Genomic DNA, 230,686 nt, shown 5'->3' with positions numbered 1-230,686 from the left:
TTCAGCCAACTCTTCTGGCGAAGTTTCGGCGGTTTGCAGGGTCTTGACCATGGTCCCCTGCCGCATCACCGAAACCTCGTCGGTGATGGCCATGATTTCACGCAATTTATGCGTGATGAGAATGATGGTCTTGCCCTCGTCGCGCAGGGTTTTGAGAATACGGAACAGATGGTCGGCCTCGGCCGGGGTCAGAACGCCGGTCGGCTCGTCAAGAATAAGAATATCAGCGCCACGATATAGCGCTTTCAATATTTCAACGCGCTGTTGCTGACCAACCGACAGATCTTCGATCAGGGCGTCTGGATCGACCTCGAGACCATAGTCCTTGGCCAACTGCTTGAGCTGTTCACGCGCCTTGCTCAAGGTCGGCCCGAGCAGCGCACTATCCTCAGCGCCCAGCACGACATTTTCAATGACGGAGAAATTGTCGACCAGCATGAAGTGCTGGTGCACCATGCCGATACCCAGCGCCAAAGCGTGACGGCTGTCGGTTATCGAAACCTGTTTGCCGCTAACATGAATGGTGCCGCTATCGGCGGTATAAAAACCATAAAGGATCGACATCAATGTCGATTTTCCAGCGCCATTCTCGCCGACGATGCCGTGGACAGTGCCACGTTGAACCGACAGATCAATGTCGCGGTTGGCCCGAACCGGACCAAAGCTCTTGTTAATGCCAACAAGGCTCAATGGCCGGGGGCAATGCAGCGGCTGTTTCCAGCCGCTGCGTCGAAGAGGTTGTATTTTTTGCCATCAGGCGGTTCCCGTCTTCAATCAGACGGGGCACGCCTTATCTTCACGGTAGTCGTGAACAACGATATCGCCTGAAATGATCTTGGCGGTCGCATCATCGACAGCAGCCTTCATTTCCGGCGTGATCAGATCGGCGTTATTATCGTCGAATGCCGCACCAACGCCTTCTTCAGCCAAGCCAAGGACGACCGTACCAGCCGACCAGGTGCCATTCAATTCGTCCATCATGGCATTATAGGCGGCGACGTCGACGCGCTTGACCATCGAGGTCAGGACATGGCCGGGGTGCAGATAGTTCTGATTGCTATCAACACCGATGCCGTACTTGCCAGCGTCGGATGCCGCTTGCAGCACACCGGCACCGGCACCGCCAGCAACCTGGAACACAACGTCAACGCCCTGATCGAGCTGGCTCTTGGTCACCTCGGTTGCCTTGCCGGGATCGTTGAAGGCTTCAAAGCCCGCGCCGACATAGGTTTCAAGCACATCGATATCTGGATTGACCGACTTGGCGCCTTCCTTGTAACCGCAGGCGAAGGCTTCGAGCAGGTCGAAATTGAATGCCGGTACGACGCCGATCTTGCCCGATTCGGACTTCATGGCGGCGAGGATGCCAACGAGGTAGGAGCCTTCCTGTTCCTTGAAGACGACCGAGCGCACATTTGGCAGATCAACAACACTGTCGATGATGACGAAATGTGTGTCGGGGAAGTCGGGCGCGACGGTGGTCAGCGCGGTAGCCCAGGAAAAGCCAGGAATGATGATGGGCGAAAAGCCCTTGGTGGCGAACTGGCGGATGGCCTGCTCGCGCTGCGCATCACCGGTAATTTCAAGATCGGAGTAGGAGTTGCCGGTTTCCTTCTTGTACATTTCGGCGCCATTATAGGCGCTTTCATTGAAGGATTTGTCAAACTTGCCGCCGCCGTCATAGATCAGCGCGGGATCGGCAAATGCGGAACCGGCGAGGATGGCGCCAAGCGCTACGCCACCGGCGATAGCGGATGTAAACTTAGTCAGTGTCATTGATAGTCTCCCTGTCTCGCACCTTTTTCGCGGCCCTAGTGGGTAGGCTCCGAACGATCGTCGTGCGTTGACCAAGGATAAAATCGTGCAAATGCTTTGCCTGCAAGAGGGAAAACCGAATTTTTTTCCGATTGGTAAAATTTAGGAACCGGGTATTTGCCCGAAGAACGCCAGTGGCGGGCGTCGATACGCCCGAGCGCCGTCAAGTCTGCCCAACTATATTGACGCGATCTTGAACCAAAATCTGCCGTTCAAGCGCTGATTGGTGCCTGCTATTGCCTTGCCGTCATTGCGCCGGGATCAGGAGGCAGCACGTCTATCTTAACGCCCATGGCGTCGGCAAAGCGCTTGAAAAACCCATCAATGACCTTTTGGGCCGAACTGCCGATGACGGCCTTGCCGACTCGCATGATCTGACCCGAGGCGCCGCCGCTGGCGACAAATGTCAATTCGGTGCCCTCCCCGGCGTCAGTGAGAATTATGTCGGCAGCACCTTCCGCCAGGCCGAAAAGCCCGCCGCGTCCCTTGCCCGATAACGTATAGCTGGCCGCCGGCACGATGTCGGACAGCACCAAGTCGCCCTTCAAGACGGGATGGGCGACGCCGAGATTGACCTTGATCTCAAGTTCCAGCGCCTCGGTGTCGACCCAGTCGATACGCTGGCAACCTGGTATTGCCGCCTTGAGCATGGCGGTGTCGTTAAGGCCGGCCCACACTGCCACCCTTGGGGCATCAAGCCGATATTTTCCGCCGAACTGCATCAGGCGAATATCCATTTGCATGCGAAGAAAATATCGAGTGGGGAAATCGGATTGCTCATTATTGTTGGCCCTGGTCTTAACGTGCGGCTTTTTCGCACCAATATGGTCAAAATAGTTGTCTGGCCGAGCAGTTTCAATTGTCATGCCGCCTCTCAGAGGCAATCTATGGCACGCAGGCATTTCACGCGGGAGCTTTTATATGTCCGACGACGCCAATACTACCACCAAAACCGTCAGCAACGATGTTGCCCTTACCGAGAAGCCGCTGCAATATCTGGATAAAGCCGTCACCGCCATTCGTAACCTCGGTGTATGGCCCGAACAGACCGGCGAGCAGCCGATTACCGGGCTCTTGGCGCAGATTACCGAGCTGGACGAAACCCGCGTTATCCTGATTGGCCGGACCTTGAGCCAGGCCAGCGCCTTCAACGAGGTTGTGCGCGAGCAGATTGCCGCCATGCAGATCGGGGAGCGGTACGAGGACATCACCAAGGGCTTCGATTCGATTCGCGATGATGCCAAGGGCATGGTCGACCAGCTTTCGGACAACAAGATTGACCTGCGTGAACGGGTGGCAAATGTGTGGATGAAGGTTTCGCGCGGCGACATCGCCACACGCTTCAACCGTATTCGTGACACCTATCTCGCTGTTTCCGCCGACACCAAGGACCAGATTGATCGTGAACACACTATTCTCGAGGCCTACCGCGATTTCCGTGGAGCGCTCAAGCAATCCGAGGTGATGGCGCTTGAAGTTCTGGATACCGCCGCCAAGCGTCTGGCTGAGAAAAAGGACATTTTGCACAAGGCCGCCGACACGCTTGCCGCCTTCAGCGGTGACGCTCCTGCCGATCGGGCGCGGCTTGAGATGGATCGCGACGAGAAGTTGCGCGGCATGCAGAACGAGGAAGGCCGATATCAGATCGCCAAGGATCTGTCGGACAATCTGACCATTTCCTACAACACCTCCGAGGTGGTGATGGCCCGCCTGATGCAAACGACCAATGCCAAAGAGCGGGTCTATCAGCAGTCAATTTCGTTCTTTTCGACCAATGAAACCGTACTGACGGCGCTATCGGCCTCGTTCACCGGTATGTTCGGCCTGCATGAAGCGACCGAAACGCTCAATGCCATGAAAGAGGGGATGAGCAAGAGTCTCGAAACGCTCTCGGAAATTGGCGACAAGGTGCAGGAAGAGGCACTCAAGGCCGGCTATGGCCCCACAATCCGCGCCGACGCCGTCAAGAAGCTGGTCGACAGCGTTGTCAATTTCCAGGAAAAATCGCGTGGCATCATCAACGATATGCGGGTCGCTTCCACCAAGAACTCGGCGGAAATTCGCGATGCGGTCGAAGATGGCAAGAAGCGGCTGGCCCAGTTGGCGGCGGATGGCAATGCGTTGTTGCTGGACGACAAGAACTGAGGTCCGTCGGCGATCGATGAGCCCAAAATATGAGTGACATGAGCGCCACAACCTCCGCTCCGCTGGACGAGGTCATGCTGGCCATGGATGTCGTGGACACGCTCCGGCATCGCCAGGATTTGGCGACGCGTGAGCTGGACGGGGCAGCGCGCGAGAGCCAATTGATCGAAAAGCTGCGCGAAATCTATCGCCAGCAGGGGATTGATGTACCCGATCATATCCTCAAGGAAGGCGTTGCCGCGCTGGCCGAGAGCCGGTTTGTCTATAGCCCGCCACCATCGGGCTTTGGCACGACGCTGGCGCGCCTCTATGTTCACCGTGGTCGCTGGCTGCCCAAGGCGATTGGCGCGATCGCCATCCTGCTATTGGTGTTGGGCGGCTATTTTCTGGGCTATCAACCCTATCAGGCACATCAGCGCGAGGTGGCACACCTCGAACTGACCGAAGAATTGCCGGCGCGGCTCGATGAGTTGTACCAGACCATTTTCAACGAAACCAAGGTGCAGCAGGCCGAGGTCGAGGCTGAGGATTTGCGCAAGCGGGGCAAGGCTTATGCTGCCGAGGGCAATCGCACCCAGGCCGAGGAAATGGCCAACCGCATGGTGGCATTGCGCGACCAGTTACGCCAGGAATATACGCTCAAGGTGGTCAATCGCCCCGATACATTGTCGGTGTTCTGGCGTTTTCCTGAAAACAACTCGGCCGCGACCAATTATTACATCGTGGTCGAGGCATTGGACCCCAACGGCAAGGCGCTGTCCTTCCCCATAACCAACGAGGAAAATGGCGCAACCGAAACGGTCAACATGTGGGGCCTGCGGGTGCCCGAGAGCGTTTATCGCTCGGTCGCTGATGACAAGACCGATAATGGCATTATCGAGCGCGACACGGTCGGGCTCAAGTCGGATGGCTTTCTGGATGTCGAATATACAGTGCCTGTTTTGGGCGGGACGGTAACGCAGTGGTAGTACGATGAGCCTGCGCGGCCCCCAAGCCATGGCGTCTCTGGACGAGGCGATGCGCGATATCAGGCGCGAGGAAGATGATATCTCCAAACGGCTTGCCCGTTCCGGCGAGCGCATCAGCAAGATTCGCGAAAGCGAGGCCGAGCTGGTGCGAGAACTGGCCAAGATGCGACTCGACCCGGCGATACAGAGTGAATTGCAGGGTCATATATCAAGCGCTGAGAGCAAAGCCCGCGATATGCTCAAGGCGCACGCGCGTGAGTTGAGCGCTGCCGAAAAGGCGTTGACCGAGACAGACGCCAAGCTGGAAAAACTGACAGGCGCGCGCGCCAAAGCGTTGACTGCGCAAGCCGACCGGCAAGGCGAACTTGACGCGCTGGCCGCGAGTATCGAGGCCGACATGGCCAAAAATGATGCCTATGTCAAACAACGCGACGATGCCGCGCAACTGCTGAGACAAAGCCAACCAATCAATGGCCAAGACCGAGCAGGCCGAGGCGGATCGCGAGGACAAGGGGCGCCCCTACCGTGACGATCCGCTGTTCATGTATTTGTGGGAAAATGGCTATGGCACCAAAAACTATCGCGCCAACAATCTGATCCGCTATCTTGATGGGTTGGTGGCGAAGCGGATCAGTTTTTCCAAGGCCCGACCAAATTTTGCCATGCTCAACGAAATCCCACTGCGATTGCGCGAACATGCGGAAAATCAGATTGCGGCGGCGCAGGCGGCTCAGGGCGCGGTAGAGGATATAGAGACTGCGGCCGTCGATGCGGCCGGCGGCAAACCTATCCGCGAGCGGATCGCGGCGGCACAACGCGACATTGACGCTATCGACGAGCAGATTACGGCGACCGAGGACGAACGCGACACGACCGCTAAGCGCTTGAGTGATTTGGCACAAGGTGCTGATCCGGCATTCGAACAAGCGCTCTCGACGCTATCACAAAGCCTTATGCGCGAAGATATTCAGACTTTATTGGCCGAGGCGCGGCGCACGGCGACGGGGCGCGACGATACGCTGGTGTCACAGATCGATGATGCACGCGTCCGGGTCAGGGACGAGGACAACGAGACCCGCGAACAACGCCAACGTCTCAAGACGCTGGCGGCGCGGCGGCGTGAGCTGGAAGATATCCAATGGGAGTTCAAGAAGTCGCGGTTCGACGACCCTCGCTCGAGTTTTGGCGAAGAGGCATTGGTGGGCGATCTGCTCAATGACTTCCTGCGCGGTGGTATCAGCGCCGCCAGCTATTGGGATCACTGGCGGCGTAGCCAGAATTTTAATCAGGACAGCCCTTGGGCGGGCGGCTCCATGGGAGGCAACAACAGTCCGTGGGGCGAGCGCGGCGGTAGCACCATCAATTGGCCCGGCGGCAGTTTTGGCGGCGGACGCGCTCCAGGCAATATCGGCATGGGCAGCGGCCGTAGAGGTGGTGGCGGCATGGGCGGTGGTTTCTCACGGCCTCGTTCGGGGTCGTCCGGCGGTTTCAAGACCGGCGGCGGGGTCGGCAAGTCGGGCGGCTTCAAGACCGGCGGCGGGGTCTAGCACCACCGCCCTTTAGTGTGTAGCGGTCGGCGCCAACACTTCCCACAAATTGCCTTCGGTATCAGAGAAATAAGCCGAATAGCCCCATTCTGATTGTTCGGCGTGGGTGGTAATTGTGCCGCCGGCGACCAACACCCGCTCGAGTATGGCGTCAACGTCGTGCTTGGTGCTGGCGGTATGGCTAAGGATAAATTGTGGCGTGCCACCGGTAGCCGTCGCCGCCCCAGTCGTGTTGGCGATCTGGTCGCGGCCAAACAGCACGAAGGACAGATCGGCGTCGAGAAAGAACGCCACATGCTCGTCCCCCGCCCCGATCTGTTGGTCGCTCAGATCGAACAACGCCCGATAAAAAGCAAAGGCGCGTTCAAGATCGTCGACGCCAATGGTGATGATATTGATCCGGGGTTTCATGGTGGTCTCCCAAGCATGTTGCCTGTCTAGCCCAAACCCGCTCACACAGCCATCCCCGTGCCGGGTCTGGCGGATGTTTGGTGCGCGGCCACCATCGTCTGCTGGTGGCAGCACGCCAAACCTACTTGTCGAGCAACCGCTTCAGTTTTTCCAGAGCGGGCTTGGTGTCCTCGCCGTAGGCGATGGTGCCCTCAAATTGGCCCTGAGAATTGAGCAGAAAGACGCTGGCGGTGTGGTCCATTGAATAATCGCCGTCATCAAGGGGAATTTTCTTGCTATAAATACCCCACGCCGTGACGATATTGGCAATTTGGTCGGGCGTGCCGGTCAGGCCAGTGACCTTGCCGCCCACCCAACTGACATAGTCCTTCATGACTTCGGGTGTGTCCCTTTCGGGGTCCACGGTGACGAAATAGCCGTGAAGATTTTTGCCTCATCCCCCAGGCTCTCGAACCAGTTGGCCATTTCAGACAAGGTGGTGGGACAGACGTCGGGGCAATGGGTGTACCCAAAGAACAGGATAGAAGGGTGGCCGTCAAAGATGGTCTGGTCGACCGGCTGGTCGTCTTGATCCACCAATTTGTAGGTGCCACCGCCAAAGCCCGTGCTGGCGGTTGCGGTCTGGTTATTGGCCCGTAGCAACAGATAGCCGGCGCCGGCAAACAGGCCCAGCGCCACGACAGCAATCCACAGCCAAAGCCGCATGGTCTTGAGTTGAGCCATCATGTCCTCGATCAGTGTTGTGCGGCGTTCATGGCGTCACCTGATGCCATGGGTTGGTGTGACGTGTCGGCGGATCCGGTTGCCGCAACTGAGAGAACCGGCAGCACCAGATCAATGCTGCCTGCCGTGGCAAAGGTCAGGGTCACGGGCACCGTTTCGCCTTCGACAAAGGGCTGCGCCAACCCTATGAACATCAAGTGCAGCCCACCGGGGGTCAATGTAACTGTCTCACCGGCGGGAATGGGAAGGCCATCGCTCAAATGGCGCATCTTCATGACATCGCCTTCCATTTTCATCTCGTGAACCTGGACGGTTTTACCGACGGTTGAGGTTGCCGAAACCAGAGTGTCGGCGTCGGCACCATGGTTGGTGATGGTCAAAAAGCCACCGCCGACGGGCGCGTTTGGCAAGGTGGCACGGGCAAACATGCCTGATATGTCTAGGTCGCCAACGTGCGTTTTGCCGTCATGGGCAAATGCGGCAGGGGCAAAGGCAAGGGTTACCGCAAGTGCGGCGGCAAAAAATGAACGGATCATCTGGATTTCCAATAATTTCTAACTGAGACCGGCCATTGCGGCCGTGGCTGTTCAGGTGAAATCGGGTGGGCCACGCGCCGGTGCATCATGATCCGAAATTGCTGGCCGAATTAGACCCGGAACGGGCGGGTAGACAACAGGCAACGCTGCTACATTCAGGCCCACAGTCAGAACCGGCACGACCGGCGCGGCGATGGATTGTTTGGCGACCCCGGCAATCGGGCATCGGGTCAGGTGGGTGTCGGTGCCACCCTTTGTATCGGGCGCACCACACAGCGCCCAACCCGGTGCCAATGTCGCATAACCTAGCGCATCAAGTTCGAGCTGGCTGGCGCGGGACAGATGCATGGGCACCAACACCGTCAGCAGGTAAATGGCCAGCACGGCCAGCGCCGTACCCATTTCCCTAACAATGCGATGTGCTGGTGTGTTCATCCTGGCTCCTGTGCCAGTCCTAGCCCGCAGGTCTGGTGGCCTCAAGCGCCGTAATGTCGCAAGGTCACGGACTGGGCGCATAGGTTTGGGCGCAAAGCGCCAGAAACATCTTCATCGCCGCAGACAGCGGACTGTTGCGGCGTTGGGCCACGAGTAGTTGCCGCCGTGCCCAGGGTTCGCCCAAGGGCGCGGCCAACAGATCAGTTCCCGCGACCAGATGCAGACTGGTGCTACGCAAAAAGCCGATGCCAAAGCCCGCCTCCACCATGCGCACCAGCGCCGGAAAACTCTCCACCCGCACCCGTTCGCCCAAAGTGCGCCCGGCCTTGCGCGCTGCCTCGGCCAGCAGGCGATCCAGCGCCCCTGTTTGATGGATGCCGACCATTTCATGGCACAATAATTGATCAAATCCGATCTGGCGTTGCCCTGCCATTACAGGGGCCAATGGATGATCGGGGGACACGACCACCCAGACGTGATCATCTTCGAAGGGTTTGATTTCAAAGCGGGAAAAATCGTAATTGTCCGAAACGATAGCCAGGTCGCAGCGTCCATCGTCGAGCGCTGAAAGACCTTTTGAGGCGCTTGCTTCCTGAATTTCAAGCGCAATCGTGGGGTTGTTACGGGCGTAGACGGCGAGCAGTTCGGGCAGGCGCCCCGACAGCGCAGAACTGGTGCAGGCCAGGCGCAGGCTGCCGCGCTGACCAGTGGCGAAGTCCGCCATGACGGCGTCGAGGTCGGCGATTTCACGCAGCACCCCGCGACAGCGCTCCGCGTAAATCTGCCCGGCTGCCGTCAGGCGAACGCCTTGGGCCGAACGATCGAACAGCACCACGCCCAAACGACTTTCGAGATCGCTGACGCGACGGCTGACAGCGGAGGATGCGATGCTCTCGCGCTCGGCGGCGCGACCGATCGAGCCGGTTTCGGCCAGGACCAAAATCAATCTGGCGGTAACACTATCGAATTGCTGCATGCCCTGCCCCTTGGGGGCAACATAGCCAAGCCATGTGCCTACAGCAAAACCAATGTTGCGCGCGCGAGATAGAAAAGCCCGATTGCGGTCACGACATAACGGGTCCAGGTGCGAAAATTGGCATCGCTTAGCCGCTCGAGCAGAAATTTTCCGGCACTGGTGCCCAAAATGGCAATGGGTGCCGCCATCAATATTGCAAGTAATTCAGACTGGCTCAGGCTTGCCGCCGCACTCCAATAGAAGGCAATCTTGAACGCGTGGGACAAAACCTGGATGGCGGCCTTGGTGGCGATCACCTTGCGACGGTCCATCATGGTGCGGATGAAAAACATATCCACTGTTGGTCCCGACGCGCCAGCACCCAAATTGAGCACGCCCGAAATGATGCCTGCGGACAACGCGTGGCCCGGCTTTGTCGCATCGAGCGCCAACCAGTGCTTGGGGATCCAGACCAATATGGGTAACAGGCCGATGGTGATCGAGGCGATTATCAGATCTGGTTTGTAGTTAACCGCCACCAGCGCAGCCGCCGCCACTACCAAGCCACAGGTTGTGATGGCCAGGATTTTCCAGTCAATATAGTGCCGCGAAAACCAGGCGCGTGAGCCGTTGGCAACAATCTGGATGATGCCTTGCACCGCAATAGCGGTACTCACCGGCAAGAGCAGGAACAGCAACCACAAAAGGATCAGCCCGCCCGCCATACCGAATATGCCCGACAGCATGGAGGTAAAGAATACCGCCACCAGCATTGCCGCCGCTATCGCCAAGTTCATGGGCGGTCCCGATCTGCCTGTTTGTCGGCAGATTGGTACCGCCGTTAATTACCCCGGAACAGTCACAAGGCGGCATGGACCCATGCCGATTGTGTCAGGTCGAGGCTGCCTGTGGCCCGGCGGCGGCAACCAAATCGTCGGGAATGTCATCGAATGAGGAGTAATTCATGTTGTAGAGCCGCGAATAGAGCCCGCCTTCAGCCATGAGTTCATCGTGGTTGCCACTTTCAATCATTTCACCGTTTTGCAGCACGATGATGCGATCGGCGCCCCGTATGGTGGCCAGACGGTGAGCAATCACCATGCCAGTCCGCCCTTCGAGCAGTTTGATCAGCGCTTTCTGGATCTGCATCTCGGTATAGCTATCGATATTGGCGGTGGCCTCGTCCAGCACCAAAATCTTGGCGTCGGCGACCAATGCGCGGGCGAAGCTGATCAGTTGGCGCTGACCCAATGACAGATTGCCGCCGCGCTGCTGCAAGTCGGCGTCGTAGCCACCGGGCATGCGCATGATAAATTCGTGCGCGCCCACCGCTGTTGCCGCCTCAATCACCGCCTCACGGGTTGCGTCGGTCTTGTGATAGCGGATGTTTTCCAAAATAGTGCCGGTAAACAGGAATGGCTCCTGCAATACCATCGCCACCTGCTGGCCCAGCGATTCCTGGGTAATGTCGCGCACATCGTGCCCGCCGACCAAAACCGCGCCGCCATTGACTTCGTAGAACCGGTGTACCAGCGCCATGGCGCTGGTCTTGCCCGAGCCGGTAGGGCCGACAAGGGCAACGGTTTCGCCGGGATTGACCTTGAAGCTGACATTCTTGAGCACCGGCTGATTGGTGCGGTAGGCGAAGTCGACATTGCGGAATTCGACCGAACCATCCATGTCGGGACCGAGCGTAATAGCGCCGGGGCGATCGCTGACATCGACATTGACGTCCATGACCTCACAGATGCGCGCGCCCGAGGACATGGCCCGCTGCATCACCGAATATTGCATGGTCAGTGAGCGGATCGGATCAAAGAAACGCTGGATATAAAACAGGAACGCCACGATCACGCCAATATCGAGTTCGCGATTGAGCACCATGGCGCCACCGACAACGATTACCACCGACATGGCAATGCCGGTCAGCGTATCGACGATGGGCACCATGACCTGCGCAAATTTCGATGCCCTCAACTGGGTCATCAAATTGAGGTGGGCCTTGTCGTCATAAAGGTCAAAATTGACCTTCTGGCGATCCAGGTTCTGCACGGTGCGCACGCCATTGATACCCTCGGCGAGCGCGCCATTGGCGGTCGAGTTGGTGATATGGGCGTTCATGAAGGCGTTGCGGGCCGGTTCGAGCCAGAACAGACGTACAATGAACAATACCGGCATCACCGAAAGCGTCAGCAAGCCAAGGCGAAAATCGAGCGAGAGCAGCACAATGACGATGCCGAACAGCAGAACGATATCACCCACCGACAGGACGGAGGTTTCGAGAAATTCCTGCATGGAATTGACGTCACCCTGCAGGCGGCTCATCAGCCGCCCCACTTCGGTACGATCCATGAAGGACAGTGAGACTTCCTGCAAATGGGAGAACATGGCGCGCCGCATGTCGAACAGGACATTTTCGGCCGCCTTGCCCACAACAGTTTCCTGCACATAGCTGGCGCCGAAATTGATCACCACCATGGCGGCAAATGCTACGACGGCCCACGCCAGGCTTGCCCGACCGGCGCCGCCCACGACCATGCCTGTATCGATGGCATAGCCAATGATCAGCGGAATGGCCAACTGGGTCAGGGTGAAGGTCAGAACGGCGGCAACCGCAATAAAGATCAGCTTGCGATAGGGCGACACAAAGGCCCATATGCGTTGCACGATGCGCGGGTCATAGGCCTTGCCGAAGATTTCTTCTTCGTCGCGGTGCGAGCCAACCACGGCGCGTGGCGGGCGCTTGTGGCGATCTTCGCTTTCATTGTCATCGGCCATGGTGTTCATGAGTTGGCCTCCGCTGGTGTTGGCGCAACGTCTTCGCCGGGGCGGACCTGCAAATCATAAAGAGCGCGATATCGCCCATTGAGCGCCAGCAACTCTTCATGGCTGCCGCGTTCGACAATCTTTCCTTCTTCCATGAACAGGATGAAGTCGGCATGCATGAGCGAACTCAACCGGTGCGCGATCACGATGGTGATGCGATCCTTGGCAAAGCGCTTTAAGGCGCTGCGAATGCGATGCTCGGTGCCCGCATCGATGGCGGCGGTTGAATCGTCGAAAACCATGACGGCGGGTTTGAGTACCAGTGTGCGCGCAATCGACAGACGCTGGCGCTGCCCACCCGACAGCGAGACGCCACGCTCACCAACGACAGTGTCGTAGCCGCTGGGCAGGCCCATGACGTAATTGTGCAATTGGGCGCTTTCAGCGGCGCGCTCGATTTTAGGCTCCTTGGCCCAGGGGTCGCCATAGGCAATGTTGTTCTCGATGGTCGTGGTAAACAGGAACGAGTCCTGCTGGACCACCGCGACCGACTGGCGCAGCGAGCGCAGCGTGACCTTGGAAATGTCCTGACCATCAAGGGTGATGGCGCCGCCATCAATATCGTAGAAGCGCGGTATCAGGTGCGCCAGCGTAGTCTTGCCGCTGCCGGGTGCACCGACAATGCCGACTGTCTGGCCGGCGTGGGCTTCAAAGCTCACGCCCGAGAGCGCCTTGTGCCCGCCCGAGTCCGGAAAGGTGAAATCGACATTGTCAAATTTGAGCGTGCCCTCGGTTACCACCAGGCTCCTTGGCGTCGGGCGCATCGTCGATCCCCAAATCCATGTCGAGCAGCGCGAACAGGCGCGAGCCGCAGGTGGAGGCGCGCGCATATGAATTGACCATCATCCCCAGTTGGCGCACCGGCATCTGCAAAATCGTCATGAAGGTCAGGAACGAAGTGAGCGTGCCCACCGTCATGGTACCATCGATCACCATATTGCCGCCGAACCAGAGCACCAGCCCCATCGAAAAGAAAAAGGAAAAGGTCATGGCGCTGGTATTGCGGACGCGGATGGCGACGCGCTCATGGCTCACACTCAGCGCTGCCTGGGAAGCAGCATCGAATTTGTCCATCTCATGCTGTTGACCGGCAAAGGCACGCACAACGCGGATACCGCCAAGATTTTCTTCCATCACCCGGCTGAGCGCCGAGAGCTTGTCTTGCAGGATCAGCCAGGTGCCGCGCAGCTTGAGTTGCGCCATTGAGGAGCGCCAAGCCACAAAGGGCACGAAGCTGAGGCTCAACAGGCCAAGCACGAGGTCGGTCGAAATCAGCAGATAGGCCCCCACACCGATCAATACGCTCAATAGCACGGTGCGCACGAGGCCGGTCGAAAAGAACATGCGCACGCCATCAAGATCGAGCATGCCCACGGTGATCAGGTCGCCCGAATGAACCTTGTCATGAAAGGAAAAGCTCAGGCGTTGAATTTTCTCGTAGCATGCCAAGCGCAATTCATAGCCGATCGTGTGGCCAACCGTTTCACTGAAATAGTTCTGCGTGAGGGTAAACAGCCCGCGCAGCATCGAGACCGCCAAAAGGGTGATGGCGCTGACCCACAGGGCGTACTGCGCCTCCTGACCACCACCGACTATGCCTTGGGCACGATCCACCGCCTGGCCGAGAAGCCGGGGTATGGCGAGTTGCAAACCCGATGCAATCATGGTCGCAATTATGGCGATTGCCACCTGCACGGGGTGGCGAAGTGCCATTCGGGTTATACGCAACAATGTACCGAGGCCCTGCCCCCATTGGGCAGATGCCAAGTGGCCGGGGGCCTTAACGCGCGCACGGGCGCGTCCAACCGTATCGGAATTCAAGGAACTATCCAGACGTCAATAAGTGCGCCCGCGCCAAAGGTGCTGTCAGGTCAGATTCGGTTTGGGCAAATCAACTAGACTTACATACAAGGCCATTTCTTATGTAGTTTCAAGCGCAAGTGACGCAAAAAGTCACGCAAAATGCATCTGGATGCGCGCGGAAGCGCCGCGCCGTTCCTATTTTGGCGCGATTGGGAAAATCAGCGCAGAACAAGCTTGGGTAATCGTGTTCAACGCGGTTTGCTCGGAAGGACTCGGATTGCCGCTATTGACCCCCTCCCAAAGATCATTGTCGATGACCCCGGTCAAACCACATTGGCAATAGGTGGTGCATTGATCAGCCCCGGTGCCACCGGCAAGACAGGTGGCCTGGCACTGACTCAAAAACTGCTGCTGCTGGATCTCGGCGCCGGGGCGCACGACCAGTGACAACGGATAGAGCACGCCTAACAGCAATGGCTGATGCAACAGGTAGATCAGCAGCGTCCAGCGCCCCAGCGTCGCCAATAGCTGTTTGAACCGAGTATTGGCCTCGATGGCACCCAGTGCGGCCATCTGTCCCGAGGCGATCAACCAGCGTGTCAGGACTATGGCGCCCAACACAACACCAAACCAGGGGAATATCGGCACCAGATCGTTAGTCAAGGGCGGCACGGTCCAAAAGCCAAGCCATGAGACTGGCCGCGCATTGTAAAATGGATCAGCATATCCCCAACCAAGCGCCATGATGATCAGCGCAATCAGCGCCACCAGCCACAGTGGTGCCCGCAAGAACGGCAGCGACAAAAGGCTGAACAAGGAAATGGCGTGCAGGATGCCGAAATAGACAAAGGCGTCGGGAAAGACCAGCAGTGTGGCAATGGTGATCAGGGCGGCAGCGCCAACCAGAATACCCAATCGTTTCCAGAAAATTGGCCAGCGGATCACGTTGCCATGGCCGAGCACCAATCCGACCCCCACCAGAATCAGGAAGCTGGCGAGAATGGTGCGCGCAAAAAAACCCAGCCACGGTCGGCGCTGACATCGACGGGGAAAAAGCGCAGGTAACTCAAGTCCCAGAAGGTGTGATAGATCACCATCGCGACCAGCGCCACGCCGCGCGCCATGTCGATGATTGCGTAACGTGGGCGCCGAATGGCGGTTTCAACCATGATTGGGTCTCAATTGCGATTCGGTGCAGCTTGACAAGAGCATTGCCAGAAACCGCGGCGGCGCAATAGCCATACTTGCACCAAGCAAACTCACCCCTCCTTGACGGCTTCCATCACCACAAAGGTCGAGGTGTGGGCGACATGGGGCAAAGCAGAGATGGTTTCGCCCAGTATGCGGCGATAGGCGACGATATCGGTAGAGCGGACCTTGAGCAGATAATCGAAATTAGCTGCCATCATGTGACATTCCTCGATCTGGGCGACCTTGGCAATTGCGCGGTTAAAATCGATCAACGCCGCCGAGCGGCTGTCGGACAGTGTCACCTGCACAAAAGCGACATGGCCTTCGCCCAGCCGCAACCGGTCGATAACTGCACTATAACCCTTGATCAACCCCAGCGCCTCAAGCCGCCTCACACGCGCCTGTACAGGGGTCTTGGACAGGCCGACCTGTTCTGCCAGCGCCGCCATCGACAAGCGGCCATCCAGATGAAGGGCCCTTATGATATTTCGATCAATTCGATCCAAATCGTCTACTGTTGGCATTACCGTAGTCCACTTGTCGCGATAATTGGCCATATAATAGACCAAAATTACCAAAATCGCGACATCAATAGTTCAACCATTTTGCCACATTCTGCGGTATCATGGTGAGCCTCAATTGGAGATCGCCATGTCAGACCGTCTCAGCACCGTCCGCGCCAGGATGCGCGCCCACACCATCGTGGATCGGGAACAAGCGATCCAGCGCCTGCTGGATATGGCGGCTCTGGACGAGACGACACGCGAGGCCATCTCGGCAGCGGCCGCTGCGCTGGTGCGAGACGTGCGTGGATCCTCAAGGCCGGCGCTGATGGAAACCATGCTGGCCGAATACAGCCTGTCGACCGACGAGGGTATTGCCCTTATGTGTCTGGCCGAAGCGCTATTGCGCGTGCCCGATGCCGATACGATGGACGAATTGATCGCCGACAAGATTGTCGATCACGACTGGGGCTCGCACGTCGATCACTCGGGGCCCCTGCTGCTTAATGCCTCGGCCTGGGCGCTGATGTTGACCGGGCGGGTGTTGAGCGACGGGCAGTTGCAGATCGGGCGCACGCTGCAATCCATGGTCCGGCGCATGGGCGAGCCGGCCATTCGTGGCGCTGTATCAGCCGCCATGCGTCGCATGGGTAGCCAGTTCGTTCTGGGCCAGACAATCAAGGAAGCGCTCAAGAATGGCGCGGACAATACAGCTGACGGTTATCTCTATTCCTTTGACATGTTGGGCGAGGCTGCACGCACGGATGCTGATGCCCTGCGCTATCACCGCGCCTATGCCGATGCCATCGCGGCATTGGGCAAGGTTGCCAAACAGGACGATGTGCTGGCCAATCATGGCATTTCGGTAAAATTGTCGGCGCTGCATCCCCGCTACGAGGTGAGCCAGCGACCGATCATGCTGCCGGTACTGTGCGAGCGTTTGCTAGCACTGTGCGTAGCCGCCAAGTCGGCTCGTATCGCCCTTAATATCGATGCCGAAGAGGCCGACCGACTCGATCTCAGCCTGGATGTGATTGAAACGGTATTGTCCGACCCAACTTTGGCCGACTGGCATGGTTTTGGCGTGGTGGTGCAGGCCTATGGCGGTCGAGCGCCTGATGTTATCGAGTGGCTTGACGTACTGACCCAAAAGGCTCCACCGGCGCATTTCGGTTCGTCTGGTCAAGGGCGCCTATTGGGACACCGAGATCAAGCGCGCTCAGGTGCTTGGCCTGCCCGGCTTTCCGGTTTATACCGCCAAGGCGGAAACCGATCTTTCCTATATGGCCTGCGCCCGGCAGGCTCTTGGCCATTGGCCCCCGAATTTTTCCGCAATTTGCCACCCACAACGCCCATACCATGGCAGCCATACTCGCCATGGCACCGGACCGTGCGCGCTTTGAGTTCCAACGTCTGCACGGCATGGGGGAAACCCTGCACGAGATCGTACACGACGCCGAAAACAGTCGCTGCCGCATCTATGCACCGGTCGGCGCACATGAGGATCTTCTGGCCTATCTGGTGCGGCGCCTGCTCGAAAATGGCGCCAACTCGTCCTTCGTCAACCAGATCGTTGACGAGGCCATTGCACCCGAAGCCATCGTGCAGGACCCGATTGCCCGCATCATGCGCCCCTCCCGGCGTCCACCCCTGGCGCTGCCCAAGGACATATTCGGTTCTCGCCAGAATTCACGCGGTTACGATCTGACCGATCCGTTGGTGCTGGAGCAGATCGATGAAGCGCGCGCGCCATTCGCGGCCCCGCACCAATGGGATTTTGGGTCTGGCGATCAAGCCGTAATCAATCCCGCCGACTTTGCTGACACTGTGGGACGCGTACGCTACCACAATGCTAACGAAATCGATGATTGTGTTAGCCGGGCGCTAACAGCGCAGGCAGCATGGGAAAATCGAAGCCGCTACGAGCGTGCGGGCATCTTGAACGCGATTGCCGATAGCTACGAGGCCAACGCCCCCGAGTTCTACGCGCTGTGCGCCCGGGAGGCGGGAAAATGCCTTGCCGATGCCGTTGGTGAAGTGCGCGAAGCTGTTGATTTTCTTCGCTACTACGCAGGCGAAGCCATCGCTGACACGCCCCGACGAGCCCGCGGCGTAATTGTTTGCATTTCGCCGTGGAATTTTCCCCTGGCCATCTTCACCGGCCAGATCGCGGCGGCTTTGGTGAGTGGCAATTGCGTTATTGCCAAGCCCGCCGAGCAGACCAACTTAATCGCCAGTCGCGCCGTGGCGCTGATGCACGCCGCAGGTGTTCCCGACGACGTTCTGACGCTGCTCCTTGGGCCGGGCGAGACCGTTGGTGCGGCTTTGGTGGCCGATCCACGGATCAACGGCGTCTGCTTTACCGGCTCGACCATTGTGGCCAACTCCATCGCCGCGCAACTGGCAAAAACCGCTGCGCCAGATACCATGCTGATCGCGGAAACCGGTGGTCTTAATGCGATGTTGGTGGATTCGACCGCCCTGCCCGAACAAGCGGTTCGCGACATTGTCGCCTCTGCCTTCCAGAGCGCCGGACAACGCTGTTCGGCGCTGCGGTTGCTCTATGTGCAGGAGGATGTGGCCAACAAGGTGCTCGACATGCTCAAGGGCGCAATGGCAACGCTTTCCATTGGCAATAGCTGGGCCTTGCAGACCGATGTCGGGCCGGTGATCGATGCCGAGGCGCAACAGGGCATCGCCAACTATTGCGACAAACAGGGCGAGGCCGGGCGCCTGATCGAGACGATGAATGTGCCCGACAATGGTTTTTTCGTTGCCCCTTGCATCGTGCGGGTTGATGGCATCGACGACCTGGAACGCGAGATATTTGGACCAGTGCTGCATGTGGCAACCTTCAAGGCCGAAAAAATCGATGCAATCGTTGATGACATCAATAATCGCGGCTATGGCCTGACTTTTGCACTGCATACAAGAATCGACGACCGGGTTCAGCAGGTGGTAGATCGCCTGCATGTAGGCAATTTTTATGTGAACCGGAACCAGATCGGGGCAATTGTAGGATCACAACCCTTTGGCGGTGAGGGGCTTTCCGGTACCGGACCAAAGGCTGGCGGGCCGCTATATCTCCCACGATTTGGCCATGCACCAAAATTGGCGCAGGGCACGATAGACGCCAGTTCCACAGAGACGAGCGTGACTGAAATCAATGTTCCCAGCGCACAATCGTGGTCGGAACGACCGGACCGCATTGCGAGGCTCCGAGCGCTGTTGCGAGGCAAAGGGGAACGCGCCATGGCGGCCAGCGCGGCGCTCGACATGGGGCCAATTGATTTGCCCGGTCCGACCGGGGAGGCCAACAGTTTGCGACTGGTTGGGCGTGGCACAGTATTGTGCCTCGGCCCCCACCCGGACGCGTTGCGCGCGCAAGTGGTGATGGCGCTGGCGACCGGAAATGGCGTGGTGGCAGTTGCACCCTTGGCGAGTGAAGTACTGCGTGGGCTTAAGGCCACCGACGTGCCACTTGTTGTTGTTGATGGGGTGATCGAGCCGCAGCTTTTGGCGACGGCGGCAATAGCGGCGGTGGCGACGGAAGCCGACGATGAAACGCTACGAGCGTTGCGAACAGCGCTGACGGCCCGTACGGGTGCGATAGTCCCGATCATTTCGGGCCTCGACCCCGCCGCCTATGTGCATGAACGCGCCTTGAGCGTTGATACCACGGCAGCGGGCGGCAACGCCTCGCTACTTGCCAGTATGGATGGCGCGACCTGACCCAAAGCGATTGAACTATAATTGTGCCCTCAGGTAACGCTGGCGCGCCGAAATTCAATCTGCGACGGGCTGTTCCGCCAGCACGGCCAGAAAGGCATTGCCATAGCGCTCGAGCTTGGCCTGACCGATGCCGGGGATGGACAGGAGCTCATCCCGGGTTTGAGGGCGCGATTGAGCCAGAGCGCGCAGCGTCGCATCCTGAAACACCACATAGGGTGGCACACCCTGTTGGCGCGCGATACGCAATCGCTCGGCGCGCAAAGCATTAAATATTGACATGATAGGCTCGGGCAGTTCGACCGCCCCGGCGAGTTGACGCCGCACTTCGGCGGCTTTTCGCGGCCGGTCCTTGCGCAGGATGACTGGCTGCTCACGCTTGAATACAGCGCGAGCGCCCTCGCCAAGGGTCAGCGCCCCATGAGCGTTATGATCAACTTGCAGCAAACCAAGCGCGGCCAACTGGCGATAGACCGACTGCCAGCTTCGCACATCCATATCCTTGCCCGCGCCGAAAACGGCCTGTTGGTCATGACTGAAGCGTGTGACTTTTTCGGTTGGCTTGCCCATCAACACATCGATGAGGTGGCCGGCGCCGAAGCGTTGGCCGGTACGATAAGCGCAGGCCAGCGCTTTGATTGCCGCCTCGGTGCCGTCCCAACTGGCGACGGGCGAGCGGCAGGTATCGCAATTGCCACAGTTTGAGGGATAGATTTCGCCAAAGTGGGCCAATATCGCCTTGCGGCGACATTGGGTGGTTTCGCAAACGCCCAACAGGGCCGTCAGCTTGGCCTGTTCGACCTGCTTAATCGCGTCGGGGGCGTTGCCTTCCGCAATCATTCTGCGGCGCTGGACCACGTCTGCCATGCCATAGGCTCATCCAGGCGTTGGCGGGCTGGCCGTCACGACCGGCGCGGCCTGTTTCCTGATAGTAGGCTTCAATCGAGGCCGGTAAATCCATGTGGACGACATAGCGCACGTCCGGCTTGTCAATGCCCATGCCAAAGGCCACGGTGGCAACCAGACAAAGATTTTCCTCGCGCAGAAACGCATCCTGATTGGCGGATCGGACGCTGGCGTCCATGCCTGCATGATAGGGGAGCGCCCGGATACCCTGCTGATTCAACCAATCGGCAATATCCTCGACCTTGGCGCGCGACAGGCAATAAACGATACCGCTATCGCCCTTGTGACGTTCGAGAAATCGCCGCAATTGCTGGCGCGCATTGTCACGCTCGATAATCTCATATGAAATATTGGGCCGGTCAAAGCTGGTGGCAAAGACCCGGGCGTCGGCCAGGCCGAGCCGCTCGATAATATCGTCGCGCGTCACCGGATCGGCGGTCGCGGTCAGTGCGATGCGGGGCACGCCGGGGAATAGTTCGGTCAGTTGCGCCAGATCACGATATTCGGGGCGAAAGTCATGACCCCATTGGCTGACACAATGTGCCTCATCAATGGCGAATAGTGCGATCTGTAGGCCCTCCAGCATTTGTCGAAAGCCGGGTGCGGCAACGCGTTCAGGCGCGACATAGAGCAGGTCGAGTTCACCGCGCCGCAATTGCTGGCGTACAATGGCCACTTCCTCGCTGGAGAGCGAGGAATTGAGCGCCGCGGCGCGGACACCGGCCTGACGCAAGGCCTCGACCTGATCGCGCATCAGGGCAATGAGCGGAGAAATCACGATGCCGACGCCATCGCGGCAGATGGCGGGAATCTGATAGCAGGCCGATTTTCCAGCGCCAGTGGGAAACAGAACAACGGCGTCGCCACCATCGGTGAGAAGACGCACCACTTCTTCCTGCTCACCCCGAAAGGCGGCATGGCCAAAAACGTTGCGCAAAACCTCGGCAGGGTCGTTGGACGCAAGTGCCGGCGCGGAGATGCCGGAAAAATTCATGGTGTGGTCCCAGCGCGGGGCGCGACTCAGTACGCCCAAATCAATGATCTCTTGGACCATGATTGGGGGCAAGTACGCAAGCGTGCCAGAGGCGACTTTGCCGCCTGCTCAGCTTTGCAGTAGCAGGGCGATTTCGGTGCGCAGATCGCTCAAGCCGTCACCCTTGTGGCTTGATGTAATGATAATGTGGGGATGGGCGGCGGTGCGCTTTGCCACCAGGGCCCTGGTTATGGCAACGACTTTTTCCAGATCGGCAGCCAGAAGTTTGTCGGCCTTGGTCAAGACGATCTGATAGCTGACGGCGGCGCTATCCAACTCGTTCATGACAGTCATATCGTTGGCTTTGGGGCCGTGCCGGGCATCGACCAGCACATAGACCCGGCGCAGAATGGCACGACCGGTCAAATAACGGTGAATCAGCTTCGTCCAGGCGCGGACCTTGTCCTCGGGCGCTTTGGCGTAGCCATAGCCGGGCATATCGACGATACGCAGCGGCTCACTCTCGCTTTCGAAAATATTGAGTTCCTGAGTTCGTCCTGGCGTGTTGGAAGTCCGGGCCAGGGAAGAGGTGCCCGTCAAGGCGTTGATCAGCGATGATTTTCCGACATTGGAGCGTCCGGCAAAGGCGATTTCGACGCGATCCGGCTCCGGCAGGTCGGCAATGGACACACACCCCTTGATAAAAATGAAAGGTCGGGCAAACAGCAGCCGGCCCGCTTCCAGCGCTTCGGGACTATAGTCAATATCGTTCATATCGGGACGGCTCATGGCTCTGGATCGCTCAAATTTGGATGGTGCCGAACGTCGTGGATCAGAAAAACACTGCCCGCTGGAGCGCTCCAGCGGGCAGTAGCATAATTGACCTGAATTGGCGATCAGGGCTTGGGTTCGGCCGGTTTTGGTTTGCGTTTGAAACTGTCGACGATGTTGCCAAACAAATTAACCTCTGCCCCGTGACGCTTCATGATAAACCATTGCTGGGTGACCGAGAGCGTGTTGTTCCAGGCCCAATAGATCACCAATCCTGCAGGGAACGTACCCAGCATGAAGGTGAAGATGATCGGCATGAACGCGAAAATCATGGCCTGAGTCGGATCGGGTGGCGGCGGGTTCAGTTTCATCTGAACCCACATGGTGATGCCCATGATCACTGGCCAGATACCCAGATGCAGGAAGTGACCAAACACCGGCAGAACCGTGGGGTCCCATGCGATCAGGCCGAAAAGGGTGAAGATGTTGGTGGGATCGGGTGCGGCCAAATCCTGAATCCAGCCAAAGAACGGCGCATGGCGCATTTCAAGGCTGATAAAAATCACCGTATAGAGCGAATAAAATACCGGGATGCTGGATCAGCATGGGCCAACAACCCGATAGCGGGTTGATCTTTTCGCGCTTGTAAGGCTCCATCATTGCCTGTTGTTGGGCCGGGCGATCATCCTTGAACCGTTCCTGCAGCGACTTCATTTCCGGCTGTACGCGACGCATCGCTGCCATGGAAGCATAGGAGCGGTTGGCAAGCGGGAAGAACAGCGCCTTGACCAGAACGGTCACGCACATCACCGCGACACCGAAATTGCCAATGATCGAATAGAGGAAGGTCAAGACCTTGAACATCGGCCAGGTCAGGAAATGCAACCAGCCCCAGTCGATCAGGAGGTCAATGCGGTCAAAGCCGTATTGATCCTTGTAGGCTGAAAGAACTGCTTCTTCCTTGGCGCCCGCAAACACGTAGCTTTCGTCCGTCGCCGTTGCACCGGGCGCCACGATGACGGGCGTCGTTTCAACATAGCTTGACTGGTATATGTCTTTGGTGCCGCTGGGATTGGACCAGGAGAAGCGAGCATTGATCGGCGCGCCCGGCTTGGCAAGCACTGCCGTTGCCCAATATTTATCAGTAAAGCCCAACCAACCCGTTGTATTGTCCAGGTCGACCTGGCGATCCTTTTGCATGTCGGAATATTTCTTGGCCACCAGATTATTGGAACCAAGAACGCCGGAAGGGCCCTCATGCTGGATGAAAAAGTTCTGTACATGGGGCGTGTCATGGCGTGCGACGCGTGCGTAGGGGTAGAGCGAAACCGCATTGGAGCCGTAGTTCTCAACGGTCTGGGTGACGGTAAAGAGATAGTAGGCATCAACGGCGAAGGTGCGGCGGAAAATCAGGCCTGCGCCATTGTCATATTTGAGCGATACCGGGGTTGTTTCGGTCAATGTGGCGTTGTCGCCTTCAACCTGCCATTGCGTGGTATTTGTGGGCACCGCGATAGTGTCGCCATTGGTGGGTACCCACCCCTGTTCGACAAAATAGGCATTCGGCACACCGGCGGGAGTTAATAGCGTGATGATCGGCGATGTCGGATCGACCGTTTCAGTATATTGCTTCAACTCCAGATCATCGAGGCGTGCGCCCAATAGATTGATCGAGCCCTTCAAGTCCGCTGTGCTAATAGCGACGCGCTGGGTCGCGGCGATTGCTGTGGCGCGGTCAGGATAGGTTTCGCTCCCGGTGGGGGCCACCACTGCGCCTGGCTCGCCCGTTGCGGCGGCGGCTGCAGCCGCTGTCTCCGGCACCGACAGGGCCGCATCAGCCGAGGCCTGCTGTTCAGCTGCTATTCTTGCCTGTTGTTGGGCTCGTTCCAATTGCGGTCCGGCGACCAGAAACTGCCAGCCAAACAGCACCGCGATGCTGAGGACTATGGCCAGAATTACATTTTTATTATTTGTCATGATCTGTTGTTCCGCTCGCCTTTGGCACGCGTCGCGCCAGGTCTGGCTGAATTGGGTTTGGCCGTGTGCACGCGGGCAATCGCCTGCGAAATATCGCTGACCAGACGGGAGAAAGGCTCATGTAGCGCCTCCCGGCGCCCGACCAGCACATAATTGTAGCCAGGAACGAAGTCACTGGCACACATCGTCACGGCGGCGCGCAGACGGCGCCTGATCCGGTTTCGCTCGGGCGAATTGCCGATTTTCTTGGTGACGGTAAAACCCACGCCGGGCGCCTCATCCTCCACCTTGACCGACTGCATGCCAAACGCAGGACGCCCGGCGCGATTGCCCCGGGCAGCCTTTACAAACTGAGATCGCTGCTTCAACCGGCGTAAACCGCCCGTGGCTGGTGCCAAGGCCGCCATCCGGCCGGGAAGCCTTAAGCCGACAGCTTCTTGCGACCGTCGCGACGACGACGATTCAAAATGGCACGGCCGTCTTTGGTGGCCATACGCGCACGGAAACCGTGACGGCGGGCACGCACGAGCTGGCTGGGCTGATATGTACGTTTCATGACATCAAACCGCGCGCGGCACGGTTCCTCTTTTTGCTCTGCTTGCGCAAGAAAATCGCTTGCATGCGTCGAGAAAACTCGGGCGCATTGCGGGTTGGCCGGTGTATATGAAAAAGCACATGGCAAGTCAACGCTTGGTGTGCACCGTTTGGTGATGCGAACCAAATTGTTGGGCGTTTTAGCGCGCCAGCGTTGTCTTATTTGCCCGACGGCCTCATAACAAGCGGATCACGTTCCTCCCCAGACTTACGGCAATGCCTGAATATCTCAAACCCGACATTTGTATTATTGGTGCCGGAGCGGGCGGATTAGCGGCAGCGAAAACCGCCTGTGGGCTCGGCGCTTCCGTCGTTCTGGTCGAAAGCGGCTCGATTGGCGGCGACATCAATCTGGGGAGCGTTCCTGCCCATGCCCTGATTGCCGCAGGATATCGCGCCCATCTAATACGAACGTCCGGCGAGTTCGGCATCGCCGATAGCGAACCCAAGGTGAATTTTCGCGGTATTCAGAGCTACGTGCAATCGGTTGTAAAGGCCGTCAGTCGCCACGAAGGCACCGAGCAACTCGCCAGCCGCGATATAGAAGTGATCGCAGCGACCGGCAAATTTGTCGACAAGCGTACGTTGCAAGCGGGCGAAACCCTGATCCGTGCCCGCAGGTTCATCATCGCCACCGGCTCGGCGCCCGCCGTGCCCGACATTGCCGGGCTCGCGGACATCGATTATTTCACTACTGATACGATCTTTGAGAATTTTCGAAAGCTGACACATCTTGTCATTGTTGGCGGTGGACCCGCCGGCATCGAGATGGCGCAGGCGTATTGCCGACTTGGTTGCGCGGTCAGTCTGGTCGACAAGGGCGAGGTGCTTGGGCGGCATGATCGCGAACTGGTCGAGATCACCCTACGGCGACTGCGCGAGGAAGGCGTCGATATTCGCGAACAAAGCGTGGTCAGTCAGATTGAGGCCCGTAGCCAGGGCATTGGTGTCAGGATCAAGAATGGCGCGGGTGAGGAAGATGTGCTCGATGCCTCCCATGTACTGATTGCCACTGGCAGGCAGGCCAATATCGGGGATCTTGAATTGGGGACGGCACGCGTCGCTACGGTGGGCGGGAAATCCGGGCGACTGCGGCTGAATAAATTCGGGCGCACGAGCAATTTTCGGATATATGCAATCGGGAGTGCAGCGGGCGGGCATGCTCAATTGCCCGAGATCGAGCATCAAGCGACAATTTCCGTGCGTCGCGCGCTGTTGGGCTTTGCGGCAAATCGCGAGCCTGATGGCGTCGCGATCGGTCTATAGCGATCCCGAAATTGCAGAAACCGGCATGACCGAAACCGAGGCCAAGAAGCGTTTTGGCAAGCGGTATCGCGTGGTGCGATGCGCCTTTACCGACAACCGTCGGGCACAGGCTATTGGTCAAAGCTATGGCACCGCAAAAATGATCTGCCTCCCGAGTGGAGCCATAGTGGGCGCTGGGGTTGTTGGGCCAAGTGCCGGCGAGACAATCGCCCTGTTGTCGCTGGCAATCGCCAAGCGATTGAAGGCCATAGACCTGCAGTCAATGACTAGCGCCAACCCAACATTGTCAGAAATCGTGCAACAGCTTGGGACGGAATATGGTCGTGATGCGATCACGCCGCGTTGGGTTAGGCCGATTATGGCTATCAAACGAGTACTGCCATGAGGATCAGGGCTACGCAAGGGCCAATATCCTGCCTATAATGGCTTGAAATGACAATGAAACCACGCCCCATGCCTCGATTTCTTTCCGGGCTCTCCATCAAGCTGATGGCCACGATCATCGTGGTGATCCTGGCTGTTGAAGTCGTGATATTTTTACCCTCGATCGCGAATTATCGTGCCAGTTGGCTGGAGGACAAATTGCGCGTCGGCGTGGTTGCTGCGCGCGTTCTTGATGCCGTTCCCGACGTGATGGCGCTGCCCAGCGCCCTGACCGATCGCCTGCTGCTGTCGGCGGGGGCCAATGCAATTGTCTATCGCCGCGAGGGCCAGAGCCAGATGATCGAGCGCGAAGGGGCCAAAACGCCGGATAATGTCGTGGCCGCCGATATGCGCGAACGCGGATTTCCCACCCTGATGCTGGGCGCCATTGATACGCTGCTGAGCGATGGCAACCGAACGCTTCGCATTGTCGGCAGTGGCGATCTCAACGAAAGCCTGGTCGAACTGCTGATGCCCGAAAGGCCGCTGCACCGCGATTTGCTGGAGTATTCGCTCAACTTTTTTATCATCACCTTTGTCATCGCCGCGATCACGGCGATTGTGCTTTACGTCTTTGTTAGCATCCTGTTAATCGGCCCGATCAGGCGGGTCACTCAAAACCTGATCGGTTTTCGTCAGGCGCCAGAAAATGCCACCTTGATCCTTGCGCCTTCGACCCGCCGCGACGAACTTGGCATTGCCGAGCGTGAACTCGCCGCCATGGAAACCGATCTGTTCTCGATGCTGCGGCAACGTCGACATTTGGCCGATTTGGGGTTGGCGGTTGCCAAGATCAATCATGATCTGCGCAACACATTGACTTCTGCCCAACTTCTCTCGGATCAGGTGGCAACGCTGGACGATCCCAAGGTGCAACGACTGGCACCCCGGTTGGTGACCACTTTGGACAAGGCCATCGGATTTGCCCAATCGGTGCTTGATTATGGCCGAGAAAGCGCCATTCCGCCCAACCCGGCACCGACCAATCTCCGATCCCTGCTCGATGATGCAGCATTTGATGCCGGCCTTATTGGGCATCCCGTCGTCGACTTCTCCAACCAAACCCCAGCGGCGTTGGTACTCAATGTCGATGCTGCTCAGTTTGGGCGAATTTTTACTAATCTACTCAAAAACGCCCGCGAAGCACTTGAAGCTAGCGCGGGCAAGACAACGGCACCTATTGTTATGGCCAAACTCAGAAGCGACAAGAGCGGCCTGTTCCTCACTATTTCGGACAATGGCCCCGGGTTACCGCCGCGGGCGCGGGACAATCTGTTTGTTGCCTTTGAGGGATCGGCGCGCTCGGGTGGCACCGGCCTTGGGCTGGCGATTGCACGCGAGCCTTACTCAGGCCCACGGCGGCACATTGAGCTATATTGACGAGGCACAGGGCACAAAATTTGAGATTTTCCTGCCGGTCGCGCTCAAGCTGTCATAAGAAGTCCTCCAATCCGATTTTAACGCAGCTGGGCGCTTGCAATGGCGGCACCGCCCATGTATGGGTTGCCCCGCTTCACGCAATGAACGCCAACACATTGGCGTCACCCGTGAATGGCTTGGGTCACCCAGCCACGCGCGCCCTTAGGCTCAGCTGGATAGAGCACCAGACTACGAATCTGGGGGTCAGGAGTTCGAATCTCTTAGGGCGCGCCAATTATTTCAATGACTTATGATGAGATTCCGCCGCGCGTCTTTTGATGCGCTGCGCCGGGGGTAGCGTTTGGGCAAACATGAGTGCGTTTTGAAGCCATTTGAATTGCATGCGCGTCGCGTCGCAGTAGCCATAAATCCACAACGGCAGATTGCCACCGCGGCAGAAGTCAACGGGTCTGGTTGGCGTCGGAGGTTCGACTGACCCCAAAATTTGAAGACCCGGGCGGATCCTCGTTGATTTGGCGATCCGCCCCAACATGTCAGCCCGCTACCGATTAGCCATCCCGTGCTATTTGAGTTTGATCAGATCCGCCTTCCGGACATTGAGGTCGACACGGCCAGTTGCAACTGCAGCGATCTGGTCTGGTAAAAGGTATCGATCTGATGCGAATAACCCGTCAGCATCAATTCTGATAAACCCTTGGCTCAAGAGGCGCTCACGCAGTTCCTCAGGAACAGAGTCCGTCGTAAATGCGTGGGCGATCCAATTGATGGGATCGTTTTGGTCCGCGCCAGACAGATCTGTCGTTCCTGCTTGTGCCAAGGTTTCGCCCCCAGCCTGAACCCGCTCCACTTCACCTATTTCATCACCCTCAACGTCAAAAACCTTCATGCCTGAGGAGACTTTGTCCAGTAGGTTATTCATCTTGCATACCTTTCTGATCAATGCGCCCAACAAAAAGCGACCTTCGTTGCCACGTCGGCGCTCGGTGTAGGGACGGCGCGACCCGATTGTCTTGCCGCCTATTTATTGACGATACTCGTCACAACCGCGCTGATCGTCATTCAATGGTGTCCTGTTGCTGCGGGCGTTGCTTGGCGGCGCGCGGCAGCGGTTCCAGACCGTTCGACGCTAGGGATTGAACGGGTTCGCCCAAGCTTAGGTTCCCCACGGGGTTCGATTCCCAAAGTCGCGAGACGTCCTAGGTGCCCTGCGTGTCGACGTTGGTGCATTTCTGCGGTCGGTGGTTGGCGTTTCCCCCGTCCGAAGTCTGGACGCTTCGGGCGATGTTTGGAACCTACTCGCGGCCAGCCACATTGACCTTGGCACATGCAAGGAGTGAGCCATGACTGATCGTCTCGCAATGCAAGATCCACGCGAACAGTATCCCAAGCCACCGTTTCCAAAGCAGCAGCACCAACCGGCGCCCGGTCTCGCTCGTCGGCTGGATCCGCTTCCGGACCACGGCGAGGACAGCTACAAGGGTTGCGGGCGGTTAAAGGGACGGAAGGCACTCATTACTAGCGGGGACTCAGGTATCGGTCGGGCTACGGCGATCGCCTACGCGCGCGAGGGTGCCGATGTTGCCATCGCCTATTTGCCCAGCGAACAGAGCGACGCCGATGAGGTCATCAAGTTGATCGAGGCAGAAGGTCGGTCAGCACTGGGTTTGCCCGGTGACATCAAGGACGAGACCTAGTGCCGCACCATGGTTCAGCGCACACTCGATACATTCGACGGTCTGGATATACTGGTGATAAATGCGGCCCGGCAGCAATTTCGGGAGTCGGTTACAGAGGTGACCACTGCTGACTTCGACCAGACGTTGAAAACAAACCTTTATGCGTTGCACTGGATTGCGCAAGCCCCCGCTCCTCATTTGCCGCCGGGTTCGGCCGTGATCACTACCGCCTCAACCCAGGCTTATGATCCCTCGCCGATACTATTGGATTACGCGACGACCAAGGCTGGCATTGTTGCCTATACCAAAGCGCTATCGCAGCAGCTGATCAAACGGGGCGTTCGTGCCAATGTCGTGGCTCCTGGTCCGTTCTGGACAGTGCTGCGGCCCAGTGGCGGGCAGCCGGACGACAAGGTGCAGAAGTTCGGCGAGCACACCGATTTCGGGCGGCCGGGTCAGCCGGTCGAGTTGGCGCCGATCTATGTCCTGCTGGCAAGTCAGGAGGGAGCTATCTGAATGGTGAGGTCTATGGCGCCGTCGGCGGCGGCGGAATCGGATAGCCACGGCGCCTACACCGGGCCGCCTTGCGGTGACCATGGACCGCACCGCCTGGAACGAAGGCGACGAGCCGTCGTTAAACTGGAAATAGTTTGAGGTCAGTATGCCATGCCCGCGTCTCGCCCGATCTGGAAAGGCCAGCTTCGTCTTTCCCTCGTCTCCATAGCCGTCGAGCTTTACACGGCGACTAAAGCCAATGCCAAACCGAGCTTCCGCCAAATTCATGAACCGAGCGGCAAACCCGTGCATTACCAGAAGGTTGTGGATGGCATCGGTCCTGTCGATAAGGACGAGATCATGAAGGGCTTCGAATACGAAAAAGGTGATTATGTTCTGCTCACGGACGAGGAGATCGACGCCGTCAAGGCTCGAGACCCGCAAAACGCTTGAACTCACCCAATTTGTCGGCAGCAACGAAATCGACCCGCTCTATTTTGACAAGCCATATTATATCGTGCCCTCGGATGACCTGGCCGATGACGCCTTCGTTGTCATCCGTGACGCGTTGCGGCAAACCGACAAGATCGGGCTGGGGCAGTTAACGCTGCGTGGCAAGGAATATCTCGTGGCGCTCAAGCCCGCAGGCCGGGGATTGCTGCTGGAAACGCTTCACTACGAAGCCGAACTTCGAAACGCAGATCCCTACTTCTCTGATATTCCAGTCAAGAAAGCCGACCCCGAGCTTCTCGAGGTCGCCACGGCGCTGATCGACAAGAAGTCCGGCAAGTTCGATGCCGGCGTCTTCAAGGATCATTATCAGGTCGCGCTGCGTGAGTTGATTGCGCGCAAACTCAAGAGCAAGGGGCGCAAGATCACCGCGCCGGACGACGCGACCGAGAAAAAGCAAACAGGGTCCAACGTCGTGGACTTGATGGCGGCGCTGAAATCGAGCCTGGAAAGCGGCAAGAAAGCGTCAGGCAAAAAAACGCCGGCCAAGAAAGTATCGCCCCGCAAGAAAACGGGTTAGGCTATGGCCAGCAAGAGCAAAAAACTGCTGAGCGAATATCAGGCAAAACGCGACTTCACCAAGACCCAGGAACCTTCGGGTGCCCGGCACGGTCACAAACAGGGGTCGACTCTTCGCTTCGTGGTGCAAAAACATGACGCCACTCGCCTGCACTATGATTTCCGCATCGAGCCTGGACGGCGTGCTCAAAAGCTGGGCTGTAACCAAGGGGCCATCCGATAATCCCGACGACAAGCGACTTGCTGTGCGAGTGGAAGACCATCCGCTCGACTATGGCAGTTTCGAGGGCACCATTCCTCGAGGTGAATATGGCGGTGGCACTGTCATGCTGTGGGATGAAGGCTCATGGGAGCCGATAGGTGATCCCCATGCGGGGTTGAATGATGGTGACCTCAAGATGCGATTGCAGGGCCATCGCATGAAAGGCGAATGGGTGCTGGTCCACATGAAAGGCCGCGACAGTAAGCGCAAATCGGGTCCTCCCCGAGAGAACTGGCTCCTCATCAAACATCGTGACGATTATGCAAGGGACGAGGAAACACTGGTCGCCCGGTTTACCAAGTCGGTATCAACCGGTCGGGATATGGACGGGATCGCCAAAGGACTGAAGTCAAAAAAGCCCACAAAGGTAGCGGCCGATGCCGTCTGGCATTCCGATGCGGTACAAGTGGACAAACCGGCTCGGCACAAATCGCGCCGAACTAAATCGGCGCCGCTGCCATCCTTTAGAGCGCCGCAACTGGCGACGCTCGTCACGGCGGTTCCCGAAAGCAGCGGCTGGGTGTTCGAGATGAAATATGACGGATATCGTTGCCTGGCGGCGATTTCGGGCGACCAGGTTCGGCTTTACACCCGCACTGGCAAGGACTGGACCACACAGTTCGCCGAGATCGTGGCCCCATTGACGAAAATCACCAAGGGGACCGCGCTGATTGATGGAGAGCTATGCGCCTTTGATGCCAAGGGACGCACCGATTTTTCGACGTTAAAGGATCATCTTTCAAATGGGGGACCGCTGACCTATTTCGCCTTCGATCTGCTTGAAGTGGACGGCAACGATATCACCCGGCTCGGGCTGACCCAACGCAAGGGAAAGGCTCGAAAAACTGCTCGGCAAAGTCGAGTCCTCGTCGCTGGTACAATTTTCTGCCCATGTCACTGGCAATGGCCAGAAGGTGTTCGACGCCGTTGCCCGCGAGGGCCATGAAGGCATCATCGCCAAACGGGCCGAAGCCCCCTATCATGGCGCGCGCACCAAGGACTGGCTCAAGATAAAGGCGAGCAGGCGTCAGGAGTTTATTATCGCAGGCTGGTCGCCCTCGACCCGAAAGAAGGGCTTCGCCTCGCTGCTGGTAGGCGCATGGGAGGGCAAGAGACTGGTCTATCGTGGCCGCGTTGGCACCGGCTTTACCGTCAAGAGTGCGGAAAATCTCCAGCAACGGCTAGACGCGCTCGCGCGCAAGACCAGTCCGTTTGTAGAGGTTCCTGCCGCGATCGCCAGGAATGCCCGATGGGTTTCGCCAAAACTTGTGGCCGAGGTCGGCTACACCGAATTTACGCCGGACGGCATTCTGCGCCATCCTTCGTTTTTGGCGTTGCGCGAGGACAAGCCCGCGAAAAGTGTTGTTATGGAGCGTCCCGCCGCGGTCCCCGAGGCGACGTTGAGTGGCGCATCAGGCCTGCAAGCCGCCGAGGCAGCCGGCATCAAGCTGACCAGCCCCGACCGCGTGGTCTATCCAGGGCAGGGCGTGACCAAGGCAGATCTTGTGGCCTATTACGCGGCCGTGGCCGAGCGTATGTTGCCCTATATCGAGAGACGGCCGCTCAGCCTGCTGCGTTGCCCCCAAGGGCGGGCCAAGCACTGCTTTTTCCAAAAACACGATACTGGCGGTTTCCCCGAGGCCTTAAAGTCGATGCTGATCGCGGAAAAGGATGGTGGGAAGGAAGTCTATTTTTATATCGAAAGCCTTGCTGGACTGATCGGCGGCACGCAGATGAATGTACTGGAATGGCATTTGTGGGGCGCACCTATCAAGGACGTTGAAAAGCCCGAGCGCATAATTTTCGACATTGACCCCGACGAAGAGCAGGGGTTCGAACATGTGCGCAGCGCCGCTCGGGACGTGCGGCAGGCGCTGGAGGATGTCGGGCTTGAGAGCCTATCCCTTGGTCAGCGGCGGCAAGGGCGTGCATGTGATCGCCCCTTTGCGACCGCGCGCCGAGTGGCCCGAGATCAAGGCCTTTTGCAAGCAAGTGGCGCAAAACCTGGCCGACGCTCAACCGGATCGCTTCGTCGCCACGATGAGCAAGGCAAAGCGCAAGGGCAAAATGTTCATCGACTATCTTCGCAATGAGCGGGGCGCCACAGCCATTGCACCGTGGTCCAGCCGGTCACGCCCCGGTGCTCCCGTAGCGGTGCCCGTGAGCTGGCAAGATTTGCAAGACGTGAAGGCCGCCAATCAATTCGGCCTCGCCGAAGCTGCAGAGCGGGCACGCGAACCGGATCCGTGGAAGGGATATTTTACCACATCCCAATCCCTCACGGCCAAAATCGCGGCGGCCGTTCGACAAAAATAGGCGCTGGCTGGTGCCTATTGCAGCATGCGCGCTCTGGCGATCCACCCATGGAATGCTAAACGTCAACGAAGAGTACCCTCGAGATTGCCCAAGCAGTGCCCACTAGATATGGAATACCGCCGCCCACAGCCATCAACACGCCTCCCAGATGTTGATCTGACAATCGGTCAAGTCCGAAGGCGCCTCGGCATAGATCGGGATCGTACAGCAAGTTTGGCGCGAGGGTCAGCATCAGGCCAAACATCGTCATATGGGTGAAGGTCAGAAATAGAATGATTGCAGCACTAGCAATGGCTCCCCGGTTGCTCGCACTAAAGCCCACACCCCATACGGCAAGCCCACCCAGCAAAAACGATGCCTGTTCCAAAATGAATAGCGATGCACTGTGACCGGCCGCATCATGCAGCAGGGGAATGTGCCACCCCCAGACCGCGATCATTTCGAACAGGCCAGCTAGAAGACCCCAGTTCAACGCATTGCCGAAACCGGTAATGGGCGGTAGACGGCTCGCCGCTCCAAACGCCAACAAGGGAGCGGCCACCACAACGATACCGAGATGAAGCAGCATGTGGGCGGAAAAGGCCACGCGAGCCAGCTGCGCCAGGGGGCTGAACCACAACGTGGCCAACGCGAGACCGCCGAGCGCAAGGCTGATATTAACCCTCCGCCGCCCAGCAGCTGGTTCTGCCGTAACTGATCTCATTGCAGCGTTGCCAAATATGCCGCGATCTGGTGCGCGTCATCATCAGAGATGCCAAGATCGGGCATGGCATTACCCGGCACGACCTTTTGCGGGTAGCGCAACCAGTTCACCATGTTCTCGGGCGTATTGCGCAGCATACCCGCAATATATTGTCGGCGCGCCATGTGCTCGAGCGGCGGCCCGACCATGCCATAGGCATTTAGTATTCCCGGAATAACGTGACAGGAACCGCAGCCCAGCTTTTCGATCAACGCCTTTCCCATGGCAGGATCGCCTATGCTCGCGGGATCACCAGCCAGTCCCGCACCCTGCGGTTTGGAACAGCCCGCGCCGACGCCGATCATAAAAAGGGCCACGAAAACCCGCGCCAAATCAGTCCGAAAAACCTTCATGTCTTGCATAATGGCACCAGGAAAAGTGAGAATGAATTGGCAAATGTCGCAGCGAAAAAAGCCAGTGAAACGAAAATACCCCAGTTCGCCAGAAACCGGGTTGTTCCCGACTGCTCAAGAGTGGTTCGTTTGACTATGGCTGCCGAAAGGATCGCCCCGGCAACGGCCAGTGCCAGCCCCAGGAGATTGAGCGCGACAAGAACGGGCATGAGCCAAGCCGGCACCACCCCATTTGGTGTTGCGACACAAACATAGCTGGTTGAGGCGAACGCAAAAAGCAATTGGACCATCCACCCTGTCGGCGCGGCTGCAATGGCAATTCCCAACAAGACAGGACTGATCCGATGCCGCATCGCCGCTGGGTGGCCAACTTCCAGATTATGGTTCGCGTCCTCTTTCACCTTGGCTATCCCAGATGTGGAGAAACATAAATGGTGAAGAACACAGCGATCCAGACTGCATCAACGAAGTGCCAGTAGATCGCGCCAATGACGACAGGAGCGTGCCGCTGGCGGTCGAAATAGCCCAACAACGACCAGACAAGCAAAGCCAGCAATATGAGCATACCAACGACGACATGAACCATATGAAAGCCGGTGATAATGAAGTAGAGCGAGCTATAACTGCTAGTGTTGAGTTGATAGGGCTTATCCGCCCATTCCATGATTTGAACACCGACGAAAATTGTGCCAAGAACGATTCCGGCGAGAAGACCCAGCGACAGTTGAGTGTGACTGCCCTTGCGCGCGCCCTTTTCGCCCCACCAAACCACGACGCTGCTCAAGAGCAATATCGCCGTGTCCGGTGCTGACAGATTGAATTTGGGCAGTTCGCTGGGCAAGAAACTGCCTCCGGACCATATGGCGAAATAGAAATAGCTGAATAGCAGATAGACAAATAGTGACGCCTCGGTTGTTATCAGCATCATCATGCCATACCAGCCCGAAGATTTACGGCCCGGACTGCCGATCGGTAGCGCCCGAGACGGGAATGGTTCCTCACCTGTTCGCAGTCGCGCGTCATCCATGATCGGCACTCGCGATTTGCACCATGGACCGTTTTGGCCATAGCCAAAAGCCGAGACATACTAGAATGGCTAGTCCCGCCATCCCGGTTCCCCACCATGATTGTATCAGCATGGCGGTGAAGCCCGCGCTCATGGCCAGCGTCAGAATAAATGGCCAGGGCGTATCCTCCGGCATCTTCAATATTACATCCGGCTCAGCATCAAGAATGGTCGTTGCCAGAGCTTCTTTACCGTGATCCAGCACGAAACCACGATCGAGCACCGAATGACTTACGCCCGCGTGCAACTGCTCTTCCCAAAGCGGATGTCGACTGGCCACCGCTGGGATCAGCGCGAAGTTATAGGGAGGTGGGGGCGATGAGGTGACCCATTCAAGCGTCGGTGCACCCCAAGGATTATCGGGTGCTTGCGTGTTGTTTCGCAGGCTGATCCAGATGTTGATCATGAAGAGCAAAATGCCGATGGCGAGCAAAAACGAACCAACGGTAGTGATCATGTTCACCAGTCCCAGACCGAAATCGTTTGGATAGGTATAGATACGACGCGGCATACCCATGAGCCCAGTGAGGTGCATAGGCAGAAATGCAATGTTGAAACCGATAAAGGTAATCCAGAAATTCCAGCGTCCCAGTCGCTCATCGAGCAGGCGGCCGAACAGTTTGGGGAACCAGAAATAGAAGGCGCCCAGCACCCCGAACAAATTGATGCCAATCAACACATAATGGATATGCGCGACGACAAAATAGGTGTCGGTCAATTGCAGGTCCGCCGGCACCGCGGCCGTTACCACGCCAGAGACGCCACCGATGACGAACATTACAATGAAGCCCGCGAAATAGAGAAAGGCGGTGGTGAATACTGGACGACCGGTCCAGATCGTGGCCACCCAGGCGAAGGTCGCTACGGCGCTGGGGATGGTGATAATGAATGACGCCCCAGAGAAAAACGACGATGCCACCATGGGCAAGCCGGTGGCAAACATGTGATGCACCCATACGCCAAACCCCAGCACCATCGTCAAAATAGTAGCCAGCACCACCAGCGCATATCCCACGATCGGCCGACGACACAGGATGGGCAAAGCGTCCGATACAAGCCCCATGGCCGGCAATACGATGATGTAGACCCAGGGATGGGCGAAAATCCAGAACAGGTGCTGCCACAGCATAGGCTGGCCCGATGACCGCGCGTCGAAAAAATGGGTGCCGAACGAGCGATCCAGCCAGAGCATGAAGAAGGCCAGGCTCACCGCTGGTACGGAGAATAATATTCCGGCTGAAACAGTGGTGGTACCCCATACTAGTATCGGCAAGCGGGCGATCGACATGCCCGGCGCGCGCATGCGCATCACCGTGACCACGAAATTGGCGGCGCCAACCGTGGTAGAAATACCGAGGAAAATCATGCCCAATGCGTAAAAATCCATATTGGGGCCCGGGCTGAACGTCCTGAGCGAGTTGGGTGCATAGTTGAACCAACCGTCATCGGGCGCGGCGCCGACCAAAAAACTCGCATACATGAACAAGCCAGATGCCAGATATACCCAATAAGAAAACGCATTCAGGCGTGGAAATGCCATGTCGCGTGCGCCTAGCACCAGCGGGAAAAGAAAATTAGAAAATCCCGACAGCACCGGCAGCGCATAAAGAAAAATCATGGTGATGCCATGCATGGAAAATAGTTGGTTATATTGCTCCGGCGTCAACAAATGCTCGCCGGGCTGGGCTAACTGAATGCGCATTACCAGCGCTTCCAACCCACCCAGCAACAGGAAAATGAACGAGGTAACGAGATAGCGGATACCTATCGATTTATGGTCGACCGAGGCAATCCAGCCATAAAACCCCGGCACAGTTTCCCATAACACTCGAAGGCGATCTGGCAGGCTCCGGGTCATCCTTGAGGCTCTTGATCTCCGGGACGCGCTCATATTCGGCAACGCTCATGTTAGGCGTCCTTCACTTGAGGGTTTTGAGATAGGAAAGGATCGACTGCAGTTCGGGTCCAGAAAGGGCGATATCTGGCATTAACGCATCCGGCTTGATGCCTTGGGGATGGGCAATCCAGCCTGAAAGATTGCCGATATTATTGTCCAACATTCCCGCGGCAATGGTTGATCTGCTCATCAAATGAGTGAGGTCGGGGCCCTTATCTCCCTGCGCCATCGTGCCGCGAACGTTATGACATTTGCCGCAATGGACGTTGAACTGAACGAAGCCCTCGTCGGGGGCTGTTGGCGTTAGGGCGCGTGCTTGCTGGGCTGCACGCCAAGCATCGAAATCCGCTCTCGGTTCGGCAATCACATAAAGACCCATCTGGGCGTGCTCGCTCCCGCAATACTCCGAGCACTGGCCCCGATAAACGCCGGGCTTGTCGGCCATTAGCCACATCTGATTGACGCGGCCGGGAACAACATCGGTCTTGCCGCCAAGTGCTGGCACCCAAAAACTGTGGATGACGTCTGGCGAGGTCAGATTGAAGTGCACCGGCACCCCGACAGGAATGTGAAGGCTCATTGGCCGTTGTGAACGCCTTGCCAGGATCGTCGTCCGGGTAATGAAAGCCCCACCACCATTGGTGTGCCGATACGTCCACTGTGAACGCCGGAGCGCTAGGCGGCTCGGCAATCCGGGCGATCGTTGCAATCGTCCAGCCGGTAAAAGCAATCAGGACAAATGTCGAGACGCCAACGCCGCCGTAGATCCACCAGAGGCCGTGCCCAGAATGTTCGGACACCACCAGCCTGGGATCATGTTTGCCCCGCTCCCTCACGATACTACCAAGGACCACCGCCACGGCAATCATGATGACGACGAAAACCGAAAGCCAAATCAGCCCCCAAAGCAGTGGCGAGATTGCAGTCGAACCTGCACCATTTGGAGAAAAAAGGCCGAGCGGTAGCGTCGCTGTTTCCGTCATGGCGTTCCACCCCCGGCGTGAGTTGGGAGTGTCGCGTAATAGTCGGCGGCGGCCACGATCTGGGCGTCGGTCAGTGAGGCGGCAACAGGTTGCATAAAGCCGCTTTTTTCGCCCCCGTCCCGATACGCCCTTAGCGCCTGAACGATCTTTGAAGCGCTGACGCCAGCAATATCTGGCGACACGCCATTTCGTCCCTTACCGTCTGCTCCATGGCAGCGGGCGCAAGCAAGAGGATTGAAGTCTCCCCCCGGCAAGGTGGCCGGAACGTTCGAGAGGAAGTCCGCACCGCCTGACCAGCCGCTCAACTCGGCATAGGCCTCGGTATTATAATCCGGCAGATGCTTGAGAAAGGCGACCATTGCCCAAATTTCGTCTTGGCGTTGCTGCGCTGGCCAGGCCGGCATTGGGGTCATCTTGACGCCGTGCTTGACGATCCAGAACAATTGGCTGGGGGTAAAATCACGTCCGGCCGAATAGAGCCCCGGCGGCGTGGGCGTCATCTGTTGGGCGATAGGCGAGGCCAATTGCCCCGGTGCGCCGTGACAGGACGCGCAGCCGCTCGCGTAATGCGTAGCGCCCCGAACGATCAACGTAGGATTGTCAAGGTCGGGTGCCTTGAGTTCTGGCGCGTGTAGGAAAACCGAGCGTTCCATCGCGTAATGGAGCACCACCGCGACTGGCCAAGGATGCTTGCTTGTCGCCGCCACGTCAAACAGTCCCGACCAGATGAACAGCGCACCGAGAACACCTGTAGCAAACCCAGTTCCCACCAGCACGATGGCACCAAATTTTACCCGTCGCCAAAACCACGGATAGTGCGCCATTACCCTCATTCCCTGCCCCTTCATCAACTTTTCCCAAGTGCAGCGGAGATTCATCCTTAGTTCTACACACTGAACGCCATAGGCTCGCTCGCACACGGTCGCGGGATGGCATTGCCATTAACGACAATTACGCCATATTGCCCGTCTTTTAAGGTCAAGTAGCCGCACTCGACTGCCCTCCGAGACCAGGCAGATACAGCCTCAATTCGTGTTGAGCGGCCTGACTGCTCCCAGAGACTCGCCCTGTTGCTGTGTCGACCTGATATGCGCTGGATCAACCTTGACTTTGCGGTAGCGCATACACCTCCAGATAGTCGCCTATCTCGGTCTCCATGAAATGATGGCCGCCCGCCATGACACCGACCATTTCCTGGCCGTTTGCCTTAAAAACGAACGGATTTGCCTGACCACCCGCTGGCAGTTCAATTGACCAAACTGTTTTTCCGGTCTTTAGATCAATGGCCCGGAACAGATTGTCTGTGGCAGCGGCGATGAATGCCAAGCCTCCCCCCGTTACCACCGAGCCGCCATTATTGGGCGTGCCAATGGTCATTGGCAGCATTGAAGGAATGCCAAACGGACCGTTTTTTCTGGCGGTTCCAAACGGGCGATCCCAGATGGTCTTGCCGGTTTTCATGTCTATTGCGCGAATGCCGCCATATGGAGGCTGCTTGCACATCAAACCAGTCCAACTTTGCCGCCAACCCGCATTGACTTCAATTGCATAAGGCGATCCTGCCTGGGCGCCTTCATGAGATCCCTGAGGGTTAGTGATGGGAGTTAGACCACGCTTTTCGGCTTCGTCGCGACTAAGCAGGCGATTATAATTGGGCATGTCATTGTAGTTGGCGATAAGGACGTTGTTCTTAATATCTATCGCGATGCTTCCCCAATCCGACCCGCCGTTATAACCGGGATACTCAATATAAGGCTTGTCCAAGGTCGGCGCGGTATATTCACCATCATATTGGGCAAGATGAAATTGGATGCGGCACCACAATTGGTCCAACGGGCTCATGCCCCACATGTCTTTTTCCTGCAAAGGCGCTTTTGCCAGCGTGTGATAGGTGGAAAAAGGTTGGGTGGGCGACAGGTTTTCAGCTTCAACCCCGCCGCTGGGCACTGGACGTTCCTCGACCGGAAACAAGGACTTACCGGTGCGCCGATCTAGCACATAGATTTCGCCCTGTTTGCTCGTCAAGATTACCGCAGGGACATTGTCTTTATCGGTCGGAAAATCGACGAGTGATGGCTGCGATCCTAAATCATAGTCCCAGAGGTCGTAATGTACAGTCTGGAAATGCCAGACTTCCTTGCCCGTGGTTACGTCAATGGCCACCAGGGAACTACTGTATTCGTTCTCAAAATTCTTGCGGTTGCCGCCGTAATAGTCGACGGCGGAATTGCCTAACGGCACATAGACATAGCCCAACTTTTCGTCGCCGGCGGCGCTAGTCCACATGTTGGGTGTGCCGCGCGAATATACTTCTCCTTTGGCGGGTTTGCCCTGCAGGTCTGGCTTGCCCATATCCCAGGCCCACGCCAGCTTGCCGGTAACGGCATCATAGCCGCGAATAACGCCTGATGGCGCGTCCTCGGCCTGGCCGTCCCGCACTTGCGCACCCATGACCACAATGCCGCGTACGATCGTTGGCGCGGCAACATTTCCAAACCAGCCAGGCACCGTCCGACCGATGCCCTCGCGCATGTTGACTTCGCCATTAACGCCAAAGTCACTGCACAACTGGCCTGTTTCCGCATCAACAGCAATGAGCCGCGCGTCCAAAGTTCCTTCGATAATACGATTGGCACAAGGCGAGTCGACCGGGGCATCGACGTTTGCGTAATAATTGACGCCGCGGCAGGTCGCACCGTAGGGAATAGCGTCATCAGGTACCTGAGGGTCGAAGGCTCCAGCGCTCCAGACCTGTGGCCGCGTCGAGCGCGATCAACTCATTGGTAGCCGAACACATATAGATCGTGTTACCGATTTTTATCGGCGTGGTTTCAGGTGAGTATTTACCCTTGGTTTTTTCATTGGGCATATCGCCGGTTCGGAACTCCCACCGCTTTTCCAGCTTGCCGACATTCTCGACGTTGATCTGGTCCAACGGAGAATATCTGTCGGCCAGTGTACTGCCACCGTATGCGGGCCAATCGTCACCAGCCATGGCGATCGTTTCGGCCGGACGCGCCGGGGACGCGCTGATCGCTGCTTGTTTTGAATTTTCAGATAGCGTTGGCTTGGCCGCAGCGCCGTCTGGAAACGTCTCGGGCGCTGCCTGCGGTTTGCCCAAGGCAGCATCTGGCTGTGTCGCGGCCGCAGGATTGTCCTGAGCCTGGGCGCGCATGGTGCCGTCAAAAGGAAGACCGGCGACCGTCAGACCAACGACGATTATCGCAACCGCGGCCTGACGTCCTTGCGCCAAGACATCGTCGCGGGAGCGGTGGGAGGTGGGGTAAGAACGACGCCGCAGAGCCGGAATGCAGGCCAGAGCGAGTGCGAGCAACAGGGTCGGCGCAACCAGGCGCGGCACCTGTGCCCACCAATCAAGCCCCACCTCCCAAACCGCCCATATGCAGGTGAGAAGGTAGGTTATGCCATAAATATAAAGTCCTAACATGCGACCGGCCACGAATAGTGCACCGGCGAGGAGTAAACCGATCCCCGCAAATAGATAATACCAGGAGCCACCTAGGCTGGCGAGCCAAATGCCGCCACCGACGAGCACTATGCCGATGGTAATCAAAACAGCACCAACTATGGCAGTCGTCCAAAATGCGATGGGGTGCTTTTGGCGGGAACTGCTGTCGCTCATATCATCCTCCGGGCGCAACTGATTGCATGCGAACAAATATGAAACGATTGGCCGATGCTTAGGTTCCAGCCACGCTTGTCAGCGGGAAGCTAAAATCCCCGAACAGTTTGCACAAAATGTCAGGCAGGGTGACAAGTTCAACAGAACGGCGCAGGAAGCGCGAAACTGTTGCATCATCAAGACTTGGGCATCGGCATCCCTAGCAAGCCATGCCACTACATCTGTCCCAGAACGAGTTTTGCAAATCCGCAAATAACAATTAACTCGACACCCAGGCCAACCCTCAGCGGCTGATACTCGAATTGACCGAAAGCGTATTGGTGACCGAAATGGAGTTGGTCATCGCCAAACTCAATTCGTTGCGCGATTTAGGCATTACCATCGCCCTCGACGATTTCGGTACTGGCTTTTCCTCGCTGGGTTATTTGCGTCGTTTACCCATCCAACAGATCAAGATCGACCGAAGTTTCGTGCAGGATGCGGTGAACGAGCTCGCGTAGCGCCTCGCTCGTCAAGAATGTCGTTCATATCGGCCGCGACCTCGGTTACACCGTACTGGCCGAAGGGGTGGAAACGATTGAACAGCACGACCTGCTGGCTCAGGTCGGCAGCACGTTGTTTCAAGGCTATCTCTATGGCAAGCCAATGGCATTGGCAGATTTTGGGCAGCGCATCGAGGTTGAGGCAAAAATGCTTGGTCCCAACACCATCGCGCGGGGGCGACCAGGTTAATATGCGGTAACACTATGCTGCTACCGTGAACGGAGTAGCTTCGGAACAGTCACCACGGAAAAATCAGGATCAATATGACGCAGGACAGCTTCTTCAACTTCGTCGCTCGCGATCCTGACGAGGCTCACCGCCCCTCGACGCCGCTGGAACTGATGTTCGATCTGGCGTCGGTCATTGCCATTGCCGCCGCTGCTCACGGACTCGCTCACTCGGTGGAAGAGGCCCATCTATTACAAGGGGTGATCGGGTTCATATGCAGCTTCTTCATGATCTGGTGGGCCTGGATGAATTACACTTGGTTCGCATCCGCCTATGACGACAACTCCTCGGTCTTTCGCATCATCACCATGGTCATAATGTTTGGCGCGCTGATGCTGGCAGCGGGCATTGGGGCGGTTTTCGAGCATGAGCGAATATGGCTGGCACTTATGGGTTTCGTTGTCATGCGGCTCGGGATGGCGGCGTTTTGGCTGGGCGCGGCGAGAGGTGACCCGGAGCATCGACCAACAGCGTTGCGCTACGCCGGCGGCATCACCGTGATGCAAATATATTGGATCACCTTCGTCGTGCTCGTACCACCAAGTGCGATGATTTATCTGCCGCTGTTTGTTGTCGGGGCCGTGGGCGAACTGGCAGTTCCGGCCCTAGCGGAGCGTTACGGGGTCACCACATGGCATCGGCATCACATGGTCGAACGCTACGGCCTGCTGAACATCATCGTTTTGGGTGAAGCATTCATTGCGATTACCGCAATGATTCAACTCGGAAATGGCGCAGCGTTTCCTGATCCAAAATTTCTTTGGCTTGCAATCTTGTCGGCAATCATCGCCTTCTCGCTATGGGGCGTTTATTTTACCGACGACGACCAACTTGAGAGTGACGAGCTTAGACATGCGCTGCTCTGGGGCTATGGTCATTTCATGCTCTTCTCGGCCGGCGCGGCAACTGGGGCCGGCATGATTGTCATGCTGAGCATTCTCGACGATTCCGCCCATGTTGCGCCGCAGGTTGGTGTTCTGGCAACTGCGATCCCCATCGCGATCTATCTGGGCACCCTTTGGGTCATCCGCGATCGGATCTGCCTTGATGGTGTAGGGCGCTGGTTGCTGCTGGCGGTCGCCATTTTGATCCTGCTGGTTGGATTAGCAGCACCATTTGCGCTGGAACTCATAGTCGCGCTTCTGGTGGCAACCGCATTACTCCGGCGAGCGATGGACCGCAGGAAAACCGCGAGAGCATCATGAGCGCTTTAAGTGCTACATCGGGATCCCGCTTGAGGGCAGTTTACGCTCGTACATTCTGGATGAGATTCATGACCTATGCGATCCTAAATTCATGAATCGTCCTGGCGGGCCCGACTGGCGATGCTTCGGGCGCGCGCGACAATGGGGGCATCCACCATGCGGCCATCCAGTGAAAATGAGCCTTGTTGATGGTCGGCCTTGGCCAAGACCCGTGTAGCCCAATCGAGTTGCTCAGAACTAGGTAGAAAACCGGCGTTGAGGTGCGGCACGACGCCAGGATGGACGCAAGTTGCGCCATCAAACCCGTGCTCCTGCGCTTCTTGCACCGCCATCTTGATGGCATCGAGATCGGCGTAATCTGCCACCGACCGAAGCAGACCGAATGACAACAGTCCCTGGGCCTTGGCGGCATAATGCACCAGTAGTTTGGGTAGGTGCAGTACGGCGGGCGTTGGCTGCGCACCAAGCGTCAATGCCAGATCCTCGCCGCCCAGGGCGAGTCCGAGCAATCGTGGTGCTCGCGCTATGGCGGCGGCATTTAGCACGGCACCGGGACTTTCGAGCAGGGCCACAAACTGCATGGCAGGACGGGCGCATTCATTTTCGACCGGCTCCAGCAGGGTTGCCAGATCGACCAATGTTTCGGGCCGCTGGACCTTGGGCAATAATAGTCCGTCCGCGCGGGCACGACACGCTGCCCGAGCATCGTCGTCGGAACCGGGGTTTATTCGAACAAATACCTTGGCCCCACCGCTTCGAGCCAATACAACGCTCGCGGCCAAACCGTCACGCGCCGCTGATTTGTGCTCCGGCGGCACGGAATCTTCCAGATCAAGTATGATGGCATCGGCGCCCCGTTGATGCGCCTTGGCGAGAAAACGTTCAGAATGGGCCGGCACGTAGAGAAGCGAACGGATCATGGCATGATTTTCGCGATGGCAGCGTCATCAATACCGGCTTCGCACAGCACCTCAGCGGTGTGTTGGCCAAGGGCAGGCGCTGGCCGCCGCCACACGCCGGGCGTGGCCGACAGCCGCGGAACGATATTGTGCATGGGCAGGGTGCCAAAGGTCTCGTCCTCAACATCAACGATGATTTCGCGGACATCAAAATGGATGTCGGCCATGGCATCGGCGATATTGTAGATCGGGCCGACTGTAGCGCCCGCCTCGCGCAGGATCTCCAGGGCCTCGGCGCTATCACGGTCCGCAAACCACGCCCCCACTGCCTCGTCGACCAGCGTCCGGTGCTGTACCCGATCAGAATTGGATGAAAAGCGCGGATCCTGGTTCATATCGGACCTTCCGATAATCTCGAAAATGCGTCGCGCGAGGGCTGGCGTCGAACCGGACAGGGCCAGATATTTGCCATCAGCGCAACGATAGACATTGCGTGGTGAGGCAGTATTGGAGGCGCTACCGACTCGCTGCTTGATCTTGCCGGTCACAGTGTGAATTGCCGCTTCGGGGCCAAGAACAGAGAACATCGGCTCGAGGAGCGACAGGTCGATCACCTGTCCTTCGGCCTTGCCTGACTGGCGGGCAAAGAGTGCCATCGCTGTTGCCGAAGCGCCGTAGATACCGGCGATCATATCGGCCAGCGCCAGTGGTGGCAGCACCGGTTCACGGTCGGCAAAGCCTGTGCGATCGGCAAAACCGCTCATGGCCTCGATGATGGTGCCAAAGCCCGGATATTGCGCATAGGGACCGGTTTGCCCGAAACCGGAAATGCGCACGACGATGAGGTTTGGATTTCGTGCCAGAAGCTGCTCGGGGCCAAGTCCCATAGCTTCGAGCGTGCCGGGCCGATAGTTCTCGATGAACACATCAGCACTGTCGATCATTGTCCAGAGCGCCTGCATGGCGTCGGCCTGCCGCAAGTTGAGGACCACCGAACGCTTGTTGCGACCATAGGTCTTCCAGAACAGAGAATGGTCATCGTCTTTCCACGCGCGCAACGGATCACCTGCGGGCGGTTCGATCTTTATTACATCGGCGCCAAAATCGGCCAACTGCAAGCTGAGCATGTTGCCAGCCATAAGCCGCGACAGATCGAGAACCCGGACGCCGTCCAGCGGGCCTGTTGCAGCGGGATCAAAATGACGAGTCGGATTTCGCATCAGCGCAGCCGCAGGCCGGTGGACTTGTCGAAGATGAACAGTCGATCCGGATCTATAACCAGATGAACCGTGTCATCGGGCTTAAGCAGTGCATGGTCACGCACGACCACTGAGATGTCTTCATTGCCGACTCGCGCCAATACTTCCTGGGCATCACCAGTTGGCTCCACCACCAAAACAGTCGCTGGCACCCCGACCGCGCCAAGTGTGATGTGCTGCGGTCGGACGCCATAGACGATCTCGGTGCCCACCGCGATATCGAGCGATGTGGGCAACGGCATCGGCTGTCCGCCGTTAATCTTGATATCCCTACCACCCTCATAGCGCGTTTCGAACAGATTGATTTCGGGCGAGCCGATAAAACCGGCGACGAACAAGTTGGTTGGATCATTATATAGTTCCAGCGGCGCCCCCGACTGCTCAATGCGACCACCATTGAGGACAACAATCTTGTCAGCCATGGTCATGGCTTCGGTCTGGTCGTGAGTCACATAGACCATGGTTTTGCCTAGTCGCTGGTGCAATCGCTTTATCTCGCCACGCATCTTGACGCGCAGTTTGGCATCCAGGTTTGATAGTGGCTCATCAAACAGAAAGGCACGCGGATTTCGAACAATGGCGCGCCCCATGGCGACGCGTTGGCGCTGGCCACCAGAGAGTTCACGCGGCAGGCGATCAAGCAGGTCATCGAGTCCCAGTATCTCGGCGGCGTCCGCCACACGCTGCTTGATTTCGGTCTTGGATTTCCTCGCCAATCGCAGCGAGAAACTCATATTGTCGGCGACCTTCATGTGTGGATAGAGCGCGTAAGACTGGAACACCATGGCGATATCGCGCTCCTTGGCTGGCATGTTGTTGACGACCTTGCCGCCGATAGTGATCTGGCCGGAGGTAATATCCTCAAGGCCAGCAATCATCCGCAAAAGCGTTGACTTGCCACAGCCGGAGGGCCCGACCAGTACCACGAATTCGCCATCGCCCATTTCGAGCGAAATGTCGTTGAGCACGATAACCTGGCCATACTTCTTGCCGACATGCTTGAGTTCAATTTCTGACATGTTGGTCCTCCTTGCGGCTTATACCGTCTCGACGATCTCGATACGCCCAACACTCATGCGACCGGCCGAAGCCAGCCGTAGCCCCGCCATGCCATGGGCGTAAGCAGTGTCGGTTGCGGTGAGCAATTCCTCGCCATCGATCGCAAAACTTAGCGTGTCGCCTTTCACGATGAACGCGAACAGATAGGCTCTTTCCAGTCTCGACTTTAAACGGCGCACGGGCCAGTATTGTTGTGCCAAAATCCTCTTTGAGGATGACAATTTCATCCCCCGCAATCCCCGCAGCATAGAACCTCCCGGTCCCTTGCACCCGCGCCGTCAGCAGTTGCGAAGTGCCCGACAGGCGTTGAATATCGGCGCTGACCTCCATGTTTTTTGCATAATAATGCCCGGTCCACATGTCGGCGTCGCCTGCGGTGTGACCATGGATACGGCCGCCCTGCTTGGTCCAGTGACCACGATTGAAGGTGAAGCGCGTGATAGCACCCCATTCCTGTGTTTCAGTCTCGGGCTCGATTATTGTGCGCCCGGCACCCTCAACCTTGAAATCGGCAAGGAACAGTCGCCCGAGAAATTTTAGCCGGCCGAAATATTCGATCGAGATACCGATTTCGTCGATGGCTTCATCGCCCTTGGGTATAACGAAGCAATAGTCCTGCCAGCCCTCCACCGAGGGCACGGCCCAGGCGCCAGTTTCCTCAATTGTCTGGCTCATGGTTCGCCTTACATAGGGCGCCACCCGCAGGTTGCCGTCACCGTTCCACGGATCAAGCCAGAGCTTGAAGCTGACGGTTTGCCCTGCATCCACAACGGGCGTGAACATCGGACGATAGCGCTCATCGTCAAAATCGCTGCGTCGATAAAAAGGCTTCCAGAACACTCGGCCGCCCTGCCCGCGCTCCAACCGGTCGAGCTGAATTTCGAGCGCGCCTCGAGAACCTTCCACGTGCCGTTCCCCCGACCCTTTCAGGCTGATCTGATTGAATCCCTCGGTGCGGAATCCATGGGTCGAGCCCGGCAGGTCAAAATCAAAGCGCAAACCGCGCCGCGTCATGTCCTCGAGCCACAAATCGGGTACATCGCGCCCTGCCAGTTGGAGCGCCAGAACCGTCAATTCACGCGCAAGGCTCGGGATGTCGACAATATTGATCGAACCCACGATGCCTGAGGCAACCAGAAAATCATTGATTGGTTGGCGATATTTGTCCCAGTCCGCGTGCAGGCCCTGGAAGGTGGCGACGATGGCGGCGGCGTTGCCCGCATTGCAGTCCGTGTCCCAGCCCGACATCGTTGCGATCTCGGCGGTGCGCGGCAGATCGCCCTTGCCATAAAGGATAGCCATGATGGTCACGCCGGCGTTCGGAATAATGTGGCAAACGCCGGGATAGCGGTCGTAGCCCCAGTCGGCGGTCAACATCTCGCGGCAGGCGCGCCAGTCCTCAGGGTGTGCCTTGAAGAATTCGATCACGGCGCTGCAAACAAGCGCATAGGTCGAACCGGAATCGATGGTCGACATTGCGGTCTCGACAATTTCCTCAATGCTAGTCGCCTCGAAAGCAGCGGCGATCGCCGCGGCGCAGAAACGGGCGCCATTGAGACCCTCGCCGTCATGGGCGACGCTGGCCGCCATGGCCGACATTTCGGCGGCACGTTGCGGATTTCCGGGATTGACCCAGCCCCAACTGTCGATAAAAATTTGCCCGCCGATCTGCTCGGCCACCGTGGTGCCATTCTGGGCGATTGATCCAGACTGCGGTGCCGGGATCCCGGCGCGCAGGTTGCGGTACGCGGTATGTTCGGTGGATATGCCAAAACCACCCCACCAATACATGCCATGCTCTTCAGCGGCATAGTTGAGCCAAGTCTTGCCAACGTCCTCAGCGGTTGCATTCAACCCGTAGTCGCGCAGGGCGCGGATGAAATAAACGGGGCCGTTAGTGTCATCGTCTGCAGCGAAATTCTTGAAATCGCGCAAGTATCGGGTGACCTCGCCATAGGTTTTCTGGACACGCTCATAGGCTCCATATTGTGGGTTCAACCGGAGCACCCAAGCGCACACCGATAGCTTTGCCGATGAAACCGGCGTAGATTTTTTCAAGTATTTGCGTTTCGGAGAGCATCAGGCATCTTTCGTAGTAGAGATCAGGAAACCATAATTGGCGTCATCAGGGCGGCGCGCGCCGCGTCACGATCAGCTGCAGCGATGCGATCGGCGGTGAGTATATTGCCGGCAGCTACGGCGAAAGCGTCGGCGGCAAGGGTGAGATCAAGGCGATTGGCGGCGTCGATCTGGGCAAGGTCGCTTGGCTTGATGACATCCTCGCCATGAAGCGCGCCCAAGATGGCGCCAGCCATGACGCCAATGGAATCGGTATCGCGACCTGAGTTGATGCCGTCCTCGATCGAGCGGTGAAAGTCACCATCGTTCAGCAAGCAAAAGCCTAGCGCCAGCGGCAATTCCTCAATGGCCTGCAGCCGCGACGGCCGATAGGCGTCAGTGAGCCGTCCAACCTTTTCGGGCATATGGTTCAAGTCATCGCCCATCACCGAATAGCGGGCGATCCTGACATGGAAGGCATCGCAGGCGGCCGAGTGGTCGGCGCCGGCGCGGCGCAGTTCTCGCGCTGTTTCAGCAATATCGGCAATAGCAGCCCTCGTACCATCCTTGGTAAGGTCCAACACCGTATTGACAATCGCTTCGATGTTGCCGTCCGGCAGGAGAGCCGCAGCAACCGCTGCTGCCATCGCACCCGCGGCTTCCAGTCCGTAGCTTTCCTGGTGACCCGAGGCGAAGGCAATTGCCTCGTCATAGGCAGCCTTTGGATCGGCCGCGTTCACCACACCGACAGGGGCGATATACATGGCGGCGCCGCAGTTGACCATGTTGCCGATACCACCCTGTCGCGGATCGCAATTTGCCAACTGGTGCCGCTGAAATATCCATTTCTCGGGGTAGAACAGGCGATCGATCAGCATTGCCTCGCGCTGTAATTCAGGCACCCAGCGCGGCGTCCATGCGATCTGGCGCACCATGCTGTCTGCCATGTCCCAAGCATCGAGATGCCGTCCGACATCGGCGTAGATGTCCATCAATGCCAGCGTCATCAGCGTGTCATCGGTGATGATGCCGTCACCACGCACCCTATGGTTTCGCTGTTCAGGGGGCAGGTCCATCTTGTGCCAACGTGTCATCAGCGATGTCACCCGGCCATAGCGTTCCTTTATCTGGGCCGCGGAGAGTTTTTCTACCGGCGCGCCCAAGGAATCGCCAAGCGCCACGCCATGCAGGAGACCGCGGACGCGGCCGCGTAAGTTTTTCGGCATCTTCAACCTGTCCGTTTGATTTCAGCGTGGGGTTTCTGCCATGGCAGAAACCCCGGATTCGAATCTATTGGTCCAACACGGTCGCTGCATATTCAGCCATCCGGGCACCTCCGGCGGCGTTATATTCTGCAACAAACTCGTCCCATTGCGCCAGGTCGGCCTGGCCGGTGATGAACTTGGCAACCCAAGCACGATATACTTGTTCGGTTGCGTCGACATCAGCGGCATAGTCCGCTGGCCAGACAAAGGCATTGTCCGGTGTGAAGTCGGCCTTGACGGTATCGAGCGCGGCCTGTGCGGTAGGGCTCAGCAGCGGCGTGGGTGGCGTCCAATTGGCAGCGTTGAAGAAGCGGGCGTACCAGGTCGAAATCTGGTCAGTGAAGGTTACCGCACCGCTCGCGTCCTTGGTGTACTGTTCACCCTCAAATCCCATGCGATCGATATCCTGACCCTGCTTGGATGCCATGAAGTCAAGAACCTTGAAAGCCTCGTCCTTATGCTCGGAAATTGACGAGATCGCCCATCCGCGCGATTCCTTGGACACGTCGACTGCTGCCAGCCCCTTCCCACCAGGGCCCGAGGGGACCGGCAGCAGGGTCAGGGTAATGTCCTCGCCCGGATGGGCCTGGCGCATCTTGCCTGAGTAGATGTCGATCACTTCGGGCGACGAACCAAAGATGACACCGGCCTTACCGGTATAAAATTTATCTTCCTTCACGTCATAGGTGTTGGTGACATATTCCTTGTCAAACAAACCCTTGCTGGCGAGATTGGTATAAAATGCAAGTTTGGACTTTTCGGCATCGGTGACGCGCGAATTGACCCATGAGCCAGAGCCGTCCTTCATCCAGGTCCCGGTTACACCAAATGCCTGATTGAAAATCGAATCCAACTCGTTGGTGTTGCCATAGCCCGACAGGCCCAAAGTGTTGCCCGGGGTCCCGTCGCCATCGAGATCGGCGTCATGAATGGCCTGGAACAGAGCCTCATACTCCTCGACCGTAGTCGGTGGCTCCATGCCCAACTTATCGAGCCAGTCCTGGCGGATGACAGGTTGGGGCGCGCGTGGCGGGTAGACATAGAGAAGGTAAGGATAGTTGCTGAGACGGTCGACATTGTGCGGCCAGAGCGCGTCCTTGATGTACTCAGATTTTTCAATCCAGGGGTTAAGTTCTTCGAGGATTCCCTGTTCGGCCATCTTCTGGTCGCCACCCTGAAAATACATGATGTCTGGAATGTCACCAGACAGCAGCATCACGCCCAGCGCGTCGGCATAACCCGCCCCCGGCATGTCGATGATCTGGATATCAACATCAGTGCCTGCAGCCTTGAGTGCCGCCTCAATGGCGTCTATTTCCTTGACGTCATCGGGGTTGGTTGTCAGCAAGTCCTTGCTGACAAGCCGCAGCGTTGTCTGGGCCAATACCGGGGCGGCAAGCGCCCCGAGCAAGACCATGGTGGCGGTTGTTGTAAGCAGTGTTCTACGAAGCATGGATTGTCTCCTCCCTTGTGCATTCGTGTTTCGGTCGAGCCGTCATCCCTTCAGCGCCCCGGACATCGTGCCCTTGGTGAAGAATTTCAGGATGAGCGGATAGATGGCCAGGATCGGCAGGATCGTGATGAGGATCATGCCGGCCTTGAGCGCCCTGATATTGATCTGGGCGAGGCCGATATTGTTGTTGGCATTGTTGGCGCCGACGATGGCCACCTTGTCGCCTTCGATGACGAACTGACGCAGCACCACCTGTAGCGGCCATTTGCTCTGGTCGTTGAGGTAGATCATCGCCCGGAAAAACTCGTTCCAGTGCAATACCAGATAAAACAGGGCGATAGTCGCGAGCGCCGACTTGGCCAGCGGCAACACGACCATGAAAAAGGTCTGGAACGGGTTGGCGCCGTCGAGTTCAGCGGCTTCAAGCAGTTCGGTGGGAATTTCCTCGAAAAATCGGATCAGGATGATCAGGTACCAAGCGCTGATCGCCTTATACATGATAACCGACCACGGCGTATTGAGCAGGCCCATGCGTTTCATCAGGAAATAGTCGGGAATGATGCCCGGCTCAAAGACAATGGTCACCAGCACCAACAGGAAGATGATGCGTCGGCCCGGCAGGCCCGGCCGTGACATGCCCCACGCCATGAGAGCAGTGCCCATCACGCCGATAGCGACGCTCGTCGCCGTCATCCATACCGAGTTGAAGATGCCGCGCTGCACATTGGGATGCTGCAATAACAACAGCCAGACATCGGGTGAGAAGCCATCGGGAATGATCGACAGGCCCGAGAACCCGGCAATCCGGCTCGGCTCGGACAGCGATAGGGCAAGCAAGTTCAAAAGCGGTTGCAGGGTGAACACCACCAGCAGCAACAGGGTCGACACAATCAAGACCTGTTCGACGCGTTCTAGTGGGGTTCGGAGCGATTGGCTTGCCATCACCATACCCCCTTGCCGGTCAGCCGTTTACTGACACCGTGCGAGATCAAGACCAACGCCATGCCAATGATCGCCTTGAACAGGCCAGCAGCCGTTGCCAGTGCATATTCGCCGGTCGACAGGCCGATGCGATAGACATAAGTATCGATGATATCGATGGTGGAGGCATTCACAGCGTTCTGCATGTTGATGATCTGGTTGAGATCGGCAGACAGGAACATGCCCATGTTGAGGATGAAAAGCGTCGCGATGGTCGGCACGATTCCGGGAATTGTCACGTTCCAAATTTTCTGCCAACGATTGGCACCATCCATTTCCGCCGCCTCATAAAGCTGGGGATCGATGGCAAAAATGGCGGCGAGGTAAAGCAGGCTGTCCCAACCCGCCGAACGCCAGATCTCGGATATTACAAGCACCCAACGTATGGTGCCGTTATTGGTCATATAGCTAATGGGTTGGAATCCCATCGACTGCGCGACCTGATTGACAGCGCCGTTGGTGGGCGAGAGCAGCGCGATAAAAACACCAGCGATGACCACCCAGGAGAGGAAGTGCGGCAGGTAGATTGCCGACTGGACAAAAACGCGCAACCTGCCGCCGCGCACCTCGTTGAGCAACAGCGCCACCATAATCGGAACGGGAAAGACAAAGAGGATTTTCATCCCCGAAATGATCAAGGTGTTGGCAACGACCTGATAGAAGATCGGCGAGGCAAACAGCACCTGGAAGTTCTTCAGTCCGACCCAGATATTGGGGGGGATGATGCGAACCTGTTCGAAGGCCATCTTGGCTTCCCAGATCGGCACATAGTGCCAGATGAAGAAAAACAGCAGGCCCGGCGCCATCATGGCGTAATAGGGCCACCAATGGCGCGCTCCAGCGGCAAATCTCTCCGCGCGCGTGCCAGCGTTGTCCGTGTCATTAACAGCCGAGTCATCATACACTGCGAACTTAACGGGAACGTTCCCATTTCCGCCAGAACCAACAGCGCCTTCCGTCCTCTGAGGCATATAAGTTCCTCCTATCCGGCAGCCCGGCGCTGCGGGGCCTGCTCGGTCAGTTTAGTGATTGAACCCCGTTCCACCAGCCGGCACGGCATATATATCCGACGGTGTTCGGGTCGATGCTCTATCTCGTCGAAAAGCCCCTCGACTGCCCGCTCACCAATTTCCCGGCCAGGCTTGGCAATTGTGGTGAGGCCAGGCCAGGCGAATTCACCGGAGGGAATACCATCAAATCCCATGATTGAGACATCGCCGGGGCAGCTCAAACCAACCTCACGAGCCTGCCATCATGGCCCCAAGCGCCATCATGTCATTGGCGGCAAAAACGGCCACATGCCCCAAATGCGGCCTTTCCAGAAGCCGCCGCATCGCATGGCGCCCGCCTTCGACGGTATACTCGCCGTCCTCAAGTGCAAGGATGGCTGGATCGACATCGCGTTCGACGCAGTGTTCGTGCACCGTGCGCAGGAACCGCGCCCGTGCCAGCCGTGACTTAGGACCGAGAATGAGGCTCGGCGCCTCGTGGCCGTTACTTACCAGATGATCCAACCCCAGCCGCACCGCTTGCCCGATATCCGATCCGACGCTTGAAACATCGGGGAAACGTTCGGCGCTTGAGCCGATAAAGACGAATGGCAGACCGAACCGGTCCAGATCATCGAAATTGTCCGCCACCGGATTGATGATGGCGCCATCAACCCGCGCCCGGCGCAAGGCCCGAAGATGCGCGGACTCCGCGGCGGGATCCCAATCGGAGGAGAAGATCAACAACGACGCACCACTTCGAACGGCGCGATCCTGCGCCCCGCGCGCCACGTCGGCCCAGAAAGGATTGGTGATATCGGGAATTACCAGACCCAGCATGCCGCTGCGCCCTGACCGCATGCCCACGGCCAGGTGATTACGCTCGTAACCTACGGCCATGGCCGCCTTAACCACACGCTCACGGGTTTGCTCGGTAATATTGGACGAACCAGTCAAGGCCCGCGCCGCCGTGCTCTTGGACACACCAGCGCGCTTTGCGACGTCGATGATTGTCGGACGACGACTACGGCTCTGATTCATGATCCATCCCTTGATGCCACTGGCATCCAAGTCACGTCCCTTTTCATCGTGGGAACGTTACCGCGAATCTCACTATTGTCAACTCCTTTGATACTGGAATCGCGGTATCCCTCGTGATCGAGCCGGCAACTCCGAGAACGGCAATAGAACTCGCGTCAGGTATTGCCATAACCATAATTGGCCTCAACCAGCGACGGACTGCGCAGGCGCCTGCAACGCTGAATGGGCGGCCGCGTGCTGGAGGGCGACTATCGTCGCACGATGACAGTGACACCATCGCAAACGTTAAAACCAACGCCCCGACAGCCAACCGGAGACTTGGGCACAATATTGGCGTGCCGGCGGGACCGGCCGGTTATGGTCGGTCTTGCGTCAGAATCCAGTTCTTGCCCCAACTCTGTCTCGCAGCGAAACATGGTGAAACGGCCACAGACCGCCTCAGTTTCCAGCCTGTCGATCAGTGCGGCACACCGTGCTTTCTGTGATAACTCCGCTGCATAAAGCCGCGTCGCCCAATCCAGCATATCCCAATAGCAGACGGCCCCCAACTTACTCCTCAAGATGCGAGACTCGGCATGGATCGCGTCTTCATTCCCGCTTTTTGCATGAAAGGCAATTGATATGGCACGTAATAGGGTAGCACGGGTCAGTGTGGACACTTCCAGTACTGGCAAAATCAAATCGGTAGCGATCACGACGGAAGATGGTTTGATCTTTGAGCTGACTGGCACCGGGAACCGAAACAAAGGATTCAAAGTAGACACTGACGACGCCCACTATTCCGGGGCGGTCTCGTTGATAATGATGGCCCATTCACGTGATGAGGTCGTACATGTGCGTCATTCTGGTGTGGGTCATCTGATTTTTGGAGGCGCCGCCGCAGCTGCCAGCCGACAGAAAACCTATATGGCCAAGGCGGTTGGCCTGGGAGCGAATCCTGAGACTCGGCGGGACAACGTAGAATTTATCGAGTCCAGTGCGTGTCACACGTGACGTTCCTCGCTATTGATGATTATCGATCTAACTCGACTGCGGGCCAGCTTTTGTGACTGAGGCAAACGATGAGGTTTGATCTCGATACGATCAGGACTGATCGACCATGAGCAAGAAGCGATTAAGCACCAATCGCTGGCCGAGCAGGAGGTGGACGTCATTTGCAGCAAGCTTTGGGGCCTGCCCGTGAAATTACCGCCAACTTCTGTCCGGCGCTATGAAGGCTCTGTCGGTTGTTTTGGCCCGGGTGAGCGATGAGGTTGGCGCGGCGCTTATCATTGAGCGGCGCGACCCATAGACTCCGGCCGATGAGACGAGCGTTACCAGGTGCATCGGCACTGGCATAGCCCGATCAGGCTGGTGCAACTGTACCGTCGACAGCACACGCCAAGCAAATCAAAACAATTGGTCGTCGGACTTAATCGAGTCCAGATGGCACTGGACTGTAGCTGAATTGTCAAGATTGGCGACTTTGTTGAATATCTGGCACTGATGCACGCGCGTACTATCCCAAAACGCAATATTGGGTCACACGCCCATAGCGGCAGACGACTGATCTAAAGCGACGCCTTGTAGATCTCCAAAATTGCCTCTTTCGACATTTCGCGAGGATTGTAATCGAGGAGGCGACGAATCTTGAATGCTTCGTCAGCCATCGGCTCCAGGTCCGATGGCGACACACCAAGCTCAGCCATTCTCATCCCTATCCCGAGGTCAGAGCAAAACTGATAAGCCCCGGCGAATGTGTCGCCGTCTGCAAATCCCAAACTGTGTGCAATCTCCCGCGTTTTGCCTGGCGTAGAGTGCTGGTTAAACGCCAGCGTATGTGGAAATATCACAGCGTTGGCTAAGCCATGGGCAACGTTATGTCTTGTACCAAGCGGGTATGAGATCGCGTGCCCAGCCGTGGTGTTGACGGGTCCAAGGCAGTACCCTCCAATACACGAGGCAAAGCTTAGGCCCGCCCTTGCCTCCAAGTCAGCACCATCACGGACAGCTCGGCCAAGAAACCTGCCGACCAACTCAATACCCTGACGTGCATACATATCAATCAGCGGATGCGCACGCGTGCTCGTGAAGGCCTCAACGCAATGCGCCAATGCGTCTATGCCGGTCGTCGCGGTAATCGCGGATGGCAAACTGACCGTCAGCGCTGGATCAATAATGGCCACATCGGCCAGCATATGGGTACTTTCCACCGAGATTTTTTGTTGTGTCCCGGGGTCTGTTACAAGTGCACGTGATCCAACCTCGCTGCCGGTCCCCGATGTTGTCGGGACTTGCATCAGAAATACGCTGCGTTGCGGCGCGTTGCCAACGCCTGCAATATCCTGAATCGACTGCCGCGCCGACACCAAGACCGAAACCAGTTTCGCGCAGTCCATAACACTGCCGCCTCCAAATCCGATGATGAGGTCCGCAGATACCTCACGAGCGACCGATAAAGCCTTGTTTACGGAGACCAAATCGGGCTCAGATACGAGATCGCCATGCACGAAAACCTTTCCAGGCAGATCCAATTGATCCACACGGTTCGCGTTATACTGATCTGAAAGAACGAGTGTCCGCTTTGCGCCCTTGTCTGTTGCCCACTGTCTGGCGCTGGATATCTTGCCGATGCCAAACTCGATGCGAGTGGGGCGTTCAATCCTGAGCGGCGCACCGTATGTCGCCTGACCCAACTTCTTACTGCCAAGCGTAGCTGCGCACATTAACCGTCCCCTTTGAATTCCCGATGCAAGCCTCAAACTGCGAACACATGCCCAGCCACTGAACGCCCCATTTAAACAATTCATCGCACCAGCATGCCACAGAATTACAAGTTGTCAACTCCATGGAAATCACCCGATCCGCCAGTCGACACAAGGATCATCTACATTATTGATAAAACTATATTATTTCTTCCTATTCCGTTGCCGTATCGGCACCGTAAAAGTTGTCAGGAAACGCTGCCAGCGCGACGCATTTTGGCCAATGACGGCAGGCATCGGTGCTCACCCACGTCGCGGTTTCCCTTCGTGGTCGCTGCGGCGGATGTCTCAATCTTGTTGAGGTCTACGTACGCGCCGCAACTGACGGCGGATTGAGAACCGGGCAAGCGGCCAAATGACCATCGCCGGCGTCCACCAACTGCGGAACGTCTCGGCGACAAGACTCCATGGCGTGTTTGCACCGACCATGGAAGCTGCATCCGGAGGGTGGATCAATTGGGTTTGGGATCTCCCCGTAAGGATTTCGCGCTTGCTTTTTCGCTTTGGGTTGGGGACTGGCGCGGCCGAAATGAGTGCGCGCGTATAAGGGTGCCGCGGATTTCTGAACAGGCTCCTGATTGGTCGCCACTTCGACGATCTTGCCCAGATACATCACCGCAACGCGGTCGCTCATGTGGCGCACCACGCTCAGGTCATGTGCGATAAAGATGTAGGAAAGCTCGGGCTCACGTTTGAGGCCCTGTAACAGGTTCACCACCTGCGCCTGAACCGACACGTCCAGGGCCGAGACTGCTTCGTCGGCCACTATTAGCTTGGGACTAAGTGCCAGCGCCCGTGCAATGCCGATGCGCTGCCGCTGTCCGCCGCTGAATTCGTGGGGATAGCGATCGGCGAGATCGCGATGTAGTCCCACCTTTTCCAACAGCACGCCGACTCGGTCAGGTATTTCGCTTGCCGGCACCACATTGTGAACCAAGAGCGGTTCGCCGACAATTTTTTCGACTGTCATCCGCGGATTGAGCGACGCATAGGGGTCTTGAAATATGATCTGCATGTCCCTTCGCACTCGCAGCATCTGCCTGCGCGACAGGTCGGTAATATCCGTGCCTTCAAAAAAGATTTCACCTGCCGTGGGTGCAAGCAGTTTCAGGATCAACCGGCCGAGCGTGCTTTTGCCGGAACCGCTTTCACCGACCACACCGAGGGTTTCGCCACGGTTCAGGTGCAGCGTCACGTCATCTACAGCCTTGACCGATTTCTTTTCAGATTGAAACATGCCAGTTCGCACCGGAAAGTGCTTCTTAAGCCCTCGAACTTCGAGCAGTGGCTCCATCACTATGGCCTCCGTTGGCACTTACCTTGGTCAGCGGTCGATCGGCGACACAGGGACTGTGTCCTGTGTACGATGTTGCCAGTCTCTGATTTTCGCGACCAGAGAATTTACAAATTCTATATTTGTCCTACCGTAGATATTGTCGGTCTCGCCCGGGTCCACGGTTAGCTGGAAGAGCTCATGTTCCCCGAGTTGGCTAAAGTTGAACTTCCATCCGTCCTGGGTATAGACAGTGCGGACAGGATCGGACATCGCCGCAACGATCTCGCCTTGCTTGTAAAACTCATGCATCCAGTCACGGGTAGAAACCTCACCTACAACGTCGCCTAGTCCGTTGTTGCCACCGCTCCATTCCATGAAGACATCGCTGTCGGGCACCGCCTCGCTTTTGGCTTCGATCCAGCGCCTAAGGCTGTTTCCTTGCAAGCCGTCCGGCCCAGTTGCACCGAGATAGTCAAGGATGGTTGGAACCACGTCAATCTGACTGAATGCGCCGGATATCAACTTGCCTTGGGTCTGGCCAGGTAATTTGACTAGGAATGGCACCCGCGCCGCCTCTTCGTACATGAAGCACTTGGTCAGCAACCGGTGGGCGCCCATCATGTCCCCATGGTCAGAAGTGAACACAATCATAGTGCTATCATCGAGCCCACAAGCTTCGAGCGTGTCCAGAATGCTGCCAATATGCGTATCGACAAGGCTGCACAATCCCCAGTAGTGGGCAATCATGCGCTTCCAATCATCCTCAGTCTCCAACGCCATACCGCTGTGCCCGTGACGTCGAAACTGTTCCTTCATGATGCGGGTCTTGAGCGGGCTGTCATTGGCCAACTCGTGGTCAAAGTTATCGGGTAACGGGATGCTTTCCAATGGATATTGATCATCGCGCGGACTGAAAAAGGGCATATGAGGTTCGAAGAAGTTCACATAGAGCACAAACGGCATGTCGATGTGGGTGCGCAGGAAATCGTTTGCCATCTCGGCAACATAGGCTGGTTTGCCCAGTTCTTCGGGAAGCCGGGCTGCTTCACCTCGACTGAAATAATCACCGTTCTTCGGCGTCAGACCTTGGGCGATGAGATGGTCGTGGTAGGATGATCGGGCGGCTTTGTCTCGTCCCTCGCTGAAATATTTCTGATACTGGTCCTCGACGCTCGCCCAATGCTGAAACCCATGCTGGGCAAACACCTCGTCGCCGAGATGCCACTTGCCGAAATGGGCGGTCACGTAGTCGCCATCCACCATTTCCGGCAGACATTTGGTGGTTTGCGCCAATGGCACATTGTTCTCGGAGCAGCCGTTGGTATGTGGATAAAGCCCCGTCAACAGACTGGACCGAGATGGCGTACACACGGGTTGGGTAACGTACATGCGCTCAAACACATGGCTGCGGTCGGCCAGACGATTCAGATTCGGCATGTCGATCTGATCGTTGCCGTAAGCTTTTAACGTATTGAATGCCTGCTCATCGGTATAGATAAACAACAAGTTTGGCTTGTTCATGTAGGTTGCCCCCCTGCCAGCTACTTCGAATGCGCTCCACATTGCTTATCGGTTGTGAAACATGAGGTGCTAGCGGCATTTTGCCCAACAAATTCGACTAAAGTCACATCGCCCAGCTTGGAAGTTACACATTTACAAGATGCGATTGCAACCTGCGTCTCAGCAAAAATTTCGTCCTTTGGGTCTCACGCTCCAAATGCGTTTCGCATTTCCGCCGCAAGCATGAATTTTCGAGTACTGTATATTATTGATTTTATTGATATAATTTTGTCACAAGGAACACCATCAAAATATTACAGACACATTCGTACTGTGCTCTCAGTCACTTCATCGGCAAGCGATCGGCACTTGCGGCCATGGGATTTACCCTCACTTGGTCACATTTAATATTGTCAACTGGACAAATTTAGGTATCCTCTGGACTTCGCAACGAGGGAGGATGGACTATTGCAACGATTTGACAACGCAGCCAACACCAATGTGGATTGGGGTGCGCGCAACCGGAAATTGGGGCTCTGCATTGTTGCGGCGGCTTCCCTCGCTTTGGCGTTCGCCGCCCCTGCCAACGCGCAGGACGACAATGTCTTGCGTATCGCAACCGCGGCCCAGGGAGAGGCAAGCTTTTCGTTCCAACCCACGGTGTGCGGTTCGGACCAACAGAATTGGGAGACACTGCTCTACGTGCCGCCAATGTACTTCGATGAAGACTCCAAGCTACAGCCGGGGATTTTCAAGTCCTGGTCCTCAAATGATGACAGAACCGTATGGACCTTCGAAATTGATCCGCGTGCCAAATTCTCCGATGGCTCTCCTGTCACGGCAGAAGACGCCAAGGGCACCTGGGAGATTATGGCCAATCCGCAATATTGCGGACGCGCCGCGCAGTACCTTGGAAACATTGTCGGATTCCAGGATACCGCAGATGCGAACGATATCAACGCGACGATGACAGGGCTCAAAGTTGTTGACGATCACACGCTGGAAGTCACCCTGGCGGAGTCCGACCCGGTGTTCATGTACCGGATCGCAACAACCCATCTGAACATTATCAATCCTGCAGATGCGCGCGAACTTGGCGAAGCCGATTTCTGGTTGCCGGAAAACAACCCCAAGTTCACTGGCCCCTATGTGCTGTCGGACTACAGTCCTGATTTGGGCGAGGCGACCATGACGCCGAACGAGAATTGGTGGATGGACGTCGGACCGTATCTTGACGCCGTGAAGTTTCAGTTCGTGCCGGACGCACAGACGGCCGGCGTTATGGTGGTCAATAATCAGATCGATGCATCCCAGGCAGATATTCCGACGGTCTTCAAAGACCAGGCGCCGGGCTATTTCGATCACATAAAAAGCATTGGCTATCACACATTCTTTCTCCGCCCCAACGCCGCACCGACGGACGACCCACTTGTTCGCAAGGCGCTTGCCCTTTCTGTGAATTGGAATGCGGTAGCGAAGGCGACATTCGCCGACGTAGACTATCTGCCAACCCCACAGCCGCTCGACCCCGAAATGATCCAGGATCCGGACAATAAGGGCTATCCATACGATCCGGAAGCGGCTCGGCAGGCACTTGCAGACTCGAGCCTATGGCGGGCCGGAAAACTTGCCCAAGTTGCGTGTGTCTCCGCGCGGAAATCGCCTCTCCAACAACCGTGCCCTGCAGGCTGTAATGGGGTACTGGAAGGAAAATCTCGGTATCGAAAATGTTGAGTTCCAGGAGCGTCCTGCTGGCTTCGGCAAGGACTGGGTGGACACTATCAACCTGACACGCGACGACGTCGTCATTCGTTATCCCGATGCCGCCAGCTACATGAATGCGGCGGCCAACTCCACCAGTGTAACCGCAACCGACACGATGAACGGATATTCCAATCCGGAAATCGACAAGGTGTTGGCACTGGCCCTGAAGGCTCGATCCGTCGGATCCAGAGCGGGATCAGTTGGCATTCAAGGCCCAGAAGATGTTCATGGATGATTATGTCATGGTCGGTTTTGGCAAGGCGATTCGGAACATCAACGCGCGCAACTACGTCACTGGCTATTTCAAGGGCCCTGATGTGGGCCTGATTGCCCCGTGGCGCATCAAGGCTCGAAAAGGAATAGTCGAGCGCCTCACACAGCGACCAACACGACGCATGCCACACAAGTCGAACTGGTGTGGCATGCGTGCACAAGGTGAGAACGAAATTTATGGCTTCATACCTGCTTGTCAGACTGGTTCGATGGATCACGGGGTTATTGATGGTGATGTTTTTGACATTCACCATGATGCATTTCAGCGGTAGCAACCCAGTGGACATAATGGTTAGCCAAGGCAGTTCCGCCGATTGGCCACAGCAGCGGATTGAAGCCCTCAAGGAGAAGTTCGGCTTTGACAAGCCGTTCTTCGAACAGTTGGTCGACTATACAAACAACCTTCTGCATGGCGAATTTGGTCGTTCGATAAAATTCAATCGTGACGTAGCACCCATCCTCGAGACCAAGGTGCCAATCTCGGTGCAACTCGGCCTGGCGGCAACATTTCTTGTGATTGTGTTTGGCGTACCATTGGGTGTGTTGGCCGCAGCAGCGCACAATCGGTGGCCCGACACCGTGATCCTGGGCACGACCATGACGTTGCAGGCTATTCCAGAATTTGTGCTGGGTCCTGTCCTGACCGTGATATTCGTTCTGTGGCTAAAGATCCTTGCTGTACCAGTCGGCTGGAATGGCCTGTTTACCCAGCAGTCTATCCTGCCACTCGCAGTGCTCACTATCGCGAACGTACCGATCATTATTCGCCAAACGCGCGCATCCATGCTGGAAATGGCGGGGAGCGACTACATCAGGACGGCGCGCACCAAGGGACTGTCAGAACGAAAAATACTAATGAAGCACATGCTTCGCCCCGCATTGATTCCTGTCAGCACGACTGCCGGCATGTTGATGACGAGCCTAGTGAACGGCGCAATTTTTGTCGAAGCAGTGTTCAACATTCCGGGCCTTGGAAACCTGACTCGCGACGCGACGCTGTCACTGGATTATCCACTGGTTATGGGCGTGGTGATCATCATTACCGTTCTCGTCATGATGGGAAACCTGATTGTCGATCTAAGCTATCCTCTTATCGATCCGCGAATCCGAAACCGGTGAAGTGGCCTTGAAAACTGCGTCGACTGAATTAGCAAGGTTTGTTGATAAGCCATGACCGCAACAGCACACGCCACAGGAATCAAACGAGCCAAGTCGCGCAATCTGTGGCGTGATGCGGCGCGGCGCTTTGTCCGCAACAAGTTGGCAATTGTCGGCATGGTCGTGGTTGTAGTGTTTCTTGTACTCGCGATACTGGGCTCGGCGATCACGCCATATGATCCGTTCGACCAAGATTTGATCGCAGCATTACAGGGGCCCAGTCCAGCACACTGGCTGGGTACCGACGATCTGGGCCGGGACGTACTCAGTCGGTTGATAATTGGCGCGCGCACGGCGCTGTTCGTGGCGATTGTGACCATCTCAATCAGCCTAGTCATTGGTATCGTGCTCGGAACGATGGCGGGCTATTTGGGGCCATGGGCAGATACGCTGATCATGTGGTTCAGCGATGTGGTTCAGTCGATCCCCCCTTATTGCTGGCTATGATTGTGACAGTGACACTACGTCAGCCTGCGACATACTGGGCGGACCAGGTCTATTCGGCGACCCACTGGTCGATACTCGCCAATACAAACCGATGGTGGATAGACTTTGTTATTGTCTTTGGCGCCCTGTCGCTTGCCTCATGGCCATATTATGCGCGCCTGATCCGTGGCACGGTCCTGAGCCTATCCAGCGAGGACTATGTGCTGGCGGCGCGTGCCATCGGTGTGCCCGATATTAGGATCATGACACACCATATTCTGCCCAATGCGATCGGCCCTATCATCGTTCTTTCCACATATCAGTTTGGTGCCGCGATTGTTGCTGAGGCAGGTCTCAGTTTCCTGGGCGTGGGCGTGCAACCGCCGAATACGAGTTGGGGCAGCATGTTGTCCAGGGGCTGGCAATTGTGGACCATCGCGCCCCACGTGATGTTCGCGCCGGCGATTGCAGTGGCGCTCATCCGTATCACGTTCAACTTCCTTGGTGACGGACTGAACGACGCGCTTAATCCCAAATATTCGAAAGGAGGCAAGTAGACAGATGCCGCGCACCGCCTCCCTCACACAGACCGCCGATCGAGTTAAAGCGACCACCGCTGGGGACAGCGACGTCCTGCTCGACATTGCCGACCTTAAAACCTATTTCTTCACCGAGAACGGCGTTTCGAAAGCCGTGGATGGTGTAGATTTTCAAGTCCATAAGGGGGAGACGCTCGCTATTGTGGGCGAGTCAGGTTGCGGAAAGAGCGTTACCGCAATGTCCATCCTGCAAATCCTTGACAAGGCCGTAGGCAGAATAGTCGGTGGCAGAATATTGCTGGAAGGCACCAACCTGCTCGAGTTGTCCAACCGCGAAATTCGGCGGGTCCGTGGCAAGGAGATATCGATGATTTTCCAGGAGCCCATGACCTCGCTAAATCCTGTATTCACTGTTGGCGATCAGATCAGCGAGGCCATACTCGTGCATCAACAAATCGCGAAATCGGCTGCCTGGGACGAAGCGCAGCGACTGCTGTCGCTGGTTGGGATCCCGTCTCCCGGACGGACGATGCGCGACTACCCTCATCAGCTGAGTGGCGGCATGCGCCAGCGGGCAATGATTGCCATGGCACTCAGTTGCAATCCGAAGTTGCTGATTGCCGACGAACCAACCACGGCACTCGATGTAACTATTCAGGCGCAGGTCATGGAACTGATCGACTCGGTCAAGACCCAGTTTGGCATGTCGGTGTTGCTCATCACGCATGATCTTGGAGTCGTGGCAGAGTCGGCAGATCGTGTCGTGGTGATGTACGCTGGCAAAGTCGTCGAGCAAGGCGAGGTTGGCGCCATATTCGAAAACGCGCTACACCCTTACACACAGGGCCTTCTTCAATCCATGCCGCGACTTGACGACGATCAACCCATAGGTGATCTGCCAGAAATTGCGGGCATGGTTCCGATGGCAAATGATCGCCCTGAAGGATGTTACTTTCATCCGCGCTGTCCCAAGGCCATGGACATTTGCCGACAGCAAATGCCAGAGCTCACAACGCACGGCGAGACACAGGATGTCAGATGCTGGCTTTACACACCAGAAGTCTCAAACGAGCATTAGGGTATTTGGGGCGCAATATACTGGCTTGCTATTGCGGATACCATCGACCATCTGGACATAGCTGAGTAACCGGTGCCTGACGGCATTTGCATCTGTCTTGCCGGACGTGCGGACCCGGCAAGATCAGGTTGGTGCCGCCTTAGTCAGGACGACGATTCTACGGAATTGCCAGAGGATACCCATTTGCGTGGGAACCGCACAAATTTGATGGCGCGGCGGAAAAAGGTGAACGCTACATTTATCGTTCCCTCCGGTCCCTCCGTAACAGTGGGGTAGGACAATTCGCGACCGTGCCGCTCCGCTTTGGAATCGGGGTCTTTGAGCGGTGCGCTATCGCCAACTTGAATGTCGCGCTGCTCCGGCCAAGTCACTCCATCATCGTAGGACAGGGCAATGCTCAGTGGGGTGCGTGGCACGCCCCATACTGCCCGTCGAATCTGTGCGGCTTGCCCCCGTCCGTACGAAGGTTTTCTCTTGCGTAGCGCCGGTCAGTAAACGCGGCTGCATTCACCGAATTGAATACCAATGCCAATGCGCCATCTGATAGTGCCCGCACCTGGATTGACGAATTGTTGTTGGGTTGATCGGTTGCCGATGGCGCGGTCCAGCTTTTCCCAAAGTCCGTTGAAACACTTCGCAGAATGTGGTCTGCGTATCGGCTTCGGTAGAATGCCAACAGCCGCCCGTTACCTCTGTCCACCACGTTCATATGGACGGCGCCCAGGCTGTTTGGAACCTCATATTCTTTCCAGGACTTGCCGCGATCGGAAGAGAGTTTTACGGCGCTGACGTCATTATGCCCGTGCCAGCGTTCTCCCGGGACCGGCCGACAATGGAACACCGGCAACAACCAGGTCCCATTGCCCAGTACGACCATCGGTTGCCTGATAAAAATTCCGGGCTCATCGAACAACAGGCTCGACGGGGTCCCATGTGGTGCCCTGATCGCGCGAGACGCGACGACGGACAATGGATGTATCCTGCCCGTTGTAGAGTTGGGCGGTGTAGAGGAGCCACAATTCGCCATCTGGTGTTTCAAAAAGTACCGGATTCTGTTCGGAGCGTTCCGGATCATCAGATAATTTGACCTCCCCTTCCCATCGATCCGCCCCCTTGGGCAATCGCGAAAAATATATCGAAACATCGGGCTTTCCCTCCTCTGATCCGGCGAACCATGCGCAGACGAGATCCCCATTATTCAAAGTCAGCAGAAACGAGGCATGGGTCTCCTTGTCCTTGGACGGCAGGTAGGCAGCGACCAGCGCCGGATCGTCCTCACAGTCGCGTAGCAGGCCATCAGGCTTAATCTGTTCCACCGTGCCCATTTTACTCATCAAATTTCTCCTGCCTGTACAATTTTGCGGATGGTTTCCACGCAGATCGTGGTTGCGTATATGGTTGGCGGCGTGCCCATTGTGTTCAGCCACCCGTCATAGCGACAAGGCGGCTGAGCGTGTCGGGGTCGCCAAACCCCCCGGACTTGGTAAAAATCGTCGTGGGCAGTCCGCTGATAGTGGCGTGAGATCGGCTGACGCCGGGGAATATCTCACCCGCAACCTCCAGCGACTTGACACCTAACGCCGCGAGAACCGACGCCGCGGTTTCGCCACCGCTCATCAACAGCGTGGCCGGCTTATTTTGCACAACGGTCTGTGCGACCCCTCTCGCAAATCGCCGTCCGACGACTTCGGGTGTTTCCAACTCGTCAGTTGCTGTGGCAACAAGCAGACAAGTCTGCGAATTCATTTTTCCGACAGGGACAAGGCCATTTGGCGCGAAAATCAGCTGGATGGTCCTGCTGCTCCTCAGATGCGCGATCTGCCTTTGTGTTACCTCGTCTCGTGAGCCGATCACCAACAATATTGGCCGCGCAACTGAAGTCTCCATCCGACGCCGTTTCACAACGGGCTTGATGCCGGCCTTCAGGAGCTGCTGCGCCAGCGCAACTGCCAATCCTCTGGCGCCGACAGCTACGCACTCGGTCGGCCGCGTCATGACGGTCTCCGCCGCTATAGTTAGCCCATCCCTATCAACAGCGTCGCAGACGGTGACGTCACTGTGCGGTCCGAACAACGACCTGACGTCAATCGGCGTGTCCAAACCATGTCCAGACAGGTAACCATCCACGATGGTGCGCCCCATATCCGGAATGGCGGGAGCTACGATCATATGCTGCCGATTGAATACTGTCATAACGGCGCGCGACTCTGCTGCCGCCGACCCCTTCAGACGTGAATCGATTTTCTTGAAGACCAGCGTCGGTTGCAGGTGCCGAAGGGCGCGTGCAATTTCTTCGACACGTGCCACAGCTGCTGGTTTGCCCAGTTCACGCGTCGAGGTACTGACGCACGCAATTTGAGGCACCTCCAACGTCGGGTCGATCAACGCGTCCCATTGCGGCACCATCAGTGTCCGGAAGCCGAGATCAGAAAACGGCGCGCCCGCATCGAGGGCTCCGGTCAAGTCGTCGGCAATCAATAGCACCTGCAGCTTGGCCATTGCATGTTTGTTCCTAGTAGCGGCAATCTGCGAGCGGCCGTCGGCGCGCTCCGTAGCGACCAAAGTAGCAACGCTCATGGCTGCACTATTCTGATAATATGTTTACATGTCAAATATAATGCAGCCAACCGTCATTGTATTTTTCAAACAATTATCTCAATGCATTGATTTATATGAACGATAACCACTACCAACAGCATACCAAACCTGTCTCATGTTGTCAGTTTTCTATTTGTAGGCAGGCGTTCGCTCTGCCACCAGGGCGTTTATTGATTCCACAATCCTCACCCCGCGATACAGCCCCATTTACAATGAACCGCACTATTCCCGGTCGACTGTCACGACCCTCGGTTGGCGAATGGACGCCCCCCGCGCTCGCCAACATCGCGGCAAACAGCGACGCGGTCGCAATCGAGGTCTGAGTGAGACGGAGGAGACGAAAGGGGGTTACAATGAAAGATCCAAGGCGCGGCCTTCGAACAATCGGTCACGCGAACTTTTTAGATGCTGATGCATTGCATCGCGCGCGTCCTGGGCCCTCTCTTCGGATATGGCCTCGTAAATGAGACCGTGTTCACGGAAGACCATCTCCAACTGCTGTTTGGGTCCCATAAGTGACAATCCGTGCAGATGCATCCCAACCGCAACATGCTCCCGAAGCGCCTCCATTGAGGAGCTGTAATAATGGTTGTTGGCGGCATCAGCCACGGCCTTGTGGAACAAAAAGTCAGCGTCTGATCTGTGCATATGGTGCCTAGTGGCATCGCTCAATTGACCTAGCGCCTCTTCGATCTTCGCAAGCGAGGATTCGTCGCGTCGGATCGCTGCGTAGTATGCGGCGTCGGGCTCGATCGTCAGCCGGAATTCATAAAAACGCTGAACGTCGGCAATCGTTTCGACGGGCGTGTATGTCAGTCCCGTTGAAACGATTGCCGACGACCGCACAAAGCTTCCCGATCCCTGACGAGAATATATGACGCCTGCATCACGTAACCGCCCAAGGGCACCTCGTACGATCGGGCGTGAAACCCCAAACATGGCCGCAAGCTCGTGCTCACCCGGGAGTTTGCCGTCAGGCGGGAACTCGCCACGGGTAATTCGCTGCGACAATTGCTGATAAACGCCGTCTACCAGTGTAGTTTCCTTGCCGCGTCTGGACTTAGCTGATCCTGCCGATTGAACCTCCGCGCCGCCGCCGCGGGTACCCGTTTCGCTCAATTGTAAAATTCCTGTTTCAAATCAGAGCAAAGAAAGGTGATTTCTGCCATACCAACGTCTCTGAACCCTGATGCCAGACCTACCATTTTCCGTCCCAGTTGTGACCGTCGCAACTTCCGTGTTTCAAGGCATTGTCGCTCAATTTCCGCATATTCGAGCCGATAGAAAATTCTCGGAATCGTTGCCAATTGTAAACCCATACCGTTTAATAGCCTATACACTTTTTCGATCTCTAATTGCAACTTGACATGTTGTTCATGATTGTTCAGCATCCGATGAGCGTATCCGCAAATTTCATTGTGACGCGGGTATCAGGTTGTCCAACAACTTCCAACTACACCAGAGCAAGCGCCCGTCAACTAATGGCCAACTCATTGAATAACATTGGTATTACTATGGGAGACCCCGCAGGGGTCGGCCCCGAAATAATCTGCAAGGCTGTCGCCGAAATGAGTGTCAATGACCGCAAGAACATTGTCATTGTCGGCAACAAACCAGTCATGGAAAATGCCGCACAAATTACAGGTGTGACCCTTTCGTACCACCATGTCGACTCCGCGGCTGTTGGTGACAGCGTGGCGCTTGTCGATATTGCGATCGAGGGTGGACCAATTGCATTGGGTCGTATGGATGCACGCGCCGGCGACGCAGCGTACCGCTGCATCGCGCGGGCGGTTGAGATGGCAATAGCGGGGGATATCGATTGTATGGTTACTGCCCCAATCAACAAGGAAGCGCTGAATGCCGCAGGCCACCATTACGATGGCCACACTGGTATGCTGGCGGCCATGACAGGGTCCACAGCGTCGTTCATGTTGCTGGCGTCCGAACGGCTCTCGGCGATCCATGTTTCGACCCATGTGTCTCTAAGGGCAGCCATCGACAGGGCGACACAGGACCGCGTACTCGCCACGATCCGCGCGGGCCACACGCACCTGAGGCGACTTGGCATCGACACGCCCCGAATTGCTGTTGCGGGCATTAACCCGCACTGTGGTGAAAACGGGCTGTTCGGCACCGAGGATGACAAGCAGATTGCCCCTGCGGTCGAACGTGCCCGGTCCGAAGGGATAAATGCCGTCGGCCCCATTCCCCCCGATACTGTCTATCATCGGGCGCACACCGGCGCCTTCGATCTGGTGGTCGCTCAATATCATGACCAGGGGCACATCCCGATGAAGCTTGTAGCGTTCGACACAACAGTGAATGTATCGCTAGGCCTGCCAATAGATCGGACCTCGGTCGATCACGGCACTGCATTTGATATCGCGGGCACCGGCGAAGCAAACCATATCAACATGAATGCCGCGATCGCGTATGCGCGCAAGCTGGCGGCCACACCAAGACAACTGGCAGGACCAGCACAATGAGCGTAAAGGCGGAAGTCAGCGGCGTCTATTGTGCGGCCGTGACGCCCGTACGCGAGGACCGTTCTCCCGATCTGCCACTGTTCGCAACCCATTGTGAGCGCCTCATTGAGCATGGCTGCAACGGCGTTGCTTTGCTGGGTACGACAGGCGAGGCCAACTCATTTGGCATAATCGAGCGCCAGGAGATTCTCGAGTACGTCGTCAATTCGGGCATCGCACCGGAAAAACTCATGCCCGGAACCGGCACATGCGCCATAGCGGATACGGTGGCACTGACCCGGCATGCACTGTCTCTTGGTGTCAGTCGCGTGGTGATGTTGCCACCATTTTACTACAAGAAACCAACGGACGACGGCTTGTTCTCTGCTTATTCGGAGGTGATCGAGCGCATTGGCAATGATCGGTTGAAAATCGTACTCTATCATATCCCCCAAATGTCTTCGGTGCCGATTACTGCAAGCCTTGTGGAACGACTGATCAAAGCCTATCCCCAAACTGTTGTAGGCATAAAGGACTCTGCGGGAGACCTAGAAAACATGAAATCCATGGTCGATGCGTTTCCGGGGTTCTCGGTTCTTGCCGGTGCCGATCCTTTGCTGCTGCCGCTCATGGAACATGGCGGTGCCGGCTGTATCACGGCGACGTCAAACCTTGTCTCAAACGAACTGGCCGCCGTCTTTCGCGGTGCCCGCGATGTCGGACAGCGGGCAATTGTTGCGGCGGCGCAGGAGAAAATAGTTGCCTATCGAACCCTGTCCAACAGTCTCGGCGCCCAGATACCCACGATCAAGGCTATGCTCGGATTCTCAACAGGCGAAACGGGCTGGAAATATACGCGCCCACCGCTGATCGGCCTCACCGACCATCAACGCTCTGTCCTGGGTGACGCCATGGCACCACTGCAGACTGGCGAGGAGTGAGTGTGAGGAACAGGTAAATCGTCCACCACTCAACCTTGTTCTGCCTTGAATCTACCGATGGATTCATATCCGCCACCCCTCAAGTTCGCGACGGTTCAACCCGCACGGGACCAAAGTCGGCAGCGGCGCGGTAAGGTCGCTCGACCAACGCCACCTCAGAGGCCGGTCCGGGTTGCTATTGCGCAAGGAAACCGCCGTCCACGGGCAGAATGTGGCCTGTCACCATTCTGGAGGCCCCCGACGCCAGATAGAGGACGGCATTTGCGATATCGTCGGGCGTGGCGAAATCCCCAAGCGGTGTCATCGCTTCAATTCGCGCAACCAGTTCGGGTTGAGCCAACAGGGGTGCGATGAACGGCGTTCTTACGTAGGTAGGCGCAACGGCATTGACGCGAATGCGATGTGCCGCCCATTCAATCGCGAGCGCTCTCGTCATATTGACAACGGCCCCCTTGGTTGTCTGGTAGGACACGTTGGGATATATGCCACCGCCTGAAAGGCCCATGATCGATGCGATATTGACGATGCTGCCGTTTCGGTCGGCAGCGATCATCTGGCGTGCCGCGGCCCGTGCACATAAGAAAGTGCCGGTCATATTGACCGCGGCAACCTGTTCCCAATCGTCCAGGGGATGGTCCACGGCGGCATGCCGTTTTGCAATACCGGCGCTGTTGACCAGTATTCCGACGTCAGGGTGTTCAGCGAACAACGCCTCCACCTGGTCTGAACTTGTTACATCCACCTGAGCTGACGTTGCGTTCCGAATTTGATTGGCTGCCTCGGTTGCCAGCGCCCTCTGACGGTCGGCAATAACCACCTTGGCGCCACATGCTGCGAGCAATTTGGCCGACGCAAGACCAATTCCGCTCGCCCCACCTGTAACAATGGCACAAATGCCATCAAGTCGCATCGGGTGCTGCCAGTGCGTTACATCTCTGTCCGCCGAAACTGTCATTTACTGTGTCCATGCCTCGGGCGCATCCATCAACCACGCCAAATAACCGCCGCCGACAAATCCGTATCCAATACCGCGCACCGCATTGTCTGTAAAAATTATTGAATATGATAGGGCCGACGATGGGACGATCATTGTGAAGGGGTAACGCCTTTGTATTACTTCACCTCAACTCGGCACGCTGATATCTGGCAGGCGGCGCCAACGTCGCAAACCCAAATTTGTGCATTGATGACTTGTATAGGGAATTCAAAATGACACGGCCGCTGGGACCGGGCCTCGGACACGTTACTGTTTGCCGCGCGCTACTGCGTTTATTTGTTCCAAACTGACCTCGAGTTTGGCATGGCGGCAATGCCCTGCCAGCGCCTCTATGCCGAAACTGGTCGGCCGCGTGTTCCCTTCGCGCCAGTGGCAATCGATCCCCAATCGCGCGCAGAGCAACAACTTCCCGTAAGTCAGTAGCGTGTCCAAGCCCTGCATGACAAATGTCGCGAGGGGCAGGACGCGGGCATAACCGGCATAGGCGTCATCGGTCTTGCCTGCAGCGGCCAAGTGCCAGATGTCGGTTAGACGGTCCGCATATTCGGGTGCGGGAATGTGGCCATGAATACCGGCCCGCAATCCGTCGACAAGGCTCGAGCCCCCCGCGTCCCGAGAATATGCTCAACCGGTCGCCTAGCATGTCGCGCAGAGCGGCGGTATCCACGGCTGAAACCTCTTGCTTGACGCCAACAAGATTGGGGTGACGCCGGGCCAGTTCCGCCAGTTGCACTGGATCAAGCCCGACACCGACAAAAGCTGGTGCGTTCTGAATGGCAACTGGCAGCGCTGCATGGTCAATAAGCTTGGAGAACAGGCGCATAAGATCGTCAGAATCCCGAGCCTCGGTAGGCGGTTGTATTATCGCCCAATCGGCACCTGCGGCAGCTGCGGCACTCAAATCGTCCCGCTGCTGATCCGCGGTCGGTGCGAAAATCGTTACAGCGAGAGGCACCCGGCCAGCGATGTCCTCAAGGTTCCACTCAAGCACGGTCCGGCGCTCCGTGGCACTCAGGTTCCGAACTTCTGTTGCAAGGCCAAGCGTTGCGATCCCGGCGACCTTCATCTCGAGGCAATAGGCCATTTGACGGCGCATGCCCTCGCGCCAAAGCTGCCCGTTTGCGTTGAACAGGGCATAGAGGATCGGATATACGCCATGGGTAAGTGTCGCCGCGCTCGTCATGATCGGCCTTCCTTTACGACATTGAGGAACGCTTGGGTGGTGCCTATCCGTCGCACATTTTCCAAGATATCGGCCCAACGACGGGCGACGGTGCCCTGGGTCCAGCCGGCGATATGGGGTGTCGGCATGACGTTGTCGCGTTCAAGAAACGGATGACGCGCGGGCGGCGTGCGATCGGCAGCACCCGATGGATATTGATACCAGACATCGAGAATTGCACCACCGAGTTGCCCGCTCGAGAGTTGCTGCCAAAGCGAATTCTGGTTGACAATCCCACCGCGCGCCACATTGACCAACACGCCATCGGGTCCGAGCGCAGCGAGGTCGACCGCGCCGATGAGATGGTGCGTCTCTGGCGCCAAGCCCACACACAGCACGCCGAAATCACAACGAGCAAACATCTCCTCCAGCTGATCGAGCCGATAAACGCCATCGAGTCCTCTTGGGTCCACAGGACTGCGATTGGCGGCGAGCACCGTCACCCCGAAGGCTCTTAATCGATCAGCGACGGCCCGGCCGATACCGCCATAGCCGACAATGCCGACCACCGATCCGCTGAGTTCCTTGTGGGGCGTGGCACCGAACCGACTGGAGCGGGCCCACGAACCGGCCCGAAACTCTGTCGAGGCGCTGTCTGCCCGGTGGCACCATTGCAGCATTTGCAGGACAACAAATTCGGCCACGGCAGCGTCATGACCATGCACATTGCAAAGGGTGGTGTTGTCGGCCAGTAGGCTCAGATCGACCTCGTCGCATCCGGCGCCCGGCACCTGAACCAATGTTAGTTTCTTGGCGTCGGGCAGGTCGAAACGCACACCGATCAGCGCAGATGCGCCCGCCATCATTTTGGCCTTGTCTGCAACCGGCGCGTCATATGACAGCGTTTCGACTGCAAATCCGGGTCCAAGTTGATCGGCCAGCCAGTCGCGCCTGTTGGCTACCGGACTGCCGTAGAGCACAACCTTCATGAGAGCGCTCTTTCTTCGCTGAGTTCACCAATGGCATGGGCTATGGTGACCGTTGCGTCGAGCAGATTGTCTAGCGCGCGCTCGCTTGCTGCCTGATCACCATCGGCGATGGCGCGCATCATGTGTGCATGTTCCTTGCCGGTGTAGGAAAGTCCCTTGCCTTCATCTCCAGCATAAAGATAACCCAGTCGGCGATTGACACAGTGCAGCGGCGCAACCGTGCGCGCTGCCACATCGTGACGCGCCGCCTTGCCAACGAGCCGGTTCAATTCGTCGTCGGCACGCATGAAGCCAATAATATCAGCCTTGTTGGCCGTTTCTTCAATGCGGTCGGCCATGGCATAAAATCGGCGCCGTTCGAAGTCATCGGCGTAGCGGGTGGCTCGCTGTACGAGCAACCGTTCAACGGAGCGGCGTACGTCAACGGTCATCAAGGCGTATTCGACTTCTATCGGACGGATGTAGACGCCCCGCCGATTCATGATGGTGACCAGGAACCCACCGGCAAGCCTCAGCAATGCTTCACGCACGGGTGTGCGCCCGAGGCCCAGATGTTCGCACATGCGTTGCTCTGTCGTCATCGCCCCCGGGGCCAATCTGAGCATGACGATTTCTTCTTCGATCAGACGGTAGGCGGATTCGGCAAGACTTTCGGTGCCGGTCGCTGACATTGCACTTCCCTTGATCAACGTGACACCTCGCGCCTGCGTCCCCACCAGCGCAGCAGTGCCAGCGCAAGTGGGACAAGCCAAAGACAAATCGTCAACGTCGCAAGTCCAGCCGCCACGGGTCGCTCCAAAAAGGCAATATAGTTACCGCGCCCGCGCTCCAGCGACTGCAGGAAGGTCGATTCGAGCATGGGGCCAATGACCAGACCGAGAATGGCCGGGGCCAGCGGATAGCCGCGTTCTTCAAAGATGTAGGCAAAAACCCCCATTCCCAGCATTGTGCCTACTGCGAACATTGTATTCTCAACAGCAAAAGCGCCCACCATGCAAAAGGCGAGAATGCAGGGCATAAGGATAGCCCGCTGAATACGCAGGACGTATTGGAAGGAATAGATGGCGGCAAAGCCGAACGGTACAATCATGATGTTGGCGATGAGAAATGCCAAAAATACAGCGGTAATCAATTCGGGATGAACCAGAAACACCGTTGGTCCGGGATTGAGGCCCTTGAGGAAGAGCACGCCGATGATGACCGCTGTCAGGCTGTCGCCGGGAATGCCGAAGACTGTGGCCGGTACGAGCGCACCACCGATTGAGGCATTGTTCGATGCTGAGGCAGTCGCGATCCCGTCGGGAATGCCCGTGCCGAACTTGTCGCGGTTCTTCGAAATCCTGCGCGATATCGCATATGAAACATAGGCTGCGATGTCCGCACCAGCGCCGGGAATCGCACCTACTATTGTTCCGATAACGGCACCGCGCCCGATCCCCCATTTTAAGCGCATCAGTTCGCGGCCGACCCCGGAGAACAGGTCTGCAACTCTTGATTTGGCTACCGGAGGCGCCGGGGAGTCACCAGCCGCATAGCGAATGAGGCTCAGGCACCGCAAAGAAGCCGATAAGCACCGGCACAAAGCTGAAGCCACCTGACAGGGAGGGAATGCCAAAGGTAAAACGGAGCTGCCCCGAAACCGGGTCAAGCCCGATCTGGGCCACCGCCAGTCCGAACAACAGCGACAATGCGCCCTTGGACCATCGTCCCTGGCTGACGGCTACGGCAGCGGTCAGGCCCAGGCACGCGAGCCAGAATTTCTCGTAGCTGGAAAACTGAAGCGCTATACGGGCCATGGACGGGGCCGCGAACAACAATACGAGCGACCCGACAACGCCGCCAAATGCCGAACAAATCAACCCGATGCCAAGCGCCCGTGCCCCTTCACCCTTCTTGGTCATCTTGAACGCCTCATCGGCGTAGGCGGCCGAGGCAGGGGTACCGGGAATGCGCAAGAGGGCACCCGGAATATCACCGGCGAAAATCGCCATTGCAGACAGACTCATGACGATGGCAAGAGCCGGCACCGGATCGAGAAAAAACGTAATAGGAATGACGAGCGCGACAGCCATAGTGGCGGACAGACCGGGTACCGATCCGACAAAGAGTCCGTAAATGGCGGCGGCCATCATACCCAAGATGACTGTCGGATCAGCAAGGAGACCCAGCGCCTTGATTATTACATCCATGTCAGCACCCCTGACCATGGCTCCAGTAGCCCCCAAGGCAGGGGCACCCGCATGACCTCCTGAAACATGGTTTGCAACAGCAAGGTTACAATGATCGCGACGATGAACGAGGACACCCATCGCCCGCGCAACAGACCAATTAGCGTCCCCATAATGAGCGGCATGGCGATAAGAAATCCAAGAAACGGAACCAGCATAACGAAGGCGACCGGGGTCAGCACGAACGCGGCAATCGCGAGACGTGGCCCCGCGCGCTCCTTTCGAGGGATAACCTCATCCCGAATAACTACGCCGCCTGCGTCGTCCGCTGATCCGTGTCTACTCTGCCAAGCGACCAGAAGGCCAATTGAAATCATAAGTGCGCCAACGATGGCCGGGAAGAAGCCCGGTCCATAAGGCACATGCGCGGGCGGGCGCATGGGGAGGGCAAATGCGATCAGAAACAGTCCGAGCGCAACAAAAAAGCCGCCGGTAAACAGGTCGGAACGATGGGTCAAAAGAGCCCTCCCCAAAAACGCCCGGCCGACAAAAACGCCGACCGGGTACATTTATGCCAAGAGCGACCTAGAGGCCGAGATCCTTGACGAGGGGGCGAACGCTGACTTCCTCGGACTGCATGAAATCGCCAAAGTCTGCGGCATTTCTCCAGCGCAAACCAAAACCACGATTGACCATGGCTTCCTGGAAGCTGTCGCTTTCGTAAACCGTTTTCACGGCGGCTTCCAGTTTCTGGGCGATGTCGTCAGGAAGTCCAGCGGGAGCTACGACGCCTCTCCAGGCACCGAGTTCGAGGTTCATGCCGGTTTCTTCAGCAAGGGTTGGAATGTCAGGGAAGGCCTTGAGCCGCTCGCCGCCGAACACGGCGAGGCTGCGCACAAGACCAGCCTCGATGAGCGAGCCAGCCTCGGGCACTGAACAGGGTACGACGTCAAAGCCGCCAGCCACCATTTCCTGCAGCGCCGCTGCGGCACCGGTGCCTGAAATCATATGCACCGCCGAGAGATCAACGCCCTTTTCCTTTAGCAGCGTCGCCAGGGCAATCGGCCACGAACCGCCGCATCCGCCACCGCACGCAATGTTGTATTTGCCCGGATCGGCCTTGATGTCGTCAAGCGCGGCCGAAATGTTCGTCCATGGCGAATCCGTTGGTACCTGGAAGCCAGCCGGATCAAAATTCACCTGGGCAATGGGCGTTAAATCCGCCGCGTTGAAGTCGCCGAGTTCAAGGGGCTGGTAGTGCGCGAAATTGTATATCAACCCGAGTGTGTAGCCGTCAGGATCGGCGCCGGTGATGGTCGTAAACCCGACGACGCCGCCACCCTGGCCCTGATTGACCACATTAACGGGTTGCCCGAGTTCCTCCTGAAGGCCATTAGCGAGTAGGCGCGCGACGGCGTCGGTGCCACCGCCGGCGCCAGCGGGTGCGATGATGGTGATGGGTCGCTGGGGCCAGCCATCCTGGGCATGGGCGGGTGCCGTGGCGGCAAGGCCGGCCACAGTCAGCAGGGCAATAGCAAGTTTCCTCATAAAATATCTCCCTTGGTGATATGGTGTAATATATTACAAAATATCAGTGAGTCAAACTGTCAACATCACCATCGCGGCGAGACAGCCGCCTCACCGTGCCGGTGGCCAAGATTTCGATGCTGGACAATATTGAACCCGACGCGCGACTGATTCACGTGTGCTGGGATATCTCAACCCACACTATTGCGCCCGCTGCCAACCTGGTCGTTGGACGCAAGAGAAAATGCTGCAACGGCTCCGGTTTGGGGTTGCCAAGAAAACTACGATTTGGAACCGGTCCCAGGTCCCACATCTTCAAAGCCTTCCTTCAGCCAGGCTGTCATCTGCTCATCCACCGTTTCGCCCGGTTCCAACGTGAAACGGTTGGTGACCACCTTCTTGGTCGTGGGGAACGAGGCCTTGAGATGTTTGTGCTCGATCGCGTGCAGCAGATCCACGGTGCATTCCAGGTATTTTCCTTTCACATAGGCTGTCGCAAATGTGCGTTTGCCCTTCCATGCAACCATGGTTTTGGAGACTTTCTCTTCCACCTCTGTACCGGCGGCAAGCGCAGCGTCGCGAAATTCGTTGAACAGTGATATTGCCCCGTCGTTCTTGTCCTTGAGATAGGCACTGACTAGGCTCGTTATTCCTGCTCATTGCACAAAGTCCTCCTTCCGGCATCAGAACATTGCAATCATCATCACATCCAATGTGACCACATAACAGCTGCGGCGTTGGGGCCGCCACTGTCCCGTGTGAGCCAAACAATAGGGAACGGAACAGGCATTTTTCTGACCGGCGGCAAATTTCACTTGCCAAGTCAATGGCGTTCATAATAGTTTTATTTATCACACAAATAGGATAAATATTACCAGACTGACACAATTGTTGTTGAACATGATCGAGAACATCAATGCGTGGCTTCACTGGGACCCATGACGAGGGGAGCGCAATGAGGGGCGAGTCTGGCTCAACCCGTATGGCGGGGGTCGATGATGCTGAACACACACTATGAAAGTCTGAAAGATGTCGCAGTTGTCATTTCCGGTGGATCAACCGGCATCGGGGCGGCACTGGTTCGCGGCTTTTGCGCCCAAAAAGCGCGGGTTGGATTTGTCGATATCGACGCCCAACGGGGTTCGGCGTTGGCCGCTGAGCTGGCGGCCAACGGCGCCAAGGCAGAGTTTCAAGCGTGCGATATAACGGACTTTGCAGCTTACCATGACGCGATCATGCATTTCGCGCGCGCTCATGGACCCTGCCAGATATTGCTAAACAATGCCGCCAACGATCAGCGCATGCGATTGGACGAGTTGACGCAACAAACTTACGAACGCGCCATCGCGGTCAACCTTGGCCACGCAATGTTCGCGGCCCAAGCGGTGGCGCCGAGCATGATCGAAATGGGTGGCGGGTCAATTGTAAATTTCGGGTCAGTCAGTTGGATGATGGCGTCGGGGAACCTGCCGATTTACGCAGCCTGCAAGGCGGGGTTGCACGGATTGACCCGAACATTGGCACGGGACCTGGGCAAGCATGGCATCCGGGTTAATACGCTGGTGCCTGGATGGGTGATGACCGAGCGGCAAAAAACGCTATGGGTCGATGCTGAAGCAGAGCAACTGATTGACAAAAGCCAATGTCTGGTCGGCCACGTTTTGCCCGAGGACATTGCCGCCATGGCATTGTTCCTCGCATCTGATGAGGCGAAAATGTGCTCGGCCCAGAATTTTATCGTTGATGGCGGATGGGTGTAGGCGCATTGAGTTTTTCAAAAGCAAATTGGCCGCGCAGGCTGCGCTCACAAGATTGGTTTGAGAAAGGTGACAAGCACACCTACATCCACCGGTCATGGGCCAAAAACCAAGGTTTGCCAGATGACGCTCTGGACGGTCGACCGATTATCGGCATCTGCAATACCTGGTCCGAGTTTACCCCGTGCAACGGCCATTTGCGCGATATCGCCGAACGGGTAAAGCGAGGCGTTTATGAGGCAGGTGGAGTGCCGTTCGAGTTTCCGGTTTTTTCGACCGGCGAAAGCATGCTGCGTCCGACTGCCATGCTGTTTCGAAATCTGGTTTCAATGGATGTGGAGGAAGCCATTCGAGGCAATCCCATGGACGGGGTTGTGCTCCTCGCGGGCTGTGACAAGACAACTCCTGCCCTGCTCATGGGTGCGGCGAGCGTTGATATTCCCACGATAATGGTCACCGGCGGACCAATGTTGAATGGCAAGTTCAGAGGCGAGGATCTGGCTTCGGGCAGCGATGTCTGGCGTTTTTCGGAAATGGTGCGGTCCGGAGAAATGTCGCTGGATGACTTTATCGAAACCGAGCAAGGCCACGCACGCTCGCCGGGGCATTGCAACACAATGGGCACGGCAAGTTCGATGGCCAGCATGGCCGAAACACTTGGCATGACGCTTAGTGGCAATGCCGCAATTCCAGCAGTCGACGCCCGACGCAGGGTCATGGCCCAGATAACCGGACGCCGTATTGTCGACATGGTCAAGGATGATCTCAAACCGTCCCATATTTTGACACGCCGAGCGTTCGAAAATGCCATCAAGACCAACGCTGCAATTGGTGGGAGTACGAATGCGGTGATCCACCTGCTGGCGCTGGCGGGTAGAATTGGCGTCGAGCTGACCCTTGACGATTGGGACAAGGTCGGCAACGGCGTTCCGACCATTGTGAACCTTCGGCCAAGCGGCAAGTATCTGATGGAAGAGTTCTTTTACGCTGGCGGTCTGCCTGTTGTTCTCAAGCAATTGGCCGACATTGGCCACCTATACAGCGACGCGATCACGGTCTCGGGGCGAAGTATCGGCGAGGATATTTCGACAGCTAGAAACTGGAACGACGATGTCATCCTGTCGCCCGCCAGGGCCCTGACCCAGAATGGCGGCATCGCGGTGTTGAAGGGCAATTTGGCGCCGGGCGGCGTGATCATCAAACCGTCTGCGGCGACCCCGGCACTGATGCAACATCGGGGTCGGGCAGTAACTTTTGAGACGATCGAGGACTATAGAAATCGCATCGATGATGAAGCGCTCGATGTCGACGAGAACTGCATATTGGTGTTGAAAAATTGTGGCCCCAAGGGGTACCCCGGCATGGCCGAGGTTGGGAATATGGGACTGCCACCAAAAATATTGCGCAAAGGTGTAACCGATATGGTCAGGATTTCCGACGCGCGCATGTCCGGCACTGCCTATGGAACGGTTTTGTTGCATGCCTCTCCGGAAGCCGCCATGCTTGGTCCCTTGGCAATTGTGCGCGATGACGACATGATTGAAGTGGATGTCGCAAACCGGCGCATACATCTAGACGTCTCTGACGCGGAGGTTGAAGAGCGATTGCGACGTCATGTGCCGCAGCCGCCGCAGGCAGCAAGCGGCTACGCCAAGGCTCTATATTGATCATGTCGGTGGCGCCGACACCGGTGCAGACCTTGATTTCCTCAAGGGCCGTCGAGGGGCACGCGTAACCCGTCATAGCCATTAGACCGCCAACTGTTATGGTATAGGTGCCTGGCCCATAAGTCAGAACGCAATATGTCAGGTGGCCAAACATCCTGATTTTAGCAGGCAGTGATCATTTTCGGCGGCGTTCCCGCGAGGGGTTTTTACCCACCCCGCCTGCCAACGAGACAACACAAATTGACCAGCAGATATACTCCGACTTTTCTATTGACCTATTTATCCCATTAATGCAAGTTAAGGAATTGGAAATTTTGGGAGGGAAGGCGAAATGTCCAGCGATAGGCTACGAATTGCGATTGTAGGCTTGATGTGTGGCGTGTGCACCAGTGCGCTCGCGCAAACCGTGCCGGCACCTACTACACCACCAGATCCACCCCGCTTCGACGCACAGGCCTTTCCAAATTTTCTGGGTGCCAAAGACCTGTACGACTATGAAGCCTTGCCTGAGTACCATGAACCGGATTTTGTCGCCGCGATGGTCGCCAAGGGTGAGTTACCACCAGTCAAGGACCGGTTACCCAATGAGCCCCTAGTATTCAAAACCGCTGCCATGCCAGACGGCATTGGCGTCTATGGCGATGTCATGCGGCATGTTGTGGGCGCGCGCCCGGAGGGATGGAACTTTCAGGCTGGCCAGTCGCAAGGCTGGGGCGGCATCGACATCGGCATGTTCGAATGTCTGACTCGTACGGGCCCGCTGTTTCAGGTGCGTGCCGAGGAACTTGAGCCACTGCCCAATCTGGCACAAAGCTGGGAGTGGTCCGACGACGGACTGCAACTCACAATGCACTTGATTGAAGGCGCCAAATGGTCCGACGGCGCACCATTCAATGCCGACGACGTCATGTTTTACTGGGAAGACAATATTCTTGATCCCAACCTGACGCCCGTAACTGGTACGACCCAGGAAACTTTTGGCGCTGGCACTACCCTGGAAAAAGTTGACGACAACACGGTGCTTTGGACGTTCAAGACACCGTTTCCCAAGCAAGTGCTGTATCAGATGGCCTATGGCGACTTTTGTCCGGGTCCGGCCCATCTGCTGAAGCCGGAGCATCCGAAATATAACCCGGACAACACCTATGAGGACTTCAAGAACGCCTTTCCACCCGAATATATGAACTACCCGGTAATGGGCGCATGGGTGCCGGTCGAATATCGGCCCGACGATATCATCGTCATGCGGCGCAATCCCTATTATTGGAAGGTAGACGAGGCCGGCAATCAACTGCCCTACTTCTCGGAAATTCACTACAAGCTATCGACATGGGCGGATCGTGACGTGCAGGCCATCGCAGGCACTGCCGATATTTCCAATCTCGAGCAGCCTGAAAACTTCGTTGAAGTTCTCAAACGCGCCGCCGAACCGGATGCGCCGGCGACCGTCACATTTGGTGCGCGAACCATTGGTTATTCGCTTTATCCGAACCTATCGGCAAATGGCTGGGGACAGCCCGATGATCGCGCTCAGGCGGTTCGTGAATTGAACCGGAACATTGATTTCCGCAAAGCGATTTCATACGGGCTCAACCGCGAAGCCATTGGCGACTCATTGGTGAAAGGGCCGTTCACGGCCATTTATCCTGGCGGTCTCTATGCTGGAACAACCTATTATGATGCCGCTTCAACGGTTTACTATCCATATTCTGCTGAAGGTGCCAAAACGCTCCTTGAGCAAGCCGGGCTAATTGATACGGATGGCAACGGGTTTGTAAACTTCCCTGCCGACGCCGAAGGCGTGGGTGGACAGGACGTCCAGATCACCTTGCTCGCCAACACCGACTTTGCAACAGATCGCAGCCTCGCCGACGCGGTGATTGCTCAGATGGAGCAGATTGGCATTAAGATCATTGGCCGCTATATGGCCGACAATCAATTGCAGGCGGCAAGGAACGCCGGTGACTTTGACTGGGTGATCAACCGCAATGGCTCATCTCTGGTGTCGGTTGTGCAAAATACTGCCGAACTTGCCCCAACAGGCCCAAGGGTTGCCCTGCAACACAGGGTTGGCACAGACGATGAGCTTGACCTTTTGCCATTCGAGCAGGAATTGGCGGATGTGGTGGACGGCTTCATCGCGACCAATGATCCAATCGAGCGGATCGCTCTGATGAAGACATATCAGCAGCTCTATACCGAAAACCTCTATGCAATCGGCCTTACCCAATATTCGGGTGGCCACATCCTGAACAAGAGGTTTTCCAACGTGGCTGCGGGCCTGCCAATCTTCCTGTTCAACTGGGACGTGGACAGCATTTTCCGCGAGCGGATGTATGTGGCTGCGGACAAGCAGCAGGACTACGAGTTGTTCCCCGACACCCTGCCGGGCGCGCCGGGATCGGATGGACCGGTCGGACTATAACAGTTACTCCCAAGAGGCGGGCGGGTGGCGATTGCCATCCGCCCAACCAGCTTACTAAGGCTCGGGCAAAAATGCTGCAAATTCTGAAATTTTTGATCCTGAGAACCGCGTCGTCAATCCCCGTTCTGTTGGCGCTCAGCTTTGTCACCTTCGCTATCATAGAAGCCCCACCGGGAGACTACGCAGACTATATACAGGCTACGCTTATCAATCAGGGTGGGGCGTCAGTCGAGCAGGCAGCGCATCAGGCTGAGGTATATCGAGAAACCCATGGGCTAAACCAGCCGCTTCCCGTTCGGTATCTGTTTTGGATTACCGGGATCGTGACGCGGTTTGACTTCGGCCATTCGCTTTACTTTAACCGGCCGGTGGCCGACCTGATTTCGAGCCGATTGCCGCCCACCATCGCCATAGCATTGGTTTCGCACCTGCTCGCAAGTGCAATCGGTATCGGGCTTGGTATCCTCGCGGCCACCCGACCCTATTCATGGGTCGATACGGTTGCGAGTGCCATCGCATTTATCGGCATGACCGTACCCCGGTTCCTTTTGGCGCTGGTTGTTGTTTATCTGCTAGCGTTTCATTTCCATTCCCAGGAAATCGGCAGCTTCTTTTCGCCCCGATATGGCGGCGCGCCCTGGAGTTGGGACAAGTTCGTTGATTTGGTCAAGCACATCTGGCCGATCGTCATGATCGCCACGTTTGGCGGTCTTGCCTACAATATGCGAGTAATGCGGGGAAACCTGCTCGATGTGCTCAATTCGCAATATGTCGAGACGGCGCGCGCCAAGGGCCTTTCTGAAGGCGCCGTGGTGATGCGGCACGCTGTGCCGAACGCCCTTCATCCACTGGTCGCCTACCAGGGGATCGTTCTACCCTACATGCTTACCGGCGAAATCGAAGCCGCCATCATTTTTGGTCTTGCCACTGTAGGGCCGGCAATCGTCGGCTCCATGTCGGTTGGCGATGTGTATGTGACCGCGAGTTTCATGCTGGTTCTGGCGGCAACGCTGATGGTCGGCAACATTATTTCCGACTTGTTGCTGGTGGCACTCGACCCAAGGATTCGTTTGGGGGGCGGTGCGTCATGACAGACAAATTGGACGCTACGCCTCACGAGCGAGACGACGACATACGAGAGCCAGATGCGCCTGAATCAGCACAAGACACACGCTCCGGTGCGCGCAACGACGAGACCTATGCCAAGCTGGTCTGGCGGCGCTTTCGCCGATCACCGATGGGCATGGCGGGATTGATACTGGTCTCACTGCTTTTGATCGTTTCGGTGTTTGCAGATTTCTTCGCAATCGTAGACCCGAAGGCGACCAATCTGCCGTTCGCCCCTCCCGACACAATAAGTCTTGAAAACCCACAAGGCCAAGTCGGCATTATTCCCTATGTCTATCCCATCGGAGAAACCGGTGAATTCGACAGTGTTACGTTCCAACCGCTGACGGGCCCGATCAAGGACAACCCCACCCCTACCGGATTGTTTGTCCAAGGATATTCCTACACCTTGTTCTGGGTGGTGTCTGGAAATGTGCACTTGTTCGGTTCAACCGACGGCCGACCGTTGCATCTGCTGGGCACTGACAAATTTGGCCGGGATATTCTGTCGCGTGGCATATTGGGGTCACGAACGAGTTTGATGATCGCGCTGATTGTAGTGAGTTTGACGACAATTGTGGGCACCCTGGTCGGGATAACGTCGGGTTATATTGGTGGTCCGGTTGATAGCTGGCTGCAGCGACTTGTGGACTTTGTCCTGGCATTTCCACAGTTGCCGCTCTATTTGGCGCTGACCAGCCTGATTCCGGTTACCGCGCCGTCCAACATATTTCTGGCCTTTGTTATCGGCGTGATGGCGGTATTGGGATGGGCGCAACTGAGCCGGGAAGTGCGCTCCAAAACGCTGGCACTGGCTCGCATCGAATATGTGCGTGCAGCGGTTGCAGTCGGCTCATCCGATGGTCGTATCATTGTTAAACACATTTTGCCAAACGTGCTGAGTCACGTGATTGTATCGGTAACGTTGGCAGTCCCCACCGTGGTATTGCTGGAGAGGCTTTCTCGGCTTTCTTGGATTTGCCGTGAAACCACCCATGATTTCATGGGGCCTCATGCTCCAGGACACCCGAACATTCTCGGTCATCGGGTCGTATCCGTGGATATTGTCGCCGGTGCTGTTTGTGCTGATAACCGTTTTTGCGTTCAACGCGCTGGGCGATGGATTGCGCGACGCCATTGACCCTTACTAAGTTCTGGCCCTCACCCACATAGCCCCACTTCGCCGGCGTTGTTCATCAGGCCGGCCAGGGGTTCAGACAGCTGAATATTGCTGCTCTTCGACCACCGCCTTGCGGGATAGTGCTGCCATGACGTGCGAACTGGTGATGGAAATCAGCTTTTCCATCGATTCCCTCGCCACATCGGGCTGCTTGTCCGATATTGCCTCGAGTATTTTGCGATGAATGTCGATAGTGTCCACGGCGCTGTTGTCGATGGCCAACGTAACCCTGCGGCTGGCAATAAGCGCCGCATCAAGCGCCGATCCCAATTGAAGCAGCAATTCGTTTCCGGCCGCCTCGAGTATGGTTGCATGAAATTCCATATCAGCCGAGGTGTAGCTATTGGCGCTTTTCGCAATCGCCATGCGCTCCAGGGCATCGGACATGCGTACCAACTGCTCGGGAACAGCAAATTTCGCGGCGCGCGCTGCCGCGGCAGGCTCGATAATCATTCGCACGTCACATAGACTTAATATGAAGGAGACGTCCTGGTCGACCGCCAGTCGCCATTTTACAACTTCAGGATCCAACAAGGCTCCAAGCTGCACGTGGGCTTACCTTTGAACCGCGCTTGGTGCGCGTTTCTAGCAGGCCTTTGGAGCCCAGTACTTTTATCGCTTCGCGTATTGTGTTGCGGCCGACCCCCAGCTTGATGCTCAGTTCCGCTTCGGTCGGTAATATTGCGTCCGGCTGCATCTCACCTGACAAGATCCATCCGGCGATCGTTTCGGTAACTCTTGAACGCAATCCCGATGAGTTGTTCACCGTTCACCTCTTGACCTATTTATCCCATAAATGCTAATTTAGCACACCTGATGCGGTTTTATCCAGCGGGAGACGTCGGTGTCGAGCACAAATAACCTGTCCATTGCAATTGTTGGCAGTGGAAGCAGATTCGCACTTAGTCTTGTCCGGGCCGTTTTTCAGTCGTCCAACGCCGAAAATATCCATTTCAGGCTGATGGATATTGATAGCGCCGCATCGACGCGGCTCGAGGAACTGATTGTAGCACTCAACAAGCGGTGTGGGAAAAACCACTCTGTCTCGATACATTCGATGGCACGAGAGGCGGTTCAGGGTGCCGACCATGTTCTGTGCGCCTTTGCGGTAGATTTTCCCGCATCGTTCCTGAGAACATGCTGGGTGCTCAAGGATCATGGGATCGACTTTGTCGAAGGCGAAACAGCAACGCCTGGAGCGCTTATGGCGTTGATGCGCCATTTACCGCCATTGTTGGATATTGCGAGGGCTGCCCAGGACAGCAACTCCGAGGTCTGGGTTCACGTCATCAACAATCCCATGCCGCGCCTTGTGATGGCACTGGATTCTGCGCTCAATTTCCGGCGTGTCGTCGGTCACTGCCATGGCACCCTCCATCTCAAGGACAGCATGGCCGGCCTGCTGAAATTACCGACGGCGGAACTGGATATTCATGTGGCCGGCATCAATCATTTTCACATTGTGCAAAAACTGCTGCACAAGCCCACCAACACTGACCTGCTCAACCATATCAAGACAAACATTTCCGATTCGGAAAGGGAAGAGTGGAGTAGCACCGACTTCACCCAGTACAAAATGTTTGAAGAGCTGGGCGAAGTGATCGGTCACGGCATCTGGCACAATTATGACTATTTGCCTTATGCCAACGGTCGAATGTGGAAGCACAGCCATTTCAACACCTGGCCACGGGACGCCACCGGCGTACTCGCGGTGCGCCAGGCCAGCGCGGGCAAACCGACGCCGGCGACTGATCCGGCCCACTTTATTGCAGACGAGGAACAAGAACAGATTTTTGATATTATTCTGGCACTCAGCGGCAAATCCGAGCCGTACCATTATCTGTCCGGGAACACGCGAAACGAAGGTCGGTTGCCGTTCCTGCCTGACGACGCCATTGTCGAATTACCCGCGTGGGTCTCGGATAAGGGCATTGCGCTAACCTCGCCGATTGCCGAGGTGCCGTTGTTTTTTCAACAATGGTTGTCGACGCAGGTGGCCATCCACAAGCTTAGCGTTGAGGGGGCATTGGGCAGTCGGCGAGCAGCCATTGAATCTATTGCCCTGGATCCTTCATTCAGAAGCTCAAACTGCTCGCCTGGCACTTTGCTGGACGACATGATTGAGGTGAATGCCGGGCTGGTGCCTGCTTTATAGCGCATTGCAGTGGTTAATGGCCCTGATGTCCCTTTAACGACAATCCGACTTCCATACTGAAACTCATGTCTCGTGGTTCAACGAAAACCATGCGGTCAGTTCGGCGCTGTTGCGTACGCCGATCGTCCGGATGAGCCGGGCGCGGTGCGCTTCGATGGTGCGCCGCGACAGATCCAGTTCGGTGGCGATGGCAGCATTGGTCTTGCCTTGGGCAACCAAGGTCAGTATCTGACGCTGGCGGCCGGTCAGGGTCATGCTGGCGGCACTGACCGGCCGGGTCATCGGTTCAAAGCAGTAGAGTGCTTCAGCAAATGGATCAGCAAGATTTTGGCTGCGGCCGTTGACGCGACACCAGAAGCGCTGCCCCCCGGCACCACTCATGATGCGTTCGTCATAATATACCTGCCCACCCGGTAAATGGTGACGCCACATCTCACCAGTACGTACGAAGTCGGCGATCTCGGGGTAAAGTCGGGAAAAACTCTGATCCAGCAGATCCTGACGCTCAAGACCGAACAAGGATGCAAACTCGATATTGCAGTCTCGAATAATGCGGTGGGTCGCATAGACCATTGGGACAGGAATGTCTGCCAGGGCAAACTGGTACTGGGAGGCCGGTCGCGGAATGGGGCTGTGTGCGAGTATAGATTGAGCCATAGGGTATAAATACTACTAACTTCCTAGATCAAACAAGGCATAGCGTGGACAAAACTGCCGCTGAATGCGGACTGAATTTGCGCGTGGCTGGCGATGCCAGGGAGGTCAGACTTTGCAAAAGATATATACGAGCGCCGAAGAGGCGCTAGCTGGATTGCTGTCAGATGGCATGGTGGTAATGTCGGGCGGCTTTGGCCTGTGTGGCATTCCCGAAGCCCTGATCGAGGCCATCAAAAGCTCGGGCGCCAAGAATTTGACTGTCATTTCCAATAATGCCGGGGTCGATGGTGTCGGGCTCGGACGGCTGTTGGAAACGCGGCAGATCAAAAAAATGATCTCGTCCTATGTTGGCGAGAACAAGCTGTTTGCCGAACAATATCTGTCTGGCGATCTGGAACTGGAATTCAATCCACAGGGCACACTGGCCGAACGCATCCGCGCTGGCGGCGCTGGCATACCGGCGTTTTTTACCAAGACAGGAGTGGGCACGTTGATTGCCGAGGGCAAGGAAGTGCGCGAGTTCGATGGTGAGAAATTTGTCATGGAACGGGGCCTGGTGGCCGACGTGGCGCTGGTTCATGCCTGGAAGGGTGACCATGAAGGCAATCTCGTCTATCGCAAGACGGCACGCAATTTTAACCCGATGATGGCCACCGCTGGCACCGTAACAATCGCCGAAGTCGAGCATCTGGTGCCAACCGGCACGCTGGAGCCGGATCAGATCCACACGCCTGGCATTTTTGTTTCGCGCATTGTTGAAATTGCCAATCCAACCAAACATATCGAGCAGCGCACCGTGCGGGCGCGGCAATCGGCGGAGGCGAAATAATGACCTGGACACGCGAACAGATGGCGGCCCGCGCCGCCCAGGAACTGCAGGACGGCTTTTACGTCAATCTGGGCATCGGCATTCCAACGCTTGTGGCCAATTTCATCCCTGATGGCATGGACGTGCGGTTGCAAAGCGAGAACGGCATGATGGGAATGGGGCCGTTCCCGTTTGAGGGGGAAGAAGATGCGGACCTGATCAATGCTGGCAAGCAGACGGTCACGGAGTTGGACATGACCAGCTTTTTTTCCAGCGCCGACAGCTTTGGCATGATCCGGGGCGGACATATCGACCTGTCGATCCTCGGGGCGATGCAAGTGGCGGAAAATGGCGATTTGGCCAACTGGATGATTCCAGGCAAAATGGTCAAGGGCATGGGTGGCGCCATGGATCTTGTGGCTGGGGTAAAGCGCGTCGTTGTGGTGATGGAGCATGAGGCCAAAGGCGCGCCCAAACTTCTCAAGACCTGCACCCTGCCCCTGACCGGACAGCGCGTTGCCGATCTGGTGATTACCGATCTTGGCGTTTTCACGGTGGAACGTCGCGAGGCACCAAAAATGGTTTTGATCGAGTGTGCCGAAGGGGTTGGCGTAGACGAAATCACCGCCAAGACCGAGGCGCATTTTGAGATTGCTCTGGACCGGGAAAAGCCATGAGCGACATTGTCATTGTCAGTGCGGCGCGGACGCCCGTCGGTTCGTTCATGGGCAGCCTATCTACCATTTCGGCCGTATCGCTGGGCAGCACCGCCATCCGGGTGGCAATGGAACGCGCCGGGGTAAATGGCACCGAAATCGACGAAACCATCATGGGCCAAGTGTTAGCGGCAGGCCTGGGACAGAACCCGGCACGGCAGGCCGCCATTGGCGCGGGTATCGATCAAGCTGCAACCGCCTGGGGCGTCAATCAGGTCTGTGGCTCGGGTTTGCGAGCGGTGGCGCTGGGGATGCAACAAATTGCCATGGGTGACGCAAAGATCATTGTTGCAGGCGGCCAGGAATCCATGTCGCTGGCACCGCACTGTCAGCAGTTGCGGGCACCGGTAAAAATGGGGCCGGTTACTCTGGTCGACACGATGATGGTCGACGGACTGGTCGATGCCTTTGGTGGTTACCATATGGGCATCACCGCCGAAAACGTCGCCCGTCAGTTCGGCATTGATCGTGACACGCAGGACAGTTTTGCGCTGGCGTCCCAGCAAAAGGCTGCGGCAGCGCAACAGGCCGGTCATTTCAATCGGGAAATCACCCCTGTCACGGTCAAAACTCGCAAGGGCGATCTGGTCGTGGACAAGGACGAATATATCCGAGCCGATGCGACGCTCGAGGCGTTGGAGCGCCTGCGCCCGGCGTTCGACAAGGATGGTACCGTAACCGCAGGCAATGCGTCGGGCATTAATGACGGGGCGGCGGCGCTGGTTTTGATGCATGCCGAGGAGGCGGCGCGGCGTAATCTGACACCGATGGCGCGCATTGCCTCATGGGCTACGGCGGGCGTTGACCCTTCGATCATGGGAACCGGACCGATCCCCGCCTCAACCAAGGCTTTGGCAAAGGCGGGATGGCGCGCCGACGATCTCGATTTGATCGAGGCCAACGAGGCTTTCGCAGCGCAGGCCTGTGCGGTCAATCAGGCAATGGACTGGGATATGGACAAGGTCAATGTCAATGGGGGGGCCATCGCAATCGGCCATCCGATTGGCGCGTCGGGCGCGCGGGTGTTGGTAACTTTGCTGCATGAAATGGCGCGACGTGATGCCGCCAAGGGTCTGGCGACGCTATGCATTGGCGGCGGCATGGGCGTTGCGCTCTGCGTTGAGCGGGGATGAAGCGAGCGGGGCCAGTTGGCCCCGCGCGGTGCAAGCATTGGAAACTCTAGAAACCGAACACCGTAGTGAGGCTGGTCTGGTTGTCGCCGGTCTGGGCGCACTGGGCATTGGTATTTTCACCAAACTGAAACAAGCCGCAGCTGTTGTTGTTGCCATTCTGGTTGATGGTGCCGGTGTGACCGTCACCTTCCTGCATGATCAAGCCATGATTGCCCGAACCATTTTGGGCAACGCCGGCGGCATTGTTGTTGCCATTCTGGCTGACATCGGCGCCCTGGCCGGAAAGGCCTTTGACGATCGAAAACATCTGCAGGCCCATGCCAAGCGCTTGTGCCTGCTCGGGGTCGCTGGGTATGAAGCTGACTGAGACCTGGCCCCCGGCTGTGGCGGGTACCGTGGTGGCGAGACCGGTCACACCGATTGTGAGGGCGACGGCGGCGGCGGTGACAATTTTCTTGATCATGATGTTTCTCCTGTTGGTCGCTTGGGTGCTGGGTTATCCAGCCGATGACAGGAGAATGCGCCTATTAGAGTGAACCCATCCGGAGCGGCATATTCATCTTTGGTTCAGCCAATTTCACAATCCGCCCGACAACGAAAAAGGGCCCCGAGATGGAGCCCTGTTCAGTGGTGTAGGCAGCGTTTTTCAGCGCAGTTGATTGGCGCTGTCGGTGCAATCAATTGTTGCCCCATTGGCCGAAACCTCGAAGTCGACATTGCTCTTGGCATTGGAGTTGAGACTGACGCGACCGAGGACGACGTCTTCGTTGGCACGGGCGGAAAAGCCACCGCCCTGATTGATATTGGAACGTCCAGATGGGCCCGAACTGATGATGCTGAGACGATAGGTTCCAGACAGATCAGTCGGCGACACCAACCGGGCTTCGAGCGCAACCGTTCCGTTGCTGGTTGTGGTTTCAAGTCCACAGCGCAGCTGGTCTGCGTTGGCGGTATCGGCCTGGCCGCTGGTGACGGCGAAGCCGAGGATGGCCAGTCCGGCAAGAGCCGGCAAGGCGAGGCGAATATTGAGTTTGGTCATTATACTATCTCCTGACTTGGATGGTCGGGCGATGAGCCGAGAGGCAAAGCCTCCCGGCCTACGATATTCACTGCAAATCCGGATCAAGGGCAAGCCTGAACAAAGGCGGAGACGTTGCCGACACCGTGCTGCTGAACATCGGCGCTACACCCGTTACCAACCTGTACGCCGGCAGCGACGTTGCCATTCCCGTCCTGGCTCAGGACCGAGGTGTGGTTGTCACCAAACTGGCCGACGCCGGCCTGGTTGAAACTACCATTCTGGTTGGTTTCGCCGTAATTGTTGAAACCGTCCTGGCCGATAGCACCAGTATTGTGATTGCCATTCTGCTGGCCAACGGCCTGGTTGAAGGCGCCGTTCTGGAAGATACCGAGTTGGTTGTCTACACCAATCTGGGCGCCGCCAGCGGCATTGCCGAAGCCGGACTGATTGAGGAATACGCTGTTAGCCATGGCCGGGGCGGCGCTGATGGCCAAGATGGCGGCGAGGGCGGTGGTGATGATGATATTGCGGGTCATTTTTCTCTCCTGATTGCGGCGGGTCCCTGTGACCTTTGTTGCCGATGTCAGGAGGAATAGCGCAGCTGGTTCGAACCGGGCCTGAACCCGAAATTCAGAATCCGTTCACCAAGCCGAATAGTGCAGGGTTGGGCAAATTGTCACGCCGGGACATGTTGATGATGGCGGCACTGGCCGTGGTCCGCCAAAATTTCGATCACCCGGCAATCTTCCACGCGACCGTGCGAACAGCCCAACACCATGCGTTCGAGTTCGGCCTTGAGCGCGCCAAGACTGGCGATACGCTGTTCGACGTCAATCAACCGGGCCTTGGCGATACTATCGGCCTGTTGGCAGGATCGCTGGGGCTGATCCTGCAAAGCCAGCAAGGTACGGATGGCGTCGACGTCGAAACCCAGTTCGCGCGCGTGGCGAATGAAGGTGAGGCGGTTGAGATCGTTGAGATCATAGACCCTGCGATTATTGGCAGTCCGCGTCGGGCGCGGCAACAGGCCGATCTGTTCGTAATATCGAATGGTGGGCACCTTGACCCCAGTGTGGCGCGCCACCTCACCAATGGCAAAATCGTTCGGCATTTCTGGCTTGCTCCTATAGTGGCTAGAGGATGTAGCGTTTGAGACAGAAATTCAAGGAGTCCGGACGATGACAGCATCACTCACCACGCGTTTTCGCATCGAAGGCATGGATTGCGCCGGTTGCGCGACCAAGGTCGATCGGGCAACGCGCCGGATTTCCGGCGTCTCCGAGGTCAGTGTTTCGGTGGTCGCGGGTATGATGACGGTCGATCACGACTTGGATACCGCGCCAGATGACATTGCAGGCAAGGTAAAAAGCCTCGGCTACACGGCAACAATAATTGGTGAGGATTCAGCGCCTCGCGAATCGGCCAGTCATCAGGAACACACGAGAGACGGGTCGACCGACGAACTCGCAGGCATGCACCGGCATGATCATGGGTCCGAGGATGGGTCATGGTGGCGAAGCGACAAGGCCCGATTGGCGGCATTGAGCGCGGTGGCCGTTGTCATTGCCTTCGTCATCGCGCAGTTGCTGCCCCAGTTTGGGCAGTGGGCATATGTTGCGGCCATGCTGGTTGGGCTGGTCCCGATCGTGCGGCGTGCCTATGGCGGCGCGATCAACGGCAGCCCGTTTTCCATTGAAACACTGATGAGCATCGCCGCGATTGGTGCGGTCTTCATCAATGCGGCGCAAGAAGCTGCAATTGTCGTGCTGTTGTTCCTGATCGGGGAGTTACTCGAAGGCGTCGCGACCGGACGCGCGCGCGCCAGCATCAAGGCGTTGGCAACATTGGTGCCCAAAGTTGCGTTACGTGAACGCGATGGCCAAACCCGCGACGTGTCAGCCGAGGCGCTGGCGCTGGATGACATCATTCTGGTTCGGCCCGGCGACCGGATTGCTGCCGACGGCGTCATCCTGTCAGGCCAAAGTGCGATCGATGAGGCCCCGGTAACCGGTGAATCTGTGCCCCGGCAAAAACAGGTGGGTGACAAGGTATTTGCCGGCACCATCAATCACGACGCTGCGCTGCGTGTGCGCGTCACAGCCGCAGCCGCCGACAACACGATTGCCCGGATCGTTGCGCTGGTTGAGCATGCCCAGGAATCCAAAGCGCCGACGGAGCGGTTCATTGATCGGTTCTCGCGCTACTACACGCCGGGCGTGATGATTGTGGCGGCGCTTATCGCCACTGTGCCGCCGCTGGTGACGGGCGCTGGATGGGACGAGTGGATTTACAAAGGCCTGGCAATCCTTCTGATCGGCTGTCCTTGCGCGCTGGTAATTTCAACACCGGCTGCCGTCGCTGCGGCACTATCGGCGGGGGCGCGACAGGGTTTGCTAATGAAAGGAGGCGCGGTGCTCGAGCAAGTGGGTTCGATTACCATGGTGGCGCTGGACAAAACCGGCACACTGACCGCCGGCAAGCCGAAAGTCACCGACATTGTCGCGGGCTCACGAAGCGCCGAGGACGTGCTGGGTCTGGCAGCGGCACTGGAAACGGGGTCAAGTCATCCGTTGGCCAAAGCCATTCTGGCTGAAGCATCCGCAAGGGGCGTTGCGCCTGCCCCAGCCTCCAATGCGCGAGCAATTGGCGGCAAGGGCGTTGTCGGCACCGTAGATGGGATCGACCTGTTCCTGGGGTCGCCCCGAGCAGCGCGAGAGAGAGTCCAACTGTCCGCTGGTCTGGACCAACAAATCAGCCAGTTCAACGACGCCGGAAAATCCGTTTCGGTACTAGTGGAAAATGACGTGGTGACCGGAATCATCGCCATGCGCGACGAACCGCGCTCCGATGCTGCCGAGGGCCTTGCCGCCATCGGTGGGTTAGGCGCAAAAACGGTCATGCTGACCGGCGACAACGCACAAACCGCCCGTGCCATCGGCGCTCAATTAGGCATCAAGGTGCGCGCCGAACTATTGCCTGAGGACAAGCAGACCATTGTCGGCGAACTTCGGGCCAGCGGCGAAATGGTTGCCAAGGTTGGCGACGGGATCAATGATGCACCAGCGCTGGCCGCCGCTGACGTTGGCATTGCGATGGGGGGCGGCACCGATGTCGCGCTTGAAACCGCCGACGCGGCGGTGCTGCACGGGCGGGTACTGGATATCGCCAACATGATGCTGCTGTCGCGGGCCACCATGGCCAATATCAAGCAGAACATTACCGTGGCGCTGGGGCTGAAGGCACTGTTTCTGGTAACGACGATTGTAGGGATTACCGGGCTATGGCCAGCCATACTGGCTGATACCGGCGCCACGGTGCTGGTAACGGCCAACGCCATGCGGCTTTTGGGCTGGCGCGGGCGCGACGCCGGGCAGTAGTTCGGGCGCCGAAGCGGTGATTATCCCAACGCCAGGAAGTCATATATCAACTTGATGTTGAGCACGGCGATGATAATGGCGATGGCAAGCGAGAAGGCAATCAGCCATTTTGGCGCGACCATTGCGCCCATCTTTTTCTTGTCAGCGGTAAACATGACCAGCGGGAACACCGCGAAGGACAGTTGCAGGCTCAGTACGACCTGGCTCAAAATCAGCAATTGAGCCGTCCCGGACTGACCGTACCAGATGGTAACCCCGGCTGCGGGCACGATTGCGATGGCCCGAGTGATCAGGCGCCGAAGCCACGGCGCGAGTTTGATGTCGAGAAACCCTTCCATGACGATCTGCCCGGCCAGGGTTGCCGTGACCGTCGAGTTGATGCCGCACGCCAACAACGCTACGCCAAAGAGCGTGGGCGCAATCGCCAACCCAAGGGCCGGGGCCAGCAGGGAATGGACCTGCTCAAGCTCAGCAATGTCGGTTTGTCCCGCAACGTGGAATGTTGCCGCCGCAAGGATCAAGATCGAGGCATTGATGCATAGGGCCAACATCAGCGCCACCGTTGAATCGATGGTGGCAAATTTCAAGGCTTCGCGTTTTTCGGGCAAGCTGTTGCCATAGTCGCGGGTCTGCACAATGCCCGAATGCAGATAAAGATTGTGTGGCATGACGGTGGCACCAAGAATACCGAGCGCCAGATAGAGCATTTCGGGATTACTGACGATTTCCGTGGTCGGTGCAAAGCCGCGGATTACATCACCCCAGTTGGGGTCAGCCAACGCAATCTGGACGAAAAAACAGGCTGCAGTGACGCCCAGCAATCCGACAACCAGCGCCTCGACCCAGCGGAAACCCAGTTTTTGCAGGTAGAGGATCAGGAAGACATCGAGCGCGGTGATCAATACACCAATTTCAAGCGGTATGCCAAAAAGCAGGTTAAGGCCGATGGCGGTGCCAATCACCTCGGCAATATCGGTGGCGATGATGGCGATTTCAGCAAGAAACCACAGCACATAGGCTACCGGCTTGGGAAAGGCGTCACGACAGGCCTGGGCCAGATCACGACCCGAAGCGATGGCAAGGCGCGCGCAAAGCGCCTGCAATACGATGGCCATGATATTGGAGATCAGTGCAACGGTCAGCAGCGTATAGCCGAATTTGGAGCCACCGGCGAGCGATGTCGCCCAATTGCCGGGGTCCATATAGCCAACGGCGACAAGATAGCCCGGCCCGATAAAGGCCACGGCGCGGCGCCATTTGGATGCCATGCCCTTGACCGGGATCGACCGGTTGACATCTGAGAGCGACGACTCGCCGCCGCCGCGGCTCCAGCCGGTGAATGTTTTTGGCGCCCGTTCGTCCATTCGAATAGTGTCCTTACTCTGCATTTGCAAATCATTTGCAACTAAACGCGATGGCTGTCAAGTCGTCGCTAAGGCTTGGCGTCCATTAGCGCCGGCCATTAGGACTAAAACGCACTGATACGGCCGATCCGTGTGATCTTGATTTGGGGTCAATGCCGGAACTAATGTTGCACTGACAAAGCGACGCGTGCCAAATGGCCATGGTTTCGCGGATGGCTCAAGAGCGTATGTGTGAGCCATACAGCAGACCAACCCGCGTTATGCGTGAAGGAAAATGAACATGTTCATGGGAATGAGCGCCGAAATTCTGGCGCGTCTTCAGTTCGCTTTCACCATTTCATTTCACTTCATCTTTCCGGCATTTTCTATCGGCACCGCCGCTTATCTGGCATTCCTCAATTTCCTGTACTTATGGAAAAAGGACGGGGCCTATCTGCGCTTGTTCGACTATTGGAAGACCATATTTGCCGTGACATTCGGCATGGGCGTGGTGTCGGGCATTGTCATGAGCCTACCAGTTCGGCACGAACTGGGCGACGTTCTCGGATAAGGCTGGAGCGATCATCGGCCCCCTGATGGGTTATGAGGTGCTCACGGCATTTTTCCTCGAAGCGGGATTTTTGGGGATCATGCTGTTCGGGCGCAAGCGCGTCGGTGACAAGCTGCATTTTTTTGCGACGCTGATGGTGGCACTGGGCACGCTGGTTTCAGCGACATGGATCATTTCGGCCAATAGCTGGATGCAGACACCGGCAGGCTACTCCATTGCCGAGAATGGCCAATATGTGCCCGAAGACTGGTGGGCGATCATATTCAATCCGTCATTTCCCTATCGGCTGGTCCATACCGTACTTGCCGCCTTTCTGACTACCGCCTTCGCGGTGGGCGCCGTCGGCGCAAACCATTTGCTTGCCGACAGGACCAACCGGCAGGCACGGATCATGTTTTCCATGGCCATGTGGATGGCAGCGCTTGTCACCCCACTACAGATCGTTGCGGGCGATGCACATGGCCTCAATACACTTGAGCACCAACCGGCCAAGATCGCGGCCATGGAAGGCCATTACGAGACACAGAAAGGCGCACCGCTTATTCTGTTCGGTATCCCCAATGATCAGACCGATACGACAGATTATGCGATCGAGATTCCCAAGCTCGGGTCGCTGATCCTGACCCATGACCCCGACGGCGAAATCAAGGGGCTCAAGGAGTGGGCCAAGGAAGATCGCCCGCCGGCCCTTATTCCCTTCATCACCTTCCGCGTCATGGTCGGGCTTGGATTTTTGATGCTCGGCCTCGGATTGTGGTCACTGTGGCTGCGCTGGCGCGGGCGTCTTTACGACAATGTATGGCTGCATCGCGCCGCCATCTTGATGGGTCCTTCCGGATTCGTCGCGGTTCTGGCTGGTTGGTACACAACCGAAGTGGGGCGACAACCCTACACAATCTATGGTTTGCTACGCACTTCGGATAGTCTCTCCAATGTCGATGCTCCTGCGGTTGGCGCATCGCTCATCGCCTTCATCATAGTCTATTTTGTCGTCTTCGGCGCTGGGGTTTTCTATCTGCTGCGCCTGATGCGGCGAACACCCCAAACCGACGATCACGAGTTGGAAAAGGCGCCAAACCGGGCTGCGGGCATTACGCCCGGTCCGGCGCAATCGTCAAAGGTGGAGCCAAACAATGGCCATTGACCTTGCATTTATCTGGGCAGCCATCATTGCCTTTTCGGTACTGGCCTATGTTGTGCTGGACGGTTTTGATCTAGGCATTGGCATCCTGTTTCCGCTGTTTCCTGAAAAACACGACCGGGACGTGATGACCAATTCGGTCGCTCCGGTCTGGGACGGCAACGAGACCTGGCTGGTACTGGGCGGCGGCGGCTTGATGGCGGTATTTCCACTTGCCTACGCTACGATCATGCCAGCGCTCTACATGCCGATCACCCTCATGCTGCTGGGTCTGATCTTTCGCGGTGTGGCGTTCGAATTCCGTTGGCGTACCGAGCGCTGGCGACCTGTATGGGACGCGGGATTTGCTCTCGGCTCGACGATTGCCGCCTTTACCCAGGGCATTGCCCTGGGTGCGCTGGTGCAGGGCATTGAGGTTACGGACAGGCACTATAGCGGCGGCTGGTGGGACTGGTTGACCCCATTCAGCGTTTTGACCGGGATTGCCGTGGTATTCGGCTATACATTATTGGGCGCCTGCTGGCTCAACCTCAAGACCAGCGGCGAACTGCAAGCAAAGGCCCGGCGGTACGCCATGATTGCCGGCGTGGCCACGCTGATCATGATCGGCGTCGTCAGCATCTGGACCCCGTTCATCCGCGACATCTATTTTTCGCGCTGGTTTGGTTTCCCGACCGCCTTTTTTTCCGCCTTTGTACCGCTATTGCTGGCAGTTTGCGCATTCGCGCTTTGGCATGGGTTGACCACCGACAAGCATCTGCAGCCGTTTCTGGCGGCGCTGGGGCTGTTTGTCCTCTGCTTTACCGGGATCGGCATCAGCTTCTATCCCTATATCGTACCGGGCGCACTGACGATCAACGAGGCCGCGGCACCAGATAGCCTCGCTAGGCTTTCTGCTGGTCGGCGCAGTAGTCCTGGTGCCGATCATTCTCGCCTATACCGGCTATGCCTATTGGGTGTTCCGGGGCAAAATAGACCCTGAAGAGGGGTATCATTAATGGCCGAGGCCCCGCTTTATCGGCGCCTTGGCTGGTTCGCCCTATTATGGCTCGCCGGGGTTGCGTGCGTAGCAATAGTAGGGTTGATCATCAAGACCATGTTGGGTGCCTAGGCAAGCGGCCAGACGAGCAGGAGCATGGGTACGCCGACCAGCACCACAATGATCGACAGAGGCAGGCCAAGCCGCCAGTAGTCACCAAATCGATAACCGCCCGGCCCCATGACCATGGTGTTGCACTGGTGCCCGATTGGGGTGAGGAAGTCACAGCCGGCGCCAATCGCTACTGCCATGAGAAAGGCTTCGGGGCGGAAACCGAGGCTGGTCGCGAAGGTCGCGGCAATCGGGGCCATGACCAGCACCGTCGCGGCGTTGTTGAGAAATGGCGTTACAGCCATTGCCGCCACCATGATCAATGCCAGGGCGCCATAAGGCGGCAAGGTACTGGCCATGCCCGACAGCCAGTCGGCAATCAGGCTCAGTGCCGCCGGTAGTGCGCAGGCTATCCGACACCGGAATCAGGGCCGCCAGCATGATCAGAATGGGCGCATCGAGATGAGTATAGGCTTCGCGCAATGGCAGCGAGCGAGTCAGGACCATCAACATGGCCGCACCGAAAAAGGCCACAGCAACAGGTACAATACCGAATGCGGTCAGACCCATCGCGACGGCCAGAATGGCAACCGGCACCAACCCATTGCGAACACTACCCAATTGCAGCTTGCGTTCTGCCAACGGCAGGCAATCCCACTGGCGCAGGAGGTTGGGCAGATAATTCATATTGCCCCGTAGCAGTAGCACGTCGCCGTTTTGCAACTTGATTTCGCCGAGACGCTTGGTGAAGCGGATATCGCGGCGGCTGATGGCCAGGATATTGACCCCGGTACGGTCGAAAAGCGTTAAATCCTGGGCACTTAGCCCGATCAATGCCGACGACTTTCCGACGATGGCTTCGACGGTGCCGATATCGTCGGCAGGGGTCACCATGTCGACCTTGCGATCAGACAGGCTGAGGCCACCCTGCCCCACGAGTTTGTCGAGCGCTTCGGGTTCGCCCTCAAGCATCAGAATGTCGCCGTCGCGCAGCACGGCGTCGGGCAAAGGTGTGCGGCGGCGGCCGTTTTCACCCAGGATTGCTGTGACCATGGCCTGACCGTCACCGAGCTTTTGCAGCTCGCCGATGGTCTTGTCGAGTACTGCGGATTCCGCCACGACCTGCGCTTCGGTCGTGTAGTTCTTGATCTTTATGGCTTCGTCAATCGAGGAGTCTTCGCGTTGACGTTCGGGTAGCAATTTGTAGCAAACTGCTAACGCTGACACGCCCACAATGGCCAACACGCCACCCACCGGCGTAAAATCAAACATGGAAAAGGATTCACCGGTCAATTCGAAACGCACGCGCGAGACGATAATGTTGGGTGAGGTGCCCACCTGGGTCATCAAGCCGCCAAGAAGCGAGCCGAATGACATCGGCATCAGGAACAGCGAGGGCGAGACTTTTGACTTGCGCGCCATCTGGAAGGCGATGGGGATCATGATGGCAAGAGCGCCGATGTTCTTGACGAAGGCCGACAAGATGGTGACGACCAGAACCAGGGCAATCAGTTGGATCCGCGGGTGTGTCAGATTGGGGGCGAAGCGTTGGATGATCACTTCCATGATGCCAGAGCGCGACACCGCCGCGCTTACCAGCAGGGCGCTACCGACGATGATGACGATATCGTCGGAAAAACCCGAAAAGGCGTCTTCGGGCTTAACGATGCCAACGGCAATCGCCACGAGCAAGGCGCCCGCCGCCACGATGTCGTAACGCAGCCTGCCCCAGATAAAGACGAGCATCATGCCGATTATGACGGAGAAAGACAGCAACTGCTCGGTGGTCATAAAGGGTCTCCGGCAAATTACAGACGCTAGTGTAACGGTTCAGAGCGGAAAACGTCCAAATTAGAATTTTCGACGACGGCCAAACGGCGCGGTCAGCCTGAACCGGGCAAGGCGCGACGGATTGCTGGTCCCCGACAATGGCACGGTGCTGCCGCGTTGGGCCGGGGCGACACGGTGGGTTGTCTTGGCCCAATAAAAAGGACGATCCAGCAGTTCGTATAGTGCACGCACCGTGGCAAGCGACACAAGGACCCAATAGGCAGGCAACCAGAGCCTGCCGGGCGAGCAGGCGATATTGACCGAGACGCGCCAAGCCGAGGCAGGTCTGGACAAGCGGCACGAGATAGCCAAATGCGAAAATGCAGGCGTAGGCCAAATGCCAGGGCGCGTCCAAACCGCCCAGAACCGACCACCCGAGCACCAGGCTCAATATCACTATTGTGGCAAAGGCGCTGTGCAGGAGCGGCGCTACAATCATGCTGCCCACAATCAGCTCGAAGGCCCAGAAATTGCGCCAGCCCAATTCTCGCAGCAACAGATGCGGCCGACGATTGTGAACGACAAAGGTTTGCATCCAACCCTTCATCCAGCGGGTTCGCTGGGCCAGCCATGAGCGTAAATGAGTGGGGGCTTCCTCCAGCGTGCCAATGGCTAGCGTATCAACGCGATGCCCGGCACGGGCCAAACGCATGCCAAGGTCAGCATCCTCGGTAACATTGTAGGGATCCCAGCCACCCAGTTCGCGTAGCGTTGCGACGCGAAAATGATTGGAGGTGCCGCCTAGCGGCATGGGCAGGCCCCAGCGCGCCAACGCCGGCAGTTGAACGCCAAACAGACCGGAATATTCACCCGCGAACAGGCTGGTGAGCCAGGATTCGGCGGCATTGTCGATGACCAGTTCGGCTTGGATACATTGCACGGCGGGATGATCGCGAAAATGGCGCACCGCACGCCATAGCTGGTCGGGGGCGGGGGTATCTTCGGCATCGAACACCACGACATATTCCCCACGCGCCAGCGGCAAGGCGTAATCAAGGGCTTTTGGCTTGGTCAGCGGAACCGCTTCGGGCACTACCACGAGCGAAAACTGCGGTTGATCCAGCACGGGTTCAACGGCTTCCAGTGTGGTGTGACAGTCGGCTTCGACCACAAACTTGATATCAAGACGTTCAGCGGGGTAGTCGAGCGCGGCCATGGCAGCGACCAGTTGCGGCACCATATGCGCTTCGTCACGCAAGGGAATCAACACTGAATAGGCTGGCAGGCTCTTCATTATCGGGGCGATGAGTAATCGGCGCCAGTACCGGTGTCCTGTAGGTACACACACTGGCCAATCGTACGGCAGCGGGCAGTGCGAGCAACATGACGACGAGGGGAAACAGGCCGGGCGATTGCAGGATGGACGAGGTCAACACCAAGGCAATAAGACCGAACAGGGCGGCAACAAAGCCAATGCGAACCGGCATTGTCAGGCTCAAGATGGGCGCTGGCCAATGGCCAATTTCGCGCCAACTCCTGACGGGCGTGGTCCAGCAAATGCCCGGCCGAGGCCTGGACCAGATAGCGGCGCAGGGCATTGGCCGGCACAAGACACAGCCGTCGCGCCAGTGGAGGTTGGTTCAACACCTCGCGCCGCAACCGGATAAGGCTCAAAAAACTGTGGCGCGCAAAACAGCACGTCGCGGTCCAGCAACTTGACCTTGAAAGCCCGGACATCGGCCAACGCCTCAAGGCGCGCCGGCTGATGATTGCCCTGCATCTGTCGCGGGACAACATTGAAATGAGCAAGTCCGGCCCAGCGGGCGCTGCGTTCAAGAGTTTTGGCCTGCCCTACCCCCAGCGTCATGGCGCAATAGTCGAGGGGATCAACTTCGAGCAATAATGCGGCTTGCAACACAGTCAGTGCCGCGTCGTGCGAGCGGCACTGATCCTGCAAAATGGCACGGATCAGTTCAGTTTGCTGCGACATGCAGCGGCCCAGATGATGGTTTTCCGGTGTCAACGCGCAAAAAAATCCTGCGCGCTGAATAGCAGATAAACGTCACTGGCCGCCCCCGACAGTCTCATGCTGCCAAGCTATGCACCCTTGAAACTCAATCGGCAATCCGGATTATTCGGATATTTTGGATCAGCGAAAGCATTGTCTTAATTGAATTTTTACCGCCGTGCCAAAGGGGGCACCCGATCAATGCTTGATGGAGAAATGATGCGGGCTGAAGTGATAGGCGGTCGAGCAAAATTCGCACACCACTTCAATCTCACCGTCGACCGCCATGTCCTCGCGATCTGCGTCGGTAAAGCTGGTGGCCAGCATGTCTTCGATCCGATCGGCCGAACAGGTACAACGCTCAACCATGGGCAGGGGGGAAACACCCGCACGCCTGTTTCATGATAGAGGCGGAACAATAGCCGCTCCGGCGACAGGTCGGGATCAGCCAGTTCCACGTCTTCAAGGGTTGCCAATAGCGCCTTGGCCTGGGTCCAGCTGTCCTCCTCCTCAATATCGGAATTGTCCATGTCGCCGTCGCCCGGCAGGTCGCGAACCACCGACTCACCGTGATCAGGCAGGTGTTGGATCAATACGCCACCGGCGCGCCAATGGGGTCGCTCGTCCCCTTTCCGGGTGAACTCGGCCACGGTCAGCCGCACCATGGTGGGGATTTGTTCGGACTGGACAAAATAGGTGTGAGCCACCTCCTCAAGAGAATTACCTTCAAGCGCAACGATGCCCTGATAACGCTCGGTGTGTTCGCCCTGATCAATGGTCATGGCCAAATGGCCACTGCCCAGCAGTTCGCCGGGGCTGGTCTTGCCTGCCTCAGTGGCGGCTACAAGCGCGTCCTGATCGAAACGGGCATAGCCACGCAGGCCGTCGGGCGCGTCAAAATCCACCACGATAAGATTGACCGGACCGTCGGTCTGGGTCTGGAGAATGAAGCGGCCCTCAAATTTGAGCGACGAGCCGATAAGCGCTGCCAAGGCCACCGCTTCCCCCAACAAGCGCGCCACGGGGGCGGGATAGTTGTGGCGATTCAAAATGGCATCGAGCGCACTGCCGAACCGGACGGCGCGACCGCGCGTGTCAAGTTGCTCGAGTGTGAAGGGGACAACGGCGTCATCACCGGTTTCGGGTCTATCGAGGCCCAGGGCAGTCATCATATTGTCAGTCATGGCACAGCGGTCCGGCGTAGTGATCAATCGGGATATGGGCAAACAAATGTAACATACTGCCCAGCGATTTTCGCGTTAGCGAAACCGATAGGCAATAAGCGGCAGGCGATCCGTCAGCAGAGTAGCCTAGTTGACCTCTGCCCCGAAAGCCCAGCACAGGATGGCTTTTTGGGCGTGGAGGCGGTTTTCGGCCTCATCCCACACGACCGATTGAGGACCGTCGATCACCTCGTCGGTTACCTCGTCACCGCGATGGGCGGGCAGGTCGTGCATGAATAGCGCGTTCTTGTCTGCCAAGGCCATCAAGCTGGTGTTGACCTGATAGGGTTTCAAGACCCGGCGGCGTTCGGCAATGTCCACATCGCCCATCGATACCCAGGTGTCGGTGATGACGAGATCAGCGCCTTCGACTGCTTCACGTGGGTCCTGGATCAGCCGCACCATGTCGCCAGCGCGGCGGATGTCGTCCATCAGGTCTTTTTCCGGGCTATATTCCTCGGGCGTCGCGATGGTCAACTGGCACTCGAAGACTTCGGCGGCGTTGACCCAGGAATGCAGCACATTATTGCTGTCGCCGACCCAGGCCACCTTCGCGCCCTTGATCGGGCCCCGATGCTCCTCGAAAGTCAAAAGGTCGGCCATGATCTGGCAGGGATGGGCGCGGCGCGTCAGCCCATTGATCACCGGGACGCTGGCCGCGTCGGACAGTTCGATCAGATCCGCGTGTGAGAGGATGCGGGTCATGATCGCATCGACATAACGGCTGAGCACCTTGGCGGTGTCCGACAAGGTCTCCTCACGGCTGAGTTGCATTTCCTGACCGGACAGCATGATGGTCTCGCCGCCCAACTGTCGCATGCCGACATCAAAACTGACGCGGGTGCGGGTCGACTGGCGTTCAAAGATCATCGCCAGGACTTTGTCGACCAATGGCCTGGGGCGGTCGCCCTGCTTGAGGCGGGATTTTAGCGAACTTGCGGCCGTGAGCATGGCGCGTAGTTCGGCATAGTCGAAATCGTCAATCGAGAGAAAATGTCTAGGCTGGCCGGTCATTGGCTTGGGTCCGGTTCTGGTTATCTAGGTGATGAAAGCAAAAGTCAGTCGACAGCGGGCGCGGCAATAGCCTCGGCTTCAATAGCCTCAAATGCGGCGGCCAGTTTTTCCATGGCCTCGACAATCTCGGCTTCGGTGACGATCAAGGGGGGCAGAAGGCGCAGGACATTGTCACCTGCCCCTATTGCCAGCAGTTGATGATCGTCCCGCAAGCGCGCCACGAAATCGCGCACAGGCGGCGTTATCTTGATGCCGGCGAGCAGGCCCCTGCCACGCGTCTCGGTGACAAATTGTGGGTAGCTTTGCATCAATTGCTGCATGTGCCAGGCCAATGTCTGGCCCATCTGATTGACGTGGTCGAGAAATCCGGGTGCCAGGATGCGATCAAGAACCGCATTGGCGACCGCCGTGCCCAATGGATTGCCACCATAGGTGGAGCCATGAGTGCCCGGCACCATCGAGGCAGCGATATCGCCTTTGGCAAGGCACGCCCCGATGGGGAAACCTCCGCCCAGCGCCTTGGCAATGGCCATGATGTCGGGCTCGATATCACTCCATTCATAGGCAAAGAAGCGTCCGGTCCGGCCATAACCGCACTGCACTTCATCAAGGATCAGCAGCATGTCGTTTTCATCGCATAGCGTGCGAAGGCCCTGCATATAGTCGGCCGGCAGCGCCAGGACACCGCCCTCGCCCTGTACCGGCTCGATCAGGATGGCGCAGGTGTGGGGCGTGATCCGGGCTTTAACGGCTTCAAGATCGCCGGGGGGGACGTGGACGAAGCCAGGCGCCACTGGACCAAAGCCCTCGGTATAGCTGGCATTGCCGCCCGCCGCGATGGTGCCAAGCGTGCGACCATGGAAGGAGCCGGTAAAGGCGATGATTTCAAATTTTTCCGGCTGGCCCTTGGCGAAGAAATAATGCCGGGCGGTCTTGATGGCGCATTCAAGCGCCTCGGCACCCGAATTTGTGAAAAACACCTTGTCGGCAAAGGTGGCATCGACAAGACGCTGGCCCAGCCGTTCCTGCTCGGGAATGGTGAAGACATTGGAGGTGTGCCAGACCTTGTCGGCTGCTGCATGGAGCGCGGCAGTCAGATGCGGGTCATTATAGCCCAGCGCATTGACGGCGATGCCGGAATGAAAATCGAGATAAGCGGTGCCATCCTGGGAGAACAGGCGCATGCCTTCGCCCCGCTCAAAAGCGAGTTCAGACCGGGCATATGTGCCATAAAGCGCCGACATGGAGTGCATCCTCGTAATTAGTGTTGCAAATTAATCGCAATGGGCAGTCGAATGGCCTCCGTACCACCCAAAAAATCAAAAACGCGCTACTTTTCGCGGCGCGTTCGGCCTGACAATTAGGTCAAATTGGGCTGACAAGTCAATGTAATCCGAGCAAGTGGCTGATTTGACTCATCTTCTGTTAATGGAAAATTAACCGCAGGTTTTCCGGGGGATATTTCGGGGGGACTCTTGATCCCGATTCCACCGATAGCGTAAGATCATTGGTGTTGGGGACACGATATCTCGTGCGGCGGACCCGCTCAACATACGATCCGTAGCGATTACTTTAACTGCCACAGACATGTTGGCAGAAGGATGAAGGACTCTGTTTTGGCGATGGTAGCGGAAGCACAATCTTCGGGCTGGACTGACGAGCGCGTCGAAATCTTGAAAAAACTCTGGATGGACGGTTTGAGCGCCAGCCAGATTGCCGGCGAACTGGGCCAGGGCGTGACGCGCAATGCGGTGATTGGCAAGGTGCATCGGCTAAAACTGTCAGCACGAGCCAAGCCGACAAATTCCACGCCGCGGTCGCGACCGTCGGCACGAACGGGGGCACGGCGTGTTGCCAGTCCGGGCGGCTCGAGACTCGATGGGCTCCAGCGCCAGCAAGCAGCGCACCGTTTCAAGCATGCGCACCCAAAGCGTGGGGGCGACAGCGCTGGCGGCGGAAGCCGAATATGAAACCGAGCGTTATGTAGCCCCGGCGATCCAGGAAATTTTCATTCCCGAGGATAAACGCCTCAACCTGTTACAGCTGAGTGAATCGACCTGCAAATGGCCAATTGGCGATCCGTTGACCAAGGACTTCTATTTTTGTGGGCAACATTCTGACGATGGCAAACCCTATTGCGAGTTTCACTCGCGGCGCGCCTATCATCAGGTCGACAAGAAACGTCGATAGGCTGATCCGACTCCCTCCTGAACTGGCGCCCCACGGGGCGCCTGTTTTTTTGGGCGGATTGTTTGTGGGTTTCCCTGTTTAGCCGCAGGCGGCCGCATCATAAACTTGACTTCGGGGGTTATAGGGCGGGTTGTCTGGGACTAATGTGGCGTGAAGCGGCGCGGCCGCAATACCAGACAGGCAGGTTCCCATGCGATATGAGATCATTCCCAATCTGCGCTACGCCGACGCGCCCAAGGCAATCGAATTTTTGTGTGACGCGTTCGGATTTGAGCGACACGCCGTCTATCTGAACGAGGTCGATCCAAAAATTGTCGAGCACGCACAACTGGTGTGGGGGGACCGCATGGTGATGGTCGCCAGCATCAATGACAGCGAATTTGCGCGAGCCGCTCGCATGACGACGCCAACCGTCGCCGGAGGCCCAACCATGGGCCTCTATTTGATGGTCGAGGATGTGGATTCTCATGCCGCCCGAGCGCGCGCTGCAGGCGCGACCATCATTTTAGGACCCAGCGATCAAGGCTATGGCGGGCGCGGCTATTCCGCGCTTGATCCCGAAGGCAACGTCTGGAGCTTTGGCAATTATGACCCATGGGCGCCGCCGCCAAACGAATAGAATTTCAGCGATTGCGGTTGTTGGTTCCTGGGCTGTCGGCAAAATCGAACACCGGCTGATCCAGATATTGCAAGGAGGCAGCGGGTTCACCATTGATCTGGCGGAGTAGCAGGCGGCCAAGACGCTCGCCTGCGCCGATAAAATCCTCGAATACGGTTTCGGCATCGGGGCGGAACTGGGTGAATAGCGGCGAGGATTGCTTGGTCACCACAAAACAGTTGCCGCCAACCACAAGGCCGCTATCGGCGAGGCCGGCCAGCACCGCCAGCGCCGGCACTTCAGCGCAGCAGACAAAACCATCGGGTGCGTCGGGACGACGGCGGCGCTTGATGACATAGTCGCGGATGGCGTCGGCGGAACTGTCCAGGTTCACGTCGGTGGCAATTTCGGCGGCGACTCCTACCTCGGTGGCGGCCTGTTCGAAGCCTTTGCGCAAATGATGACTATAGGTGAGCGAGGCTATCGGGCAGGATGATGGAGACCTTGGTCGCGCCCCGTCGTGCCAGACGCATGACGGCGCCCCGGGCATATGCCTCATTGTCGAAATCTACGTAGGCGTGAGCCTCGGACCATTGGGTTCGGCCATGAGAAACAAAGGGGAAATTGCTTTCCTGCAGGAATTGGACCCGCTCGTCGAACGGCTCGGTCTTGGAAAAGACCACCCCATCGGCGAGGCGATTGTGCACGATATGGCGAATGGGATCGATGGGTGGCACATTGCGGAAATGGGGGGTTACGACCAGATGATAGGTCGTATCGCGCATGGCGAGCGAAAGCCCATTGACCAGCGATGAGCCAAAGCCAAAAATTTCTTCGTCCGGGGCCAGCACCAGGCTGAGCACATTAGTGCGGCCGGTCTTGAGCCGGAGCGCTGTGCGATCAGGCACATAGCCAATTTCAGCCGCGATCTTTTGCACGCGGTCACGGGTTTCCTGGGCGAGTTCCGGCGCATTGTTGAGCGCTCTGGAAATAGTTGTCGTGGCGAGCCCGGCAATCTGGGCAATGGTTTTCAGCGTTGGCCGCCCCGAGGGTTTTGCCCCGCGTCTGGCGCGCGCCACCGTGCGTACCTCTTTTTCAGTCACGCGCCACGCACTCCCCTATCGCCAAGCATCCCGGTTGTATCGTTTCCATTGGCTATCAACAGCAGAAATCGGCCTGATGTTCAACTGCGAGAATGGACAAGCGCGTCGCCAAAGCGTGATGTCAAATCGCTGAATGCGACCAAAGTTGGGTACCAAATGTCAATATATTCGCCTTATTGAGAACCTGTGTGCTGGTAATCAGGCCCGATCTCGCTTAAGTTGGGAGCGTGTCGAGAATCAGTATCGATATATTTCGTTCAACCCGAAGGAGAGGACTGAAGATGACATCATCGAATAACTTCACTATCCGAACCGGGTGCCAGAACGTACGCGTAGCGGACCTGCTTATTGCCAGCAAATGGCTAGGGATTTGTCGCTCGAAACGAATGTGACCCCTGTCACTCGTTTGTCTCACAAGACCGATAAAAGCCCCGCGTTGACCGGAACTGCCATGACAAATGTCGGCATTATTCCCTTGATCCAGCGCACAAGTGGAGTCTCCACCAATGCAAGAACGTACTTTTGACAGGACCAAGGTCCAGAAGCCCATAGTGATAGAAGTCGGCGGCGAACCGCTCGGGGTCGTCGTTGCTGACGAGGCGGGATACAGATTTCTCGCTGTTAAACTGCCGGCCTTCGCCATAGATGGCCAAACTTACAATAGTGTCGAAAAGGCCCGCACGGCCGCCAGCGAATTGATGCGGCAACGTGAGGTGGATGCGGCGTGAACAGGCGGGCGCGCAAGCCCGCCTCCATTTTTCAACATGATTGACTTATATTGAGCGTGGGCATTTTTACGCGCGACCGTGGTGCAGCGCGGACAATGGTCGGGCTGACTCCAATTAGGATCAGCTCAATCGTCGTTGGTGGCGTTGAGTTCGCCGGGATGTTTGCCCTCTGCCAAAGGCCCGGCTCGACCCAGTTTTTCGGGGAGGCCGGCGGCGATAGCCCTTGCCAAGCGCGCCACGTCCACTGATCCCGCCGGGCACCCCTGGCGTGTCAGGCTCCTGATTGATAATCGCCGCGAGCCTGGTTGAACACGTCCCTGTCTCTGTGCTGGCTATCCGTTGCCATTGATGGAAATTCCCTGTTCATCGACCCGCACCTCGACGCCGGGCCGGGTCTGCTGCTGATAGGTATAGATGGCAAAGCCGATGACGACCACTATCAGCAGGGTAATCAGCAGATAAAGACTGTTTCGATTCATGGGGTTTCCTGACGCTATTGGTTGACAATATCAACGCGCCAGCGCCCAAACGGTTCACCGCGGGGGGTCAGTCGATATGACTATCGGCAATCTGGCGCAGGGCCAACACAAGGCGGGCAATTCCGGCAGTGGGTGTGCCTGAATTGTCGATGACGACTGAGGCGATGTCGGCGGGCAATGGTCGTGTTTCACGGGCCAGCCGAGCCTGCCACCTGATCCTGATCCTCGCGGCCGCGAGCGGCCAGACGCCTTGCCCGGAGCGAAATTTCAGCGGCGATCACCATGACCACACAGCAGGGAAAGGCTTTGATCGCCTGGGGCAACGTCTGACGCGAGCCATTGGCGATGACGACTTTTCCAAGCGCCAGATCGGTATTGACGCTTAGCGGCAGGCCATAATGGAGGCCATGGGCCTGCCAGGAAAGAGCCAGCCGCCCGGCTTTTTCAAGTGCCAAAAAACCGGCTTCATCAATGCTCACATGATCTTCAAGCGTGTGATCGGCGGGCCGTGTGACCAAACGTCGGGCAAAGGCAAAGCGTGGGTCGGCGGCGAGGGCGGTGCGGGCGCCATTGATCAGGGTATCCTTGCCGACACCCGACGCACCAACAACCAGCACAAGGGTGCCCAGGCACTGCGCCATTCTAGCTGACCCGCCTGCCCTGCCGCCAGACTCCGCGCACCACAGGCATGTCGCCGATGACTCGCACGCGCACCAGATCGGCACGCCTGCCAGGGGCAATCTCGCCGCGATCGGTCAAACCCACCGCTCGGGCCGGATTGGCCGTGACCATGGCCAGCGCTCGCGGCAGGCTGATCCCATCGACCCGGTCCGGCAACAGGAAGGCGGCCTGCAATAGCGCAAACGGCACATAGTCGGAACTCAGCACGTCAAGCAAGCCGGCGCGGACCAGATCGGTGGCCGAGACATTGCCGGAATGAGAGCCGCCGCGCACTACGTTGGGGGCACCCATCAAAATAGCCAGACCTGCGTCGTCGGCAGCGGCAGCGGCCTCAAGCGTCGTGGGAAATTCGGCGATGGCGATACCATCACTGACCGCCTGTTCGATGTGAGCCAGATTGGCATCGTCGTGGCTTGCCAGCGCCAAGCCTTTCTCGGCGGCATGGCGGACAATGGCGGCGCGGTTGGCGGCCGAATAGCGCTCGTGCTCTATCTGACGGGCATCGAGATAGTCATTCATTTCCGCCTCGGTGCGGCCCATCTTGTCCTTGTAAAAGCGCCGATAGGCGTCAAGGGACTGAAACTGGCGCTGGCCGGGTGTGTGGTCCATGACTGAGGCCAACCGCGTCAGATCATGATCGACAAAGGCTTCAAACTGTTCGAGCACATCGTGGCTTGGCAATTCGCAGCGCAGGTGAATGAAATGATCGACGCGCAGGCGATCCTGATCGCGACCGGTGCGAATGGCGTCAATCAAGCGGGCAACATGAATGCCCATGTCGGGTACGTCCGCGTCAGAGCCGACACGGACAGCATCGAAAACCGTAGTGATGCCTGAGGCGGCAATCTGGCCGTCATGGGCCTGCAGTGCCGCCATGGGGTCCCAAAAGACGCCGGGGCGCGGGCGATAGTGGTTTTCCAGATGGTCGGTATGCAGTTCGACAAGACCGGCAATGAGAAAGTCGCCTTCGAGATCGACCCCGTCGGCGCCAATTTTTTCGCCAATCGCATCAATGTTGCCATTCTCGACGCACAGGCCACCCTCGATCACCGCGTCGGCGGTGACAATCCGCGCGTTACGGAAAGAAGTATCAATTGCCATTATCTGGTGCCTTGAAGTGGAAAATCGGCGATACGGGTAAACAGGCTGCCGCTATCGGCTTCGTGATAAAGAGCCAGCCGATCCAGTTGCAGCGGCGCCTCAAGATCGGGGGCAAACCAGGTGTTGGCGGCGGCACGAATTTCTGACTGCTCGTCGGGCTTGAGCCTGATCGGTCAGGGTCATGTGGAACTGGAACTGATCAAAAGTGTAGGGGTAGCCATAGGCATCGAGGAGCTCTTCCTGACGCGGCGTCAGTCCATTGGCAAGCATTGCCGCGCGCCTTTTGACGGTAAGCGGCGCCCGGAATATTTCAAACTTTTCGACAATTGTCGCGGCAAAATCCCTGACAGCATGGTCGGGGCCCGAGGGCACCAACGCCAGAAAACCGCCCAATTGGCCGATTTCAAGCCGCCCCAGATCAACCGGCGCATGGGTGCTGGCAAATTTGCCAAGAGCGGTTTCCAGATCCTTGCGGGTGGCGCCTGACGCCAGTGCCATCGGCGCCTTGATGGTGGCATGAAAGCCGTAACGGCTGGCCGACTGGGTCAGATTCAGCAGCCTGTTACGATCCAGCCCGGCGACGGGCCCATCGTGGCGTTCCCGGCTTGCGGGGTCACGCCCCAACCAACTCGCCGCGCGGTCCCACAGCGGATGACTGGTGGCTGGTGCATAGTAAATTGCAAAACGTTCCGGCATAGATACCCCCACGAGCGCAGCCCTAGCCTGCGCTGATGTCAGATTTTTGACGACTGGACAGCCACCAACGGCTTAGCCAAAGTGGCACCAAAATACGAGAGCACTAAGAAAATTCATGGATCGCCCCCTACTTGAAGAGCCTGTTTGGTCACGCCGTTGCCATGGCGCAACCGAGCCTTGCGGTCAAAGAAAATTTGCCCGCCAAACCCAAGGGCAAGACCATTGTCATTGGCGCTGGCAAGGCTTCAGCCCAGATGGCACGGGCGTTTGAAAGGGCCTGGGACGGTCCGATCAGCGGGCTGGTGGTGACACGCTATGGCTATGCCGAAGCCTGCGAGTGCATCGAAATTGTCGAGGCGGCGCACCCGGTGCCCGACGAAGCCGGTTATCTGGCCGCACGCCGAATCATGGAGCAGGTTTCGGGCCTTGGCCGTGATGATCTGGTGGTGGCGCTAATTTCGGGCGGCGGTTCGTCACTGCTGCCAGCGCCCGCAGCAGGGATGAGTCTGGCCGACGAACAGGCGATCAATCAGGCATTGCTGGCCTCCGGCGCCCCGATTTCGGTGATGAACCTGGTGCGTAACCAGTTTTCAACGATCAAGGGTGGCAGATTGGCCATCCAGGCCGCGCCAGCGACGGTGGCGACCCTGGTGGTATCGGATGTGCCCGGCGACGATCCAGCGGTGGTGGCGTCGGGCCCAACCCTTGCTCAGAGTGGCGATCGGGCGCTGGCGCGCAAATATGTCGATCTCTATAAATTGAAGCTGCCAGCGGCGGCGGCACACCTTCTGGCGGGTGAGGACAATTTGGCGCCTCGTTCGGATGATCCACGATTTGCCAATAATAGCGTGCGCACCATTGCCTCGGCGGCGCTGTCGCTGTCAACGGCGGCAGCATTGGTACGCCAACGCGGCATCGAAGCGGCGATCCTTTCGGACTCCATTGAAGGGGAGGCGCGCGACGTGGCACAGGTGCATGCGGCGATGGCGCGCGAAGTGAGTATGCGCAACCAGCCGTTCGCCAAACCGGTGGTATTACTATCGGGCGGTGAAACCACGGTAACACTGCGCGGCAAAGGGCGTGGCGGGCGCAATGGCGAGTTCCTGCTGGCGCTTGCCATTGGACTGGATGGCACCAGCGGCATTACAGCATTGGCGGCCGACACTGACGGGATTGACGGGTCGGAGGATAATGCGGGTGCATTTGTGGATGGCACCAGCGCCAACCGTATGCGGGCGGTGGGGATTGATCCGCTGGCCGCATTGGCCAATAATGATGCCTATTCAGCATTTGCCGCGATTGGCGACCTGCTGATCACCGGGCCAACCGGGACCAATGTCAATGATTTCCGAGCGATCATCATTCGATAGGAGGCGTGCATGGCCAAGGCAGTGGGCATCGGTGGCGTGTTTTTTCGCGCTGCTGACAAGGACGGGCTGTCGACCTGGTACGAACAGCATCTGGGCGTGACCGGGCTCTGGCAGACAGAGGCGGGCTATACAGTGTTTTCGCCCTTTGCCGCCGACACCGACTATTTTCCGTCGGCCAAGCAGTGGATGATCAATTTTCGTGTCGATGATCTGGACGGGTTGATCAGCCAACTCAAGGCCGCCGATATTGCAGTGGAAACCCGGCCAGATGAATGGGACACGGTCGAGACCGGGCGGTTTGCCCGCATTCATGATCCTGAAGGCAATCCAATCGAGCTTTGGCAACCGCCAGCGGGCCCGGTGGCCTGATTTGGCCTAAAGCGGCTTCACAATCTGGCGCTGATCTGTTCTAAAACCCGCAAGTTTCGGGGTGTTGGATATGGCCAAGAAGAAGATTGCAGTTATCGGCGTAGGCAAGATCGCACAGGATCAGCATTTGCCGGTGATTGACCAGAGCGACGATTTTGAAGTCGCCGCGACGGTATCGGGGCGTGGGGTCGCGCATGGCGACAAGCCGGTGTTCCGGACGGCGGCCGAGCTTTATACGGGAATGCCCGAGGTCAAGCTGGTATCCATCTGCACGCCGCCAGGCGTCCGCCACGCTCTGGTGCGTGAGGCGTTGGACGCGGGCATGGACGTGATGATGGAAAAGCCGCCCACGACCACCATTTCCGAACTGGATGATCTGGTGGCCTATGCCAGAGCCAAGGAGCGGGTGCTGTTTCAAACCTGGCACTCGCAATATAATGCCGCTGTTGACAAGGCGCGCGACATGCTGGCCGCCGACGGAGTCAAATCGGTGCGAATTGACTGGCGCGAGAACGTGCGCAAATGGCATCCGGGGCAGGACTGGGTGTGGGAGCCGGGTGGCTTTGGGGTGTGCGACCCCGGCATTAATGCCTTGTCGATCTTTACCAAAATCATGCCGTTCCCGGTGTTTGTACAAAGCGCTGAGCTTAGTTTTCCGGCCAATCGACAGACACCGGTTGATGCACAGATCGTATTCAAGTCGGGGCAAATTCATCAGCCGCAGATGAGTGCCGGGTTCAACTGGCTTGAGGAAGACGGCGAAGTGTGGACGATCAAGGTCGAGACCGTTCGCGGCGACAGGCTCTCACTCGAAAAGGGTGGGCGGGTGCTCAAGGTCAATGGTGACGTCGCGGTTGAGGCGCCATCGGAAGAATATGAGCGGATATATGATCGTTTCGCCGTGCTGCTCGAGAACCGGGAAAGCGAGGTGCTGGATGCGCCGCTGCGCCTGACCGCCGACGCGTTTTTACTGGGCGCGCGCAACAATGCAGCGCCATTCGAATGGTAGGCTGAGGACCTTTGGGAGGCTCGGCTGGAGCCCCCGAAATATTATTTCCCCGCGTCGGTGAGGCGCGTCAACTCGGCGTCATCCAGTTCCAGACGAACACCCTTGGCCAAGCTCTCGACCTGAGCCTACCGAGGTTGCCGAGGCGATGGGGGCGGTCACGCCGGGTTGGGCCACGAGCCATGCCAGGGACACTTCGGCGGACGTGGCATCGTGGGCTTTGGCGATATCATCCAGCGCCTTGAGAATGGCAAAGCCCTTGGGGTTTAGATATTTTTCCATGCGCGCGCCACGCGGGCTTTTGTCGAAATCATTGTCCGACCGGTATTTTCCCGTCAGAAATCCCGCGGCCAGGCTGAAATAGGTAATGATGCCAACTTCCTGGTCGATGGCGAGCTGTTGGAGCGGCCCCTCGAATTTTTCGCGGTCGTAAAGATTATATTCGGGCTGTTCGGTCTCATAGCGCGGCAGCGATTTGATGACGGAGGTCTCATGGGCCTTTTCGATCATCTCGGCAGTAAAATTGGACGAACCGATCACCCGCACCTTGCCGGACCGGATCAAGACATCAAAGGCCTCGAGCGTCTCTTCGTGAGGGGTGTCAGGATCGGGCTTATGGCTTTGATAAAGGTCGATATAATCGGTCTGCAAGCGCTTGAGCGAGTCCTCGACCGCCTGTTTGACATAATCAGCCTTGAGGCCCGACTTGTCAGGTGCCATCTCGCCGCCAAGTTTTGTGAAAATATGCAGGCTTTCGCGATTTCCGCGCGCCTTCAACCATTCCCCAATCATGGTTTCGGACTTGCCCTTGCCATAGACATCGGCGGTGTCGATGGCGGTAAAGCCCTGATCGACATAGGCATCAAGCACGTCAAACCCGGTGCTCTGATCCACAGTCCAGCCAAAAACATTGCCGCCCAATACCAGCGGTTCGATAACAAGCTCTGATCGGCCGAGAGGGCGACGTGACATAATAACTCTCCTTGGAAATTGACGCTTGTCAGAGGAACGTCAGTCTTGGCGCTTAGGTTCAATAAGATCCCATTTGTTAGCGTAAAGATCCTCAAATACCGCAACCGTGCCATAGGGTTCGTTGCGCGGCTGTTCAATAAAACGCACACCCTTGGCGCACATGCAGGCGTGTTCGGCGGCAAAGTCGTCGGTTTCAAGAAAGAATGCTACCCGACCGCCGGCCTGATTGCCAATAGCGGCTTTTTGGGCGGAATTGTCGGCCCGTGCCAGCAGCAATTGTGCGCCCGGCCCGTTGGGCGCCACGACAACCCAGCGCTTGCCATCACCCTGATCGTCGTCACTGCGTAGGGTAAAGCCCAGTATTTCACAATAAAAGGCAATCGCCTCATCATAGTCGGCAACAATGAGCGCGACGGTGGCAATGGCTTGGGTCATCGGCCATTTCGAGCACTCTGGTGCAGATGGGTCAAGTCCGCACAGGGGGGCGCGACGGTCAACAGATTGACCAATTGGTCAAAAGCCCATTGCGCTGCCCGCAAAAAAGCGCTTTGCTGGGGGCCAAGCCACGGAGCAATACCGTGGCACACATTCGTTTGGGAGACACAATCATGACATTTATGAAAAGCCTGCTGGCGGCGACCGCCGTGCTGGCATTGAGCGTGGGCGCTGCGCAGGCCAAGCAACTGGTCTATTGTTCAGAAGCATCACCAGCCCATTTCGATCCGGGGCCAACCACTGGCGGCAATGATTTCGACGCCTCCTCGCGTACCATGTACAACCGTCTGGTTGAATTCAAACATGGTGGCACATCGATCGAACCCGCTCTGGCTGAAAGCTGGGAAGTGTCCGATGATGGGCTGGAATATACTTTCCACCTGCGTCCGGGCGTTAAATTTCATACCACGTCCTATTTCACCCCGACGCGTGACTTCAACGCCGACGATGTGATCTTCTCGTTTGAGCGGCAGTGGAAGGAAGACAACGCCTATTACAATTATCTCGATGGCATCAGCTGGGACTATTTCCAGGGCATGGACATGCCCAAATATCTCAAATCCATCGAAAAGGTCGATGATCTGACGGTCAAGTTCACGCTGACCGAACCCAATGCGCCGATGTTGGCCAATCTGGGCATGGATTTCGCCTCGATCATGTCCAAGGAATATGCTGACCAGCTTGAGGCTGCAGGCACCGAGGAACTGCTGGCCAGCCAGCCGATCGGTACGGGTCCATTCGAGTTTGTCGACTACCAGACCGACGCGGTTATCCGCTACAAGGCCTTCCCCGACTATTGGGCCGGCAAGGTTGCCATTGACGATCTGATCTTTGCCATCACTACCGATCCGGCAGTGCGGGTTCAAAAGCTGAAAGCTGGCGAATGCGATATCATGCCCTATCCAAATCCGGCCGATATTGCTGATCTGCAGTCCGATCCCAATCTGAATGTGATGTCGCAGGAAGGCCTGAATATCGGCTACATGTCCTACAACACCACGGTTGCACCGATGGACAATGTTGACGTGCGCAAGGCGCTCAACATGGCCATCAACAAGGATGCGATCATTGATGCGGTCTATCAGGGCGCCGGGCAGCCGGCCGTCAATCTGATCCCCCCACGATGTGGTCCTACAATACCGCAGTCAAGGACGACGCCTATGATCCAGATGCCGCCAAAGCGCTGCTGGAAAAAGCTGGCGTCAAAGATCTGACGCTTGATCTCTGGGCCATGCCAGTCAGCCGTCCGTACAATCCGAATGCGCAGCGTGTTGCTGAACTCATCCAGTCCGATTGGGCTGCAGTTGGGGTCAAAGCCAATATCGTTTCGTATGAATGGACCGAATATCGCGAACGCGGCAAGCAGAAGGATCGCCCAGGTGCCTTCCAGATCGGTTGGACTGGTGACAATGGTGATCCGGACAATTTCTTTGCCACCTTGTTCTCCTGTTCGGCCATCGGGGTTTCCAACTATTCAAGTTGGTGTGACCCAGACTTTGAAAAGCTGATCCAGGACGCCAAGACCACTTCGGACATTGCCGAACGCACCAAGCTCTATGAGCAGGCGCAGGTGGTATTCAAGGAACAGGCGCCTGCCCTGACCCTTGCCCACTCCAAGGTGTTCATGCCGATGAGCAAGCGCGTAACCGGCTTTACGATGGACCCGCTGGGCATCCATCGCTTCGACAATGTCGATGTTACCGAGTAAGACTGATCGTTAGCTGACATTGGGCGGCGCCGTTTCGGCGCCGCTCTCATTTATCAGGGCAACCATGCTCCGCTACATTTTGCATAAGCTGGCACTGATCGTGCCGACCGTGATTGGCATCACCATTGCCTCGTTTGCCTTTATCCGCTTGTTGCCGGGGGACCCGATCCTGGCCATGGCGGGGCAACATGGCGTGTCGCCGGAACGCTATGAAATTCTGAGGGAGCAGTTTGGCTTCAACCAACCCATCTGGACCCAGTATTTTCAGTATGTCTGGGGCGTGCTGCACGGCGACTTCGGCATATCGCTATCGACAAAACGGCCGGTGATCGTTGATTTTCTGTCGTTATTTCCCGCGACGATTGAACTGTCGCTGTTTGCCATGATGCTGGCCATTCTGCTGGGCATACCGGCGGGGATTTTTGCAGCAGTCAAGCGCGGCTCCTGGTTTGATCAGATGACCATGGGGGTAGCGCTGACAGGCTATTCGATGCCGATCTTCTGGTGGGGGTTGCTGCTGATTATCTTCTTTTCCGGCTATCTGGGCTGGACCCCGGTCTCGGGGCGGATAGCGCTGAGCTACTTTTTCCGCCCGATAACCGGGTTCATGCTGGTCGATACGCTGCTTTATGGCAATTGGCCGGCGTTTGTTTCGGCGGTGCGGCATCTGATCCTGCCGGCCGTGGTACTTGGCACCATTCCGCTGGCTGTTATAGCGCGCCAGACGCGTTCGGCGATGCTTGAGGTATTGGGCGAGGATTATGTGCGTACGGCGCGCGCCAAGGGCCTGTCGCCGGGCCGCGTGGTCAATGTACATGCCCTGCGCAATGCTATGATTCCGGTGGTCACCACCATCGGCTTGCAGGTTGGTTTGTTAATGGCCGGCGCCATTCTGACCGAGACGATATTTTCCTGGCCGGGGATCGGCAAGTGGATGATCGAGTCGATATCCAAGCGCGACTATGTGGTGGTGCAGAGCGGGCTTTTGCTGATCGCGCTGGTGGTCATGGCGGTGAATCTTCTGGTCGATATTTTGTATGCGGTGATCAATCCGCGCATAAGGGTGCGCTAAATGAGCCAAACCACAACAGGCACGGAACCGGTCGCGCCAGAAACGCAAAAGCTCGGGCGTGGCGCGGCGCTAGCCGAATTCTGGCACTATTTTTCGATCAATCGCGGTGCGGTTATCGGCTTGGTAGTTTGCATATTGTTGGTGCTGGTGGCGATATTTGCGCCGGTATTGGCGCCTTACTCACCAGACGAGCAGTTCCGCGATGCCCTGCTGGTGCCGCCCGCCTGGGAGGATGGTGGATCGTTGAGCTTCCTTTTGGGCACGGACCCTGTGGGGCGCGACATGCTTTCGCGGCTGATCCATGGTTCGCGCTATTCCCTGTTTATTGGGCTGGTGGTGGTGACGGTCGCTCTCAGTGTCGGGGTGACGCTGGGGGTGCTTGCGGGCTATTTCGGCGGTTGGGTCGATGCCGTGATCATGCGGCTAATGGATATTATCCTCGCCTTCCCATCGCTATTATTGGCACTGGTTCTGGTGGCGATATTAGGGCCGGGGCTGTTCAATGCCATGCTGGCGATCGCGCTGGTACTACAGCCACACTTTGCCCGATTGGCCCGTGCGGCGGTGATGGCGGAAAAAAGCCGCGAATATGTCACTTCGGCCAAGGTGGCCGGGGCAGGCCACATTCGGCTGATGCTAATCACGATTTTGCCCAATTGCGTGGCGCCGCTGATCGTTCAGGCAACGCTTTCGTTTTCCAATGCGATTCTGGAAGCTGCGGCATTGGGTTTTTTGGGTATGGGGGCGCAGCCGCCGACGCCTGAATGGGGCACGATGCTGGCCACAGCGCGCGAATTCATCCTGCGTGCGCCATGGGTTGTCACCTTTCCAGGGCTAGCCATTCTGATCACCGTTTTGGCGATCAATCTGGTGGGCGACGGGTTGCGCGATGCACTCGATCCGAAACTGAAGCGGAGCTGAGGCCATGGCGATGTTGGAAATCAAGAATCTGACCGTGGCGTTCGATACGGCAGCGGGCCTGTTCAAGGCGGTTGACGGGATTGATGTGTCGGTCGACGGGCGCGAAGTGCTGGCGATTGTTGGCGAGAGCGGATCGGGCAAATCAGTGGCGATGCTGGCCGTTATGGGACTGTTGCCGGCCACGGCGACTGTCACCGCTGATGTAATGAACTTTGAGGGCAAGGACCTTCTGGCAATGCCGGCGAACCAAAAGCGCGCCATCATCGGCAAGGAAATCGCCATGATTTTCCAGGAGCCGATTGCCAGCCTCAACCCCTGTTTCACCATTGGTTTTCAGATCGAAGAGGTGTTGAACCAACATATGGGCCTGCGCGGCAACGCCGCACGGCAGCGGGCGGTCGAACTGTTGCAAATGGTCGGGATCACCGATGGGGCCGAGCGGTTGGGGGCATTCCCGCACCAGATGTCGGGCGGACAATGCCAACGCGTAATGATCGCCATGGCGATTGCGTGCGACCCAAAACTATTGATCGCGGACGAGCCGACCACGGCACTCGACGTGACCATCCAGAAGCAGATTCTGGATCTATTGGTGAGCCTGCAGGATCGCTATGGCATGGCGCTGATCATGATCACCCACGATATGGGGGTGGTTGCTGAAACGGCGGATCGGGTGATCGTGCAATATAAGGGCAACAAGATGGAGGAAGCTGACGTCCTGTCGCTGTTTGAAAATCCGCAATCCAATTATACGCGGGCATTGTTATCGGCCCTGCCTGAAAACGCGGTTGGGGATAGGCTGCCCACCGTGGCTGATTTTGAGGACACCGACGGGGGAATGTCTCGATGAGTGTGCCGGTTCTTGAAGTCAAAAACCTTCGGCGCGACTATGTGTCGAGCGGTGGGCCGTTTCGCCCGGCCAAAGTGGTTCATGCGGTCAAGGATGTCAGCTTTACCCTTGAAAAGGGCAAGACGCTGGCTGTGGTGGGGGAAAGCGGCTGTGGCAAGTCGACGCTGGCCCGGATGATTACGCTGATCGACCAGCAGACATCAGGCGAGATCATTGTCGATGGAGCGACGGTGGAGGCGCGTCATGGGGTGAGCGCAGCGCTGCGCCGCAAGGTGCAAATCGTTTTTCAAAACCCCTATGGGTCGCTCAATCCGCGCCAGAAAATCGGCTCGGTGCTGGCCGAACCCTTGTTGCTCAACACCTCGATGAGCCCGGCGGAGCGGCGCGACAAGGCGATGACCATGCTGCTCAAGGTGGGTCTGCAGGAAGAACACTTTAATCGCTATCCGCACATGTTTTCGGGTGGGCAGCGCCAGCGCATCGCCATTGCCCGGGCCCTGATGCTCAACCCATCATTTCTGGTGCTCGACGAACCGGTGTCGGCGCTCGATCTTTCGGTGCAGGCGCAGATCCTCAACCTGCTCAAGGATTTGCAGGACGAGTTCGGCCTAACCTTTGTATTTATCAGTCACGATTTGTCCGTGGTGCGCTATATCGCCGATGAGGTCATGGTGATGTATTTTGGCGAAGTGGTCGAACATGGTAGTCGCGACGCGGTATTTGAGGACCCCCAGCACGACTATACCCGCACCCTTTTTGCAGCGACGCCGCGCACCGATATCAGCAGCATCAAGGCGCGGCTGGCGCGAAAATCGGCGGCCTAAACGGCTGTGCGCCATCGCTGGGCGGTAACGAAGAGCGCCAGATCGTCGGCGCTCATCGGGCGGGCGAATATATAACCCTGCAATATGTCGCAACCCAGATCACCCAGGACGCGAGCGTGGTCCATGGTTTCAACGCCTTCGGCGACCACAGCGATATCCAGCGATTTCCCGATGTCGACGATGGACTGGACCAGGCGCCGTTGGGCTGGATCATTGACGATGGGTCTGACAAGTTGCCGGTCGATCTTGAGCCTCTTGGGGCGCAGTTTTTGCAGCGAGACGATGGAGGCGTAACCGGTGCCAAAATCATCGATCTCGATATCGATACCAAGTTCCTTGATCTGATCGATGTTCCAGCCGACCAGTTCATCCTTCTCATCGAGATAAATGGATTCGACCAGCTCGAACGAGATGCGGCCCGGCGCGATGTCCAATTCCCGCAAGCCGGAAATCAGATCCTCATCATTGAGGCGGCGTAGCGAGACATTGACTGATGCACGCGGCACGTCGACGCCGTTGCGTTCCCATTTGGCCAGATCGGCAAGGGTTTGCTCCAAAACCAGTCGATCAATCGTTGCGACCACGTTCAATTCCTCCGCAACCTGGAGGAAACGATCGGGCGTGCGCAGGCCCTCGGTGGGATGGTTCCAGCGCGCCAGCGCTTCCACGCCAATCAGGTCAAATGATTTGGCGCTGAACTGTGGCTGGTAATGGGTGATGAACTGGTTTTGCTCGATGCCACTCAGGATCTGATCGGCAACGCGTTTGGTATGGACGACCTGGGCCTGAAGGGCCTTGGTGAAGAACTCATAGCGATTGCGACCGCGCGCCTTGGCGCGATAAAGCGCAATATCAGCATCGACCAGCAGACGTTTGACATCAATCTCGCCCTCGCACTCCATGGCAATACCAATGCTGACGCCAAAGCGACATTCGTGACCCTGATAGTAAGCTGGCTGACGCATCTGGCCGACGATGGCCTGTGCCATATCGGCCAGGCGTCCCTGACCATCGGCGACGCTGGAAACAACAACAAATTCATCACCGCCGATCCTGGCCACAAAATCGCCGGGCCGGGCATGACGGCGCAGGATGGTAGCGGCGTGGATCAACATCGCGTCGCCCGCTGCATGCCCAAGGGTGTCGTTGATCTGCTTGAAACGGTCCAGATCGATATGAAGCAAGCCTATGCTGCCGGTATCGTCAAAGCCATTGGCGGCATGAGCGCGCAGGGTTTCGTCGAGATAACGCCGGTTGGGCAGGCCGGTCAGACTATCGTGCAAGGCGGTATGCTCAATGCGCACCTTGGCAATTTCAAGTTCACGGTTGCGTGCCTCAGTCAAACTGTTGGCGCGTTTGAGTTCGTCGTTGAGCGCAACATCGGTCGTTACGTCCCAATTGACCCCAACGATACGGGGCGTCTCGCCTTCGGAGGTATAAACCGTACCAATGCCGCGGATGTGACGCACGCTGGCGTCCGGCAATATGACGCGAAAGTCAGAAAAATACTCGCCAGTTTGATGTGCATGATCAAACTCTTCTACGGCACGGCCTGCATCGTCTGGGTGCAGGCGGTCAAGCCAACGGTGGATGGTGTCGGGTGCCACCTGATCGGTCCAGCCATACATTTCGTCCATCCGCTTGTCCCAAAGCAGTTCGCCGGTGACCAGATCAAGTTCCCACACGCCGATCCTTGAGGCGCCAAGCGCCAGGCTCAATCGCCTGGACACGCGCGACAGGTCGATCTCGCGGCGCCCGAGTTCGCGAATATTGTCGTGACGCTCGATCATCAAGCGCGTAACCACAAAGCCCGGGATAAAAAGCAGACCCCAGAACAGCGCAATCATGGTTCGAAAAACGATGGTGTTGTTTGGAACGGCATCCCAGCCACCCTTTGGGACGGCCGATATCTCCCAAGAGCCGGTCGGCAGACTAACCGCTGAGGTAATCGGATCATCAGATGCGCTCAGGTCGGGTCCGAAAAAACGTGCCCCGAGATGACCAGTCGCGTCCTTGCCGGCAATGGAGATGTCGATGGGCAGTTGGGGATCCAGAAGGCCGCTGTCGGCATAGAGTTGACGGACATCGAGTACGGACGAAATTATGCCCCAGAAGGCATTATTTTCGCCGTAATGTACCGGGAATCGACCCAGTAAGGCGGTACCGCCCTGCACAAGCTCAACTGGACCAGCCAAAACCATCTGCCCGGTGTTACGGGCGCGCAACACCGCATCGCGCTGGGTTGGGCTGGTGAGATAGTTCAGCCCGATGGCTTTTTCGTTGCCAGTACGAGGATAGGTCGCGGTGACGACCAGATCGGGCGCCATGGCGATCGAACGCAAAGCACTGGATTGTGAGAGCAGATTTTGCGCGAGGTGAGAAAATTCGGTCGTGCTCAAATGCGGGTGGCTGGCGATAACGCCAGCCAGACCGCGAACCAATTGAATATCGCCGTTGATATTGCCTTCGAGTTTGGCGCGCACAACCGACAAATTGTTGAGCACCATGGTGCGGGCGCGCTGATGGACGACATTGGTGTTTTGCAGATCGGCGAAAATGCCAGCAGCAATGACGATAAGGCCTGCAGCAATAACCAACGCCTGCAAACGTCGGCGACCAAGCGCCCGGGCCCATCCGGTTTCACTGTACTTTCTAGCCACTGTACCCTCAGTCGACCGGTGCGCCACAAATCATTGCATTCAAGCTAGTCAACCAAGGTTTACCAATGGCTACGCGAAGCGCCAGAGTTCCTTTGTGGTTAATGGACCTTATCGCGCTAAAGACCCCACCGTTCACGCGGTTTCAAGCAGCGTTACACCAGCATTGGCGCACAGGGCGCGAAAACGATTGGAGGGGCAGGTGTCGGTAATGAATGTGTCGATCTGATCGATGCGGGCGATCCGCACCGGCGCGGCGCGTTCGAACTTGGTGGCATCGGCGACCAGAATGACATGGCGGGCATTGGCAATGATGGCCTGGGCGACCTTGACCTCGCGAAAGTCGAAATCGAGCAAGGCGCCGTCTTCATCGAGTGCTGAAGCGCCGATGACGGCATAATCGAGTTTGAACTGTTCGATGAAATCGACCGTCGCCTCGCCAACAATGCCGCCATCCGAACCGCGCACGACACCTCCGGCAATCACCACTTCAAATTCGGGATAGATGCGCATACGATTGGCAACATTGATATTGTTGGTGATGACCATCAATCCGAGATGGTCGAGCAAGGCCCTGCTGACCGCCTCGGTTGTTGTGCCGATATTGATGAAAAGCGCGCAATGATTGGGGATCAGGGCGGCTGCAGCGCGGCCAATGGCTTCCTTTTCATGTGCCGCCATATCCCGACGGGCTTCATATTCGAGATTTTCGACCCCGGACGGTATGATGGCGCCGCCATGCACTCGTTTGAGCAGGCGTTTTTCGCATAGTTCATTGAGGTCCTTGCGGATTGTCTGAACACTAACGCCAAAATGGTGGGCCAGATCGTCAACCAGCACGCGCTCCTGTTGGCGCGCAAGGGCAATGATTTCGTCGTGTCTTGTGAGCAGGTCCATCAGGATTGCTTTCGTTTCGTACCATTTTAAGTCAAAACGAAAGTCAGTGGAAGACAGCGTATTGCTAAGGACAATCAAACTTGTTCAAGTTCGATCAGTGTGCCGTCGAAATCCTTGGGGTGGAGGAAAACTACCGGACGGCCGTGCGCCCCGATTTTGGGCGTGCCATCGCCGAGCACGCGGGCTCCGGCATCGACCAGGCGGCGCATAGCTGCGTCGAGATCGGGCACTTCGAAGCACATATGATGCATGCCACCGCCGGGGTTGCGCGCCATGAATGAAGCAATCGGGGAGGTTTGATCGAGTGCCTCGAGCAATTCAATTCGCGTATTGGCGACATCGATAAATGCCACGCGAACGCCGTGTTCAGCCAAGACCTGCACCGGACCGACCGTGGCACCCAGCCCGTCACGGTAGTGCGCGGATGCGGCCATCAGGTCCGGCACGGCGATGGCGACATGGTTGAGGCGACCGATCATTTGTTGGTCAACTTTCCTTCGATCTGGCCAAGCACCGCATAGGCGGCTTCGAGCACATTGGTGCCGGGGCCGAAGATTTCGACAACGCCGGCCTCGTGCAGGAAGTCATAATCCGCCTCGGGAATGACACCGCCAACGATGACCGCAATATGGCCCAGACCACGGGCCTGCAATGCATCGATCAAGGCGGGCACAAGCGTCTTGTGTCCCGCCGCCAGAGAGGAAACGCCAATGGCATCGACGCGCAGGTCACCGGCCTGGTCAGCGACTTCGGCAGCGGTTTCGAACAGCGCACCAATCTGTACATCGAAGCCGAGATCAGCAAAGGCCGAAGCGATGATCTTGGCGCCGCGGTCATGACCGTCCTGCCCCATCTTGGCGATGAAAATAGCCGGTGAGCGGGTACGATCTGCCTTGAACGCCGCGATGCGGCGGCTCAATTCGGCATATTGCGGGTCGTCGGCATAGCTTTGGGCATAAACCCCGGAAATGAGGCGCGTTGTAGCAGTGTAGCGGCCAAAGATATCCTCCATGGCGGCGGAAACTTCGCCCAGGGTGGCGCGAGCGCGGGCGGCATTGACTGCCGCACTCAACAGATTGCCCTCATCCATGGCGGCATATTCGCGCAGGGCGTCCAGCGCTGCGGTAACGGCGCTGTCGTCACGGGTTCGGCGGACTTCGGCAAGACGTTCAACCTGTTCGGCGCGGACGCGGGCATTGTCAATATCACGCACTTCCAACGGCGCCTCGGTATCGAGGCGATAGCGATTGACGCCGACAATCACATCCTCACCGCGATCAACGCGCGCCTGACGCACGGCGGCGGCTTTTTCGATTTCGAGTTTCGGGGTACCTTCGGCGACGGCCCGGGTCATGCCGCCAGCTACTTCAGCGTCGTCGATCAGCAGGCTGGCCTGTTCAACCAGGCTGGTTGTGAGCGCTTCCACATAATAGGAGCCGCCAAGTGGATCCACCACGTCGGTGATGCGGCTTTCGTGCTGAAGGATCAATTGGGTATTGCGGGCAATGCGGCTGGAAAATTCGGTGGGGAGCGCGATGGCTTCATCGAAGGAATTGGTGTGCAGGCTTTGCGTGCCGCCCAGCGTCGCGGCCAGCGCCTCGATGGTTGTACGCACGATATTATTGTGCGGGTCCTGTTCGGTCAGCGACACGCCCGAGGTCTGGCAGTGGGTGCGCAGCATTTTTGAGCGCGGGTCCTTGGCGCCCAGATCAGTCATAATGCGCGACCAGAGTTGGCGGGCCGCACGCAATTTGGCGACTTCGAGAAAAAAGTTCATGCCAATGCCGAAAAAGAAGCTGAGTCGGGGGGCGAAGGCGTCGATATCGAGCCCCTTGGCCATGGCGGCACGCACATATTCCATGCCATCAGCCAGCGTATAGGCCAGTTCCTGCACTGCGGTCGCCCCCGCTTCGTGCATGTGATAGCCCGAAATCGACACCGAATTGAATTTGGGGGCGTGTTGGGCGGTCCAGGCGATGATGTCCCCGACAATGCGCATCGAGGGCTCGGGGGGATAAATATAGGTGTTGCGGACCATGAACTCTTTGAGCACATCATTCTGGATGGTGCCCGAGAGTTGGTCGGGTTTGACGCCCTGCTCTTCGGCCGCGACGATAAACATCGCCAGCACCGGGATCACCGCGCCATTCATGGTCATCGACACGCTCATCTGATCGAGCGGGATCTGATCAAAGAGAATTTTCATGTCCTCGACGCTGTCGATGGCAACACCGGCCTTGCCGACATCGCCAATGACGCGGGGATGGTCGCTATCATAGCCACGATGGGTGGCCAGATCGAAGGCGACCGACAGGCCCTTTTGCCCGCCCGCCAGGGCTTGACGGTAAAAACTATTGCTTTCGCGCGCGGTGGAAAAACCGGCATATTGGCGGATCGTCCAGGGGCGATTGGCGTACATGGTAGCGCGCACGCCGCGGGTGAATGGCTCGACGCCGGGAATTTCGGCATCTGGATCGGTGCCGAGGTAAACGGGTTCGATAGCAATATTGCCATAGTCACGGTTGAGCATTTTGGGATCGGCCTTGAGTTCGCGTTCGGCCAGTTCGCGCCATTGGTCGGCGGGAGATTTTGGGCTCATGGCACAGCCTCAAATTCAATCATTACCTCGTCGACTGCCAAGACCGCACCGGGCGCGACATGGAGCTTGGCGACGCGCGCGCGCTTGGGCGCCTTGAGCACATTCTCCATTTTCATGGCTTCAACGATGGCCAATGTCTGGCCATCTTCGACGACATCGCCCTCACTGACATCGACGCGCACGACCTGACCAGGCATCGGGCAGAGCAGGAATTTGCTCATGTCGGGCGGCACTTTGACCGGCATCAGCGGCAGGAGTGCGGCGATGTGCGGGGTTAAAACCTGCACTGTCAAGTCGGCGCCGCGATAGCGAACGCGGCAGCCGGCGGTGTTTGGCGTGACTTTTAGCGTACTGATCTGACCGCCGTGCCAATGAATGGTGGCGATGGTCGCGCCGGGCCTCCAGTCAAAACGATCAACCTGCGCATTGTTATCGAGAAGGTTCAATTCCCACGTGCCGCCAGGTTCGAGCCGGTGCAGTTTTACCGGGTAGTGTTCACCCTCAACGATTATGCTCCATTCGCCGTATATTTCGGTGCCGCCGCCGAGCGCGGCACGACTGGTCTGGCCGTGGCGTTCGGCACGTTGCAACGCCATCATGGCGGCGGCGGCGATGACTTCAAACAGACGGCCATGGGGCAGCTTTGCCCCGGCAAAGCCTTCGGGGAATTCTTCGGCGATATAATTGGTGGTGAGGCGTCCGGCGCGAAAACGTTCCTGATCCATGACGGCGGAGAGGAAGGGCAAATTGTTGCCGACCCCTTCGAGCTCGAACCCGTCCAGCGCCTCGGCTATTGCCTCAATGGCATCGTGCCGGTTGGGTGCCCAGGCGCAAAGCTTTGCGATCATGGGATCATAAAAAGTCGATATTTCGCCGCCCTCGAACACGCCGGTATCGTTACGCACAACCACGGAGTCGCTGGCCCGTTCCGCAGGCGGGCGATAGCGTGTCAGCCGACCGGTGGAGGGTAGGAAATTGCGGTAGGGGTCTTCGGCATAAAGCCGGGATTCGATGGCCCAGCCATTCAATTTCACTTCGGCCTGGGTCAAGGGCAGTTTTTCGCCCGCAGCGACGCGGAGCATCAGTTCGACCAGATCAAGACCGGTGATCAGGCTCTGTGACGGGGTGTTCAACCTGCAGGCGGGTGTTCATTTCCAGAAAATAGAAATTGGCCTTGGCATCGACGATGAATTCAACCGTACCGGCGCTGAAATAGCCCACGGCCTTGCACAGCGCCACAGCCTGTTCGCCCATGGCCCTGCGGGTCCTGGCGTCCAGAAACGGGCTGGGTGCTTCCTCGATGACTTTTTGGTTGCGCCGCTGGATCGAACACTCGCGTTCGCCCAGATAGATAATGTTGCCGTGGGTGTCACCGATCACCTGAATTTCGATGTGGCGCGGCTCGGTGACAAATTTTTCAATGAAAATGCGGTCATCGCCAAAAGAGGACGCCGCTTCCGATTTTGAGCGGGCAAAACCTTCGCGGGCCTCCTCGTCATTATAGGCGACGCGCATGCCCTTGCCGCCGCCGCCCGCACTGGCCTTGATCATCACCGGATAACCGATTTCGCTGGCAATCCTCACCGCCGCGTCGGCATCGTCGATCAGGCCCATATGGCCGGGCACAGTGGAAACACCCGCCTCGGCGGCGAGTTTTTTGGAGGTGATCTTGTCGCCCATCGCCTCGATGGCTTTTACCGGCGGGCCGACGAATGTGATGTTGGCGGCGGCAAGCGCTTCGGCAAATTTTGAATTTTCGGACAGGAAACCATAGCCGGGATGGACGGCATCGGCGCCGGTCTCTTGGCAGGCGGCAATGATTTTTTCGATCTGCAGATAGCTTTGTGCCGCTGGAGACGGACCGATATGAACCGCCTCGTCAGCCATTTGCACATGCAGCGCTTCGCGGTCAGCATCCGCATAAATCGCGACGGTTTTGATGCCGAGCTTTCTGGCGGTCTTGATGATCCGACAGGCAATCTCGCCGCGATTGGCAATGAGGAGTTTTTGGATCATTGGGTACCGTTCCCCGCAAATAGATCTGAAACAAGCACCTGCAGCTCAAGTTCAGGCCACCCGACTCCACCCGGATGAATCTCGAGTTTGGCTCGCTCAGACATCGACGCGGACAGCAGCTGAGGGAACCACGCGAGCGGCGCAAGAATCTGCAGCCCGTTTTCGAACTTCACGGTCAAGTAAAGGTCGGTGCTCCAGGCACTCGTAACCACCAAGGCAGAAGTATCAACGCCAATGGTCGGGGCCTTCGCGTCGCCCTCGCCAGGCCAAGCTCGCCAATGCTCATGTACAAATACGCGCTTGTTGTCGGCAGATTCTGAAGGATTCATCCCATTCAGCGCTTCAGCAACGAACGGGTTGTCCAGTGACCTTAAAGCCCAATGGCCGTGCCCCACCTTGCGGAATACATCCCGCGGGCCGCCAGCAAAATCAGCTAATTTGTGACCTCTAATTGAGTCGCTTGAAAACGCCTCAATCGTCCCTTCTACCGTCTGGCGCCATTTGCCTCGAAATTCACGCTCGCCGCTGGCTGCAATCTCTGGCTTTAGAGCCGAGTATGGCGCACTGCCGCCGAGACGATGAAGTGCCCTGATGATGATGTGTACCCAACTGGTATGTTTCGTGTGCCTACTCACAATGGAATGTTCCCGTGCTTCTTCCTGGGCCCAACCGACTGCTTGTTCTTGAGCGTTGAGAAGGCGCGGATGACGCGGCGGCGGGTGCCGTGGGGCATGATGACGTCGTCGATAAAGCCGCGTTCGGCGGCAACGAAGGGGTTGGCAAAGCGCGCTTCATAGTCGGCGGTCCGTTTAGCGATCTTTTCCTTGTCGGTCAGTTCGGAGCGATAGAGAATTTCGGCGGCACCCCTGGCGCCCATCACGGCGATTTCGGCGGTGGGCCAGGCGTAGTTGACGTCTGCCTTGATATGTTTGGAGGCCATCACATCGTAAGCACCGCCATAGGCTTTGCGGGTAATGACGGTGACCAATGGGACAGTGGCTTCGGCATAGGCGAACAGCAGTTTCGCGCCGTGTTTGATGATGCCGCCATATTCCTGAGCGGTGCCGGGCAAAAAGCCGGGGACATCGACAAGGGTCAATATCGGGATTTCAAAACTGTCGCAAAACCGAATGAAGCGAGCGGCTTTTTTGGCAGCGTTAATATCCAGGCACCCGGCCAATACCAGCGGCTGATTGGCAACAACGCCTATCGGCTGGCCATCGAGCCGGATAAAGCCTGTCAAAATATTGCCGGCATGGTCTTTTTGCAGTTCAAGAAAATTGGCCTCGTCAGCGATTTTGACGATGACTTCGTGCATGTCATAGGGTTGGTTGGGGCTGGCCGGAATGATGGTATCAAGGCTGATTTCCGCGCGGTCGGGACTATCGCTTGAGGGCAGAACGGGCGGTTTATGACCGGCAGACAGGGGCAGGAAATCAAACAGCCGCCGCACTTCGAGAAGCGTTTCGATATCATTGTCGAACGCGGCATCGGCAACGGCAGAAATCTTGGTGTGGGTCGATGCTCCGCCCAATTCTTCGGCGGTGACGATTTCGTTGGTGACGGTTTTGACCACGTCGGGGCCAGTTACAAACATGTAGCTGGTGTCTTTGACCATATAGATGAAATCGGTCATGGCGGGCGAGTAGACCGCACCACCGGCGCAGGGCCCCATGATCACAGAAATCTGGGGAATGGCCCCCGAGGCCTGCACATTGCGCCAGAACACATCGGCATAGCCGCCAAGGCTTGCGACACCTTCCTGAATACGCGCCCCGCCACTATCATTGAGCCCGATCACCGGCGCGCCGTTTTGCAGCGCCAGATCCATGATCTTGCAGATTTTTTTGGCATGGGTTTCGCTCAGCGAACCGCCAAAGACAGTAAAGTCCTGAGAAAACACATAGGTGATACGGCCATTGATGGTGCCCCAGCCGGTTACCACACCGTCGCCCGGAATGATGGTGTCGGCCATGCCGAAATCGGTGGCGCGATGGGTGACGAACATATCGTATTCTTCAAAGCTGCCGGGGTCGAGCAGGATGTCGAGCCGTTCACGGGCGCTGAGCCTTGCCCTTGGCGTGCTGGGCATCAATGCGACGCTTACCACCGCCCTGCCGGGCCTGCTCACGCCGACTTTCCAGCGCCTTGATGATATCCGGCATGGCTCCCCCGGTCCTGATTAAGAATTGCTGCCGTTTTTTGACCGGACAGTCAAATCCCAGATTGGGCGGCGCGGGTCAAAATTGCAATCGCTGATCGGTTTTTTCGTCTCAGGTGGGATCGAAATTCAATTCATGCTTGGTCGCCGGTCGACATCCTTCGGCAAAACGCTGGGCATTCACGACATAATGGTCGGCTGACTGGGTCAGCTTGGCAATGGCATCGGCATCGAGTTCGCGCACCACCTTGCCCGGCGCACCAACGACCAGGGAATTATCGGGAATGGTTTTGCCTTCGGTGATCAAGGCCCCGGCGCCGATCAGGCAGTTGTTGCCAATGGTGGCGCCGTTCAACACCGTGGCGCCCATGCCGATCAGACTGTTGTCGCCAATGGTGCAGCCATGCAGCATCGCCTTGTGGCCGATGGTGCAGCCGGCCCCGACGGTCAGGGGAAATCCCATATCGGTGTGAAGCACGGTATTTTCCTGAATATTGGTGCGCGCACCAATGGTGATGGGTTCATTGTCGCCCCGCGCCACGACGCCAAACCAGATACCGACATCGCGGGCAATATTGATCTTGCCGACGAGAATGGCGGTCGGGGCGATCCAGGCGACATCGGGATCAATATTCGGGCTGACGCCATCAAGTGCGTATTGGGTCATGGGGTCCTCCTTAGGGTTTGATGCCATAGGCGTCGCGCATTTGGGCAATTTCGGCAAGAGTTGATGTCAGGACCGACCAATCGTCGTGTTGGGCAATGGGCGTCCAGATCGCCTCGACCTCGTCGATCAGCATGGTGCGGGGGCGTGATCGCGCAAAATAGGGGTGATTGAGATTGGCGGACGTGTCGGGCACAAAATCATCAAGAAGGTCGGCGACCAGGCGAAAATCGGCGCTGGCGTAAAACTGGGCGGCCGGGCTTTTGGCGGCGCGTTCGGCACTTTGGGCGCCGCCGCGCCAATCGAAAAAGACCTGCTCATAGGGTGCCTTTGATGCACCCAAAAACCGAATAGCGCGGTAACGAATTGGTTGCCCTGCTCATCGGTGCCCGGTGTGAGCGCCAAACGCGCCAGCATGGTATTGGACAATTCGGTGCGAAAGATTGGCCAGAACCGGTTGAGGACGGGTTCAAGCGCCTCGGCCGAGGAAATCGGTAGCAAGGATTCGGCCAGGCGGGTGAGATTCCAGGCCAGCGTGTCGGGCTGGCGGCCAAAGCTATAGAGCCCGGTATTGTCGAAATAGGCGGCGGTGAATTCGGGATCATAAACGGGTACGAACCGCCATGGACCATAATCGAAACTTTCCCCGGTTATGTTGATATTGTCGGTGTTAAGGACGCCGTGAACAAATCCCGCAGCGATCCACTGCGCGCCCAACCGTGCGACGCGGGCGACGACTGCATCGAGAAAAGCCGTCGGGTGGTCGGCGGCGTCGGTCAAGTTGGGGTAATAATTTGCGATGGCATAATCGAGCAATTGGCGGATGGCGGCGCTATCATCAAGATAGGCTAATCGCTGAAAGGTGCCGATGCGAATGTGGGAGTGGCTGAGGCGCACCAGTACCGCGGAACGGGTGGGTGAGGGTTCGTCACCGCGATCAAGGTCCTCGCCGGTTTCGACCAATGAGAAGGTTTTGGAGGTATAAACGCCCAACGCCTCGAGCATTTCGGTGGCGAGAATTTCGCGCACGCCACCCTTCAGCGTCAACCGGCCATCGCCGTCGCGTGACCAGGGGGTTCTGCCCGATCCTTTGGTGGCAAAATCAAGCAGGCGACTATCGACAGGGTCATAGGCTTGCGCGAACAAAAAGCCCCTTCCATCGCCAAGATCAGCATTATAGCTGCGGAACTGATGGCCATGGTAGCGCAGGGCTAATGGTTCGGGCAGCGAACCGGCAAACGACTCGAACCGGGCGAAGTGAGCCAACCACCGGGCCTCATCCATATCCCCCAACCCCATGCGATCAGCCCAACGCTGGTCGCGATGCCGCAGGATGGTTTTGGGGAAATCGGCGGCGGCGACGCGATCAAAAAAGGCATCGCCCAATGTTTCGTGATTTCTAGCGGGTATAAATTTGCTCATGCCCAAGGCTTAAACCGCTTGCCCCGATCCGTCTACTCACCGGAAAATTCGGCGCTGGGGACAAGAAAAGGCGGTGTTTGGGCGCCGGGGGACTTGATCGGATAGCCCAAGCCCATAATGGTGCGGCAAAGCCGGAGACAGATATGACCAAAACCCTTGCCGATCTCGAAACCCCTTGCGTTGTCATCGATATTGATCGGGTGGAGGCTAATCTCAAACGTGGGCAGGCGCAGGCGGACGCGTTAGGCGTGGCGCTGCGTCCCCATATCAAGACGCACAAGATACCCCGCTTTGCACTGCGACAGGTCGAGCTTGGGGCGGTGGGGATCACCGTGCAGAAGCTGGGCGAAGCCGAAACCATGGCCGATGCCGGTCTGAGCGATCTGTTCCTGCCCTACAATATCGTCGGCGCCAAAAAGCTTGACCGTTTGGCGGCGTTGAACGAGCGGATCAACCTCAGGGTGACCGCCGACAGTCCCGATACAGTTTCGGGCTATGCGCAGCGGTTTGCCAATTCGGCCAAGCCGCTGGTGGTATTGGTGGAATGCGACACCGGCCTTGGCCGGTGTGGTGTGCAGAGCAATGTGCAAGCGTTGGCGCTGGCACGGCATATCGCCTTGTCGCCGGGACTGGAGTTTGGTGGATTGATGACTTATCCGGCGGCGGGAAAGGTTGCTCAGTCTGATCAATGGCTGGCGGATGCGGTGGCGCTGTTGACCGAGGCCGGGTTTGCCTGCCCGGTAATTTCAGGTGGCAATACGCCAGACATGTTCCGACTGGAAAAATCGGTTGTCACCGAGATCCGGCCGGGCACCTATATCTATTTTGACCGTGGGCAGGTGTCACTGGGCGCTGCCAGTTTCGAAGAATGCGCGCTCAGCGTGCTGACCACCATCGTGTCGCGGCCTACACCAAACCGCATTGTCATCGATGCTGGGTCGAAATCGCTGACCAGCGATCTGTTCGGGCTTACGGGGTTCGGTGTGGTCATGGGCAATATTGGGGTCAGCGTCACGTCGTTATCCGAAGAACATGGTGTGATCGAGTTGGCCGAGCCATCCGATGCGCCACGCGTCGGCGAGCGCATTCGCATTATCCCCAATCACGCCTGTCCAGTGTCTAACCTGCATGATCGGGTGCATTTGATTTCGGGCGACGAATGGGTGGAAACAATCGATGTCGCGGCACGCGGTCGGACGGATTAAGCCGACTGGAATTAAATTCCCACGGTGAACCATATTCACGACACTTGCGTTAGCGATGTGTGAACTCAGGTCGCATATGCCAATGCGTGGGGGCTCCGATCAGGAGCCTGGGAATTGCCGTATAGTTTGATTGATATTGGCGTTGTGCAGCGCAATGCACACAAATCGTTGCCCAATCGGGTCGTCGGCACGGTTCGCGCCGTCCTCAAGGAAATTCAGGATGATCGAGAGCAGGATCATGAGCTTGCGGTTTCGGTGTGGGCGCAAACCGATCCCGACATGAGTGAGCAGGACATTGAAATGGCGCTGTTGCTCAAGGCCGCTGATATTGTGGGTCGGGTCAAGACCAGTCTTGAACGCAGCGATCGGCCGGTAGGACCACCCTGAAGCGGCTGGAGATTGAGCGTTGCGCCTATCGCTTGGGCGCAGCCATGTCCAGATCGTCCGTCGACAGGGCAGGAATGCGGGTTTTTGGGTCGGCCAGCGGCGTCAGCCGGGCTATTGCCATCCGGTTTGCCGATGGACGGGCAAAGATACGGGCTGCGGCGTCGAGTTCAGCGGCGCGGCGCGCGCGGCGAGCGCGCTCATCCCTGACGAACCAGAAGATTACCAAGGCGACAACCGCCCATATTGCCAGTATCTGCAAGATCATGACGACACCCGTTTGCATTCACACGAGCGTCATAGCTAACAAAGGCTTAACTGGCTAAGGGAAGTCGATATTAGGCTTAACCGCGGGCATTTTATGGATTTTTGCGAACAGGTAGAATTGAATGCTACCGATCGCGGCCATCAGGCTTGTTCTGGAGCGGCACCGCGTACAGGCTCAAGCCGGTGATCGACAAGCTTATAGCCGAGCTTGCGGGCGATGACTTCCTGGATGGCCTCGATTTCCTCGTTGCGAAATTCGATGACCTTGCCGGTGCGGATATCGATGAGATGGTCATGATGCTCATCAGGGATCAACTCGAAACGGGCGCGACCGTCCTTAAAGTCATGTTTGGTGACCAATCCGGCTTCTTCAAAAAGGTTCATGGTGCGATAGACTGTGGACAATGAAATGCGGGCATCAACAGCCGAGGCGCGCCGATAGAGTTCCTCGACGTCGGGATGGTCGCCACTTTGCTCGATGACCTGGGCGATGACCCGGCGTTGCTCGGTCATGCGCATGCCGCGCTGGGCGCAGGCCTCTTCTAGCGTCAGATCAGTCTCGACTTTGCTCACGCTCATCCTCCTGCCACCAATAGAATACGGCGTTACCCAAGATTGCGGGACATGACAAGGGCGGTAGCGGCGCTGCCATCGGCCTTGGGGTAGTAACCCTTTCGGGAACCTACTTTTTCAAAACCCTCGCGCCGGTACAGCGCCAGCGCCGGTTCATTGAGTTCATCAACCTCAAGAAACATGGTTTTAACCGGACTCATCATCAGATCGGTAAAGGCGGCATGCAACAGGGCGGTGGCTACTTTCTTGCCGCGCCATTTTGGATCGACAGCAATGGTCAAAAGTTCGGCCTCGTCGCCGGACAAACGGAACATGGCGAAGCCCGCGATGCGGCGCTTGGCGTCGCAGGCAACATAGGTGGGGGTGGTGGCCTCGGCCAGAAAACCGGCAAACTCGTCGCTGGACCAACCACGATAAAAGCCCTGTTTGTGCAATTTGGCGAGATCGGCCGCGTCGCGGGTTTGGCCGGGTTCAATATGCAGGCCGGCCGGGGCCATCCACAATTTCATCATGAGCCTTACTCGGGCAATGCGGGCGGCATTTTGCGGCTTGGCGTCGGCGTGGCGAACATAGCTGGCGACCGGTGCAAAAGCAGCTGGGTCGGCCTTGGCGCCAAATTGCGCCAGACGCACAATATCGACGAAGGGACTTTCAATGATTATAGCCCCGTTTGGCAGATTGGCTCGCGCTATCTCCATGGGGCAGAGGCGCGCCGCGTCGGCAGGGTGGCCCGGTGCGTCAAAATTTTGCACATAGGCTTCGCCACGGCGCGCATCTAGCAAGACGCTGACCGGTGAATTTTTTGGGGCGGCAAGCGAAATGGCCAACAGACTGGGCACGCCGATGACAGGAATCTGGCGCGCCAAAGCAATGCCGCGCGCCGCCGACAGGCCAATACGCAGCCCCGTAAAGGAGCCGGGACCAGTGGTGACCACAATGCGGTCGAGATCGGCGTAGACGAGATCATTGCGTGCCAGCAACGCCGCGATGCGGGCGAAAATCAGTTCCGCATGACCCGTGGTGATGTCATCAACACTTTGGTCGGTGCGACCATCGGCGTGCAGCAACGCCAATTGCAGACGTGGAGCAGCGGTATCAATGGCCAGCGCGATGTTCATAAATAGGGTCTAGCGATGCGGGCGTAGCTAGTCCAGCGGCTTGACGCTATGGATTGGGACGGCGACCTTGCCCGGATGCACACTGATTCGTTGCGAGTTGCAGTTTTATGACCTGGTTGGCGGAAACAGCCATGTTGAGCCATGGCTGGCGGCGGTTTTTATTGCTGGTAATGGCCGGGGCCATTGCCGCGCTTTCTATTGCGCCGCTTTTTGTGCTGCCGGCGCTGTTCGTGAGCTTTCCCGTGTGGATCTGGTGTCTTGATGGCGCCGAACGACGCGGCGGCTGGCAAACTATATTCGGCCCGGCCTTTAGAATCGGATTTGCCTTTGGGCTGGGTTATTTCACCGTATCGTTTCACTGGCTGGGCGCAGCGTTTTTTGTCGATGGCGGGATCATGCTGGCGATCATGCCGTTTGCCATTGTGGCGCTCGCGGCACTGATTGCGCTGTTCTGGGGGTTGGCCAGCGCGTTGGCCCATTTATTCTGGTCTGGAGGCGCTTGGCGAGTGGTGACCCTGGCGACTTTTTTGAGCATGGCGGAGTGGGCGCGTGGCCATGTGCTGAGCGGCTTCCCATTCGATCTGCTGGGTTATGCGCTGACGCCGACGACGGAAATGATGCAATTGGCATCGGTGATCGGGATTTACGGGCTGACGCTGCTGGCGGCGCTTTTGGCCATGACGCCAGCGCTGATATGGCCGGCCGATCAGCGCACGGTGACCCGGCGTCTGGCGCCGTTCTTTCTGGGCCTTCTGGTGCTGGTGGGTCAGATGGGCTTTGGCTACAACCGACTTTCGGACACGCCAGTTACGCCGATGAAAGATATCCGCATACGGCTGGTGCAACCGCTGATCTATGATCATGCCGACTGGAGCAAAGTCGATCCCGCGGCAACGATTGATCGGCTACTGACGCTGTCGCAAATGCAGGTCAATCCGGACGACAAGGGCTTGGCGGCTGTCACTCAGTTGGTGTGGCCGGAATCGGCGCTGCCGTTTTTCCTATCGCAATATCCTGAAGCGCTGGCACGAATCGCCCGGATGTTGCCCGACAATGTGGTGCTGCTGACCGGCGCGCCGCGACAGGACTACCGACCAGGCGACGCGCCCTCGACCGAACCGCCCTATAACGCCCTATTGGCGATAAATAGCGATGGCGAGGTATTTGACAGCTACGATAAATCGCACCTAGTGCCGTTTGGCGAATTCCTGCCATTTCAGGGCTTTTTTGCGCAATTGGGTATCAAGCAGTTTGTGCCGGGCGCCGACGGCTGGGCCCATGGGGACGCGCGGCGGCGCTTGATGAGACTGCCCAACACGCCGCCATTTCTGGCGCTAATCTGCTATGAGATACTGTTCTCGGGCGATCTGGGCGACACGGCGCAAGCACAATATCTGTTCAATATCACCAATGATGCGTGGTTCGATGGCTCGATCGGCCCGGCCCAGCATGCCCAACATGCCCGGGTGCGGGCGGTCGAGGAAGGCATGAGCCTGATCCGCGCCGCCAATTCCGGCGTAACCATGGCTGTTGATCCGCTGGGGCGGGTGACGGGGGGGTTACCCGTGCAACAGATGGACGTGCTGGACGTGGTCCCTGATGAGCGCCTGAGCACAACTATTTTTGCGAAATATCGCTATTGGCCACTGCTGATTGCCCTGCTTTTGGGCTTGGGTATCAGTGTGTTGGCAAGTCGAAGGCGAAAGCGGGGATCCTAGCGCGACAAATTTGTTCGCGAACAGTCATCTCAACATATCAAGATTTCTTTATATCTACCTTGACCGTGCAGCCACGCAGTGGCAGAAACTGCCCCCAATTGCTCATTTCTGAGCCTTTTGCGCATTTGGAGGCCTATCTTGGCACGCTCAACCTACCTGTTCACCTCTGAATCTGTCTCTGAAGGCCATCCCGACAAAGTCTGTGACCGGATATCGGACGAAATTGTTGATCTGGTCTTTCGCGAGGCGAAAAAGGCTGGCATGGACCCGGCCCAGGTGCGCATCGCCTGCGAGGCACTGGCAACGACCAACCGGCTGATTCTTGCCGGCGAAGTGCGCGTGCCTGAATCGCTGCTCAAGAAGGATAAGGACGGCACCATCATGCTGGACGCCGCGGGCAATCCGCGGGTCAACCCCTCAAAATTCAAGTCGGCAGCGCGCAAGGCGATCAAGGCCATCGGGTACGAGCAGTCCGGCTTTCACTGGAAGACGGTCAAGATTGATGTGCTATTGCACGGGCAATCGGCCGATATTGCCCAGGGTGTGGACGAGAGCGGCAACAAGGATGTTGGCGCAGGTGATCAGGGGATCATGTTTGGCTATGCCAGCCGCGAAACACCCGAATTGCTGCCAGCACCAATCTATTATGCCCACAAAATTCTCAATGATCTGACCAGTGCCCGCAAGGCAAGCACTGGCCCGGCCCGCGCGCTCGGGCCTGATGCCAAGAGTCAGGTCACTGTGCGTTATGAAAACGGCCAGCCGGTCGCGGTGACCCAGATCGTGCTGTCGACCCAGCATCTGGACGCATCGCTCAACTCAAGCGATGTGCGCCAGATTGTCGAGCCAATCATTCGGGCCGCCCTCCCCGAAGGCTGGGTTTCAGAGGAAACTGTCTGGCACGTCAATCCGACCGGCAAATTCGTCGTGGGTGGCCCCGATGGTGACGCAGGCCTGACGGGCCGCAAAATCATCGTTGACACCTATGGCGGCGCGGCGCCCCATGGTGGCGGCGCGTTTTCGGGCAAGGATCCGACCAAGGTTGACCGCTCGGCGGCATATGCCGCGCGTTACCTGGCCAAGAATGTGGTCGCCGCGGGCCTTGCCGATCGGGCGACAATTCAATTGTCCTATGCCATCGGCGTGTCGCAACCGCTGTCGATCTATGTCGATCTGCATGGCACCGGAAAAGTGGACGAGGCTCGGCTGGAGCTGGCGCTGGCACAGGTCATGGACCTGACGCCACGCGGCATCCGCACCCATCTTGACCTAAATAAGCCGATCTACTCAAAAACCGCAGCCTATGGGCATTTTGGCCGCAAGGCGGGTCGTGACGGCAGCTTTTCCTGGGAAAAGACCGATCTGGTCAGCGCGCTCAAGGCCGCCGTAAAGTAGTCGCTAGCCAATATCTGCCACCCGGCGTTCCGATCAGGCGGCACCAGGGCGAGACTTGACGACATGCCCCTTGTCTCGGCATGGGTGGGCATCATTTTGACTGTCGAGAATTATTGCCAATGGTCCACGAACTCCCCAAGACTCGCGATGGCGCCCCGCGCGCTTTTTCGGTCGCCGGTCTGGCAAGCGCCTGCACGAGGGACAGCAGGCCGTCTATGATGACACACTGCCCGATCTCGAGATCACGCTGGATGAGGACGTTCTGGACCCGGCGACGCTGTTTCCTGCCGCCGATAAACTGAGCCTTGAAATCGGTTATGGCGGCGGTGAGCATCTGGCACTTGAGGCCAGCCGCCATCCCGAAACCGGCTATATTGGTTCGGAAGTATTTACCGGCGGCATCGGCAAGATCGTTCAAACCATAAGTGAGCAACAGGCTCAAGAATATCAGGCTTTACACCGACGACGCCTATAAGCTGTTGTGCAAGCTGCCCGACGCGTCCCTAGACGAAATTTTCCTGCTCTATCCCGACCCATGGCCAAAGACGCGGCACCACAAGCGCCGGTTTGTTTCGCCAACAACACTCAAGGAACTGGCACGGGTGCTCAAGCCAGGCTGCCCGTTCTTTTTTGCGACCGATATTGAAGATTACGCCAATTGGACATTGGCCCATATTCTGGAGACGCCCGAATTTGTGTTCGCGCCGAGCCATCCGGGGGCCTGGCATGAACCCTATCAGGGCTGGCAAGCAACGCGATATGAGAAAAAGGCCCGCCGCGAGGGGCGGATGCTGAGCTATTATTTCACTTTTCGGCGGGCATAGGCGCCGGACGCACCGAGGTGCTTAAACCTATGTCCAAAGTTTAATGGGGCGATGGGGTGCAATTGGTCGCGATCGGACCCATATGTGGCTTGAATTTGCCTAGGGACTAGCATGTCTGCGTCACAGAACCCCGCCGATCATGAAAAATTGCTCGTGGTCAAACCCGGTAAATGGACCCTTGTGGTCATCACCCAGTTGCGGGCCGAGCGGCATCGCTTCAATGAATTGCGGCGTGGAATCGGGTCGGTATCCCAGAAAACCCTGACCTCGACGCTGCGCGAGTTGGAGCGTGATGGATTTGTGTCACGCACTATCTACCCCAGCATCCCGCCGCGGGTGGAATATGAGCTGACCGATTTGGGGCGCGCGTTTCTCGAGCTTGCGGATGGCTGGCGACGGTTCGCGACCAAACATCACGATAGCATCAAGGCGGCGCGGGTGCGTTTTGATACCGCACTTGAGGATGACGGCCCTTATTCGCGCAGTGCCAGCTAGCGTTTTGGGCACCGCCAGATTGTCCGGCGGTGCCAGTTTTTCACCGCTTAAAGCGCGACAGGACGCAGAGTGTCGGGGGTGAAATAACGCATTTCAGAGTGGCCATCGTCGGTCTTGACCCAGGCGCGGACCAGATCACCCCATTCCTCAACAGAAGTCGCTGGCACTCCCTGTTCATTTAGGCGGGTCAGCATGGTTTCGGCAACAAAGGCGCGAGCATCGTCAGTGCCGTCGCCAAAAGGCGATGTGCTGGCGAACGCTGGGACGGCGACACCAGCAAGGCTGGCCACGGTCACAAGTGCAATGATTGTATTCTTCATTTTGATAGTTCCTTGTGTCTTGGACGTCGGGAGGACATCGCTTCGAACACACTGGAAATGTGCCTTGATGATGTGCTTCGCAAGATGAGATTTTCCGCTCAAAGACCCTTGAAACACGCCCGGCGATGACCAGAGTTTTCACAAGGATATCAAGGAACTAGTTGGAAATTCAGTTTCCTGTGGGTAACCGGGTTTCGCACGCGATACGAACGGCACTTATTGGGGTTTTGCACGATCCGGCGCCGCTCAGAAGCTTATCGGGCCGATTGGCAGGCGTTCGCGAGCGCAATAATTGTCGAAAATTCACCGATGTCGCCCAACCAAAAAATAAATTCACAACAGGCGATTTTTTTCGCCGACACTGCATCTTGCTTGATGAAGGCGAGGATCGAGCCTGCCGGATTGATCCAAACATTATGGGAACCATTCGGTATTGCCTGCGTCAGTTTAAAAAAGGAGATCGTCATGCCCACCAGCGTCAAAATTCTCAAGACCGAAAAGATCACCCACAATGTGCGCCAATACCAACTCGAAAAACCCAAGGGGTTTTCGTTTGGTCCCGGGCAGGCCACCGAGTTGTCGATCGACAAGGAGGGTTGGCGCGACAAAAAACGCCCCTTTACCTTTACATCGCTCAATGACTGGGACGATCTGGAATTTACCATCAAAAGCTATACCGACCATCCGGGCGTCACCGCCGAGTTGTGGGGACTGGAAGCGGGCGAACGGCTTTTGCTGCGCGATGTGTGGGGCACGATCCAGTATAAAGGCCCCGGAACCTTTATCGCCGGTGGGGCGGGGGTAACACCCTTTATTGCCATCTTGCGCCAGGCTCAATGCCAGGGGCGGGCTCGCGGGCAACCGGTTGATTGTTTCGAACCGGACCGAGGGCGATATCATTTTGCGCGATGAGTTTGAGGGCATGGGTGGGCTCGAAACCCTGTGGACAGTCACCAATGACGCAAAGTCGGGTCTTTATCACGAGCGGATCGACAACACCTTCCTCAAACAGCATATCAGTGACTTTTCGCAGCAATTTTACCTGTGTGGCCCTGATGACATGGTCAAGGATTTGCGCGCGGCGCTAGAGGAACTTGGTGCCAATGTGGATGCGTTGGTGTGGGAAAAATAGCCGGTGGCGCTAAAGCGCCAGCCAGCTTAGCAGTGCTTGATTAAAAGCCGTCTTTTGCTCACGCAGGGCAAAGTGCCCAGCCTGCTTGATGAGGACCAGTTCCGACATAGGAATCAAACCATGCATGCGGGCCGATAGCGATGGCGGGGTGACCTGGTCGTCATCGCCCACAATAATGCTGGTCGGGCAGGAGATGGATGGCAACAAATCGTAGGCTTCGGACCGCGCCATGATGGCAGCCTGTTGGCGGGCGTAGATTTGCGGGCCGGTGTCCAGCGCCATTTGCAGATGGAGAGCCCGCAATTCGGCATCATTGACATGATCGGGATGAACATTATTGGCGAAATTGGCGCCGGCAATGGCTGAAAATTTTCCCGCCCGCGCCAAGTCAATCTGGCGCTGCCGGTTTTCGCGCTGTTCAATGGTATCGCTACCAGCGCCGGTACTGAGCAAGGCAAGGCGACCGATCCGGTTCGGGGCCTGGCGCAGAATTTCAAGCGCGATGTAACCGCCCATCGAAAAACCCAATAGCGCAAAATGAGCCGGCGCTTCCGCCAATATTGCACCAGCAATTTCGGCGATGGTCGCGCCACGGCGATGATCGGCGATCATGACTGATCCTCGAGCCCACAGCGTTGGCAGGAAGGGTGAGAAGACGGCATCGGTGCAATTGAGCCCGGGCACGAGCAGGATGGGCGCATCGGTCATAACAGCACTTTACACAATTTGGGCGCTCTTGCCCTCGCGGTTTAAGGGGAGTATAGAGCAAGCAACATCTCTGGCGGTTTGCAGAGTGGGAGCCGCCCGGCCCCCGCTCTTTTTTATTCCCAATCGCCAGCAAATTGACAAGTCGTACTGGAATGGGCGCAGCGCATCGACATGAGCTTTGATCTGAAAGAAAAGCGATACATCAAGGAGACGGGCGTCGAATCGCGTATTGCCGCGATTGTCGAGCCGGTGGCCAATGATCTGGGCTATGCGCTGGTGCGCATCAAACTGACGCAGGAGAACGGCTGCACATTGCAGATCATGGCCGAAGACGCCAACGGCAATTTCAACATCACCGACTGTGAGAAGTTGTCGAAAGATTTGTCGCCGGTGCTGGATGTGGAAGACCCGATCGATCGCGAGTATCATCTTGAGGTGTCGTCGCCCGGCATTGACCGGCCGCTGGTGCGCGCACGCGACTTTGCCGCCTTCATCGGTTTCGAGGCCAAGATCGAGGCTCAATGAAATGATCGAGGGGCGGCGGCGATTTCGCGGCTTTATCCTCGAGGTCGACGATGAGGCGGTGACCATTCGCCTGCCCGATGCGCCCGCGGGGGCTGATCCCAACCATCGCCTGCCATTGGCGATGCTGGCGGATGCAAAGCTTGTCATGAGCGATACGCTGATGGATATGGCGCGCAAGGCGCAGGAAGAAAACAATCCGCTCGATGACGACGATATCGAGACCGAAACTGATGAAATGCCCGACGATTTCGATGATGAGGATCAGCCGGGCACCGATGACGACGACAAAAGCTCCAAGGAGATACATTGATGGCTGTTAGCGCGAACCGACTGGAGCCTGCTGCAAATCGCAGACGCCGTTGCCCGCGAAAAATCGATCGACCGTATGGTGGTGATCGAGGCCATGCAGGACGCCATCGAAAAAGCGGCCAAGGCGCGCTATGGCGCCGAAACCGAAATCAAGGCCGAGATCAATCCGCGCTCGGGCGAGTTGCGCTTGTGGCGCCTGCTCGAGATCGTTGACGAGGTCGAAGAATCCTCGCGCCAGGTCGCGCTCAAGGATGCACTGCCCAAGAACCCGACTGCCAAGGTTGGCGATTTTTTGACGGAACCCCTGCCCCCAATCGAATTTGGTCGCATCGCCGCCCAGTCGGCCAAGCAGGTGATCGTGCAAAAGGTTCGCGATGCCGAGCGCGAGCGCATGTATGATGAATATTTCAATCGCATCGGGGAAGTGGTCAACGGTTCGGTCAAGCGCGTCGAATATGGCAATGTGATTGTTGATCTTGGGCGCGGTGAAGCGATCATCCGTCGCGATGAATTGATCCCGCGTGAAATGTTCCGTTATGGCGACCGTGTACGGGCCTATGTCTATGATGTCCGCCGCGAGCAGCGCGGACCGCAGATTTTCCTGTCGCGCACCCATCCGCAGTTCATGGCAAAACTGTTCATGCAGGAAGTGCCCGAAATTTACGATGGAATCATCACCATCCGCTCGATTGCGCGCGATCCGGGTAGTCGCGCCAAGATTGCGGTGACCTCGTCGGACAGCCTCGATCGATCCAGTCGGTGCGTGCGTGGGTATGCGCGGCAGCCGCGTGCAGGCTGTTGTCGGGGAGTTGCAGGGCGAAAAGATCGATATCATTCCCTGGACCGACAATATTGCCGATCTAGTGGTGTCCGCACTTCAGCCAGCCGACGTCGCCAAGGTGGTTCTGGACGAGCAGGCCGAGCGTATCGAAGTTGTGGTGCCTGACGAGCAATTGAGTCTCGCCATCGGGCGTCGTGGGCAGAATGTACGGTTGGCCAGCCAGCTTATTGGCTGGGATATTGATATTCTGACCGAGCAGGAAGAGAGCGAGCGGCGCCAGAAGGAATTCTCCGAACGGTCGGCTTTGTTCATCGAGGCCCTTGACGTTGACGAGATGGTTGCCCAACTGTTGGCTTCGGAAGGCTTTTCCACGGTTGAGGAACTGGCCTATATCGAACTCAACGAAATCGCCACGATTGAAGGGTTCGACGAGGAAACCGCAACGGAAATCCAGAATCGCGCCATTGAATATCTGGCCGCAATCGACCGGGCCCATGATGACGAGCGCAAGAAACTTGGCGTCAAGGATGAACTTTTTGATATTACCGGGCTCAATGCTGCCATGCTGGTGGCGTTAGGTAAGGAAGACATCAAGACGGTTGAAGACTTTGCGGGTTGCGCTGCAGACGATCTGGTTGGATGGTCGGAGCGCAAGGATGGGGAAACCAAACGGTTTGACGGCACGTTCAAGGATTTCCCGATCAGTCGCGAGGAAGCCGAGGACATGATCATGCAGGCGCGCCTGCAAGTGGGCTGGATAACCGCTGAAGAACTGGCCGGCGAGGAGGGCGAGGCCTCGCAGGAGGAAGCGGTTTAGGCGTTTCGGCGGGGTTGGTTATGGCCCGTAGTGAAGCAACCACGCGCCTTTGCGCGCTGACGCGTGAGGAAAAACCGGTTACGCAGCTTATTCGCTTCGTACTAGGGCCTGATGGGGTGATGGTGCCCGATACCGATGCCAAGGCAGAGGGACGTGGCGTCTGGATCAGCCTTGACAGGGACGCGGTGGCACAGGCGGTCAAGAAAAAGGTCTTTGGCCGGAGCCTCAAATGTGAGGTAAAGGTGCCTGACGACCTGCCAGCGCTAACCCAGCGGCGGTTGGAGCAGAGATTTTTGTCGGCCTTGGGCATGTGTCGCAAGGCCGGGCAGATCGTGACAGGAGCAACAAAGGTTCGAGCCTTGCTGGCCAGCGGCGAGCTGATTGCGCTACTGACCGCGACCGATGCTTCGCCCGATGGGCGCAGTAAAATGGTGGGGCCGCTCAAGGCCTTGCACTACGGGGCCGAGGAAGAAGGCATTGTGGGGTTTGACGTGCCCCATATCGAATTGCTGAGTTCAGAACAAATGGGTTTGGCACTTGGCCTCGAAAATGTGATACATGCTGCGCTCATGAACGGGGCCGCAGCCCGCTCAGCACTGGAAAAGGCCCGCAGACTGGCCCTATACAGCGCTAAACATGGTCAAAGTGACAGCGACCGCGATGCGGTTGGCGCTGACATTTTGTCGAATGGCATGGAGTAGAATCGAAATGGCGATGTAACTGCCCGATCGATTTTTCGACACACAGAGACAAGAGACGCGATTTACATGGCTGATAACGACGACAAGCGCACCGACGATAATTCTGGCGCTGGCGGCAAGAAAACACTGACATTGAAGGGTGGGCCGGGCATCGGCAATCGCCCCGGAGTGGCGCGCTCGTCTCGCACCGTGGTTGTAGAGAAGCGCACGCGGCGTGTTGCTACGCCGGGCGCTTCCAATAGCGGGCCCAACGCCACGCCGCGCCCTGCCGATCCGCAGCGCCCCCAAGGCCAACGGCCAGCTGGCGGGCAACGCCCCCCTAGCGGTCAACGCCCGCAGGGTGCGCGGCCAACGCCACAGCAGCGCACGCCTGCTGCCGGTTTGTCGGCAGCTGAGGCCGAAGCGCGCCGCGCCGTGCTGCGCGAAGCAGGTGCCCGGCAGGAAGAAGAAAGCAGGCGCTTTGCCGCCGAGGAAGCACGCCGCATCGAGGAAGATGCGCGTCGTCGCCAAGTGCGTGAAGACGCCGAGCGTCAGGACGAGGAGCGCCGCCAAGCGGCTGGGGAAGAGGCCGCACCAGCAGCCGATTCCGATGCACCACGCGCGGCACCCGAAGCCGAAAAACAGGCTGAGGCGGCACCCCAGACCGCCGAGGAATTCGTTCCCCAGTCTCAGCGTCAGGCTGGACCGAAGAGCGTTCGCGTGGTTGCAGGTCGTCCCGGCCAGCCGCCCCGGCCACAGCGTGCAGCTGGTGAGCGCCCCAATCCCAACGCTCGTCCCGCAAGTGAACGCGGTGCGGGCGCTGCATTGCGCGCGCCGGCAGGCGCCCGACCCGGTGCCGAACGCCTTACAACTGGCGCAGGCATGGCCCCGATTGGCAATGTGCCGCCCGCTGAACCGAGCGAAGCAGACGGGCGCAGGGTGCGCACCGGAGCCCCCTCCAACCGCCCCATCGTAAATGCCGCCGAGCTTGAAAACGCCCGACGCGCCTCGCGTGCTGCTCCTGAGCGCCCAACACGGCGTTCAGGACAGGACGGCAATGGCCGCGGTCGCCTGACCGTTACCAATGCCGGTGTTGAAGGTGATCGTGACAAAGGGCCATCGCTGGCCGCCATGCGTCGCCGCCGCGACAAGAAAATGGGCCGCAACCAGACGGTCGCGCCAAAACTCAGCCGCGAAGTCACCATTCCCGAAGCCATCACGGTGCAGGAACTGGCAAACCGCATGGCCGAACGCTCAGTGGTGGTGATCAAATATCTGATGGCTCAAGGCCAGATGGCCACTATCAATGATGTGGTCGATGCCGATACCGCCGAACTGATCGCCATCGAACTTGGTCACACGGTCAAGCGCGTTTCGGACGCTGACGTTGAAGAAGGGCTGTTCGATCTGCCCGCCGATGACAAGGCCGAGGATTTGACCGACCGTGCACCGGTCGTGACCATCATGGGCCATGTCGACCACGGCAAGACCTCGTTGCTGGATGCGATCCGGGAAGCCAATGTGGTGTCTGGTGAAGCCGGTGGCATTACCCAGCATATCGGCGCCTATCAGGTGGAAAAGAACGGTGCCAAGATCACCTTTCTCGATACGCCGGGCCATGAGGCCTTTACCGCCATGCGGGCGCGCGGCGCTCAGGCCACCGACATTGCCATTCTGGTGGTGGCAGCCGACGACGGCGTAATGCCGCAGACCATTGAATCGATCAAGCACGCCAAGGCGGCCGAAGTGCCGATCATCGTGGCGATCAACAAGATGGACAAGCCCGGCGCCGATCCGCAACGGGTCCGCACAGAGTTGCTACAGCACGAAGTGTTTGTGGAATCCATGGGTGGCGATGTGCTGGACGTCGAAGTCTCAGCGATCAACAAGACCGGTCTCGACAAGCTGCTCGAAACCATTCTGTTGCAGGCCGAAGTGCTTGAACTCAAGGTGGCCCGTGACGGGCGCGCCGAGGGTCTGGTGGTTGAAGCCAAGCTGGATCGCGGCCGTGGCGCAGTGGCAACGGTTCTAGTGCAGCGCGGTACCCTGGCGATCGGCGACATTCTGGTTGCCGGCATTGAATTTGCCCGTGTGCGGGCGCTGATCAATGACAAGGGTGAGCAAGTCAAGGAAGCGGGTCCGTCCACACCTGTGGAAGTTCTGGGCTTTACCGGCGTTCCAAGTGCCGGTGATCGCTTCTCGGTGGTTGAGACCGAGGCGCGGGCGCGTGAGGTGACCGAATATCGCCAGCGTGCCATCCGTGAAAAAACCGCTGGTGGCGGCGCAACCAGCCTTGAGCAGATGATGAATCAACTCAAGGATTCGGGCATTGCCAAGTTCCCACTGATCATCAAGGGCGACGTGCAGGGTTCTGTCGAGGCGATTACCGCGTCGCTTAACAAGCTGTCGACCGAAGAAGTGTCGGCGCAGATCCTGATGTCCGGTGTGGGCGGTATTACCGAGAGCGATGTGACATTGGCGACGGCATCGAACGCCATCATCATAGGGTTCAATGTGCGTGCGAACAAGCAGGCGACGGATCTGGCAACCCGCGACGGTATCGAAATCCGCTATTACAACATCATCTATGATCTGGTTGATGACGTTAAGGCGGCAATGTCTGGCCTGTTGAAACCGGAACGGCGCGAGACCTTCATCGGCAATGCTTCGATCCTGGAAGTGTTCAACATTTCCAAGGTTGGCAAGGTTGCTGGGTGCCGGGTTACCGAGGGCATGGTGGAGCGCGGCGCAGGCGTGCGCCTGATCCGCGACAATGTCGTTGTGCACGAAGGCAAGCTATCGACGCTCAAGCGCTTCAAGGATGAAGTCAAGGAAGTCCAGACCGGTCAGGAATGCGGTATGGCGTTCGAGAAATATGAGGACATGCGTGTGGACGATGTCATCGAATGTTTCCGGGTCGAGACCATCCAGCGTTCTCTGTAGACCGAGCACAGATCAGATCAAAAGGGGCGCCCGGCGAGGCGCCCCATTTTTTGCGGCATACCGATTGGCTCACACCGGGGCGGGCTCGTCGGTCTCCTGAACCACCAGATCGCTGAGTTGTACCGCGCCCTCGTCGCCAACAACAGACACCGCGCCGCTGGTACCCAGATCGAACGAATGTTTTTCGTCGTCGGGCAGGCCTTCGCGACGCGACAGGCGCACCATGACAAAGCCAATCAACGCCACCTGGATGACGCTATTGGTGATGAAAAGGCCGGTTGGGCCGAACAGTTCGATATTGAGCGAGGCAATCAAGGGGCCGATGGTCGACCCCAGTCCATTGAGTAGCAAAAGGCCGGCGGAAATTTCCACATAGTCGGCGCGGTCGGCAAAGTCGAAAACATGGGCTGCGGCAATAGCATAGGCAGGCAGCAAACCTGCCCCGAATACAAGTCCCATCAACAGCCATATATTGGTGATCTGGGGCACGAGCATGATGGCGATGCCCATGATGACGCTGGCGACCGCCAGTCCGATCAGGACCAATCGTCGATCCACGGAGTCGGAAAGCTTGCCGGTCGGCCACTGTGCCAGGGCGCCACCAAGAACCGCGGCACTCATGAACAGGGCGGCATCAGTTACGCTGCCACTGGCTGCACTGGCATAAGATGGCCCCAACGACCAGAAGGCGCCCGTTGCCAAACCTACGAGAAAAATCGCCACGGTGCCGGTGGGCGATAGTCTGAACATGCGAATCGGGCGAAACCGCACAAGGGTGATCGGTGGTGGCTGCGCGGTCTGGGTCAAAACGATGGGCACCGCAGCGAGCGAGACCAGCACCGAGGCGATCGAGAACAGTATAAAGGATGAGGGCTGAAACAGGGTGACCATCATCTGACCCAGTGTGATGACGGTGAAATTGACCGTCACATAGGTCGAGATCAAAGTGCCGCGCGTTTCATTGGTGGCCTGATCATTGAGCCAGCTTTCGACCACCAGATAGAGTCCGGCCAGACAGAAGCCAGTGACGAGACGCAGACCGATCCAGATCAGGGCATCGACGGCGACTGGATAACCAAGCGCGGCAGCCGAGGCGATCGAAACGAGCGCCGCAAACGTGCGGATATGGCCGACGCGCACAATCAGGCGCGGGGTAAAGGCGCACCCCAGCACAAAGCCGAAAAAATATGCTGACCCCAAGAGGCCGATCTCCACCGAGGAAAATCCCTCGATGCCGCCGCGAATAGGTAGCAGCATGAGTTGGAGGCCATTGCCCATGATCAGGAAGGCAACGCTCAATAGAATGGCACCTACCGCTATGAGTGGTGCTGTGGGGCGGGGTGGGCTCGTCACATGGTTTCCTTGGTCGCAATGGGCCAGATGCGGCACTGATTTATGGCTGGCTAGGTCAAACTCGCGTCGGGGTCACCGCGTCTTTATTGCCCGGTTCGGCCCGCGCCGCCACAACAAAGAAAACTATGATTTATCGGGCTCATCCTCGATAAATATCCGTACCTTGGTGACCCGGTGTTTTTGCCGCGCCATCACCAGGAATCTATAAGTCCCCAATCGGGTTTCCTCACCGCGCAGTGGAATGCGTTTGGCCTGATTGATGACGATCCCGGCAACAGTATTGGCATCATCGTCGGGCAGTTCCCAGCCGAGAGCGCGATTGACATCGCGAATGGCAATGCTGGCGTCCATGACGTAGCTGCCGTCGGCATGTTTGCGAATGCCGGCGATGGCCTCTTCCTCTGGCGTGTCCTGTTCGTCCGAAATGTCGCCGATGATCTCTTCGATAATGTCTTCAAGTGTCACCAGGCCCTCGACCGCACCATATTCATCGAGCACCAACGCCATGTGGGAATGGCGCTTCTGAAAATCGGTCAATTGCGCCTGCAGGCTGGTGTTTTCGGGCACATACCAGGGCTCGACCATGATATTGGTAATATTGACGCCACTGGCATCGCCCTTGGCCGCCAACATGGCGCGCAATACGTCCTTGACGTGAACGACGCCCACAATATTGTCGCGATCCCCATCATAGATCGGAATGCGAGTGTAGGAGCTGTCCAGCACCGCCGCCAGCAGGGCTTCAGCGGGTTGATTGGCATCGAGCGCCACCATATTGGTGCGGTGCACCATGACGTCGCTGACGCTGAGGTCGCGCAGGTCGAGAATGCCGCCCAGCATATCGCGATCACTCTTGACCATACCGCCTTCGGAATGGAGCAGATCGACAGTGCCGCGAACCTCTTCATGTCCCGATACCGACATGTTGGCATCCAGCTGCAGCCCGAAGAGCCGTAGAATGGCGTTGACGATGGCCTGCACCGCCAGGGTTACCGGCGCAAACAGCAGCACAACCAGCCTGATCGCCGGCGCCACCACCAATGCAAAGCCGTCCGGCCTTAACAGTGCCAATGTCTTGGGAAGAACTTCAGAAAAGATCACCACGGCGGCCGTCATCGCGACGGTGGCGTAAAATATGCCCGCTTCGCCGAAAATCTGAATGAGCACGCTGGCTGCAAGGGTCGAGGCCAGGATATTGACGATGTTGTTGCCCAAAAGGATGGCCCCGATCAGCCGTTCCTTTTCGCTGGTGAGTTGTTCAACGAGACCGGCCCGCCGGTCACCGGACCTGGCCAATTGATGCATCCGGGCGCGCGATGCCGCCGTCAGCGCCGTTTCGGATCCCGAAAAAAGAAACTCACCGCCAGCAGGGCAACAATGCCCCCGCTGGTAAGCCAAAGCATTGCGGTCATGAAAGGTTCGTCGTCCTCATCGCTGTCACACCCAGCGCGCCGGTTGTATCCAAAAAAGCGCGCGGCTCCATGCTAAGCCATGATGCGGCAAACCCCAATGCCGTCAGTGCCCTCATTTGTGGATGCAGGGCGTTACGCCAGGGTCAAACGTCGAGATTGCTCACACTCAGGGCATTGTCCTGAATGAATTCGCGACGCGGTTCGACCAGATCACCCATCAGAGCGGTAAAAATTGAATCGGCGTCATCGCTTTCGCGGATTTCCACCTTCAGCAGGGTGCGCACATTTGGATCCAGCGTTGTTTCCCACAATTGGCTGGGGTTCATTTCGCCCAAACCCTTGTAGCGCTGCAGGGAAATGCCCTTGCGACCGGCCGCAGTCACGGCCTTGAACAGGGAGGATGGTCCGTGGATCGGCGTGGTTTCGCCCTTGCGCTGCAGTGTCGCGACGCCGCCGAACAATTCATCCAGTCGCCCGGCGATCAGGCGAAGCTTGCGGGCATCGGCGCTGTTGAGCAGCGCTGGGTCAATCCCATGGGTTTCCGACACACCGCGCACGACACGGGTAAAGGCCAACCCGTCATCGTCGGTTATTTCGCCAGTCCAGCCGCGTTCCAACTCATCAGAAATACGATCCAGCCGATTGGCGATCCGGTCCAATGTTACCTGGGCCTTGTCGGGGTCGGACAGGCCCTCGGGGTCCAGTGCCCCCACAATTGCGGCCTGTTCGACCAGGCTGCGATCATAACGGGTGTTAAGGTTTTCAATAGCGTTCACGATATCGCGCGACTGCTGCAGGATCGACAAGAGATCGGCCCCGGCATGGGTCAACCCATCACGAGTTGTAAACACCGCATCTTCGGTCCCAGTAGACAGCAGGTAATCCTCAAGTGCCCGCTCGTCCTTAAGATATTGCTCGGACTGGCCGCGCTTGATCTTGTAGAGCGGTGGCTGGGCAATATAGATGTGGCCGCGTTCGATCAATTCGGGTGTCTGGCGATAAAAGAAGGTCAGCAGCAGGGTGCGAATATGGGCGCCGTCGACATCAGCGTCAGTCATGATGATGATCTTGTGGTAGCGCAGCTTGTCGGCATTGAACTCTTCACGCCCAATGCCGGTGCCGAGTGCCGTGATCAACGTGCCGACCTGATCCGAGCCGATCATGCGATCAAACCGCGCGCGCTCGACATTGAGGATTTTGCCGCGCAGCGGCAGCACAGCCTGGGTAGCGCGGTCGCGTCCCTGCTTGGCCGAGCCACCAGCGGAATCACCCTCAACGATAAAGATTTCGGATTTCGCCGGATCGCGTTCCTGACAATCGGCCAACTTGCCGGGCAGTGATGATATTTCCAGTGCTCCCTTGCGTCGGGTCAGTTCGCGGGCCTTGCGCGCGGCCTCGCGGGCGGCGGCGGCTTCGGCGACCTTGCTGGCAATAGTGCGCGCTTCGGTGGGGTGCTCCTCAAACCACTGCCCGAGCTTTTCATTGACGACATTCTCGACAACTGGCCGCACTTCGGAGGACACCAGCTTGTCCTTGGTCTGGCTCGAAAATTTCGGGTCCGGCACTTTTACAGACAAAACGCAAGTCAACCCCTCGCGGGTGTCGTCACCGGTCATCGAGACCTTTTCTTTTTTGGTGATACCCGAATTTTCGGCATAGCCTCGTCACCTGCCGGGTCAAGGCACCACGCAAACCGGCCAGATGGGTGCCGCCGTCGCGCTGGGGAATATTGTTGGTAAAGCACAGCACATTCTCATGGTAACTATCGTTCCACTGCAGCGCCACTTCGACGGTAATGCCGTCTTTTTCATGCAAGATGGTGATTGGCTTATCGATAACCGGGCTCTTGGACTTGTCGAGATAATTGACGAAGGCTTCCAGCCCACCCTCATAGTAGAGCTCGACATCGACCGGCTCGGGATGGCGACGGTCTGAGAGCAGAATGCGTACGCCCGAATTCAGGAACGCCAGTTCGCGCAGGCGATGCTCCAACGTCTTGAAATCGAACTCGACCATGGTGAAGGTGTCGGTGGAGGGCATGAAACTGACCTCGGTCCCGTTCCGGCCCTCATTGACCCCGATGACCTCAAGCGGACCATCGGCTTCCCCGTGGGTGAAGGCTCATTTTATGGATCTTGCCGTTACGGCGGATGGTCAAATGCAGCCACACCGACAGCGCGTTGACCACCGATACACCCACACCGTGCAAGCCGCCCGAAACCTTATAGGAATTCTGGTCGAATTTTCCCCCGGCATGTAGCTGAGTCATGATCACTTCAGCTGCCGATACCCCCTCTTCCTTGTGGATGTCGGTGGGAATGCCGCGACCGTTGTCGGTTACGGTCACCGAACCATCGGGATTGAGCGTCACGGTCACGCGGTCTGCATGACCCGCCAGCGCCTCGTCAATGGCGTTATCGACCACCTCATAAACCATGTGATGCAGACCCGAACCGTCATCGGTGTCACCGATATACATGCCTGGACGCTTTCGTACGGCATCGAGCCCCTTGAGCACGCGAATGCTGTCGGCGCCATATTCAGCTGGATCAGGCATAATATCGTCGGTCATGAGGGTCCGAATCAGGCTCGTTAGAATAGATTAGTTGTAGTCGATCGGGGCCATATACCCAAGCAAAATGGCCTTTTTGGAGCAGGTTTGCGGGGCAAAAACGCAAGGATTAGTGACCAGGGTGGAGCCGCCCGCCGCGCACCAGGATCGGCTGGCTCCGATCTGCCAGCGCTTCAAACAGCATCGGGTCGGTGCCGGTGAGAAAACACTGTCCCCCAAGGCCGTCCAGCGCCGCAAACAGCGCTCGCCGTCGATCAGGATCAAGATGGGCGGCAATTTCGTCGAGCAGCAGAAAAGGCGTTATTCCGGCGCGCTGTTTAACCAGCCGGGCATGGGCCAAAACCAGCCCGATCAGCAATGCCTTTTGCTCGCCGGTTGATCCCAGCGCCGCCGGCATGGCTTTTTGGGCATGGACGACGTCCAGATCCACCCGGTGCGGCCCCACCGTCGTCCGCCCGGCGGCCCGGTCCAGGCCCCGCGACCGTCGCCAGATTTCTGACAGTTCCGCTTCCAGATCCGTCGATGAGATCGGTTCGTTCCGGTCCTCGAACAGGGGGGCCAAGGCCAAATGTGCCGCCGGAAAACTGTCGTCGCTCAGACTTTGGGATGTCAAGGCCTGCAAGTGGGTCAAACTGTCGGTGCGGGCCAGATGAATCGCCGCTGCCGTTTCGGCCATCTGCGTTTCGATAGCATTGAGCCAGTGCGCATCGCCGTTTTCCTCGAGCAGGCGATTGCGCTGTCGCATGATTTTGTCAAAATCATTGACCGTGGCCGAATGGCCGGGAATGAGGGTGGTGACGAGCCGGTCAAGGAAACGGCGGCGGTCTGCCGCCGGACCCGAAAACAGGCCATCCATGGCTGGAGTCAACCACAATACGCGCAGATAATCGCTCATTGCTTCGACCGAACGCGCATTGGCGCCATTGATACGCACACGGCGGGCGCCGCCGTCATTGCCGCTGGCACCGCTTCCGATATCGACAGGCCCCTGGCTGGTTTCAATCGTGGCGGCCACGGCCCAGGGGCTTTCGGCGCCCTGCGCCTGGACCATTTCGAAGCTGGCGCGCCGCAGGCCGCGTCCTGGCGACAACAAGGATATGGCTTCAAGCAAATTGGTCTTGCCCGCCCCGTTGGGGCCGGTCAGGACGACGTGGCGCGCGTCGAGATCAAGCGCCGCCGCCGTATAATTGCGGAAGGCACTCAGGCGCAGCCTGGATATTGAACGATTGGCGGAGTTGCTCAGGTTCGGCCCTAAACGCGCATCGGCATCAGCACATAGAGCGCCCGGGCGTCCCCATCTTCGCGCACCAGCGTGGGTGAACCGGCATCGTTGAACTGAAAAATTGCGCTCTCGGAACGGATCTGGCCAACGATGTCGAGCAGATAGCGCGCATTGAACCCGATCTCGAAACCATCGGTCTCGAATTCGACCGCCAGGCTCTTCGCTCGCTGTGCCGTGATCGGGATTGGTCACCGACAATTCCAGCTGTCCATCAGTTGCCGATAGCTTGACGGCCTTGCCACCGCGTTCCGAGGCAATGGTTGAGACACGGTCGACTGCCGTCGCGAAGGTGGCGCGATCAACCCGCATCGTCTTGTCGTTGTTCTTGGGTGTTACCCGATCATAGTCGGGAAAAGTGCCTTCGATCAGTTTGGACAACAAGACAACGCTGCCCAGCGAGAAGCGAATCTTGGTGTCCGACACCTCCACCGCCACATCGCCCTCGGCGCCATCCAGAAGCTTTTGCACCTCGCTGACGGTCTTTTTCGGCACTATGATGCCGGTCATGCCTGCTGATCCACTTGGCGCCTCTGTATCGGCCCGCGCCATGCGGTGGCCATCGGTAGCGACAGCACGCAGCACCGGCTCGCCCTTCGAAACCTCGATGGTGTGCAGATAGATCCCGTTGAGATAATAGCGCGTCTCTTCATTGGAGATGGCAAATTGGGTGCGCTCGATCAATTCGCGCATCGAAGGGGCGGGTACCGCAAAATCGTGGGTAAAACTGCCCGATTTGAGATCGGGAAAACTGTCCGGCGACAGGCATTGCAGATGAAAACGCGAGCGGCCCGACGTCAACACCATCTGCTCGCCGCCATCGGTTTCTAGTTTTACCTCGGCACCGTCGGCCAGCTTGCGGACGATCTCATACAATGTGTGAGCGGGAACCGTCGTGGTGCCGGGGGTCGACACCATGGCGGGAACACTTTCGGTAACTTCTATGTCGAGGTCGGTTGCCCGCAATTCAACTTTGTCGTCACTGGCCTTGAACAGCACATTGGCCAGAATGGGATAGGTATTGCGCCGTTCCACGACCCGATGCACATGCCCCAGGGATTTCAGCAAATGGTTGCGTTCGAGCGTAACTTTCATCGGTCCGGCATCCTCAATTCACGCACTGCCCTGTGGGCAACAAAATCCCCGGCGAGCCGGGGCGCAGACCATGGCAATTTGGCTATGAAAACGCAAGGGCGTGTTCGGGTTTGCCCAGAGCATTTGGTCGCAACCAAGCGAAGCGACCGAAATTGCCGACGTTCGGCGGCAATTGGGTACGACCAGCCGCGTTTGACACTGTGATAGACGCCGGGTTCGGTGACCCGGCGCGGGCGCAATACTATTCTTCGATCATACGCTTAAGCAGTTCGATTTCCTGGCACAGTTCGCCATCGTCCTTCATCATCTGCTCGACCTTGCGCACCGAATGGAGCACGGTGGTGTGATCGCGCCCGCCAAAGCGGCGGCCGATTTCAGGGAGCGAACGTGAGGTCAGGGCCTTCGCCAGGAACATGGCGATCTGGCGCGGGCGTACAACATCGCGCGAGCGACGCGCCGACAACAATTCGTTGCGCGGCACTTTATAATGGCGCGACACGATGCGTAAAATATCCTCGATCCGTACCCGGCGTGCTTCCTGACTGCGAATGAGATCGCCCAGGGTCTTTTCGGCCAACGGCACGGTGATCATTTCGCCGGTCAATTGATTGGCGGCAACAAGGCGATTTACCGCCCCATCGAGATCGCGACCATGGCTGACCACCACCCGAGCAATATAATCGACAACGGCGGTGGGGAAATGCATGCCAAAACGAGTACTGGACTGGTCAGCCCGGCGCTGGACGATGGCGCGGCGCAGTTCGACGTCAAAAGTTGTAATCGGCACCACCAGCCCACCTGACAGGCGGGAGCGGACCCGCTCATCAAGCATTTCAAGGTCACGCGGGGGCGCATCACCGGCGACTACAACCTGTTTAGCGCCGGTCAGAAGGGTTCCCAGGGTATGGCCGAACTCGGTTGCCGACTTGCCCTGCAGGAACTGCATGTCGTCGATCAGCAACAGATCAACCTTGCGCAACCATTCCTTGAACGCCAACGCCGATTGGCGCTGCACGGCGGTGATGAAATGATACATGAAATGATCAGCGGTCAGATATACAATGTTCTTGCTGGCGTCGGCTGCCGCTGTCTCATGGGCAATGGCATTGAGCAAATGCGATTTGCCCAGACCAACGGTTGCATGGATATAGACCGGATTGAAACTGACCGTATTATTGACCGTGGCCTGCGCAATCTGGCGCGCCACCCCAAATGCCATTTCGTTGGGACCGCCGGCAACAAAACTGTCAAAGGTCATACGCTGATCAATGGCACTCCCCGAGAGCGCGTCACCCTTCTGGGCGGTATTGTCGCGTACCAGGCGCGGCATTGCCGGTGCCGAGGGCGCAGACGGGGCTTCGCGCAGCGGCGTCTCAGTCTGGGCGGCGATGCGAGGGCGTGCCTGCCCATTAACCCGCAGCGTCACCTGGAGGCGAGCCAGATCTGGAGCGTCCTTCTTCAACGCTTCCAATATCCGGTCCGCGTAGTTTGATTGAACCCAGGAACACAAAAACCGCGTCGGGGCCGACAAATGGCACAGATCATCGACAATTTCTTCAAGGTCCAGCCGGGCAAACCAGCTGGTAAAAACATCCTCGCCAACCGCCACTTTCAACCGCGCCCGCGCACGGGTCCAGAGATCGCGTTCGGCTTCTGACGGCGTTGAGATGGAAGTCATTGCAGACGTGTCGCCCCTTGTTGTTGTCATTGTCAAAAGTTGATTGGATTTGTGCCAATCACCCTGTCCGGCGGTCGCCTGTAACTTCATCGTCTGTGCCCCATGTTTCTTCAGCCCTGTTACGCAACGGCCAAGCCTGTCCTTGTTATTCATCGACAACGGATCCGACCCTGCCGGAAATTTGACCCGTTGCTCCGCCCCGCGCCCGAATTTCGGGCGCGTTTCATCGTGCCGCGGCAACGCCATCGGCTGTCGTTTTGAATTGTTTTCTGAACCCGACCAGACCTGGCCGAAAACTCTAATCTACGCCCAAACTTACCAAGCACCACAAAGTGACGCCGAACTCAAAATGTTCAAGTGACATTGGTTGCCAAACCAAGAAAGCGCTGCGCTTTCTGCCCTATTCTATTTGCCCCAAAATTGTACCTGAAAACTTGAGAAGTCCGATCTTGTTGCCGTCTTTTCTCAAGGCTCGCCAAACTATATTAGAGGGGTCCTTTTGCCCTCGCAACATGTGAATCGCTGAAATAGGGGCTTGACTCTGCGAAGCTGAAAAAAGGTGTCCGGACGCCGAACGACAGCTTGCTGCAAACGCTTGTGACTCAATGGAGAATCAATTTTACCACACGCGACTCGCTAAAAAAAATTGTTCGCCCAAGCCCACTTTTCCGGGTCCAGGCACGCGACATTCCGTCCCATTTTTCCATTGCAATTTCGGATAAGCGGTTGTCAGGCTGTAATTTTTCGGGTGCGGCGCGACTGTGACGAAAATGTCGCATTTATTAGGTGATGCTCGCGCTCCGGATTTGAGGCGCCGGGCGCCGCGCACAAAAAAGGCTCCCTGCGGGAGCCTGAATTATCGTGACCATAGTGGTCGTGAATATTGGTCGACGCTTAAGCCGACAAAGCCTTGACCCGGCCATTAAGGCGGGAGACCTTGCGGGATGCCATATTGGCATGAAGAATACCCTTGCTGGCGGCGCGGTGGATTTCAGGCTCGGCAGCGCGGAGCGCTTCCATGGCGACCTTGTGATCGCCAGCGACGATGGCTTCCTCAACCCGGCGGATAAAGGTGCGAATGCGCGAACGGCGAGCCTTGTTGACGGCGGTGCGCGCTTCAATCTTGCGGGTAGCCTTTTTGGCTGAACTGGTATTGGCCATGATAGTCCTCTTGGCACGTGCATCGGGCAATTCGCGCGCGGTTGCGTCGCAAGTGTCCGGGATCAAAATGGAAGCGGCGGCCTATCAATCAGCCGCCAAGTTGGCCGGTCTATACTAGTGCGGCCCGCTGTCGTCAACATGATTCAGGGTTTAGGCCGGTATGCGACCCCCTCATGGCTGCTTTTGACATAGCGGGCAGAAAAAGCTCGATCGGCCCGACTGAACGATCCTGCCAATATTGCCGCGGCAGTCTGAGGTTGGGCAAGGCTCACCTTCCCGGTCATATACGGCAAAATTGTGCTGGAAATAGCCAGATCCTCCCTCGGCATTGCGAAAATCCTTGAGGGTGGAACCGCCGACAGCGATCGCTTCGGACAATACCGCCACCACCGCCTGCGCCAAATCGTCAAGTGCCGGTTTGGGTCGCCCGTCTTTACCCACCAGCGTTTGCGCGGCAGCTGTTGGCAGAATATGCGCACGAAAGAGTGCCTCTGACACATATATATTGCCCAGCCCGGCGACCACGCGCTGATCCAGCAATGCCGCCTTGATCGGTGCCTTTTTGCTGGCAAAGGCATGGGCCAACATGTGGGCGTTAAACTGGTTGCCCAACGGTTCTGGCCCCAATACGTTCAGATAAGGGCTGTCTTCGAGCCGGTCCAGCAGATCGATAAAGCCGAACCGGCGCGGATCGGCATAGATAAGAGCCATAGGTCCATGATCAGGATGCTCGATTGCCCAGACCATGTGATCATGTTTCGGTGCCGGATCGGGTTCATGATAGCGCGACGGCGTATCGAGATGGCGCTGGGCAAAGCGATAGGACCCGGTCATACCAAGGTGGCTCAGAACCGTTCGGCCATTGGCAAGCCGGATCAGGAGGTATTTGGCCCGCCGCTCCACCGCGATAATGACCTGTCCCTCGAGCGCAGCGACGAGGTCAGCGGGAAAGTCGAACCGCAGATTTTTCCGGTTTAGGGTGACGGTGCCAATCCTGGCATTGACCAGATAAGGCTCCAGACCACGGCGAACCGTTTCCACTTCGGGCAATTCAGGCATGGTTTACCTCCGCAAGCCTGCGCCGCTTTGCGCCATGGCAAACCGGTGCGCTCTCCGCTATGATAATGCCGAGACAACATGATTGAGATACAGCCATGACGCAGTCCCGGCAAACCACCCATTTCGGCGAGCAAGAGGTTGCGCTAGAGGACAAGCAGGCCCTTGTCAACGCGGTGTTTCACGGGGTGGCCGACCGGTACGACCTGATGAATGATTTGATGAGCGGGGGCATACATCGTGTCTGGAAAGACGCCATGATTGCCGATCTTGCTCCGCCCAAACAAGGCACCCGCCCCTATCGCGTTCTCGATATGGCGGGGGGGACCGGCGACATAGCCGAGCGCATTATCAACGCGTCAGTGGGCTATGCCGAAGTTGTAGTCGCCGATATCAATTCGGACATGTTGCGGGTGGGGGCGGAGCGCGCCAAATCCTGGCGGTTCCCGACGCAGGCCAGTTTTATAGAGGCCAATGCTGAAAAACTGCCATTCGAGGACAAGTCGTTTGACGCCTATACAATTGCCTTTGGCATTCGCAATGTACCCCGGATCGAATTGGCGCTGGGGGAAGCCCATCGCGTGCTCAAACGCGGCGGTCGCCTGATAGTGCTCGAATTCTCTCAAGTCGATGTCCCCGGTCTTGATGAGCCTGTACCGCGCATTTTCCGATAATCTGATCCCGCCGATGGGGCGTTTGGTCACCGGCGATGCGCAACCCTATCAATATCTGGTTGAATCGATCCGCAAATTTCCGGCGCCAGTGGCCTTTTCGGGCATGATTGGCGCCGCAGGTTTCAAACGCGTCACCCACACGCCCTATTCGGGCAATATCGCGGCGTTGTTCAGCGCCTGGAAGATTTAAGGTTTTTTGCATTGGGCCTATCTGCCTATTTTCGCCTGGTCCGCGCTGGCTATGTTCTGGCGCGCGAAGGAGCATTTTCCATCATCGATACCCATGAGCCTACCGCCGGGCCTGCGTTTTGGGGTTGCTACGGCGCGGCTGATCGAACGTCGCGCGGTGCGCCGCACCGGTCGGGTCGAACGATTGACCCGCGCGCTCAATCGGTTGGGGCCAACCTATGTCAAATTCGGCCAGACCCTGGCGACCAGACCCGACATTGTCGGAGCGGACATTGCCGAGGACTTGTCGACCCTGCAGGACCGTATGGACCCCTTTGACTCCGCGCTGGTGCCGGCCATCCTCAACGAGGCGCTGGGGGTCAAGGCGGCGCGATTGACTGAGCCTTTCCGCGCCGATTGCCGCCGCCTCGATCGCCCAGGTTCATCAGGCCCAATTGACAAGTTCTGCCGGGCCAACCCACAAGGTGGCGGTAAAATTGCTGCGACCGGGCGTCGCGCACCGCTTCATGGCCGATATCGAAAGCTATTATGCGGGCGCGCGTCTGGCTGAAAAAGTCGTACGCTCGACCCGCCGCCTAAAGCCTACCGAAATTGTTGCGACGCTTGACCATTCGGCCCGGCTCGAACTGGATTTGCGCCTCGAGGCGGCATCGATCTCGGAGTTCGCGGAAAACATCCAGAATGATGAGGGATTTGTTATTCCCGAGATTCATTGGGAGCACACGGCTCAGAATGTACTCACCACGAGTTGGATCGAGGGCATTCCCATTCGCGACCTGTCAGCGCTTGACGCGGCCGGGCTGGATCGAAAGGCGCTGGCGACCAACCTTTTGCAAAGCTTTTTGAAGCACGCCATCCGCGACGGGTTTTTTCATGCCGACATGCATCCGGGCAATCTGTTTGTTGATCCCAAAACCGCCGCTATCGTTGCCGTCGACTTTGGCATAATGGGTCGCATCAACAAGGCCGAACGCCGGTTTCTAGCCGATATTCTCTATGGCTTCATTTCGCGCGACTATCACATGGTGGCGCGGCGCCATTTTGACATTGGCTATGTGCCGGCAGACCAGTCGATAGATGATTTTGCGCTGGCCATCCGCTCCATCGGGGAGCCGCTGCACGGACGCAAGGCCAGCGAAATTTCAATGGCCAAAGTGCTCGGCCAGCTATTTTCCATTACCGACCTGTTCGACATGCAGACCCGCCCGGAACTGGTATTGTTGCAAAAATCGATGGTGCTGGTCGAGGGAGTAGCGCGTGCGCTCGATCCGGACCTCAACATCTGGACCACGGCCGAGCCGGTTGTGGGCGACTGGTTGCGCCGCGAGGAAGGGCCGATTGGCAAGATCGAGGATTTGCAGCGCACTCTTGAGATCGTTACCGATACTGCGCGCCGCGTGCCGGACCTGGTTCGCCAGGCCGAAACGGTCATGCGCGATTATCACAGGCAAAAACGGGTCACGCCGGCGCTGGCGCCATGGATGGGCACAACCCTGTTCTGGGGGCTCATGGTGTTGCTTGTTGCATTGATCTGGCGCGTTGTCACGGTTTAGTGTGCGGCGCGCCGTGGCCACAGGGGTTAATTTGGCCGCACATTGCCTGCATCAAGGTGTGGGATATGTCGTTGACAGGGGCCGCAGGAATGAAATTGACACTGCTTGCGAAGTTAATTGCGACCGCCGGATCGCTGTTGGCGCTTGCCGGTTGCGTTGATGCCACGGTTGATATTGATGTGATCAGCCCGACCACGGCCAAGGCCAGCATGACCCAGATCATGGGCGCCGAATTTTTTGCCATGATCAAGCCTGACCTTGCCAAGCCAGAACCAAAAACTGGCAAACCAGGCATGGAGCGGTTCTGCGCCAAGGGCGAGCTGGTCGAGAACGCCGATGGCAGCGCCACCTGTAATTTTGCCGAACGGGGAAAATTTGCCACCATCACCCTGGGCCGCGCGCAGCAGCGTGTCCGGTTTACCCCGCTTGGCGATAACCTTGTGCGGGTCGAGCTGTCATTGGCCGATATTGCCGAGGAGGTCGGCGCGCATCGCTGGGACGACGAAAAGACCCGCCAGATGAATCAATCGCTGTTCAGCGGCCACACCTGCACGCTGCGCTTTGGGGGTATGGAAGTGATTGACACCAACATGACATTGTCGCCTGACAAACGATCAGCAGAACAAGTTGTTCATTTCCTTGATCTAATCAATGGAACTACTGATCTTCCAGCCACACTATATGCAGTCGTCAGGGTAAAATAATGCCGGTTCAAACCGTCGAAATTGGACTGAGCTGGTTTGAGCACGGCCGGGGGCTTTCTGTGCCACGTACACAGAGCGCGGGAGCGGCCGGGGTCGATCTCATGGCCGCGATATCAGAAAATGAGCCAATAGTACTGCCGCCGGGTCAGCGCGCGCTCATTCCCTGTGGTTTTGCCATGGCGTTGCCTGACGGGTATGAGGCACAGGTGCGGCCGCGCTCCGGCCTGGCAATCCGACACGGCATCACCGTGTTAAACGCGCCGGGCACTATTGATGCCGACTATCGTGGCGAGGTGCAGGTTATCCTGATTAATTTTGGCCAAGATGATTTTTCCATCCGTCGGGGCGACCGCGTGGCGCAAATGGTTGTAGCGCCATTCATGTGTTCCGATTTTATATTGAGAGACAATTTGAATGATACCGAACGCGGCAAAAAGGGCTTTGGCTCAACGGGCCATAAAACTTCTTAGCATCCTGACTATTGTCGCAACGGCGTTGGGCATATCTCCGGCGCTTGCCGGAGACCGGGCGCAGTTCCATGCAATCGGCTTTTCGCCGCGCGCCAATTTCTTCGCCTTCGAGGAATTCGGCATCGCCGATGGCAGCGGGCTTGCCTATTCAACCGTCTACGTCGTCGATCTAAACCGCGACAGCTGGGTAGTGGGGACACCAATCAAGCTCGAAGCCCATAATGAGCAGACATCGCTGGCAACGATCCGCACCAAGAACCTGGCCGCCGCCAGCACCCTGATCAGTGAGTTGGACCTTAATCGTCCCATTCAGATGATTGCCTTGATTGGCGATGGCGCCACCGACACCGACGCAACCCATTTGCACTTCGGCATGCCCGGTTATGTCGAGCCGGGTGCCGTCAATGGCGACTATAGCCTGACCCTTTCGAGCTTTTCCGCCACCAGCGCGGCACCCTGCAAAAACTGGTTCGGTGATGATCCGCTCGGCTTTCAGCTCAATTATAACGACAATGGATCGACGCGGGCGCTGCATCGCGACGATTCACTTCCCATGTCGCGCGACTGCCCGATGGCCTATCGCCTCTATGGCGTGGCGTTGCCATTTGATGCCAGTGACATGGATGACGGGATTGCGATAGTTTCGATGTTTCCCCATGGATTTGAAGGGCCAGACCGTCGCTTTCTGGTGGTACCGCTGCGCAAGAAATGAGATTTTCACCTGACGAAACCCGCCGCTATGCCCGCCATCTTGTGCTCAAAGGCATGGGTGGGCGCGGTCAACAGGCGCTAAAGGGTGCCAGCGCGCTGATCGTCGGTGCGGGCGGGCTCGGCAGCCCTGCCATCGCCTATCTTGCGGCCGCTGGTATCGGGAGGTTGGGGATTGTAGACAATGACATTGTCGCCCTGTCCAACCTGCAACGTCAGATCGTGCATGGAACCGCCTCGATAGGCGCGCCCAAAGCCCAAAGCGGCATCGCCTTCGCCAATTCGCTCAATCCACATGTCCAAACCAGTGCCCACCAGTTGCGGTTGGACGCTGACAATGTCGATGCACTGCTGCTCGGCTATGATCTGGTACTCGACGGCAGCGACAATTTTTTGACCCGTGCCATGGTCGCCGGTGCAGCCGAGCGCGCTCACAAACCTTTGGTCTGCGGGGCCGTGTCGGGATTTGACGGTCAGCTAAGTGTGATCGCGCCGCATTTGATGCGTCCCGATGGACGCCCTTTTCCCACTTTTGCCGATCTTTATCCCGTAAATTCTGACGATGCCGATTTACCCTCTTGCGAGCAGAATGGCGTGCTGGGGCCGCTGACCGGCGTTATCGGTGCGCTGATGGCCATGGAGGCCATTAAGCTGATCACCGGGATCGGAAAGCCGCTTCTGGGGCGGCTTATGCTCTATGACGGGCGCGACGGACGCTTTACCGAACTAAGCTACTAACGCAACGGTTACCGGATAACACTCGGATAGCATCGTGCAACGACAACGCCGCCAGCAATCACTGGCGGCGTTATCAGAATTTCACAGGTGCCAATAATCAGGCGGCGTGGCCTTCGAGCCATTTGGACAGGCCCGCCTTGGGGGTGCCGGCGCCAACCTTCATGTCGGCGGCTTCCCCACCCTTGAACAGGATCATGGTCGGAATTGAACGTACGCCATATTTGACGGTGGTAGAGGGGTTTTCGTCGATGTTGAGCCTTGACGATCTTGACCTTGCCGGCCAATTCGGTCGAGAGCTCGTCGAGCAGCGGTGCGATCGCGCGGCATGGCCCGCACCACTCCGCCCAAAAATCTACCAAAACGGGTTCCTGAGAGTTGAGGACTTCCTCGCCGAAATTGGCATCGGAAACATGTGTGGTCATCTGACTTGCCTTTAGGGTTGAAAGCGGTGGTCTGTGTGATCCAAAAACTGGGCAGAGTCCAGTCACACTGCAAGCACAATCACCCCATGGTGAAGTCGGAGACACTGTGCTGGAGCAAGTCCTGGGGTAAATTCATCAATGATTCCATCGCTGTCCACAAGATTTGAGCATTTACGGTTTTGCCGGGGAAAAGCTGCCTTGCAACCAGCGCATAAAGCCCCAATTGCATTAGATAATGCGGTGGCACCTCGGTTGGCACGGCGGGCACATTGGCGTCTGACTTATAATCAATCACGGTAACACTATCATCGGTCACCACGATCCGATCGATGCGCCCGGCCAGTTTTACGGGCTTATCGCGCCGCGTCGCGGTCATTAGAAACGGCACCTCGGCGCGGCTATTGGCTCCGAAAATCCCCGCCAGTTCAGGCCGCGTCAGAATCGCTACCGCCTTTTGCCTGACCGAATCGGCCAGATCGGGCGCGTCGGGCAACAGGACGGGCATGGCCCTATCCAGCACAATATCCCAATCCGTGCGCGGCACCCGCCCCAAGTGCTGCAGCAATGCGTGCAACGCAATGCCTTGCTGGCGTGCTATCTCGGGATCGAGCCGTTCCAGGGTTTCCAGCATCGTATCGAGAACCCGCTCGTCGCCGCTGCCTTCAAAGGCCGAAGATGGTCGCACGAAAGGCGTGGCGCGATAGGGGGCAGGTTATCAAGCGTCAATTGCGTCAAATCGATCCTGCCGCCATCACTTTTGGCGATGGGCGGCGATGGGTCTGGGCGATCGGCAGGAAATATGATGGCACACTCCTGGCCATCTGCGCCGGTTTCTATTTGCGAGGTCGGCCGCAGCGCTGTTTCAACAGCCTCGTACCAGGAATCCTTGAGTTGGGTCTCGGGCTTTTTGCCGGGCGTCAGCGCGCCAGTAAGATAGAGTTCATCCTTGGCCCTCGTCATGCCGACATAGAGCCTTTCGCCAATATTCGGCTTTTTGATTGTCCTCATCGAGAGTTCGGAAGGGGAGGGTATGTTCGGTATGATGACCAACCGAGGAAGCGTGTATCAACATCGGACCGGGACTTTCTTCGACCAGATAAACAGGATTGCCCAGTTTTTGAGGGCTTGGCGTGCTGGTCGCGTCGGCCAGAATGACAATGGGTGCCTCGAGCCCCTTGGCGCCATGCACCGTCATTACCCGTACGCCGGCGCCGGTTTCGGCCAAGTCGCGCTTGATCGATATCTGTCGTGTCCGCATGGCGGTTACAAATCCCTGCAGCGAGGGCTGGTCGGTCTGTTCGTGCTCGAGTGCGAGTGTCAGAAATTCGGCGAATACATCATCGATCTCGCTACCGAAACGGGCATGAAAGCGCTTGAGACCATTATCGGCGTAAAGCACAGCGGCAAAGAATTCGTAGGGCCGCTCATAATCAAGCTGGCTACGCCAGCGCTGCAATCGCTCGGCGGCATCGCGTGCCGACGCCAAATTTGAGTCGGCAAGGCGCTGCCATATGGTATTGTTGCCGCGATCATGGGCCAGTGCCAACAGATCGTCTTCGCTCACATCGAACAGGGGCGAGCGCAATAGTGCGGCCAGTTGCAGATCGTCGGCCGGGTTGAGCAACACATCGCACAATGCCAGCAGGTCAAGTACGCCGATATGGCCGGTCACAGCCAATCGATCCGCACCCGGTGTCGGCAGATCGGCCTTGATCAAGGCGCGGATGATTTCGTGAAACAGCACATTTCGTGCCTGAACCAGGATCAGGACGTCATTGGCGGTCACCACCTGCCCGCGTGGTCCATGCGTGCGCCTGGTGTCGATCCAGCATTTGATCTGGCCGGCGATGCGTTCGGCCAGTTGACGTGGCGCGGTTTTTTCGGTCCCCTGCGGCTCGAGTGGCCATTCATTGTCGGCGTCAGACTCATTTGGCTGATGCACTGGCGGCCACAGCGTCACCATGCCGCCTTCGTCCGGGCGCGCCGTATTATGTTTGATGATGTCGGTTGCCAGCAGGGCCGCCTGGATATCAGGGCGCGCGGCGACGCGATCGACCGCCTCGAGCACGCCCGTCAGAGTTCTAAAGCTTGTCTCGAGCGGCAAGGGCTGAAAAGGGCGCTTGGCGTCAATGGCCCGCTTTTCGAACGCCAGACCAATGCTGCCAAACTGGGTCGGGTCGGCGCCCTGAAAAGAATAGATGGATTGCTTCTGATCACCGACGGCAAAAACGGAGCGCGACCGCTCGACGGCACTGTCACCGGTAAAGAATTCCCGCGCAATCGCCTCTATAACCCGCCATTGGCGTGGGTTGGTATCCTGACTTTCGTCGACCAGAATGTGGGTGATGCCCGCGTCGAGTTTATATTGCACCCAGGCACCCAGCGCCTTGTCGGCGAAAAGGTCTGCCAGCTTTTCGATCAGATCGTCAAAGTCGAGCAATGAGCCGGCTCGTTTGCGCTTTTCAAACCTGTCCGAAATTGCCCCCGTCACGTCGAGCAAAGCGTCGCTTCGTTCAACCAACTGGGCACTGTTGCGCTGGACCGCCAGATCGGCCAATCGCTCGGCTTCAGCCGCCACAAGCGCGGCCAGTTCGGGATCGGCATCGAAAAACGCCTTTTTGGGAAATTTGGCCGGAACCTCGCCCTTGGCTGTTAAAAACGCCTTGAGCCAGTCGCCGAGACGGGGCGCGCGGGCATCGAGCCGGGCCAGCTTTTCTTCAAATGCGGTACCAGTCCGCTTGGGCGGACAAATTTCGAGTAGTCGGGCGATATGGGTGGCGCCGATCAGCCGATCATTGAGCATTCGAATTTCAATTGCTGAGGCGTCGAGGCCATTTTCGAGGCCGACGAGCCGGCGCAAATTGGCTTTGGCCTGTGCCCTGTTGGCCAGCACCGCGCGCAATTTGCGGCCATCGGCCAGTGCCGCCATGATCGCCTTGCCAATCTGATCGTCGCTGAGAAGATCAAACAGCCGAGCCACCGCCTCGGCATGCTCACCGCCCGCCAATCCATCGGCGAGCACGGTTTCACGCGCTTCAAGAACCATCTGCGCCTGCTCGTCATCCTCGATGACGCTAAAGTCGAACGGCACCTTGGCCTCGAGGGGAAACCGATGCAGCACACTTTCGCAAAAGGCGTGAATGGTGACGATCTTGAGCCCGCCGGGGGTTTCTAGCGCGTGGGCAAACAGGGTGCGCGCCAAGGCGCGTTTCTTATCGTCCACCGGCTGGTCATCGAGCGCGCCCAGTTCCTTGTCCAATGCGTCGGGCGTCATCACCGCCCATTTCGCCAACAAAGCCGACACGCGCCGCCGCATCTCGGCGGCGGCAGCCTTGGTGTACGTCAGACAAAGGATTGATTGGGGCGCCGCGCCCGACAGCAGCAAACGCAATACGCGTTGAGTCAGCACATGGGTCTTGCCCGACCCGGCATTGGCGGCCACCCATATCGACCAATTCGGATCGGCGGCTCGTCGCTGGTTGGCAGCGGTTTTGTCGGGGATATTGAGCACCGGTTTCACGCGCTGTCCTCCCCTGCCGTCAAACTCCACTCCGCGGTGCGGGCCAGATGATCATAGGCACCGGCATAGCGCTGGTTCGACAAGGGAAACAGCCTTGGTATCATGGGGCGCTGATTGAACAGGAACTCGGCCACGTGCCGCTGCATCCTGATCGCGGCTTCATCGGCGGCGCCCATCAGGTCAAACCCGTCATCGAGCGCAAACGGTTTTTCGATGAATGCGTCAGGGCCCAAACCGATTTTTATATAGCTGAGGTTGCTGGTGTCGGCGGCGGCGATATCGGCGAAGGCGCCGACGTGTGCCATTGCGGCTTCGAGCAATAGCTGGGGTGCTTCAAACCGTTTCATCTCGCCGGGCCCGGGCGGTGTCCCTGTCTTGAAATCGATGATTTCCAGCGTGCCATCAAGCATCTCATCGATCCGGTCGGCCCGACCGGAGAGCGTAAAGGGTTGGGACAGCTGCAGATCCCACTTTCCGGATCGTTCCGCATGACGCTGGCACACCAGATGATTACGACCCCGTTCAAAGTCAAGAAACAGTTGCGCTGCCGTTGTGAACCGACGCATCCAGATGTCACGCCGCTCGCCAATCGCGTCGAGGCCAGAAAATCCGTCTTGCGCCAGTTCATTGAGTGTCGCCAAGGCATTGGCGGCCATTACATCGTTGCCCTCCTCGACAAATCGGCCAAAAATATCGTGGATGATGCTGCCTCGTTCACGCCCGCCCGCTTCCTCACCCAGCGGGTCCATCGGTTTGAGGTTGAGAACGTGCTTGGCATAAAGGTCATAGGGCGAGCGGAACAGCGTTTCGATTTCGGTGATCGACAATCGCCGAGGTCGAATGCTCGGCGGTGGATTGGGCACCGGCATCGAGGCTGCCCTGGGCGCGGCCGTTGCGTCAAGGGCGCGCGCCTCCGCGAGCCATTTTTCACCGCGCTGGCGCCAGAGCGTTCCCGTCGCCTCTCCGGCAAAGGCTTCGAGCCGTTGCACCAATCGTGAGGCAATCGCCGGACTGGTGCCCAGACGCTCGGAGAATGCCACGATAATTTCACCATTGCCCAGCGCCATGGCAAAGTCATGCGCGGCCAGACCCGCCTTGCGCTCAGGTGGCTCCAACCCTGCAGCCAGCCGCATTTGCCGGCTCAGCCATGGGCCGGGGTCAGCCGCTTCGGGCCAGATATCCTCATTGAGTGCCGCAATGATCAGGAGATCGGGATTTTGCAGGCGGGCTTCGAGTTGCCCCCAGATAGCAATATCGTCGCGCCTTGCCATGACATTGCGCACTTCAAAGCCCTGCATCAATGCCTGCAGGACACCATCAAGACCGACCGGCTCAAATGTGATGCCTTCAGCGCCCTGTGCTCTTACCTCGCGCCCCCAAAGCGCCAGCTCGGCCGCACCGCCAATGTCGGCGTTGGCAATCCTCTCGTTGGCGGCGAGCAGCGCATCAACAAAACCGCCTGCCGTGAGATGCGCCTGTGACAAGGCGGTCATCAGCGGCGCCATGGCCTGTTCGAGACGCGTCAGCAGGATTTCGATGGCAGCCGCATCAGCGCTGGTAAGCCTGCGGACGGGATATTTGGTCGTTTCGTCGACATTGGCCGTCAGCAGGGCACGGAGACCAGTAACGCCCGGATTGGGCCGCTGGCCGCGCAGCACGCCCATTTCAACCAGATCGGCGACCGGACTGATTTCGGCGCGACTCGTGCCCAGTACACAGGCACGATTCCGCAATATGGCCATCAGATCGACCGGGGCGAAATTTCGCGTTGCCAGCGCCAGTATCTGTCGGAGCAGTCGCCCCGCCGGGGCATGAAACAGCGGCGCGCCAGCCGCGTCGTCAACCCTGATATCGAAGCGCCCTAGTTCTGCGGCGATCCGCCGGGCCAGATTTTGGTCGGGCGTGACGATGCCCACGCTTTTGCCGCGCACCAGCCCGTCGCGCGCCGCCAGCGCGATGGCGCGCGCTTCCTCATCTTCGGTGCGGGCGCTCAACAAGGTGAGGCCTTTGCCCGCGGCGGTCAGTTGATTCGGTGCCAGCCGGTTTTGCGCCCAATAGGCGGTGTCGGGGCTCAGCGCCAGCGCGTGACGCACCAACACTGTGCGGGCATGATCGGCGTCGGCCAGTTCTATGACGTTACCCATGGTCTGACCCAGAGTTCGCAGCAGTTTGGCCAGGCCATATTGCGGGTGCCCATGCGAATTGCTGATGGGATCCAAAAGCGTCTCGTGCGCTGCTGCGGACAATGTTGTATCGACGCCCGGCAGCACAACGGCACCGTGCGGCAGCGCTGCAATCGCTTTGAGTAGCGCCGCTGTTGCTGGAATCGAGCCGGTTGAGCCCGCGGCGATTACCGGTTTATCGCCATAAACCAAGGGTGCGGCCATGGCCTGGCGCAAAAGACGTTCATTGCGCAACACCGATTTGTCAGCCTTTTGGCGCTCCCCCAGAATTTCTGGCCAAGCCCGGAAAACAATCTGAAGAAATTTCAGCGTTTGCTGCCAGTTGGTTGCCAGATCTGCTGGAACGATGGCGTCGAGTTGCTGAGGGGTGCAACCTTCGGCCGCCAGATCGTCAATCAAACCGCCAAGGGATTCAGCGAGTTTGAGCACTTCAGCGGCATTGGGCGGCGAGGCCAGAGCCTGCCTGCCATCGTCGGAAACAGCCCAGAGACTGACCAGTCGCGACAATACCAGACGCCGCTCCACGAGCGACACGGGCGCCGGCAAAATACTGACATCGATCGGCGGCAGGAAGGGTTCTTCCTCCTTGTCCTCGCCGCCAAAGGTGCGAATGTCGGGCAACAGGCCGACGCCGCGCTCGGCAAATATTTCGGCCAAAGTCAGGCGGGCGCGGCGGGTCGGCAGCACGATGGTGACATCGCTGAGACCAAATGGTCCGCTATTATCCCAACCGCCCAACAGCGTGCCATCAATGACCCTGTCGGCAAGCGTTGTCAGAAATTTGGCATGTGGGGCAATGGAATAGACCGGGTTCACGAGAGTGCCGCCTCCGCTGCCTCGAGCGCCGCTGCGTCGCCGACATGATACCATGGTGCGCTCAGGGCCACCCCGTGCAGCGTCTCCTTGGCGAGGGCGCGATCAAACAGGCGGGTCAGTGAAAACGCCCCGTCGGGCATGTCGTCGAACAGGGTTTTGCGCACCAGCGCCACGCCGGCGTAGATAACGGGCGCCCCGTAATCGTTGGTGATGTTGCCGTGGGGATCGAGGCAGAAATCGTGGCTGCGATCAAAGCCGCTGGCGCGGACGGGATGGGCGCACAGCAGCACGATATCGCTGGTGCTATCGGCCATTTTTTTCAGCATCCGCCCGAGCGGTGCATCGCTGCCCGTGGGCCAGAAGGCATCAGTGTTCATAATGAAGAATGGGTCGGAACCCAGCATTGGCAGGGCATTCCGGACGCCGCCACCGGTGCCGAGCAGTATTTCTTCGCGCGAAATTTTTAATGCGCCAGCGAAGTGGGCCAGCAACTGGTTGGCCAAATAATGGGCGTTGGCGACAAAGTGGCGGGCGCCCTCGGCGCGTGCATTGACCATGATGCGCTCGATCAGCGGGATACCGACAACACAGATCAGGGGCTTGGGCTGGTCTAGAGTAAGGGGGCGCATTCGGGTGCCCAGCCCCGCTGCCAGAAGCATGACATGAGGAAATGCGGGGGTCTCGGTCATGGCACTTTCCGGAGTAACATCGGCCCTCATTCGCGTGACATTTGTTAGCGTTTGGTTAGCATAATACTAACGTTTCGACCCACGCCATCGCTCGGCACTGTCAAACTGACTGTATGGGTTGCCAGTTCGAACAATTCGGGCGCCCGAGTTGCCCATTCGACCAGCACAATTGCCCTCGGATTGTCGAGCAGGCCAAGTTCGGCGATCTCGTCAGGATTGGCCACCCGATAGAGATCGGCATGCAGGATCGGCGTGGTCCCCGCCTGATAGGGTTGGACCAGCGCGAAGGTCGGGGATGGTACTTCATGGTCCGGATCGTTGACCATCGCCCGGATGATGGCCCGCGCCAGCGCCGTCTTTCCAGCACCCAGATCGCCTTCGAGCACCACCATGTCGCCAGGGGCCAATTGTGCCGCCAGACTGGCGCCGAGGCGGGCGGTGGCCGCGTCATCTGGCAGGAACAGGGTTTGCGTGTCGGTCATTATTCGGCGGCGCCGACCATGGCGCTGTCTCGCGGCAGGTTGACGGTGATGCGACTGCCGCGCGGCGCGCGTTTTTCCGCCGTGATCACGCCGCCATGCAAATTGACGAAGGTCTTGACGATGGCCAGCCCCAGCCCGGCGCCGCGCTGCCGCCCGCTGTCGGCGGGCGTATCGATACGGGTCAGGATGGCTTCCTTCATTTCATCGGTCAGGCCCGGCCCTTCATCTTCGATGACGAACAGCATGCGTTCGGCGCGCGCCGAAACCGTCAAACGGATTTCGCCGCCCGGCGGCGAGAATCGCGCCGCATTCGACAGCAGATTATATAGAATCTGCACGATGCGGGTACCGTCGGCGATGAAGGGGGGTAGTTCGTCGGCGATGTCGATCACCAGATTGATCGGCTGTTCGCCGCTGACCTCGGGGAAGGTGGCGGACAGACCGGCGCGGGCCTTTTCTACCAGATTGGTGATGTTTTGCAGTTCGGGGCGTAACTCGGCGATACCGGCATCGACCGAGGCCAGATCAAGAATATTGTCGATCAGCACACCAAGGGTCACGCTTGAGGCGCGGATATAGTCGGTATAGGCGCGCTGCTTGTCGTTGAGCGTTCCTACTTCGTCCGAGGCCAACAAATCGGCAAAGCCAATAATGTTGGTTAGCGGCGAGCGCAGTTCATAGGAGACGTTTTCAACAAAGGCGTCCTTGAGCACATCGGCGGCAACCAGCGCGTCGTTGCGCTCCTTGAGAACCCGGCTGTAACTGGCACTTTCAGTGACGTCGAGAAAGGTCATCATGGTCTGCCCATCGGGCAGCCGGGTAATGGTATAATCGAGCAGTCGGCCATCGGCACGGTTGATGCGGCCGGTGGTATCGGCGCGCGTCGGATTAAGATCAATAATGCCGCGCTTGAGATCGCGCCAGATCGAGGCGCCATCTTCGGGCATGGCGCTACCGCAGGCCTCGGCGATCTTGTCGATATGGGGATGCTGCCCCAGCGTGTTGCTGGGCAGTTTCCACAAGGCCGAGAGACGCGGATTGGACAGGGTCAACCGCCCATTGGTGCCGAAAACCGCGACCGCTTCGGCCAGCGCATTGAGCGATTCGCGTTGCACATTGGAAAAGGCCTTGTTGGTGCTTTCCAGCTTGAGCCGTTCGGTAATATCGTCAAATACATAGATCACCCCGCCGCGTGGCCCGGCGGGCGCGGAAATCACCTTGATGGAGCGGCCATCAGGCAAATGCCAAGGGGCATTTTCGCGCGGCACCTTCTGGGCGTAGGAGGTCAGGTGCTGGGCGCGCCATGTCTGATAATTGACCTCGGCAGGCAACATGTTTTCGGTGCGCAACCTGTCAAGGATCGCGCGTTCATCAAGACCGGGCACCAGAAATTTCGAGTCGAGATTCCAAAGCGTTGCATAGGCCCGATTGAACTGGACCAGTTCACGGTTGGCATTGAAAATGGCGATGGGCGTGGTCAGGGCATCGATGATGCCGCTAATATGGGCGAGGCTGATCTCGCGTTGATCTGTGGCCGGCTCCTCAAGCGCCCGATAATAGCCCGCCGCGCCGCCGGGGATGGCAAATTCGACCAATTCAAAGTCAGGCTGGTCGGGCCAGGTGATCTGCAGTTTGACCGGCGTCGTCTCTGCCTCGCAGTGTTGCAAATGCTTGTTGAGCCTGATCCGCCCCGAGCAGTTCGGCAGGGCGCGAGGCGTCGCCCGATTTGCCCAATGCCCGCGCCAAAGTCAGATAAGCGGGGTTGGCATAAACCAGCTTACCGCTCTGATCGCGCAGGAAGGCGGGTTTACCCCACATGGCCAGCACGGCGCGCGCGCCGCTGATGTCTGGAATTGACGGCGCATCGGCGGGCGCGGATGGCGCGTCGGTCTGTGAGAACGCCGGACGCAACCGCATGGCAGCAGCGTCGCCCAAAACCCAGCCATTGGCGCGAATGAGCCGACCGTCACGAGCCTGCAGGCTGATGGCGAATCCGTGACCATTGACCCGCAACTGGCTCACATGATTGGCCAGTGCCTCGGCGCTGGTGCCGGTTAGCCAGCTGTCAAAATTCATCAGGCTTTCGGGCTTGCGCCCCACCGGCAGAATGGCTGATATCTGCCCGAGAAACCGTGGTGCCTCGGTATTTTCTGCCCACAGAACAGTGACTTCCTGGGTGCCTGACATCAGGGCTTCATAAATATCAAGCAAGGCTCGCAGGCTGGAAATCTGGTCGCTGGCGCGTTCACGATCGATTTTTGACTGCGCCTTGAGCGAACGCACGATCAGCATGGCCAGGAGGGCAAAACCACCGGCGCCGACCGCGATGGCGATGGGAGCGCTTCCGGCCATGGCACTGGCGCTAACGCCCTGTGCAAGCGCCGGTACGGCAGAAAGCAAGGTTAGCGGGGCTGCAGCCACGCCTGCGAATCCCCAACGTTTCCGGAATTTTTCCGGCGCCATGCCCTGCCTCGTCTTCATTGTGCCGCCAACGGATGCCTGACAGATTTACAGGCCAATACGCAAATACTTGCAAAAGCGCCGCGACCAAACTGCATGCATGCGCCTCGCGGCAAAAACACCGCCGCCGAATCACTCCAACATAGCGGGGTGTGGAATCGGCTAAAAGAGTCTTAATGACTGTGCTTAGCGGGCATAAAGTGGATAAGTTGGCTTGACCTGAGAACGAAACAGCAACAAACGCGGCGATTGTGCAAGAAAAAGGGCCCGTCCATTTCTGGACAGGCCCAAGATTAACTTACCGTCGCATTAGAGGCGCGGGCGATTAGTAGCGATATTCGCTCGATTTGAAGGGACCGTGCTGGGGCACACCGATATAATCGGCCTGGGTTTTTGTCAGCGTGGTCAACGCGGCACCAAGTTTGGGCAGATGCAGAGCGGCTACTTTTTCGTCGAGATGCTTGGGCAGGACGTGGACCCTGGTCTCAAGATTTTTGCCATTGGTCCACAATTCGATCTGGGCAAGCGTCTGGTTGGCAAATGAGGCGCTCATCACAAAGCTCGGGTGCCCGGTGGCGTTGCCCAGATTGACCAGACGGCCTTCGGACAGAAGGATCATGCGGTTGCCATTGGACTGCTCGATCATGTCGACCTGTGGCTTGACGTTGGTCCATTTGAAATTGCGCAGACCGGCCACATCAATTTCATTGTCGAAATGGCCAATATTGCAGACGATCGCCATGTCCTTGAGCTTGCGCATGTCATCGACCATCAGCACATCGCGATTGCCGGTCGCGGTGACAACCACATCGGCGCGATGGATGGCATCTTCGAGTGTTACCACTTCAAATCCCTCCATGGCCGCCTGCAAGGCGCAGATCGGGTCGACCTCGGTGACCAGAACGCGAGCGCCGGCGCCGCGCAGAGATTCCGCTGAACCCTTGCCCACATCGCCATAACCGCAAACGATGGCGACCTTGCCAGCCAGCATCACATCAGTGCCGCGCCGAATGGCATCGACCAGCGATTCACGCGTACCATACTTGTTGTCAAACTTGGACTTGGTGACCGAGTCATTGACGTTGATGGCGGGGAATGGCAGTTCGCCCTTGGCGTGAAGCTGATAAAGGCGCATGACGCCAGTGGTGGTTTCTTCAGAAACGCCACGAATGCTGTCACGGATCTTTGAGAAGAAGCCGGGGCTCGAGGCAAGGCGCTTCTTGATGGTGGCGAAGAAAATTTCTTCTTCTTCGTTGCCGGGTTTTTCAAGAAATGCGGGGTCGGTTTCTGCCTTGGCACCGTTGAGCACATACATGGTGGCATCGCCACCATCATCAAGGATCATGTTTGGCGCTTCGCCGTTGCCCCAATCCATCATGCGGTCGGTAAAGGCCCAGTATTCTTGCAGCGTTTCACCCTTATGGGCAAAAACCGGCACGCCAGAGGCAGCGATGGCAGCGGCGGCGTGGTCCTGAGTCGAAAAGATATTGCACGAAACCCAACGAACTTCGGCACCCAAGGCGACCAAGGTTTCGATCAGCACCGCTGTCTGGATGGTCATGTGAAGCGAACCGGCGATGCGCGCGCCCTTGAGCGGTTGGGCGGCGGCATATTCCTCCCGAATTGCCATCAGGCCGGGCATTTCGATTTCGGCGATCTGGATTTCCTTGCGGCCATAATCGGCCAGGGAAATATCTTTGACCGCATAGTCGGTTGGGGTCTTGCTCATGCTTGTCGCTCCGGGCGCTATTCTTAAGTGTGGCCCGCCTTATAGCGGCAGGCGCGGCCCGGATCAACATGGCATATAAAGATAAGTTTATATCTTAGTATCGCGTGGGTCGAATGCGATGGCGCCGCCGCAGCGGCAGGCCCAACAGACCCAGCAAGCCGGAGAACAGACCATAACCAGCGACCAGTCCGCCGCCGGCATAGGCAAAGCCTTCGAGCGTAACCGGCACCGCAGGCTTGAATGCTTCGAGTGTGCGAGCGCCGATGTCGCTATCCATGAAATCAGGCAGATATTGCAGCCGTTCGAGCGCGCTGGCACCCTCGATGCGCGTCAAGGTCTGGCTGAGTTGGTTGTAGCGCGACAGCGTTGTAGCCATGGCGTCACCACGCCCCGCGAGAAAACTGTCGCTGGATTGTTCAAAGCGCTGGAGCGCCTGGGTCCGGTCCAGACCGCCCTCGGCAGCGGCGCGGTCAAATTCGGCGACGATCCCGGCCAGTTCATCTACCGCCCCGCCGAGCCGCTGGGTATATTGCTGGGCATATTCGGGAAACTGGCTCAAGGCGACGGCCAGGCCAATGCCGCCGATACTGGCAATCATTTTGCGCATGAAGCGTACTCCTTGCCAGACTTTGCCGGTCGCGGCTCAACCGGTCAATGGCGGGATTTACTCATGACGGCGAGGTGACGCGGCGCGGCGGGCCGCCCAGCGCCAGCACGACCATATCAACAAAATCAGTCTTGTTTCTCGTATAGGCTTCGCGATCATCGTGATACCTGATGGCCAATTCCTGCTTGAGCCTCAAATAGGCATCACGCACCTCGGGATGGTCGCGCAGATGATCCCGAAACAGCAAATGCCGTTGCACCTCGTCTTCATCATCATGAATGTGCAGATGATGCGTGCGGTGTGGTGACGGGGGCAGGCCCTTGACCAGATAGAGCCGGGTGGTATCGGGATTGTCAGCCCAAAAAGCATAACCTTGTGCCTCGAGGGCGGGAATGGCGGCGCGGGCGTCTGCGAGATCCTTAACCAGCACAATGATGTCGATTACCGGCTTGGCGGCAAGACCCGGCACCGCGGTCGATCCCATATGTTCAATGCGTTGCAGCCTGTCCATGAGGCAGGAGCGCACAAGCAGGGCTTCGGCGCGGTAGCGTTCAGGCCAGGTCGGATCATAGGGCACGAGATGGATCTGCTCCATTTCATTAGCCCGCCGCGCCATCGCTATCTTCGTCAAAACCGTTATTGACCAGTTCCACCAGCGCTTCGAGCGCTTCGCGGGCCTGCTTGCCGCTGGCCTGGACCAGAATGGTCGAGCCAGGGCCAGCCCCCAGCATCATCAGGCCCATGATCGAATTGCCATCGACGGACGTGCCGTCCTTGACGACATGGATAGTGGCGTCAAAACATTCCGCCGTGCGCACGAAACGGGCTGAGGCGCGGGCGTGCAGCCCCTTGCGATTGACGATGGTCAGTTGTTGGGCAACGGCCCGGCCGGCACTGGCTGCCCCTTCCATCGCCATCAACTCCCGCCCAGGATCGAGTTGGCGACATTGATATATTTTCGACCCGCTTCCTGGGCCATGTCGACTGCTTCCTTGATCGGCTTCTCGGCCCTGATGCGCGCCAGCTTGACCAGCATGGGCAAATTAACCCCGGCAATGACTTCGACCATGCCGTTTTGCATGACCGAGATGGCCAGATTGGAGGGCGTGCCACCAAACATGTCGGTCAGGATGATGACGCCCTGCCCGTTGTCGGCGCGTTCAAGCGCGGCGAGAATGTCCTCACGCCGATTGTCCATATTGTCTTCTGGACCAATGCAAATGGTTTCGCAGAATTCCTGCGGCCCCACGACGTGCTCCAGGGCTGACTTGAACTCGATGGCGAGCGCGCCATGCGTCACCAGAACCATACCGATCATGCACTTTCCCCACAGGGCGAAATACGCCCGCAAAGTTCCGGCCGCCGCGCCTTACTATATCGAGCGGGGCCGTCGCGTCCACAGCTTGAACATGCCATTCCACCGCCAAGGCGGGTTGCAGCCAGCTAGGCCGGTAATAGACCGCGTCCGGCCATGATGTTTCAAGTCATAAATTGTCACAGTTTGGCCGGTCTCGGCGCCAAGGCGCGGATGGCTTCGACCACCAGCAGGGTTTGATGGCTCAACTCGATCACGCCGGCACGTGGCACCGGCGCTCGCGCGACCCCGACGCCCAGCAATTCAACCGCAAATGCCTCCTCTGGGGGCATGCGGTCGAGCGTTTCGACCAGATCAATAACCAGATGCAGCGGCGCGTCGCTGAGGGCGGGCCGGGCAACGATGCCGCGCCCACGCAGTTCAATGCTGCCCGCAATTGTTTCGGGTGCGTGCATTTGCAGATGTCCGTGCGCGGCACTGAGCAGAACCTGATCGTCGCTGACAAGGAGCGCTGTCTTGCCCATCATCTCCCAGCGCTCCAGCAGCGCCAACGCCAACACCGATTTACCAGTGCCAGATGGACCTCGCAGCAGAATGCCGGTCTGTCCCAGCATCAGGCCAGTGCCGTGCACATTGTTGGGCGTGTTCATGAGCCCAGTCTATTTGCGGGCGCGTGGCAAGACAACGGTGAACATGGCACCGGTGCGATCATCGCGATTTTGCGCCCGGATTGTGCCTTTGTGGGCGATCACGATCTGGCGCGAAATCGACAGGCCAAGCCCGGAATGATCGCCAAAGCCGTCGCTATCTGGACGATCCGTGTAAAAGCGCTGGAAAATGCGGCTGGCATCGCCGGTAATGCCGATGCCTTCGTCCGCGACCGCAATGGTTAGCGTCTCCGCATCGGTCACCAGCGAAACGCTAACAGTGCCGCCGGGCGGCGAAAAGGAGATGGCATTGTCGATCAGATTGGCAAACACCTGTGCCAGGCGGCTTTCATGGCCGATGGCAATGGCGGGGTTGCGGCCCTGACGCTTGCTCATTACCACCTTGACCTTGTGCTCGGCAGCAAGTTCGGCCTGCATCTCGACCATGGCCTGGGCCAGTTTTTCAACATCGACACGATCGGCGACTTCACGGGCCAATTCAGCATCGAGCCGACTGGCGTTGGATATGTCGGAAATCAGGCGGTCGAGCCGCCGCACATCATGCTGGATGATGGCATTAAGTCGCGCCTGATCCTCGGGTCGCTTGGCGCGTGGCAGTGTTTCGACTGCCGAGCGCAACGAGGTGAGTGGATTTTTCAGCTCGTGGGCGACATCAGCGGCGAACCGCTCGATGGCTTCGATGCGATTATAGAGCGCATCGGTCATTTGCCGCAGGGCACCGGACAAGTGGCCTATTTCGTCCGGGCGATCGGTAAAATCAGGAATTTCGGTACGCGCATTGCCCGCCGTCTGGACCCGTTCGGCTGCTGCCGACAGGCGCCGCATCGGCCCCGCAATAGTGCCAGCGAGCAGCAGTGACAGTGAAATGGTCACCGCCGCCGCGATAAGCGCGATGCGCAGGATGCTCCAGCGCTCGGTCGCGACGATGGAGTCAATATCGCCCGGTGCAGTCGAGAGCAGCAATACCCCGACAATGGCGCGCAACCGTTGCACGGGCACGGCCACCGAGACGACCAGTTGGTGCTTGGCGTCAACGCGCACAAAATCGGCAGGCGCACCGGAGAGCGCCGATGTGACTTCGGGATAGCGCCGCCCCTCATCCTCATCATAATCCTGGTAGAGCGGGAAATTTTCGCCGGGCACCCAGTTGAGAACGGTGTTCCACCAATCCTGCAGGAACGAAATCGGCTGGTCGTCCGCCTGATTGATCTGGCGCATCACCTCGCCGCGACTATAGATATTGTCGCTATCCAGGATCATCAGCCCGCCCTGATCATAGATGCGGGCGCGGGTTTTGGTTGGCGTGACGAGATTGCGCAACAATGGCGCCACTCGCTCGGGGCTTATGGGAAATTCCAGCGTGGGATCAAAATAGGACAAGGGGGACAGTGTGCTGTCGTTCTTGAGATCGAGCAGGCGGTCGGGGTTGATCGAAATGACGTCACTATCAACCGTGGCCGAAGCCGCAATGGCGGCGGCGATAATTTCGCCCTGTACCCGCAGCGATTGCACGCGCGCGTCAATCAGGCCGGCGCGCCACTGATTGAGATAGAGAATGCCGACCACCAGCACCAGCAGGCCCGCCATATTGAGCACGATGATGCGCCGCGTCAGGCTGGAGAAAATTGTGAAATCCAGGAACCGCTGAATATTGTGGCCAAGCCGGTAGGTCGGGGCGACAACCAGACGATGCCAAGCACCATCGCGACGCCCGCGTGGGGTCTGGGTTGTCTTTGGCTTGACCAATTTGTCCATATTCGGATCGAGGATCGCCACCCGCCTTTATTGCTCCTTGAAACGATAGCCGACGCCGTAGAGCGTTTCGATCATTTCAAAGTCGTCATCGGTCGCCTTGAACTTCTTGCGCAGCCGCTTGATGTGGCTATCGATGGTGCGATCATCGACATAGACCTGATCATCATAGGCGGCGTCCATGAGGGCGTTGCGTGATTTGACAACGCCGGGGCGCAAGGCCAGCGCCTGAAGGATCAAGAACTCGGTGACTGTCAATGTCACCCGCTGGCCCTTCCAGGTGCAGGTATGGCGTTCCTCGTCCATGACCAGTGAGCCGCGCTCGATCAGCGCGCCGCCAACCCCATTGTCGCCCGAGGAACCGGCTGGCGCCGAGGGGTCGCGCGGGGCGGACCGACGCAGGATGGCCTTGACCCGCTCGACCAGCAGGCGTTGGGAAAACGGCTTGGTAATAAAGTCGTCCGCTCCCATCTTGAGGCCGAACAATTCGTCGATCTCTTCGTCCTTGGAGGTCAGGAAGATAACCGGCACGTCCGACTTCTGGCGCAGGCGGCGCAACAGTTCCATGCCGTCCATGCGCGGCATCTTGATATCGAGGATAGCCAGGTCCGGCTTGTCGGTGGTCAATCCTTCAAGCCCCGAGGCACCGTCGGTATAGGTGGCGACCTGATAGCCTTCTGCTTCCAGGGTCAGCGACACCGAGGTCAGAATATTACGGTCATCATCAACTAGAGCGATCTTTGGCATGAAGTGCCTTTCTTGTTCGTTGTAACGCTGCATAAGTAAAACCCACCAAAATCAGGTTCGAATGCCCGTTAGCACTTGATAATTACGCGTTAAATAAGGCGCGGCCAAGGGCGATAACAGTGAGGCCATCTGTCACGCCGATCTCAGACTTCCGTCGTACGACCGATTTCGGGATGGTTGGCGGGCTCATCATCGCGCACAATTGGCCCACAGCGTCGACAAAACCTGTCCCATGGCGCCACCCGGAGTTGTCTTCATGCGTAATTTCAGCCATCCAGCCCTTCGCACCAGCATCGAGGCGCGTGCTGCCTATTGCAGTCCCAACGATGTCGCGCCGGTTCTGGTTGCCAAAGCATTGGCGGCTGGCGGGGCAGAACTGACAGCTGATGGTGCGCTATCGGTGCGCACCGGCGCGTTTACCGGGCGTTCGCCCAAGGACAAGTTCATCGTTGAGGATGATCTGACACGCGACCGGGTCTGGTGGGACAATAGCGCCAGGATGACCCCTCAGGACTTCGAACGCCTGCTGGCGGACGCCAGTGCCTCGATGACGGACGCCGAGATATTTCGTCAGGACCTGTTGGCGGGCGCCGATCCGCGCCACCAATATGCCGTGACGGTGCTGACCCCGTCGGCATGGCATGCTTTGTTCATCGCCAATCTGCTGATCCGGCCCGGCGATGGCACATGCGGCGAGACGCCGAGCGAGGTCACCATTGTGCATGCTCCCAATTTCAAGGCTGACCCGACGCGTCATGGCAGCCGCGGCGAAACGGTGATCGCGCTGGACATGAGCCGTAATATCGTGGTGATCGCGGGTACGCTCTATGCCGGTGAGATCAAGAAAAGTGTGTTCTCGCTATTCAATTTTCATGCCCCGCTCAATGATGTGTTGCCGATGCATTGTTCGGCCAATCTTAATGACCAGGGTGAAACGGCGTTATTTTTTGGCCTGTCGGGCACTGGCAAGACAACGCTGAGCAATGATCCGGCCCGGCCGCTGATTGGTGACGATGAGCACGGCTGGAGTTCGGATGGGGTCTTTAATCTTGAAGGCGGGTGCTATGCCAAGACCGTCAAGCTCAGTGCGGCGGCGGAACCCGAGATTTTTGCTGCTACCCGGAAATTCGGCACAGTGCTGGAAAATGTCGTGCTCGATCCGGTAACTCGTGTGCCCGATTTCAATGATACCAGCCTGACCGAAAATACCCGCGCCGCCTACCCGATAAACATATTGCCCAGCATCGCCAACGGCAGCGTTGGTGGGGTACCCAACATTGTGGTGTTTTTGACCGCAGACGCATTTGGTGTGCTGCCTCCAATTGCACGGCTGACGCCGGAGCAGGCAGTTTATCATTTCCTTTCCGGCTACACGGCAAAGGTTGCAGGCACCGAGCGCGGCGTCACCGAGCCGCAGGCGACGTTTTCTGCCTGCTTCGGCGCGCCCTTCATGCCGCTACATCCCAGCGTTTATGGACGGATGCTGGCGGAACGCCTGCGTCAAAGCGGCGCGCACGCGTGGCTGATCAATACCGGGTGGACCGGTGGCGGTTACGGGGTGGGCAACCGTATTGCGCTGGCATCAACCCGGCGCCTGCTCAATGCAGCGCTTAATGGCGAGCCTGGATGGGGTTGATATGCGCGAAGACGAGTTGTTTGGTTTTGCCGTACCCACAGCGGTTGAGGGTGTCGACCGGCAACTGCTCGATCCGCGCCAGACCTGGGCGGATAGCAATGCCTATGATCGGCAGGCCGCGCATCTGGCGGCACTGTTTCAGCAGAACTTTGCCAAATTCGGTCCCGATGCCAGCGGCACCGCCGGACCCAAACTGGCGCATGCTGCCGAATAGTGCCTCCGAGGCCAATGATAGCCGCTTTCAAATCAGCAAACAGGTGCTATTGAGAGCGGCATGATCGCTCGTTTTATCAAAATTCTTGTCCTTGCCGCTGGTATCGGGATCGCGGTTGTAAGCCAGCGTCCACATAGCGGCGAAATGTCCAACATTGCCCGGTTGCTCACCGATTTTGGTGTCGACCTGCCGGGCCTGCACATGCCTGCCGCCGACAATTGGGTGGGCGGCGGGGCACTGCTGGTCCTGTCGGCCCTCGTGTTCTGGTGGACATTTTGGCCGCGGGTGCAACCTCATTCGGTACATTCACCAGCGCGACCGCAGGCACAAAAGTCCGATGCGCCTGCCCCGACTTCGCCGCCACCGACAATGCCGGCCACGCCGCTATCCGAAGGCGCATCGACCCCCGCGCAGGTCGCGACGCCGACCCGAGTCACGCCGGTCAATCTGGGTCAACCCGACATGAGCATCAGGGAGTTGTTCCTGCTGCTCGATCCTGACCTGGGGTCATCAGCAGGGTCCAAGGCGAAAGCGCAAAAGGTTGGGGTGCACATTGCACGTGCCCTGGCGGATGGCAGCCTGCGGGCCTGGGGCAAGGCCGATGCCGGGGGACGCGTGCTGCATTCCATAGAGTCAGGGTTCTGGGCAAAAGCGGAATGGACATTCTGGTTTCTACCAGCGGATCCGCGCAACCGTGACCTGATCCATGTCGCCTCCCCCGATGGGCAGCAACAATATCGCAATGTGCATGTCAATCGACAGGCGGCGCTCGGTCTGCTGGTTTGAAAACGCGGCGCTAGTTGGGCGCGTAAAAAAGGTGCGAGCCGATCTGGGCGACCTTTGTATAGACGTTTGACCAGGACGGGTTGACCGCTGTGGTGTGATAGTAAAGTGCGCTGCGCGGCAGCGTCGGCACCTTTATCCCACGGGCAAATTCTGCATAGACCTTGGCAGCAATGCCTGATGAACGACGCCAGGCCGACCGTTCACCCGGCGCGTCGGACTTGCCATCGCAGGCAAAGGTAAACTGGCACTTGTAGCGGCCCTTGTTGGCGTTCTGGTAAATGACGCCGCACAGGGTCGATGGGAACCTTTTGGAGAGAGCGCGGTTTACAATGACGTTGGCCACTGCCCACTGGCCTTCGAGGCTTTCCCCGCGTGCCTCATGATAGATTGCCTGCGTCAGGCAATCTCGTTCCTTGTTGGCCTGGGTAATGCGCTTGGCCGTCGGCTGGAACCGATCCTGAACATAATTGGCCAGGATATCGGGGTTAAGCGCGGCGGTTGATTCACTTGATGCGCCAGCGATGGCGTTCAAGGCCCGGTTACTTTCATTGGTGCTGGAAATATAGCCAAGGACCAGATTGGTACTCAGGGGAGACGGATCGGCCTCGTCAAAAGCGCTAAAGGCACGCAGTGCGGCCTGACGGGCGATATAATTTTTTAGCAAGGCGGAGGACAGGGGCTGTTCACCAGGCGCCAGTGGCACGTTGGTGGCACCCAATGCAGGCTGGGTGCGAAGGGCAGCAATATTTTCAGGCACGGGTAGTGGAGTGACGAAACTGGGCTGGCCGGTGTCGGCCTGAGCGGCTATCACACCAAACCCAAGCACCAAGGCAAAAGCCCCGGAAACCAGCATATTCGCAAGCGCGCGCGCAGCCGTGGTGAGCCTGTGTTGGCGTCAAAATGGCGTCCCTTCCCCTGGATCCCGTGGCCTCGCCAACCGGATCCGATTCCGTCACGTCAGGCTGCCTCTGCATCAGCAGCCTTGCCCGGGCGGCACACTATCCGAGCCAGTCGAGACTGAAAACCCAAAATTTACCGCTGATTAACTATGCCGCTTAGCATCTTAAAACAGGGTTAACTCACCGGGGCTGATCTGAAAACCCATGAATTTCAATGGTTTGGATTAAGGAAAACAGGGCGTTATGCCGAAATACGCAATTTTACGCGACTTGTTAACGATGTTCGTTAACTTTTGATTGTGGCTTTCGGGAAACGCTTTTTCGGTCAGCGGGTCGGAAAAGCGGCCTGATGAACATGGACGAGGCTCTCGACAATGACGATACCGAGGGCGCGGATCTCATCGCTGGGATGCACCAGGTCCGGCACCATGATGGTTTGCATGCCTGCGCCATGGGCGGCGCGGACGCCCGAATGGCTGTCCTCAAAGGCCAGGCACAATCGTGGCGCCACGCCGAGGCGCTCGGCTGCGGTAAGGTAGGGTTCGGGGTTCGGCTTGGGATTGATCACATCGTCACGCGTGACGATGGTATCGAACATGTCGATCAGCCCGGCGACTTCCAGATGCAGGTGCGCATGGGCACGACGCGACGAGGTCGCGATGGCGGTCGGGATATTGCGGGCACGCAGTTCGAGCAGGATCTCGCGCGCTCCGGGTTTAACCGGCACGCCCGCTACCAACTGGTCACGCATCGAGGTGCGGCACATGTCATCAAACTGGCTATAGGGGAAGGCCACCCCATAGGCTTCAACCAGCAATTGGTTGGTGGTTTCATGGCTGGAACCAACCATCGCGTGGTGCACGGTATCGGTCATTTCAAAGCCGAGATCGGCGCACACGTCAAAGACGATGTTGCGGAATACCGTTTCGGTATCGAGGATGGTGCCATCCATATCGAAGATTGCCGCCTCGAATGGACGCAACGTCAAAGCGTTTATATCGTTATGCATGGGGTGCATATAGGCTGGGCGTGGTTGATTTGCCAGACCAAATGCGTCGGGACTGCATTGCGTGCAGCGTGACCGTCGGGGTCGAGTGCCCGCCAACAAGGATTTACTCATGGCGTTTCGCCCCGGCTCGTTCCTGTCCTATCTGCATGCTGAACTGCTGATGATCACAGGCGTTCTGGCGGCCATTATCGGGTTTGCTCTGGAGCACAGCTTGATCGAGGCCGGACGGATACCGGCGCTTATGGCAACGGTGGTGCTGATCGGGGTGATCGCCGGGGTGTCGATGCGGGTGGCCCATCATGCCGAGGTGCTGGCCCACAAGGTCGGCGAGCCTTATGGCACCATGATCCTGACCTTGTCGGCGGTGCTGGTCGAAGTGTTGATCCTGGCGATACTGATGGCCAACGGGGCCGGGCCAACACTGGTGCGTGACACGATTTATGCAGCGGTGATGATCGATATTAACGGGATTTTAGGGCTGGCGGCGCTGGTGGGCGGGCTCAAGCACGGTGAGCAACCCTATAATGACGATAGCGGCCGCACCTATCTGGTGATGATCGCCACGGCGATGAGCATTTCGATGATCGTGCCAGAATTCGTCCCTGACGATCGCTGGCACGCCTATTCCGCCTTTACCATTGGCGCCATGATCGTGCTCTATGCGCTGTTCCTGCGGCGGCAGGTGGGCGAGCACTCCTATTTTTTCTCCTATAGCTATCCCAAGGCCAAAGCAGAGGGAAGCGACGGCCATGCAGCCACACAAGCACTGCCTGACGCGCCGAAACTCGATGGGGACTCAGAATCGGTAACGGCGTCAATTGTGCTCATGGTGGTTGGCGTTGTCCTGATCGGGGCGATTGCCGAGGTGATGTCGCAATATCTCAATGCCGGGATCGAGGGCCTTGGCGCGCCAATCATGCTGGTTGCGATTGTCGTCGCCGCGCTCTCGGCGGCACCCGAAATTCTCACCGCCCTGCGCGCGGCGCTGCGAAACCGCATGCAGAATGTCATCAATATCGCGCTTGGCGCTTCGCTATCGACTGTCATTTTGACGGTGCCGGTAATGGAGGCGATCGCGTTATTCACCGGCCAGCCGTTTGTCATGGCGATGACACCGGTGCAAACGGTCATGGTGGCGGTGACATTGTTCGTGGCCGCGATCAATCTGATTGACGGGGAAACCAATGCCATTGAAGGCATGACCCATTTCGTCCTGTTCGCGACCTTCCTGATGCTGAGTATGATCGGGCTTTAGCCCAGAACGAGCCCGGCGAGGATGCTGGCCAAAAGCACAATGAAGACAACGAGCGTCGGGGGCACTTTCCACAGCACCAGTAGGGTAAAACCGCCAAGGGCGACCGCCACATCGATAGGGCCAACGACGGCGCTGGTCCAGACCGGATTGTAGAAGGCTGCGCCCAGAATGCCGACGACCGCGGCATTGGCACCGGCCATGATGGCGCGGCCTTTTGGCAGTGTGCGGAACTGCTCCCAGAACGGCATGGCGCCAACCACCAGCAACAGGCCGGGCAGGAAGATACCGACAAGGCAAATCGCGGCGGCGACGGGGCCAATGGTGGTGGTGCCAATAACAGCGCCAAGATAGGCGGCGAAGGTAAAGAGCGGACCCGGTACGGCCTGAGCCGCCCCATATCCAGCCAGGAATGCATCAGCGCCGATGAAATGGGGCACCACCTGTTCCTGCAACAGTGGCAGGACGACGTGGCCGCCACCAAAAACCAGAGCGCCTGAGCGGTAAAACCCGTCAAACAGGGCCAGACCAACACCACCGCTGCCGATGCTGGCCAATAGGGGTAGACCGAACAGCAGAACGGCAAATAGTCCAAGCGCAACCATGCCGACGCGGCGCGAGATCGGAAAGGCGAGATGGCCGGCTTCAGGTGATTTCAGGTTAGACAGCAGCGCCAGTCCCGCAGCGCCGCCCAACGCAATCGCGGCAATCTGGCCGACTGCCCCGCCAACCATCAGGACCAATATTGCCGCCAATATACCGATGGTGCCGCGGGTGCGATCCGGGCACAGGGACTTTGCCATGCCCCAAACGGCCTGAGCCACGACGGCAACCGCCACGAGTTTCAGACCATGCAGGATCGCCGCGCCGACCGGGCCGTCGAACAAGGAAGCGGCATAGGCAAAGGCAATCAGGGCAATGGCCGATGGCAGGGTAAAACCAGTCCATGCTGCCAGACCGCCCCAGCCGCCAGCGCGGCGCAAGCCAAGGGCAAAGCCGACCTGGGAGCTGGCGGGGCCGGGCAGGAATTGACAAAGAGCCACGATATCGGCGTAGCCCGATTCATCAATCCAGCGACGCTTGACGACAAATTCCTGCCTAAAATATCCCAGATGCGCCACTGGGCCGCCAAAGGAGGTCAATCCCAGCCGGAAAAATGCCAGCAGGACTTCCCATGCCGAGCCTTTGATTGGCTCAGCGGTTTCGGAACTGTCGATGGCGCTCAATTGAGTTGCTTTCATTATTGAGTGAACGCGGAATGCCTATCATGAATAGTGCTGAAGAACCTGTTCGAGCATGGGTTTTATGCGGGAAAGCTCGTCAAGATGAGCGCCCGAGAGGGCCTCGAGGTGATTTTCGGCTGTGCGGGTTAACTTCAAGAGTACACGGCGCTGATCCGAGGCGTCATGGCTACGATCGACAAGTCCGGCTTCGGTGAGGCGGTTGGCGAGTTCCACGGCGGTATTGTGCCGGACCATCAGTCGGTCGGCCAGATCGCCGATGGTGATTGGCTGGCCGTGCCGAAACCCCTTGATGACGAGCAGAGCCTGATGCTGGCGCGGGGTAAGCCCGGCGCGCTTGGCCTCGTTCTCGCTAAATTCGAGAAAGGATCGGAGCAGATAGCGAAACTCGGCGAGGGCGGTGTAATCCTGCTGAGTCAGTTTGGGTCGTGGCAATGTCGGCGCTCCTGAGGATGGATATCTCTCCCTCTACACCGCTTTGGCGCAGGCGTTTAGAGAAGGACTTGACTTTTTTATATCGTACTACGATATATCTTGCCATTAATCTGACCCGCCCCTCGCACACTATTCAAGGAATTGCCGATGGCCGTTCGCCGCCATGAAAAGCGCCATCTCGGCGACTTTACCACCAGTCCACGCGTACTGGTCATCGCGGCCATTGCCGTTGTCGTCGCCATCGCGGGTGTGGTGGCCGGCATTTTGCTGCTCGATCTTATTCGCCTTGTCACCAATATCGCCTATTTCGGCCGATTCGCGCTTGCCGAACCCGATCTGACCAAGGCCCATCTCGGGCTGGGCAGCATATTCATTCCCATTGCCGGTGCCTTGCTTGTTGGCCTGATCGCCCGATTTGGTAGCGAGAAAATCCGTGGTCACGGTATCCCCGAGGCGATCGAGGCGATATTGCTGGGACGCTCGCGGCTTGATGCCAAAGTAGCGATCCTCAAGCCGCTGTCGTCGGCAATCGCCATTGGCACGGGCGGTCCTTTTGGCGCGGAGGGCCCCATCATCATGACAGGCGGCGCCATTGGGTCGCTGATTGCCCAGGCGCTACCGGTCAGTGACAGCGAACGCAAGACACTGCTGGTCGCAGGAGCGGCGGCAGGCATGACCACAGTGTTCGGCACGCCAATCGCCGCGATCATGCTGGCGGTGGAATTGCTGCTGTTCGAATGGTCGCCGAGAAGTTTCATACCGGTGGCGGTGGCGGCGATCGTGGCCGAAGTCGGACGCACGCTTTTGCACATGTCGTCCCCGCTGTTCCCCTTCGATGGCATGATGGATATTTCGGTCCTTGGGCTTGTCGGCTGGATCGGGATCGGCGTTGCCGCTGGTCTATTGTCCAGTGTGTTGACCCAGCTTGTTTATGCCTGCGAGGACGGTTTTCTAAAACTGCCCCTGCACTGGATGTGGTGGCCGATGATCGGTGGCGTGGTCATTGGTGTCGGCGGCTTGATCGAGCCTCGCGCGCTCGGTGTGGGTTATGCCAATATCGCTGCCATGCTCGATGGCCAGACGCTGGCGACGGTAGCAGTGGTCCTATTGTTGACCAAGGCCGTGATCTGGGCGGTAGCACTCGGATCGGGAACATCGGGCGGCGTGCTGGCGCCATTGCTGATCATGGGCGGCGCCATGGGGGCGGCATTGTCGGGCATATTACCGCCCGCGACGCCGGGTTTTTGGCCATTGCTGGCCATGGCCGCTACCATGGGCGGCACGATGCGTGCGCCGCTGACTGCGACATTTTTTGCCGTCGAACTGACCGGCAATACACATGTACTGGTACCACTGATCACCGCCTGTGCCGCCGCGCACCTGTTGACGGTTCTGGTGATGAAGCGCTCGATCCTGACCGAAAAGATTGCCCGGCGCGGCCATCACATTGTGCGTGAATATCGCATTGATCCGTTCGCCTTGACGCGCGTTGGCGACGTGATGACCCAACAGGTGGAAACCGTCCCCGCCACCATGACTTTGCATGAGGCGGCCCGGTTCCTGACCGATCCGGAACGCCGTCACCCAAGTTTTCCGGTGGTCGATAACGGTGCCATGGTTATCGGCATCATCGACCCGCCAGCGGTCATCGGCTGGCGGCGATCCGGCAAGCACCGGAACACGCCGCTGGTCGAGCCTGTTGTCGCCCAACCAGCTTCGGGTCGCTTATGCCGATGAATATCTGGACAGTGTTGCTGATCGGTTGTCGGAAGCCAACATCGCCCACCTCCCGGTCGTATCCCCCGACGACCATACGCTGGTTGGCTATCTTGGCTGGAAGGATCTGATGCGCGCCAACACAAGGCTGAATGAGGAGGAAAGCAACCGGATTAGTTTTCTGCCGGGCAAGGATGCCAAACCCGGCCGCGCCGGTGGCTGATGCTGCTTGCCGGTCAAGCGGCCAGATCCGGGGCAAATCTGGTGACATCGATAATGCGGTCGGCTACTTGCTGGCGCACTTCCTCATCGTGGAAAATACCCAGCAATGCTGTGCCCTGCGCTTTCTTGGCGGCGATAAGCGCCACCACTACGGCACGATTTTTGGCGTCGAGTGACGCCGTTGGTTCGTCGAGCAGCAATATTTTATGGTCGGTAATAAAGCCGCGGGCAATATTGACTCGCTGTTGTTCGCCGCCCGAAAAGGTTGCTGGTGGCAGGCTCCAGAGACGTTCGGGCAGATTGAGTCGGGCCAGCAACTGGCGGGCGCGATCCTGTGCTTTTGCCTTTTCGGTCCCGCCGGTCACCAGCGGTTCGGCCACCACATCGATGGCGGACACGCGCGGTACTGTGCGCAGAAATTGCGACACATAGGCAATGGTTGTGGCCCGCATCTGCAATATCTGGCGCGGATCGGCGCTGGCGAGATCGGCCATTTGACCATTGTGGATCAACATGATTTTCCCGGCATCGACGCCATAATTGCCATAGACCATCTTGAGAATTGAACTTTTGCCGACGCCCGATGGGCCACCCAGCACCACGCATTCGCCCGCCGCAACTGCAAAACTAACCTTGGCAATAATGGGAAGCACCAGGCCGCCGCGAAGATGCATGGTAAAATTCTTGGCAACGTTTTCTACCTGCAACATATCCATCTCAAACCTGCAAAATCGAGGAAACCAGCAATTGGGTGTAGGGCTCGCGCGGGTCATCAAGCACCCGGTCGGTAAGCCCCGATTCGATGACGCGCCCGTCTTTCATCACCACCATGCGGTGTGACAGCAACCGCGCCACGGCCAAATCGTGGGTGACGACTATGGCCGACAATCCCAGTTCACCAACCAGCCCCCGCAGCAAATCGAGCAGGCGCGCCTGCACCGATACATCCAGCCCGCCGGTCGGCTCGTCCATGAACACAAGGCGCGGACCGGTCACCAGATTGCGCGCGATCTGCAACCGTTGGCGCATGCCCCCCGAAAAGGAGCGCGGTTGATCATCGATCCGGTCAGCGCTGATTTCTACCCGCCCGAGCCAGTCCGTGGCGGTGGCGCGGATCTGGCCATAATGGCGCCCGCCCACGGCCATCAGCCGTTCCCCGACATTGGCACCAGCCGAAACGCTCATGCGCAAACCGTCGGCGGGGTTTTGATGTACGAAGCCCCAGTCGGTGCGCATCAACAAGCGCCGTTCGGCTTCGCTCAAATCGTAAAGGTCGCGCCATTGCCCATCGCGCATCCGGTAATGGGCTTGTCCAGCACTTGGTTCGAGCCTGGGTCGACAGGCAATTGAGCAGGGTCGATTTGCCCGAGCCGCTTTCGCCAACGACGGCCAACACTTCGCCGGGCCATAACGCGAAACTGACATCGATACAGCCCAGCCGCTGGCCATAATATTTGGTCAAACCCGCGACCTCGAACAATGGTTCATGGTTCATCTGCCCGCCTCCAGCCGGTGACCGGCCAGCGCGCCACGATGGCCTTGCGCGCGGCGTTCTTCGCAATTGTCGGTGTCCGAACAGACAAACATATGCCCGCCCTGATCATCGAGAATGACCTCGTCCAGATAAACCCCGGTCGCGGCACAAAGCGCACAGGGCTGGTCAAAATGCTGAATTTCAAATGGATGATCTTCAAAATCGAGGCTGACCACTTCGGTAAAGGGCGGCAGCGCGTAAATGCGCATTTCGCGCCCCGCGCCAAACAATTGCAGCGCCGGTGACATATGCATTTTGGGATTGTCGAATTTCGGGGTCGGCGATGGGTCCATCACATAACGCCCCTCGATCTTTACCGGATAGGCAAAGGTGGTGGCGATATGACCGTGGCGGGCGATGTCCTCATAGAGTTTGACATGCATCAACCCATACTCTTCGAGCGCATGCATTTTGCGGGTTTCGGTTTCGCGCGGTTCAAGGAATCGCAGCGGTTCAGGGATCGGCACCTGATAGACCAGCACCTGCCCGGCATGGAGGGGTTTCTCGGGGATGCGGTGCCGGGTCTGGATAATGCTGGCAGCATGGGTGTGGGTGGTGGTTTGAACCCTGGCGACCTTGGCAAAAAATGCCCGGATCGAGACGGCATTGGTGGTGTCGTCGGCGCCTTGATCGATGACCTTGAGCACATCGTTGGCCCCGATAATAGCGGCGGTGACCTGCACCCCTCCGGTGCCCCAGCCATAAGGCATGGGCATTTCACGGCTGGCAAACGGCACCTGATAGCCGGGAATGGCGATGGCCTTGAGAATAGCGCGTCGGATCATCCGCTTGGTCTGTTCGTCAAGGTAGGCGAAATTATAGCTTGGGGCGGCACTCATTCTGCCGCCTCCTGCTGCTCGGCGCGCATCTTGCGCACCAGGTCCAATTCGGCTTGAAAATCGACATAGTGGGGGAGTTTCAGGTGTTCGACAAAGCCGGTGGCCTGCACATTGTCGAGATGGGAGATGACAAATTCCTCGTCCTGGGCCGGGGCGCTGATATCCTCACCCAGTTCGCGTGCGCGCAGGGCACGGTCGCACAGCGACATCGACATTGCCTTGCGCTCTGACTGACCAAATACCAGTCCATAGCCACGGGTAAACTGGGGCGGCACTTTTGCCGAGCCCTTGAACTGGTTGACCATTTGACATTCGGTGACGCGGATGCGGCCAAGACTGACGGCAAAACCGAGTTCGGGCACATCGAATTCGACCTCGACCTCGCCAATGCGGATTTCCCCGACAAAGGGGTGTGAACGGGCATAGCCACGCTGGGTGGAATAGCCGAGGGCCAGTAAAAAACCTTCGTCGCCCCGCGCCAGCGCCTGCAGGCGCAGATCGCGATCAAGCGGATATTGCAGCGGCTCGCGGGTGAGGTCGCCGACTGTGTCCTCAGCGTTGTCCAGCGGGTTGTCCGGCTCGATCAATCCCTCGTGGGCCAAAAGATCGGTCACGCGGGGGGCATTTTCGGGCACCGTGTCTCGTGTTGCAGGGGCAGGTACATCGTCGCCACTAGCGATTTCTGGGTCGAGCAGGCGATGGGTGTAATCAAATGTGGGGCCGAGCACCTGGCCGCCCGGCAAATCCTTGAAGGTCGCCGAAACCCGACGCTCGATCAGCATCCTGCCCGTGTCGATGGGCCGGGAATAACCAAAGCGGGGCAGCGTGGTGCGAAAGGCGCGCACCAGAAAAATCGCCTCGATCAGATCGCCCCGCGCCTGTATTATGGCGAGCGCTGCCAATTCACGATCATAGAGCGAGCCTTCGGCCATGGCCCGGTCTACGGCCAGGCCCAATTGCTCGATTATTTGGCCTATGCCCAAAGCTGGCAGTGAGCGGTCGCCCCGGCGGCGGTCGGCGAGGAGAGCGTGGGCATTGGCGATGGCGGCTTCCCCGCCCTTCACGGCAACATACATATCAGGCGCCTTTCGCTTCAATTCTGGTGGTTCGCGGCAGCCCGATCACCTGATTTTCCGCGACCAGAAGCAGATCGATACCGCGCGGAAAACGAGCGTTGTTGTGTGACCATTGATCGAGAAAGTCGGCTGACAGATCCATCGGCGTGATGGTGATTTCGGTCTGGATACCCGGTCCCTTGAGGCACAGGACCGCGCCACCGCTCAGGGCGGGCACGGCGAGTACAATGGTGGTTGAACGATCTGGATATAGATCATCGCCCTGCGTGAAGTCGGCAAAGGCGAGAGATGATGCGGTGCTGACCAATGCAAAGGCGGCTTTTGAACGGTCCGAGATAATCGGCGCGCCGGTATGAAAGCGCAACCAGGCGAGGACAGCGGCATTTTCAAAAGCCGGGTCCAACCATATCGGACTTTCCGGGTCGCATAGGGTCAGTGCGACAGCAGCGCATTCGGCAGGCAGTGGTGCCGGAGGCGTGAGCCCGAGGTCCAATGTGTGCAGCGTGCCTGGATTTGCCAGCGCGTCCATGATGGCGCGAAAGCCACGCTGGGCGTCCATCACCGGATCGTCAAAGCCACCTTCAAGGGATTGACCGTCCATCATACGTCGCCGCGAACCATGGTAAAAAAGTCGACTTTTGTGGCGGCGGTCTCGTTGCGACGCTGCTGGTCGTGCGCGGCGCCCTTGGCACGTACGGGTGCCAGAACCCGGGTTTTGACCGCGACGGGATCGCGTTGGAACAGAGCGTCGAACACCGCGATCACACGCGCCTTTTCCAGATCACGCCCGAGGCAATAGCCATGGCCGATCTCGCCGCTTTCGAGTTTGATCGTGGCGCGGCTGACCGAGGCTTCGCCCAGATTGAACGGGGCGCCACCACCACCGGCGCGACCGCGCACCATGACAAGACCGGTTTCAGGACCGCGCACCGCCTCGAAGGCTGGCGGTGTTGGCCACGCCGCCCAGATCGCGGCCATTTGCGTGGCGTCGGCGCCGGCCATCACATTGAGAGCCACTTGCCGCTCATTGACGGTTTGATCTGCTTGCCTCGTCATCGCCCTTGCCTTTATTTGTCTATTAGATTAGACAACTAATATCCTTATTTCCTTGGTACGCTTCTGGCGTGACTTTGCAATGAAAAAATCATCGCCCGGGTCTGAAAGCCACCTTAGCGGCGTCGCCTTGTGGCGGCGGATTGCCGATGCGATCCGGCTCGATATCATTGGCGGCAAGCTGGCAAGCGGCACGGCGCTTGATACCGAGGCGCGGCTGGCGAAACGGTTTGGTGCCAATCGTCACACGGTACGGCGGGCGCTGTCGGTGCTGCAGACTGAAGGGGTCATTCGCACAGAGCAGGGACGCGGCAGCTTTGTCGATCGTGCCCGCCGCCTGCGCTATCCCATCGGCAAGCGCACGCGCTTTTCTGAAGGGCTGGCGGGTCAAGCCAATCGGCTGCGTACCCAGTTGCTATCGAGTTCCCACGAGGCCGGGGCCATTGCGCAAACGCGCGCGTTGGACCTGCATCCCGGCGCTCGATTGGTGCGGCTCGAAACCGTTTCCTGGGCAGATGACCGCCCGGTATCGCGCGCCACGGCGTGGTTGAGCCTACAAGCACTTTACCGATTTTGCCGAGCGGTTTGCGACAATGGAATCGATAACCGCGACGCTGGTCTGCTATGGCCATGCCGACTACGCCCGCGCCAGCACCGCCATATCGGCCCGCCATGCCGACGCCGAGGAAACGGCGGCGCTCAAGCTGGCACCAGGCGCCATTGTTCTGGTTTCCGAAGCTATTGACGCCACGCCCGGCGGCACGCCATTGCTCTTCGGGCTATCGCGCTTTCCCGCAGATCTGATGGAGTTGCTGATCTAGCCTGAAGCACCCAACGCCTTTAGCAAATATTGTTGGACGGTCCGGGTTGGGATAGGCTTTATGTGACTTGAAACAATGACTGATCCGATCATGGCGCAATTGCGCAATAATATCTTGTGTCAACGGCTTGGCTGCGAGTGGCCAATAGTACTGGCGGGAATGGGCGGGGTTTCCCGTTCTGAACTGGTGGCGGCAGTAAGCGCCGCTGGCGGCTTCGGTTTTTTGGGGATGGTGCGGGAACCGGTTAGACTGATCGAGCTGGAAATTACCAATCTACGTCGGGGCGGCCTCAACAATTTCGGGGTCAATCTGATCCCGGCGGCGACTGAACCGGCCCTGCTCGGGGCGCAAATCGAGTTGTGCATCACACAGGGCGTGCCGGTTGTCGGGCTGTTCTGGGATATCGACAAGGATGTGATCGCGCGTCTCAAACAGGCCGACATCACGGTGGTCTATCAGACGGGATCGGTCTCCGAGGCCATCGCCGCCGAACAGGCGGGTGCCGATATTATCATTGCCCAAGGCCGCGAGGCGGGAGGGCATGTACGCGGCACGCAGCACCTGCATAAATTGTTGCCTGCGGTCGTGCAGGCAGTCGGCGTGCCTGTCGTTGCGGCCGGCGGGCTGTCGACCGGCGACGATCTGATCACCGCCATGGCGCTTGGCGCACAAGGCATGGTGATGGGCACGGCGCTGATGGCGACCCGCGAGTCCTTTGCCCATGATTTTCACAAGCAGGCGCTGATTGGCGCCACGGCCGGGGACACGCAACTGACCACGCAATTTCACATCAACTGGCCTGCCCATGCCGCAGTGCGGGTGTTGAAATCGGCGCTTGAATCAGCAGCGCTAGGCGATCGAGAGGCTTCGGGCAACAATGTTATCGGCGCCGAAGGCGACCGAGCGATCTATCGCTTCAGCACCGATTCGCCGCTACGCAACATGTCAGGACACTTTGGCGAGATGGCGCTCTATGCGGGCACCGGGGTCGGGGCAATCGGCGATATTCCAACCGCACAGGAACGCGTTGACCGATGTCTTGCGCGGGCGCAGGACCTGATGGTCTCGGTGGCCGATGAAACTGAAATGAGCCTCGCCTGCCTGCTATGCCGACGCCATGGTTGGCGCCTATATGGGACACGCGGACGCCGACGAAATTGCCGAGACGCTGGCGGCGTTGTCGGCACTCCTGCACCAACTATTGGGTATTGTTCTTGCGGCCAGATCAGATGGGCCGAACGATAGCGCGCCGTTTGTTGATCAGGGTTATCAATATGCCCGCTGGGTGTTGCAGGTGGACCGGCTGGTCGGCAGCGCCGACGCTCATAATGGTCATCACCAGCGTTCAACGCCGGACGAGGCAGAACTGACTGATGAGAACATCGCCGACATTGCCAGTCGAATTATTGCTTGCCTCGGCGCGCTGATGCCCCGCCTGCCCGACAACGCGCTGCGGCGTGAGTTGACCCCGCTGGCCGGATTTGTCGAGACCATGCATCCGCCGCGACCGGTCTAGTGGTGCGGGGGCGTATCAATTATGTTGCATCTTTCGCTGGCTGTTGACGTTTATGGTCGTGGCGCCGATTCTGGCGCCCTTGGTTTGCGCCGATATTGAACTGGACCTGATTGCCCTATGCTCGAGCCTACTTAAGTTTCGCCCCCTGCTGTTGTTGATTGCACTGACGGGGGTATTGGCGCTGAGCGCGCCAAATCAGGTGAAAGCCCAAATCATTCCTGGCCTGCCCAGCACGAGTTCAAGCGAAACAGCAGCTGATCCAAGTTCGATAAAACTGCTGATCGACGTGCTCAAGGACGACACGGCGCGTCAAAAGCTCATCGAGGAACTGGAGGCCAATGCCGACGGCACAGCAACCGGTAGTGCTGAGGCTGCCACCAGTAAGCCGAGCGTAGGCCTTGGTACCCAGATCGCCGAATTCACCCAGTCTACCGCTGAATCGGCAGCCCAATCGGCGCGGAGTCTTTGGGAGGAAATTGCCAAGGCACCGCAATTTTTCGGGTCACTTGCAGGCGGCGACTATCTGGGGCTCGGTGCGCAACTATTGCAGGTCGGCGTGCTGATCATATTGACCTATGCGCTGTTTTTCCTGCTGCGCTATCTGACCAACGGGTTTCGCGCCATGCTGGGCCGGCGGGCGGCGGCAGGCGGCTGGATTGCCAAAATCGTCGCCGTGGTGACGCTGCTGGTTACCAACATCGTTCTTGTGGTTCTCGCCTGGGGCGCCGGCACGGTTATGGCGATCAGCGTATTGGGGCAATCGGGGCAAGTGGTATTTGCCCACTCGCTGTTTCTGAACGCCTTTTTGGTGGTCGAAGTTTTTCAGGCTGTGGTTCGGGCGATCCTGGCACCGCGCCAACCCGGCCTGCGGACCCTGTCGCTCAGCGACGTCCAGGCACGCATGTTGACCAAATGGCTGCGGGTCACGGTTTCGATCGTGGTATTTTGCCAGTTGTTGCTGGTGCCAATCTTTAACCGCCAGGTATCAAACGTTGCCGGACAGGCCGTTTCCGCACTCGGATATCTGATCGTTCTGGCCCTGTTGTTCAATCTGGTCCTGCGGGTACGCGAACCGGTCTCGGACTGGATGACGCGTCACACCAAGGCGCTCGACAGCGACTTCCAACGCCTGATGGTGCGCAGTTGGCATGTACCGGTGCTGACCTATCTGATCATCCTGTTCGCGGTGGTGATGCTGTGGCCGGCCGATGTCATGATGGCCATGCTGTTGGCGACGGCAAAAATCATCGTCGCGGTAGTCTTGGGATTGATCGTGGCCAGCCTGCTCAACCGCATGATCCTGAACGGGGTGAAATTACCAGCCAATCTGTCCGACCGGGTGCCGCTGCTTGAAAAGCGGCTCAATGCCTTTGTGCCGCGCGCCCTGACCTTCCTGCGGCTATTGGTGTTGGCCGCGGTTACAGCAGCAACGCTGGACGCGATTGGTCTGTTCAGCCTTGGCGCCTGGTTTGAGTCGGATGTCGGCGCCGGTTTTGCCAGTTCGCTGGCAACCGTTATTGTCATGGCGCTGATTGCCTTTGGCGCCTGGTTGATTATCAGCTCCTGGGTCGACTATCGGCTACAGGATGGCCCGAACTCCAAGGTCAAGGCGCGCGAGCGGACCTTGCTGGTGCTGCTGCGCAACGCGCTGTCGATCACCATTGCGGTCATGTCGTCAATGTTCATCCTGTCCGAGATCGGCATTGATATTGCGCCGTTGCTGGCCTCGGCCGGCGTCATTGGCCTGGCGATTGGCTTTGGCGCGCAAAAGCTGGTGCAGGACATTATCACCGGCATTTTCATACAGCTCGAAGGCGCTATCGACGTGGGCGACGTGGTCAGTATTGCCGGGATTTCGGGCAGCGTCGAACGCTTGACCATCCGGTCGGCCAGCCTGCGCGATGTCGAGGGGGTCTATCATATCGTGCCGTTCTCCTCGGTCGATACGGTCTCCAACTTCATGCGCGGTTTCGCCTATGCGCTTTGCGACATGGGCGTCGCCTATCGCGAGGATATGAGCGAAGTCAAAAAGGCGATGTTTGATGCCTTTGAAGAACTCAAGACCAATCCCGAGGTTGCACCCAATCTGGCGTCGCCAGAACTGGAATGGATGGGCATCAATGAATTTGGCGACAATGCAGTTGTCGCGCGGACCCGCATCATGACGCTGCCGGGCAAGCAATGGGCGACACGGCGCGCTTACAACGACATTCTCAAGACGGTGTTTGATGCGCGCGGTATCGAAATTCCGTTTCCGCACCAGACTATCTATTTTGGTGAGGACAAGAAGGGCAAGGCACCGCCGATGCGCATTGTTGCCGAAGCGGAAACGGACGATGAGTCGCAGGTGGTCATTGCCAAACCCAAGCGGAAAAGGCGCACGACCACAGCCAAGAAACCGGCGGATCGGGGACCGGATGTCCCCGATGGCGACGATTTCGACAATCCCGGCAGTTAGGCGGTCAACCTGGGTTTCAGGAGGCCAGCATCACGTGACGTACCTGGGTGTAATCAAGCAGCGACTGCATTGACAGGTCCGATCCGTAACCGGAATTTTTCATGCCGCCATGGGGCATTTCGGTGGCCATATTGCCGTGGGTGTTGACCCAGCTAACACCATATTCAAGACTGTTTGCCAACTGAATGGCGCGTTGACTATCGGCCGACCAGACCGATGATCCAAGCCCGTATTCGGAACTATTGGCCCAGCCCAGAGCGGTTTCCGGCGTGTCAAACGGGGTGATCGAAACCACCGGCCCGAAGACTTCCTTTTGAACGATTTCGGCGTCGAAGGGCGCCGCCACCAATGTCGGGGCGAAGAAATAGCCGTCGCCATCTGTCGCCGTACCCTGTATGACGTCGCCGCCAGCGCTGCGGGCGCGATCAACAAAGCCCGACACGCGTTCGAGCCTGTCGGTCACTGATCAGAGGTCCAAATTCGACATCGTCGCGTTCAGGCGCGCCGTAAACCAAGCTTTTGACCATGGTCTCGAGCCTTGTCGATCAGTTTCTGGGCAATGGTCTTGTCGGCAAAAATCCGGCACGCCGCCGTACAATCCTGCCCGGCATTATAAAAACTGGCTTCCCGCAAGGTTGCCACCAGCTTGTCGAGGTCGGCGTCGGCGCAGACGATGACCGGTGCCTTGCCGCCCAGTTCGAGATGGGTGCGCTTGATCATTGGCCCGGCGGCGGCGGCCAGCACCGCGCGCCCGGTGCGCACATCGCCGGTCAGCGAAATCATGCGTACCAGATCGTGGCTGATCAAAGGCTGACCAACATCAAGGCCACTGCCGCACACGACATTGACGACGCCGGGCGGCAATATTTCGGCAAATATTCGCGCCAGCGCCAACAGGCTGAGCGGGGTATATTCGGAGGGTTTGATCACCACCGCGTTGCCTGCCGCAATTGCCGGCGCAATTTTCCACGCGGCCATCAATAGCGGATAATTCCAGGGCGCGATCTGGGCGACAACGCCAATGCCGTCGCGCCGCATCATGCTGGTCAAACCGGCACGATAATTTCCCGAAGCCGTGGCGGGCATGTTGCGCACGGCGGTGGCGTAAAAACGGAAGACGTCGGCAACATTGACCAATTCGCCGGCTTTGACAAAACGCAACGGCTTGCCGGCATTGCGCGATTCAACGGCGGCCAGCGTGTCGGCATTGGCTTCAATCGCGGCGGCAATGGCCAGGAGTGCCGCTGACCGTTCGCGGGGTGTGGTGCGCGACCAGCTTTGGTAGGCGCGTTGGGCCGCACTGACCGCCTGTTCGATCTGCTCAGGGCTGGCGGAAGCAAGCTCGGCCAGAACCGTGCCGCGCGCAGGCTCGAAGGCCTTTTCAATGCCGCCCTGACCGTCGACAAATTTGTTGTCGATGAACAGTTGCGTCTCAAATTCACTCATTGCCGAAGTCCTGACCAGATTTCTTGAAAACTATGCCCGTGCGGGCGCGTGGTGACGGGTCGTCTCGCCGACATAGCGCCACAATGCCAGATCGTGGGCACGCTCGGCGGGCCGCCATTCGGGGTGCCATTGTACGGCAAATACCGGCGCTCTTGTGTTGATCCCCGAAATTGCCTCGATCACCCCATCGGGGCTCGTCGCATTGACCTTCAGATTGTCGCCAAGCCGATCGATAGCTTGAAAATGCACGCTATTGACGGTGAGGCTATCGGCGCCGGTGACCGCAAATAGAGGAGTATCGCGGTGTAGGGATATTTCATGGGCATGGCCGAACATTTCATCGATGCTGACGCCGTCGGGCGCGTGGTGGCGCGCGGCATTGCCACCGGCGGCCCGTAGGTCCGTCAGTGTTCCACCCATGGCAACATTGATTTCCTGCAGGCCCCGGCAAATGCCGAACACGGGTTTGCCAGCGGCCATCGCCGCCTGAACCAGCGCAATCGAATAAAGATCGCGCTCCTTGTCGATGGGCGCCTGGCCGGGTTCGGGGCTGCCGTAATGGGTTGGATCGATATTGGAATTCGAACCGGTCAGCAGGACCGCATCAAGTCGCTCAACGATGCTGGGTGCATTTTCCCGAGGCTGATTGCTGGCAATAAGGACCGGGATCGCATCGGCATGGCGAGAAACCCCTTCGAGATAGCGCAGCTTGACCGTCTGGGCCGCCTCCCCCTCGATGGAGCGCGTGCAGGCGATTACGCCGATGATTGGCTTATTGATGTGCATGGTCTAGATTCTGCCAATATGAGGAAACGGCCGCACTGTGCACTGATCCGCCTGAAAACGCATGATATATTTATCGCCTTTTACCGCTGATTTTAGCTATGTATCCCGCCTCGGCCAAACAAGAGCAATCGAGAATTTCCCTGATGAGTGCAGACGAGAACCCGAACGATAATTTTGTCAGTTGGTTGGCCGAACGGCCCGAGATCGAGGTCATGCATGTTGCTGTATGTGATCTCAATGGCATCATGCGCGGCAAGCGTATTCCCATCGAACAAGCTCTCCGCATCGCTGATGGGGGCATCCGCATGCCGCTGTCGATCGTCGGGGTGGATGTGTGGGGCGAGGATATTGTGGGCAATCCGCTGGTTTTTGTCGGTGGCGACAGCGATGGCATTTGCACGCCTACCGGGCGCGGCGCACTGCCGATCAACTGGACCTCGCGCCCCAGCGCCATGATCCCGCTGTGGCTGTTCCAGGAAACCGGCGAACCGTTTTATGGCGATCCACGCCAGTCATTGGCATTGATCGGGCGGCGTTATGCCGAACTGGGCCTGACCCCGGTGGTGGCAACGGAGCCTGGAATTTTATCTGGTCGATCCGAACGCCGATTCCGCTGTACCGCCGATTTCTCCTTATACTGGCAAGCGGCTTGATTCAGACGCCATCCTGTCGCTCGACGAGCCTTGAGGATTTTGGCGAGTTCTTTCGAGACGTCTATGCAGAATGCGAGGCCCAGAATGTGCCCGCCGATACTGCTGTGGCGGAAAACGGTATCGGGCAGTTTGAAATCAACATGCTGCACACCGCCGATCTGCTCAAGGCGGCCGATGACGCGGTGCTGTTCAAACGGATCGTCAAGGGCGTGGCGCGCAAGCACAAGCTGGTGGCCACCTTCATGGCCAAGCCCTATGGTACGCGCTCGGGGAACGGCTTTCATGTCCATTTCAGCGTCAATGACGCGGCCGGAAACAATGTATTCAATGATGGCACCGACACCGGCTCGCCAGTGATGCATCATGCCGTGGCGGGCCTTTTGGGCGGCATGGCGGAATCAACATTGTTGTTTGCGCCCCATTTCAATTCCTATCGCCGCCTTCGTCCCGACACGCACGCCCCAAGCGCCATCTCCTGGGGCTATGAAAATCGGACCACCGCCGTGCGCATTCCCGGTGGCAATCCTGCCGCGCGGCGTATTGAGCATCGGGTTTCGGGCGCCGACGCCAATCCCTATCTTGTCCTTGCCGGAATATTGGGCGCGGCGCTGGTGGGCATACAGGATGAAATGAAGCCACCAAAACCCTTTGCCGGGCGCGCCTATTCGGAGCGGCTGCCCAAGCTTCCCGCGGACTGGGCCTCGGCGGTCAATGCCTTTGAAGACGGTGAGATGATCCCGCGGATTTTCGAGCCAACCTTGCAGTCAATGTTCGTGGCGTGCAAACGGCAGGAGATCGCTGGTTTTGCCTCACAGGTCACAGATCTGGAATTTAGTGCCTATCTGGAAATCGTCTGATGGCAAACTCCCAAAGCTATGCTGGCAACGGTGCCTACCCGCCAAGTTATTATGCCGCCTCGAAAACCATCGATCGAAAGCCGGTCAAACTGGAGGGCGATGTTGAAGCCGACATCTGCGTCGTTGGAGCCGGATATTCGGGCCTGTCGTCGGCCCTGCATCTGGCCGAGCACGGCTATAAGGTGGTCGTGGTCGAAGGGGCCGCTGTCGGTTGGGGCGCCTCGGGCCGCAATGGCGGGCAGGTGGTCAATGGCCTCAATGCCAGCCTTGGCACCATCGAAAGCCGCTATGGCGCCGATACCGCAAAATTTGTCGGCTCATTGGTGCAGGAAGGCGCCGGAATCATCAATGATTGGGTCGAGCGCTACAAGATCGATTGTGATCTGCGCCGTGGCAATATTTATGCCGCCTATACGCCCAAACATGTAAGCGAGCTTGAAGCCAAGCAGGCGCTGTGGCGGCGCTATGGCATGGACGATCATGAAATGCTCGATGCCAAATCGATCCGCAGCCATATCGGTAGCGACGTCTATTGTGGTGGCATGATCGACCATTCGGGCGGCCATATGCATCCGCTCAATCTTGCCTTGGGCGAAGCGGCAGCGCTTGAGGGGTTGGGTGGTGTTATTTTTGAGCATTCACCGGTCACCAAAGTCAATCAAACCGCCAGCGGGGCTGAGGTCTTGACTGCGAATGGCAAGGTTTCGGCCAAGGCGGTGCTGGTGTGCGGCAATGCCTATCTCGGCAATGTCGTGCCCGAACTGACAGCGCGGGTAATGCCGGTTTCAACCCAGATGATGGCGACGGAGCCGTTGGGCGCCGACCGTGCCCAGCAATTACTGCCGACCGGCATGTGTGTTGAGGATGTACGCTATATTCTCGATTATTTCCGCCTGAGCGGCGACAACAGGCTGATTTTTGGCGGCGGGGTAGTTTATGGCGGCACCGATCCAGCCGACGTCATCGCCAAGCTGCGACCCAATATGGACAAGGTGTTTCCACAACTCGGCGATATCAAAATCGACTATGCCTGGAGTGGCAATTTTGCCCTGTCATTCTCGCGGGTGCCACAGTTGGGGCGGCTGGGCGACAATGTCTATTTCGCCCATGGCTATTCGGGTCACGGCATAACAGGCTCGCACCTGTTTGGCCGTATTTTAGCCGAGGCGGTCAATGGCGATCTAACCCGGTTCGACACTTTTGCCAGCCTGCCCTGGATACCATTTCCGGGCGGGCGCAGGTTCCGGGCGCAATATTCAACGCTTGGGTCTTGGTGGTATGCCTTCAAGGATCGGATGGGGCTTTAGCGGGGTCGGGTTCGAGCAGCGGCAGGGTGATGGCAAAACAGGCGCCCTGCCCCTTATGATCGACAAGATCGAGCGTGCCGTTCATGCTGGCGATGATTTCGCGACTGATCGGCAGACCAAGCCCGGCACCGGCCTCCCGTGGTCGGGCGCTGCGGCCTCCACGATAGAATTTGTGGAATATCCGGGCGCGGTCTTTTTCGGCAATGCCGGGCCCATTGTCGCTCACCTCAATGATATAATCAGTACCGGCAATGCGGGAACTCACCCCGATTTCGGGATGTTCGGCATCATTGTATTTGATGGCGTTCGAAATGAGATTGATGAGCACCTGAGACAACCGGTGCGGTTCGCCGGCAACAATGGCGCCTGGGGCACGGGCACCAACCGCGATGGCGATACCGCGCTGCCGCGCCAGCGCATCGCAGACCCGCACCGCGCGATCCAGCGCAATCTCGGCATCGACCGGGCGATTAACCCAGTCGCGTTTGCCGCTTTCGAGCGCCGACAGATCAAGGATTTCATCGAGCAGATCGGTTAAACGCAGGCTTTCCTCATGAATGGTGGCGACGAAGCGCTGATGGTCGAGCCTTGTCTAGTTTTTCGCCGTCGAGCAGGATTTCGGCGAAGGAGCGAATGGCGGTCATCGGGGTGCGCACTTCATGGCTGACCTGGCTCAGGAAATCATCCTTTTGCTGGTCGACCTCGCGCAGTTGCAGATTGGCGATTTCGAGTTGATCGGCCGTCGAGCGCAGCGCTGCCGACGTACGTTCAAGCTGTTGGGAATATTCGATGACCTGTTGGGTTTCGTCGGCCATCTGCATGACTTCTTCGAGTGAAATAGCTTCGCCCGATACCACTTTGGACAGCATGACATGGGCGGACGCGGCACCAATGGAGCCCGCCAGTTCACGTTCCAGTCGGGCGATGAATTCGGGACTGGTATCGCCCCCGGCGCGCGGCAGACCGGCAAATAGAATTGTCGCCCGTTCAGCACCCAGAACACGCTGTGCTACGAAAAACAGATCGTTGGAGGTAGCCGAGCCGCGCATGAAATGGGGGTCGCTGCGGCCTTGGCGCCGAAACGCATCGACGAACAAAGTTGCCTGCAATCGTTCGAGTGCTGATTGGCTGGTGAGCAGTGATACCAGCACCAGCGTTGCGGTATTGAGAAACAGGCTCCAGAACACCGAATGAACCAGCGGGTCGAGCCCCGACAGGCCGAACAGGGCCTGTGGACGCAACCAGTCAATGCCCCAGGGACCCTCTGCCATCAATTGGGCGACAATCGGCGAGGATGTTTCAAAACTGGGCACGAACATCGACCAGGCCCAGATGACAAAGCCGACGCTTACCGCCCAGATGGCGCCCTTGACCGTCGCTTCGCGCCAGAACAGGGCGGCAACGATGGCGGGCAGGAACTGGGCGACACCGGCAAACGAGATCAGCCCGATCGGTGCCAACGCATCGCTGTCACGCGTGAGGTAGAAATAGAAGAACCCCAGAAACAGGATCAGGCCGATCGACAGGCGCCGCGAATTGAGCAGCAGGCGACTGACGCCCTGCCCATCGGTGGCGCCGAGGCCGCTGGTGGTGCGCAAGACGATGGGCATGACGATGTGGTTGGAGACCATGATCGAAAGCGCGATGGCCTCGACGATGATCATCGATGTTGCCGAGGAAAAGCCGCCAACAAATGCCAAAAGCGCCAGCCCCTGCTGTCCGGCCGCAAGTGGCAGGGTCAACACGAACATGTCGGGGTTCGATCCGGCGGGCAGCGAGGTCATGCCAAACAGCGCGATGGGTAGGGTGAACAGGCTCATCAACAGCAGGTAGCCGGGAAAGGCCCAACTGGCGGTGCGCAGATGGTTTTCGTCGGAATTTTCAACAACGGTGATCTGGAACTGGCGTGGCAGGCAAATGATGGCGGCGACTGACAGTACATTCATGGCGATCCAGCGATTGCCAAAAATTTCGTGCGAATAGATGTCGATATTTTGCGCTTCGGCGCGGGCGAAAATCGCCTCAAACCCGCCGCCGGCATAGATGACAAAGGCGCCGATCGCGATCAAGGCGCAAAGTTTGACGACCGCCTCAAATGCAATGGCGGCGACTACACCATGGTGCTGCTCCTTGGCATCGACATTGCGGGTGCCAAATAGGATGGTGAACAGGGCCATTGCCGCCGCCACGCCCAGCGCCAGCCCAACGTCATCGACACCGGCAAAGCTGCCGCGTCCAGCGCTTGACGAGACGGCGATAGCCTGGATCGAGGAGGTGACGGCCTTGAGTTGGAGCGCGATATAGGGGGCAATGCCGATGACGGCGATTAAGGTTACAAGCACAGCCAGGCGGCTGGATTTGCCAAAGCGCGAGGAGAGCAGATCTGCCACCGAGGTGATGCGCTGATCATGGGCAATGCGGACAAGTTTGCGCAGGACGAACCACCAGCCAACGAACACCAGTGTGGGACCGAGATAGATAGCCAGATATTCGAGCCCGTTGCGGGCGGCGGAGCCGACAGCACCGTAAAAGGTCCAGCTGGTGCAATAGACCGAGATCGACAAGGTATAGATCAGCGGCGAGCGCAGAAGGCCGCCGGGGTTGGCGCGCGCCCGCCTGTCCCCGACATAGGCAATGAGGAACAATAGTCCCACATAGCCGACGGCGGTGGCGATGACGAAATCCGCCGAGAGCATCAGTTGTCTGGCCCCGAGGGCGGCGACTGGGTGCCCGACGCGGGCAGGCGACGGGCAAACCATGCCGTCGCGATCACAAGCCCGAGCCAAACCACAAAGAGATAGATGACTTCAGCGGGAATGCCGAACAGGCGCTGGCGCAAATTGAATAGCAACACCAGCGGCGGCATGAACAGCATGGCGCCGAAAAGCGTCAGAAACAATGCCGCGCTCTGCAGCTTGCGCCCGCTCATCATTGCCGGATCTCGTCTCCCAACAGCGTGCGCACCGCGTCGACAACATCGGCATTGGCATATGGCTTGGTGACAAATCCGGACGCGCCGAGTTCGGCGGCGGTGCGCCGATCCTGCTGCTGGCCCTTGGCGGTCAGAATCAGCACCGGCAGATCACGGGTTGCCTGTTCGGCGCGCAACTGCTTGAGCACTTCAAATCCCGAGCGCTTGGGCAACATGACATCGAGCACCAAAAGGCGCGGGCGCGACGCATGAACCGCTGCCAGAGCCGCGACCCCGTCGGTGACCGAACCGGTCGACCAACCGGCGCGGCTCAAGATGAAATCGAGCGATTCCAAAATGCTCGGCTCATCCTCTGCAATGAGTATATCGAGTGCCAATTTCCCCCCTTGCTCCCGCTCTCCCACCAGGAACGCCAGCACTAAATCTTAATTCCGGTCGCCGGTCAAAAGCTTCGCGGTAGGAACGGGGCGCGGACGGCCGCCTGCCCGCCACCGGGCGCCAGCGTCTCCTCTTGCCGATCGGGGCAGTCGCGCCGAGTACAGAGTCGGCATGACGGCCCAACCGGCAGATCGGCGGCTTCGTCCGCCAGGTCAAGCCCCGCCGCATAGACGGTCCGGTCGGCATGGAGCACATCACAGGCCAGCATGGTCGAGGTATGGATGGCGCGGTCGCGAAAACTGGCGGCGCGCCGGGCGGCGGTTTTGGCCAGAAACAGATAGCGCGAACCATCGGTGAACCGAACGATCTGGCGCACGGCATGGTCGGGGGCGCGGAACGCTGCATAGATCGCCCACAAAGGGCAAGCGTGACCGGTGTTTGGCAGCAAGAGGCCGGGCAGCGGGAAATGCTTGGTCAGGCGGCCCGCTGGATCAGCCCGCAAAAAGCCGAACGGCACACCGGCCGCACCCGGGCGCCGCAATGTGGTGAGGCGATGGGCCACCTGCTCAAAACTGGCGGTATAGATCTGGCGCAGGGCCTCAATGTCGTAATGGGTGGCCTCGGCGTCAGCCAGAAACCGCTCATAGGGAAATACAACCGCTCCGGCCAGATAGGATGTCAGCGCCCGATAGCCGAGGCGTCGCGCCGTTTGCGAATGCAGGATGGGGTTGGCGATTTCGGTTTCGATCAAATCTGTTGCACTCAGTTCGACCAGCAGGCGGGTGAGCTGGAACTGTCGGGTGGACGCCATGGAACTGGTCTGAAACCACATGATCCGCTGTTCGGCGTTGAAGTGATATTGGCCGGGAAATCCCAATGCATCAGTTTTACGGCCAGCACTGCGGGTAACGCTGACGCCGTGTTTGCGAGCGAGGACATCGAGCAAAGCCGCCTCCCCAAACGCCCCCCGTTCATCGATGTCGGCACGAAGATCACTTGCCGCTGCCTCGAGCGTGGGAAAATGGTTGTCGCTCTGGTAGATCAGATCATCGAGTTCGCGCACCGGCGATGACGACCGATTAGTCCTCGCCTCGCGGTCAAAATGACCGATCAGAGTATGGGCGACTTCGCTAAGGCTTCGCGCCTCGCGACCGATCGAGGTGCGAAACCGCTTTCGCTCATGCTCGCCCAGATCCGGCATGTCCTCAAGAATTTCAGCGCTGGAGCGCACAGCGGTGATACTGGACAATATCTGGTGCAGGAGCTGGCTGAACAGGGGATCACTGCGCAGGCGATCAGCATAATTGTCAGCATTGGCTGTCGCTTCGACATAGGCGCGATGCAGGCGCGCAATGGCCTCGGCAGCGACCGGCTGTTCGGCCACCAACTGACGGCTGTCGGGCGCTGTGCCGCCAAGTTGTTGCAGCGCCGGATCGGCGAAGGCTTCCTCGACATCGGCCATGAGGCGCTGTTCGCTCTCGCCGGTCAAGCTGTCGATTTCGACATCAAGAGCACCGGCAATGCGCAACAGCAGAGCGCCGCCAACGTCGCGCTTGTTGCGCTCGATCAGGTTGAGATAGCTGGGAGAAATCTCGACGCGACGCGCCAATTCGGCCTGCGAAATGGCTTTTGCCTTGCGGCGCGTGGTGATCCTGATGCCTATGGGTGCACGCATTCTCTCTCCCGATTTGTCAATCTATTAACAGTTTTTGGTGAAATCAAGTGCAATAATTTACAAAATATTACAGCGATTTCAGCTGTCTATTGAAAACATTACAAAGGGCGCAAATACTGCCCCGGCGGCAGATGCGTCGGCAATGCACCGACCTCCCGCGACAATGGAGGAGCTTATGACGAAGTCCCTGAAGGGGTTTAATCGCCGCGCCGTGGTCAAGACCGGGCTTGCCAGCATTCTGGCAACCGGCGTTGCGCCGCTTGTGCTGAGCCGTGGTGCCTATGCCCAGGAATATTGCAATGCCCCCACCGGTGACTCGGTCACCCTGGGGTTCAACGTGCCGCTGACCGGCCCTTATGCTGATGAAGGCGCCGACGAACAGCGCGCATTCGAATTGGCCGTGGAACATCTCAACGGCGATGGCGATGGCGGCATGCTGCCGACCTACACGCCGAGCGTTTTGACCGGCCAGGGTGTTTTGGGCAAAAAGGTTGCCTTCGTGACCGGTGATACCCAGACCAAGGCCGACGCCGCGCGCGACTCGGCCCGCCGCATGATTGAACGCGACGGCGCCGTCATGATTTCGGGCGGTTCGTCCTCGGGCGTCGCCATTGCCGTACAAGGCCTGTGCCAGGAAATGGGCGTCATCTTCATGGCGGCGTTGACCCACTCCAACGATACGACCGGCAAGGACAAGAAGCGCTACGGTTTCCGCCACTTCTTCAATGCCTATCAAACCGGTGTGGCGATCGCGCCCTCGTTGGCCAAGGCCTATGGCAATGATCGTGTCGCCTATCATCTGACCGCCGATTATACTTGGGGCTGGACTACCGAGGAATCGATGATTGCCTCCACCGAAAAACTCGGCTGGAAGACAATTACCCCGGTCCGAACCCCGGTTGGTGCAGGCGATTTCAGCCAGTACATCACGCCGGTGTTGAATTCGGGCGCCGACGTCCTGATTCTCAACCATTATGGCTTTGACATGGTCAATTCGCTGACCCAGGCGGTTCAGTTCGGCCTCAAAGACAAGATGGTCAATGGCAAGCAGTTCGAGATTGTGACACCGCTGGTGTCCGATCTGATGGCCAAGGGTGCCGGCGCTGCCATGAAGGGCATTTACGGCACGTCCAACTGGGACTGGCAGTTGCCAGACGCAGGCTCGCAGGCCTTCACCAAATCCTTTGGTGCAAAATACGGCCAGCCACCGAGCCAGGCCGCGCACACGGCCTATGTACAGACCCTGCTCTATGCCGATGCCTGCGAACGCGCCGGAACCTTCTATCCGCCCGAAGTCATCAAGCAGCTTGAAGGCTTCGAGTTCGATGGGTTGGGTAATGGTCCGACACTTTATCGCGCCGCCGACCATCAGTGCTTCAAGGATGTGCTGGTGGTGCAGGGCAAGGAAACGCCGGCGAACCCATTCGATCTGCTCGAGCACGTCGATACGGCCTCGCGCGAAAGCGTCACCTACGACCCCGCCATTTTTGGTGGCGAACTCGGTCCCGATACTGCGGCCATGTGCTAGCAGCGTTACCCGGTTCCGGCCCTTGATCGGGCCGGAACCCATATTTTCGGTGACTCCAGCGGTGGTGGACGAATGAACGCAATTCTCGCCCAACTTTTGAATGGTCTGGACAAGGGCGGCGCCTATGCGCTGATTGCCTTGGGGTTGACGCTGGTGTTTGGCACGCTGGGCGTCGTCAATTTCGCCCATGGCGCCCTGTTCATGCTGGGCGCTTTTTGCGCGGTGGCCTTTCGCCAGTTGATCACGCTGGAAACAGTAACCCTTGATCCAGAAAAGCTGTCGCCCTGGGGCGCACCGCTCGAAATACGAACGCCACTGGCCCAGAGCTGGTTTGGCGATTTTGGTGGTGTGCTGATCGAATATTCGGTGCCACTGTCGATCCTTTTGGCCATTCCGGTGATGGCCATTATCGGCATTGCCATGGAACGCGGCATCATCAAGCATTTCTACAAGCGCAGCCACGCCGAGCAGATATTGGTGACCTTTGGCCTGGCCATTGTGTTGCAGGAACTGGTCAAGGCGATATTCGGCGCCAATCCGATTTCCCAGCCGATGCCATCAGTATTGCGCGGGGCGGCGGATGTGGGTGTGTGGCTGGGGATGGGCCCCAATGTCCTGACTTATCCATGGTGGCGGCTAACCTATTTTCTTTTTGCCACGGCCATCATTGGCGCCGTGTTTGCATTCTTGCGCTTTACCACCTTCGGGTTGGTGGTGCGGGCAGGTATGGCCGATCGCGAAACCGTGGGATTGCTCGGCATCAATATTGCGCGCCGATTTACCATCATGTTCGGTCTGGCAGCGGTGGTCGCGGGGTTGGCCGGGGTGATGTATACGCCCTTGGTGCCGCCGAATTATCATCTGGGGATGGACTTTCTCGTGCTCAGTTTCGTCGTTGTCGTGGTGGGCGGCATGGGGTCGCTGCCGGGGGCGGTGGCGGCGGGCTTTTTGCTCGGTATTTTGCAGAGTTTTGCCTCGATGACCGAGATCAAGTCGATCCTGCCGGGCATTGACCAGATCATTGTCTATCTGACTGCCGTTATCGTGTTGCTCGTGCGACCACGCGGGCTGTTTGGGCGGCGCGGCGTGATGGAGAGCTAGGCCATGACAATGACTGCCAAAACGCTCTTTGCCATGTCCCGCCGCGATCTGATCACTCTGGTGATTTTCACGCTGGTGGTCCTGGCCATGCCTATGTGGCTCAGCCCGTTGGGCGCGGCCTATCCCGGCCTGATGCAAAAATTTGCCATCTACGCGATCTTCGCCCTGGGCTTTAATATCCTTTTTGGCCTGACCGGCTATCTCAGCTTTGGCCACGCCGCCTTTTTGGGAGTGGGTTCCTATACTGCGGTATGGTCATTCAAGCTGTTGAGCATGGATGTCATTCCCGCCATTATATTTGCCGTCATACTGTCGGGGATATTTGCGCTGGCAATTGGCTATTTGAGCCTGCGGCGCACCGGTATTTATTTTTCCATCCTGACGCTGGCCTTTGCGCAGATGAGCTACAATCTGGCCTATTCGGTGCTGACCCCGATCACCAACGGAGAAACCTCGCTGCAACTGAATCTGCGTGATCCGCGGGTGCTCGACCTGGCCTTTGCTCCCCGGGCGCCGGGCCTGCCGAGCGCCAGTCTTTTTGGGCACACATTTTCGGGGCTGGAAGCGTTCTATTTTTGCGCCGTGGTGCTGCTGATCGCCTTTTTTATCGCCCAGAAGATCTTTTCATCGCCATTCGGGATGATGCTGCGAGCGATTAAATCGAACCAGACGCGGATGAATTATGCCGGGTTCAATACCCGCTCCTACGCCATGACGGCGTTTGTGATTTCGGGCATGTATGCCGGCCTTGCCGGGTCACTGCTGGCCATAACCGATCCGCTGGCGGGGGCGGAGCGGATGCAGTGGACGGCCTCGGGTGAAGTGGTGCTGATGACCATTCTGGGCGGCGTCGGCACGCTGATCGGACCGGTAATCGGGGCGTGGCTGATCAAATATTTCGAGAATATTTTCTCGGCCTTCAATGATTCGGCGCTCCACCATTTCTTTGGCTTCGTGCCCGATGGACTGCGCGAAGTGGTAGTGGCGATCAGGCTCCAAATTTGTTGGCGAAGGCTGGCAATTGACCCTAGGCCTGCTGTTCGTGCTTGTCGTCGTGTTCCTGCCCGGCGGGATCATGGAAGGGGTTCGGCGTATTCGCGGCCTGTTCGGCAGTGGCCCGACCCCGCAACAGGGCACTGTTTCGCGCCCGCAGGCGGCGGAGTAACGCCATGAGCCAGTCCGATGCCAACATCGTTTTGCACGTGGCCGATGTGCACAAGAATTTTGGTGGCCTGCATGCGCTGGCCGACATTGATCTACAGATCGAAGAGGGCAAGACCCACGCCATTATCGGGCCGAACGGGGCCGGCAAATCGACGCTTTTGAACGTGATCATCGGGCGGCTGGCGCCATCGCGCGGGGCCGTGGTTTTTGACGGGAAGGTTCTGACCGGCAAAAAACCCCATGAGATCAACCAGATGGGGGTGGTCCGGGTATTTCAGACACCTGAAATTTTCCCCGAACTGTCGGTGTTGCAAAATGTGATGGCGCCGGCGTTTGCAAAACGCGATGGCGCGTTCAGGGCCAATATTTTCATGCCGCTGGACGCTGAAAAAACCATCCGCGACGAGGCGGAAGACATTTTGAACAATGTCGGCCTGTTCGAGCGCCGCCAGTCCCATGCCGGATCACTGAGCCGGGGCGATAAACGGCGAATGGAACTGGCCATGTGCCTGATCCAGCACCCAAAACTATTGCTTTTGGATGAACCAACCGCGGGCATGTCGCGCCACGATACCAATACAACCATCGCCCTCCTTCAAAAGATCAAAGCCAGTGGCATGACCAAGGTGATTATCGAACACGACATGCATGTGGTGTTCTCGCTTGCCGACAGAATATCAGTTCTGGCGGGGGGCGGATAATTGCCGAAGGGCAGCCCGACGCGGTGCGGGGCGACCCAAAGGTGCAAGAGGCCTATCTCGGCGGCTCCTACGAGCCAGAGGAGGCGCACTGATGAGCACGCTGGCCATGGATAATCCCGCCGCGCCGACAGGGCAGAGTGCGGAACAGCCGTTTTTCATCTGCCGCGATATTCACGCATTTTATGGCGAAAGCTATGTGGTGCAGGGGGTGAGTTTTGATGTGCGGCACGGGGAAGTGCTGGCACTGCTGGGGCGCAACGGGGCCGGCAAGACCTCGACGCTGCGCACGATTGCCCGGCTTGAGAATCCGGCGTTGCAGCGCGGTGACATCTGGCTGGATGGGCAGCCGGTTCATGCGATGAAATCCTTTGAGGCGGCGCGGGCCGGTATTCAGCTGGTGCCCGAGGATCGGCGGATTATTCAGGGGCTGACGGTTGAGGAAAATCTGACACTGGCACAGGTGGCGCCGGGCACCGGCTGGGACCTTGACCGGGTATTGAGCCATTTTCCGCGGCTGGCCGAACGGCGCCGGCAGGAGGGCACGACGCTTTCAGGGGGCGAACAGCAGATGCTGGCAATTGCCCGGGCGCTGATGCGCAATATCAAGCTGCTGTTGCTCGACGAGCCTTATGAGGGACTGGCCCCGGTGATCGTGCACGAAATCGAGACCATCGTGAACGAGATCAAGGCGCTGGGGATTACCACGATCATTGTTGAACAAAACGCCGTCGCCGCACTCCGACTGGCCGACCGGGCGGTCATACTCGATACCGGCGAAGTGGCCTTTACCGGCACCGCCAACGAGGTGCTCGACAACGCCGAACTGCGCCAGCAATATCTGGCCATCTAGCCGCGCCAAAGCCCCGGTTGGCCAAAAGCTCGGCCGCCGGTTGATCCCCAAATTTTTGCCGCGTTGAGCGGCCAGGGCGAGATCTTGTCTCGTCGCGGGTCTTCCGCATTTTTTTGAGTGAGACCAGGTCTCGCCCCAGCGGCCGGATTTTTTATTCCATAGAGGCGCTTGGCGGGTAACGGCCATGATCCCGCGTTGTCGCTGCACCTGTCTTGGCGCTGCAGCGCTCAACGTTATCCCGGCGAGGGAAGATAACAGGGCACCAAAATAGAACCTGGGCCCAAACGACTTCGGACCCCCGACCACCCCGCACTCATCACTCGTCATGATCGCGCTCTGGCGCAAGGCTGGGATGAATTATGGGGGAGTGCTAAGGGGGCGGGGATATCTTTTTTGGTTTTGTTTTTGATGCTGACGCCATAGCGGAGGCATTTTCGCCGGGGCCATGCCGAACTCTGAATGTCATCCCCGCGAAGGCGGGGATCCATTGTGAGAACACGGGATAGTGGGTCGATAGGCGATCTGGCGGGCGGAAAAACTTCACGATGGGCCCCGGGTCAAGCCCGGGGTGACAGTCGGTGAGGGGGTGTGTAACGCGTGGTGACAGAATCGGTGGCGCGTGATTGCATCGAGGAATGGGCAATACGTACTTCGTTTACATGATGGCCAGTCACCATACCGGCACGGTTTATGTCGGCGTTACCAACGACTTGGTCCGTCGCACCCATGAGCATCGCGAAGCGCTGTCGGCGGGATTTGCCAAACGGCATGGCCTGAAAAAGCTTGTCTGGTTTGAAGTGCATGAGGACATCGAGCAAGCCATCCTGCGCGAAAAACGTATCAAGAAATGGCGGCGTGACTGGAAGGTCGAATTAATCGAGGAGAACAATCCCGATTGGCGCGATTTGTGGTGGGAGATTACAGGACAGGGTTAGAGGGACTAATGTTCGCAGGGCAATTCAGCCGATAACACCGCGTGTCATCCCCGCGAAAGCGGGGATCCATTGTGAGAAGAGGGGATCGCGGGTCGACAGGCGGTGTGGGGAAATCTCACGATGGGCCCTGGGTCAAGCCCGGGGTGACAGCCGGTGGGTGGGGATGTAGAAGTGGATAATGCGGACACTGCCCCGCCCTGCGCGCATAGCGCTTCGGGCTTGATCAACTAAAATCGCTCCACCGGAGCGATTTTGCCTTTGGCACATCGATCAGTGCGCCTCATCCCAATTCCCTGCTGCATGCGCATCCACGGCGATGGGGACGGAGAGGCGGACGGCGGGTTCGGTGGCGGATTCCATGATGTGTTTGATGGCGGGGATCGCCAATTCTTCGGTGCCGGTGGGGATTTCGAAGATCAGTTCGTCATGGACCTGCAACAGCATGTCGGCTTCGATGTTTTGCGCTTTTAGCGCTGGCTCCATGCGAATCATGGCGCGGCGGATGATATCGGCGGCAGAACCCTGAATGGGGGCGTTGATCGAGGCGCGTTCGACAAAGCTGCGTTCGGCGGGGTTTTTGGAATTGGCGTTGGGGAACTGGATCTTGCGACCGAAAATGGTGGTGACAAAGCCCTCGGCTTTGACGCGGCGGCGCTGCTCTTCCATATAATCCTTGATGCCGGGAAAACGATCAAAATAGGTTTTGATATAATCGCCGGCCTCGGCGCGGCCGATGCCCAATTGATTGGCCAGGCCAAAGGCGGAAATGCCATAAATAATGCCGAAATTGACCGCCTTGGCGCTGCGGCGAATATCGGACGGCATGTCCTTTACCGGCACGTTGAACATTTCTGACGCGGTCATGGCGTGAATATCCAGCCCTTCTTCAAAGGCGGTTTTCAAGGCACCGATATCGGCGATATGGGCGAGCACGCGCAATTCGATCTGGGAATAATCGGCGGAGACAAGTAGCTTGCCGGGAGCGGCGACAAAGGCAGTGCGGATTTTGCGGCCATCGGCAGTACGCACCGGAATATTTTGCAGGTTCGGATCGTTGGAGGAGAGGCGCCCGGTCAGAACCGAGGCCTGTGAATAGGAGGTATGGACGCGCCTGGTGCGCGCATTGATATAGGTGGGCAGGGCATCGGTATAGGTGCCCTTGAGTTTGGTCAGTTGGCGCCAATCAACAATGGTGCGGGCCAGCGGCACGCCCTTGAGGGCCAGCCCTTCCAACAGGCCCGCGCCGGTCGCCCAAGCGCCGGTCTTGGTTTTGGTGCCGCCTTCAAGGCCCATTTTTTCAAAGAGGATTTCGCCCAATTGCTTGGGGGAACCAAGATTGAAACTTTCGCCAGCCAATTCGTGCGCCTCGGCCTCAAAAGCGGCGGCGCGCTGGGCGAAATCGCCCGACAGGTGCGACAGGATCGAGCGATCCACCGAAATGCCGCGTGCTTCCATGCGTGCCAGAACCGGGGCCAGCGGACGTTCCAGCGTTTCATAAAGCGTTGTGGCGCTTTCGGCGACCAGACGCGGTTTGAGCACATGCCAGAGGCGCAGGGTAATATCGGCGTCTTCGGCGGCATAGCGGGCGGCGGGCGCGATTTCGAGCCTGGTCGAAGGTTTTTTGCGCCTTGCCCGTCCCTGCCAGCTCGGCAAAGGCGATGGTTTTGTGATCAAGCCAGGCGTCGGCCAACACATCCATGCCATTATAGCGGGCGCCATCGAGCGCATAGGAAATCAGCATAGTGTCATCAATGGGCGCCAGCGTAATGCCGAAGCGGAACAGCACGCCCATATCGAATTTGAGATTTTGGCCAATCTTGAGGACGCCCGGATTTTCGAGCACTGGCTTGAGAACCGCCAGCACGTCGCGAATGGGCAATTGGCCTTCCATCAACCCACCTTGGTCAAGCAGGCTGGCGGCCCCATTGGAGTGGCCAAGCGGAATATAGGCGCCATTGCCGGGTTCAGTGGACAGCGAAATGCCGACCAGATCGGCGGCCTGATTGTCGAGGCCCGAGGTTTCGGTATCGACCGCGACATGGCCCTTGGCCACGATCATTTCGACCCAACGGGCCAATTGATCCATCTCGGTAATGGTTTCATAAGCGTCATAATCGACGGGGATGGCCTTGATTTTTTCATGCACCTGCCGGGCATGGAGCGCGGCGCTACCGCCGGGCGTATTGGAATCGGCAAGCTTGGCCTTGGCGACCGATAGCGAGGTGGATTTTATGCCCTCAAGCCCGCCAGCGCGCAGTTCGGGATCGGCCTCAAAGGCGTCGGGATCAAAATCCTCGAGCCCGGCAATGCGCTTGATGATGGTGTTGAATTCCATCGCCTTGAGGAACGGCACCAGCTTGGCGCCGCTGATCGGCTCGCGCAGCAAGGCATCAAGGGGCAATTCGACCGGCACTTGTTGCTCGAGCGTCACCAGGCGCTTGGAAATGCGGGCATTTTCGGCGTTCTCGATCAGTTTCTCGCGGCGCTTGTTCTGCTTGATCTCATGGGCATGAGCCAAAAGATTTTCGAGATCGCCATAGGTGGTGATCAGTTCGGCGGCGGTCTTGTAGCCAATGCCGGGAACCCCCGGAACATTGTCGACACTGTCGCCGGCCAGCGATTGCACCTCGATCACCTTGTCGGGGCCGACGCCGAATTTTTCGATGACCTCATCCACCCCGATCCAGCGGTTCTTGAGGGTATCGAGCATTTTTATCGAGCCATCGGGTTCGACCAGTTGCATCAGGTCCTTGTCGGTCGAGACGATGGTGACCTTGCCGCCCGCCGCTTTCATCTGACAGGCATAGGTGGCGATGATGTCGTCGGCCTCCCAGCCTTCCTGCTCGATGCAGGCAATCGAAAACGCCTTGGTGGCCGCCCGCGTCAGGGGAAACTGGGGCACCAGATCCTCCGGCGCCGGCGGGCGCTGCGCCTTATAGGCGGGAAAAAGATCGTCGCGGAAGGTCTTGCCCTTATGATCAAAGATCACCGCCATATGGGTGGGCGCATCATCGCCCTTCATATCTTCGGTCAGCTTGAACAGCATGTTGCAAAAGCCCGAAACGCAGCCCACAGGCAGCCCGTCCGACTTGCGCGTCAGCGGCGGCAACGCGTGGTAGGCGCGGAAAATATAGGTCGAACCATCGACGAGCAGCAAATGCATGAAGGCGAATCCCCGTGGGTAGTGGGGCCAGTTTAGTGCATGCGCGCGGCGTTGCCTATTTGTGGGGCTGAAATAGTCGATGTAAAATATTATTGACATGATGTTGGCTTTGCCTTACATCGGCGTTGTCAAACAAACTTTACATCGGAGCCGGAAATGTCGTGGGAAGAAAAAAGCACCTGGATCATGGGGGTTGTCTCGGTCGTGGGCTATGCCGTCTATCTGGGGCTGCTGCTGCCAGCGGTGCCGAGCGCAGGTGGTCTGGCTGAAGCGCCCTATGTCGCCAGCATGCTCTGGACCATTGGTGGGGCCATCATTGCCTCGATCATTCTGCATATTCTGGCAGCGGTGATTTCGCCCCAGGACGCCAACACCAAGGATCAGCGCGACCGCGAAATCTATCGGGCCGGTGAATATATCGGGCAATCGTTCGTGGTTATCGGGGCGCTGTCGGCGATGATCCTGGCCATGCTCGACATCGACCAGTTCTGGATCGCCAATGCGGTCTATCTCTGCTTTGTGCTCTCGGGAATCCTGAGCACTATTGCCAAAATCGCCATGTATCGGGGATTTCATCCATGGTGAAACCCACAAGGCTGACCAACGAAATTCGCACCTTGCGCTTTAACGCCGACGAAATGACCCAGGCCGAACTGGCCCGCCGGGTTGGCGTGACGCGCCAGACCATCATCGCCATCGAGCAGGGGCGCTATTCGCCCACCCTCGAAATGGCCTTCCAGATCGCTCGCATCTTTGCGGTGCCGCTTGAAGATGTTTTTCAATATCCAGAAGACGCAGGAGAAATTTTATGAAAGCCGCAGTTCATCACAAATATGGTGCCCCCGAAGTCATCGAGATCGTGGACATGGAGCGCCCCGAACCCAAGGCGGGTGAGGTGCTGGTCAAGATCCACGCGGCAACCGTCAGCAGCGGCGATGCGCGGTTGCGCGCCTTTGACATTCCCAAGCCCTATCGGCTGATCGGTCGCCTGATCTTTGGCATCACCAAGCCGCGCAAGCCGGTTCTTGGATATGATTTTGCCGGAACCGTTGCGGCGCTCGGTGCGGGGGTCACCCGGTTCAAAGTGGGCGACGCGGTTTTTGGCAGTCACGGCTTTGGCAGTCACGCCGAATATAAATGCGTGCCCGAAAAAAGGCGATCACCCACATGCCAGAGGGGATGCGGTTTGAAGAAGCGGCGGCGATCCCGTTTGGCGGACTGACCGCCCGCTGTTTCTGGCGTCAGGGCAAATTGGCAGCCGGACACAAGGTTTTGGTGATTGGCGCGTCTGGCGCGGTGGGGTCGGCGGCGGTGCAGCTGGCACACATTGCCGGTGCCCACGTTACTGCCGTGTGCAGCGCCGCCAATGCGGATCTGGTGAGCCGTCTCGGCGCCGATGAGGTGATTGACTATAATAGCGAGGACTTTACCAAGGGAAGCGAACGCTACGACATCATCTTTGATACGGTGGGATCAGTCTCCTTTGCAGAAGGCCGCAAAGCGTTGACGCCGGAAGGGGTGTTCATGGCCGCCATCGCCCGAAAAGGCGATATGGGTGCGGGCTTCAAGGCAAAGTTCAATTCAAAACAGCGCCTGATCGCCGGGAGCCTATCCCGAAACAATTGAAGATATCGAAGCACTGCGCGACATGGCGGCGGCGGGTGACTATGTGGCGGTCATCGACCACGAATATCGGTTCGATCAGATCGTTGAGGCGCATCGCCGGGTCGACAGCAAGCGCAAGCGGGGCAATGTGGTTGTGTCAATGGTTCCGAAACTGGCCATTGCGGCCTAGCGCAAGCCGGTTTCCTTGAGCAGGCCCTTGCGCTTGGCGTCATAATAATAGCCACGCGCATAAAAACGCACTGCCTGATCCTCGTTGCCGTCAGCCGTGATATAGGCGCCGCGCAGGTATTTGACTGCATAGCGCAGATTGTTGTCGGCGTTGAGCAGGCCGGTGGCGGTGCCCGAATAGCCCATGCCCTGGGCGGTATCGTGCCGGATCTGCATCAGCCCCCAATAGGGACCATTGCGGGCGCCGGGATTGTAATTGCTTTCGCGCACAATGACCCGGCGGATCAGGCGCTCGGGCACCTGATATTCGTCGGCATATTTGAGGATCAAATGATCAAGTTCGGCGGGAGCGCCGGGCGGTGGGGCAAAGGCCGAGAGCGCGGCCACGGCTTTGGGTGAAGCGCCAGCGCTGGCTGTCTTGGTGCTCGAACAGCCTGCCAAAAGTGCTGCCGTCAACAGCGCGGCGCCCACCAGAACTGCTTTTTGTTGCCAAACTGCCAAAATCACACGCTCCACCAAGGGCCGACCCCATACGGCACCATTTGCGCCAATAGGCCCGAAAAGGGGCAGCTTCGTGGCAAAGTTACGGCTTAGCGTTCCAGCCCGTCCGAAAGCGTCAGTCCATTTGCGCCCAATCGGGCCGATATGATGCCGCGCGCCGGGATCGGCAGGCTCGACCCAGCATGACTGATGGCGTCGGCAATCCCATCAAGCTCGACGGCGCGGATGATCGCATCGTCGCCATCCTCGGCCATCTTGAGTGTGCCGATGGCGCTGGTGTCTGTGGTAATATCAAGCCACTGGCCAGCATGGGGCGCGGTGCCATCGCGCGAGACATGCGGCGTGGTGACCACCGGCTTGTTGAGTGCATCGGCAGCGGTTGCAACCTGTTTGCGTGTTAGCGCAGGTGCGCCGAACAGGTGCAGAGTAAAGGTCTGTTCGCCTTGATCCATATAGCGATAATGCGCGCCCGGCTCGAGGGCAATCGGGTCATGGTGGGCAAAGACCGGGGAGCGGACAGCGGTGATGAAAAGCGTGCCGTCGAGCGCGGCATAAGAATATTTGGCGTCATTGACCAGCCCGACAACATGGGTCGGCGTTGTAGCGCGGACCCAGCGCTGGCCCGGCACTTCGCGCCCATTGTCGGGGCGCGCGTCCCAACCGCCCGCCACTTCATATTCAAAACGCTCGGCCCCCAGCGGATAGGCAAGACGCAGCAGATGGCGACGTTCGTGCCAATCGAGATGAACCCGCAGTTCAACCGGCAAATTACCATCCTCGGGCAGCACGATCATCGTGGTCATGCTCGAAGAACCGTGCGCACTGACCAGCTTGATGGTGGTGCGGACCGGGCCCGCGTCAATGGTGCTGGTCGAGATCAGTTGCATCGGTACGCCGACAAAGCCAAAGCGATCCGTGCCATGGCTCCAGGTGTCGCTATTGTCCTCAACCACAATGGCCTGATGTCCAGCACCGGCAAGCAGTTCAATCCCGGTCAGCCTGTTGGTGAGGCTGGCAATGGCACCGGTTTCGGGATCGATGGTCAGGGCATACCCTGCCGTGGCAAAATTGAGCGCATCGCTGGGCGCGCCGAACCCGACGCCGGGGGCCGTGATGCCACGCGCCGCATCAACAGCAAAACGCAAGACGCGATAGCCATAGGCGGGGACATCGAGGTTAAAGCCGATCCGTTGCAGCCCGGTGGTCTTGCCATGAGGATCGATATATTGGAACGGGATCGAATGGCCCGCTTCATCCAGGAGCACCCGACGCGACACGTTGTCCTTGTCGACCCATGGCTCGGCCTCGACCAATCCATTGGCGGAGGTACCGTTGAAATTCATCACAACGAACGTTGCGTCCGTCGGGTCCAGCGGGCGGGCGATGGTGCGGTCAAGCTGACGCACCGCATCGTTGAGCAGATCCTCGGCGCCGACGATTACCATACTGAGGTCGCGCTCTGAATCGAGGCAGGCACTTTCAAGGCTGGTGCCGCCAAGCGTGTCGTGGAACTGATTGAACAGCAATTTGCGCCACAGGGTTTCAAATTGCTGGCGCGGATAGGGCAGCCCCAACTGGCGATGCACAATGGTGGCGCCAGCTTCGGCCTGTTCGAGCAGGCTTTCGGCCTTTCGATTGAGGGTTTTCAGTGCAGAAGCGACGGCATAGCAGCCGATGGCGTGAAACTGCAATTCGCCCTCGACCCGTGGCAGATCGGTCTTATCGACCCCGTTGAAAAGGCTCTCGGGATCGGAGAATTTGAGGTTCTCGCCCTTTGCCAGCCGCGCCTCGATCTCGGTAATATTTTCGATTGTCGGGGCGCCGCCATGATTGCCAACGCCATAAAAACACATGAAGGCATGACCGCTTTCGGCGATCTTTTGCTGATGCCGGTCGATCTTTTCGGGCAGCGGCAGTTCGCGCTTGGAGGTGTTGTAGGCCCCCTGAATGCGAAAGGCGGTTACAACTGATCCATCCGGTGACGCCCAGGTGAACAATTCGGCGGGCAGGTCCATTTCGTGCGGGCCGGGGCGCATGAAAGTGTAGCTGGTGGAGCCGGTGTGCTGAAGCAGCATCGGGAAGGTGCCGGGATGGCCAAAACTATCGACATTGTAGCCGGTGGGGACCTCGACGCCGAATTTCTGGGCGAAATAGCGTTTGCCATAAAGCGCCTGACGAATGACGCTTTCGCCGGAAGGCACGTTGCAATCGGGCTGTATCCACCAACCATTGACGACGACCCAGCGGCCTTGCGCAATGTAGTGCCTGATGCGTGCAAAAAGCGTTGGTTCGAGCCGTTCGATCCAATCATATATGTGGGCCTCGCCCTTGGTGAAAATGAAGCCTTCGCCTTCATCGAGCCGATCAATGGCGGCCCAGCAGGTGCCAATGGCTTCGGCGCACCCTTCCTGCCAGCGCCACAACCACACCGGGTCAAGATGGGCGTTGCCGATCAGATGCAGGGTTGGCGCGTTGTGTGATGGCGGCGTATTCATGGGCGCGGTCTCGTAGATGGTCGCGGATTATCAATTGAACGGGAACGCTGGCTAAAGCGCCATGGCCCGTTCGCGGGCGTTGCGAATATGGGCTTCGATCGCTTCGGCGGCGCGCAGGCGGTCGCGCGACAGGATGGCGTCGATCACCGCCAGATGATCGCCAAAGGCGGCGGGCAACGTGGTTTCGCTCAACTTGATGCGGTCCAGCTTGATCAGCCGGATGCGGATCGAATTGGCATTGTAGGCCTGGATCAGCAATTCATTGTCGGTGGCGGTGACCAGAACATCGTGGAAGTTTGTATCGACGTCCTGCCCCTCGGCCAGCAATTGCGCGCTGGGATTGGCACCGAGCCGTTCGATGATGTCGGTGTGCAGGCGGCGCTGCTCCAACAATATCTCGTCGGGCATGGATTTGACCGCCGCCAGCACAACCTCACGCTCCAGCGCCATGCGCATCTGGAAGGCGTCGCGGATCATGGGCAGGTCAATGACGGTAATCTGGATGCCGCGCTGGGGCATGACATGCAATAGCCCCTCGGCTTCCAGCCGGGGCAGCAATTCGCGCAGGGCGCCAATCGACAGGTTCAGCAGGACCACCAGATCCTTTTGCGACAGCACCTGGCCGGGACGCAAATTGCCGTCGAGCAGGGCCTGCTGGAACTTGTCATAGGCCAGCTTTTTGACCGAGGTGAACGAGCGGCGTGCGCCGCCGCTGGTGTCGCCCGGATTGGCATGGGCCATATGACAACTCCCGTTTCAGATCGTTTCGCCCAATAGTTCAGGCGGCGTTACCGGGCACAAATCCGGTTTTGGCGAAG

Annotated in this window: 193 protein-coding genes, 1 tRNA gene and 39 pseudogenes (2 of these 233 cut by a window edge); 92 read left to right on the top strand and 141 right to left on the bottom strand. The window is 58.1% G+C overall.

Annotated elements, in window-relative coordinates:
* From PSQ19_RS16575 to PSQ19_RS16565, 3 genes are all read right to left on the bottom strand, one after another.
* Positions 1-690: the 5' portion of an ABC transporter ATP-binding protein gene (locus tag PSQ19_RS16575; RefSeq protein ID WP_282218639.1), read on the bottom strand. The gene continues 924 nt to the left of window position 1, outside the view; the window shows 690 of its 1,614 coding nt (coding positions 1-690); it begins with the start codon at positions 688-690; its stop codon lies beyond the left edge, outside the window.
* 84 nt (positions 691-774) lie between these two features.
* Positions 775-1,776, bottom strand: a complete 1,002-nt coding sequence (locus tag PSQ19_RS16570; protein WP_282218638.1) for a BMP family lipoprotein — start codon at positions 1,774-1,776, stop codon at positions 775-777.
* Positions 1,777-2,048: 272 nt separating this feature from the next.
* The gene (locus PSQ19_RS16565; protein ID WP_282218637.1) at positions 2,049-2,681 is read right to left on the bottom strand and encodes a CoxG family protein; all 633 of its coding nucleotides are present in this window, start codon (positions 2,679-2,681) and stop codon (positions 2,049-2,051) included.
* A gap of 55 nt (positions 2,682-2,736) precedes the next feature.
* On the opposite strand from PSQ19_RS16565, the gene PSQ19_RS16560 reads away from it, so the two are divergent.
* From PSQ19_RS16560 to PSQ19_RS16545, 4 genes are read left to right on the top strand one after another with little or no spacing between them, the layout of a single operon-like run.
* Complete coding sequence (locus tag PSQ19_RS16560) at positions 2,737-3,960, top strand: cell surface protein (RefSeq protein ID WP_282218636.1); 1,224 nt, start codon at positions 2,737-2,739, stop codon at positions 3,958-3,960.
* 29 nt (positions 3,961-3,989) lie between these two features.
* The gene (locus PSQ19_RS16555; protein ID WP_282218635.1) at positions 3,990-4,928 is read left to right on the top strand and encodes a DUF6384 family protein; all 939 of its coding nucleotides are present in this window, start codon (positions 3,990-3,992) and stop codon (positions 4,926-4,928) included.
* A 4-nt stretch (positions 4,929-4,932) separates the two neighbouring features.
* Positions 4,933-5,457: a hypothetical protein gene (locus PSQ19_RS16550; protein WP_282218634.1), complete on the top strand. Its 525-nt coding sequence runs from the start codon at positions 4,933-4,935 to the stop codon at positions 5,455-5,457.
* Positions 5,399-6,475: a hypothetical protein gene (locus tag PSQ19_RS16545; RefSeq protein WP_282218633.1), complete on the top strand. Its 1,077-nt coding sequence runs from the start codon at positions 5,399-5,401 to the stop codon at positions 6,473-6,475. Before PSQ19_RS16550 ends, PSQ19_RS16545 begins: the two co-directional genes overlap by 59 nt.
* A gap of 12 nt (positions 6,476-6,487) precedes the next feature.
* Here PSQ19_RS16545 and PSQ19_RS16540 read toward each other — a convergent pair whose 3' ends face one another.
* From PSQ19_RS16540 to PSQ19_RS16495, 10 genes and pseudogenes are all read right to left on the bottom strand, one after another.
* Entirely contained in the window at positions 6,488-6,886 is a 399-nt protein-coding gene (locus PSQ19_RS16540) for a VOC family protein (RefSeq protein ID WP_282218632.1), read from the bottom strand.
* Positions 6,887-7,007: 121 nt separating this feature from the next.
* Positions 7,008-7,591: pseudogene (locus tag PSQ19_RS16535) on the bottom strand (SCO family protein).
* 29 nt (positions 7,592-7,620) lie between these two features.
* On the bottom strand, positions 7,621-8,145 hold the full coding sequence (locus PSQ19_RS16530; RefSeq protein WP_282218631.1) for a copper chaperone PCu(A)C: 525 nt from the start codon (positions 8,143-8,145) through the stop codon (positions 7,621-7,623).
* A gap of 51 nt (positions 8,146-8,196) precedes the next feature.
* Complete coding sequence (locus PSQ19_RS16525) at positions 8,197-8,580, bottom strand: hypothetical protein (protein WP_282218630.1); 384 nt, start codon at positions 8,578-8,580, stop codon at positions 8,197-8,199.
* 64 nt (positions 8,581-8,644) lie between these two features.
* Entirely contained in the window at positions 8,645-9,556 is a 912-nt protein-coding gene (locus PSQ19_RS16520) for a LysR family transcriptional regulator (protein ID WP_282218629.1), read from the bottom strand.
* Positions 9,557-9,594: 38 nt separating this feature from the next.
* Entirely contained in the window at positions 9,595-10,332 is a 738-nt protein-coding gene (locus tag PSQ19_RS16515) for a TSUP family transporter (protein ID WP_282218628.1), read from the bottom strand.
* A 94-nt stretch (positions 10,333-10,426) separates the two neighbouring features.
* Positions 10,427-12,322 (bottom strand): ABC transporter ATP-binding protein, encoded by a 1,896-nt coding sequence (locus PSQ19_RS16510; protein WP_282218627.1) that lies wholly within the window; start codon positions 12,320-12,322, stop codon positions 10,427-10,429.
* A pseudogene (locus tag PSQ19_RS16505) lies at positions 12,319-14,074 on the bottom strand (ABC transporter ATP-binding protein). The gene PSQ19_RS16510 and the pseudogene PSQ19_RS16505 overlap by 4 nt, the downstream one beginning before the upstream one ends.
* Positions 14,075-14,359: 285 nt before the next feature.
* Positions 14,360-15,261: pseudogene (locus PSQ19_RS16500) on the bottom strand (heparan-alpha-glucosaminide N-acetyltransferase).
* A gap of 162 nt (positions 15,262-15,423) precedes the next feature.
* On the bottom strand, positions 15,424-15,879 hold the full coding sequence (locus PSQ19_RS16495; RefSeq protein WP_282218626.1) for an Lrp/AsnC ligand binding domain-containing protein: 456 nt from the start codon (positions 15,877-15,879) through the stop codon (positions 15,424-15,426).
* 127 nt (positions 15,880-16,006) lie between these two features.
* On the opposite strand from PSQ19_RS16495, the pseudogene putA reads away from it, so the two are divergent.
* Positions 16,007-19,590, top strand: a pseudogene (gene putA / locus PSQ19_RS16485) (bifunctional proline dehydrogenase/L-glutamate gamma-semialdehyde dehydrogenase PutA).
* Positions 19,591-19,644: 54 nt separating this feature from the next.
* On the opposite strand, the pseudogene recQ reads toward putA, so the two are convergent.
* The 5 genes and pseudogenes from recQ to rpmH all read right to left on the bottom strand — a co-directional run bounded on the left by recQ (position 19,645) and on the right by rpmH (position 24,770).
* Positions 19,645-21,487: pseudogene (gene recQ / locus PSQ19_RS16480) on the bottom strand (DNA helicase RecQ).
* 108 nt (positions 21,488-21,595) lie between these two features.
* Complete coding sequence (gene yihA, locus PSQ19_RS16475; RefSeq protein ID WP_282218625.1) at positions 21,596-22,255, bottom strand: ribosome biogenesis GTP-binding protein YihA/YsxC; 660 nt, start codon at positions 22,253-22,255, stop codon at positions 21,596-21,598.
* A gap of 107 nt (positions 22,256-22,362) precedes the next feature.
* Positions 22,363-24,214: pseudogene (yidC, locus tag PSQ19_RS16470) on the bottom strand (membrane protein insertase YidC).
* Positions 24,211-24,612, bottom strand: coding sequence for a ribonuclease P protein component (rnpA, locus tag PSQ19_RS16465; protein ID WP_282218624.1), 402 nt, complete (start codon positions 24,610-24,612; stop codon positions 24,211-24,213). Before rnpA ends, yidC begins: the two are co-directional and overlap by 4 nt.
* A 23-nt stretch (positions 24,613-24,635) precedes the next feature.
* The gene (gene rpmH / locus PSQ19_RS16460; RefSeq protein WP_282212321.1) at positions 24,636-24,770 is read right to left on the bottom strand and encodes a 50S ribosomal protein L34; all 135 of its coding nucleotides are present in this window, start codon (positions 24,768-24,770) and stop codon (positions 24,636-24,638) included.
* Positions 24,771-25,024: 254 nt separating this feature from the next.
* Between rpmH and PSQ19_RS16455 the strand changes: the two genes are divergently transcribed.
* The 4 genes from PSQ19_RS16455 (at position 25,025) to PSQ19_RS16440 (ending at position 28,150) form a co-directional block, all read left to right on the top strand.
* The gene (locus PSQ19_RS16455; RefSeq protein WP_282218623.1) at positions 25,025-26,074 is read left to right on the top strand and encodes an FAD-dependent oxidoreductase; all 1,050 of its coding nucleotides are present in this window, start codon (positions 25,025-25,027) and stop codon (positions 26,072-26,074) included.
* Entirely contained in the window at positions 26,052-26,459 is a 408-nt protein-coding gene (locus PSQ19_RS16450) for a hypothetical protein (RefSeq protein ID WP_282218622.1), read from the top strand. The genes PSQ19_RS16455 and PSQ19_RS16450 overlap by 23 nt, the downstream gene beginning before the upstream one ends.
* Before the next feature lie 53 nt (positions 26,460-26,512).
* Positions 26,513-27,877 (top strand): sensor histidine kinase, encoded by a 1,365-nt coding sequence (locus PSQ19_RS16445; RefSeq protein ID WP_282218621.1) that lies wholly within the window; start codon positions 26,513-26,515, stop codon positions 27,875-27,877.
* Between the two features lie 195 nt (positions 27,878-28,072).
* A tRNA-Arg gene (locus PSQ19_RS16440) sits at positions 28,073-28,150 on the top strand.
* Between the two features lie 289 nt (positions 28,151-28,439).
* Here the strand turns inward: PSQ19_RS16440 and PSQ19_RS16435 are convergent.
* A complete protein-coding gene (locus PSQ19_RS16435) occupies positions 28,440-28,796 on the bottom strand; it encodes a hypothetical protein (RefSeq protein ID WP_282218620.1) in 357 nt (118 codons plus the stop codon).
* 421 nt (positions 28,797-29,217) lie between these two features.
* Here PSQ19_RS16435 and PSQ19_RS16430 point away from each other — a divergent pair.
* The 4 genes and pseudogenes from PSQ19_RS16430 (at position 29,218) to ligD (ending at position 33,655) form a co-directional block, all read left to right on the top strand.
* Positions 29,218-30,113: pseudogene (locus PSQ19_RS16430) on the top strand (SDR family oxidoreductase).
* A 106-nt stretch (positions 30,114-30,219) separates the two neighbouring features.
* The gene (locus PSQ19_RS16425) at positions 30,220-30,501 is read left to right on the top strand and encodes a Ku protein (protein WP_282218619.1); all 282 of its coding nucleotides are present in this window, start codon (positions 30,220-30,222) and stop codon (positions 30,499-30,501) included.
* Positions 30,440-31,078: a non-homologous end joining protein Ku gene (ku, locus tag PSQ19_RS16420; RefSeq protein WP_282218618.1), complete on the top strand. Its 639-nt coding sequence runs from the start codon at positions 30,440-30,442 to the stop codon at positions 31,076-31,078. The genes PSQ19_RS16425 and ku overlap by 62 nt, the downstream gene beginning before the upstream one ends.
* Before the next feature lie 3 nt (positions 31,079-31,081).
* A pseudogene (gene ligD / locus PSQ19_RS16415) lies at positions 31,082-33,655 on the top strand (DNA ligase D).
* Positions 33,656-33,710: 55 nt separating this feature from the next.
* Here the strand turns inward: ligD and PSQ19_RS16410 are convergent.
* The 9 genes from PSQ19_RS16410 to PSQ19_RS16370 all read right to left on the bottom strand — a co-directional run bounded on the left by PSQ19_RS16410 (position 33,711) and on the right by PSQ19_RS16370 (position 42,339).
* Complete coding sequence (locus tag PSQ19_RS16410) at positions 33,711-34,358, bottom strand: cytochrome c oxidase assembly protein (RefSeq protein ID WP_282218617.1); 648 nt, start codon at positions 34,356-34,358, stop codon at positions 33,711-33,713.
* Complete coding sequence (locus PSQ19_RS16405) at positions 34,355-34,714, bottom strand: c-type cytochrome (RefSeq protein WP_282218616.1); 360 nt, start codon at positions 34,712-34,714, stop codon at positions 34,355-34,357. Before PSQ19_RS16405 ends, PSQ19_RS16410 begins: the two co-directional genes overlap by 4 nt.
* Positions 34,715-34,746: 32 nt before the next feature.
* Positions 34,747-35,151, bottom strand: a complete 405-nt coding sequence (locus tag PSQ19_RS16400) for a hypothetical protein (protein ID WP_282218615.1) — start codon at positions 35,149-35,151, stop codon at positions 34,747-34,749.
* Positions 35,152-35,156: 5 nt separating this feature from the next.
* Entirely contained in the window at positions 35,157-35,777 is a 621-nt protein-coding gene (locus PSQ19_RS16395; protein WP_282218614.1) for a cytochrome c oxidase subunit 3, read from the bottom strand.
* On the bottom strand, positions 35,770-37,674 hold the full coding sequence (gene ctaD, locus PSQ19_RS16390; RefSeq protein WP_282218613.1) for a cytochrome c oxidase subunit I: 1,905 nt from the start codon (positions 37,672-37,674) through the stop codon (positions 35,770-35,772). Before ctaD ends, PSQ19_RS16395 begins: the two co-directional genes overlap by 8 nt.
* A 61-nt stretch (positions 37,675-37,735) precedes the next feature.
* Complete coding sequence (locus tag PSQ19_RS16385) at positions 37,736-38,293, bottom strand: cytochrome c oxidase subunit II (protein WP_282218612.1); 558 nt, start codon at positions 38,291-38,293, stop codon at positions 37,736-37,738.
* A gap of 399 nt (positions 38,294-38,692) precedes the next feature.
* A complete protein-coding gene (locus PSQ19_RS16380) occupies positions 38,693-39,520 on the bottom strand; it encodes a c-type cytochrome (RefSeq protein WP_282218611.1) in 828 nt (275 codons plus the stop codon).
* Between the two features lie 274 nt (positions 39,521-39,794).
* Complete coding sequence (locus tag PSQ19_RS16375) at positions 39,795-41,402, bottom strand: pyrroloquinoline quinone-dependent dehydrogenase (RefSeq protein ID WP_456077520.1); 1,608 nt, start codon at positions 41,400-41,402, stop codon at positions 39,795-39,797.
* Positions 41,403-41,409: 7 nt separating this feature from the next.
* Positions 41,410-42,339, bottom strand: coding sequence for a DUF308 domain-containing protein (locus PSQ19_RS16370; RefSeq protein ID WP_282218609.1), 930 nt, complete (start codon positions 42,337-42,339; stop codon positions 41,410-41,412).
* A gap of 281 nt (positions 42,340-42,620) precedes the next feature.
* Between PSQ19_RS16370 and PSQ19_RS16365 the strand changes: the two are divergent.
* The 3 genes and pseudogenes from PSQ19_RS16365 to PSQ19_RS16355 form a co-directional block, all read left to right on the top strand.
* A pseudogene (locus PSQ19_RS16365) lies at positions 42,621-42,839 on the top strand (EAL domain-containing protein); the annotation flags it as partial.
* Positions 42,840-42,867: 28 nt separating this feature from the next.
* The gene (locus PSQ19_RS16360) at positions 42,868-43,071 is read left to right on the top strand and encodes an EAL domain-containing protein (protein WP_282220727.1); all 204 of its coding nucleotides are present in this window, start codon (positions 42,868-42,870) and stop codon (positions 43,069-43,071) included.
* A 74-nt stretch (positions 43,072-43,145) separates the two neighbouring features.
* The gene (locus tag PSQ19_RS16355; RefSeq protein WP_282218607.1) at positions 43,146-44,315 is read left to right on the top strand and encodes a low temperature requirement protein A; all 1,170 of its coding nucleotides are present in this window, start codon (positions 43,146-43,148) and stop codon (positions 44,313-44,315) included.
* An 89-nt stretch (positions 44,316-44,404) separates the two neighbouring features.
* Here PSQ19_RS16355 and PSQ19_RS16350 read toward each other — a convergent pair whose 3' ends face one another.
* The 13 genes from PSQ19_RS16350 to PSQ19_RS16290 form a co-directional block, all read right to left on the bottom strand.
* On the bottom strand, positions 44,405-45,235 hold the full coding sequence (locus PSQ19_RS16350) for an HpcH/HpaI aldolase/citrate lyase family protein (protein WP_282218606.1): 831 nt from the start codon (positions 45,233-45,235) through the stop codon (positions 44,405-44,407).
* Entirely contained in the window at positions 45,232-46,434 is a 1,203-nt protein-coding gene (locus tag PSQ19_RS16345) for a CaiB/BaiF CoA transferase family protein (RefSeq protein ID WP_282218605.1), read from the bottom strand. Before PSQ19_RS16345 ends, PSQ19_RS16350 begins: the two co-directional genes overlap by 4 nt.
* Positions 46,434-47,492: an ABC transporter ATP-binding protein gene (locus PSQ19_RS16340; protein ID WP_282218604.1), complete on the bottom strand. Its 1,059-nt coding sequence runs from the start codon at positions 47,490-47,492 to the stop codon at positions 46,434-46,436. Before PSQ19_RS16340 ends, PSQ19_RS16345 begins: the two co-directional genes overlap by 1 nt.
* Positions 47,479-49,530 (bottom strand): ADP-ribosylglycohydrolase family protein, encoded by a 2,052-nt coding sequence (locus tag PSQ19_RS16335; protein WP_282218603.1) that lies wholly within the window; start codon positions 49,528-49,530, stop codon positions 47,479-47,481. Before PSQ19_RS16335 ends, PSQ19_RS16340 begins: the two co-directional genes overlap by 14 nt.
* Positions 49,531-49,634: 104 nt before the next feature.
* A complete protein-coding gene (locus PSQ19_RS16330) occupies positions 49,635-50,816 on the bottom strand; it encodes an ADP-ribosylglycohydrolase family protein (RefSeq protein WP_282218602.1) in 1,182 nt (393 codons plus the stop codon).
* Positions 50,817-50,880: 64 nt separating this feature from the next.
* Positions 50,881-52,308 carry an extracellular solute-binding protein gene (locus tag PSQ19_RS16325; protein WP_282218601.1) on the bottom strand — a complete coding sequence of 476 codons (1,428 nt, stop codon included), beginning with the start codon at positions 52,306-52,308 and terminating at the stop codon, positions 50,881-50,883.
* 42 nt (positions 52,309-52,350) lie between these two features.
* On the bottom strand, positions 52,351-53,250 hold the full coding sequence (locus PSQ19_RS16320) for a carbohydrate ABC transporter permease (protein WP_282218600.1): 900 nt from the start codon (positions 53,248-53,250) through the stop codon (positions 52,351-52,353).
* Complete coding sequence (locus PSQ19_RS16315; protein ID WP_282218599.1) at positions 53,250-54,260, bottom strand: ABC transporter permease; 1,011 nt, start codon at positions 54,258-54,260, stop codon at positions 53,250-53,252. Before PSQ19_RS16315 ends, PSQ19_RS16320 begins: the two co-directional genes overlap by 1 nt.
* Positions 54,261-54,271: 11 nt before the next feature.
* Positions 54,272-54,520, bottom strand: coding sequence for a substrate-binding domain-containing protein (locus tag PSQ19_RS16310; RefSeq protein ID WP_282218598.1), 249 nt, complete (start codon positions 54,518-54,520; stop codon positions 54,272-54,274).
* A gap of 7 nt (positions 54,521-54,527) precedes the next feature.
* Positions 54,528-55,319: a LacI family DNA-binding transcriptional regulator gene (locus tag PSQ19_RS16305; RefSeq protein ID WP_282218597.1), complete on the bottom strand. Its 792-nt coding sequence runs from the start codon at positions 55,317-55,319 to the stop codon at positions 54,528-54,530.
* Positions 55,320-56,869: 1,550 nt separating this feature from the next.
* Entirely contained in the window at positions 56,870-58,024 is a 1,155-nt protein-coding gene (locus PSQ19_RS16300) for an iron-containing alcohol dehydrogenase (RefSeq protein WP_282218596.1), read from the bottom strand.
* 343 nt (positions 58,025-58,367) lie between these two features.
* Positions 58,368-59,357 (bottom strand): ABC transporter ATP-binding protein, encoded by a 990-nt coding sequence (locus tag PSQ19_RS16295; RefSeq protein ID WP_328517775.1) that lies wholly within the window; start codon positions 59,355-59,357, stop codon positions 58,368-58,370.
* A 30-nt stretch (positions 59,358-59,387) separates the two neighbouring features.
* Positions 59,388-60,860, bottom strand: a complete 1,473-nt coding sequence (locus tag PSQ19_RS16290; RefSeq protein ID WP_282218595.1) for a sulfatase-like hydrolase/transferase — start codon at positions 60,858-60,860, stop codon at positions 59,388-59,390.
* A 480-nt stretch (positions 60,861-61,340) separates the two neighbouring features.
* Between PSQ19_RS16290 and PSQ19_RS16285 the strand changes: the two genes are divergently transcribed.
* Genes PSQ19_RS16285 through PSQ19_RS16255 form a run of 7 tightly spaced genes read left to right on the top strand, consistent with a single transcriptional unit; the run spans position 61,341 to position 66,077 of the window.
* Positions 61,341-62,573: an ABC transporter substrate-binding protein gene (locus PSQ19_RS16285; protein WP_282218594.1), complete on the top strand. Its 1,233-nt coding sequence runs from the start codon at positions 61,341-61,343 to the stop codon at positions 62,571-62,573.
* Positions 62,533-62,838 (top strand): hypothetical protein, encoded by a 306-nt coding sequence (locus PSQ19_RS16280; protein ID WP_282218593.1) that lies wholly within the window; start codon positions 62,533-62,535, stop codon positions 62,836-62,838. Before PSQ19_RS16285 ends, PSQ19_RS16280 begins: the two co-directional genes overlap by 41 nt.
* Positions 62,831-63,148, top strand: a complete 318-nt coding sequence (locus tag PSQ19_RS16275) for a hypothetical protein (protein WP_282218592.1) — start codon at positions 62,831-62,833, stop codon at positions 63,146-63,148. Before PSQ19_RS16280 ends, PSQ19_RS16275 begins: the two co-directional genes overlap by 8 nt.
* A 16-nt stretch (positions 63,149-63,164) precedes the next feature.
* Entirely contained in the window at positions 63,165-63,995 is an 831-nt protein-coding gene (locus PSQ19_RS16270) for an ABC transporter permease (protein ID WP_407649016.1), read from the top strand.
* A gap of 51 nt (positions 63,996-64,046) precedes the next feature.
* Entirely contained in the window at positions 64,047-64,481 is a 435-nt protein-coding gene (locus PSQ19_RS16265) for an ABC transporter permease (RefSeq protein WP_282218591.1), read from the top strand.
* Positions 64,412-65,017, top strand: coding sequence for an ABC transporter permease (locus PSQ19_RS16260; protein WP_328517677.1), 606 nt, complete (start codon positions 64,412-64,414; stop codon positions 65,015-65,017). Before PSQ19_RS16265 ends, PSQ19_RS16260 begins: the two co-directional genes overlap by 70 nt.
* Before the next feature lie 4 nt (positions 65,018-65,021).
* On the top strand, positions 65,022-66,077 hold the full coding sequence (locus tag PSQ19_RS16255; protein WP_282218590.1) for an ABC transporter ATP-binding protein: 1,056 nt from the start codon (positions 65,022-65,024) through the stop codon (positions 66,075-66,077).
* A gap of 143 nt (positions 66,078-66,220) precedes the next feature.
* On the opposite strand, the gene PSQ19_RS16250 is transcribed toward PSQ19_RS16255, so the two are convergent.
* From PSQ19_RS16250 to PSQ19_RS16235, 5 genes are all read right to left on the bottom strand, one after another.
* Positions 66,221-66,493: a sialidase family protein gene (locus tag PSQ19_RS16250; RefSeq protein WP_282218589.1), complete on the bottom strand. Its 273-nt coding sequence runs from the start codon at positions 66,491-66,493 to the stop codon at positions 66,221-66,223.
* A complete protein-coding gene (locus PSQ19_RS20010; protein WP_407649172.1) occupies positions 66,475-66,954 on the bottom strand; it encodes an exo-alpha-sialidase in 480 nt (159 codons plus the stop codon). Before PSQ19_RS20010 ends, PSQ19_RS16250 begins: the two co-directional genes overlap by 19 nt.
* Before the next feature lie 25 nt (positions 66,955-66,979).
* Positions 66,980-67,411, bottom strand: coding sequence for an exo-alpha-sialidase (locus PSQ19_RS16245; protein ID WP_282218588.1), 432 nt, complete (start codon positions 67,409-67,411; stop codon positions 66,980-66,982).
* Between the two features lie 85 nt (positions 67,412-67,496).
* Positions 67,497-68,576, bottom strand: a complete 1,080-nt coding sequence (locus PSQ19_RS16240; RefSeq protein WP_282218587.1) for a four-carbon acid sugar kinase family protein — start codon at positions 68,574-68,576, stop codon at positions 67,497-67,499.
* A 447-nt stretch (positions 68,577-69,023) separates the two neighbouring features.
* The gene (locus PSQ19_RS16235) at positions 69,024-69,794 is read right to left on the bottom strand and encodes a FadR/GntR family transcriptional regulator (RefSeq protein ID WP_282218586.1); all 771 of its coding nucleotides are present in this window, start codon (positions 69,792-69,794) and stop codon (positions 69,024-69,026) included.
* Between the two features lie 362 nt (positions 69,795-70,156).
* Between PSQ19_RS16235 and pdxA the strand changes: the two genes are divergently transcribed.
* Complete coding sequence (gene pdxA / locus PSQ19_RS16230; protein ID WP_282218585.1) at positions 70,157-71,164, top strand: 4-hydroxythreonine-4-phosphate dehydrogenase PdxA; 1,008 nt, start codon at positions 70,157-70,159, stop codon at positions 71,162-71,164.
* Entirely contained in the window at positions 71,161-72,084 is a 924-nt protein-coding gene (locus PSQ19_RS16225; RefSeq protein ID WP_282218584.1) for a dihydrodipicolinate synthase family protein, read from the top strand. Before pdxA ends, PSQ19_RS16225 begins: the two co-directional genes overlap by 4 nt.
* 175 nt (positions 72,085-72,259) lie before the next feature.
* Here PSQ19_RS16225 and PSQ19_RS16220 read toward each other — a convergent pair whose 3' ends face one another.
* From PSQ19_RS16220 to PSQ19_RS16180, 9 genes are all read right to left on the bottom strand, one after another.
* Entirely contained in the window at positions 72,260-73,039 is a 780-nt protein-coding gene (locus tag PSQ19_RS16220) for an SDR family NAD(P)-dependent oxidoreductase (protein WP_282218583.1), read from the bottom strand.
* A 529-nt stretch (positions 73,040-73,568) separates the two neighbouring features.
* Positions 73,569-74,264, bottom strand: coding sequence for a dihydrodipicolinate synthase family protein (locus PSQ19_RS16215; RefSeq protein WP_282218582.1), 696 nt, complete (start codon positions 74,262-74,264; stop codon positions 73,569-73,571).
* Positions 74,261-75,232 carry an NAD(P)-dependent oxidoreductase gene (locus PSQ19_RS16210; RefSeq protein WP_282218581.1) on the bottom strand — a complete coding sequence of 324 codons (972 nt, stop codon included), beginning with the start codon at positions 75,230-75,232 and terminating at the stop codon, positions 74,261-74,263. The genes PSQ19_RS16215 and PSQ19_RS16210 overlap by 4 nt, the downstream gene beginning before the upstream one ends.
* On the bottom strand, positions 75,229-75,903 hold the full coding sequence (locus tag PSQ19_RS16205; protein ID WP_282218580.1) for a GntR family transcriptional regulator: 675 nt from the start codon (positions 75,901-75,903) through the stop codon (positions 75,229-75,231). Before PSQ19_RS16205 ends, PSQ19_RS16210 begins: the two co-directional genes overlap by 4 nt.
* 14 nt (positions 75,904-75,917) lie before the next feature.
* A complete protein-coding gene (locus tag PSQ19_RS16200; protein ID WP_282218579.1) occupies positions 75,918-76,685 on the bottom strand; it encodes a tripartite tricarboxylate transporter permease in 768 nt (255 codons plus the stop codon).
* A 67-nt stretch (positions 76,686-76,752) separates the two neighbouring features.
* A complete protein-coding gene (locus PSQ19_RS16195) occupies positions 76,753-77,421 on the bottom strand; it encodes a tripartite tricarboxylate transporter permease (protein WP_282218578.1) in 669 nt (222 codons plus the stop codon).
* Positions 77,412-77,918 carry a tripartite tricarboxylate transporter TctB family protein gene (locus tag PSQ19_RS16190; RefSeq protein WP_282218577.1) on the bottom strand — a complete coding sequence of 169 codons (507 nt, stop codon included), beginning with the start codon at positions 77,916-77,918 and terminating at the stop codon, positions 77,412-77,414. Before PSQ19_RS16190 ends, PSQ19_RS16195 begins: the two co-directional genes overlap by 10 nt.
* Positions 77,919-77,985: 67 nt before the next feature.
* Positions 77,986-78,948, bottom strand: a complete 963-nt coding sequence (locus PSQ19_RS16185) for a Bug family tripartite tricarboxylate transporter substrate binding protein (RefSeq protein WP_282218576.1) — start codon at positions 78,946-78,948, stop codon at positions 77,986-77,988.
* 260 nt (positions 78,949-79,208) lie between these two features.
* Entirely contained in the window at positions 79,209-79,577 is a 369-nt protein-coding gene (locus PSQ19_RS16180) for a DUF5655 domain-containing protein (RefSeq protein ID WP_282220725.1), read from the bottom strand.
* A gap of 345 nt (positions 79,578-79,922) precedes the next feature.
* Here PSQ19_RS16180 and PSQ19_RS16175 point away from each other — a divergent pair, with 345 nt between their 5' ends.
* The 5 genes and pseudogenes from PSQ19_RS16175 (at position 79,923) to PSQ19_RS16155 (ending at position 87,034) form a co-directional block, all read left to right on the top strand.
* On the top strand, positions 79,923-80,687 hold the full coding sequence (locus tag PSQ19_RS16175) for an SDR family NAD(P)-dependent oxidoreductase (RefSeq protein WP_282218575.1): 765 nt from the start codon (positions 79,923-79,925) through the stop codon (positions 80,685-80,687).
* Positions 80,678-82,436, top strand: a pseudogene (locus tag PSQ19_RS16170) (IlvD/Edd family dehydratase). The gene PSQ19_RS16175 and the pseudogene PSQ19_RS16170 overlap by 10 nt, the downstream one beginning before the upstream one ends.
* A 246-nt stretch (positions 82,437-82,682) precedes the next feature.
* On the top strand, positions 82,683-84,776 hold the full coding sequence (locus tag PSQ19_RS16165) for an ABC transporter substrate-binding protein (protein ID WP_407649015.1): 2,094 nt from the start codon (positions 82,683-82,685) through the stop codon (positions 84,774-84,776).
* 71 nt (positions 84,777-84,847) lie between these two features.
* On the top strand, positions 84,848-85,867 hold the full coding sequence (locus tag PSQ19_RS16160; protein ID WP_407649014.1) for an ABC transporter permease: 1,020 nt from the start codon (positions 84,848-84,850) through the stop codon (positions 85,865-85,867).
* A 41-nt stretch (positions 85,868-85,908) separates the two neighbouring features.
* Positions 85,909-87,034: pseudogene (locus PSQ19_RS16155) on the top strand (ABC transporter permease).
* 62 nt (positions 87,035-87,096) lie between these two features.
* Here the strand turns inward: PSQ19_RS16155 and PSQ19_RS16150 are convergent.
* Together PSQ19_RS16150 and PSQ19_RS20005 are read right to left on the bottom strand one after the other, a co-directional pair.
* Positions 87,097-87,594, bottom strand: a complete 498-nt coding sequence (locus tag PSQ19_RS16150) for a FadR/GntR family transcriptional regulator (RefSeq protein ID WP_282218574.1) — start codon at positions 87,592-87,594, stop codon at positions 87,097-87,099.
* A complete protein-coding gene (locus PSQ19_RS20005; protein ID WP_407649013.1) occupies positions 87,584-87,829 on the bottom strand; it encodes a FadR/GntR family transcriptional regulator in 246 nt (81 codons plus the stop codon). Before PSQ19_RS20005 ends, PSQ19_RS16150 begins: the two co-directional genes overlap by 11 nt.
* Before the next feature lie 78 nt (positions 87,830-87,907).
* Between PSQ19_RS20005 and PSQ19_RS16145 the strand changes: the two genes are divergently transcribed.
* Positions 87,908-89,218: a family 4 glycosyl hydrolase gene (locus tag PSQ19_RS16145; protein ID WP_282218573.1), complete on the top strand. Its 1,311-nt coding sequence runs from the start codon at positions 87,908-87,910 to the stop codon at positions 89,216-89,218.
* A 63-nt stretch (positions 89,219-89,281) separates the two neighbouring features.
* Here the strand turns inward: PSQ19_RS16145 and PSQ19_RS16140 are convergent, their stop codons facing one another.
* Positions 89,282-89,875, bottom strand: coding sequence for a LuxR family transcriptional regulator (locus PSQ19_RS16140; RefSeq protein ID WP_282218572.1), 594 nt, complete (start codon positions 89,873-89,875; stop codon positions 89,282-89,284).
* A gap of 112 nt (positions 89,876-89,987) precedes the next feature.
* Here PSQ19_RS16140 and PSQ19_RS16135 point away from each other — a divergent pair, with 112 nt between their 5' ends.
* The 3 genes from PSQ19_RS16135 to PSQ19_RS16125 are packed head-to-tail and all read left to right on the top strand — an operon-like array spanning position 89,988 to position 92,532.
* A complete protein-coding gene (locus PSQ19_RS16135) occupies positions 89,988-90,704 on the top strand; it encodes a CoA transferase subunit A (protein WP_282218571.1) in 717 nt (238 codons plus the stop codon).
* Positions 90,704-91,360 carry a 3-oxoacid CoA-transferase subunit B gene (locus tag PSQ19_RS16130; RefSeq protein WP_282218570.1) on the top strand — a complete coding sequence of 219 codons (657 nt, stop codon included), beginning with the start codon at positions 90,704-90,706 and terminating at the stop codon, positions 91,358-91,360. The genes PSQ19_RS16135 and PSQ19_RS16130 overlap by 1 nt, the downstream gene beginning before the upstream one ends.
* Entirely contained in the window at positions 91,357-92,532 is a 1,176-nt protein-coding gene (locus tag PSQ19_RS16125) for an acetyl-CoA C-acetyltransferase (RefSeq protein WP_282218569.1), read from the top strand. The genes PSQ19_RS16130 and PSQ19_RS16125 overlap by 4 nt, the downstream gene beginning before the upstream one ends.
* Before the next feature lie 46 nt (positions 92,533-92,578).
* On the opposite strand, the gene PSQ19_RS16120 is transcribed toward PSQ19_RS16125, so the two are convergent.
* The 4 genes from PSQ19_RS16120 to PSQ19_RS16105 all read right to left on the bottom strand — a co-directional run bounded on the left by PSQ19_RS16120 (position 92,579) and on the right by PSQ19_RS16105 (position 94,664).
* The gene (locus PSQ19_RS16120) at positions 92,579-92,995 is read right to left on the bottom strand and encodes a curlin (RefSeq protein WP_282218568.1); all 417 of its coding nucleotides are present in this window, start codon (positions 92,993-92,995) and stop codon (positions 92,579-92,581) included.
* 183 nt (positions 92,996-93,178) lie between these two features.
* Positions 93,179-93,571: a curli-like amyloid fiber formation chaperone CsgH gene (csgH, locus tag PSQ19_RS16115; protein WP_282218567.1), complete on the bottom strand. Its 393-nt coding sequence runs from the start codon at positions 93,569-93,571 to the stop codon at positions 93,179-93,181.
* Between the two features lie 83 nt (positions 93,572-93,654).
* Positions 93,655-94,089: a curlin gene (locus tag PSQ19_RS16110; RefSeq protein WP_282218566.1), complete on the bottom strand. Its 435-nt coding sequence runs from the start codon at positions 94,087-94,089 to the stop codon at positions 93,655-93,657.
* A 140-nt stretch (positions 94,090-94,229) separates the two neighbouring features.
* Positions 94,230-94,664: a MerR family transcriptional regulator gene (locus PSQ19_RS16105; protein ID WP_282218565.1), complete on the bottom strand. Its 435-nt coding sequence runs from the start codon at positions 94,662-94,664 to the stop codon at positions 94,230-94,232.
* A gap of 67 nt (positions 94,665-94,731) precedes the next feature.
* Between PSQ19_RS16105 and PSQ19_RS16100 the strand changes: the two genes are divergently transcribed.
* Positions 94,732-96,930 carry a heavy metal translocating P-type ATPase gene (locus PSQ19_RS16100; protein WP_282218564.1) on the top strand — a complete coding sequence of 733 codons (2,199 nt, stop codon included), beginning with the start codon at positions 94,732-94,734 and terminating at the stop codon, positions 96,928-96,930.
* Positions 96,931-96,950: 20 nt separating this feature from the next.
* On the opposite strand, the gene PSQ19_RS16095 is transcribed toward PSQ19_RS16100, so the two are convergent.
* Entirely contained in the window at positions 96,951-98,294 is a 1,344-nt protein-coding gene (locus PSQ19_RS16095; RefSeq protein ID WP_282220722.1) for an Nramp family divalent metal transporter, read from the bottom strand.
* 280 nt (positions 98,295-98,574) lie between these two features.
* On the opposite strand from PSQ19_RS16095, the pseudogene PSQ19_RS16090 reads away from it, so the two are divergent.
* Positions 98,575-99,988 (top strand): annotated as a pseudogene (locus PSQ19_RS16090) (cytochrome ubiquinol oxidase subunit I).
* Positions 99,978-100,983 (top strand): annotated as a pseudogene (gene cydB / locus PSQ19_RS16085) (cytochrome d ubiquinol oxidase subunit II). The pseudogenes PSQ19_RS16090 and cydB overlap by 11 nt, the downstream one beginning before the upstream one ends.
* 109 nt (positions 100,984-101,092) lie before the next feature.
* Here cydB and PSQ19_RS16080 read toward each other — a convergent pair.
* From PSQ19_RS16080 to PSQ19_RS16050, 7 genes and pseudogenes are all read right to left on the bottom strand, one after another.
* Positions 101,093-102,824, bottom strand: a pseudogene (locus PSQ19_RS16080) (SLC13 family permease).
* The gene (locus tag PSQ19_RS16075) at positions 102,736-104,139 is read right to left on the bottom strand and encodes a glycosyltransferase family 2 protein (RefSeq protein ID WP_282218563.1); all 1,404 of its coding nucleotides are present in this window, start codon (positions 104,137-104,139) and stop codon (positions 102,736-102,738) included. Before PSQ19_RS16075 ends, PSQ19_RS16080 begins: the two are co-directional and overlap by 89 nt.
* Entirely contained in the window at positions 104,096-104,332 is a 237-nt protein-coding gene (locus PSQ19_RS16070) for a hypothetical protein (RefSeq protein ID WP_282218562.1), read from the bottom strand. Before PSQ19_RS16070 ends, PSQ19_RS16075 begins: the two co-directional genes overlap by 44 nt.
* A gap of 8 nt (positions 104,333-104,340) precedes the next feature.
* Positions 104,341-104,835: a hypothetical protein gene (locus PSQ19_RS16065; RefSeq protein WP_282218561.1), complete on the bottom strand. Its 495-nt coding sequence runs from the start codon at positions 104,833-104,835 to the stop codon at positions 104,341-104,343.
* Between the two features lie 216 nt (positions 104,836-105,051).
* Positions 105,052-106,025, bottom strand: a pseudogene (locus PSQ19_RS16060) (Hsp33 family molecular chaperone).
* Between the two features lie 138 nt (positions 106,026-106,163).
* A complete protein-coding gene (gene argF, locus PSQ19_RS16055; RefSeq protein WP_282218560.1) occupies positions 106,164-107,090 on the bottom strand; it encodes an ornithine carbamoyltransferase in 927 nt (308 codons plus the stop codon).
* 44 nt (positions 107,091-107,134) lie between these two features.
* Entirely contained in the window at positions 107,135-108,343 is a 1,209-nt protein-coding gene (locus PSQ19_RS16050; protein ID WP_282218559.1) for an aspartate aminotransferase family protein, read from the bottom strand.
* A 369-nt stretch (positions 108,344-108,712) separates the two neighbouring features.
* On the opposite strand from PSQ19_RS16050, the pseudogene PSQ19_RS16045 reads away from it, so the two are divergent.
* A pseudogene (locus PSQ19_RS16045) lies at positions 108,713-109,280 on the top strand (GcrA family cell cycle regulator).
* Between the two features lie 190 nt (positions 109,281-109,470).
* Complete coding sequence (locus tag PSQ19_RS16040; RefSeq protein WP_282218558.1) at positions 109,471-109,899, top strand: VOC family protein; 429 nt, start codon at positions 109,471-109,473, stop codon at positions 109,897-109,899.
* A 4-nt stretch (positions 109,900-109,903) separates the two neighbouring features.
* Here PSQ19_RS16040 and PSQ19_RS16035 read toward each other — a convergent pair whose 3' ends face one another.
* Both PSQ19_RS16035 and PSQ19_RS16030 read right to left on the bottom strand, forming a co-directional pair.
* A complete protein-coding gene (locus tag PSQ19_RS16035) occupies positions 109,904-110,335 on the bottom strand; it encodes a substrate-binding domain-containing protein (RefSeq protein WP_282218557.1) in 432 nt (143 codons plus the stop codon).
* A 7-nt stretch (positions 110,336-110,342) separates the two neighbouring features.
* A complete protein-coding gene (locus PSQ19_RS16030; RefSeq protein WP_282218556.1) occupies positions 110,343-110,981 on the bottom strand; it encodes a LacI family DNA-binding transcriptional regulator in 639 nt (212 codons plus the stop codon).
* Between the two features lie 506 nt (positions 110,982-111,487).
* On the opposite strand from PSQ19_RS16030, the gene PSQ19_RS16025 reads away from it, so the two are divergent.
* Entirely contained in the window at positions 111,488-111,709 is a 222-nt protein-coding gene (locus tag PSQ19_RS16025) for a hypothetical protein (RefSeq protein WP_282218555.1), read from the top strand.
* 332 nt (positions 111,710-112,041) lie between these two features.
* Here the strand turns inward: PSQ19_RS16025 and PSQ19_RS16020 are convergent, their stop codons facing one another.
* From PSQ19_RS16020 to PSQ19_RS16005, 4 genes are all read right to left on the bottom strand, one after another.
* The gene (locus tag PSQ19_RS16020) at positions 112,042-112,188 is read right to left on the bottom strand and encodes a hypothetical protein (protein WP_282218554.1); all 147 of its coding nucleotides are present in this window, start codon (positions 112,186-112,188) and stop codon (positions 112,042-112,044) included.
* A 188-nt stretch (positions 112,189-112,376) separates the two neighbouring features.
* A complete protein-coding gene (gene phnN, locus PSQ19_RS16015) occupies positions 112,377-112,829 on the bottom strand; it encodes a phosphonate metabolism protein/1,5-bisphosphokinase (PRPP-forming) PhnN (RefSeq protein WP_282218553.1) in 453 nt (150 codons plus the stop codon).
* 1 nt (position 112,830) lies between these two features.
* Positions 112,831-113,970, bottom strand: a complete 1,140-nt coding sequence (locus PSQ19_RS16010) for an alpha-D-ribose 1-methylphosphonate 5-triphosphate diphosphatase (protein WP_282218552.1) — start codon at positions 113,968-113,970, stop codon at positions 112,831-112,833.
* A gap of 99 nt (positions 113,971-114,069) precedes the next feature.
* Positions 114,070-114,666: a DUF1045 domain-containing protein gene (locus PSQ19_RS16005; protein ID WP_282218551.1), complete on the bottom strand. Its 597-nt coding sequence runs from the start codon at positions 114,664-114,666 to the stop codon at positions 114,070-114,072.
* A 131-nt stretch (positions 114,667-114,797) separates the two neighbouring features.
* On the opposite strand from PSQ19_RS16005, the gene PSQ19_RS16000 reads away from it, so the two are divergent.
* The 3 genes from PSQ19_RS16000 (at position 114,798) to PSQ19_RS15990 (ending at position 117,414) form a co-directional block, all read left to right on the top strand.
* On the top strand, positions 114,798-116,036 hold the full coding sequence (locus PSQ19_RS16000) for a glycerate kinase type-2 family protein (RefSeq protein ID WP_328517676.1): 1,239 nt from the start codon (positions 114,798-114,800) through the stop codon (positions 116,034-116,036).
* 9 nt (positions 116,037-116,045) lie between these two features.
* A complete protein-coding gene (locus PSQ19_RS15995) occupies positions 116,046-116,405 on the top strand; it encodes a VOC family protein (protein ID WP_282218550.1) in 360 nt (119 codons plus the stop codon).
* Positions 116,406-116,475: 70 nt separating this feature from the next.
* Complete coding sequence (locus PSQ19_RS15990) at positions 116,476-117,414, top strand: Gfo/Idh/MocA family protein (protein WP_282218549.1); 939 nt, start codon at positions 116,476-116,478, stop codon at positions 117,412-117,414.
* Positions 117,415-117,455: 41 nt separating this feature from the next.
* Here PSQ19_RS15990 and PSQ19_RS15985 read toward each other — a convergent pair.
* Together PSQ19_RS15985 and PSQ19_RS15980 are read right to left on the bottom strand one after the other, a co-directional pair.
* Positions 117,456-118,383: pseudogene (locus PSQ19_RS15985) on the bottom strand (aldo/keto reductase).
* Positions 118,384-118,422: 39 nt separating this feature from the next.
* On the bottom strand, positions 118,423-118,818 hold the full coding sequence (locus tag PSQ19_RS15980) for a VOC family protein (protein ID WP_282218547.1): 396 nt from the start codon (positions 118,816-118,818) through the stop codon (positions 118,423-118,425).
* A gap of 173 nt (positions 118,819-118,991) precedes the next feature.
* Here PSQ19_RS15980 and PSQ19_RS15975 point away from each other — a divergent pair.
* From PSQ19_RS15975 to PSQ19_RS15955, 5 genes and pseudogenes are all read left to right on the top strand, one after another.
* Positions 118,992-120,586, top strand: a pseudogene (locus PSQ19_RS15975) (ABC transporter substrate-binding protein).
* Positions 120,587-120,650: 64 nt separating this feature from the next.
* Positions 120,651-121,658 carry an ABC transporter permease subunit gene (locus tag PSQ19_RS15970; protein WP_282218546.1) on the top strand — a complete coding sequence of 336 codons (1,008 nt, stop codon included), beginning with the start codon at positions 120,651-120,653 and terminating at the stop codon, positions 121,656-121,658.
* Positions 121,659-122,579, top strand: coding sequence for an ABC transporter permease subunit (locus tag PSQ19_RS15965; protein WP_282218545.1), 921 nt, complete (start codon positions 121,659-121,661; stop codon positions 122,577-122,579).
* Between the two features lie 4 nt (positions 122,580-122,583).
* Positions 122,584-123,429, top strand: coding sequence for an ABC transporter ATP-binding protein (locus PSQ19_RS15960; RefSeq protein WP_282218544.1), 846 nt, complete (start codon positions 122,584-122,586; stop codon positions 123,427-123,429).
* Positions 123,426-124,253 (top strand): ABC transporter ATP-binding protein, encoded by an 828-nt coding sequence (locus PSQ19_RS15955; protein WP_282218543.1) that lies wholly within the window; start codon positions 123,426-123,428, stop codon positions 124,251-124,253. The genes PSQ19_RS15960 and PSQ19_RS15955 overlap by 4 nt, the downstream gene beginning before the upstream one ends.
* On the opposite strand, the gene PSQ19_RS15950 is transcribed toward PSQ19_RS15955, so the two are convergent.
* From PSQ19_RS15950 to PSQ19_RS15910, 9 genes and pseudogenes are all read right to left on the bottom strand, one after another.
* On the bottom strand, positions 124,250-126,913 hold the full coding sequence (locus PSQ19_RS15950) for a bifunctional diguanylate cyclase/phosphodiesterase (RefSeq protein WP_282218542.1): 2,664 nt from the start codon (positions 126,911-126,913) through the stop codon (positions 124,250-124,252). The two genes, PSQ19_RS15955 and PSQ19_RS15950, sit on opposite strands and share 4 nt — an antisense overlap.
* 132 nt (positions 126,914-127,045) lie before the next feature.
* Complete coding sequence (locus PSQ19_RS15945) at positions 127,046-127,807, bottom strand: DeoR/GlpR family DNA-binding transcription regulator (RefSeq protein WP_282218541.1); 762 nt, start codon at positions 127,805-127,807, stop codon at positions 127,046-127,048.
* Between the two features lie 74 nt (positions 127,808-127,881).
* Positions 127,882-128,286, bottom strand: a complete 405-nt coding sequence (mce, locus tag PSQ19_RS15940; RefSeq protein ID WP_282218540.1) for a methylmalonyl-CoA epimerase — start codon at positions 128,284-128,286, stop codon at positions 127,882-127,884.
* Positions 128,283-130,406 carry a methylmalonyl-CoA mutase gene (gene scpA / locus PSQ19_RS15935; RefSeq protein ID WP_282218539.1) on the bottom strand — a complete coding sequence of 708 codons (2,124 nt, stop codon included), beginning with the start codon at positions 130,404-130,406 and terminating at the stop codon, positions 128,283-128,285. The genes mce and scpA overlap by 4 nt, the downstream gene beginning before the upstream one ends.
* Positions 130,403-132,422, bottom strand: a pseudogene (locus PSQ19_RS15930) (acetyl-CoA carboxylase biotin carboxylase subunit). Before PSQ19_RS15930 ends, scpA begins: the two are co-directional and overlap by 4 nt.
* Positions 132,419-133,057: a DUF2442 domain-containing protein gene (locus PSQ19_RS15925; RefSeq protein ID WP_282218538.1), complete on the bottom strand. Its 639-nt coding sequence runs from the start codon at positions 133,055-133,057 to the stop codon at positions 132,419-132,421. Before PSQ19_RS15925 ends, PSQ19_RS15930 begins: the two are co-directional and overlap by 4 nt.
* Positions 133,054-134,587, bottom strand: a pseudogene (locus PSQ19_RS15920) (acyl-CoA carboxylase subunit beta). The gene PSQ19_RS15925 and the pseudogene PSQ19_RS15920 overlap by 4 nt, the downstream one beginning before the upstream one ends.
* A 108-nt stretch (positions 134,588-134,695) precedes the next feature.
* Positions 134,696-135,250, bottom strand: coding sequence for a gamma carbonic anhydrase family protein (locus PSQ19_RS15915; protein ID WP_282218537.1), 555 nt, complete (start codon positions 135,248-135,250; stop codon positions 134,696-134,698).
* A 10-nt stretch (positions 135,251-135,260) separates the two neighbouring features.
* Positions 135,261-136,669, bottom strand: a pseudogene (locus PSQ19_RS15910) (protein adenylyltransferase SelO).
* Between the two features lie 143 nt (positions 136,670-136,812).
* Between PSQ19_RS15910 and PSQ19_RS15905 the strand changes: the two are divergent.
* Positions 136,813-137,874 carry a D-TA family PLP-dependent enzyme gene (locus tag PSQ19_RS15905; RefSeq protein ID WP_282218536.1) on the top strand — a complete coding sequence of 354 codons (1,062 nt, stop codon included), beginning with the start codon at positions 136,813-136,815 and terminating at the stop codon, positions 137,872-137,874.
* Between the two features lie 114 nt (positions 137,875-137,988).
* A complete protein-coding gene (locus PSQ19_RS15900; protein ID WP_282218535.1) occupies positions 137,989-138,261 on the top strand; it encodes a hypothetical protein in 273 nt (90 codons plus the stop codon).
* A gap of 25 nt (positions 138,262-138,286) precedes the next feature.
* On the opposite strand, the gene PSQ19_RS15895 is transcribed toward PSQ19_RS15900, so the two are convergent.
* From PSQ19_RS15895 to tsaB, 3 genes and pseudogenes are all read right to left on the bottom strand, one after another.
* Entirely contained in the window at positions 138,287-138,544 is a 258-nt protein-coding gene (locus tag PSQ19_RS15895; RefSeq protein WP_282218534.1) for a hypothetical protein, read from the bottom strand.
* A gap of 106 nt (positions 138,545-138,650) precedes the next feature.
* Positions 138,651-139,104, bottom strand: a pseudogene (locus PSQ19_RS15890) (Fur family transcriptional regulator).
* Between the two features lie 26 nt (positions 139,105-139,130).
* Entirely contained in the window at positions 139,131-140,216 is a 1,086-nt protein-coding gene (gene tsaB / locus PSQ19_RS15885) for a tRNA (adenosine(37)-N6)-threonylcarbamoyltransferase complex dimerization subunit type 1 TsaB (protein WP_282218533.1), read from the bottom strand.
* 131 nt (positions 140,217-140,347) lie between these two features.
* Here tsaB and lnt point away from each other — a divergent pair, with 131 nt between their 5' ends.
* From lnt to PSQ19_RS15865, 5 genes are all read left to right on the top strand, one after another.
* A complete protein-coding gene (gene lnt, locus PSQ19_RS15880; protein ID WP_282218532.1) occupies positions 140,348-141,934 on the top strand; it encodes an apolipoprotein N-acyltransferase in 1,587 nt (528 codons plus the stop codon).
* A 138-nt stretch (positions 141,935-142,072) separates the two neighbouring features.
* Positions 142,073-143,329: a methionine adenosyltransferase gene (gene metK / locus PSQ19_RS15875; RefSeq protein WP_282218531.1), complete on the top strand. Its 1,257-nt coding sequence runs from the start codon at positions 142,073-142,075 to the stop codon at positions 143,327-143,329.
* Positions 143,330-143,429: 100 nt separating this feature from the next.
* Complete coding sequence (locus PSQ19_RS20000) at positions 143,430-143,804, top strand: tRNA (guanine(46)-N(7))-methyltransferase TrmB (RefSeq protein WP_407649171.1); 375 nt, start codon at positions 143,430-143,432, stop codon at positions 143,802-143,804.
* Positions 143,755-144,153 carry a tRNA (guanine(46)-N(7))-methyltransferase TrmB gene (trmB, locus tag PSQ19_RS19995; RefSeq protein WP_407649011.1) on the top strand — a complete coding sequence of 133 codons (399 nt, stop codon included), beginning with the start codon at positions 143,755-143,757 and terminating at the stop codon, positions 144,151-144,153. The genes PSQ19_RS20000 and trmB overlap by 50 nt, the downstream gene beginning before the upstream one ends.
* Before the next feature lie 111 nt (positions 144,154-144,264).
* Positions 144,265-144,648 carry a winged helix-turn-helix transcriptional regulator gene (locus tag PSQ19_RS15865; RefSeq protein WP_282218530.1) on the top strand — a complete coding sequence of 128 codons (384 nt, stop codon included), beginning with the start codon at positions 144,265-144,267 and terminating at the stop codon, positions 144,646-144,648.
* Between the two features lie 47 nt (positions 144,649-144,695).
* Here the strand turns inward: PSQ19_RS15865 and PSQ19_RS15860 are convergent, their stop codons facing one another.
* Together PSQ19_RS15860 and PSQ19_RS15855 are read right to left on the bottom strand one after the other, a co-directional pair.
* Complete coding sequence (locus tag PSQ19_RS15860; protein WP_282218529.1) at positions 144,696-144,968, bottom strand: hypothetical protein; 273 nt, start codon at positions 144,966-144,968, stop codon at positions 144,696-144,698.
* A 254-nt stretch (positions 144,969-145,222) separates the two neighbouring features.
* A complete protein-coding gene (locus tag PSQ19_RS15855) occupies positions 145,223-145,450 on the bottom strand; it encodes a hypothetical protein (RefSeq protein ID WP_282218528.1) in 228 nt (75 codons plus the stop codon).
* On the opposite strand from PSQ19_RS15855, the gene PSQ19_RS15850 reads away from it, so the two are divergent.
* Positions 145,434-145,880, top strand: a complete 447-nt coding sequence (locus tag PSQ19_RS15850; RefSeq protein ID WP_282218527.1) for a ferredoxin reductase domain-containing protein — start codon at positions 145,434-145,436, stop codon at positions 145,878-145,880. The two genes, PSQ19_RS15855 and PSQ19_RS15850, sit on opposite strands and share 17 nt — an antisense overlap.
* The gene (locus PSQ19_RS15845) at positions 145,870-146,100 is read left to right on the top strand and encodes a ferredoxin reductase domain-containing protein (RefSeq protein ID WP_282218526.1); all 231 of its coding nucleotides are present in this window, start codon (positions 145,870-145,872) and stop codon (positions 146,098-146,100) included. Before PSQ19_RS15850 ends, PSQ19_RS15845 begins: the two co-directional genes overlap by 11 nt.
* A gap of 9 nt (positions 146,101-146,109) precedes the next feature.
* On the opposite strand, the gene PSQ19_RS15840 is transcribed toward PSQ19_RS15845, so the two are convergent.
* Entirely contained in the window at positions 146,110-146,808 is a 699-nt protein-coding gene (locus PSQ19_RS15840) for an alpha/beta fold hydrolase (RefSeq protein ID WP_282218525.1), read from the bottom strand.
* A gap of 171 nt (positions 146,809-146,979) precedes the next feature.
* Between PSQ19_RS15840 and rimP the strand changes: the two genes are divergently transcribed.
* The 5 genes and pseudogenes from rimP to infB all read left to right on the top strand — a co-directional run bounded on the left by rimP (position 146,980) and on the right by infB (position 152,863).
* Positions 146,980-147,333, top strand: a complete 354-nt coding sequence (gene rimP / locus PSQ19_RS15835) for a ribosome maturation factor RimP (protein WP_282218524.1) — start codon at positions 146,980-146,982, stop codon at positions 147,331-147,333.
* Between the two features lies 1 nt (position 147,334).
* Entirely contained in the window at positions 147,335-147,643 is a 309-nt protein-coding gene (locus PSQ19_RS15830) for an LSm family protein (protein ID WP_282218523.1), read from the top strand.
* A pseudogene (gene nusA / locus PSQ19_RS15825) lies at positions 147,643-149,240 on the top strand (transcription termination factor NusA). The gene PSQ19_RS15830 and the pseudogene nusA overlap by 1 nt, the downstream one beginning before the upstream one ends.
* A 20-nt stretch (positions 149,241-149,260) precedes the next feature.
* A complete protein-coding gene (locus PSQ19_RS15820; RefSeq protein ID WP_282218522.1) occupies positions 149,261-149,941 on the top strand; it encodes an RNA-binding protein in 681 nt (226 codons plus the stop codon).
* A 66-nt stretch (positions 149,942-150,007) separates the two neighbouring features.
* Positions 150,008-152,863 (top strand): translation initiation factor IF-2, encoded by a 2,856-nt coding sequence (gene infB / locus PSQ19_RS15815; RefSeq protein WP_282218521.1) that lies wholly within the window; start codon positions 150,008-150,010, stop codon positions 152,861-152,863.
* Between the two features lie 69 nt (positions 152,864-152,932).
* Here the strand turns inward: infB and PSQ19_RS15810 are convergent, their stop codons facing one another.
* The 8 genes and pseudogenes from PSQ19_RS15810 to mutM all read right to left on the bottom strand — a co-directional run bounded on the left by PSQ19_RS15810 (position 152,933) and on the right by mutM (position 164,472).
* Positions 152,933-154,216, bottom strand: a complete 1,284-nt coding sequence (locus tag PSQ19_RS15810) for an MFS transporter (protein ID WP_282218520.1) — start codon at positions 154,214-154,216, stop codon at positions 152,933-152,935.
* 123 nt (positions 154,217-154,339) lie between these two features.
* Positions 154,340-155,521 (bottom strand): HlyC/CorC family transporter, encoded by a 1,182-nt coding sequence (locus PSQ19_RS15805; RefSeq protein WP_407649010.1) that lies wholly within the window; start codon positions 155,519-155,521, stop codon positions 154,340-154,342.
* Between the two features lie 250 nt (positions 155,522-155,771).
* Positions 155,772-158,200: pseudogene (gyrB, locus tag PSQ19_RS15800) on the bottom strand (DNA topoisomerase (ATP-hydrolyzing) subunit B).
* A 109-nt stretch (positions 158,201-158,309) separates the two neighbouring features.
* Positions 158,310-159,407 (bottom strand): annotated as a pseudogene (gene recF, locus PSQ19_RS15795) (DNA replication/repair protein RecF); the annotation flags it as partial.
* A gap of 44 nt (positions 159,408-159,451) precedes the next feature.
* A pseudogene (gene dnaN, locus PSQ19_RS15790) lies at positions 159,452-160,574 on the bottom strand (DNA polymerase III subunit beta).
* Positions 160,575-160,815: 241 nt separating this feature from the next.
* Positions 160,816-162,252 (bottom strand): chromosomal replication initiator protein DnaA, encoded by a 1,437-nt coding sequence (gene dnaA / locus PSQ19_RS15785; protein ID WP_282218519.1) that lies wholly within the window; start codon positions 162,250-162,252, stop codon positions 160,816-160,818.
* Between the two features lie 894 nt (positions 162,253-163,146).
* A complete protein-coding gene (gene rpsT / locus PSQ19_RS15780) occupies positions 163,147-163,413 on the bottom strand; it encodes a 30S ribosomal protein S20 (RefSeq protein ID WP_282218518.1) in 267 nt (88 codons plus the stop codon).
* Between the two features lie 171 nt (positions 163,414-163,584).
* Complete coding sequence (gene mutM, locus PSQ19_RS15775; protein WP_282218517.1) at positions 163,585-164,472, bottom strand: bifunctional DNA-formamidopyrimidine glycosylase/DNA-(apurinic or apyrimidinic site) lyase; 888 nt, start codon at positions 164,470-164,472, stop codon at positions 163,585-163,587.
* Between the two features lie 95 nt (positions 164,473-164,567).
* Here mutM and ubiE point away from each other — a divergent pair.
* From ubiE to PSQ19_RS15740, 7 genes and pseudogenes are all read left to right on the top strand, one after another.
* A pseudogene (gene ubiE / locus PSQ19_RS15770) lies at positions 164,568-165,333 on the top strand (bifunctional demethylmenaquinone methyltransferase/2-methoxy-6-polyprenyl-1,4-benzoquinol methylase UbiE).
* 93 nt (positions 165,334-165,426) lie between these two features.
* Entirely contained in the window at positions 165,427-165,882 is a 456-nt protein-coding gene (locus PSQ19_RS15765; RefSeq protein ID WP_282218516.1) for a hypothetical protein, read from the top strand.
* Complete coding sequence (locus PSQ19_RS15760) at positions 165,767-166,885, top strand: AarF/UbiB family protein (RefSeq protein ID WP_282218515.1); 1,119 nt, start codon at positions 165,767-165,769, stop codon at positions 166,883-166,885. The genes PSQ19_RS15765 and PSQ19_RS15760 overlap by 116 nt, the downstream gene beginning before the upstream one ends.
* 95 nt (positions 166,886-166,980) lie before the next feature.
* Positions 166,981-167,589, top strand: coding sequence for a hypothetical protein (locus PSQ19_RS15755; protein ID WP_282218514.1), 609 nt, complete (start codon positions 166,981-166,983; stop codon positions 167,587-167,589).
* On the top strand, positions 167,589-168,059 hold the full coding sequence (gene dut / locus PSQ19_RS15750) for a dUTP diphosphatase (protein WP_282218513.1): 471 nt from the start codon (positions 167,589-167,591) through the stop codon (positions 168,057-168,059). The genes PSQ19_RS15755 and dut overlap by 1 nt, the downstream gene beginning before the upstream one ends.
* A complete protein-coding gene (locus PSQ19_RS15745) occupies positions 168,031-168,771 on the top strand; it encodes a DUF2259 domain-containing protein (protein ID WP_282218512.1) in 741 nt (246 codons plus the stop codon). Before dut ends, PSQ19_RS15745 begins: the two co-directional genes overlap by 29 nt.
* Positions 168,768-169,505 carry a HesA/MoeB/ThiF family protein gene (locus PSQ19_RS15740; RefSeq protein WP_282218511.1) on the top strand — a complete coding sequence of 246 codons (738 nt, stop codon included), beginning with the start codon at positions 168,768-168,770 and terminating at the stop codon, positions 169,503-169,505. The genes PSQ19_RS15745 and PSQ19_RS15740 overlap by 4 nt, the downstream gene beginning before the upstream one ends.
* A gap of 97 nt (positions 169,506-169,602) precedes the next feature.
* On the opposite strand, the pseudogene trxA reads toward PSQ19_RS15740, so the two are convergent.
* The 18 genes and pseudogenes from trxA to PSQ19_RS15655 form a co-directional block, all read right to left on the bottom strand.
* Positions 169,603-169,927: pseudogene (gene trxA, locus PSQ19_RS15735) on the bottom strand (thioredoxin).
* A 79-nt stretch (positions 169,928-170,006) separates the two neighbouring features.
* Complete coding sequence (locus PSQ19_RS15730; RefSeq protein ID WP_282218510.1) at positions 170,007-170,558, bottom strand: PD-(D/E)XK nuclease family protein; 552 nt, start codon at positions 170,556-170,558, stop codon at positions 170,007-170,009.
* On the bottom strand, positions 170,522-170,887 hold the full coding sequence (locus PSQ19_RS15725; protein ID WP_282218509.1) for a hypothetical protein: 366 nt from the start codon (positions 170,885-170,887) through the stop codon (positions 170,522-170,524). The genes PSQ19_RS15730 and PSQ19_RS15725 overlap by 37 nt, the downstream gene beginning before the upstream one ends.
* Entirely contained in the window at positions 170,868-171,890 is a 1,023-nt protein-coding gene (locus PSQ19_RS19990; protein ID WP_407649170.1) for a 3'-5' exonuclease, read from the bottom strand. The genes PSQ19_RS15725 and PSQ19_RS19990 overlap by 20 nt, the downstream gene beginning before the upstream one ends.
* Before the next feature lie 261 nt (positions 171,891-172,151).
* Positions 172,152-173,447, bottom strand: a pseudogene (locus PSQ19_RS19985) (UvrD-helicase domain-containing protein); the annotation flags it as partial.
* Positions 173,444-176,446, bottom strand: coding sequence for a double-strand break repair protein AddB (addB, locus tag PSQ19_RS15715; RefSeq protein ID WP_282218507.1), 3,003 nt, complete (start codon positions 176,444-176,446; stop codon positions 173,444-173,446). The gene addB and the pseudogene PSQ19_RS19985, both read right to left, overlap by 4 nt.
* Positions 176,443-177,135 carry a nucleotidyltransferase family protein gene (locus tag PSQ19_RS15710; RefSeq protein WP_282218506.1) on the bottom strand — a complete coding sequence of 231 codons (693 nt, stop codon included), beginning with the start codon at positions 177,133-177,135 and terminating at the stop codon, positions 176,443-176,445. The genes addB and PSQ19_RS15710 overlap by 4 nt, the downstream gene beginning before the upstream one ends.
* 44 nt (positions 177,136-177,179) lie before the next feature.
* The gene (tsaE, locus tag PSQ19_RS15705; protein WP_282218505.1) at positions 177,180-177,617 is read right to left on the bottom strand and encodes a tRNA (adenosine(37)-N6)-threonylcarbamoyltransferase complex ATPase subunit type 1 TsaE; all 438 of its coding nucleotides are present in this window, start codon (positions 177,615-177,617) and stop codon (positions 177,180-177,182) included.
* Positions 177,617-179,284 (bottom strand): sensor histidine kinase, encoded by a 1,668-nt coding sequence (locus PSQ19_RS15700; protein WP_282218504.1) that lies wholly within the window; start codon positions 179,282-179,284, stop codon positions 177,617-177,619. Before PSQ19_RS15700 ends, tsaE begins: the two co-directional genes overlap by 1 nt.
* Positions 179,220-180,098, bottom strand: a complete 879-nt coding sequence (locus tag PSQ19_RS15695; protein WP_282218503.1) for a hypothetical protein — start codon at positions 180,096-180,098, stop codon at positions 179,220-179,222. Before PSQ19_RS15695 ends, PSQ19_RS15700 begins: the two co-directional genes overlap by 65 nt.
* 304 nt (positions 180,099-180,402) lie before the next feature.
* Complete coding sequence (ahcY, locus tag PSQ19_RS15690; RefSeq protein WP_282218502.1) at positions 180,403-181,806, bottom strand: adenosylhomocysteinase; 1,404 nt, start codon at positions 181,804-181,806, stop codon at positions 180,403-180,405.
* A gap of 94 nt (positions 181,807-181,900) precedes the next feature.
* Positions 181,901-182,413, bottom strand: a complete 513-nt coding sequence (locus tag PSQ19_RS15685) for a DUF2937 family protein (RefSeq protein ID WP_282218501.1) — start codon at positions 182,411-182,413, stop codon at positions 181,901-181,903.
* A 61-nt stretch (positions 182,414-182,474) separates the two neighbouring features.
* A complete protein-coding gene (locus PSQ19_RS15680; protein WP_282218500.1) occupies positions 182,475-183,029 on the bottom strand; it encodes a GrpB family protein in 555 nt (184 codons plus the stop codon).
* On the bottom strand, positions 183,013-183,330 hold the full coding sequence (locus PSQ19_RS15675) for an HPr family phosphocarrier protein (RefSeq protein ID WP_282218499.1): 318 nt from the start codon (positions 183,328-183,330) through the stop codon (positions 183,013-183,015). The genes PSQ19_RS15680 and PSQ19_RS15675 overlap by 17 nt, the downstream gene beginning before the upstream one ends.
* Positions 183,330-183,731: a PTS sugar transporter subunit IIA gene (locus PSQ19_RS15670; protein WP_282218498.1), complete on the bottom strand. Its 402-nt coding sequence runs from the start codon at positions 183,729-183,731 to the stop codon at positions 183,330-183,332. Before PSQ19_RS15670 ends, PSQ19_RS15675 begins: the two co-directional genes overlap by 1 nt.
* 176 nt (positions 183,732-183,907) lie before the next feature.
* Positions 183,908-184,378, bottom strand: coding sequence for an HPr kinase/phosphorylase (locus PSQ19_RS15665; protein ID WP_282218497.1), 471 nt, complete (start codon positions 184,376-184,378; stop codon positions 183,908-183,910).
* Positions 184,379-184,387: 9 nt separating this feature from the next.
* A complete protein-coding gene (locus PSQ19_RS15660) occupies positions 184,388-186,172 on the bottom strand; it encodes a sensor histidine kinase (protein ID WP_282218496.1) in 1,785 nt (594 codons plus the stop codon).
* Between the two features lie 6 nt (positions 186,173-186,178).
* Positions 186,179-186,895, bottom strand: coding sequence for a response regulator transcription factor (locus PSQ19_RS15655; protein WP_282218495.1), 717 nt, complete (start codon positions 186,893-186,895; stop codon positions 186,179-186,181).
* Between the two features lie 256 nt (positions 186,896-187,151).
* On the opposite strand from PSQ19_RS15655, the pseudogene pckA reads away from it, so the two are divergent.
* A pseudogene (pckA, locus tag PSQ19_RS15650) lies at positions 187,152-188,745 on the top strand (phosphoenolpyruvate carboxykinase (ATP)).
* A gap of 60 nt (positions 188,746-188,805) precedes the next feature.
* The gene (locus PSQ19_RS15645) at positions 188,806-189,531 is read left to right on the top strand and encodes a hypothetical protein (protein WP_282218494.1); all 726 of its coding nucleotides are present in this window, start codon (positions 188,806-188,808) and stop codon (positions 189,529-189,531) included.
* A 10-nt stretch (positions 189,532-189,541) separates the two neighbouring features.
* Here the strand turns inward: PSQ19_RS15645 and PSQ19_RS15640 are convergent, their stop codons facing one another.
* Entirely contained in the window at positions 189,542-190,384 is an 843-nt protein-coding gene (locus PSQ19_RS15640; protein WP_282218493.1) for a cell wall hydrolase, read from the bottom strand.
* Between the two features lie 371 nt (positions 190,385-190,755).
* Positions 190,756-191,550, bottom strand: coding sequence for an HAD family hydrolase (locus PSQ19_RS15635; RefSeq protein ID WP_282218492.1), 795 nt, complete (start codon positions 191,548-191,550; stop codon positions 190,756-190,758).
* Here PSQ19_RS15635 and PSQ19_RS15630 point away from each other — a divergent pair.
* Complete coding sequence (locus tag PSQ19_RS15630; RefSeq protein WP_282218491.1) at positions 191,549-192,694, top strand: calcium:proton antiporter; 1,146 nt, start codon at positions 191,549-191,551, stop codon at positions 192,692-192,694. The two genes, PSQ19_RS15635 and PSQ19_RS15630, sit on opposite strands and share 2 nt — an antisense overlap.
* Here PSQ19_RS15630 and chrA read toward each other — a convergent pair.
* Together chrA and PSQ19_RS15620 are read right to left on the bottom strand one after the other, a co-directional pair.
* On the bottom strand, positions 192,691-193,932 hold the full coding sequence (gene chrA, locus PSQ19_RS15625) for a chromate efflux transporter (protein ID WP_282218490.1): 1,242 nt from the start codon (positions 193,930-193,932) through the stop codon (positions 192,691-192,693). The genes PSQ19_RS15630 and chrA overlap by 4 nt on opposite strands.
* A gap of 24 nt (positions 193,933-193,956) precedes the next feature.
* The gene (locus tag PSQ19_RS15620; protein WP_282218489.1) at positions 193,957-194,367 is read right to left on the bottom strand and encodes a MarR family winged helix-turn-helix transcriptional regulator; all 411 of its coding nucleotides are present in this window, start codon (positions 194,365-194,367) and stop codon (positions 193,957-193,959) included.
* 147 nt (positions 194,368-194,514) lie between these two features.
* Between PSQ19_RS15620 and PSQ19_RS15615 the strand changes: the two are divergent.
* Positions 194,515-196,306: pseudogene (locus tag PSQ19_RS15615) on the top strand (chloride channel protein).
* Between the two features lie 13 nt (positions 196,307-196,319).
* On the opposite strand, the gene phnL reads toward PSQ19_RS15615, so the two are convergent.
* The 6 genes and pseudogenes from phnL to phnG form a co-directional block, all read right to left on the bottom strand.
* Complete coding sequence (phnL, locus tag PSQ19_RS15605) at positions 196,320-197,015, bottom strand: phosphonate C-P lyase system protein PhnL (RefSeq protein ID WP_328517674.1); 696 nt, start codon at positions 197,013-197,015, stop codon at positions 196,320-196,322.
* A gap of 7 nt (positions 197,016-197,022) precedes the next feature.
* Positions 197,023-197,800: pseudogene (gene phnK / locus PSQ19_RS15600) on the bottom strand (phosphonate C-P lyase system protein PhnK).
* A complete protein-coding gene (locus tag PSQ19_RS15595) occupies positions 197,797-198,678 on the bottom strand; it encodes an alpha-D-ribose 1-methylphosphonate 5-phosphate C-P-lyase PhnJ (RefSeq protein ID WP_282218485.1) in 882 nt (293 codons plus the stop codon). Before PSQ19_RS15595 ends, phnK begins: the two are co-directional and overlap by 4 nt.
* Entirely contained in the window at positions 198,675-199,754 is a 1,080-nt protein-coding gene (locus tag PSQ19_RS15590) for a carbon-phosphorus lyase complex subunit PhnI (RefSeq protein ID WP_282218484.1), read from the bottom strand. The genes PSQ19_RS15595 and PSQ19_RS15590 overlap by 4 nt, the downstream gene beginning before the upstream one ends.
* A 1-nt stretch (position 199,755) precedes the next feature.
* The gene (phnH, locus tag PSQ19_RS15585; RefSeq protein ID WP_328517673.1) at positions 199,756-200,358 is read right to left on the bottom strand and encodes a phosphonate C-P lyase system protein PhnH; all 603 of its coding nucleotides are present in this window, start codon (positions 200,356-200,358) and stop codon (positions 199,756-199,758) included.
* The gene (gene phnG / locus PSQ19_RS15580) at positions 200,355-200,810 is read right to left on the bottom strand and encodes a phosphonate C-P lyase system protein PhnG (protein ID WP_282218483.1); all 456 of its coding nucleotides are present in this window, start codon (positions 200,808-200,810) and stop codon (positions 200,355-200,357) included. The genes phnH and phnG overlap by 4 nt, the downstream gene beginning before the upstream one ends.
* A gap of 79 nt (positions 200,811-200,889) precedes the next feature.
* Between phnG and PSQ19_RS19530 the strand changes: the two are divergent.
* From PSQ19_RS19530 to PSQ19_RS15560, 5 genes and pseudogenes are all read left to right on the top strand, one after another.
* Positions 200,890-201,312, top strand: a pseudogene (locus PSQ19_RS19530) (GntR family transcriptional regulator); the annotation flags it as partial.
* Positions 201,313-201,400: 88 nt separating this feature from the next.
* The gene (locus tag PSQ19_RS19525) at positions 201,401-201,628 is read left to right on the top strand and encodes a UTRA domain-containing protein (RefSeq protein WP_328517672.1); all 228 of its coding nucleotides are present in this window, start codon (positions 201,401-201,403) and stop codon (positions 201,626-201,628) included.
* A 75-nt stretch (positions 201,629-201,703) separates the two neighbouring features.
* The gene (locus PSQ19_RS15570) at positions 201,704-202,873 is read left to right on the top strand and encodes an NAD(P)H-dependent flavin oxidoreductase (protein WP_282218482.1); all 1,170 of its coding nucleotides are present in this window, start codon (positions 201,704-201,706) and stop codon (positions 202,871-202,873) included.
* On the top strand, positions 202,830-203,144 hold the full coding sequence (locus PSQ19_RS15565; RefSeq protein ID WP_282218481.1) for a hypothetical protein: 315 nt from the start codon (positions 202,830-202,832) through the stop codon (positions 203,142-203,144). Before PSQ19_RS15570 ends, PSQ19_RS15565 begins: the two co-directional genes overlap by 44 nt.
* 52 nt (positions 203,145-203,196) lie before the next feature.
* A complete protein-coding gene (locus tag PSQ19_RS15560; RefSeq protein WP_282218480.1) occupies positions 203,197-205,602 on the top strand; it encodes a mechanosensitive ion channel domain-containing protein in 2,406 nt (801 codons plus the stop codon).
* 16 nt (positions 205,603-205,618) lie between these two features.
* On the opposite strand, the pseudogene PSQ19_RS15550 reads toward PSQ19_RS15560, so the two are convergent.
* Positions 205,619-207,048, bottom strand: a pseudogene (locus PSQ19_RS15550) (aminobutyraldehyde dehydrogenase).
* A 30-nt stretch (positions 207,049-207,078) separates the two neighbouring features.
* Positions 207,079-207,834, bottom strand: coding sequence for a gamma-glutamyl-gamma-aminobutyrate hydrolase family protein (locus PSQ19_RS15545; protein WP_282218477.1), 756 nt, complete (start codon positions 207,832-207,834; stop codon positions 207,079-207,081).
* A 143-nt stretch (positions 207,835-207,977) separates the two neighbouring features.
* Here PSQ19_RS15545 and PSQ19_RS19520 point away from each other — a divergent pair.
* Together PSQ19_RS19520 and PSQ19_RS15530 are read left to right on the top strand one after the other, a co-directional pair.
* Positions 207,978-209,344 (top strand): annotated as a pseudogene (locus PSQ19_RS19520) (glutamine synthetase family protein).
* A complete protein-coding gene (locus PSQ19_RS15530; RefSeq protein WP_282218474.1) occupies positions 209,344-210,651 on the top strand; it encodes an NAD(P)/FAD-dependent oxidoreductase in 1,308 nt (435 codons plus the stop codon). The pseudogene PSQ19_RS19520 and the gene PSQ19_RS15530 overlap by 1 nt, the downstream one beginning before the upstream one ends.
* Here the strand turns inward: PSQ19_RS15530 and PSQ19_RS15525 are convergent.
* Complete coding sequence (locus tag PSQ19_RS15525; protein WP_282218473.1) at positions 210,629-210,979, bottom strand: sensor histidine kinase; 351 nt, start codon at positions 210,977-210,979, stop codon at positions 210,629-210,631. The genes PSQ19_RS15530 and PSQ19_RS15525 overlap by 23 nt on opposite strands.
* Positions 210,980-210,991: 12 nt before the next feature.
* Between PSQ19_RS15525 and PSQ19_RS15520 the strand changes: the two genes are divergently transcribed.
* Complete coding sequence (locus PSQ19_RS15520) at positions 210,992-211,189, top strand: hypothetical protein (protein ID WP_282218472.1); 198 nt, start codon at positions 210,992-210,994, stop codon at positions 211,187-211,189.
* 13 nt (positions 211,190-211,202) lie between these two features.
* On the opposite strand, the gene PSQ19_RS15515 is transcribed toward PSQ19_RS15520, so the two are convergent.
* The 4 genes from PSQ19_RS15515 to PSQ19_RS15500 all read right to left on the bottom strand — a co-directional run bounded on the left by PSQ19_RS15515 (position 211,203) and on the right by PSQ19_RS15500 (position 215,636).
* Entirely contained in the window at positions 211,203-213,347 is a 2,145-nt protein-coding gene (locus tag PSQ19_RS15515) for a histidine kinase dimerization/phospho-acceptor domain-containing protein (protein ID WP_282218471.1), read from the bottom strand.
* Entirely contained in the window at positions 213,347-213,583 is a 237-nt protein-coding gene (locus PSQ19_RS15510) for a hypothetical protein (RefSeq protein ID WP_282218470.1), read from the bottom strand. Before PSQ19_RS15510 ends, PSQ19_RS15515 begins: the two co-directional genes overlap by 1 nt.
* On the bottom strand, positions 213,580-213,960 hold the full coding sequence (locus PSQ19_RS15505; RefSeq protein WP_282218469.1) for a response regulator transcription factor: 381 nt from the start codon (positions 213,958-213,960) through the stop codon (positions 213,580-213,582). The genes PSQ19_RS15510 and PSQ19_RS15505 overlap by 4 nt, the downstream gene beginning before the upstream one ends.
* 65 nt (positions 213,961-214,025) lie before the next feature.
* Positions 214,026-215,636, bottom strand: a complete 1,611-nt coding sequence (locus PSQ19_RS15500) for a helix-turn-helix domain-containing protein (RefSeq protein ID WP_282218468.1) — start codon at positions 215,634-215,636, stop codon at positions 214,026-214,028.
* Between the two features lie 175 nt (positions 215,637-215,811).
* On the opposite strand from PSQ19_RS15500, the gene PSQ19_RS15495 reads away from it, so the two are divergent.
* The 6 genes and pseudogenes from PSQ19_RS15495 (at position 215,812) to PSQ19_RS15470 (ending at position 221,915) form a co-directional block, all read left to right on the top strand.
* Positions 215,812-217,164 carry a substrate-binding protein gene (locus PSQ19_RS15495; protein ID WP_282218467.1) on the top strand — a complete coding sequence of 451 codons (1,353 nt, stop codon included), beginning with the start codon at positions 215,812-215,814 and terminating at the stop codon, positions 217,162-217,164.
* Positions 217,165-217,236: 72 nt separating this feature from the next.
* The gene (locus PSQ19_RS15490; RefSeq protein ID WP_282218466.1) at positions 217,237-218,265 is read left to right on the top strand and encodes a branched-chain amino acid ABC transporter permease; all 1,029 of its coding nucleotides are present in this window, start codon (positions 217,237-217,239) and stop codon (positions 218,263-218,265) included.
* Between the two features lie 33 nt (positions 218,266-218,298).
* Positions 218,299-219,430, top strand: a pseudogene (locus PSQ19_RS15485) (branched-chain amino acid ABC transporter permease).
* A 4-nt stretch (positions 219,431-219,434) separates the two neighbouring features.
* Positions 219,435-220,222 (top strand): annotated as a pseudogene (locus PSQ19_RS15480) (ABC transporter ATP-binding protein).
* Entirely contained in the window at positions 220,222-220,980 is a 759-nt protein-coding gene (locus PSQ19_RS15475; protein WP_407649009.1) for an ABC transporter ATP-binding protein, read from the top strand. The pseudogene PSQ19_RS15480 and the gene PSQ19_RS15475 overlap by 1 nt, the downstream one beginning before the upstream one ends.
* A gap of 635 nt (positions 220,981-221,615) precedes the next feature.
* Positions 221,616-221,915 (top strand): GIY-YIG nuclease family protein, encoded by a 300-nt coding sequence (locus PSQ19_RS15470; protein WP_282218465.1) that lies wholly within the window; start codon positions 221,616-221,618, stop codon positions 221,913-221,915.
* 270 nt (positions 221,916-222,185) lie between these two features.
* On the opposite strand, the pseudogene polA reads toward PSQ19_RS15470, so the two are convergent.
* Positions 222,186-225,078 (bottom strand): annotated as a pseudogene (polA, locus tag PSQ19_RS15465) (DNA polymerase I).
* A gap of 156 nt (positions 225,079-225,234) precedes the next feature.
* On the opposite strand from polA, the gene PSQ19_RS15460 reads away from it, so the two are divergent.
* The 5 genes from PSQ19_RS15460 to PSQ19_RS15440 are packed head-to-tail and all read left to right on the top strand — an operon-like array spanning position 225,235 to position 226,873.
* Entirely contained in the window at positions 225,235-225,663 is a 429-nt protein-coding gene (locus PSQ19_RS15460) for a hypothetical protein (RefSeq protein WP_282218464.1), read from the top strand.
* Positions 225,657-225,890, top strand: coding sequence for a helix-turn-helix transcriptional regulator (locus tag PSQ19_RS15455; RefSeq protein WP_282218463.1), 234 nt, complete (start codon positions 225,657-225,659; stop codon positions 225,888-225,890). Before PSQ19_RS15460 ends, PSQ19_RS15455 begins: the two co-directional genes overlap by 7 nt.
* Complete coding sequence (locus PSQ19_RS15450) at positions 225,887-226,300, top strand: alcohol dehydrogenase catalytic domain-containing protein (protein ID WP_282218462.1); 414 nt, start codon at positions 225,887-225,889, stop codon at positions 226,298-226,300. Before PSQ19_RS15455 ends, PSQ19_RS15450 begins: the two co-directional genes overlap by 4 nt.
* Positions 226,246-226,704, top strand: a complete 459-nt coding sequence (locus PSQ19_RS15445; RefSeq protein WP_282218461.1) for an NAD(P)-dependent alcohol dehydrogenase — start codon at positions 226,246-226,248, stop codon at positions 226,702-226,704. Before PSQ19_RS15450 ends, PSQ19_RS15445 begins: the two co-directional genes overlap by 55 nt.
* Positions 226,700-226,873: a zinc-binding dehydrogenase gene (locus PSQ19_RS15440; protein ID WP_407649169.1), complete on the top strand. Its 174-nt coding sequence runs from the start codon at positions 226,700-226,702 to the stop codon at positions 226,871-226,873. The genes PSQ19_RS15445 and PSQ19_RS15440 overlap by 5 nt, the downstream gene beginning before the upstream one ends.
* Here the strand turns inward: PSQ19_RS15440 and PSQ19_RS15435 are convergent.
* The 4 genes and pseudogenes from PSQ19_RS15435 to PSQ19_RS15420 all read right to left on the bottom strand — a co-directional run.
* Positions 226,870-227,286: pseudogene (locus PSQ19_RS15435) on the bottom strand (transglycosylase SLT domain-containing protein); the annotation flags it as partial. The gene PSQ19_RS15440 and the pseudogene PSQ19_RS15435 sit on opposite strands and share 4 nt — an antisense overlap.
* Before the next feature lie 176 nt (positions 227,287-227,462).
* On the bottom strand, positions 227,463-229,868 hold the full coding sequence (locus PSQ19_RS15430; protein ID WP_282218459.1) for a glycoside hydrolase family 38 N-terminal domain-containing protein: 2,406 nt from the start codon (positions 229,866-229,868) through the stop codon (positions 227,463-227,465).
* Positions 229,869-229,919: 51 nt separating this feature from the next.
* Entirely contained in the window at positions 229,920-230,609 is a 690-nt protein-coding gene (locus PSQ19_RS15425) for a GntR family transcriptional regulator (RefSeq protein ID WP_282218458.1), read from the bottom strand.
* A 37-nt stretch (positions 230,610-230,646) separates the two neighbouring features.
* Positions 230,647-230,686, bottom strand: the 3' portion of a protein-coding gene (locus PSQ19_RS15420; protein WP_282218457.1) for a dihydrodipicolinate synthase family protein. It continues 875 nt past the right edge of the window; 40 of the gene's 915 nt are visible here — the last part of the coding sequence; its start codon lies off the right edge, out of view; its stop codon occupies positions 230,647-230,649.

The organism is Devosia algicola (assembly GCF_028816455.1).
Classification (GTDB): Bacteria; Pseudomonadota; Alphaproteobacteria; order Rhizobiales; family Devosiaceae; genus Devosia; species Devosia algicola.
The sequence above is the reverse complement of the archived record's forward strand: the minus strand, read 5'-3'. Positions and strand labels throughout refer to the sequence as shown.

Bases quoted from the DNA above. Each gene is read 5' to 3' on its own strand.
- PSQ19_RS16570 (WP_282218638.1), bottom strand. From the start codon at position 1,776: ATGACACTGACTAAGTTTACATCCGCTATCGCCGGTGGCGTAGCGCTT.
- PSQ19_RS16565 (WP_282218637.1), bottom strand. From the start codon at position 2,681: ATGACAATTGAAACTGCTCGGCCAGACAACTATTTTGACCATATTGGT.
- PSQ19_RS16560 (WP_282218636.1), top strand. From the start codon at position 2,737: ATGTCCGACGACGCCAATACTACCACCAAAACCGTCAGCAACGATGTT.
- PSQ19_RS16555 (WP_282218635.1), top strand. From the start codon at position 3,990: ATGAGTGACATGAGCGCCACAACCTCCGCTCCGCTGGACGAGGTCATG.
- PSQ19_RS16550 (WP_282218634.1), top strand. From the start codon at position 4,933: ATGAGCCTGCGCGGCCCCCAAGCCATGGCGTCTCTGGACGAGGCGATG.
- PSQ19_RS16545 (WP_282218633.1), top strand. From the start codon at position 5,399: ATGGCCAAGACCGAGCAGGCCGAGGCGGATCGCGAGGACAAGGGGCGC.
- PSQ19_RS16540 (WP_282218632.1), bottom strand. From the start codon at position 6,886: ATGAAACCCCGGATCAATATCATCACCATTGGCGTCGACGATCTTGAA.
- PSQ19_RS16530 (WP_282218631.1), bottom strand. From the start codon at position 8,145: ATGATCCGTTCATTTTTTGCCGCCGCACTTGCGGTAACCCTTGCCTTT.
- PSQ19_RS16525 (WP_282218630.1), bottom strand. From the start codon at position 8,580: ATGAACACACCAGCACATCGCATTGTTAGGGAAATGGGTACGGCGCTG.
- PSQ19_RS16520 (WP_282218629.1), bottom strand. From the start codon at position 9,556: ATGCAGCAATTCGATAGTGTTACCGCCAGATTGATTTTGGTCCTGGCC.
- PSQ19_RS16515 (WP_282218628.1), bottom strand. From the start codon at position 10,332: ATGAACTTGGCGATAGCGGCGGCAATGCTGGTGGCGGTATTCTTTACC.
- PSQ19_RS16510 (WP_282218627.1), bottom strand. From the start codon at position 12,322: ATGAACACCATGGCCGATGACAATGAAAGCGAAGATCGCCACAAGCGC.
- PSQ19_RS16495 (WP_282218626.1), bottom strand. From the start codon at position 15,879: ATGCCAACAGTAGACGATTTGGATCGAATTGATCGAAATATCATAAGG.
- yihA (WP_282218625.1), bottom strand. From the start codon at position 22,255: ATGAGCCGTCCCGATATGAACGATATTGACTATAGTCCCGAAGCGCTG.
- rpmH (WP_282212321.1), bottom strand. From the start codon at position 24,770: ATGAAACGTACATATCAGCCCAGCCAGCTCGTGCGTGCCCGCCGTCAC.
- PSQ19_RS16455 (WP_282218623.1), top strand. From the start codon at position 25,025: ATGCCTGAATATCTCAAACCCGACATTTGTATTATTGGTGCCGGAGCG.
- PSQ19_RS16450 (WP_282218622.1), top strand. From the start codon at position 26,052: ATGGCGTCGCGATCGGTCTATAGCGATCCCGAAATTGCAGAAACCGGC.
- PSQ19_RS16445 (WP_282218621.1), top strand. From the start codon at position 26,513: ATGAAACCACGCCCCATGCCTCGATTTCTTTCCGGGCTCTCCATCAAG.
- PSQ19_RS16435 (WP_282218620.1), bottom strand. From the start codon at position 28,796: ATGAATAACCTACTGGACAAAGTCTCCTCAGGCATGAAGGTTTTTGAC.
- PSQ19_RS16425 (WP_282218619.1), top strand. From the start codon at position 30,220: ATGCCCGCGTCTCGCCCGATCTGGAAAGGCCAGCTTCGTCTTTCCCTC.
- ku (WP_282218618.1), top strand. From the start codon at position 30,440: ATGTTCTGCTCACGGACGAGGAGATCGACGCCGTCAAGGCTCGAGACC.
- PSQ19_RS16410 (WP_282218617.1), bottom strand. From the start codon at position 34,358: ATGAGATCAGTTACGGCAGAACCAGCTGCTGGGCGGCGGAGGGTTAAT.
- PSQ19_RS16395 (WP_282218614.1), bottom strand. From the start codon at position 35,777: ATGGATGACGCGCGACTGCGAACAGGTGAGGAACCATTCCCGTCTCGG.
- ctaD (WP_282218613.1), bottom strand. From the start codon at position 37,674: ATGACCCGGAGCCTGCCAGATCGCCTTCGAGTGTTATGGGAAACTGTG.
- PSQ19_RS16385 (WP_282218612.1), bottom strand. From the start codon at position 38,293: ATGAGCCTTCACATTCCTGTCGGGGTGCCGGTGCACTTCAATCTGACC.
- PSQ19_RS16380 (WP_282218611.1), bottom strand. From the start codon at position 39,520: ATGGCGCACTATCCGTGGTTTTGGCGACGGGTAAAATTTGGTGCCATC.
- PSQ19_RS16370 (WP_282218609.1), bottom strand. From the start codon at position 42,339: ATGAGCGACAGCAGTTCCCGCCAAAAGCACCCCATCGCATTTTGGACG.
- PSQ19_RS16355 (WP_282218607.1), top strand. From the start codon at position 43,146: ATGACGCAGGACAGCTTCTTCAACTTCGTCGCTCGCGATCCTGACGAG.
- PSQ19_RS16350 (WP_282218606.1), bottom strand. From the start codon at position 45,235: ATGATCCGTTCGCTTCTCTACGTGCCGGCCCATTCTGAACGTTTTCTC.
- PSQ19_RS16345 (WP_282218605.1), bottom strand. From the start codon at position 46,434: ATGCGAAATCCGACTCGTCATTTTGATCCCGCTGCAACAGGCCCGCTG.
- PSQ19_RS16340 (WP_282218604.1), bottom strand. From the start codon at position 47,492: ATGTCAGAAATTGAACTCAAGCATGTCGGCAAGAAGTATGGCCAGGTT.
- PSQ19_RS16330 (WP_282218602.1), bottom strand. From the start codon at position 50,816: ATGCCGAAAAACTTACGCGGCCGCGTCCGCGGTCTCCTGCATGGCGTG.
- PSQ19_RS16325 (WP_282218601.1), bottom strand. From the start codon at position 52,308: ATGCTTCGTAGAACACTGCTTACAACAACCGCCACCATGGTCTTGCTC.
- PSQ19_RS16320 (WP_282218600.1), bottom strand. From the start codon at position 53,250: ATGGCAAGCCAATCGCTCCGAACCCCACTAGAACGCGTCGAACAGGTC.
- PSQ19_RS16315 (WP_282218599.1), bottom strand. From the start codon at position 54,260: ATGCCTCAGAGGACGGAAGGCGCTGTTGGTTCTGGCGGAAATGGGAAC.
- PSQ19_RS16305 (WP_282218597.1), bottom strand. From the start codon at position 55,319: ATGAATCAGAGCCGTAGTCGTCGTCCGACAATCATCGACGTCGCAAAG.
- PSQ19_RS16300 (WP_282218596.1), bottom strand. From the start codon at position 58,024: ATGTGCGCAGCTACGCTTGGCAGTAAGAAGTTGGGTCAGGCGACATAC.
- PSQ19_RS16295 (WP_328517775.1), bottom strand. From the start codon at position 59,357: ATGGAGCCACTGCTCGAAGTTCGAGGGCTTAAGAAGCACTTTCCGGTG.
- PSQ19_RS16290 (WP_282218595.1), bottom strand. From the start codon at position 60,860: ATGAACAAGCCAAACTTGTTGTTTATCTATACCGATGAGCAGGCATTC.
- PSQ19_RS16280 (WP_282218593.1), top strand. From the start codon at position 62,533: ATGGGGTACTGGAAGGAAAATCTCGGTATCGAAAATGTTGAGTTCCAG.
- PSQ19_RS16275 (WP_282218592.1), top strand. From the start codon at position 62,831: ATGGATGATTATGTCATGGTCGGTTTTGGCAAGGCGATTCGGAACATC.
- PSQ19_RS16270 (WP_407649016.1), top strand. From the start codon at position 63,165: ATGGTTAGCCAAGGCAGTTCCGCCGATTGGCCACAGCAGCGGATTGAA.
- PSQ19_RS16265 (WP_282218591.1), top strand. From the start codon at position 64,047: ATGACCGCAACAGCACACGCCACAGGAATCAAACGAGCCAAGTCGCGC.
- PSQ19_RS16260 (WP_328517677.1), top strand. From the start codon at position 64,412: ATGGGCAGATACGCTGATCATGTGGTTCAGCGATGTGGTTCAGTCGAT.
- PSQ19_RS16255 (WP_282218590.1), top strand. From the start codon at position 65,022: ATGCCGCGCACCGCCTCCCTCACACAGACCGCCGATCGAGTTAAAGCG.
- PSQ19_RS20010 (WP_407649172.1), bottom strand. From the start codon at position 66,954: ATGGTCGTACTGGGCAATGGGACCTGGTTGTTGCCGGTGTTCCATTGT.
- PSQ19_RS16245 (WP_282218588.1), bottom strand. From the start codon at position 67,411: ATGAGTAAAATGGGCACGGTGGAACAGATTAAGCCTGATGGCCTGCTA.
- PSQ19_RS16240 (WP_282218587.1), bottom strand. From the start codon at position 68,576: ATGGCCAAGCTGCAGGTGCTATTGATTGCCGACGACTTGACCGGAGCC.
- pdxA (WP_282218585.1), top strand. From the start codon at position 70,157: ATGGCCAACTCATTGAATAACATTGGTATTACTATGGGAGACCCCGCA.
- PSQ19_RS16225 (WP_282218584.1), top strand. From the start codon at position 71,161: ATGAGCGTAAAGGCGGAAGTCAGCGGCGTCTATTGTGCGGCCGTGACG.
- PSQ19_RS16220 (WP_282218583.1), bottom strand. From the start codon at position 73,039: ATGACAGTTTCGGCGGACAGAGATGTAACGCACTGGCAGCACCCGATG.
- PSQ19_RS16215 (WP_282218582.1), bottom strand. From the start codon at position 74,264: ATGACGAGCGCGGCGACACTTACCCATGGCGTATATCCGATCCTCTAT.
- PSQ19_RS16210 (WP_282218581.1), bottom strand. From the start codon at position 75,232: ATGAAGGTTGTGCTCTACGGCAGTCCGGTAGCCAACAGGCGCGACTGG.
- PSQ19_RS16205 (WP_282218580.1), bottom strand. From the start codon at position 75,903: ATGTCAGCGACCGGCACCGAAAGTCTTGCCGAATCCGCCTACCGTCTG.
- PSQ19_RS16200 (WP_282218579.1), bottom strand. From the start codon at position 76,685: ATGCGCTTAAAATGGGGGATCGGGCGCGGTGCCGTTATCGGAACAATA.
- PSQ19_RS16195 (WP_282218578.1), bottom strand. From the start codon at position 77,421: ATGGATGTAATAATCAAGGCGCTGGGTCTCCTTGCTGATCCGACAGTC.
- PSQ19_RS16185 (WP_282218576.1), bottom strand. From the start codon at position 78,948: ATGAGGAAACTTGCTATTGCCCTGCTGACTGTGGCCGGCCTTGCCGCC.
- PSQ19_RS16175 (WP_282218575.1), top strand. From the start codon at position 79,923: ATGATGCTGAACACACACTATGAAAGTCTGAAAGATGTCGCAGTTGTC.
- PSQ19_RS16165 (WP_407649015.1), top strand. From the start codon at position 82,683: ATGTCCAGCGATAGGCTACGAATTGCGATTGTAGGCTTGATGTGTGGC.
- PSQ19_RS16160 (WP_407649014.1), top strand. From the start codon at position 84,848: ATGCTGCAAATTCTGAAATTTTTGATCCTGAGAACCGCGTCGTCAATC.
- PSQ19_RS16140 (WP_282218572.1), bottom strand. From the start codon at position 89,875: ATGGCTCAATCTATACTCGCACACAGCCCCATTCCGCGACCGGCCTCC.
- PSQ19_RS16130 (WP_282218570.1), top strand. From the start codon at position 90,704: ATGACCTGGACACGCGAACAGATGGCGGCCCGCGCCGCCCAGGAACTG.
- PSQ19_RS16125 (WP_282218569.1), top strand. From the start codon at position 91,357: ATGAGCGACATTGTCATTGTCAGTGCGGCGCGGACGCCCGTCGGTTCG.
- PSQ19_RS16120 (WP_282218568.1), bottom strand. From the start codon at position 92,995: ATGATCAAGAAAATTGTCACCGCCGCCGCCGTCGCCCTCACAATCGGT.
- csgH (WP_282218567.1), bottom strand. From the start codon at position 93,571: ATGACCAAACTCAATATTCGCCTCGCCTTGCCGGCTCTTGCCGGACTG.
- PSQ19_RS16110 (WP_282218566.1), bottom strand. From the start codon at position 94,089: ATGACCCGCAATATCATCATCACCACCGCCCTCGCCGCCATCTTGGCC.
- PSQ19_RS16105 (WP_282218565.1), bottom strand. From the start codon at position 94,664: ATGCCGAACGATTTTGCCATTGGTGAGGTGGCGCGCCACACTGGGGTC.
- PSQ19_RS16100 (WP_282218564.1), top strand. From the start codon at position 94,732: ATGACAGCATCACTCACCACGCGTTTTCGCATCGAAGGCATGGATTGC.
- PSQ19_RS16095 (WP_282220722.1), bottom strand. From the start codon at position 98,294: ATGGACGAACGGGCGCCAAAAACATTCACCGGCTGGAGCCGCGGCGGC.
- PSQ19_RS16075 (WP_282218563.1), bottom strand. From the start codon at position 104,139: ATGAAGAGCCTGCCAGCCTATTCAGTGTTGATTCCCTTGCGTGACGAA.
- PSQ19_RS16070 (WP_282218562.1), bottom strand. From the start codon at position 104,332: ATGCCGGTTCGCATTGGCTTTGTTGCCGCCCTGTTCGGTCTTATTGCC.
- PSQ19_RS16065 (WP_282218561.1), bottom strand. From the start codon at position 104,835: ATGTCGCAGCAAACTGAACTGATCCGTGCCATTTTGCAGGATCAGTGC.
- argF (WP_282218560.1), bottom strand. From the start codon at position 107,090: ATGACCGGCCAGCCTAGACATTTTCTCTCGATTGACGATTTCGACTAT.
- PSQ19_RS16050 (WP_282218559.1), bottom strand. From the start codon at position 108,343: ATGCACTCCATGTCGGCGCTTTATGGCACATATGCCCGGTCTGAACTC.
- PSQ19_RS16040 (WP_282218558.1), top strand. From the start codon at position 109,471: ATGCGATATGAGATCATTCCCAATCTGCGCTACGCCGACGCGCCCAAG.
- PSQ19_RS16025 (WP_282218555.1), top strand. From the start codon at position 111,488: ATGCAAGAACGTACTTTTGACAGGACCAAGGTCCAGAAGCCCATAGTG.
- PSQ19_RS16020 (WP_282218554.1), bottom strand. From the start codon at position 112,188: ATGAATCGAAACAGTCTTTATCTGCTGATTACCCTGCTGATAGTGGTC.
- phnN (WP_282218553.1), bottom strand. From the start codon at position 112,829: ATGGCGCAGTGCCTGGGCACCCTTGTGCTGGTTGTTGGTGCGTCGGGT.
- PSQ19_RS16010 (WP_282218552.1), bottom strand. From the start codon at position 113,970: ATGGCAATTGATACTTCTTTCCGTAACGCGCGGATTGTCACCGCCGAC.
- PSQ19_RS16005 (WP_282218551.1), bottom strand. From the start codon at position 114,666: ATGCCGGAACGTTTTGCAATTTACTATGCACCAGCCACCAGTCATCCG.
- PSQ19_RS15995 (WP_282218550.1), top strand. From the start codon at position 116,046: ATGGCCAAGGCAGTGGGCATCGGTGGCGTGTTTTTTCGCGCTGCTGAC.
- PSQ19_RS15990 (WP_282218549.1), top strand. From the start codon at position 116,476: ATGGCCAAGAAGAAGATTGCAGTTATCGGCGTAGGCAAGATCGCACAG.
- PSQ19_RS15980 (WP_282218547.1), bottom strand. From the start codon at position 118,818: ATGACCCAAGCCATTGCCACCGTCGCGCTCATTGTTGCCGACTATGAT.
- PSQ19_RS15970 (WP_282218546.1), top strand. From the start codon at position 120,651: ATGCTCCGCTACATTTTGCATAAGCTGGCACTGATCGTGCCGACCGTG.
- PSQ19_RS15965 (WP_282218545.1), top strand. From the start codon at position 121,659: ATGAGCCAAACCACAACAGGCACGGAACCGGTCGCGCCAGAAACGCAA.
- PSQ19_RS15960 (WP_282218544.1), top strand. From the start codon at position 122,584: ATGGCGATGTTGGAAATCAAGAATCTGACCGTGGCGTTCGATACGGCA.
- PSQ19_RS15955 (WP_282218543.1), top strand. From the start codon at position 123,426: ATGAGTGTGCCGGTTCTTGAAGTCAAAAACCTTCGGCGCGACTATGTG.
- PSQ19_RS15945 (WP_282218541.1), bottom strand. From the start codon at position 127,807: ATGGACCTGCTCACAAGACACGACGAAATCATTGCCCTTGCGCGCCAA.
- mce (WP_282218540.1), bottom strand. From the start codon at position 128,286: ATGATCGGTCGCCTCAACCATGTCGCCATCGCCGTGCCGGACCTGATG.
- scpA (WP_282218539.1), bottom strand. From the start codon at position 130,406: ATGAGCCCAAAATCTCCCGCCGACCAATGGCGCGAACTGGCCGAACGC.
- PSQ19_RS15915 (WP_282218537.1), bottom strand. From the start codon at position 135,250: ATGACCCAATACGCACTTGATGGCGTCAGCCCGAATATTGATCCCGAT.
- PSQ19_RS15905 (WP_282218536.1), top strand. From the start codon at position 136,813: ATGACCAAAACCCTTGCCGATCTCGAAACCCCTTGCGTTGTCATCGAT.
- PSQ19_RS15895 (WP_282218534.1), bottom strand. From the start codon at position 138,544: ATGCAAACGGGTGTCGTCATGATCTTGCAGATACTGGCAATATGGGCG.
- tsaB (WP_282218533.1), bottom strand. From the start codon at position 140,216: ATGAACATCGCGCTGGCCATTGATACCGCTGCTCCACGTCTGCAATTG.
- lnt (WP_282218532.1), top strand. From the start codon at position 140,348: ATGTTGAGCCATGGCTGGCGGCGGTTTTTATTGCTGGTAATGGCCGGG.
- PSQ19_RS15865 (WP_282218530.1), top strand. From the start codon at position 144,265: ATGTCTGCGTCACAGAACCCCGCCGATCATGAAAAATTGCTCGTGGTC.
- PSQ19_RS15860 (WP_282218529.1), bottom strand. From the start codon at position 144,968: ATGAAGAATACAATCATTGCACTTGTGACCGTGGCCAGCCTTGCTGGT.
- PSQ19_RS15850 (WP_282218527.1), top strand. From the start codon at position 145,434: ATGCCCACCAGCGTCAAAATTCTCAAGACCGAAAAGATCACCCACAAT.
- PSQ19_RS15840 (WP_282218525.1), bottom strand. From the start codon at position 146,808: ATGACCGATGCGCCCATCCTGCTCGTGCCCGGGCTCAATTGCACCGAT.
- rimP (WP_282218524.1), top strand. From the start codon at position 146,980: ATGAGCTTTGATCTGAAAGAAAAGCGATACATCAAGGAGACGGGCGTC.
- PSQ19_RS15830 (WP_282218523.1), top strand. From the start codon at position 147,335: ATGATCGAGGGGCGGCGGCGATTTCGCGGCTTTATCCTCGAGGTCGAC.
- PSQ19_RS15820 (WP_282218522.1), top strand. From the start codon at position 149,261: ATGGCCCGTAGTGAAGCAACCACGCGCCTTTGCGCGCTGACGCGTGAG.
- infB (WP_282218521.1), top strand. From the start codon at position 150,008: ATGGCTGATAACGACGACAAGCGCACCGACGATAATTCTGGCGCTGGC.
- PSQ19_RS15805 (WP_407649010.1), bottom strand. From the start codon at position 155,521: ATGCATCAATTGGCCAGGTCCGGTGACCGGCGGGCCGGTCTCGTTGAA.
- dnaA (WP_282218519.1), bottom strand. From the start codon at position 162,252: ATGACTTCCATCTCAACGCCGTCAGAAGCCGAACGCGATCTCTGGACC.
- rpsT (WP_282218518.1), bottom strand. From the start codon at position 163,413: ATGGCCAATACCAGTTCAGCCAAAAAGGCTACCCGCAAGATTGAAGCG.
- mutM (WP_282218517.1), bottom strand. From the start codon at position 164,472: ATGCCTGAATTGCCCGAAGTGGAAACGGTTCGCCGTGGTCTGGAGCCT.
- PSQ19_RS15765 (WP_282218516.1), top strand. From the start codon at position 165,427: ATGAGCCTACCGCCGGGCCTGCGTTTTGGGGTTGCTACGGCGCGGCTG.
- dut (WP_282218513.1), top strand. From the start codon at position 167,589: ATGCCGGTTCAAACCGTCGAAATTGGACTGAGCTGGTTTGAGCACGGC.
- PSQ19_RS15740 (WP_282218511.1), top strand. From the start codon at position 168,768: ATGAGATTTTCACCTGACGAAACCCGCCGCTATGCCCGCCATCTTGTG.
- PSQ19_RS15730 (WP_282218510.1), bottom strand. From the start codon at position 170,558: ATGCTGGAAACCCTGGAACGGCTCGATCCCGAGATAGCACGCCAGCAA.
- PSQ19_RS15725 (WP_282218509.1), bottom strand. From the start codon at position 170,887: ATGACGAGGGCCAAGGATGAACTCTATCTTACTGGCGCGCTGACGCCC.
- PSQ19_RS19990 (WP_407649170.1), bottom strand. From the start codon at position 171,890: ATGGTGACGCTGTGGCCGCCAGTGCATCAGCCAAATGAGTCTGACGCC.
- PSQ19_RS15710 (WP_282218506.1), bottom strand. From the start codon at position 177,135: ATGACCGAGACCCCCGCATTTCCTCATGTCATGCTTCTGGCAGCGGGG.
- tsaE (WP_282218505.1), bottom strand. From the start codon at position 177,617: ATGACCGACACGCAAACCCTGTTCCTGCCAGATGACGCGGCCACCGCC.
- PSQ19_RS15695 (WP_282218503.1), bottom strand. From the start codon at position 180,098: ATGAAGACGAGGCAGGGCATGGCGCCGGAAAAATTCCGGAAACGTTGG.
- ahcY (WP_282218502.1), bottom strand. From the start codon at position 181,806: ATGAGCAAGACCCCAACCGACTATGCGGTCAAAGATATTTCCCTGGCC.
- PSQ19_RS15685 (WP_282218501.1), bottom strand. From the start codon at position 182,413: ATGCGCAAAATGATTGCCAGTATCGGCGGCATTGGCCTGGCCGTCGCC.
- PSQ19_RS15680 (WP_282218500.1), bottom strand. From the start codon at position 183,029: ATGGCGCGGCGGGCTAATGAAATGGAGCAGATCCATCTCGTGCCCTAT.
- PSQ19_RS15675 (WP_282218499.1), bottom strand. From the start codon at position 183,330: ATGGCGATGGAAGGGGCAGCCAGTGCCGGCCGGGCCGTTGCCCAACAA.
- PSQ19_RS15670 (WP_282218498.1), bottom strand. From the start codon at position 183,731: ATGATCGGTATGGTTCTGGTGACGCATGGCGCGCTCGCCATCGAGTTC.
- PSQ19_RS15665 (WP_282218497.1), bottom strand. From the start codon at position 184,378: ATGAACACGCCCAACAATGTGCACGGCACTGGCCTGATGCTGGGACAG.
- PSQ19_RS15655 (WP_282218495.1), bottom strand. From the start codon at position 186,895: ATGCCAAAGATCGCTCTAGTTGATGATGACCGTAATATTCTGACCTCG.
- PSQ19_RS15645 (WP_282218494.1), top strand. From the start codon at position 188,806: ATGATCGCTCGTTTTATCAAAATTCTTGTCCTTGCCGCTGGTATCGGG.
- PSQ19_RS15640 (WP_282218493.1), bottom strand. From the start codon at position 190,384: ATGCTGGTTTCCGGGGCTTTTGCCTTGGTGCTTGGGTTTGGTGTGATA.
- PSQ19_RS15630 (WP_282218491.1), top strand. From the start codon at position 191,549: ATGGCGTTTCGCCCCGGCTCGTTCCTGTCCTATCTGCATGCTGAACTG.
- PSQ19_RS15635 (WP_282218492.1), bottom strand. From the start codon at position 191,550: ATGAGTAAATCCTTGTTGGCGGGCACTCGACCCCGACGGTCACGCTGC.
- chrA (WP_282218490.1), bottom strand. From the start codon at position 193,932: ATGAAAGCAACTCAATTGAGCGCCATCGACAGTTCCGAAACCGCTGAG.
- phnL (WP_328517674.1), bottom strand. From the start codon at position 197,015: ATGTTGCAGGTAGAAAACGTTGCCAAGAATTTTACCATGCATCTTCGC.
- PSQ19_RS15595 (WP_282218485.1), bottom strand. From the start codon at position 198,678: ATGAGTGCCGCCCCAAGCTATAATTTCGCCTACCTTGACGAACAGACC.
- PSQ19_RS15590 (WP_282218484.1), bottom strand. From the start codon at position 199,754: ATGTATGTTGCCGTGAAGGGCGGGGAAGCCGCCATCGCCAATGCCCAC.
- phnH (WP_328517673.1), bottom strand. From the start codon at position 200,358: ATGATGGACGGTCAATCCCTTGAAGGTGGCTTTGACGATCCGGTGATG.
- phnG (WP_282218483.1), bottom strand. From the start codon at position 200,810: ATGACGAGGCAAGCAGATCAAACCGTCAATGAGCGGCAAGTGGCTCTC.
- PSQ19_RS19525 (WP_328517672.1), top strand. From the start codon at position 201,401: ATGGAATCGATAACCGCGACGCTGGTCTGCTATGGCCATGCCGACTAC.
- PSQ19_RS15570 (WP_282218482.1), top strand. From the start codon at position 201,704: ATGACTGATCCGATCATGGCGCAATTGCGCAATAATATCTTGTGTCAA.
- PSQ19_RS15560 (WP_282218480.1), top strand. From the start codon at position 203,197: ATGGTCGTGGCGCCGATTCTGGCGCCCTTGGTTTGCGCCGATATTGAA.
- PSQ19_RS15545 (WP_282218477.1), bottom strand. From the start codon at position 207,834: ATGCACATCAATAAGCCAATCATCGGCGTAATCGCCTGCACGCGCTCC.
- PSQ19_RS15530 (WP_282218474.1), top strand. From the start codon at position 209,344: ATGGCAAACTCCCAAAGCTATGCTGGCAACGGTGCCTACCCGCCAAGT.
- PSQ19_RS15515 (WP_282218471.1), bottom strand. From the start codon at position 213,347: ATGCTCTCGGCGGATTTCGTCATCGCCACCGCCGTCGGCTATGTGGGA.
- PSQ19_RS15510 (WP_282218470.1), bottom strand. From the start codon at position 213,583: ATGATGAGCGGGCGCAAGCTGCAGAGCGCGGCATTGTTTCTGACGCTT.
- PSQ19_RS15500 (WP_282218468.1), bottom strand. From the start codon at position 215,636: ATGCGTGCACCCATAGGCATCAGGATCACCACGCGCCGCAAGGCAAAA.
- PSQ19_RS15495 (WP_282218467.1), top strand. From the start codon at position 215,812: ATGACGAAGTCCCTGAAGGGGTTTAATCGCCGCGCCGTGGTCAAGACC.
- PSQ19_RS15490 (WP_282218466.1), top strand. From the start codon at position 217,237: ATGAACGCAATTCTCGCCCAACTTTTGAATGGTCTGGACAAGGGCGGC.
- PSQ19_RS15475 (WP_407649009.1), top strand. From the start codon at position 220,222: ATGAGCACGCTGGCCATGGATAATCCCGCCGCGCCGACAGGGCAGAGT.
- PSQ19_RS15470 (WP_282218465.1), top strand. From the start codon at position 221,616: ATGGGCAATACGTACTTCGTTTACATGATGGCCAGTCACCATACCGGC.
- PSQ19_RS15460 (WP_282218464.1), top strand. From the start codon at position 225,235: ATGTCGTGGGAAGAAAAAAGCACCTGGATCATGGGGGTTGTCTCGGTC.
- PSQ19_RS15455 (WP_282218463.1), top strand. From the start codon at position 225,657: ATGGTGAAACCCACAAGGCTGACCAACGAAATTCGCACCTTGCGCTTT.
- PSQ19_RS15450 (WP_282218462.1), top strand. From the start codon at position 225,887: ATGAAAGCCGCAGTTCATCACAAATATGGTGCCCCCGAAGTCATCGAG.
- PSQ19_RS15445 (WP_282218461.1), top strand. From the start codon at position 226,246: ATGCCAGAGGGGATGCGGTTTGAAGAAGCGGCGGCGATCCCGTTTGGC.
- PSQ19_RS15430 (WP_282218459.1), bottom strand. From the start codon at position 229,868: ATGAATACGCCGCCATCACACAACGCGCCAACCCTGCATCTGATCGGC.
- PSQ19_RS15425 (WP_282218458.1), bottom strand. From the start codon at position 230,609: ATGGCCCATGCCAATCCGGGCGACACCAGCGGCGGCGCACGCCGCTCG.